At 60.5% G+C, this 177,477-nt stretch carries 167 protein-coding genes, 13 tRNA genes and 1 riboswitch (2 of these 181 cut by a window edge); of the genes, 112 read left to right on the plus strand and 68 right to left on the minus strand.

The annotated features are described in order from the left end of the window. The 9 genes from pgaC (LA321_RS08900) to LA321_RS08940 all read left to right on the plus strand — a co-directional run. Positions 1–300, plus strand: partial view of a poly-beta-1,6-N-acetyl-D-glucosamine synthase gene (gene pgaC, locus LA321_RS08900; protein WP_082037520.1) — the end only. 951 nt of this gene lie to the left of the window's left edge; 300 of the gene's 1,251 nt are visible here — the last part of the coding sequence; its start codon lies beyond the left edge, outside the window; its stop codon occupies positions 298–300. Then, positions 287–601, plus strand: coding sequence for a hypothetical protein (locus LA321_RS08905; RefSeq protein ID WP_042070494.1), 315 nt, complete (start codon positions 287–289; stop codon positions 599–601). Before pgaC (LA321_RS08900) ends, LA321_RS08905 begins: the two co-directional genes overlap by 14 nt. A gap of 351 nt (positions 602–952) precedes the next feature. Beyond that, positions 953–1,031, plus strand: a riboswitch (cyclic di-GMP riboswitch). Between the two features lie 158 nt (positions 1,032–1,189). Then, positions 1,190–3,574, plus strand: coding sequence for a poly-beta-1,6 N-acetyl-D-glucosamine export porin PgaA (gene pgaA / locus LA321_RS08910; RefSeq protein ID WP_209418293.1), 2,385 nt, complete (start codon positions 1,190–1,192; stop codon positions 3,572–3,574). Then, positions 3,574–5,577, plus strand: coding sequence for a poly-beta-1,6-N-acetyl-D-glucosamine N-deacetylase PgaB (pgaB, locus tag LA321_RS08915; protein ID WP_082043382.1), 2,004 nt, complete (start codon positions 3,574–3,576; stop codon positions 5,575–5,577). Before pgaA ends, pgaB begins: the two co-directional genes overlap by 1 nt. Next, a complete protein-coding gene (gene pgaC, locus LA321_RS08920) occupies positions 5,570–6,820 on the plus strand; it encodes a poly-beta-1,6-N-acetyl-D-glucosamine synthase (protein WP_042070492.1) in 1,251 nt (416 codons plus the stop codon). The genes pgaB and pgaC (LA321_RS08920) overlap by 8 nt, the downstream gene beginning before the upstream one ends. Beyond that, positions 6,807–7,121: a hypothetical protein gene (locus LA321_RS08925; protein WP_042070490.1), complete on the plus strand. Its 315-nt coding sequence runs from the start codon at positions 6,807–6,809 to the stop codon at positions 7,119–7,121. Before pgaC (LA321_RS08920) ends, LA321_RS08925 begins: the two co-directional genes overlap by 14 nt. Before the next feature lie 461 nt (positions 7,122–7,582). After that, positions 7,583–8,245 carry a hypothetical protein gene (locus LA321_RS08930; RefSeq protein WP_042070489.1) on the plus strand — a complete coding sequence of 221 codons (663 nt, stop codon included), beginning with the start codon at positions 7,583–7,585 and terminating at the stop codon, positions 8,243–8,245. Positions 8,246–8,266: 21 nt separating this feature from the next. Further along, positions 8,267–9,610 (plus strand): zinc-dependent metalloprotease, encoded by a 1,344-nt coding sequence (locus LA321_RS08935; RefSeq protein WP_042070488.1) that lies wholly within the window; start codon positions 8,267–8,269, stop codon positions 9,608–9,610. A gap of 237 nt (positions 9,611–9,847) precedes the next feature. Beyond that, positions 9,848–11,131, plus strand: a complete 1,284-nt coding sequence (locus tag LA321_RS08940; RefSeq protein ID WP_042070486.1) for a ferredoxin reductase family protein — start codon at positions 9,848–9,850, stop codon at positions 11,129–11,131. Here the strand turns inward: LA321_RS08940 and LA321_RS08945 are convergent. Continuing rightward, complete coding sequence (locus LA321_RS08945; protein WP_042070484.1) at positions 11,114–14,287, minus strand: S41 family peptidase; 3,174 nt, start codon at positions 14,285–14,287, stop codon at positions 11,114–11,116. The two genes, LA321_RS08940 and LA321_RS08945, sit on opposite strands and share 18 nt — an antisense overlap. A 280-nt stretch (positions 14,288–14,567) precedes the next feature. Here LA321_RS08945 and LA321_RS08950 point away from each other — a divergent pair, with 280 nt between their 5' ends. Next, positions 14,568–15,044, plus strand: coding sequence for a L,D-transpeptidase family protein (locus LA321_RS08950; protein ID WP_026457107.1), 477 nt, complete (start codon positions 14,568–14,570; stop codon positions 15,042–15,044). 84 nt (positions 15,045–15,128) lie between these two features. Here LA321_RS08950 and LA321_RS08955 read toward each other — a convergent pair whose 3' ends face one another. From LA321_RS08955 to LA321_RS08975, 5 genes are all read right to left on the minus strand, one after another. Next, positions 15,129–15,575, minus strand: coding sequence for an ion channel (locus tag LA321_RS08955; RefSeq protein ID WP_082043381.1), 447 nt, complete (start codon positions 15,573–15,575; stop codon positions 15,129–15,131). Between the two features lie 76 nt (positions 15,576–15,651). After that, positions 15,652–16,683: a DUF2955 domain-containing protein gene (locus tag LA321_RS08960; protein WP_042070483.1), complete on the minus strand. Its 1,032-nt coding sequence runs from the start codon at positions 16,681–16,683 to the stop codon at positions 15,652–15,654. 34 nt (positions 16,684–16,717) lie between these two features. After that, complete coding sequence (locus tag LA321_RS08965; RefSeq protein ID WP_042070481.1) at positions 16,718–17,845, minus strand: HlyD family secretion protein; 1,128 nt, start codon at positions 17,843–17,845, stop codon at positions 16,718–16,720. 18 nt (positions 17,846–17,863) lie between these two features. Next, a complete protein-coding gene (locus LA321_RS08970; RefSeq protein WP_082043380.1) occupies positions 17,864–19,393 on the minus strand; it encodes an efflux transporter outer membrane subunit in 1,530 nt (509 codons plus the stop codon). After that, the gene (locus LA321_RS08975) at positions 19,383–20,513 is read right to left on the minus strand and encodes an AI-2E family transporter (RefSeq protein WP_042070480.1); all 1,131 of its coding nucleotides are present in this window, start codon (positions 20,511–20,513) and stop codon (positions 19,383–19,385) included. Before LA321_RS08975 ends, LA321_RS08970 begins: the two co-directional genes overlap by 11 nt. 532 nt (positions 20,514–21,045) lie before the next feature. Here LA321_RS08975 and LA321_RS08980 point away from each other — a divergent pair. The 5 genes from LA321_RS08980 to LA321_RS09000 all read left to right on the plus strand — a co-directional run bounded on the left by LA321_RS08980 (position 21,046) and on the right by LA321_RS09000 (position 25,092). Next, positions 21,046–21,768, plus strand: a complete 723-nt coding sequence (locus tag LA321_RS08980; RefSeq protein WP_042070478.1) for an AzlC family ABC transporter permease — start codon at positions 21,046–21,048, stop codon at positions 21,766–21,768. A 2-nt stretch (positions 21,769–21,770) separates the two neighbouring features. Next, on the plus strand, positions 21,771–22,103 hold the full coding sequence (locus LA321_RS08985; protein WP_042070476.1) for an AzlD domain-containing protein: 333 nt from the start codon (positions 21,771–21,773) through the stop codon (positions 22,101–22,103). Between the two features lie 124 nt (positions 22,104–22,227). Then, the gene (locus tag LA321_RS08990) at positions 22,228–23,754 is read left to right on the plus strand and encodes a YjjI family glycine radical enzyme (protein ID WP_042070475.1); all 1,527 of its coding nucleotides are present in this window, start codon (positions 22,228–22,230) and stop codon (positions 23,752–23,754) included. Between the two features lie 11 nt (positions 23,755–23,765). Next, positions 23,766–24,656 (plus strand): YjjW family glycine radical enzyme activase, encoded by an 891-nt coding sequence (locus LA321_RS08995; protein ID WP_042070473.1) that lies wholly within the window; start codon positions 23,766–23,768, stop codon positions 24,654–24,656. A gap of 112 nt (positions 24,657–24,768) precedes the next feature. Beyond that, positions 24,769–25,092, plus strand: coding sequence for a DUF1820 family protein (locus LA321_RS09000; RefSeq protein ID WP_026456223.1), 324 nt, complete (start codon positions 24,769–24,771; stop codon positions 25,090–25,092). A gap of 47 nt (positions 25,093–25,139) precedes the next feature. On the opposite strand, the gene LA321_RS09005 is transcribed toward LA321_RS09000, so the two are convergent. The 3 genes from LA321_RS09005 to LA321_RS09015 form a co-directional block, all read right to left on the minus strand. Next, positions 25,140–26,072, minus strand: coding sequence for a LysR family transcriptional regulator (locus LA321_RS09005; RefSeq protein WP_042070472.1), 933 nt, complete (start codon positions 26,070–26,072; stop codon positions 25,140–25,142). A gap of 209 nt (positions 26,073–26,281) precedes the next feature. Continuing rightward, positions 26,282–27,478: an amino acid aminotransferase gene (locus LA321_RS09010; RefSeq protein ID WP_042070470.1), complete on the minus strand. Its 1,197-nt coding sequence runs from the start codon at positions 27,476–27,478 to the stop codon at positions 26,282–26,284. Positions 27,479–27,620: 142 nt separating this feature from the next. Further along, the gene (locus tag LA321_RS09015) at positions 27,621–27,896 is read right to left on the minus strand and encodes a metal/formaldehyde-sensitive transcriptional repressor (protein ID WP_026456226.1); all 276 of its coding nucleotides are present in this window, start codon (positions 27,894–27,896) and stop codon (positions 27,621–27,623) included. Positions 27,897–27,966: 70 nt separating this feature from the next. Here LA321_RS09015 and dmeF point away from each other — a divergent pair, with 70 nt between their 5' ends. The 5 genes from dmeF (at position 27,967) to LA321_RS09040 (ending at position 33,987) form a co-directional block, all read left to right on the plus strand. Next, on the plus strand, positions 27,967–28,914 hold the full coding sequence (gene dmeF, locus LA321_RS09020) for a CDF family Co(II)/Ni(II) efflux transporter DmeF (protein ID WP_042070469.1): 948 nt from the start codon (positions 27,967–27,969) through the stop codon (positions 28,912–28,914). Between the two features lie 273 nt (positions 28,915–29,187). Continuing rightward, complete coding sequence (locus tag LA321_RS09025; RefSeq protein WP_042026684.1) at positions 29,188–30,195, plus strand: Fe(3+) ABC transporter substrate-binding protein; 1,008 nt, start codon at positions 29,188–29,190, stop codon at positions 30,193–30,195. A 39-nt stretch (positions 30,196–30,234) separates the two neighbouring features. Continuing rightward, positions 30,235–31,860, plus strand: coding sequence for an ABC transporter permease (locus LA321_RS09030; RefSeq protein WP_042070467.1), 1,626 nt, complete (start codon positions 30,235–30,237; stop codon positions 31,858–31,860). Between the two features lie 97 nt (positions 31,861–31,957). After that, complete coding sequence (locus LA321_RS09035) at positions 31,958–32,992, plus strand: ABC transporter ATP-binding protein (RefSeq protein WP_042070466.1); 1,035 nt, start codon at positions 31,958–31,960, stop codon at positions 32,990–32,992. 89 nt (positions 32,993–33,081) lie between these two features. Next, on the plus strand, positions 33,082–33,987 hold the full coding sequence (locus LA321_RS09040) for a Dyp-type peroxidase (RefSeq protein WP_042070465.1): 906 nt from the start codon (positions 33,082–33,084) through the stop codon (positions 33,985–33,987). A 99-nt stretch (positions 33,988–34,086) separates the two neighbouring features. Here LA321_RS09040 and argR read toward each other — a convergent pair whose 3' ends face one another. Then, on the minus strand, positions 34,087–34,557 hold the full coding sequence (gene argR / locus LA321_RS09045; protein ID WP_005340378.1) for a transcriptional regulator ArgR: 471 nt from the start codon (positions 34,555–34,557) through the stop codon (positions 34,087–34,089). A 202-nt stretch (positions 34,558–34,759) separates the two neighbouring features. Here argR and LA321_RS09050 point away from each other — a divergent pair, with 202 nt between their 5' ends. The 6 genes from LA321_RS09050 (at position 34,760) to LA321_RS09075 (ending at position 39,701) form a co-directional block, all read left to right on the plus strand. Beyond that, positions 34,760–35,500 (plus strand): ATP-binding cassette domain-containing protein, encoded by a 741-nt coding sequence (locus LA321_RS09050; protein ID WP_042070463.1) that lies wholly within the window; start codon positions 34,760–34,762, stop codon positions 35,498–35,500. 24 nt (positions 35,501–35,524) lie between these two features. Next, the gene (locus LA321_RS09055) at positions 35,525–36,262 is read left to right on the plus strand and encodes a transporter substrate-binding domain-containing protein (RefSeq protein WP_042070462.1); all 738 of its coding nucleotides are present in this window, start codon (positions 35,525–35,527) and stop codon (positions 36,260–36,262) included. 3 nt (positions 36,263–36,265) lie between these two features. Next, complete coding sequence (gene artQ, locus LA321_RS09060) at positions 36,266–36,916, plus strand: arginine ABC transporter permease ArtQ (RefSeq protein ID WP_042070460.1); 651 nt, start codon at positions 36,266–36,268, stop codon at positions 36,914–36,916. A 3-nt stretch (positions 36,917–36,919) separates the two neighbouring features. Next, positions 36,920–37,582, plus strand: coding sequence for an arginine ABC transporter permease ArtM (gene artM / locus LA321_RS09065; RefSeq protein WP_042026678.1), 663 nt, complete (start codon positions 36,920–36,922; stop codon positions 37,580–37,582). Between the two features lie 221 nt (positions 37,583–37,803). Next, positions 37,804–38,739 (plus strand): malate dehydrogenase, encoded by a 936-nt coding sequence (gene mdh / locus LA321_RS09070; protein WP_042070459.1) that lies wholly within the window; start codon positions 37,804–37,806, stop codon positions 38,737–38,739. Positions 38,740–39,095: 356 nt separating this feature from the next. Then, the gene (locus tag LA321_RS09075) at positions 39,096–39,701 is read left to right on the plus strand and encodes a tetratricopeptide repeat protein (RefSeq protein ID WP_042070457.1); all 606 of its coding nucleotides are present in this window, start codon (positions 39,096–39,098) and stop codon (positions 39,699–39,701) included. Between the two features lie 97 nt (positions 39,702–39,798). Here LA321_RS09075 and hmpA read toward each other — a convergent pair whose 3' ends face one another. After that, a complete protein-coding gene (gene hmpA / locus LA321_RS09080) occupies positions 39,799–40,992 on the minus strand; it encodes an NO-inducible flavohemoprotein (RefSeq protein ID WP_042070456.1) in 1,194 nt (397 codons plus the stop codon). Positions 40,993–41,104: 112 nt separating this feature from the next. On the opposite strand from hmpA, the gene LA321_RS09085 reads away from it, so the two are divergent. After that, a complete protein-coding gene (locus LA321_RS09085) occupies positions 41,105–41,572 on the plus strand; it encodes an Rrf2 family transcriptional regulator (protein ID WP_042070454.1) in 468 nt (155 codons plus the stop codon). A gap of 33 nt (positions 41,573–41,605) precedes the next feature. Here LA321_RS09085 and LA321_RS09090 read toward each other — a convergent pair whose 3' ends face one another. Continuing rightward, positions 41,606–42,886 carry an HlyC/CorC family transporter gene (locus LA321_RS09090; RefSeq protein ID WP_042070453.1) on the minus strand — a complete coding sequence of 427 codons (1,281 nt, stop codon included), beginning with the start codon at positions 42,884–42,886 and terminating at the stop codon, positions 41,606–41,608. Between the two features lie 41 nt (positions 42,887–42,927). Then, positions 42,928–43,716 carry a cytochrome C assembly family protein gene (locus LA321_RS09095; protein WP_042070546.1) on the minus strand — a complete coding sequence of 263 codons (789 nt, stop codon included), beginning with the start codon at positions 43,714–43,716 and terminating at the stop codon, positions 42,928–42,930. A gap of 205 nt (positions 43,717–43,921) precedes the next feature. Here LA321_RS09095 and ffh point away from each other — a divergent pair, with 205 nt between their 5' ends. From ffh to rplS, 5 genes are all read left to right on the plus strand, one after another. After that, positions 43,922–45,298, plus strand: coding sequence for a signal recognition particle protein (ffh, locus tag LA321_RS09100; protein ID WP_042026672.1), 1,377 nt, complete (start codon positions 43,922–43,924; stop codon positions 45,296–45,298). A gap of 179 nt (positions 45,299–45,477) precedes the next feature. Further along, the gene (rpsP, locus tag LA321_RS09105) at positions 45,478–45,726 is read left to right on the plus strand and encodes a 30S ribosomal protein S16 (protein WP_005308695.1); all 249 of its coding nucleotides are present in this window, start codon (positions 45,478–45,480) and stop codon (positions 45,724–45,726) included. Positions 45,727–45,750: 24 nt separating this feature from the next. Continuing rightward, positions 45,751–46,272: a ribosome maturation factor RimM gene (gene rimM, locus LA321_RS09110; RefSeq protein ID WP_042026670.1), complete on the plus strand. Its 522-nt coding sequence runs from the start codon at positions 45,751–45,753 to the stop codon at positions 46,270–46,272. Positions 46,273–46,306: 34 nt separating this feature from the next. Further along, entirely contained in the window at positions 46,307–47,056 is a 750-nt protein-coding gene (gene trmD / locus LA321_RS09115) for a tRNA (guanosine(37)-N1)-methyltransferase TrmD (protein WP_005308699.1), read from the plus strand. Positions 47,057–47,088: 32 nt separating this feature from the next. Beyond that, the gene (gene rplS / locus LA321_RS09120; RefSeq protein ID WP_005308701.1) at positions 47,089–47,436 is read left to right on the plus strand and encodes a 50S ribosomal protein L19; all 348 of its coding nucleotides are present in this window, start codon (positions 47,089–47,091) and stop codon (positions 47,434–47,436) included. 108 nt (positions 47,437–47,544) lie between these two features. On the opposite strand, the gene LA321_RS09125 is transcribed toward rplS, so the two are convergent. Further along, positions 47,545–47,868 carry an isoamylase early set domain-containing protein gene (locus tag LA321_RS09125; RefSeq protein WP_042070451.1) on the minus strand — a complete coding sequence of 108 codons (324 nt, stop codon included), beginning with the start codon at positions 47,866–47,868 and terminating at the stop codon, positions 47,545–47,547. Positions 47,869–47,950: 82 nt separating this feature from the next. Continuing rightward, entirely contained in the window at positions 47,951–48,625 is a 675-nt protein-coding gene (mutH, locus tag LA321_RS09130; protein ID WP_042070450.1) for a DNA mismatch repair endonuclease MutH, read from the minus strand. A 733-nt stretch (positions 48,626–49,358) separates the two neighbouring features. Between mutH and rppH the strand changes: the two genes are divergently transcribed. The 4 genes from rppH to thyA all read left to right on the plus strand — a co-directional run bounded on the left by rppH (position 49,359) and on the right by thyA (position 53,865). Continuing rightward, positions 49,359–49,886, plus strand: coding sequence for an RNA pyrophosphohydrolase (rppH, locus tag LA321_RS09135; RefSeq protein WP_042070448.1), 528 nt, complete (start codon positions 49,359–49,361; stop codon positions 49,884–49,886). A gap of 14 nt (positions 49,887–49,900) precedes the next feature. Continuing rightward, on the plus strand, positions 49,901–52,180 hold the full coding sequence (ptsP, locus tag LA321_RS09140) for a phosphoenolpyruvate--protein phosphotransferase (protein WP_042070447.1): 2,280 nt from the start codon (positions 49,901–49,903) through the stop codon (positions 52,178–52,180). Between the two features lie 66 nt (positions 52,181–52,246). Further along, a complete protein-coding gene (gene lgt / locus LA321_RS09145) occupies positions 52,247–53,071 on the plus strand; it encodes a prolipoprotein diacylglyceryl transferase (protein ID WP_026457733.1) in 825 nt (274 codons plus the stop codon). Next, positions 53,071–53,865, plus strand: a complete 795-nt coding sequence (gene thyA, locus LA321_RS09150; RefSeq protein WP_042070446.1) for a thymidylate synthase — start codon at positions 53,071–53,073, stop codon at positions 53,863–53,865. The genes lgt and thyA overlap by 1 nt, the downstream gene beginning before the upstream one ends. 124 nt (positions 53,866–53,989) lie before the next feature. Here the strand turns inward: thyA and LA321_RS09155 are convergent, their stop codons facing one another. Then, positions 53,990–54,403 (minus strand): hypothetical protein, encoded by a 414-nt coding sequence (locus tag LA321_RS09155; protein ID WP_042070445.1) that lies wholly within the window; start codon positions 54,401–54,403, stop codon positions 53,990–53,992. Between the two features lie 263 nt (positions 54,404–54,666). Here LA321_RS09155 and pulA point away from each other — a divergent pair, with 263 nt between their 5' ends. Next, positions 54,667–58,362, plus strand: coding sequence for a pullulanase-type alpha-1,6-glucosidase (pulA, locus tag LA321_RS09160; RefSeq protein WP_224212254.1), 3,696 nt, complete (start codon positions 54,667–54,669; stop codon positions 58,360–58,362). Between the two features lie 206 nt (positions 58,363–58,568). Here the strand turns inward: pulA and LA321_RS09165 are convergent, their stop codons facing one another. Next, on the minus strand, positions 58,569–60,998 hold the full coding sequence (locus tag LA321_RS09165; protein WP_042070444.1) for a zinc/cadmium/mercury/lead-transporting ATPase: 2,430 nt from the start codon (positions 60,996–60,998) through the stop codon (positions 58,569–58,571). Positions 60,999–61,243: 245 nt separating this feature from the next. On the opposite strand from LA321_RS09165, the gene tpx reads away from it, so the two are divergent. Together tpx and LA321_RS09175 are read left to right on the plus strand one after the other, a co-directional pair. Next, on the plus strand, positions 61,244–61,744 hold the full coding sequence (gene tpx, locus LA321_RS09170) for a thiol peroxidase (protein WP_042070443.1): 501 nt from the start codon (positions 61,244–61,246) through the stop codon (positions 61,742–61,744). A 168-nt stretch (positions 61,745–61,912) separates the two neighbouring features. Beyond that, positions 61,913–63,142: a DEAD/DEAH box helicase gene (locus tag LA321_RS09175; protein WP_042070442.1), complete on the plus strand. Its 1,230-nt coding sequence runs from the start codon at positions 61,913–61,915 to the stop codon at positions 63,140–63,142. Positions 63,143–63,145: 3 nt separating this feature from the next. Here LA321_RS09175 and LA321_RS09180 read toward each other — a convergent pair whose 3' ends face one another. The 3 genes from LA321_RS09180 to LA321_RS09190 form a co-directional block, all read right to left on the minus strand. After that, positions 63,146–63,973, minus strand: coding sequence for a CPBP family intramembrane glutamic endopeptidase (locus LA321_RS09180; RefSeq protein ID WP_042070441.1), 828 nt, complete (start codon positions 63,971–63,973; stop codon positions 63,146–63,148). Between the two features lie 152 nt (positions 63,974–64,125). Beyond that, positions 64,126–64,416 carry a hypothetical protein gene (locus LA321_RS09185; RefSeq protein WP_026457862.1) on the minus strand — a complete coding sequence of 97 codons (291 nt, stop codon included), beginning with the start codon at positions 64,414–64,416 and terminating at the stop codon, positions 64,126–64,128. A gap of 50 nt (positions 64,417–64,466) precedes the next feature. Further along, positions 64,467–64,841, minus strand: a complete 375-nt coding sequence (locus tag LA321_RS09190) for a YacL family protein (protein WP_026457863.1) — start codon at positions 64,839–64,841, stop codon at positions 64,467–64,469. Positions 64,842–65,038: 197 nt separating this feature from the next. Here LA321_RS09190 and LA321_RS09195 point away from each other — a divergent pair, with 197 nt between their 5' ends. The 7 genes from LA321_RS09195 to LA321_RS09225 all read left to right on the plus strand — a co-directional run bounded on the left by LA321_RS09195 (position 65,039) and on the right by LA321_RS09225 (position 72,437). After that, positions 65,039–66,154, plus strand: a complete 1,116-nt coding sequence (locus LA321_RS09195) for a sugar diacid recognition domain-containing protein (RefSeq protein ID WP_042026663.1) — start codon at positions 65,039–65,041, stop codon at positions 66,152–66,154. Between the two features lie 119 nt (positions 66,155–66,273). Then, positions 66,274–67,536 (plus strand): GntP family permease, encoded by a 1,263-nt coding sequence (locus LA321_RS09200; protein ID WP_042026662.1) that lies wholly within the window; start codon positions 66,274–66,276, stop codon positions 67,534–67,536. A gap of 9 nt (positions 67,537–67,545) precedes the next feature. Beyond that, a complete protein-coding gene (locus tag LA321_RS09205) occupies positions 67,546–68,679 on the plus strand; it encodes a glycerate kinase (RefSeq protein ID WP_042070439.1) in 1,134 nt (377 codons plus the stop codon). Positions 68,680–68,892: 213 nt separating this feature from the next. Continuing rightward, complete coding sequence (locus LA321_RS09210) at positions 68,893–69,456, plus strand: NnrU family protein (protein WP_042070438.1); 564 nt, start codon at positions 68,893–68,895, stop codon at positions 69,454–69,456. Between the two features lie 46 nt (positions 69,457–69,502). Further along, positions 69,503–70,039 carry a glutathione peroxidase gene (locus tag LA321_RS09215; RefSeq protein WP_042070543.1) on the plus strand — a complete coding sequence of 179 codons (537 nt, stop codon included), beginning with the start codon at positions 69,503–69,505 and terminating at the stop codon, positions 70,037–70,039. 83 nt (positions 70,040–70,122) lie between these two features. Then, a complete protein-coding gene (locus LA321_RS09220; RefSeq protein WP_042070437.1) occupies positions 70,123–71,058 on the plus strand; it encodes a LysR family transcriptional regulator in 936 nt (311 codons plus the stop codon). Positions 71,059–71,240: 182 nt separating this feature from the next. Next, entirely contained in the window at positions 71,241–72,437 is a 1,197-nt protein-coding gene (locus LA321_RS09225) for a NupC/NupG family nucleoside CNT transporter (RefSeq protein ID WP_026457680.1), read from the plus strand. Between the two features lie 105 nt (positions 72,438–72,542). Here the strand turns inward: LA321_RS09225 and LA321_RS09230 are convergent, their stop codons facing one another. From LA321_RS09230 to LA321_RS09250, 5 genes are read right to left on the minus strand one after another with little or no spacing between them, the layout of a single operon-like run. Then, positions 72,543–72,962 carry a DUF4426 domain-containing protein gene (locus LA321_RS09230; protein WP_026457681.1) on the minus strand — a complete coding sequence of 140 codons (420 nt, stop codon included), beginning with the start codon at positions 72,960–72,962 and terminating at the stop codon, positions 72,543–72,545. Positions 72,963–72,998: 36 nt separating this feature from the next. After that, the gene (gene yggU / locus LA321_RS09235) at positions 72,999–73,292 is read right to left on the minus strand and encodes a DUF167 family protein YggU (protein WP_042070436.1); all 294 of its coding nucleotides are present in this window, start codon (positions 73,290–73,292) and stop codon (positions 72,999–73,001) included. Further along, on the minus strand, positions 73,292–73,843 hold the full coding sequence (locus tag LA321_RS09240; RefSeq protein ID WP_026457844.1) for a YggT family protein: 552 nt from the start codon (positions 73,841–73,843) through the stop codon (positions 73,292–73,294). The genes yggU and LA321_RS09240 overlap by 1 nt, the downstream gene beginning before the upstream one ends. An 11-nt stretch (positions 73,844–73,854) precedes the next feature. Beyond that, complete coding sequence (proC, locus tag LA321_RS09245; protein ID WP_042070434.1) at positions 73,855–74,679, minus strand: pyrroline-5-carboxylate reductase; 825 nt, start codon at positions 74,677–74,679, stop codon at positions 73,855–73,857. Positions 74,680–74,735: 56 nt separating this feature from the next. Next, positions 74,736–75,437, minus strand: a complete 702-nt coding sequence (locus tag LA321_RS09250) for a YggS family pyridoxal phosphate-dependent enzyme (RefSeq protein WP_042070432.1) — start codon at positions 75,435–75,437, stop codon at positions 74,736–74,738. 39 nt (positions 75,438–75,476) lie between these two features. On the opposite strand from LA321_RS09250, the gene tapT reads away from it, so the two are divergent. The 4 genes from tapT to LA321_RS09270 all read left to right on the plus strand — a co-directional run bounded on the left by tapT (position 75,477) and on the right by LA321_RS09270 (position 79,081). Then, positions 75,477–76,511, plus strand: a complete 1,035-nt coding sequence (tapT, locus tag LA321_RS09255; protein ID WP_026457847.1) for a type IVa pilus ATPase TapT — start codon at positions 75,477–75,479, stop codon at positions 76,509–76,511. A gap of 28 nt (positions 76,512–76,539) precedes the next feature. Then, positions 76,540–77,649 carry a type IVa pilus ATPase TapU gene (gene tapU / locus LA321_RS09260; RefSeq protein WP_042070431.1) on the plus strand — a complete coding sequence of 370 codons (1,110 nt, stop codon included), beginning with the start codon at positions 76,540–76,542 and terminating at the stop codon, positions 77,647–77,649. 43 nt (positions 77,650–77,692) lie between these two features. Continuing rightward, complete coding sequence (yaaA, locus tag LA321_RS09265) at positions 77,693–78,466, plus strand: peroxide stress protein YaaA (RefSeq protein ID WP_042070430.1); 774 nt, start codon at positions 77,693–77,695, stop codon at positions 78,464–78,466. 189 nt (positions 78,467–78,655) lie between these two features. Then, entirely contained in the window at positions 78,656–79,081 is a 426-nt protein-coding gene (locus LA321_RS09270) for a hypothetical protein (RefSeq protein WP_042026650.1), read from the plus strand. A 354-nt stretch (positions 79,082–79,435) separates the two neighbouring features. Here LA321_RS09270 and LA321_RS09275 read toward each other — a convergent pair whose 3' ends face one another. Together LA321_RS09275 and arfB are read right to left on the minus strand one after the other, a co-directional pair. After that, the gene (locus tag LA321_RS09275) at positions 79,436–79,927 is read right to left on the minus strand and encodes a methylated-DNA--[protein]-cysteine S-methyltransferase (protein ID WP_042070429.1); all 492 of its coding nucleotides are present in this window, start codon (positions 79,925–79,927) and stop codon (positions 79,436–79,438) included. 30 nt (positions 79,928–79,957) lie between these two features. Next, a complete protein-coding gene (gene arfB / locus LA321_RS09280; RefSeq protein WP_026456194.1) occupies positions 79,958–80,374 on the minus strand; it encodes an alternative ribosome rescue aminoacyl-tRNA hydrolase ArfB in 417 nt (138 codons plus the stop codon). A 201-nt stretch (positions 80,375–80,575) separates the two neighbouring features. Between arfB and glnK the strand changes: the two genes are divergently transcribed. Beyond that, positions 80,576–80,914, plus strand: a complete 339-nt coding sequence (gene glnK, locus LA321_RS09285; protein ID WP_026456195.1) for a P-II family nitrogen regulator — start codon at positions 80,576–80,578, stop codon at positions 80,912–80,914. A gap of 130 nt (positions 80,915–81,044) precedes the next feature. Here the strand turns inward: glnK and LA321_RS09290 are convergent, their stop codons facing one another. Beyond that, positions 81,045–81,524: a MarR family winged helix-turn-helix transcriptional regulator gene (locus LA321_RS09290; RefSeq protein WP_042070428.1), complete on the minus strand. Its 480-nt coding sequence runs from the start codon at positions 81,522–81,524 to the stop codon at positions 81,045–81,047. Between the two features lie 159 nt (positions 81,525–81,683). On the opposite strand from LA321_RS09290, the gene LA321_RS09295 reads away from it, so the two are divergent. Together LA321_RS09295 and LA321_RS09300 are read left to right on the plus strand one after the other, a co-directional pair. Then, positions 81,684–82,211 (plus strand): hypothetical protein, encoded by a 528-nt coding sequence (locus LA321_RS09295; RefSeq protein ID WP_042070426.1) that lies wholly within the window; start codon positions 81,684–81,686, stop codon positions 82,209–82,211. A gap of 9 nt (positions 82,212–82,220) precedes the next feature. Beyond that, positions 82,221–83,819, plus strand: a complete 1,599-nt coding sequence (locus LA321_RS09300) for a BCCT family transporter (protein WP_042070425.1) — start codon at positions 82,221–82,223, stop codon at positions 83,817–83,819. Positions 83,820–83,946: 127 nt separating this feature from the next. Here LA321_RS09300 and LA321_RS09305 read toward each other — a convergent pair whose 3' ends face one another. After that, a complete protein-coding gene (locus LA321_RS09305; protein ID WP_042070542.1) occupies positions 83,947–85,185 on the minus strand; it encodes a multifunctional CCA addition/repair protein in 1,239 nt (412 codons plus the stop codon). Between the two features lie 241 nt (positions 85,186–85,426). On the opposite strand from LA321_RS09305, the gene mutY reads away from it, so the two are divergent. The 3 genes from mutY (at position 85,427) to mltC (ending at position 87,947) form a co-directional block, all read left to right on the plus strand. Then, positions 85,427–86,491 (plus strand): A/G-specific adenine glycosylase, encoded by a 1,065-nt coding sequence (mutY, locus tag LA321_RS09310; protein ID WP_224212255.1) that lies wholly within the window; start codon positions 85,427–85,429, stop codon positions 86,489–86,491. Next, on the plus strand, positions 86,488–86,760 hold the full coding sequence (locus LA321_RS09315) for an oxidative damage protection protein (RefSeq protein WP_042026645.1): 273 nt from the start codon (positions 86,488–86,490) through the stop codon (positions 86,758–86,760). Before mutY ends, LA321_RS09315 begins: the two co-directional genes overlap by 4 nt. A gap of 83 nt (positions 86,761–86,843) precedes the next feature. Next, complete coding sequence (mltC, locus tag LA321_RS09320; RefSeq protein ID WP_026456201.1) at positions 86,844–87,947, plus strand: membrane-bound lytic murein transglycosylase MltC; 1,104 nt, start codon at positions 86,844–86,846, stop codon at positions 87,945–87,947. Positions 87,948–88,016: 69 nt separating this feature from the next. On the opposite strand, the gene LA321_RS09325 is transcribed toward mltC, so the two are convergent. Then, positions 88,017–88,397: a YgiW/YdeI family stress tolerance OB fold protein gene (locus LA321_RS09325; RefSeq protein WP_042070422.1), complete on the minus strand. Its 381-nt coding sequence runs from the start codon at positions 88,395–88,397 to the stop codon at positions 88,017–88,019. Positions 88,398–88,647: 250 nt separating this feature from the next. Between LA321_RS09325 and LA321_RS09330 the strand changes: the two genes are divergently transcribed. Beyond that, positions 88,648–89,658: an SGNH/GDSL hydrolase family protein gene (locus LA321_RS09330; RefSeq protein WP_042070421.1), complete on the plus strand. Its 1,011-nt coding sequence runs from the start codon at positions 88,648–88,650 to the stop codon at positions 89,656–89,658. Between the two features lie 282 nt (positions 89,659–89,940). Further along, positions 89,941–90,975: a porin OmpA gene (gene ompA, locus LA321_RS09335; protein ID WP_042070420.1), complete on the plus strand. Its 1,035-nt coding sequence runs from the start codon at positions 89,941–89,943 to the stop codon at positions 90,973–90,975. A 120-nt stretch (positions 90,976–91,095) separates the two neighbouring features. On the opposite strand, the gene LA321_RS09340 is transcribed toward ompA, so the two are convergent. Continuing rightward, positions 91,096–92,118, minus strand: a complete 1,023-nt coding sequence (locus LA321_RS09340; RefSeq protein WP_042070419.1) for a GGDEF domain-containing protein — start codon at positions 92,116–92,118, stop codon at positions 91,096–91,098. A 133-nt stretch (positions 92,119–92,251) separates the two neighbouring features. Here LA321_RS09340 and rnr point away from each other — a divergent pair, with 133 nt between their 5' ends. From rnr to LA321_RS09360, 4 genes are read left to right on the plus strand one after another with little or no spacing between them, the layout of a single operon-like run. Further along, positions 92,252–94,651 carry a ribonuclease R gene (gene rnr, locus LA321_RS09345; protein WP_042070418.1) on the plus strand — a complete coding sequence of 800 codons (2,400 nt, stop codon included), beginning with the start codon at positions 92,252–92,254 and terminating at the stop codon, positions 94,649–94,651. Further along, a complete protein-coding gene (rlmB, locus tag LA321_RS09350; protein WP_042070417.1) occupies positions 94,648–95,397 on the plus strand; it encodes a 23S rRNA (guanosine(2251)-2'-O)-methyltransferase RlmB in 750 nt (249 codons plus the stop codon). The genes rnr and rlmB overlap by 4 nt, the downstream gene beginning before the upstream one ends. Positions 95,398–95,401: 4 nt before the next feature. Next, a complete protein-coding gene (locus LA321_RS09355) occupies positions 95,402–95,968 on the plus strand; it encodes a Crp/Fnr family transcriptional regulator (protein WP_042070540.1) in 567 nt (188 codons plus the stop codon). A gap of 56 nt (positions 95,969–96,024) precedes the next feature. Further along, complete coding sequence (locus LA321_RS09360; protein ID WP_042070416.1) at positions 96,025–96,480, plus strand: GNAT family N-acetyltransferase; 456 nt, start codon at positions 96,025–96,027, stop codon at positions 96,478–96,480. A gap of 76 nt (positions 96,481–96,556) precedes the next feature. Here the strand turns inward: LA321_RS09360 and srmB are convergent, their stop codons facing one another. Further along, positions 96,557–97,783 carry an ATP-dependent RNA helicase SrmB gene (gene srmB, locus LA321_RS09365; protein WP_026456887.1) on the minus strand — a complete coding sequence of 409 codons (1,227 nt, stop codon included), beginning with the start codon at positions 97,781–97,783 and terminating at the stop codon, positions 96,557–96,559. A 119-nt stretch (positions 97,784–97,902) separates the two neighbouring features. Between srmB and LA321_RS09370 the strand changes: the two genes are divergently transcribed. After that, positions 97,903–98,613 (plus strand): tRNA1(Val) (adenine(37)-N6)-methyltransferase, encoded by a 711-nt coding sequence (locus tag LA321_RS09370; protein WP_042070415.1) that lies wholly within the window; start codon positions 97,903–97,905, stop codon positions 98,611–98,613. 191 nt (positions 98,614–98,804) lie between these two features. Continuing rightward, on the plus strand, positions 98,805–100,112 hold the full coding sequence (brnQ, locus tag LA321_RS09375) for a branched-chain amino acid transport system II carrier protein (protein WP_082043385.1): 1,308 nt from the start codon (positions 98,805–98,807) through the stop codon (positions 100,110–100,112). Between the two features lie 83 nt (positions 100,113–100,195). Here brnQ and LA321_RS09380 read toward each other — a convergent pair whose 3' ends face one another. The 3 genes from LA321_RS09380 to zur are packed head-to-tail and all read right to left on the minus strand — an operon-like array spanning position 100,196 to position 101,338. Beyond that, positions 100,196–100,423: a hypothetical protein gene (locus tag LA321_RS09380; protein ID WP_042026626.1), complete on the minus strand. Its 228-nt coding sequence runs from the start codon at positions 100,421–100,423 to the stop codon at positions 100,196–100,198. Positions 100,424–100,428: 5 nt separating this feature from the next. Further along, a complete protein-coding gene (locus tag LA321_RS09385) occupies positions 100,429–100,890 on the minus strand; it encodes a chemotaxis protein CheX (protein WP_042070413.1) in 462 nt (153 codons plus the stop codon). After that, positions 100,880–101,338: a zinc uptake transcriptional repressor Zur gene (gene zur, locus LA321_RS09390; protein ID WP_026457366.1), complete on the minus strand. Its 459-nt coding sequence runs from the start codon at positions 101,336–101,338 to the stop codon at positions 100,880–100,882. The genes LA321_RS09385 and zur overlap by 11 nt, the downstream gene beginning before the upstream one ends. 137 nt (positions 101,339–101,475) lie before the next feature. On the opposite strand from zur, the gene dusA reads away from it, so the two are divergent. Further along, complete coding sequence (dusA, locus tag LA321_RS09395; protein ID WP_042070411.1) at positions 101,476–102,462, plus strand: tRNA dihydrouridine(20/20a) synthase DusA; 987 nt, start codon at positions 101,476–101,478, stop codon at positions 102,460–102,462. A 72-nt stretch (positions 102,463–102,534) separates the two neighbouring features. Here the strand turns inward: dusA and LA321_RS09400 are convergent, their stop codons facing one another. The 3 genes from LA321_RS09400 to LA321_RS09410 form a co-directional block, all read right to left on the minus strand. Then, complete coding sequence (locus tag LA321_RS09400) at positions 102,535–104,094, minus strand: methyl-accepting chemotaxis protein (RefSeq protein ID WP_042070410.1); 1,560 nt, start codon at positions 104,092–104,094, stop codon at positions 102,535–102,537. 141 nt (positions 104,095–104,235) lie between these two features. Further along, entirely contained in the window at positions 104,236–104,541 is a 306-nt protein-coding gene (locus LA321_RS09405; RefSeq protein WP_026457363.1) for a hypothetical protein, read from the minus strand. Between the two features lie 123 nt (positions 104,542–104,664). Continuing rightward, positions 104,665–106,269, minus strand: coding sequence for a peptide ABC transporter substrate-binding protein (locus LA321_RS09410; RefSeq protein WP_042070409.1), 1,605 nt, complete (start codon positions 106,267–106,269; stop codon positions 104,665–104,667). A 184-nt stretch (positions 106,270–106,453) separates the two neighbouring features. On the opposite strand from LA321_RS09410, the gene LA321_RS09415 reads away from it, so the two are divergent. Continuing rightward, complete coding sequence (locus tag LA321_RS09415; RefSeq protein WP_026457282.1) at positions 106,454–107,152, plus strand: ParB-like protein; 699 nt, start codon at positions 106,454–106,456, stop codon at positions 107,150–107,152. A gap of 93 nt (positions 107,153–107,245) precedes the next feature. On the opposite strand, the gene LA321_RS09420 is transcribed toward LA321_RS09415, so the two are convergent. The 5 genes from LA321_RS09420 to LA321_RS09440 all read right to left on the minus strand — a co-directional run bounded on the left by LA321_RS09420 (position 107,246) and on the right by LA321_RS09440 (position 113,640). Beyond that, positions 107,246–108,652: a TRAP transporter large permease gene (locus LA321_RS09420; RefSeq protein WP_042070407.1), complete on the minus strand. Its 1,407-nt coding sequence runs from the start codon at positions 108,650–108,652 to the stop codon at positions 107,246–107,248. A 5-nt stretch (positions 108,653–108,657) separates the two neighbouring features. Beyond that, positions 108,658–109,194, minus strand: coding sequence for a TRAP transporter small permease (locus LA321_RS09425; protein ID WP_026457283.1), 537 nt, complete (start codon positions 109,192–109,194; stop codon positions 108,658–108,660). 51 nt (positions 109,195–109,245) lie between these two features. Then, positions 109,246–110,235, minus strand: a complete 990-nt coding sequence (locus tag LA321_RS09430; RefSeq protein WP_156130480.1) for a TRAP transporter substrate-binding protein — start codon at positions 110,233–110,235, stop codon at positions 109,246–109,248. Between the two features lie 239 nt (positions 110,236–110,474). Further along, positions 110,475–111,824: a sigma-54-dependent transcriptional regulator gene (locus LA321_RS09435; RefSeq protein ID WP_042070406.1), complete on the minus strand. Its 1,350-nt coding sequence runs from the start codon at positions 111,822–111,824 to the stop codon at positions 110,475–110,477. After that, positions 111,799–113,640, minus strand: coding sequence for an ATP-binding protein (locus tag LA321_RS09440; RefSeq protein ID WP_082043379.1), 1,842 nt, complete (start codon positions 113,638–113,640; stop codon positions 111,799–111,801). Before LA321_RS09440 ends, LA321_RS09435 begins: the two co-directional genes overlap by 26 nt. Positions 113,641–113,811: 171 nt before the next feature. Between LA321_RS09440 and LA321_RS09445 the strand changes: the two genes are divergently transcribed. Next, positions 113,812–114,282: a DUF2753 family protein gene (locus LA321_RS09445; RefSeq protein ID WP_042070405.1), complete on the plus strand. Its 471-nt coding sequence runs from the start codon at positions 113,812–113,814 to the stop codon at positions 114,280–114,282. Between the two features lie 24 nt (positions 114,283–114,306). Here LA321_RS09445 and LA321_RS09450 read toward each other — a convergent pair whose 3' ends face one another. After that, complete coding sequence (locus LA321_RS09450; RefSeq protein WP_042070404.1) at positions 114,307–115,056, minus strand: enoyl-CoA hydratase-related protein; 750 nt, start codon at positions 115,054–115,056, stop codon at positions 114,307–114,309. A gap of 90 nt (positions 115,057–115,146) precedes the next feature. Between LA321_RS09450 and LA321_RS09455 the strand changes: the two genes are divergently transcribed. The 3 genes from LA321_RS09455 (at position 115,147) to LA321_RS09465 (ending at position 117,081) form a co-directional block, all read left to right on the plus strand. Continuing rightward, complete coding sequence (locus tag LA321_RS09455) at positions 115,147–115,596, plus strand: copper chaperone PCu(A)C (protein WP_042070402.1); 450 nt, start codon at positions 115,147–115,149, stop codon at positions 115,594–115,596. Between the two features lie 94 nt (positions 115,597–115,690). Then, complete coding sequence (locus LA321_RS09460; RefSeq protein WP_042070401.1) at positions 115,691–116,323, plus strand: TIGR04219 family outer membrane beta-barrel protein; 633 nt, start codon at positions 115,691–115,693, stop codon at positions 116,321–116,323. Positions 116,324–116,400: 77 nt separating this feature from the next. Continuing rightward, positions 116,401–117,081 (plus strand): SDR family oxidoreductase, encoded by a 681-nt coding sequence (locus LA321_RS09465; RefSeq protein WP_042026613.1) that lies wholly within the window; start codon positions 116,401–116,403, stop codon positions 117,079–117,081. A gap of 93 nt (positions 117,082–117,174) precedes the next feature. Here the strand turns inward: LA321_RS09465 and LA321_RS09470 are convergent, their stop codons facing one another. Beyond that, a complete protein-coding gene (locus LA321_RS09470) occupies positions 117,175–118,899 on the minus strand; it encodes a proline--tRNA ligase (RefSeq protein ID WP_042070400.1) in 1,725 nt (574 codons plus the stop codon). Between the two features lie 273 nt (positions 118,900–119,172). Here LA321_RS09470 and rlmD point away from each other — a divergent pair, with 273 nt between their 5' ends. Further along, positions 119,173–120,525, plus strand: coding sequence for a 23S rRNA (uracil(1939)-C(5))-methyltransferase RlmD (gene rlmD / locus LA321_RS09475; protein WP_042070399.1), 1,353 nt, complete (start codon positions 119,173–119,175; stop codon positions 120,523–120,525). A 106-nt stretch (positions 120,526–120,631) separates the two neighbouring features. On the opposite strand, the gene LA321_RS09480 is transcribed toward rlmD, so the two are convergent. From LA321_RS09480 to LA321_RS09490, 3 genes are read right to left on the minus strand one after another with little or no spacing between them, the layout of a single operon-like run. Continuing rightward, positions 120,632–121,204, minus strand: a complete 573-nt coding sequence (locus LA321_RS09480; protein ID WP_042070398.1) for a PqiC family protein — start codon at positions 121,202–121,204, stop codon at positions 120,632–120,634. Beyond that, positions 121,201–122,850, minus strand: a complete 1,650-nt coding sequence (gene pqiB / locus LA321_RS09485; RefSeq protein WP_042070396.1) for an intermembrane transport protein PqiB — start codon at positions 122,848–122,850, stop codon at positions 121,201–121,203. The genes LA321_RS09480 and pqiB overlap by 4 nt, the downstream gene beginning before the upstream one ends. Beyond that, a complete protein-coding gene (locus LA321_RS09490) occupies positions 122,843–124,117 on the minus strand; it encodes a PqiA/YebS family transporter subunit (protein ID WP_042070395.1) in 1,275 nt (424 codons plus the stop codon). Before LA321_RS09490 ends, pqiB begins: the two co-directional genes overlap by 8 nt. A 175-nt stretch (positions 124,118–124,292) precedes the next feature. Between LA321_RS09490 and hfq the strand changes: the two genes are divergently transcribed. Further along, entirely contained in the window at positions 124,293–124,652 is a 360-nt protein-coding gene (gene hfq / locus LA321_RS09495; protein WP_026457968.1) for an RNA chaperone Hfq, read from the plus strand. A gap of 128 nt (positions 124,653–124,780) precedes the next feature. Here the strand turns inward: hfq and LA321_RS09500 are convergent, their stop codons facing one another. From LA321_RS09500 to LA321_RS09525, 6 genes are all read right to left on the minus strand, one after another. Further along, a complete protein-coding gene (locus LA321_RS09500; protein WP_042070393.1) occupies positions 124,781–125,371 on the minus strand; it encodes an HAD family hydrolase in 591 nt (196 codons plus the stop codon). Positions 125,372–125,437: 66 nt separating this feature from the next. Continuing rightward, a complete protein-coding gene (locus LA321_RS09505; RefSeq protein ID WP_042070392.1) occupies positions 125,438–126,541 on the minus strand; it encodes an EAL and HDOD domain-containing protein in 1,104 nt (367 codons plus the stop codon). Positions 126,542–126,545: 4 nt separating this feature from the next. Next, a complete protein-coding gene (locus LA321_RS09510) occupies positions 126,546–128,186 on the minus strand; it encodes a sensor domain-containing diguanylate cyclase (protein WP_042070390.1) in 1,641 nt (546 codons plus the stop codon). 252 nt (positions 128,187–128,438) lie between these two features. Then, positions 128,439–130,460: an exoribonuclease II gene (locus LA321_RS09515; protein ID WP_042070389.1), complete on the minus strand. Its 2,022-nt coding sequence runs from the start codon at positions 130,458–130,460 to the stop codon at positions 128,439–128,441. An 86-nt stretch (positions 130,461–130,546) separates the two neighbouring features. Further along, on the minus strand, positions 130,547–131,446 hold the full coding sequence (locus tag LA321_RS09520; RefSeq protein ID WP_042026604.1) for a LysR family transcriptional regulator ArgP: 900 nt from the start codon (positions 131,444–131,446) through the stop codon (positions 130,547–130,549). Between the two features lie 217 nt (positions 131,447–131,663). Continuing rightward, a complete protein-coding gene (locus LA321_RS09525) occupies positions 131,664–132,314 on the minus strand; it encodes an acyl-homoserine-lactone synthase (protein ID WP_082043384.1) in 651 nt (216 codons plus the stop codon). A gap of 62 nt (positions 132,315–132,376) precedes the next feature. Here LA321_RS09525 and LA321_RS09530 point away from each other — a divergent pair, with 62 nt between their 5' ends. The 3 genes from LA321_RS09530 (at position 132,377) to LA321_RS09540 (ending at position 136,079) form a co-directional block, all read left to right on the plus strand. Further along, positions 132,377–133,159 carry a LuxR family transcriptional regulator gene (locus LA321_RS09530; protein ID WP_026457604.1) on the plus strand — a complete coding sequence of 261 codons (783 nt, stop codon included), beginning with the start codon at positions 132,377–132,379 and terminating at the stop codon, positions 133,157–133,159. Between the two features lie 199 nt (positions 133,160–133,358). Next, positions 133,359–133,967 carry an L-lysine exporter gene (gene lysE, locus LA321_RS09535; protein WP_026457605.1) on the plus strand — a complete coding sequence of 203 codons (609 nt, stop codon included), beginning with the start codon at positions 133,359–133,361 and terminating at the stop codon, positions 133,965–133,967. Between the two features lie 132 nt (positions 133,968–134,099). After that, entirely contained in the window at positions 134,100–136,079 is a 1,980-nt protein-coding gene (locus LA321_RS09540; protein WP_042070387.1) for a bifunctional 2',3'-cyclic-nucleotide 2'-phosphodiesterase/3'-nucleotidase, read from the plus strand. Positions 136,080–136,169: 90 nt separating this feature from the next. On the opposite strand, the gene LA321_RS09545 is transcribed toward LA321_RS09540, so the two are convergent. Continuing rightward, positions 136,170–138,179, minus strand: coding sequence for a methyl-accepting chemotaxis protein (locus LA321_RS09545; RefSeq protein ID WP_042070385.1), 2,010 nt, complete (start codon positions 138,177–138,179; stop codon positions 136,170–136,172). Between the two features lie 259 nt (positions 138,180–138,438). Between LA321_RS09545 and ruvA the strand changes: the two genes are divergently transcribed. From ruvA to LA321_RS09670, 25 genes are all read left to right on the plus strand, one after another. Next, a complete protein-coding gene (gene ruvA / locus LA321_RS09550; RefSeq protein WP_042070383.1) occupies positions 138,439–139,053 on the plus strand; it encodes a Holliday junction branch migration protein RuvA in 615 nt (204 codons plus the stop codon). Between the two features lie 8 nt (positions 139,054–139,061). Continuing rightward, positions 139,062–140,072, plus strand: coding sequence for a Holliday junction branch migration DNA helicase RuvB (ruvB, locus tag LA321_RS09555; protein WP_042070381.1), 1,011 nt, complete (start codon positions 139,062–139,064; stop codon positions 140,070–140,072). Positions 140,073–141,007: 935 nt separating this feature from the next. Then, the gene (locus LA321_RS09560; RefSeq protein WP_026456929.1) at positions 141,008–142,564 is read left to right on the plus strand and encodes a cytochrome ubiquinol oxidase subunit I; all 1,557 of its coding nucleotides are present in this window, start codon (positions 141,008–141,010) and stop codon (positions 142,562–142,564) included. A gap of 11 nt (positions 142,565–142,575) precedes the next feature. Beyond that, positions 142,576–143,712 carry a cytochrome d ubiquinol oxidase subunit II gene (gene cydB, locus LA321_RS09565; RefSeq protein ID WP_042070379.1) on the plus strand — a complete coding sequence of 379 codons (1,137 nt, stop codon included), beginning with the start codon at positions 142,576–142,578 and terminating at the stop codon, positions 143,710–143,712. 15 nt (positions 143,713–143,727) lie between these two features. Beyond that, positions 143,728–143,844: a cytochrome bd-I oxidase subunit CydX gene (gene cydX / locus LA321_RS09570; RefSeq protein WP_026456928.1), complete on the plus strand. Its 117-nt coding sequence runs from the start codon at positions 143,728–143,730 to the stop codon at positions 143,842–143,844. Then, positions 143,831–144,142: a cyd operon YbgE family protein gene (locus LA321_RS09575; RefSeq protein WP_042070378.1), complete on the plus strand. Its 312-nt coding sequence runs from the start codon at positions 143,831–143,833 to the stop codon at positions 144,140–144,142. The genes cydX and LA321_RS09575 overlap by 14 nt, the downstream gene beginning before the upstream one ends. A gap of 105 nt (positions 144,143–144,247) precedes the next feature. Further along, complete coding sequence (ybgC, locus tag LA321_RS09580; RefSeq protein WP_042070377.1) at positions 144,248–144,655, plus strand: tol-pal system-associated acyl-CoA thioesterase; 408 nt, start codon at positions 144,248–144,250, stop codon at positions 144,653–144,655. Beyond that, positions 144,645–145,334 (plus strand): protein TolQ, encoded by a 690-nt coding sequence (gene tolQ, locus LA321_RS09585; RefSeq protein WP_026456925.1) that lies wholly within the window; start codon positions 144,645–144,647, stop codon positions 145,332–145,334. Before ybgC ends, tolQ begins: the two co-directional genes overlap by 11 nt. Further along, the gene (gene tolR / locus LA321_RS09590) at positions 145,334–145,780 is read left to right on the plus strand and encodes a protein TolR (protein ID WP_026456924.1); all 447 of its coding nucleotides are present in this window, start codon (positions 145,334–145,336) and stop codon (positions 145,778–145,780) included. Before tolQ ends, tolR begins: the two co-directional genes overlap by 1 nt. Positions 145,781–145,785: 5 nt before the next feature. Next, positions 145,786–146,907: a cell envelope integrity protein TolA gene (gene tolA / locus LA321_RS09595; protein WP_042070376.1), complete on the plus strand. Its 1,122-nt coding sequence runs from the start codon at positions 145,786–145,788 to the stop codon at positions 146,905–146,907. Between the two features lie 94 nt (positions 146,908–147,001). After that, on the plus strand, positions 147,002–148,327 hold the full coding sequence (gene tolB / locus LA321_RS09600; RefSeq protein ID WP_042070375.1) for a Tol-Pal system beta propeller repeat protein TolB: 1,326 nt from the start codon (positions 147,002–147,004) through the stop codon (positions 148,325–148,327). A 49-nt stretch (positions 148,328–148,376) separates the two neighbouring features. Further along, on the plus strand, positions 148,377–148,901 hold the full coding sequence (gene pal / locus LA321_RS09605) for a peptidoglycan-associated lipoprotein Pal (protein WP_005313284.1): 525 nt from the start codon (positions 148,377–148,379) through the stop codon (positions 148,899–148,901). 12 nt (positions 148,902–148,913) lie between these two features. Beyond that, a complete protein-coding gene (ybgF, locus tag LA321_RS09610; protein WP_042070373.1) occupies positions 148,914–149,705 on the plus strand; it encodes a tol-pal system protein YbgF in 792 nt (263 codons plus the stop codon). A gap of 174 nt (positions 149,706–149,879) precedes the next feature. Beyond that, positions 149,880–149,955: transfer RNA gene (locus tag LA321_RS09615), tRNA-Lys, on the plus strand. A 31-nt stretch (positions 149,956–149,986) separates the two neighbouring features. Further along, positions 149,987–150,062: transfer RNA gene (locus LA321_RS09620), tRNA-Val, on the plus strand. Between the two features lie 21 nt (positions 150,063–150,083). Beyond that, positions 150,084–150,159: transfer RNA gene (locus tag LA321_RS09625), tRNA-Lys, on the plus strand. An 18-nt stretch (positions 150,160–150,177) separates the two neighbouring features. Further along, positions 150,178–150,253, plus strand: a tRNA-Val gene (locus LA321_RS09630). Between the two features lie 22 nt (positions 150,254–150,275). Next, positions 150,276–150,351: transfer RNA gene (locus LA321_RS09635), tRNA-Lys, on the plus strand. Between the two features lie 18 nt (positions 150,352–150,369). Then, positions 150,370–150,445, plus strand: a tRNA-Val gene (locus LA321_RS09640). A 21-nt stretch (positions 150,446–150,466) separates the two neighbouring features. Continuing rightward, positions 150,467–150,542: transfer RNA gene (locus LA321_RS09645), tRNA-Lys, on the plus strand. An 18-nt stretch (positions 150,543–150,560) separates the two neighbouring features. Then, a tRNA-Val gene (locus tag LA321_RS09650) sits at positions 150,561–150,636 on the plus strand. A gap of 22 nt (positions 150,637–150,658) precedes the next feature. After that, positions 150,659–150,734 (plus strand) — tRNA-Lys (locus LA321_RS09655). An 18-nt stretch (positions 150,735–150,752) separates the two neighbouring features. After that, positions 150,753–150,828, plus strand: a tRNA-Val gene (locus LA321_RS09660). A 21-nt stretch (positions 150,829–150,849) separates the two neighbouring features. Beyond that, positions 150,850–150,925: transfer RNA gene (locus LA321_RS09665), tRNA-Lys, on the plus strand. Positions 150,926–150,943: 18 nt separating this feature from the next. Then, positions 150,944–151,019, plus strand: a tRNA-Val gene (locus LA321_RS09670). Positions 151,020–151,270: 251 nt separating this feature from the next. On the opposite strand, the gene LA321_RS09675 is transcribed toward LA321_RS09670, so the two are convergent. Then, positions 151,271–152,584 carry a sodium-dependent transporter gene (locus tag LA321_RS09675; protein ID WP_042073393.1) on the minus strand — a complete coding sequence of 438 codons (1,314 nt, stop codon included), beginning with the start codon at positions 152,582–152,584 and terminating at the stop codon, positions 151,271–151,273. A 410-nt stretch (positions 152,585–152,994) separates the two neighbouring features. Between LA321_RS09675 and LA321_RS09680 the strand changes: the two genes are divergently transcribed. Next, on the plus strand, positions 152,995–153,714 hold the full coding sequence (locus LA321_RS09680) for a substrate-binding periplasmic protein (RefSeq protein ID WP_042073395.1): 720 nt from the start codon (positions 152,995–152,997) through the stop codon (positions 153,712–153,714). A 3-nt stretch (positions 153,715–153,717) separates the two neighbouring features. Here LA321_RS09680 and LA321_RS09685 read toward each other — a convergent pair whose 3' ends face one another. Then, entirely contained in the window at positions 153,718–155,031 is a 1,314-nt protein-coding gene (locus LA321_RS09685) for a sodium-dependent transporter (RefSeq protein ID WP_042073397.1), read from the minus strand. A gap of 243 nt (positions 155,032–155,274) precedes the next feature. Further along, a complete protein-coding gene (locus LA321_RS09690) occupies positions 155,275–156,114 on the minus strand; it encodes an isopenicillin N synthase family dioxygenase (protein ID WP_042073400.1) in 840 nt (279 codons plus the stop codon). 206 nt (positions 156,115–156,320) lie between these two features. On the opposite strand from LA321_RS09690, the gene LA321_RS09695 reads away from it, so the two are divergent. Beyond that, positions 156,321–156,884: a DUF2799 domain-containing protein gene (locus tag LA321_RS09695; RefSeq protein ID WP_042073401.1), complete on the plus strand. Its 564-nt coding sequence runs from the start codon at positions 156,321–156,323 to the stop codon at positions 156,882–156,884. Positions 156,885–156,915: 31 nt separating this feature from the next. Here LA321_RS09695 and LA321_RS09700 read toward each other — a convergent pair whose 3' ends face one another. Continuing rightward, complete coding sequence (locus LA321_RS09700) at positions 156,916–157,734, minus strand: Cof-type HAD-IIB family hydrolase (protein ID WP_042073403.1); 819 nt, start codon at positions 157,732–157,734, stop codon at positions 156,916–156,918. A gap of 214 nt (positions 157,735–157,948) precedes the next feature. Then, on the minus strand, positions 157,949–159,202 hold the full coding sequence (locus LA321_RS09705) for an MFS transporter (protein WP_042073404.1): 1,254 nt from the start codon (positions 159,200–159,202) through the stop codon (positions 157,949–157,951). 201 nt (positions 159,203–159,403) lie between these two features. Here LA321_RS09705 and LA321_RS09710 point away from each other — a divergent pair, with 201 nt between their 5' ends. The 4 genes from LA321_RS09710 (at position 159,404) to LA321_RS09725 (ending at position 162,016) form a co-directional block, all read left to right on the plus strand. Then, positions 159,404–160,027 carry a helix-turn-helix transcriptional regulator gene (locus LA321_RS09710; RefSeq protein WP_042073406.1) on the plus strand — a complete coding sequence of 208 codons (624 nt, stop codon included), beginning with the start codon at positions 159,404–159,406 and terminating at the stop codon, positions 160,025–160,027. Between the two features lie 307 nt (positions 160,028–160,334). Continuing rightward, complete coding sequence (locus tag LA321_RS09715) at positions 160,335–160,811, plus strand: Lrp/AsnC family transcriptional regulator (protein WP_005304871.1); 477 nt, start codon at positions 160,335–160,337, stop codon at positions 160,809–160,811. Between the two features lie 301 nt (positions 160,812–161,112). Further along, complete coding sequence (locus tag LA321_RS09720; RefSeq protein ID WP_026456188.1) at positions 161,113–161,487, plus strand: cytochrome b562; 375 nt, start codon at positions 161,113–161,115, stop codon at positions 161,485–161,487. Beyond that, on the plus strand, positions 161,468–162,016 hold the full coding sequence (locus LA321_RS09725) for a cytochrome b/b6 domain-containing protein (RefSeq protein ID WP_042073408.1): 549 nt from the start codon (positions 161,468–161,470) through the stop codon (positions 162,014–162,016). Before LA321_RS09720 ends, LA321_RS09725 begins: the two co-directional genes overlap by 20 nt. A 148-nt stretch (positions 162,017–162,164) precedes the next feature. On the opposite strand, the gene LA321_RS09730 is transcribed toward LA321_RS09725, so the two are convergent. The 5 genes from LA321_RS09730 to rpsU form a co-directional block, all read right to left on the minus strand. Beyond that, positions 162,165–162,241: transfer RNA gene (locus LA321_RS09730), tRNA-Ile, on the minus strand. A 193-nt stretch (positions 162,242–162,434) separates the two neighbouring features. Continuing rightward, positions 162,435–164,297 carry an RNA polymerase sigma factor RpoD gene (rpoD, locus tag LA321_RS09735; protein WP_082037513.1) on the minus strand — a complete coding sequence of 621 codons (1,863 nt, stop codon included), beginning with the start codon at positions 164,295–164,297 and terminating at the stop codon, positions 162,435–162,437. Between the two features lie 213 nt (positions 164,298–164,510). Next, positions 164,511–166,298, minus strand: a complete 1,788-nt coding sequence (dnaG, locus tag LA321_RS09740) for a DNA primase (protein ID WP_042073409.1) — start codon at positions 166,296–166,298, stop codon at positions 164,511–164,513. A gap of 87 nt (positions 166,299–166,385) precedes the next feature. Beyond that, complete coding sequence (locus LA321_RS09745) at positions 166,386–166,829, minus strand: GatB/YqeY domain-containing protein (RefSeq protein WP_042026581.1); 444 nt, start codon at positions 166,827–166,829, stop codon at positions 166,386–166,388. Between the two features lie 15 nt (positions 166,830–166,844). Further along, positions 166,845–167,060 (minus strand): 30S ribosomal protein S21, encoded by a 216-nt coding sequence (gene rpsU / locus LA321_RS09750; protein ID WP_005309452.1) that lies wholly within the window; start codon positions 167,058–167,060, stop codon positions 166,845–166,847. Positions 167,061–167,239: 179 nt separating this feature from the next. Between rpsU and tsaD the strand changes: the two genes are divergently transcribed. Continuing rightward, entirely contained in the window at positions 167,240–168,253 is a 1,014-nt protein-coding gene (gene tsaD / locus LA321_RS09755; protein WP_042026580.1) for a tRNA (adenosine(37)-N6)-threonylcarbamoyltransferase complex transferase subunit TsaD, read from the plus strand. A 223-nt stretch (positions 168,254–168,476) separates the two neighbouring features. Here the strand turns inward: tsaD and LA321_RS09760 are convergent, their stop codons facing one another. Both LA321_RS09760 and aspA read right to left on the minus strand, forming a co-directional pair. Continuing rightward, entirely contained in the window at positions 168,477–169,796 is a 1,320-nt protein-coding gene (locus LA321_RS09760; protein ID WP_042073410.1) for an anaerobic C4-dicarboxylate transporter, read from the minus strand. A gap of 123 nt (positions 169,797–169,919) precedes the next feature. Continuing rightward, complete coding sequence (aspA, locus tag LA321_RS09765) at positions 169,920–171,362, minus strand: aspartate ammonia-lyase (RefSeq protein ID WP_026457450.1); 1,443 nt, start codon at positions 171,360–171,362, stop codon at positions 169,920–169,922. Between the two features lie 439 nt (positions 171,363–171,801). Between aspA and LA321_RS09770 the strand changes: the two genes are divergently transcribed. Further along, positions 171,802–172,281: an FxsA family protein gene (locus tag LA321_RS09770; RefSeq protein ID WP_026457449.1), complete on the plus strand. Its 480-nt coding sequence runs from the start codon at positions 171,802–171,804 to the stop codon at positions 172,279–172,281. Between the two features lie 25 nt (positions 172,282–172,306). Here LA321_RS09770 and LA321_RS09775 read toward each other — a convergent pair whose 3' ends face one another. Continuing rightward, entirely contained in the window at positions 172,307–173,641 is a 1,335-nt protein-coding gene (locus LA321_RS09775; RefSeq protein WP_407929454.1) for an MATE family efflux transporter, read from the minus strand. Between the two features lie 256 nt (positions 173,642–173,897). On the opposite strand from LA321_RS09775, the gene LA321_RS09780 reads away from it, so the two are divergent. The 4 genes from LA321_RS09780 to LA321_RS09795 all read left to right on the plus strand — a co-directional run. Further along, positions 173,898–174,191 (plus strand): co-chaperone GroES, encoded by a 294-nt coding sequence (locus LA321_RS09780; RefSeq protein WP_042026576.1) that lies wholly within the window; start codon positions 173,898–173,900, stop codon positions 174,189–174,191. Positions 174,192–174,235: 44 nt separating this feature from the next. Beyond that, complete coding sequence (gene groL / locus LA321_RS09785) at positions 174,236–175,870, plus strand: chaperonin GroEL (RefSeq protein WP_026457381.1); 1,635 nt, start codon at positions 174,236–174,238, stop codon at positions 175,868–175,870. Positions 175,871–175,973: 103 nt separating this feature from the next. Next, positions 175,974–176,474, plus strand: coding sequence for a molybdopterin-binding oxidoreductase (locus LA321_RS09790; protein ID WP_042073414.1), 501 nt, complete (start codon positions 175,974–175,976; stop codon positions 176,472–176,474). 23 nt (positions 176,475–176,497) lie between these two features. Then, on the plus strand, positions 176,498–177,477 hold the 5' portion of the coding sequence (locus tag LA321_RS09795; protein WP_042073415.1) for a putative bifunctional diguanylate cyclase/phosphodiesterase. It continues 952 nt past the right edge of the window; only the first 980 of its 1,932 coding nucleotides appear in the window; its start codon is at positions 176,498–176,500; its stop codon lies off the right edge, out of view.

Genomic DNA, 177,477 nt, shown 5'->3' on the forward strand with positions numbered 1-177,477 from the left:
AGCTGGCTGCTCAACCCCGAGCTGGAGGGGTTGGCAAGGGGACACCTGTTCCAGTGGACAGGTGTGATGATGACCGGCATCTGCCTGCTGCAGTTCTCCGTCAGCATCTTCATCGACAGCCACTACGACAAGAGCATGGCCCGCAGCTTCATCTGGTGTGTCTGGTATCCCCTGATCTACTGGCTGCTCAATCTGGTGACTGTGATCGTCGCCGTGCCCAAGGCCATTTTGCGCCGCCGTGGTCAGTTGGCGGTCTGGGAAAGTCCCGACAGAGGAGAGTCGTTCCGTGACAAAGCATAAGCTGGCGCAGGAGATGATCATCCGCAATGGCACCCGGCGTAGCTGGCGTTACCGTATGCGGGATATGTTGATCCTGCTGGTGACCTGGAGTGGCTGGCTGTTTCTGGTGCTGCAGCCTTGGTTCAGCTACCTGGAGACGGGGGCGGAGGGAAACTTCATCGGCTCGCTCGATATGGTGGAGGTGGGGCAGCTGTTTCTGGCGCTGCTGTTCGGCATCTTCCTGCTGATCCACTCCTGGGCCAAATACAACAAGTTGTTGTACCGCCTGATGCGAAAGCGGGCGGCGCAACAGGACAAGTAAGTGAGAGGGGCCATGGGCCCCTCCGCCATTTTTGCGATTCATCAATGGCGGGCTCAAGGCCTGTTCACTGAATTATTGTTGTCGCCTTGCTACTGACCTGTGTTGCCTGGCCGCAACCACTGCCGGTTAAAAACGTCCTTGGGGTATTGGCGAGATATCGCCTTGCAATGGGACGACGCTGTTTCCTCTTCATGCCCCATTTCGCTGCTTATTATCACTCGAATTAATCACTCAAGATAAAGTGCGGCATAGCCGAGAATTAGTGGTCTTTTATTATGCCTGTAAGGGCAAAAGATAGCTTGTTGATACATTTATTATTATTGTTGATTAATAATTGTGCTTTGGCACAATGAATTTCATAGCCACTCCCGATGTGAGTCGGGTTCGGAAAGCCACAGATCTCCGTTTGCGAGATAGCTGGGCCGCACAAGGAAAGGTGTCGGCGTCATGGCCACCCTGATTACCCTCGAAGTTACTACAGAGGTGAGTCAGTCACTCTGCTCACCAGGCAGTATCGGTCACATCTGTCTATCTGCTTGAACGCTCAAGAGCGATGCTGCCCTCGTTTGTCATGGGGGAGTGTGTCGAATGAATAGTTATTTCTGGTTGTTGGCCCTGTGCCCTCTGCTGGCCTGTGCCAATGAAGTGGATCGCCAGCGGGAGGCCTGGGTACTCCAGGCCCGGGCTGGGAATCTCGAGTCTGCAGCAAAGGGACTCGATGCCCTCTACCGCCAATCCGGTGATCGCAAGGTGCTCGATGATCTGATCGCCGTGCAGCTCTGGCGCGGGGATCGCAAGGGGGCGCTGGCTGCCTGTGCCCCCTGTGATTTCAAGCCCATCGCCAACAGCACTCTGGAAGGGGTGGCCCGCGCCGCCCGGGACGAGGGGCGCTATTTTGAAGCCATCAGCTACTACAGCATCCTGCAAAGGCGCGATCCCGCCAATCCCGACGGCTGGCTCGGGCTGCTTCTGACCGCCAGCGATCAGGGCAATCACGAGTTGGCTCGTCAGGTGGCCGATCAATATGAAGCCCGTTTTGGTCGCGATCGCGCCATTCTCGACGCCCGCATCAATGCGGCCCGCCAGCAGGACGACGCCATGGGAGAGTTGCTGGCCCGTCAGCAGTGGCTCGAGCTGGAGCCCGGCAATCCCGATCAGGTGCTGGCGCTCTATCGGGTGGCGGTCAGTCTGGGCGCCGGTCCGGCTGCGGTCGATCTGATGGAGCGTCATCCCGCCCTGTTCAAGCCGGTGGACAGGCTCTGGCTCGACTATTACCAGGCAACCAACCTGCTGCGACATTCAACCCAGGGAGGGGAGCCTGCCCAGATCCGCCGATCCCTCACGCAAGCCCTGCGACTACAGGAGGGGCTGGTTGTCCGCGCCCCCCCTGATCATGTGCTCCACATCAGCGCCCGGCGGGATCGGGTGGTGACCCTGGTTGCACTCGGCGAGTTTGAACGGGCAGAGCGGGAGTCCGCCATCCTGCAAGGTGAAGGGCCGCTTCCCGACTATGTGCAGGAGGCGCGCGCCGATGCCCTGGCCGGGCTGGGGAGAACGGCTGAGGCTTCGGCTCTCTATGAACGTCTTGCCACTCCCGCGCGGGAGAAAGACAGAGAGTTGCTGGAGAAGCGTTTCTACACCTACACGGATGCAGAGCACTACGATGCCGCCCAGGCGTTGCTGGACGGCTGGCAGGAGCCTCTGACCCGCTGGGATTTCACCGGTAACCAGCGCATGGCCAACGATGACTACGAGAAGCTGCTGCAACTGCAAACCCTGCTGCAGGCCTGGCGGGGTCAGGCCGAAGAGGCGGAGGCGCGGCTGGCACGCTTGTTGGCTACGGCGCCGGCCAACCCCTGGCTCTGGTTGCAGATGGGGGATATCCGGCGCTGGCGCGGTCATCCTGATGGAGCCGAGCAGGCCTACAGAGAGGCGATACGCTGGTTGCCGCCGATGCAGCAGGTTCAGGCCGCGCCGGGACGCCTCCATGCCCGGCTCGACCGGGGGGAGTGGCAGCAGACGCCACAAGCGGTGCGAGCCCTTGGCAACCTGACCCGGGATCGCCGGGAGCTGCAACAACGGCTGGCTCTGGAGCAGGCCCCCATGCTCACGACCGAACTGACCCACGGTCGCAACGAAGGAGGCTCGGTACAGGCGAGCCGGGAGTGGTATTACGAGGCCAGGGTATACAGCGGGCGCAGCGATGCAGGTCATCGCTTGTTTGCACACCATCAGGGCAGTTTTGGCGACTATGAGGAGCAAGGGGAGAGAGCCGCCTACAGCGGGATCGGGGCCGAGATCTCCTTCTATCCGCTGCTGCTGACCCTGGAAGGGGGGGCGGGCAGCGAGCTCAACCACAAGGGCTACCTGTGGAGCCGTCTCGACTGGCGGCTGGACGATCAGTGGCAACTGGGGGCCGCCGTCAATCTCAACAGTGCCGACACCCCGCTGCGAGCCCTGGCGCGGGGCCACTACGCCGATCAATACCTGCTGGATCTTGGCTGGCGCCGGGACGAAACCCGTGAGGGCGGCCTGCGTCTCGAGCGCATGGACATAGACGATGGCAACCGGCGGCTCACTGCCTCCGGCTGGCTGCGCCAGGATCTCTGGCGCCGGGATCGCTGGTGGTTTGACGGCACCCTGCGGGCCGCCACCTCCCGCAACGAGGAGGTGGACGCTGACTACTTCAACCCCTTGAGCGATCGCAATCTGGAGCTGGAACTGGCGGCGCGCTACCGCTTGCCGCTGGATGGTCGTCGCTCCCTGCTGCAGAGCCTCACCATGAGCGGCAATCACTACTGGCAGGAGGGCTATGGCAGCGATCAGGGCTGGCAGCTCAGCTATCGCCATGACTGGGTGCTCAGTCCTGCGCTGAGCCTTGGCTATGGTCTGGGGCGGCGCATGGCCATATACGACGGGCATCCCGAGTCGGGCAATTTCGTCTTCGCCCATCTGCAATGGAGCTTCATGTGATGAGACGCAAGCTTGCTCACCTTATCCTTATCTTCTGCTGGCTGGTGTCGCCGTTTGCAGGTGCCGCTCGCCAACCCGACGACTACGTGGTGCTCTGCTATCACGATATCGTCGACCTCAAACTGACCCCCAACCTCAAGCTTTACCCCCAGACGATCCGGCGCGACACCCTGATCCGTCACTTCAACTGGATCCGGCTGCATGGCTATCAGCCGGTCAGCTTCCAGCAGGTGCTGGACGCCAGGGCGGGCAAGGCGCCGCTGCCGGACAAGGCGATCCTGCTCAGCTTCGACGATGGCTACGAGAGTTTCTACCGGCTGGTTTATCCCCTGCTCAAGCTCTACCGCTATCCGGCCGTGCTGGCGCTGGTGGGCAGCTGGCTGGAAGTGAACGAGGGAGAGATGGTCTCCTACGGCAACGACAAACTGCCTCGCAGTTATTTCGTCAACTGGCCGCAGATCCGCGAGATGCAGGCCTCCGGGCTGGTGGAGATCGCCTCCCACTCTTTTGCCTCGCACTACGGCTTGCTGGCCAACCCGCAGGGCAACGTGCAACCGGCGGTGACCACGGCGGGCTGGAGCCAGGCCGGTTACGAGTCCATGGCCGCTTACCGGGCGCGGGTGAAGGCCGACTTCGACGCATCGACTCGCCAGTTGAAGCAGCAGACGGGGCAGGCGCCGCGCATCATGGTCTGGCCCTATGGCGCCTTCAACGAGACAACGCTGGCGCTGGCCCGGGAGGCGGGTATGCCCTTTGCCTTCACCCTGACGGAGGGGATTAACCGGCTGGATGAGTCGGGCAGTACAGTGCGCCGCTATCTGCTGGATGAGGACACCAGCCTCGAGACCCTGGACGAGATCCTGGGAGGCAATACCTGGGAGTCACCGGTTGAGCGGCTGGTGCACGTGGATCTCGATTATGTCTATGACCCGGATCCCCGGCAGATGGGCAGCAACATCGATTTGCTGCTGGACAGGATCAAGGGTTACGGCATCACTACCGTCTATTTGCAGGCCTATGCCGATGACAACGGGGATGGGGTGGCGGAGGCGCTCTACTTCCCCAACCGCCATATGCCGGTCAGGGCGGATCTGTTCAACCGGGTGGCCTGGCAACTCAAGACCCGGGCTGGGGTCAGGGTGTATGCCTGGATGCCGGTGATGGCCTACGACATGGGGCCGAACCATGCCTATGTGACCGACAGTCGCACCGATAAACCCGCCAAGGGGCAGTATCTGCGCCTTTCACCCTGGGATCCGGCCAGCCGCCGGATCCTGCTGGATATCTACGAGGATCTCGGTTTCTACACCAAGTTCGATGGCCTGCTGTTCCACGATGACGCCTTCCTCAGCGACTACGAAGGCCCCTTCCCCCTGGAGCGCACCCCAGAGGCACTGCAGGCACAGGGAGAGCGCAAGACCGACCTGCTGATCGACTTCACCATGGAGCTGCGTGATGCCGCCGCCCGTTACCGTCAGGGGGGCGCGGATGGCCTCAAGACTGCCCGCAACATCTACGCGACCCTGGTGACCGAGCCCGAGTCCCAGCAGTGGTTTGCCCAGAGCATGGCCGCGTTTGCCAAGGCCTACGACTACACTGCCGTGATGGCCATGCCCTACATGGAGCAGGCGAAAAATCCGGACGAGTGGCTGGCCAGACTGGCGGAGGATTCACTGGCCCAGGTGCCGGCCGAGCGCCTGGTATTCGAGCTGCAGAGCCGCAACTGGCGCACCGAGCAACCCATACCCGACGCCGAACTGGCGCGCTGGATGCAGATCATCCAAAGCAAGGGGGTGAACAACTTCGGTTACTACCCGGATGATTTTCACAACAACCAGCCGGATCCGGCGGTGCTCAGACCGGTTTTTTCGGTGCAGACCCGACCCCGGCCAATGCTCTTGCCGCAGGCATCTGCCGCTGCGAAGGGGGGCGCTGACGCGTCCATAGAGAGCGCCGGCCAGCCTGCGGTATCAGGCAATCGACGGGAGGTGAAGGATGAATGAACTACTTCACGGTATTGCCATGTTCACCCTGGCCTATCCGAGCGTGATGGCCATGGTGTGGATCTGCGGCGGCCTCTACTACTACGTCCAGTGGGAGCGGCGGGACATAGCGCAGGCCAAAGCTGGTCTGGTGCTGCCCCGTTATCCCAAGGTGACCCTGATGGTGCCCTGTTACAACGAGGGGGACAACGTGGAGGAGACCATCAGTCACCTGCTTCGTCAGCGTTATCCCGATTTCGAGGTGCTGGCCATCAATGACGGCAGCAAGGATGACACCGGCGAACGGCTGGATCGGCTGGCGGCGCAGGACCGCAGGATCACAGTGCTGCACCAGCCCAACCAGGGCAAGGCCATGGCCCTCAACAACGGATTGGCGCTGGCCAGGGGGGAGATCCTGGTGGGGATCGACGGCGATGCGGTGCTCGACTATGACGCCGTGGCCTGGATGGTGAAAAACTTTATCGAGAGTCCCCGGGTGGGCGCCGTGACGGGCAATCCCAGGGTACGCACCCGCTCCACCATCATCGGCAAGATCCAGACCGGGGAATTCAGCGCCATCATAGGCCTCATCAAGCGGGCCCAGCGCATCTACGGTCGGGTCTTTACCGTTTCCGGCGTGGTGTCAGCGTTTCGCAAATCAGCGGTGGAGGAGGTGGGCGGCTGGAGCACCGACATGGTGACCGAGGATATCGACATCAGCTGGCGGTTGCAGCTGGCGGGCTGGCGCATCCACTACCAGCCCCAGGCGCTGTGTTGGGTGCTGATGCCCGAAACCCTGGGCGGACTCTACAAACAGCGACTGCGCTGGGCCCAGGGCGGGGCCGAGGTCTTCCTGCGCTATGGTCTGCAGGCACTGCACTGGCGCAATCATCGCTTCTGGGTGCTGCTGCTGGACTATCTGTTCAGTGTCTTCTGGTGCTACAGCATGCTGTTCCTGTCGCTCATCTGGGTTATTGAACCGGATCTGAGCGGCCTGACCAACGGGCACCTGTTCGAGTGGACCGGCGTGGTGATGACGGTCATGTGCCTGCTGCAGTTCTCCGTCAGCATCTTCATCGACAGCCACTATGACAAGACCATGATCCGCAGCTTTCTATGGTGTGTCTGGTATCCCCTGATCTACTGGCTGCTCAATCTGGTGACAGTGGTCGTCGCCGTGCCCAAGGCCATCCTGCGCCGCCGTGGTCGACTGGCGGTCTGGGAAAGTCCCGACAGAGGAGAGTCGTTCCGTGACAGAACCTAAGCTTGCCAAGAAGATGATCATCGAGAATGGTTCGCGGCGCAGCTGGCAGTATCGGCTGCGTGACCTGCTGATCCTGCTGGTGACCTGGGGAGGATGGCTGTTTCTGGTGTTGCAGCCCTGGTTCAACTACCTGGAGACGGGGGGAAGGGGAGACTTCATCGGTTCGCTCGATATGGTGGAAGCAGGGCAGCTGTTTCTGGCTCTGTTGATAGGTATCTTCCTGCTGATCCACTCCTGGGCCAGGTACAACAAGTATTTGTATCGGCTGGTAAGAAAGCGCAAGGCGCGCAAGAAGAAGTGACAGAGGGGCCATGGGCCCCTCCGCCGTTTCTGGTGGCCGTACAGAGCCATCCATAAAAGTTGCCGGTGCCGGGATCTCCCGTGGGTGTGGCCAGAGAAAATGCCAGTCTGCCGCCCGGCGAATTCACGTTGATAAACCTGAGGGCCATCAGGGACTGATGGCGTCTTTGCTGAAGCTGCCGACGCAGATTGTCGCGAGCGAGGCGCTGATGGTGGTTCCCGGCACCCGATTGCAACCCGCTTACTCTCCTGTCCTGGTCCGTGCCGCGAGGGGATCTCCTTCCTTTAAAAAGCTCCTCTTGGCCCCTGTTTCTTTGTCATCTCGCTCAGTGTTGTGGCGACACCCCATCTAGAAAGGGTTTCAAAAGACTATTGCCATCCCTTGTGGTTCATGTTTAGTATCCCAGCTCTAAATTTTTTAAGTCATTGTTTTATAAGGTTGTTTTTGACATGGATATCAGTATGAACCGAAAGAGATGGGTTGGTGTGCTGGTTGTGTGTGCTCTGATGGCGGGGTTGGCCTGGTGGGTCAGGGGACCGCAATCCAAAGAAACAAACGACACTGTTGCCATCGGTGTGGAGGCAGAAACCGCCATGGAGCCTCTGGTATTGGCCGAACCCGTGGCTTCGGCTGCCTTGCCGGTACCGGAGCTCAAACCCATGCCGGTGGCAGAGAAGCCTGGTCGGCTCGGCGCACAGGGGGGTTATGAACTGGATGAGCCCTGGCAGGCCGCCGAGGTAGATGCCGACTTCCCGTTGGCGGAGCCGGGCGAGGGGGTTGAGCTGCTTCAACCCATCGCCCTGCAGGGTGACGAGCTGGGACGGGCCCAGATCGGTGACAGCGTGACCCTGCCGCTGCCCGATGGCAGCACCCTGAAAGCCAGGGTGACCAAGGTGCAGCTGCAACGGGGCGGTGAGCGCAACTGGCAGGGCGAAGTGCAGATCGACGGTGGCCGCTATCCGGTCAATTTCACCGTCGGCAAGCAGGCCACCTTCGGGTTTATCGGCACGCCGCAAGGCAGTTATTCCGTCGAGACCCTGGGGGGCAAAGGGTGGGTTTACAAGAACCCGCCACTGGATCGGGGTCATGGTGACAATGACGGCCTGATCCCGACACATCAATAACAACAGAAAAAGGAAAATCACATGCAAAGAACCACATTGGGAATCGTGGTCGCAGGCTTGTTGGGTGCTACACCGGCAGTGGCCAATACCATCGATCTGATGGTGCTGCACACCCCCGGGCTGGCCGCCCGCTATCAGGGGGATGCCCAGACCCGGATCCAGCACATGGTGAACGTCACCAACCAGATCTACGCCGCCAGCGGCCTGGATCTGACGGTGCGCGCCGTGCACAGCGTCGAGGTGGACTATCCGGATGGTGGCACCGACAACGCGGCGCTCAATGCCGTGACCAAACAGACCCACAAGGCGTTCAAGGAGGTGCCGACCCTGCGCACCCGCTATGGCGCCGACATGGTGGCGCTGCTGCGTCCCGATACCGGTAATCATGGTAGTTGCGGTCTGGCCTGGGTCGGCGGTTCGGCGACCTATGCCGACGGTCGCAAGGTCTACGCCGACGGGGATCTCTCCAAGGAAGCGGGCAAGATGTTCAGCCATGTCACCGCCACCGGTTGCGGGGATGTGGTGCTGGCTCACGAGCTGGGCCACAACATGGGGCTCAACCACTCCCGTCTGCAGGATGGCACGGGTGGCACCTATCACTATGCGCTGGGCCACGGAGTGAAGGGATCGTTCGCCACCGTGATGGCCTATCCCTCCAGCTTCGGGGTCTTCAGCCACGAGTACAAGTTCTCCAGCCCCGACCTGGTCTGCAAGGGCCAACCCTGCGGCGTGGATCACCTCGATGCGGCCAATGGCGCCGACGCGGTGCGAGCCCTGAAGGTCACTACGCCGCAGATCGCCGCCTTCTATCCCACCATGGTGACGGAGGAGGTGCCGGATCTGGGCGAGCTGGAGCGCACCCTCGAGCAGCGTCGTCAGGAGCTGGAGACGGCACGAACTCACTATAGTGAGCAGCTGGCGGCCCAGACTGCCCTGAAGGAGCGGCAGGAGACGCTGCTGGCCAACTTCGAGCGTTACCAGCGCGAGCAGGCGGATCTCAACCAGCGCAGCAACAAGGCGATCAAGGATAGCAACCGGCTGGTGCAGCAGTACAACAGCTACAACGGCCGTTACAGCCTCTCCGAGTACCAGAAGATCCGCGTCATCCAGAACGACTTGCTGGCGCAGATCAACCAGCTGCGCCGCGAGAGCAACGAGTTGATCCGCCAGTACAACGGGATCAGCCAGCGCTATAACGACGAGGTGAAGGAGTACAACGGCAGTTGGGATCGTTACAACCAGCTGATTGCGGCGGTGAAGAGTGCCGATGGCAAGGTGGAGGAAGCCCGCCGCGAGGTGGAGCTGGCCGAGCACAGATACCAGTTGGCGCTGCTGCGCCAGCCGGCCGAGGTGTTGCCAGCCTGACAAGGCATGCCCGGGCTTGCCGGCCCGGGCATGGTGATTGACACCGGGAGACCGAACCGCCCCGTGGGCAGTTCGATCTCTGGGGGAAGGGGCCTGCGGGCCCCTTCGTTGTCTGTGCTTGTCACACATTGCCACAAACTTTCCCCCTGCTGGCAAAGTCTTGTGACCTGATGGGTCTGTAATGAAACCATGGACAGGGAGACGAGGCCCTGTGGTATGCAAACCAAGGAGCATGTGATGACGGGCAAACAGATGCTGTGGGGATGGCCACTGCTGGCGGTGGCCATCTGGTGGCTTGGCTATGGGGGGGATGCCGGCAATTTCTGGCCCTGGCGCCATGAGATGTTGCTGCTGACCGGCCTGCTGGGGATGGGATACATGGCGATCTCGCTGGTGCTGGCGCTGCGCCTGCCGCAGCTGGAAGCCTGGTGTGGCGGGCTGGATCGGATGCTGCGACTGCATCGTCACAGCGCCATTGCGGCGGCCCTGACCCTGACCGGCCACTGGTTGCTGGTGGAGGCCCCCAAGTGGGCGGTCTCGGCCGGCTGGTTGACGCGCCCCGCCCGCCGTGGCGCGGGTGGTGGCAACGGTGGGGGGGCCTCCCTCCATGCGCTGGGCAATGACCTGGGAGAGTGGGGTTTTTATCTGCTGATCGCCCTGGTGGTGGTGAGCCTGCTGGCGCTGGTGAGTTACGGGCGTTTTCGCCTGATCCATCGGCTGGCGCCCCTCATCTATCTGGCGGGCTGGATCCACGGGCTCTGTCTGCTGCCCAACATTGGCTGGCTGAGCCCGCTCGGCATCGCCATCTGGCTGCCCGGCGGGGTGGCGGCCCTCGGTGCGTTTTACTCCCTGCTGGGACGGGTGGGGGCCAGCGATCGACATGCCGGCCGCTTGGTTGCCGTGCGGGAGCTGGCGGATCAGACCTGTGAGCTGACCATGGCCCTTGAGACACCACTCGCCCACTATCGCCCCGGCCAGTTCGCCTTCTTCGAATTCGATGTCAAAGAGGGGCCGCACCCCTTCACCCTGGTGCGGGTCTCGCCGGATCGGCGCGAACTGGTGATCGCGGTGCGGGCGCTCGGGGATCATACCCGCGAGCTGGTGGCGGCGGCCCGGGTCGGGGATCCGGTACGGGTGACCGGCCCTTACGGCGCCTTCGTCGCCCCCCTTGGCCGCGGGCGGTCACTCTGGTTGGGAGCCGGGATCGGCATCACCCCCTTCGTCGCCTGGCTGGAGGCGATGGCGGCCCGCGGTGAGCGCGGCGAGGGGATCACCCTGATCCAGTGTGCACCCGACAAGGCCGGCGCCGTCTATCGGGCGCGGATCGCCGAGCTGTGCCAGCGCACCGGGGTGCGTTATCAGCTGCATCTGGACAAGGAGGCGGGACGGCTGGATCTGGCGCGGGTCGCCGAAGGGGCGCCCGGCCAGGTCTGGTTCTGCGGCCCAGAGGGGATGGCAGACGCCCTGACCCGGCTGCTGCCGGACGGGCGTCTGCACCGCGAGCTATTTCGCTTTCGCTGACAACTGCTCGAGGGCGGCCTGTACCGCGGCCTCCAGCTGGGGGTCGCGCCCCGCCAGCATGTCGGCCGGGGTGAGGGGAACCTGGCGATCCGGGAGCAGCTCCTGATTTTCGTAGAAACTGCCGTCGGGTTTGCGCAGCCCCAGGCTCGGGATGCCGTAACCGAGCCCCGGGATCAGGCGGGACTCATGGGCATAGACGGTGGTGCCGGTGCCGGGAACCGGCTCACCTATGATGGGGCCAATCTTGAGGGCGCGGTAATACTCGGGAAAGGCGGAACCTTCCGAGTAGCTGCCGGCATTGGCCAGCACCACCGAGGGTTTGGTCCACTGGCGAGTGGCGGCATCCGTCGCCCCCTTGCCAAGGCGTGGCCAGTTGACCGCCATCCCCTTGGCGCGGCCGTTGCCGGTGAGAAACTCCACCAGGGTATTGGCAAGATAACCCCCCTTGTTGAAACGCACGTCGACGATCAGGGCCTCGCTGCCGCGCAGCCGCCCTAGCGCCTGTGCCACCAGCTCCTCGTAGACGGCGTTGCTCATCTCCGGCAGATAGACGTAGCCGACTCGCCCCTTGCTCAGGGTCGCCACCCGATCGCGCCGCTTGGCGACCCAGGCATCGAGTTGCAGGGCATACTCCTGTTGCAGATCGATGGCGGTCACCTCCACCTCCACCTCGTCAGGTTCCTTCTGGCCCGCCTGCTGGAAGGTGAGGGCAAGCCGGGTTCCGGCCTGATGGTTGAGCGCCTGATCGAGGGCGGCCAGATCCGGGATGGGGGTGTCGTTGATGGCGAGCAGGTGCGCGCCGGCCCGGATATCGCTCTCCTGATCCAGCGGGCCGCCGGCCAGCAGGCTGGTCAGCATCACCCCCTGTTTGCTCTCCTGCCAGTAGCCCCCCAGGCTGGCGGTGTCATCCGCCAGACGCGGGAAGGAGGCCGGGCCATAGCCCCAGGTGTGGGAGACGTTCAGCTCGCCGGCCAGCTCGGCCAGCAGATTGCCGAAGTCGCGGCCATTGCTGATGCCGGGCAGCAGGGCACGGTAGCTGGCGACATAGCCGTCCCAGTCCACCCCGTTCATGTCGTCGCGATAGAACTCCTCCCGGGTGAGCCGGGTGATCTGGTCGAAGGCGGCATTCATGCGGGCCTGCCAGCCGCTGTCAGATGGCAGGGCAAAGGGGGCGCTGATGGCTTCGCCTGATTCGAGCGCTACCTGGGTGACCTCTCCCTCCCGTACCAGGGTGGCGAGGGTGGCCTCCTTGTTGAGGCTGGCCAGGGCGGGACCGGGTTGTTCGGCAAACAGCTGGCGAGTCTCTCCCTTGCGCAGATCCAGGGTGTAGCCCTTGATCTCGCTCTGTTCGCCGGTACCCGGCTCTTCCACCAGATAGGTCAGCTGATCATTGACCAGACGGCTGGCGAGCAGGGTGCCGGCGGGCAGCAGTTGCAGTGCCTCCCGATGGGCCAGGCGATCGGTCTCGAAGCCATAGCCCTCCTTGGGCGGATCCTGTTCGGCCAGGAAGTCAGCCTTGGCGGCGCGACTGCTGTAGATGCCGAGCAGGTTGTTGCCAAGAGGCTCGCCATCGGCCCCCAGGGCGCCGTACTTGGTCGATTGCCAGTAGAGGATGCCGCCATCCTCGCTCCAGGCGGGGGCACTCTCCTGATAGCCGCTCAGGCTCACATTGACCGGCTTGGCCCTGGCGTTGCCGGTGTCGATGACGGCGATCTCCTGCTGGGCCGAGTCGGGGCGCAGGGTGAGCGCCAGATGGCGGGAGTCGGGGGCGAAGGCGAGATCCACCTCGTGGCGGGCGGGGTTGAAGCTGGCGGGCACCAGTTCGCGCTGCTTGTTGCTCGCCAGATCCAGCAGGTGGATGGCCTGGCCGTCCACCACGAAGGCGAGCTGCTTGCCATCGGGGGAGAGTACGGGCCGGCTGATCCCCTTGCCGGGAATGGCCAGCAGCAGGCTCTCTTGCAGGCTGCCCGGATCGCTGAAGAGGCGTTCCGGATCCGCCTTGCGCAGGCGATAGAGGGCGGCGGGCCCCTGCTGTTCGGAGAGATAGATAAGCGAGCGCTCCTTCTCGGCGTAGAGGGGGCTCGACTGCTCGCCGGGATCCCGGGTCAGCCGGCGTACCCGCTCCCGCTCCGGATCGACGGCAAACAGATTGCCTTCGCTCACCAGGATCAGCTCCTTGCCCTCCTCGTTGACCAGCGCCTCATCGGCATGGGTCAGGGACTGGCTCTGTTCATCCGGCGCCGTCGCCACCTGAGGCGCGATGGCCAGCTTGCGCGGCTGGGCGCTGCCGGCGTCGAGCCGGTAGAGCTCTCCCAGCCAGGACCAGACCAGATCGCCACTGCGAGAGGCGCTGAGCCCCCGCACCGGATGGCCCTGGTAGTGGGTGAGCTGCTGCTCCTTGCCGCTGGCGAGATCCCGTTGCCAGACGTTGAAGTCCCCGCTGCGCTCGCTGAGATAGAAAAGGGCGTTCCCGTCGTCGCGCCAGACCGGATCGCTGGCGGCGATCCTGTCTTCGGTCAGCTGCCGGTGTTGCTTGCCGTCAAACAGCCAGAGGCGGGAGACGGCGAAGGATTGCTGGTGCTTGCGAAAGGGCTGATCCATGGTCGGCATCTGGTAGGCCAGTCGCTCCCCGTTGGGGCGGGCCAGGGTGGCCGGCAGCGGCAGATCGGCCTGCAGCTTGCTGCCAGTCACCTGCGTCCAGTAGAGGGCGCTGCCCTGCATCCCTTCGGCCACGAAGTGGTCGGCCTTGGGATCCCAGGGGCGCTGGCTGCTCAACAGCAGGCGCTTGCCATCCGGGCTGAAGGCCTGGGGCAGATCGGCGCGCGAGTCACGGGTGAGGCGCACCATTTCCCCGCCGCTGGCAGGCACCACAAAGACGTCTTCGTTGCCGTAGAGGTTGGCGGCAAAGGCGATCAGCTTGCCATCCGGCGACCAGATCGGTCGCTGGCTCAGGTAGTCACTGCCGGTCAGCGCAGTGGCAGCCCCCCCGTCAGCGCTGCCGACGAAGATGCGCCCCAGCCAGGTGAAGGCGAGTTGTTTGCCATCGGGGGAGAGGGCGGGCTCGCGTAGCCAGAGTGCCTCGGCGGCGAAGCTGGCCGGCAGCCAGAGCAGCAGGGGAGAGAGCAGCAGGGGGATGAAACGGCACGAAGAGCGCATGGCGGGGTCCTGTCGAAGAGTCGAATTCTTATCTTCGCCGATCATCGGTGTGGGGGCTAGCTGGAATTGCACTCGTATCTTGTTGTTTTAATTATTAATTAATAAAAAATAAACAGGCAGCTCAAGGAAAGGCACTGCGGGGACGCAAGATATGTTTATCTGACATATTGAGTATTGATGGCGATCCAATATCATGGCGCTCGCTTGCCAGTTGGCTGGCGAGATTCAGATGATGAGATCAAACGCAAAAGCCCGCACCAGAGGCTTGCCGAGGGATGGAATGAGAGCCGTATTGCTGTGTCTGTTGGGGCTTTGGCCCGCATTGAGTTTTGCCACCCTGTCTGCCGACATGGTGGTGGTGAAGAAATCCACCTATAGCCTGACCCTGATGAAGGATGGCAAGGAGGTGAAACGCTACTGGATCGCCCTGGGGCCGGCCCCCATGGGACACAAGCAGCGAGAAGGGGATCAGCGCACACCGGAAGGGCGCTACACCCTGGACTACAAGAAGACCAACTCCGGCTTCTACAAGGCCATTCATATCAACTACCCGAACCTGCAGGACATCCAGCGTGCCAATGAGCTGGGGGTCAATCCGGGTGGCATGATCATGATCCACGGTCAGCGCAACAACGTGGGCAACGTTAGAGTACAGCCCTCCAACTGGACCAACGGCTGCATCGCCATGCTGAACCACGATCTGGATGAGATCTGGGATGCCATCGAACCCGGTACGCCCATCGTCATCGAGCCCTGATCTGGGTTGAGACAGGTAGAAATACAAAAACGGCAGACCCTGAGTCTGCCGTTTTTTATTGCCATTTTTTATTGAAAAACAGCCTTACTTCAACCGGTTGGCGTTGTTGAGCTGGGTCTTGATCAGCGCTTGCAGCACGGCCATCAGGGCCGCCCCCGTCATGCCGAACATCAGCACGCCATTGGCCGCCTCCAGCGGCCCCAGCATCTTCCACTGCTGCTGCATCACTATGTCGCCATAGCCGAGTGAGGTGAAGTTGACCCCGGAGTGGTAGACGGCCTCATAGATCTGATCGAACTGGCCAAGGCCGAGAAACAGCAGGCCCCAGATCATGATCTGGATGAAATTCCCCAGCATCAGCAGGACCATCACCACCAGCAGGGGGCCGACGCCACGGCCCAGCCAGCCCGGGGTGGGGTTGTTGTGGACCTGGTTGATATAAAAACGCACCGCCCGAAAGGTCAGGCTGGCTTGCAGGACAAGGCAGATCAGCATGGTAGGCAATCCCACCAGCAGGTTCATCAGCATCATGGGTGGCCCTCATGGTTGGTTGGATCAAACGGGATGGCGGTCCCGGGTATCGGGCCCGCCAGTAGTGACATCATCGTCATGGTTGAGGCTCCCCGGGGATCATCGCGATCCCGTTTCTGCGCCCCGCCCGCCAGCGCTCCAGCACCCAGATGGCACCCCAGGCGTAACAGGAGACCAGGATAAACAGGGCGAGCCGGAACAGGGAGGCCTGCATCACGTCCTTGCCGTTGGCGCTGTCCTGGATTGCCGGCCCCAGCAGGATGATCACCGTCATCAGGGCGTTGCTCCAGAAGGAAGCGGGCAGACGGCTCGGCACTATCCGGAACAACCGACGGCCGAGCCAGAGGCAGATCAGCATGACCCATAGCATCAGCATCCAGAGGCTGGGCAGCAGGGCCAGGCCGAACCAGGCGAGAGCCGCGATCAGGGCGCCCATCAGGGTCGAGCCCACCAGCTCCTTGCCGGCGTTGCGCGCCTGGGTGGTGCAGGCCTGCTGGCTCAGCGCCACCGTCTTCATAATGGCGGCCAGATAGTGGGCCGGATCCTGCAGCGCCATCACCAGCACGGGCAGCACTATGATGACGGCGCGTAGCGCCACCCAGCCAGCATTGTCCGGACTGAGGTGTTCGGGTTTGGGGAGGGGGGCCCCCTCATCCGGAAACAGGTTGTGGGAGACCGAGCTGATGAAGGCTCCCAGTATGATGCCGATCGCCAGTGCCTGGATCACCACGAAGGCGAGGGCCTGGCTTGCCGAGCCGGCCACCGGGATCAGGGTGAGGGTGGCCACGAGCAGCAACAGCAGCGGGTTGCCGTTTTTCAGCCCCAGATAGAAGAGGCCGAACAGCAGCAGGGCGATCAGCAGCATGGCGCTGGTGCCATAGTGCTGGAGCAGGGGCACCATCAGCACGCCGGTGCCCATCAGCACCATGAGTGCGCCCCCTATCATCAACCCCTTCATGGTGGAGAGTGGCGGGCCCGGCTTGCACAGCAGCATGATCACCACCAGGCTGCTGAGGTGTGGCAGGGGCAGCGCCAGGCCATAGGTGATGAGGATGCACAGCCCCATGCCCAGGGTCAGCCTGAGGATTGCCTTGTCGGCCCTGTGCATCAGCCTCTTCCTCGCTGGTTCATGACGGGCACGCTCAATAGAGATAGGAGAGCAGGCTCATCAGCCTGATGAAGAGGGCTCCCAGGCCGTTCATCAGCCAGTTGTCGCCACTGTAGACCAGTACTTCGGCCTGGCCGCCGACCCGGATCCCCTGCAGCCGGGCCAGCTCCTCCTTGTCGAACTCGATGGCCACCGGGAAGCGCTGGGCCTGGCGCAGCCAGTCGCGGTTGTTCTGCACTGTGGGCAGGCTGCCCGCCGCCGTCTGGTTGCCGGCACTGACCCCGTTGCCCAGGCTGCGGATCCGCCCCTTGAACACCTGACCCGGCATCACATCCAGCACGATGGCGACCTCGTCGCCCTGTTTCAGATTGCCCAGGTTGTTCTCCGTCATGTCGGCGCTGATCCAGACGTCGTGGATGGCGATCAGCGTCATGGCGGGAGCCCCTGCCGAGACAAACTGGCCGACGTCGGTACGCAGATCCGTCACCAGCCCGCGGGAGGGGGCGAGCACCCTGGTGTGGGCGAGATCCAGCTCGGCCTTCTCGATGGCGGAGCGGGCACTCATCAGCTGGGAGTTCTTGTCACCGCTGTTGCCGGCGGCCTCCTTGGCCTGGATCAGGCTGGCCTCGGCCGCCTTGACCTGGCTCTGGGCCTGTACCCTTGTGGCGCGGGCCACTTCGAGGCGGCGCACCGAGATGGCGCCCGGATCCTCGGCATAGAGCCGCTCCTGGCGATTGGCATCCTGTTCGGCCTTGAGGCGGTTGGCCTTGGCTGCCTGGAGCGAGGCCTCGGCGGCGGTGACACCGGCCGAGGCGGCGTTGACCGAACGCAGCACCGAGTCGTAATCGGATCTGGCCCGTTGCAGCGCTATCTGGTACTGGCTCGGATCGATCTCGAACAGGGGCTGGCCCTGGGCCACGTCGTCATTGTTCTTCACCAGCACCTGCTGCACCTGGCCGGAGACCTGGGCGGCGATGGGAACCACGAAGGCCTGCACCCTGGCCTGTGAGCTGTAGGGAGTCAGGCGATCGGCGGCAAAATACCAGAGCAGGCTCAGGCCGATGAGGGCGAGCAGCAGCTGGGTCGCGACGCGGCTCCCCTTGCCCGCAGGGGCTGGGGGAGCAGACGGAGTGGGTTGGGAAGGCTGGGGATCTTGGCTCATGGTCTTCTCGTCATCACATTAGGGGGCACGGGCGGCGGGCAGGGGATCGGTCAGCATGGGGCCCCAGTCGCTGCGCGATTGCATCTCCTGGCGGCTCTGCTCGTCGAGCAGGGGACGAGTGCGTCCCTGCTGCCAACCGCCTCCCATCGCCTTGTAGAGGGAGATCAGGCTGAGCATCACGTTGCCGCGGCTGCTGACCAGTCGCTCCTGCTGACTGAACAGGGCGCGCTGGGAATCGAGCACCCGCTGGAAGTCGGCCATGCCCTCACGGTAGCGGATATTGGCTATCTCGAGGGAGCGGCGGGCGGCCTGCTCCGTCTGCTCCAGCAGCACTATCTGCTCTTCGTTTTTGGCAAAGCCGATGGCGGCGTCGTCGATCTCGCGGGCCGCAGTCAGCAGGGTGCTCTGGTAGCTCTCCTTGAGCTGCTGGAAGCGCGCATCCTGCACCAGCACGGCATTGCTGAGCAGGCCATGGTCAAACACATTCCATTTGAAGCTTGGTCCTATTCCCCAATCCAGGGTGGTACTGCTGCCGGAGAGTGAGGTGGCCGAGAGGCCGAGGGATCCCAGCAAGGTCAGGGAGGGGTAGAGCTCGGCCTCGCTGACGCCGATCAGGGCCGACTGGGCCGCCATCAGCCGCTCGGCACTGCGCACATCGGGGCGACGGCGGATCAGATCTGCCGGCAGCTCGCTGGCCAGCTGCAGGCTGGCGTGCGGGATTTTGCCAGTGTTGTCGCTCATCTCGGGCAGGGGGCCAGGGGCGCGAGCCAGCAGGGTGCTCAGGGCATTCTGGCTCTGCCGCAGACTGGCCTCCAGCGCCGGGATCCCGGAGAGGGTGCTCAGGTACTGGGTCTTGGCCTGCTGCACGTCCAGCTCGTCGCTGTTGCCGCTGCGAAACTGCTTCTGGGTGATCTCCAGACTGCGCTGTTGCAGGCGGGCGTTCTCCCGGGAGATCTGCAGCCGCGCCTCCAGGGTGCGGATGTTGACGTAGAGAGTGGCGACCTGGGCGGCCATCAGGACCTGGATGTCGTCGTACTGGGCCAGGGTCGCAAAGTAGCTGGCATCGGCCGCTTCAATGCTGCGCTGGAATTTGCCCCAGAAATCGATCTCCCAGCCGAGGTTGGCCCCAAGGTTGTAGCTCACGAAATCGGTGTTGGGGCCATCCCGCACCTGGCCGACCGGCATGGCGCTGCCGCTGACCTGCTGCAACTGGGGATAGCGGCTGGCATCTGCGATGCCGAGCTGGGCCCTGGCCTCCAGGATGCGCAGGCCGGTGGCGCGTACGCTGTGGTTCTTGCTGAGCGCTTCCTGCACCAGAGCGTCGAGCACGGGATCCTGGAACTGGGTCCACCACTGGTCGTTGGTGTCGGCAAACGAGTTTCCCTTGACCTGGCCGAGGGAGCCCCCCTGCCAGGTGTCGGCGGCGCCTCCCCCGGGTTTGACATAGTCCGGCCCCAGCGTGGTACAGGCGCTCAGCAGCAGGCTGCCGAACAGGGCGACCCCGAGGGGCGCCCTGTGATGAAGGTGACGGCTTGGCTTAGAGGGCATCTTGCGGCTCTGCGGCTTGGTTGTCGCCACCCTGGGGGGCGAGGTGGTGCCCGGCCACCCAGGACATGAAGACCTGATAGCCGATGGCGAGCAGGGTGGCACCGACAAACATGCCGAGGATGCCGCTCGATACCATGCCGCCCAGGGCGCCCAGCAAAATGATCGGCATGGGGGCGTCGACACCGCGTCCCAGCAGGATGGGCTTGAGCACGTTGTCAGCCAGGCCGGAAGCCACCAGCATCACGGTGTAGATGATGGCCGGCACGGTGGCGTAGTCGCCGCTGCTCCAGATGTAGATGACGGCGGGGATGAAGATCACTGCGGCCGGGATCTGGGCGATGCCGAGGATCAGGGCCACCAGGGCGATAAGGCCGGGTGCCGGGATGCCGGCGATGGCGACCGAGAGACCCAGCAGGATGGCCTGGATAAAGGCGACCCCGATCACCCCCATGGCCACGGCGCGAATGGTAGCGGTGCAGAGGGTGGCGAACTCGTCACCCCGGGCATCGCCCATGACGCGGGTGGAGATGGCCTTGGCACTCTGATGGCCCGGCATGCCGTAAGCCATGATGATGCCGGCGATGGCGAAGGAGAGGATGAACTGCAGTATGCCGGTCCCCATGCTGGCCACCATGCCGAGCGCCGTCTTGGCGATGTTGCCAATCTTGGGCTGCATGCTCTGGATAAAGGCGGGCAGATCGGTCGCCGCCATATGCCAGGCGGCATAGAGCTTGTCACCTATGACAGGCCAGCCCGCCACCGACTCCTTGGGCAGGGGGAGTTGCAGGGTGTTGTTCCTCATGTCGTGGATGAGGCTTGTGATGGTGTCGGCCAGCGAGCTGGTCAATATCGCCGTGGGCACCACGATCAGGGCTATGCCTCCCAGCACCAGCAGGGTCGCCGCCCGGCCCTGGCGATTGCCCAGTCGTGCCGCCAGACGCTGGTGAGCGGGATAGAGGGTCACGGCCAGGATCAGGGCCCACAGCATCAGGGTCAGGAAGGGAGAGAAGATCCCGTAGCAGATGATAACCAGGGCCAGGATCAGTCCCGCCTTGATAAGTACATCCAGCAACTTGTTAAACAAGCGGCGTTCCAGTTCCGGGTTGGTATCGTATTGCATAGCGGGCTCTCACGGTGAAAGTGAAGTCGGATTTATCTCATAGGGGGTTATTTTCAGCGGGGCATTTTTAAATTCACTAGCTGTCCCCAAGCTTAACCAGCTAACTATTTATAAAAACAAGGCAATTAAATGACATTGTGTATCAATGCATTACATGGCTACTTTGGAGTGTCTCACATTTTGATGAATATCAAATATCCCCCTTTTATATACGCTAGTCATTATTTGAATATAGAGCCTGATGATTAATTAGAAAGTTTAATAAGTGGTGTTATTTATATTTTTCAGAATAAAGCTTTGCTCATTTATGGTTGTTAGCTGAGTTATCAGTATCTATTTCTGCGGCGCGTCTTGAAGGGCGTGGAAAATATTTTTTGCATCCTCCATGACAGAAATCATACCGGTTATGGGCAGGGGGGGGCCGGGCAAGCACGACGTGCTGGCATTGACAGAGTCATCACTTGCGACAGAAGTTAGCGTTTCTGCGCGGCTATGGTAGCTTGCTGGTTTTGTTCGGTTGTGGAAAACAGATATGGACGTCAATCCTGCAGCGCTGTCTGGCGGTGCTTCTCGCCTGTCCCGAGTGCGCTGGTGGCAGGCGACACTCGATATTTTGCCCCTCTCCATCTCGGTCATCCCCTGGGGGATATTGTGCGGCGCCTTGGCGCTGCAGGTCGGGTTGAGCCCGCTGCAGGCCCAATGCATGTCGCTGCTGGTCTATGCCGGCGCGGCCCAGCTTTCGGCCACCACTTTGTTCGGGGCGGGCACGCCGCTGCTGCCCATCATGGGGTCAACGATTGTCATCACCTCCCAGCATCTGCTGTACGGCTTTACCTTTCGCCGTGACGTGCTGCCGCTCTCCCTGCGCTGGCGCGCGAGTCTCGCCTTCTTTCTGACCGACGAGATGTTCGCGGTGGCGCTCAAGGACAGGGAGCACAACGGGCGCTTCGACCCCGCCTATGCCCTGATCGCGGGTTTCGTCTTCTATCTGTTCTGGAATCTGGCGACCCTGCTCGGCATCGCCGCCGGCCAGTACATCGACGGTCTGGATCAGATGGGACTGGATTTCGCCATCGCGGCCACCTTTATCGCCATGACCATCCCCGCCATGAAGAACCTGCCCATGGTGGCGGCGACCCTGGTGAGCGGATCCATGGCGCTGCTCACCAAGCCGCTGTTGGCGGAGGTGTACATCATCGTCTCGGCCCTCTCCGGCATGGTGGTGGGATACGTGCTGCACCGGATGAGGAGATAAGCATGACCTGGCTGATGATAGGCCTGCTGGCCCTGATCACCTTCTGCAACCGCTTCGCCTTCTTCTCGCGCCTGACCCGTTACCAGCCCGGTGCCGAGATGGGGGCCTTCCTCAGCTTCTCGGCCCAGTCGGTGCTGACTGCCATCTGGTTGCCCATCGTCTTCAGCTACGAGCCAGGGCAGGGGATCTCCTGGGATCCCGACTATCTGGCCGCCACCCTGCTGGTGACGGTTCTGACCCTGCTGCGGCTGCCGACCCTGGTGGTGGTCGTGGTCGGCATGGGGGGCTTCTTCCTGCTGCGCTGGCTGGGGGGCGTGGCAGTGCTGTTGTCCTGATGGCGAAAGGGGCGTGATCTCGCATGGCGGATGTCCTTTATTGACATCCGCCATGTTGCCAATGTCACTTCAAAAAAGGCCTTCAAAGGATAAGGATATGGTGTCATCTGTATAGGAGCGCCCCATGTCTTTCACCCAAGCCTGCCAGCGTATCGTCCGTGATCCCCTGCTGTCACCAGCCCAGAAGAGCCACGCCCTGGCGCTGGCCGCCGAAAATGCCCTGCCGTATCCCGACCTGCCCGAGGCGGTAAGCGAGGCGATGGCGCAGGGGGTTATCTGCGACATGTTCGAAGGGCATGCTCCCTACAAACCGCGCTATGTGCTGCCCGACTATGAACGTTTCCTCCGTCAGGGCTCCGCCTGGCTGGAGCTGGCCCCGCCACAGGACTTTGACGAGGCACTCGATGCCCTGCGCATCCTTTATCATCATGTTCCCTCCGTCACCGGCATGCCGGTCTGGCTGGGGCGGCTCGATCACCTGCTGCTGCCTTTCGTTGGCGGGCTGGATGACGATGCGCTCTATCGCAAGCTGAAAGCATTCTGGATCTATCTGGATCGGGTGCTGCCGGATGCCTTCATGCACGTCAACATCGGCCCTGATGACAACCGTCTCTGCCGCCTGATCCTGCGCATCGACGGCGGGCTCAAGCAGGTGGCGCCGAATCTGACCCTGTTCCACGATCCTGCCGTGACGCCGGATGCGCTGCTGTTGCAGGGGGTGAAGAATATCGCCAATTGCAGCAAGCCCCATATTGCCAACTACCCGATCCACAGCGCGACCTTCGACGAGCGCGGTTTTGGCATCGTCAGTTGCTACAACGCCCTGCCGCTGGCCGGTGGCGCCAACACCCTGGTGCGACTTTCCCTCAAGCGGGTGGCCGAACAGGCGCAGGGGATAGACGATTTTCTCGGTTGCCTGCTGCCCCACTACTGTCGCCTCGCCTCCCAATTGATCACGGCGCGCGCCGCGTTTCTGCACAGTGAGTCCGGCTTCTTCGACAGCTTCCTGATCAAGGAGGAGCTGCTGGAAGAGGGGCGCTTCGTCCCCATGTTTGGCATCTATGGCATGGCGGAGGCGGTCAATATCCTGATGGACAAGGAGAATCTGCCGGATCGCTACGGCCGTGAGGAGGAGGCGAACCAGCTCGGCTATCGCATCTCTGCCCAGCTCGCCCGTTACGTGCAGGAGACGCCTCAGCCCCACGCCTGGCGCGGCCATGCGCTGCTTCACTCCCAGGGCGGTCTCAGCGTGGATGTGGGCGTGACCCCGGGAGTGCGCATTCCCTATGGTCAGGAGCCGGATCCCGCCAGTCATGTGCTGGCCCTGGCGCCCCATCACGGCTTCTACCACTCGGGGATCAGCGAGATCCTCACCCTGGATCCCACCATTCGCCAGAATCCGCAGGCGTTGCTGCAGCTGTGCAAGGGGGCACTCGCCATCGGTATGCGGGAGTTCACCGCCAACGTGGCGGACAGCGATCTGGTGCGGGTGACCGGCTACATGATCCGCAAAAGCGATGTGGCCCGTTTTGCCGAAGAGGGCTCGCGCCTGCAGACCACCTGTCTCGGTGCCGAGGCGAGCGAGGTGACCGCCATCCGCCAGCGGGCGCCGCGGGTCATCGCCCATGAGGCGCTCGTCAGCGAACTGTGAATGGCGGCGACATGAAAGATTGCGCCAGGCAGTGCAGCGCCCGGGTCAGCCGGGTGTTGCCCTTCTCCTGTGTCGACGGGCCTGGCAACCGCCTGGTGCTGTTTCTGCAAGGGTGCAATTTCAACTGCCCAAGTTGCCACAACCCCCACACCATAGGCTTGTGCGATCACTGCGGTGACTGCGTGCCAGGTTGCCCAAGCGGGGCCCTGACCCTGAATGAGGGCAGGGTGAGCTGGCAGGCGGCGCTTTGTACCGATTGCGATGCCTGTCTGGATATCTGCCCCCGTAGCGCCAGCCCCAAGACCAGCATCATGACGGTGGCCGAGGTGCTGGCCCTGCTGCGCCGCTATGGCCCATTGCTTACCGGCATTACCGTCTCCGGCGGCGAGGCGACGACCCAGCTCCCTTTCGTGATCGCCCTGTTCACCGCCATCAAGCAGGCGCAGGATCTGGCGCACCTGACCTGCCTGCTAGACAGCAATGGATCTCTGGCGGAAACCGGCTGGCGGCGGCTGTTGCCCGTGCTCGATGGCGCCATGATCGATCTGAAGGGGTGGCGAGAGTCGGTACATCTCTCCTTGACCGGCTATGGCCGCGAGCGGGTGCTGACCTCGCTGCAACTGCTGGCGGAGGAGGACAAGCTGGCCGAACTGCGCCTGCTCCACGTGCCGGGGCGCAGCGATTTTCTCGATGGGCAGGGGGAGCTGGCGCCTGACCTGGTCGCCTTCTTGCGGCGATTGGGATCTGTGCCCATCCGCCTCAACGGTTTTCGTCACCACGGGGTGCGCGGCGAGGCACGAAACTGGCCGCAGGCATCCCGCAGCGAACTGGTCTTGCTGGCCAATCGGCTCACCGGGATCTGTTTGGGGCCAGTCTCGTTGCCAGCCCTGATGAGTGAGTAGTTATCCGGTTCTGCCGGGCAGGATAAAGGCTGCAACTGTGATTTCTGTCTATTGGTCGGGGAGCCGGACGGCGGCTAGAATATTGGCCATTCTCCCTCAATGACAGATAATCATGAGTGAAAGCAAGGCGTTATATCGGGTTCAGTTCATTTGCCACAGCGAGCGCTATGAGGTGTATGTGCGCGAGGTCAATCAGGGGCAGCTGTTCGGCTTTATCGACATTGCGGATTTTGTCTGGGACACTCACTCGGCCCTCATCGTCGACCCCAGCCACGAGAAGCTCAAGAGCGAATTTGCCGATGTGCGCCACACCCTGATCCCCATGCACCAGGTGCTGCGCATCGATGAGGTGCAAAAACAGGGGGCTGCCCGCATCACCGAGCTTGGCAACAACGTCTCTCCCTTCCCCGGTCCCATCTATACCAAGCGTCCCTGATAGCCGGGTTCATGTTTCGCCCAGCCTGAATATGACTTGCCGCCCGCTCAGGGCGGTGAGAGATCCCGCCCCAGCGCCAGGATCCGTTGCCGGAACCAGTTGCGTGCCGAACTCTCTCCGGTCGGGCCATACCACACCAGGCTGTGGCTCACCTTGCCGTAATCGAACGGGGCGGGACGCAGCGCCAGATCCGCCTGCTTTGCCATGTGGGCGGCCCAGCCGCCGACGGCGGTGAGGATCAGATCCGTCCCGGGCAGCAGGGCTGCCGCGCTGGAAAAATCCGGCATGGTGGCGCCAATTTGGCGCCTTACCTGCTGCTGGGCGAGGCTCTGCTCGAAGAAGGGATTGGCCAGTTCGCTGTCGCGAATGGCGATATGGCGCCAGCTCAGGTAGGCGTCGAGGTCCCAGTGTCGCGCCAGGGCCGGGTGATTTCGGCGCAGCAGGCAGACGAGCTTCTCTTCTCGCAGGGTTTCCCATACCAGCCCGGATTGGCGGGGCGGGGGCTGGCTCTGATCATGGGGCAGGATCACGAAATCGAGCTTGCCCGCGACCAGCGCCTCCAGCCCCTGTTCATCCTTGTTCCAGATCTCGGGAACCAGCCCGGGCACCTCCTGCATCAGCTGGCCCAGAATGGGGCCGACCGGCCAGGTCATCATGCTCTCCCGCATTCCCAGGCGCAGGGTACCCTGCCACTGTAGAGGGTCGAAGGCGTTTTGCTGGGTCAGGCCGCTCAGCTCGCTCAGCAGCCGGTGCAGGGTAGGCGCCAGCCGTTCGGCGAAGGGGGTGAGCAGCAACTGGTTGCCCTGGCGGTAGAGCAGCTGGTCACCGAGCAGTTCCCGCAACTGGTTGAGGGTCTTGCTGACGGTGGAAGGGGTGGTGCAGAGTCGCTCGGCGCAGCGGGTGACGCTCTGGCAGTCGAGCAGCAGGTGCAGGGTGACCAGATGGCGTCCTCCCAATCGGGACAGGGCAATCAGATCCATAAAGGCTCCTGAAAGAGGATGAAAGCGAAAAGAATCGACAAGCTGCCTACGGTACTGGCGAGCGCCAAGGTTGGGAAGTCAATTCGGGGTGACCGGATGGCGTACTCACGTTTGGGCGGGAGAGGGCAATCAGGTATCTGATGACTTCTGAAGCTGCATAAAGCGGGCAGGGGACAAGAAAAAGCCCCGCCAAAGCGGGGCTGACGGGATTAGCCCTGGAGCACGGCGGCCATGGCATCGGCCACATAGTCGACGTTGCGGCTGTTGAGGCCGGCCACGCACATGCGACCGGAGCGCACCAGGTAGACGGCGAACTCCTCGCGCAGGCGGTCCACCTGCTCCGGTGTGAAACCGGTGTAGCTGAACATGCCGCGCTGGTTGATGAAATAGCTGAAATCGCGGCCCGGCACCTTGGCGCTCAGCACTTCATAGAGCTTCTGGCGCATTCCCTTGATGCGGGTGCGCATTTCGGTCACCTCATCGACCCACATGGCGTGCAGCTCGGGCTGGCTCATCACGGCTGCGGTGATCTGGCCGCCGTGGGTGGGCGGGCTGGAGTAGTTGCGACGCACGGTGGCCTTCATCTGGCCCAGCACCCGGCTTGCCTCTTCGGCGCTCTGGCAGATGACCGACAGGCCGCCGCAGCGCTCGCCGTAGAAGGAGAGGTTCTTGGAAAACGAGTTGCTGACGAAGAAGCTGACGCCGGCGGCGACCATGGCGCGAATGGCGTAGGCATCCTCCTCCAGGCCGTCGCCGAAGCCCTGATAGGCGATATCCATAAAGGGGATCAGCTGGCGTTCAACCACGAGCGTGATGACCCGATCCCACTGGGCGCGGGAGAGATCCACCCCGGTCGGGTTGTGGCAGCAGGGGTGCAGCAGCACGATGCTTTGCGGCGGCAGCTGGTTCAGACAGTCGATCATGGCGTCGAACTGCACGCCGCCGGTGGCCGCGTCGTAGTAGGGGTAGTCGTGCACCTTGATGCCGGCCCCCTCGAACATCGCCTTGTGGTTGTCCCAGGTGGGGTCGCTCACCCACACCTCGGAGGTCGGGAAGTAGCGCTTGAGCAGATCGGCGCCGATCTTGAGGGCGCCAGAGCCACCTATGGTCTGGATGGTGGCGATCCGCCCCGCCTTGACCGCCTCGTGGTCAGCGCCAAACAGCAGGTGCTGCACGGCGGTGCGGTAGTTGGCGGCACCCTCCATCGGCTGGTAGGGACGCGGTGCCGGTGCGGCGGCGCGCTGGGCCTCGGCCTGCTGCACCGACGGCAGCAGCGGGATGCGCCCCTGCTCGTCGTAATAGAGACCGATCCCCAGGTTCACCTTCTGCTCACGGGTGTCTTTGTGAAAGGTCTCGACCAGGGTCAGGATGGGGTCGCCAGCGTAGGCGTCGACGTGTTCAAACATGGGGGGTCCTTGCGAAATAAAATCCAGATGATGGCGATCAATGATCGGCGGTCATCATGGCGTAAAGCGGGCGAGGGCTCAAGCCCGGCGCACGTGGGGATGGCGGCTTCAGGCGATCATTTGCGGGCCGGGGGCTTCCCGATTATTTCAGGTAGGATCGCAGGACGCTGACCACCTGGTCGAGATCTTCCATGCGCTCGGCCGGAGTGGCTTCTGCGGCGCCGAGATGCTCGCGCATATGGCCCTCCAGCACCTCCAGCATCAGGCCGTTGACGGCGCCGCGAATGGCCGCGATCTGCTGCAGGATGGCGGCGCAGTCGCTCTCCTGCTCCAGGGCATGCTCCAGTGCGCTGGCCTGGCCCTTGATGCGGCGAACCCGCGTCAGCAGCTTCTTCTTGCCGTGAATGGTGTGTGACATCAGGATCCCCTCGATCGATAAAACTATACTGGGGTATAGTATATGGCATGTCCCGCATCAGGAGAAATCCATGTCACCCCTCGCCTCGTCCCACTGCTATCAACCCGTCATTCACGAGGGGAATCCGCTCGCCGAACGCAAGACCCGCTGGGCCGTGCTGCTCACCGTCATCATGATGGTGGCCGAAATCGGTGGCGGCTGGTGGTTCAACTCCATGGCCTTGCTGGCCGACGGCTGGCACATGAGCTCCCACGCCCTGGCGCTGGGGCTGTCGGTGCTGGCCTATCGGGCGGCGCGCCACTTCGCGCGGGATCACCGCTTCTGCTTCGGCACCTGGAAAATTGAGGTGCTGGGGGGCTTCACCAGCGCCCTGATGCTGGTGGGGGTGGCCATGCTGATGTTGGTGGAGTCGGGGGAGCGGCTGCTCCACCCGAGCGAGATCCACTACCAGCAGGCGATCGCCATCGCCCTGCTGGGCCTGCTGGTCAACCTGGCCTGCGCCTGGCTGCTCAAGGACGACCACGGCCATCACCATCACGGCCATGATCACCACGGTCACGCCCATCATGGCCACGATCACCATGAACATCACGGTCATAGTGATCTGAACCTGCGCGCCGCCTATATCCATGTGCTGGCGGACGCTGCCACCTCGGTGCTGGCCATTCTGGCCCTGGTGGGGGGCATGTTGTGGGGAGCCGACTGGCTGGATCCCGTGATGGGCATAGTGGGGGCCGGTCTGGTGGGGGTTTGGGCGGTCGGGCTGCTGCGCCAGACCGGGCGGGTGCTGCTGGACGCCGAGATGGACGACCCCGTGGTGGCGGAGATCCGCGAAGTGATCGCAGAGCTGCCCGATACCGAGATCCGCGATCTCCACGTGTGGCGGGTGGGGCAGGCGCAGTATGCCTGTGTACTCTCCCTGCTGATGGCGGCGCCTCTGCCAGCCGGGCAGATCCGCGAGCGGCTCGCCATCCACGAAGAGCTGGTGCATGTGACCATAGAGGTCAACGGCCATTGAGCCTCAAGGGGGTCATCGGCCCCGCATCCCAACCGCGACCACCAGGTTGCGGCACTGGGGACGCGAGTGTGCCACCTCTTCCTCTCTCCTGATTTGTTGCTGGAAAGCCTCCTGTGGACGGAGGCTTGTTCGCCGCAGAGTGATTCGCCCGCATTATTCATCCTGATTTAAATATGTGACTCCACACATCTGGTCGGCCTTGATTCCAGGGTGGGTAATATGCAGAATGCAAACGGCAATAGTTCTCACTCTAACTACCTCAAGGAATGGATGATGAAAATGAAGATGTTGGCACTGGCTTTTTCTGCGTTGGCGGCTCAATCGGCTTTTGCTGCAGGGGAAGTGAATGTCTACTCCAACCGCCAGGATGAGCTGATCAAGCCCATCATCCAGCAATTCGAGAAAGAGTCGGGCATCAAGGTCAATGTGGTGTTCGCCAAAGAGGGTCTGAACGAGCGTCTGGAGCGGGAAGGCAAGCTCTCCCCCGCGGATCTGATGCTGACCGTCGACATCAGCCGGCTGACCGATCTGGTGGACAAGGGCCTAGTGCAGCCGGTAGACAGCAAGATCCTGCAGGAGAACATCCCCTCCATCTATCGTGATCCGGAGAACCGCTGGTTCGCCCTGACCACTCGCGTGCGCGCCATCTATTCCAGCAAGGAGCGCCTCGGCAAGCTGGACACCATCAGCTACGAAGATCTGGCAAAACCTGAATTCAAAGGGAAAATTTGTACTCGCAGCGGCAAGCATGAGTACAATGTGGCCCTGGTCTCCTCCATGATCGCTCATCACGGCATGGCGGATGCAAAAACCTGGCTGGAAGGGGTCAAGGCCAACCTGGCTCGCAAGCCGCAGGGCAACGACCGGGATCAGGTCAAGGCGATCAAGGATGGCATCTGTGATGTCTCCCTGGGCAACAGCTACTACCTGGGCGCCATGCTGAAGGATCCGGCGCAGAAGTCCTGGGCTGATGCTGTCTATATCAACTTCCCGAACCAGGGGGATCGCGGTGCCCACGTCAACGTGAGCGGCGTGGCCATGACCAAGTATGCCAAGAACAAAGAGGCTGCCCAGAAGCTGATGGAGTTCCTGGCCGGTGACACCGCCCAGCACATGTATGCTGACGTGAATGCCGAGTATCCGGTCAAGGCCGGCGTCGAGCCTTCCGCCATGGTCAAGTCCTGGGGCAGTTTCAAGTCTGACCCCATGCCGGTCAGCGATTACGCCAAGCACCGCAAGGACGCCTTGCAACTGCTGGATGAAGTGAAATTCGACTTGTAATCAGATGGGGCCAACGGCCCCATCAACATCTGTGGACACATGAAAAATTTTGGATGGATTACCGGCAGCTGGGCCACCGCCCTGCTGCTGGCTTTGCCGGTGCTTGCCCTCGTCTTCTCCGCCTTCTCGGCTGACGGAGATCTGTTTCGCCATCTCGCCGATACGGTGCTTCCCGCTTATCTTGGCAATACCCTGGGGCTGGTTATCGGGGTGGTGCTGCTCAGCCTGCTGTTCGGCGTGCCCACCGCCTGGCTGGTGGCCATGTGTCAGGTGCCGGGGCGCCGTGCCCTGCAGTGGGCCTTGATGCTGCCCATGGCTATGCCCTCCTACATAGTGGCTTATGTCTACACGGATCTGCTCGACTACTCGGGTCCGCTGCAGGCGGGGCTGCGCACCCTGTTTGACTGGCAATCCCCCGCCGATTACTGGTTTCCGGCCATCCGCTCCCTCGGTGGCGCCGCCTGGGTGCTGGCGCTGGTGCTGTTTCCCTACGTTTATCTGCTGACCCGCGCCTCCTTTCTGGAGCAGTCGGTCAGCCTCATTCACTCCAGCCGTCTGCTGGGCTGCACCCCCTGGCAGAGTTTTCGCCGCCTCAGCCTGCCGCTGGCGCGCCCGGCCATCATGGTGGCCGTCTCTCTGGTAGCGATGGAGACCCTGGCCGATTTTGCCACCGTCCACTTCTTTGCCATCAACACCCTGACCACGGCGGTCTACGACACCTGGCTCGGCTACGGCAGTTTGGCTACCGCCGCCAAGCTCTCCTGCCTGATGCTGCTGGCGGTAGTGCTGCTGATCGCGCTGGAGCGTCGCTCCCGCCAGCGCCAGCAGGTGTTCCAGAAGTCGATGGGTCACGAGCAGCCGCTGCGCTACCCGCTCAAGGGGATGCGGCGTTGGTTGGCTGCGATCTGGTGCTGGGGGCTGGTGCTGGCCGGTTTCGGCCTGCCGTTCGTTATCCTGCTGGATTATGGGGTGCGTTACTTCGAACTCTCCTGGACGCCGGAGTTTGTCCGCTTTGCCGGCAACAGTCTGTTCATCTCGGCGCTGACCGCCCTGCTGGCCATGGGGATCGCCCTGCTGCTCGGCTTCTTCCGCCGCCTCGATGGTGGAGTCAAAAGCCTGCTGCCCCTGCGCATCGCGGCCATGGGCTACGCCATGCCGGGCACCGTGCTCGCCATCGGCGTGCTGGTGCCGCTGACGGCCCTCGATTTTGGTATCAACGATCTGGCCGAGTGGCTCGGCCGTCAGGGCCCGGGCCTGCTGCTGACCGGTACCCTCACCGCCATCGTGTTCGGTTATCTGGTGCGCTTCGTGGCCATCGCCATCGGCTCGGTGGAGAGCAGCATGGGCAAGATCTCCCCCAGCCTCGACATGGCTGCCCGCTCCCTGGGACAGGGAGATGGCGGCATGCTGCGGCGGGTGCATCTGCCGCTGGTGCGCCGCGGCCTGTTTGCCGGTGCCATGCTGGTGTTCATCGAATCCATGAAGGAGCTGCCCGCCGCCCTGCTGCTGCGGCCGTTCAACTTCGATACCCTGGCGACCCATGTCTACCAGTTCGTGTCGGACGAGATGCTGGAACGGGGGGCGCTCGGCGCCATCGTCATCGTGCTGGTGGGCCTGTTGCCGCTCATCTGGGTCAACCGCAGCCTGGATGGCCCGGGCCACTGACCCCGAAAACATGTTATAAACAGCGCCACCCCGCACTGGCGCGGATGGTCGACCGGCCACGGCCGGTTTGAGTCAAAAGCATATGAGGATGTAAGTCGTGTCTTGCCTGCAGGTTGAGAATGTCAGCTGCCGTTACAACGGTCGCAATGTGCTGGAACAGCTGTCCCTGACGGTGGCCGACAACGAGATCGTCTGCCTGCTGGGGGCGAGCGGTTGTGGCAAGACCACCTTGCTCAAGGCCATCGCCGGTCTGATGCCACTGGCAGAGGGGGCGATCCGCCTGGGCGACACCCTGCTGGACGGGCCGGGGGCGAGTGTGCCGCCCGAGGCGCGCAACATCGGCATGATCTTCCAGGATTACGCCCTCTTCCCCCATCTGACGGTGGCGGACAACGTTGGCTTCGGGCTGACCCGGCTCGATCGTTCGGCTCGCCAGCAGCAGGTGGAAGAGGCGCTGGCGCTGGTCAACCTGCAGGGGCTGGGGGATCGCTATCCGCACCAGCTCTCCGGTGGCCAACAGCAGCGGGTCGCCATCGCCCGCGCCCTGGTGTGCAAACCCAGGCTGATGTTGCTGGATGAACCCTTCTCCAACATCGACACCCAGGTGAGGATGAAGCTGATCCTCGAGATCCGCGCCCTGCTCAAGCAGCAGGGGATCGGCGCCATCTTCGTCAGTCACAGCAAGGAGGAGGCGTTCGCCTTCGCCGATCGACTGGCGCTGTTCCGGGCCGGTCATATCGAGCAGGTGGGCCAGCCGGAGCAGCTCTACCGCCGCCCGCAGAACCGCTTCGTGGCGGAGTTTCTCGGTGGGGTCAACTATCTGGCCGCCGAAGTGGTGGACAGCCACTGCGTGCAGACTGCACTCGGCGTGGTGTGCGGCACCGAGCCCCACGGTCGGGCGGTGGGCGAGCGGGTGCAGCTGATGCTCAGGCCCCAGCAACTGTCGCTGGAGGCTGCGGTCGGTGGCGAGTTGAAAGTGCTGGAACAGCAATTCCTCGGCCACCACTGCCGGGTGATATTCGACATCCAGGGGCAGCGGCTGGAGGCGAGCATAGGCGAACCTCTCGCCGGTGAGCGGGCGCGGGTCAACATTGCCCCCCATGCGCTGGTGCTGTTTGATCCATTGCCGTGACAGACCTGATATCGTTGTGAAATCAAGGAACTGACCCGATAGCGGTTTATAATCGCGCCATGCCCATTGCCCATACAGGGGAGAGATACATGAAAGCCCAAGCCGGGATCTGTGCAGAGCCGAATCTGCATGCCCTCTATCTGATGTTCAATCGTACCGGTGATGCAGCCGAGCTGGTTGCCCGTCTGGCCAGGATGCCTGCCCTGTGGGAGGCCGTCGCCGCCGATTTTCCCGATGCCGGTTTCAGCGGTCTGGTCGCCGTCGGCGCCGATGCCTGGGATGACCTCTATCCCGCTGCCCGTCCTCCCCAGTTCCGCGGCTTCATGGCCCAGTCTGCCAATGGTCAGGAGGCACCCAATACCCCGTTTGACTTGTTCGTCCAGCTGCGTGCCGATCGGGTCGATGTGCTGCATCACGCCGGTCAGCGCGTGATGGCGCTGCTGGCCGGGCTGGTGGAGCTTGCCGAAGAGGTGCGCGGTTTCCGTAATCTGGATTGTCGCGATCTGACCGGTTTCGTCGACGGCACCGAGAACCCGCAGGATGACCACAGGGCCGAAGTGGCGCTGATCGACGGTGGCGAATTTGCCGGTGGCTCCTACGTTCACGTTCAGCGCTGGGTACACGCCATGAGCGACTGGGAGAAGCTGGCCCTGAAGGATCAGGAAGACATCATCGGTCGCACCAAGGCCGACAACATCGAATACGAGTCGGCCGACAAGCCGCTGACCTCCCACATCAAGCGGGTCAACCTCAAGACTCCGAAGGGGGAGTCCATGGAGATCCTGCGCCAGAGCATGCCCTGGGGCACCATGACCGAGCAGGGGCTCTACTTCATCTCCTGCTGCCGCACACCGTTGCACTTCAACGCCATGCTGGCCAGCATGTACAAGGGGGAGGGCAGCCACTTCGACCATCTGCTGCGCTTCACCAGGGCGGTGACAGGGGCGGCCTTCTTCGCGCCATCGGTCGACTTTTTGCTGGCCCGGGGCCGTTAAGTCCGAGCTGGCAACAAACCCGAATCAGCAGAGAGTGCAGATAACAAAAATCCCGGCCTTGGCCGGGATTTTTCGTTCAGGTCGGGTCGTCAGGCCTGATTAAGGGGTCTGTTCGAACAGCTCGAGGGCGGAGAGATAGAGCTCTTCGATGTCGGTATCGCTGGTGGGGGTGATGAAGATGGTGTCATCACCGGCGATGGTGCCGAGGATCCCTTCTGCCTTGCCGAGGGAGTCGAGCAGACGAGCGATCAGCTGGGCCGCACCCGGACTGGTGTGGATCACCACCAGGGCGCCGTTGTGGTCGACGTCCAGCACCAGGTTCTTGAGCGGGCTGGAGGTGGTGGGCACGCCCAGTTCCACCGGCAGGCAGTAGACCATCTCCATCTTGGCATTGCGGGTGCGAACGGCGCCGAAGCGGCTTAGCATGCGCGATACCTTGGACTGGTTGATGTTCTCGAAGCCCAGCTCTTGCAGGGCGGTAACGATTTCTGCCTGGGAGCCGAATCGCTCTTCTTTCAGCAAGGCTTTAAAGGCCTTGGCCAGTTTTTCTTGCTTGTCGTTGTGTTTCATCTTGGTCTCACGAATGAGGAGGTGTAGCGGCCTGCGAGAGGGCAGGCGGCAGATACGAACAGCGCGGCCATTTTGCATTCATATGCCGATTTTTGCAAGGAAGCGGCGCTTGTTCTGCATATTGATTCAAAAATGGCTTGCGTGAGCCTTGATAAGGGGTAGAATTAGGACGAAATTTTGCAAATTTATTCAATTTGGTTGTATGGGTATTGAATTAGTCGGTATCGAAAAATCCTGGCACAAGGTGCCGGTGTTGCAACAGGTCAGTTTCCGGACCGCTCCCGGCGAGACCCTGGTATTACTGGGGCCGAGCGGCGCGGGCAAGAGTTCCCTGTTGCGTATGATGAATCTGCTGGATACGCCGGATGCCGGTGTGCTGCGCATTGGCGAGAGTGAATTTTCTTTCCCGAGCACTCTGTCTGCCGCCGACTTCAATCGCCAGTCACAACTGTTGCGGCGCAAGGTGGGCATGGTGTTCCAGCAGTACAATCTGTGGCCCCACCTCACGGTCATGGAGAATCTCATTGAGGCTCCGGTCAAGGTGCTCGGCATGAGCAAGGCGGCGGCCATCGAGAAGGGGGCCTATCTGCTGGCCCAGCTGCAACTGGCCGACAAGCGCGATGCCTGGCCGGCCCGTCTCTCCGGTGGTCAGCAGCAGCGGGTGGCCATCGCCCGCACCCTGATGATGGATCCGGAAGTCCTGCTGTTTGACGAGCCGACGGCGGCGCTCGATCCCGAGATCACCAAGGAGGTGGCCGAGATCATCCGCAACCTGAGCCAGACCGGCATTACCCAGGTGGTGGTGACCCACGAGGTGGAATTCGCTCGCAAGGTGGCCAGCCAGGTGATCTATCTGGAGAAGGGGCGCATCATAGAGTCAGGTAGCGCCGCCATTTTCCAATCTCCGCAAACCAGCCGGTTTGCCGAATTCTTGATGCATTGATATTGAGTCGATAAGGAAGCTGTCATGAAAAAGAGTCTGTTGCTGGTTGCCGCCATGGGGCTGTTGAGCACCCAGGTGCTGGCGCAAGAGATCAAGTTCGCTACCGAGGCCACCTATGCGCCGTTCGAATATCTGGACGAGAAGAACGAGTTCCAGGGGTTTGACATCGATCTGGCCCGCGCCATCTGTGCCCAGGCCAAGCTGGAGTGCAGCTTCCACAACCAGGCCTTCGACAGCCTGATCCCCAGCCTCAAGTTCCGCCGCTATGATGCCGCCATCGCCGCCATGGACGTGACCCCGGAGCGGGCCGCTCAGGTCGACTTCTCCGACATCTATTACGAGAACTCGGCGGTATTCGTGGCCAAGAAGGATGCCTTCAAGCAGCCGGAAGAGATGGTGGACAAGACGATCGGCGTGCAGAATGGCACCTCCCACCAGTCTTATCTGGTGGACAACTGGGTCGGCAAGGGGTTGCTCACCGTGCCTTACGCCAGCTATCAGAGCGCCTTCCTCGACATGATGAATGGCCGCACCGACGGGGTCTTTGCCGATACCGCAGTCGCTGCCGACTGGCTCAAGCAGCACAAGGACTACGCCGTGGTCGGTGAGCCTGTGACCGATGCCAAGTACTTCGGTACCGGCTTTGGCATCGCGGTGGCCAAGGGCAACCAGGAGCTGCTGACCAAGCTGAACAAGGGGCTGGCCGACATCAAGGCCAACGGCACCTATCAGAAGATCTTCGACAAGTACTTCGCCCAGTAAGCCATGTTGAGCCTGTTGTTGGACGCAGCCTGGATGACCCTCGGGCTGGCCTTGGCATCACTGGTCGGGGGTATGGTGCTGGCGCTGGCGTTCAGCGCCGCCGAGCTCAGCAAGCTCCGTTGGCTGGTGTGGCCGGTGGCCACGCTCACCACCCTGATACGCGGTCTGCCCGAGCTGCTGGTGGTGCTCTTCATCTACTTCGGCTCGACCCAGGTGCTGTTTCTCATCACAGGTGAGTATGTGGAGTTCAGCCCGTTCGCCTGTGGCGTGCTGGCGCTCTCTCTGCTGTTCGCCAGCTACGCGACCCAGACCCTGCGGGCGGCACTCAATGCGGTGCCCGCCGGGCAGCGGCTGGCGGCGCTGGCGCTGGGCCTTGGCAAGGGCCACATCTTCTTTCGCATCGTGCTGCCCCAGGCCTGGCGCCACGCCCTGCCGGGGCTGGGCAACCAGTGGCTGGTGCTGCTGAAAGACACGGCCCTGGTCTCCCTCATCGGGGTCAACGAGATGATGCGCCAAGCCCAGATGGCGTCGGCCAGCACCTATCAACCCTTCACCTGGTATGCTGCCGCCGCACTCATCTACCTGGCCATCAGCCTGGTGAGCGAATACGGCCTTGGCCTCGCGGCCCGTTATACCCGCCGCTACGGAGGCTAATCGATGCAAGAGTATCTCGTCACCCTGCTGGGGGGGCTGCTGACCACCCTGGAGCTGACCCTGTTCAGCCTGCTGCTCGGTATCACGCTGGCGCTGCTGATGACCTGGGTGCTGGAGCGGCGCATCCCGCTTGCGACCCAGTTGGTGCAGCTGTGGGTGCTGATCTTCACCGGCACGCCGTTGCTCATCCAGATCTTCCTCATCTACTACGGGCCCGGCCAGTTCGAGTGGCTTAAACAGAGTCCGCTCTGGCCATTGCTCAAGCAGCCCTGGTTCTGTGCCGTGCTGGCACTCGGCCTGAACACGGCTGCCTATTCGACCCGCTTGTTCAAGGGGGCACTCGACGCCATTCCGGCTGGTGAGGTGGAGGCGTGCCGCGCGCTGGGGTTTTCGGCGGGGCAGACCCTGTGGATGAAGGTGCGTCATGCGGCGCGGCGACTGGTGCCCGCCTACTCCAACGAGGTGATCCTGGTGCTCAAGGGCAGTTCGCTGGCCAGTACCATCACCATCATGGACATCATGGGGCTGGCCCAGCGTCTCAACGCCCAGACCTATGACACCCTGGCGGTGTTCGGCGTCGCGGGTGCCCTCTACCTGACCATGAACGGATTGTTAACAATTGGTTTTCGCTGGTGTGAACGGCGAGCCCTCGCCTTCCAGAGCTGAAACCAGTCAATCTACCTCTTTGTGGTGAGGGGTGATGCAGGAAATCTGTGCTTCCCCTCCAATTTTTCGCATTTTTCCCCATTTTTATTCGCCGCCTGTCTTCTGGTTCACATAACCCGTTATTGCAACTGTTATCAGATTGTTTTTTATGGGGGGATCCATTAAGGTTGGGCGCACAACAACAAACAACCTTAAACCTACGCTTAAACATGGAGTTGATCATGAAAGTTGCCGTTCTGGGTGCCGCTGGTGGCATCGGTCAAGCCCTCGCTCTGCTGTTGAAAAATCGTCTGCCTGCCGGTTCCGAACTGAGCCTGTATGACATCGCTCCCGTGACCCCGGGTGTTGCCGTTGATCTGAGCCACATCCCCACCGACGTGGCCATCAAGGGCTTCTGCGGTGAAGACCCGACTCCCGCCCTGGCCGGTGCCGACGTGGTGCTGATCTCTGCCGGTGTGGCGCGCAAGCCGGGGATGGATCGCTCCGATCTGTTCAACATCAACGCCGGTATCGTCAAGAATCTGGTAGAGAAGTGTGCGGCGACCTGCCCGAAAGCCCTGATCGGCATCATCACCAACCCGGTCAACACTACCGTCGCCATCGCCGCCGAAGTGCTGAAAAAAGCCGGTGTCTATGACAAGCGTCGCCTGTTCGGTGTCACCACTCTGGACGTGATCCGTGCCGAGACCTTCGTGGCCGCCGCCAAGGGCCTGAATGTCGACAACGTGCGTGTCAACGTGATCGGTGGCCACAGTGGTGTGACCATTCTGCCGCTGCTCTCCCAGGTTGAAGGGGCTTCCTTCACTGCCGAGGAAGTGGCTGCCATGACCAAGCGTATCCAGAATGCCGGTACCGAAGTGGTAGAAGCCAAGGCGGGTGGCGGCTCCGCAACCCTCTCCATGGGCCAGGCTGCCTGCCGTTTCGGTCTGTCGCTCATCAAGGGTCTGAAGGGCGAAGCCAACGTCATCGAGTGCGCCTATGTAGAAGGCAACGGCGAGCACGCTACCTTCTTCGCCCAGCCGGTGCTGCTCGGCAAGAACGGTGTCGAGACTGTGCTGGACTACGGCAAGCTGAGTGCCTTCGAGCAGGAAGCGATGGAAGGCATGCTGGCTACCCTGAAAGCCGATATCCAGCTGGGTGTCGACTTCGTCAAATAAGCGGTTCATCCTCGCGCAAAGGGAGCTTCGGCTCCCTTTTGTTTTATTGGGCAAGGTGACAGGCTAAGGGGAGCGGGATTTTGGCCGATAACAGAGAGCAGCAGGAGATCCCTATGATGAAACCCCTTACGCTTCTTGTTCTGAGCATTCTGTTTACCTCGCCCTTGTACGGCGCCGAGGCGGTGTCGGCTGCTGCGCCAAGCGAGACGCCTGCTGTTGCTGCCGTGGCCCCTGCTGCGAGTGCCGCCGCGCCTGTTCCCTCCGCCGCGACCCCGAGTGCTCCCGTGTTGTTGCCGGCAGAACCCCTGCCGCCTGCGCCAACAAGCAGTGCTGCACCTACTTCAGCGGCCGCCCCCTTGCCACAGGCGACGCCGGCTCCGGCTCCTGTCGTGACGCCACTGTTGGTTGGCGAGTTGCAGGCGGTACCTCTCTATCGCCAGGACGAGCTGCTCAACTGGATTGAACAGGGGCGCCATCTCAAACAGGTCAAACAGGACCGCTGTCAGTTGACCCAGGATATCGAGGCGCGGGCCTCGGTGATGAAGATCCCGGCCTATCAGTTCCTGTGGGGCGATATGCTGGCCTGGGGAGTTTGCACCAAGTCCAATGCCGAGCTCGGGGTGCAATATATGTGGGAGGCAGCCAATCAGGGACTGGCGCCTGCGCTGGAACAGCTGGGTCGCTACTACTGGAAGGGGACGCTGGTGCAAAAGGATCTGGTGCGTGCCGAAACCCTGATGCGCGAGGCGGCCAGCCAGGGTTTTCTGCGGGCCAGGATCGAGTGGGTCGAGATGCTGCTGCAGGGGATGGGTAGTCCGCTTGACTACGAGGATGCCTACCGTTGGTTGCACGGCTCAGTGATAGGCGACAAGGCATTGCACCAGAAGGCGGCGAGCCTGCTGAAGCAGCTTGGCAACCGCATGCCCGCCAACGTGGTGGCTCGGGCCAAGGCCATGCACTGAAAAAATGACCCACGGATCTGCATCCGTGGGTTGGGAGTGGGAGGTTACCGTGCCGTGACCGGCTGGCTCCTCGTCAGGAGAAAGTGTTTAACCCGCCTTACAGATCCTTATGGGGACCAAACACTTCGTAGTGCAGCTGTCCGGCAGGAATGCCCGCCGCGAGCAGCTGATCCTTGATGGATTGCATGAAGCCAAGCGGCCCGCAGAAGTAGTAGTGGGCATCGGGCGCGAGCAGCTCTGCCACCTGAGCCAGATCCATAGTTCCCCGGAAGTCATAATCTTTCCCCTGCTGATCCTGAGCCATCGGCTCCCGGTACCAGACCCGGCTCTGCAGCCTGTCATGCTGCGCGCACTTGTGCCGGATATCCTCCCTGAAGGCGTGCAGATCCCCTCGTTCGCAGGCGTGCAGCCAGCTGATGCTGGCGCCATGGTCTCTGGCCAGCAGATGGTTGAGCATGCTCAGCATGGGAGTGAGGCCCACTCCGCCGGAGATCAGCACCACCGGGGTCGCCTTGTCAGCCTGCAGGAAGAAGTCGCCGGCCGGTGGCATGACGTCGATACTGTCACCGACGTGCAGATGGTCATGCAGCAGGTTGGAGACTTGTCCCTCTGGCTCGCGCTTGACGCTGATGCGGTACTCCCGGCCGTTGGAGGCATCGGAGAGGGAGTACTGGCGGATCTCCTGATACTCGAGCTGGGGGTGAGCCAGCTTGATACTGAGGTATTGCCCCGGTTTGAAGTTCAGCACGGGTTGACCATCCGCCGGAGCCAGCACGAAGGAGGTGATGAGCGCGCTCTCGGCCCGCTTCTCCTTGATAATGAAGGGGCGGGTTCCCTGCCAGCCACCGGCCTGGGCCGCCTTCTCCTGATAGATCTCCCGCTCCCGGCCGATGAAGATGTCGGCCAGTACCCCGTAGGCCTTGCCCCAGGCATCCAGAACCTCGTCAGTGATCGCACTTCCGCCCAATTCTTTGAGCGTGGCCAAGAGATGACTACCCACAATGTGATATTGTTCAGGCTGGATCAGGAACCCCGTGTGCTTATGAGCGATGCGCTCGACCGCACCGGCCAGGGCACCCAGATTGTCGATATTCTTCGCATAGGCGGCCACGGCATTGAACAGTGCCAGCGGTTGGCCGCCACTGCGCTGATGGGCCAGATTGAAGATATCTTTCAATTCCGGGTTATGACTGAACATGCGCTGATAGAAGTGTTGAGTCAGCGCCGGACCTGCCGATTCGAGCAAAGGGATGGTGCTTTTGATGACGGCAACGGTCGTTTGGTCTAGCATAGGGAACCTCTTTCTAATTGAACATATAAAATGTCATTTAATAAATGGCATCCTAGATGTTTATTTGATTTGGATCAACACTTCACTTTTCGCATTGCGCTAATCAGGCTTTATGAGACTAACCAGTTATACAGATTTTGGATTGAGAGCCCTGCTTTATCTGGCCACCCTGCCGGAGGGAGAGCTCTCAAGTGTTGCCAAGGTATCGGTCTTGTACGGCGTGTCACGCAACCACATGGTGAAGGTGGTCAACCAGCTGGTGAAGCTGGGGTATCTGCAATCCCAGCGCGGCAAGAACGGTGGCATTCGCATGGCCTGTGATCCTGCGACCGTCAACATTGGCCAGGTGATCCGGGCGCTGGAGGGAAATCTCGACGGTATCGACTGCAACTCGCCAGCCTGCCACATCGTCTCGGTCTGCCTGTTGAAGAGTGCCCTGAAGGAGGCGATGGATGCCTTCCTGGCGGTGATGGACAGCTACACACTGCAGGATCTGCTGGCCAACCGTGACGAGTTGCAGAAGGTGTTCGGAGAGCTGATCCCGACCCTGGTGCTGGAGCCCGAGGAAGAGGGCGAATAATCACTAAAAAGGGCTGCCAGAGGCAGCCCTTTTTCAATCTTCGTCGTGGGTGTCCGGACGATAGGATGCCGGCATGATCCGCGCCATCTTGACCATGTTGTTCTCCACTTCCAGGATCTCGATGGGATAGCCCGCCAGCCGGATACCGATGTTGGGCTGGGGGATCTCCTCCAGGTATTCGAGGATCAGGCCGTTGAGGGTCCGCGGACCGTCGATGGGCAGCTGCCAGTTCATCTCCTTGTTCAGCTCGCGCACGTTGGCCGAGCCCTCCACCAGGAAGGTGCCATCCGGCTGGGGGTGGATCTCGTCGCTGGGTGCCGGGGTCATGGAGGTGGTGAAGTCACCCACAATCTCTTCCAGGATGTCGTCCAGGGTGATCAGACCCTGGATATCGCCATATTCATCGACGATGAGGCCTATCCGCTCCTTGTTGCGCTGGAACTTGGCCAGCTGCACGTTGAGGGGCGTCCCTTCTGGAATGAAATAGATCTCGTCCACTTCCCGCAGCAGGCTCGACTTGTTGAACTGATCCTTGGCCATCAGGCGCAGGGCGTCGCGAGCGTGCAGGAAGCCCACCACGTCGTCGATGTTGTCGCGATAGAGCAGGATCTTGGTATGGGCGCAGTGGGCCAGCTGGCGCAATATGGTCTTCCAGTCGTCGTTGATGTCGATGGCGTAGATATCATTTCTGGGCACCATGATGTCCTCGACCAGCATCTTGTCGAGATCCAGGATGCTGAGCAGCATCTCCTGGTGGCGCTGGGGGATCAGGTTGCCCGCCTCGTTGACGATAGTGCGCAGCTCCTCGGTATTGAGGGAGTCATCCTTGTTCGGATTGATCTTCAGCATCTTGAGCAGGCCGCTGGTGATACCGTTGATCATCCAGACGAAGGGCGAGAGGGGCACCATCAATCCCTTGAGCACCCAGGAGGCAGGATAGGCGATCTTCTCAGGGAACATGGCCGCCAGGGTCTTGGGGGTGACCTCGCCGAAGACCAGCACCACCAGGGTCAGGCCGAAAGTGGCGACAGCTACCCCGAGATCGCCAAACAGGCGGATACAGACGATGGTGGCGATGGCGGAGGCGAGAATATTGACCAGGTTGTTGCCGATCAGGATCAGCCCCAGCAGGCGATCGGGTCGGGACAGCAGTTGCTCGACGCGGCGTGCTGCCTTGTGTTTGGTCTGTGCCAGATGCCGCAGCTTGTAGCGGTTGATGGACATCAGACCGGTTTCGGAACTGGAGAAGAAGGCGGATAGAAGGATCAAGAAAACGAGAACAATCAGCAATGTGCTCGTTGAGATGCTGTCCAAGAAGGGCTCCTGTGGATGGTGTCGCTAAAGGGGAAAACGGGTCAGCTCAACAGCACTTCTTTGACGAAGCGGCTGCCGAAGTAGGCCAGGGTCAGGATGACGCTGCCAATCAGGCTCAGGGTGATCACCTTGCGGCCGCGCCAGCCATAGGTGTGATGGCCCCACAGCAGCAGTACATAGACGCACCAGGCCAGGATGGAGAGCACGGCCTTGTGGGACTTGCCTTGGGCGAACATATCCTCAAGGAAGAAGAGGCCGGAGGCGATGGAAAGAGTGAGCAGCAACACACCCGCAGAGATGAGCTGGAACAGGCGCTTCTCGACCGTCATCAGGGGCGGCATGGCCGGCAGCTGGCTGATTTTTCTCGATTTCAGCTGCTTGTCCAGACAGGCGAGCTGCAGTGCAAACAGGCAGGCGATCATCAATACCGAATAGGCCATCAGGGCGAGGCCGATGTGCAGCAACAGCTGGGGATGGGCCTCCAGATGGGTGATGTAGCGACCGGGAATGAGGGCGCTGGCGGCCAGCAGCAGGGCCGAGAAGCTGTAGACCACCGGCAGCAGGATCCAGCCGTTGAAGCGGCGGGTGACGCAGGTCATGAAGCAGCTGATGATGAGACTGACCAGCGAGGCCACGTTCAGCATGCTCAGGTTCTGGCCGGAACTCAGTAGCACTTCCGAGCCGAGAGCGCCAGCGTGAGTCATCAGGGCCAGTCCGATGCAGGCGAACAGGGGGCGCTGTCCCACCGGCTTGGCGCTCAGTAACAGATGCAGGGAGGCGACGATGGCCAGCAGATAGAACGCCAGGGCCAGAACAGAGATCACGATCATAACCAGGTCGTTGTTGCACAAGCATTTAGGGATATAAGAGGGGCAGTATACCTTGCACAAGATATGCTCGCCAGTTGTGCTGCCGCCGATCTGCCCATATATAAGGAGGAAGGCGCTTACTGCGACAGTGCGGTGAATAATCGTTCTCGCGCCAGCTCTGGGTTATAATGCCCCCCATTTGTTACGCCAAGAACCGGAATGCGTCATGTTTGAGAATTTGACAGAACGACTCTCGCGCACCTTGCGCAATGTCAGTGGCCGTGGTCGCCTGACCGAAGAGAACATCAAGGATACCCTGCGCGAAGTCCGCATGGCGCTGCTCGAGGCGGACGTCGCCCTGCCGGTGGTGCGTGATTTCGTCGCCCGTGTCAAGGAGCGGGCGGTTGGCCAGGAAGTGGCCAAGTCCCTGAGTCCGGGCCAGGCCTTCATCAAGATTGTCCACGGCGAACTGGTCACCGTGATGGGGGAGGCCAACGAACAGCTCAACCTGGCTGCCCAGCCACCGGCCATCATCCTGATGGCGGGTCTGCAGGGTGCCGGTAAGACCACCACGGTTGGCAAACTGGCCAAGCTGCTCAAGGAACGCAACAAGAAGAAGGTGCTGGTAGTCAGTGCCGACGTCTACCGTCCCGCGGCCATCAAGCAGCTGGAAACACTGGCCGGCGACATCGGCGTCGACTTCTTCCCGAGCGATGCCAGCCAGAAGCCGGTCGATATCGCCAACGCGGCCATCGATCAGGCGCGCAAGAAGTTCTATGACGTGGTGATCGTCGATACCGCCGGTCGTCTGCACGTCGATGGCGAGATGATGGAGGAGATCAAACACCTTCACGCCACCATCAAGCCGGTGGAGACCCTGTTCGTGGTCGACGCCATGACAGGTCAGGATGCCGCCAACACCGCCAAGGCGTTCAACGAGGCGCTGCCGCTCACCGGCGTGATCCTCACCAAGGCGGACGGCGATGCCCGCGGCGGTGCCGCCCTGTCGGTGCGCCACATCACCGGCAAGCCGGTCAAGTTCATCGGTATGGGCGAGAAGACCGACGCGCTGGAGCCGTTCCACCCGGATCGCCTCGCCTCCCGCATCCTCGGCATGGGTGACGTGCTGTCCCTCATCGAGGAGGTGGAGCGTAACGTCGATAAAGAGAAGGCTGCCAAGCTGGCCAGCAAGGTCAAGAGTGGCAAGGGCTTCGATCTGGAAGACTTCCGCGAGCAGCTGGCCCAGATGCGCAACATGGGCGGCATGATGGGGATGCTCGACAAGCTGCCCGGCATGTCCGGCCTGCCGGACAACGTCAAGGATCAGATGGATGACAAGCTCACCGTGCGGATGGAGGCCATCATCAGCTCCATGACACCCAAGGAGCGTGCCCATCCCGACCTCATCAAGGGCTCTCGCAAGCGCCGTATCGCCGCGGGCTCCGGCATGCAGGTGCAGGACGTCAACAAGCTGCTCAAGCAGTTCACCGAGATGCAGCGCATGATGAAGAAGATGTCCGGCAAGGGCGGCATGCGCAAGATGATGAGCCAGATGAAGAACATGCTGCCTCCCGGCTTTGGTGGCGGCCGCGGCCCGTTCTGATCATCCATGCCGTATTGAGAGAGGGTCTGCCAGCGGCAGGCCCTTTTCATTGCTGCTCTGCGCAAAAAATGGCTGGCTTGGTTGCAATTATTACGAATCCAAGTAGAATTATGCGGCTTATTTTAAGCTAGGGTCCGCGTGTTTGCGGGCCTTGTTCATTAGATGTTAATGAGGACGATATGGTAACCATTCGTTTACAACGTGGTGGCGCGAAAAAGCGTCCGTTCTACCAGGTAGTAGTTGCTGACAGCCGTAACGCCCGCGACGGTCGTTTCATCGAGCGCGTTGGTTTCTTCAACCCGGTTGCTTCTGGTAACGCTGAAAAGCTGAACCTGGACCTGGCTCGTATCGAGCATTGGGTTGCTACTGGTGCCGCTGTTTCTGACCGCGTTGCCAAGCTGATCAAAGACGCTGCCAAAGCTGCTTAATCAGCCAGACGGTAAGGAGTTAAGGTGGAAAAACCTGTAGTTCTGGGCACCCTGGGTACCGTTTACGGCATCAAGGGCTGGCTTAAAGTGAACTCCTTCACCGATGTTGCCGAAGCGATTTTCGATTACAACCCCTGGCTGATCAATCAGAACGGGGCGTGGCGTGAAATTCGGGTTTCGTCCTGGAAACGTCACAACAAGGGTCTGATCTGCAAACTCGATGGTATCGACGTGCGCGAGGAAGCCCTGGCATTGACCAATGTCGAGATTGGCGTACCCGCCGATCTGTTGCCTGCGTTGCCCGAGGGCGAGTTCTACTGGCGTGACCTGATTGGTTGCTCGGTAGTGACCACCAAGGGATACGACATGGGCAAGGTGACCGAATTGATGGAAACCGGCTCCAACGATGTGTTGGTGGTTGAGGCCAATGTAAAAGATGCCTTTGGTGCAAAGGAGCGGTTGATTCCGTTCCTGGAAGAGCAGGTGATCAAGAATATTGATCTGACTGCTCGAACAATCGAAGTTGATTGGGATCCTGGTTTCTAGTTTCCCGCGGTAACACGAGTGCCGGAGGTTTCTTATGTGGATTGGGGTGATTAGCCTCTTCCCTGAAATGTTCCGAGCCATTACCGAGCACGGGGTAACGGGTCGGGCCGTCAAGAGTGGCCTGCTGCAGATTGAGTGCTGGAACCCCCGGGACTTTACCCACGACAAGCACCGTACGGTCGATGATCGTCCTTATGGTGGTGGGCCCGGCATGTTAATGATGGTTCAGCCGCTGCGTGACGCGATTCATGCAGCCAAGCAAGCGGCGGGAGACGGGGCGAAAGTCATCTATCTCTCTCCTCAGGGGCGCAAGCTGACTCAAGCTGGCGTAACCGAGTTGGCGACGAATCAGAAACTGATTCTGGTAGCCGGTCGATACGAAGGTATCGATGAACGCGTGATACAAACCGAAGTCGACGAAGAGTGGTCTATCGGGGATTACGTGTTAAGTGGTGGCGAGTTGCCTGCCATGACCCTGATCGATGCGGTTTCGCGTCTGGTCCCTGGGGTTTTGGGTGATCAGGCCAGTGCCGAGCAGGACTCCTTTACGGATGGCTTGCTGGATCATCCCCACTATACTCGGCCGGAGGTGTTGGATGGGCTGGCGGTGCCCGAGGCGCTGACAAGCGGCAATCACGAAGTGATTCGACGCTGGCGTCTCAAGCAATCGCTTGGACGAACCTGGCAAAGAAGGCCGGAACTTATTAACAACCTAGCTCTGACTGACGAGCAAGAATCACTTCTTGCCGAGTATGTCCGCGAAGTGCGTGACAGCGTTAAGTAGAGTTTTCAGTTTATCCTAGGTAAGGAAAGACAATGAGCAAGATTATTCAGCAGCTTGAACAAGAGCAAATGCGTACCGACATCCCGGCTTTTGCCCAGGGCGACACCGTACGTGTTCAAGTTCGTGTTAAAGAAGGTGGTAAAGAGCGTCTGCAGGCTTTCGAAGGCATCGTGATTGCCAAGCGTAACCGCGGTCTGCACTCTGCTTTCACCGTTCGCAAGATCTCCAACGGCGAAGGTGTTGAGCGTGTATTCCAGACTCACTCTCCGCTGATCCACAGTGTAGAACTGAAGCGTCGTGGTGATGTTCGCCGCGCCAAACTGTACTACCTGCGCAACCTGTCCGGTAAAGCTGCTCGTATCAAAGAGAAGCTCAACTAATTCGATTCGAATTGGTGTCGATGTGTCGGCGAAAAGCTCGACAGGTAGTGAAAAGGCTCGCCAATGGCGAGCCTTTTTTGTATCTGCGTCTGAACTGGCGAGGGAGCCTTACTGGTTCACTCGCACCACGGAGTTGTCCCGTCCGAAGGGGCCTGGCACATAGCCATCGGCCTCCCAGTCGTTGTCATAGAGGGTCTCCCCCTCAGGGGTGATGAGCTGGTAGCAATATTCGAAGTAACCGGGTCCGTCGGTGGGCAGGTTGAGGGTGGTCTTGAACTCGCCGCTCTTCATCTTTTTCAGATCGACCGGCTGCCACTGGGTGAATTCGCCCAGCAGGCGAACCTGCTCGGCGCCGGCTGCTGCCTCTTTCTCCACGGCAAAGGTGACTTTGACTTCGGGTTTTGATTTGAGGAATTGCTTGATGAGTGGCATGACGCCTCCTTGTCAGTGAGTACAAAAAATGGCTCCTGCCTATTTTTATACCAGCTTATGACAAGGATGTTGATACAGCTGGTCAAACCGGCAGGGCGAAATGGCGTTGCAGCAGGCCGTGGGTAAAGTTGATCTTGAGATAGAAGCCCCGTGGCAGCGTCATGATGGGCTGACCATCACGGCCGATGGCCCGGGTCAGCGCCTTGTTGTTGGCCGCCTTGGGTCGCAGTTGCATCACCTGGCCGTGGCGAGCACTGATCTGCTCCACTTCTCCCAGCACTATCATGTCCATCAGCTCTTCCCAATCCTGACGCAGCAGTCGATCTTCCTCTTCGTTCGGGCTCCACATCAGCGGCATACCGACTCTGCGCTCCCCGATGGGGATCTCCCTGCTACCTTCCACCGGGATCCAGAGTACCCGTGACAATTTGTTGCGCACGTTCGATTCCTCCCAGCGCTGGCCGGTAACACCGATCAACGGGGCAACGCAGACGAAGGTGGTTTCCAGCGGTTTGCCCTGAGGATCGATGGGGATCGTCTTGAGCTCGATCCCGAGATCCGGGAAGTCCTGCTCCGGCTTGCTGCCGGCACTGGCACCCAGCTGCCATTCGATCAGCTGGCCGACCCAGCCCTTGTCCCGGCGCAGATCCCCGGGAACGGCTATGCCCGCCTGTGCTGCCAGCTGGGCCAGCGTGAACCCTGCCATGGCATAGGCGCGGGCCAGCAACTCCTGCTCGGACTGGGGATTGGTCGGCATACTTGGTTCCATCTTGTTCGTTCTCTCCTCGCCAGCCTGGATCCAGAGAAGGATCGCTGTTTTTATAGCCGATCCTGCATGGAGACGGGCAAATGGGGATAATTTGGCTGTTATCAGCACATCTCAATGATTTTAAAGGGTTTTGGTTATTTTATCGAGGCCAGTAAAGAGTGGCTTTTTAGCTTGAAACAGTTGTCCAAGGGTTTGCGCCTGATGTTGCACACAGTTATCCACAGAAATCTTGGATAAGTAAATGGAACTGGGATGAGTCGCCGAGATGTTACAAAAAAATGTGAATGCCGCCCCATTTTTACAGGGGAAAACGGGCAGATAGTGTGCCACTCCTGTGGATAATTTGGTCGTGGTGGATCTTTGAACAGTTGGACTTGTTCACAATCCATGGCATGGATCCTGCGGGGTCGCCATCGAGGATCCAGAACCACTATTTTACATTTAACTATATGTATAATAATGTTTTTACTTGTTGTCTACGGGATGTGGATATACCGTTGGCATTTTTACTCATCATCAAAAAGTACTGTATATACCCGTTTACTAACAGCTTTATGCACAGTCTGGGTGGGCAACTTGCCATCGCAGATCCTGGGATTTGTTTATAAGTATGTTTGAAATTGAAAGTTATTCATGAAACGGGGGATTCACTCCTTGTTTGCTGCCACGGGGTGAATGTGGAACAATCTCTTTATAGATTCAGCCTTTATAAGGTGATCACGTGATTGATGGCGACGGATTTCGTCCCAATGTCGGTATCGTGATCTGTAACCGTGACGGACAAGTATTGTGGGCTAAACGCTATGGGCAGCACTCCTGGCAGTTCCCGCAGGGGGGGGTTGATGATGGTGAATCGCCGGAACAGGCCATGTATCGAGAGCTGTATGAGGAGATTGGCCTCAAGCCCGAAGATGTGACCATATTGGCCACCAGTCGTAACTGGCTAAAGTATCGTTTACCCAAGCGTCTCGTCCGTTGGGACAGTTCACCGGTCTGTATTGGCCAAAAACAAAAATGGTTCCTGTTGCAGCTGAATTCGGGCAGGGAGTCCCGGATCCAGTTTGGCTGTCATGGCCATCCCGAATTCGATGATTGGCGCTGGGTCAGCTTCTGGTACCCGGTGCGCCAGGTTGTCTCGTTCAAACGGGAGGTTTATCGTCGGGTCATGAAGGAATTTGCCCCGCTGGCGATGCCGGTCGCGGCAACCCAGGTCAACAAGAAGGATGGGCGGCGCCATCGCGCACGCTAAGGAGCACAGATTAGTTGTTAACGGAACTGAGACGTATCGTCGAGAGCATGGCCGAGGCCAATACCCTCGAGCAAGCCCTGCAGGCCCTGGTCAGCCAGACCCGGCATGCCATGAAGGTGGACTGCTGCTCCGTCTATGTCTCGGAACCCGACATGCGCCGCTACCGGCTGGCGGCCACCGATGGTCTGGCCCCCTCTGCCGTTGGCAAGGTCACCCTACCCTTCGAGCAGGGCATCGTCGGTCTGGTGGGTCAGCGTGAAGAGCTGATCAACCTGGCCGATGCCCCCGCACACCCCAGCTTCAAGTTTCTGCCCGATGTGGCCGAGGAGGCGTTTCGCTCCTTCCTCGGCGCTCCCATTATGCATCAGCGCCAGGTGGTCGGCATCCTGGTGGCACAGCAAAAAGAGAGTCGCCGTTTCGATGAGGGGGAAGAGTCCTTCATGGTCACCCTGGCGGCCCAGCTGGCGGCGCGCATCGCCCAGGCCCAGGCCAAGGGGTGGTTGCAGAAGACCGACTGGAGCAAGCCCCTGCGCGGCATCGCCGGGGCCAGCGGCATCGCCATGGCCAAGGCCTGGGTGTGGCGGCCCCGCAAAGCGCTCAACTCCATCACCCCGCGCAAGGATGAGGAGCACGGCAAGCAGCTGGCTCGGCTGGAAGAAGCGGTGGAGGAGGTGCGCCACGATCTGGAGAGCCTGGCGCTGCGCTTTCGCGAGAGCTACAGCCAGGACTCGGTGGCGATCTTCGATATCTACCTGCACCTGCTGAACGATCCCGGCTACATCAAGCCGATCCGCAACAAGGTGAGCAAGGAGCACTGGACGGCGGTCTCGGCGGTCAAGATCATTAGCGATCGCCTGATCGAGCAGTTCAAGGGGATGAAGGATCCCTATCTGCAGGAGCGCGCCGCTGATGTGAAGGATATCGCCCTGCGCCTCATCAGCCGACTGGTGCAAAACGAACCGGAACATATCTCCATCGGTGAACCCGTGGTGCTGGTCGCCGATGAGGTGACCGCCACCATACTGGCCGAAGTCCCGCGCGAGTTTCTGAGCGGTGTGGTCTCCCTCAAGGGGGGCACTAACTCCCACGCCGCCATCCTGGCTCGTGCCATGGGGGTGGCTGCCATCATGGGGGTGGATCTGCCGCTCGGCGACATCGGCGGCCGCATGCTGGTGGTCGACGGCTACAGCGGCGATCTCTTCATCGAGCCCAACCAGGTGATCCTCACCGAGTATCGCCAGCTGCTCAATGAGGAGCGGGCCCTCGATACTCTGGTGCGCAGCGTCGACAACCAGCCGTCAGAAACCGCCGATGGCACCCCCGTCTCCCTGCTGCTCAACGCCGGCCTCAGCGCCGATACCGAGATAGCCCTCAATCATCTGGCGGACGGGGTCGGTCTCTATCGCACCGAGATCCCCTTCATGCTGCAGGACAGCTTCCCGTCAGAGTGGGAGCAAACCGCCCGCTATCGCGGCATCCTGGAGACTTACCGTAATCGCCCCGTCTGCATGCGGACCCTGGACGTAGGGGGCGACAAGCAGCTGCCCTATTTCCCCATCGTCGAGGAGAATCCCTTCCTTGGCTGGCGGGGGATCCGGCTTACCCTGGATCACCCCGAGCTGTTCCTGGTGCAGCTCAAGGCGATGCTGCGGGCCAGCGAAGGGCTCGACAATCTGGCCATCATGCTGCCGATGATCAGCAGCGTGAACGAGATCAAGGCCTCCCGCCGCCTGCTGGATCAGGCCTGGCGGGAAGTGTCGGAAGAGGCGGCCGGCCGGGGAGCCGAGATCCGCTACCCCAGTCTCGGGGTGATGATAGAGGTGCCCTCCGCCCTCTATATCCTGCCGGAGATGGCGCCGCTCATCGACTTCTGGTCGGTGGGCAGCAACGACCTGACCCAGTACCTGCTGGCGGTGGATCGCAACAACGCCCGGGTTGCCAGCATCTATGACGCCTTCCATCCGGCGGTGATCCGCGCCCTGCAGCTGCTGTCCGATGCCTCTCGCCGCTACCACAAGCCGGTCTCGGTCTGTGGCGAACTGGCCGGGGATCCGGTCGGCGTGCTCCTGCTGCTGGCTATGGGCTATCGCCGCTTCAGCATGAACACCCACAACATCGCCCGCATCAAGTACGTGCTGCGCCAGTCCCGGCTGGATGAGCTGACTACGCTGCTGGCGGACGGCCTCAAGCACGACAATCCCCACATGCTGCGCGGCCTGTTTGCCCGCTATCTGGAAGAGCATGGGCTGGGCGGTTTGTTGCGGGCCGGCCACAAGGTCAAGTTGCCCGATTGATATTCAGTCTTGTTCCCGCTGGCAATTGATCGGAGAATGCGGCTTTTCTTATGACTGGGGCCGCTTATGCAGCACGACGGATATTGGGTTTTCTCGCAGATTGATCCCGTAGCATTCAGTTTGGGACCACTATCGGTACGCTGGTATGGTCTCATGTACCTGTTCGGCTTCGCGTTTGCCATGTGGTTGGCGGGGCGCCGCGCCGCCCAGCCGGGCAGTGGCTGGACCCGTGACGAGGTCTCCGATCTGCTGTTTTACGGTTTTCTCGGGGTGATCCTGGGTGGCCGAGTCGGCTATGTCCTGTTCTACAACTTCGATCTCTTCCTCGCGGATCCGACCTATCTGTTCAAGATCTGGACCGGTGGCATGTCGTTCCACGGTGGCCTCATCGGCGTCATCACCGCCATGATCTGGTTTGCCCACAAGACCAGGCGCCACTTCTTCACCGTGGCCGATTTCGTGGCGCCGCTCATTCCGTTTGGTCTCGGGGTCGGCCGCATCGGCAACTTCCTCAACGGCGAGCTGTGGGGCCGGATCACCGATGTGCCCTGGGCCATTATCTTCCCGGAGGCGGGCCCGGAGCCGCGCCACCCGTCCCAGCTCTACCAGTTCGCCCTGGAAGGGGTGGTGCTGTTCATCATCCTCAACCTGTTCTGGCGCAAGCATCCGCCGCGCGGTGCCATCTCCGGCATGTTCCTGCTGTTCTACGGCCTGTTCCGTTTCCTGGTGGAGTTTGTGCGCCAACCGGACAGCCAGCTGGGTCTCTACTTCAACGAGATCAGCATGGGCCAGATCCTGTCCACCCCGATGATCCTCATCGGAGCTCTGATGATTTGGGCCGCCTACAAGCGCCCGCAGTTGTTTGGTAATGCCGTGAAGGAGGCAAAATAATGAGAGCGTATCTCGACCTGATGCAGAAGATCCTGGATGAGGGCACCGTCAAGTCCGACCGTACCGGCACCGGCACCGTCTCCCTGTTCGGCCATCAGATGCGCTTCAACCTGGCCGAAGGCTTCCCGCTGGTGACCACCAAGAAGTGCCACCTGCGCTCCATCATTCACGAGCTGCTCTGGTTCCTCAACGGCGACACCAATACCGCCTATCTGAAAGAGAATGGCGTCAGTATCTGGGACGAGTGGGCCGACGAGAACGGCGATCTGGGCCCGGTCTACGGCGCCCAGTGGCGCTCTTGGCCGACCGCCGACGGTGGCGTGGTGGATCAGATCCAGAAGGCGGTGGACGACATCAAGCACAATCCGGATTCCCGTCGCATCATCGTCTCCGCCTGGAACGTGGGCGAACTGGACAAGATGGCGCTGGCTCCCTGCCACGCCTTCTTCCAGTTCTATGTGGCGGACGGCAAACTCTCCTGCCAGCTCTACCAGCGCAGCTGCGATGTCTTCCTCGGCCTGCCGTTCAACATCGCCAGCTACGCTCTGCTGACCCACATGATGGCCCAGCAGTGTGGTCTGGAAGTGGGCGACTTCGTCTGGACCGGCGGCGACGTGCACCTCTACTCCAACCACATGGAGCAGACCGCGCTGCAGCTCACCCGCAAGCCGCGCCCGCTGCCGACCCTGGTGATCAAGCGCAAGCCGGACTCCATCTTCGACTACCAGTTCGAGGACTTCGAGATCCAGGGTTACGATCCCCATCCAGGTATCAAGGCGCCCGTCGCCATCTGATCCCGGCCCGAGCCTTGTCGATGCCAGTCAGTGAATGCTGACTGGCATTTTTCTTTGGTCGGACGGCGCTCTTTGCTCCGTTTAGTCGCGCTTTTCCTGCTTATGGTGGAATGAGGCCCCGGCCTCAATGGGTGTGGCCGTTGTTTTCCGGCTCGGGCTTGTGCTGCCAGATGGCCCCCAGCAGCAGCTTGAGCAGCAGCCCGGGCGGGTTGTCCAGCAGCTTGCCCGACTCCAGCAACAGCTGGCCATCGGCGCGAAAGCCGAGGCTGGCATCTATGGTCTCATCCTCCGTGACCACCTGGATCAGCCCATGCAGAGCGCCCCGCTCTCCCGGTTGGCAATGCAGGCGCAGCTCGCGGGGCTCTCCCAGCAGGGTGAAGGCGCGACTCAGGGGAGGGGAATCTTCATAGTCCGGCCAGCTGAAGAACTGGTACTGCTCGGCGAGCGTGCCCGCCTGCTGGCAAAACTGGTCGAACAGCTGGGCAATGGCCTGGTACTCCTGATCAAGCTGTCTGGCTTGTTCCTCAATCCTTTTCATCCCTTGCTCCTTGTATATCCACTTGATCGGAAATGGTTTTTCTGACCCTGTGACAGGCATTTTCTAGATATGGAGCCAAATGCCGGAAAGGTCTGTGAGCCGGATCCAAGTTTCAGTTTGAAAACGTTATCTTGTTGAAACTGGTCGGTTTTTTTGCCCACCCGCTCACATTTGAAACGATTGTCGCTGATTAATATGGCACCACCTGGCAACGACCGGGTGCTCGACTATCGAGACTAACTACAGCGGGAATTATAAAAATCATGGATATGAAAAAGACCAAGGTGGCGCTGGCAACAGCCTCACTGCTCGTGCTTTTGTCTGGCTGTAATGACAACGGCTCTACCACCCCTGATGTGCCTACCAACCCCGAGATCCCTACCAACCCGGATGTGACCGTCCCTCCCGGCACCGAGGACGGGCCTGTCGCCCGTCTGCCCAAGGTGCAGGCCCCCGCCGAATTGCTGATGGCGGGTGACAATCAGGCGGTCATCGCTCTGGTGGATACCCAGACCAGTGCCGCCCGCGGGGTGGATGGCCCCTTCGCCAGTCATAGTCTTCATCTCTGGAACAACGAAGCTTGTTCCGCCACTGCCGATAGCGGTCTGAATGGCGGTTGGGATGACAAGAGCAATACGCCGACGGCGGCCGACAGCTTTGGCCCTGCCTGGGTGATCCCGCTGGCCAAGGTGGAAGGGTGCATCAACTTTATCGCCCGGGATGGTTCCCTCGGCAACCTGACCGGCGCCGATATGAAGGTAGTCTTCAGCGATCATCCGGATCGCACCGTGGCCATCGTTGCCGGCAAGAACGAGATCTTCGACAGCCGGGCCGATGCCTTCACCGCCGCCTTCGGCGTTGCCGGAGCCAGCGCCCACCTGATCGACGGCAACACCTTGATCTGGCAGGGGGGCAAGGACAAGCCTCACGTTCGCCTCTACTACACAGAGTCGGGCACCATCGAGGCCAATGCCGACGGGGTATTCGACTTCCCCTATATCAGCCTGACCCCGACCAGCCTGACGGCGGAGCAGCAGGCCAGGTATCCGCATCTCAAAGATGCCGCCGCCTTTGCCCTGCCGGCCGGGAAAGATCTCAAGCCCCTGCTCAAGGGGGAGCTGGTGGCCATCGGCACCGATGCCGAGGGCATCCTGCAGGGAGCAACCTTGGTGCAGAGCGCCGGCGCCCTTGATGCTCTCTATAGCGATGCGGCGAGCAAGCTCGACTATGGCGCCATCGTTGAGGGGGGCAATGTCACCTTCCGGCTGTGGGCGCCGACCGCCAGAATGGTCAAGCTGGCGCTGTTTGACGAGCAGCACAAGTCGCTGGGCGAGCGTGCCATGACCCTGGACGAGGCCTGCGGCAGCTGGAGCGTGCAGGGTGGCAGTGAGCTGGTGGGCAAGTTCTACCGCTACGACATCCAGGTCTATCACCCGGTCAGCCGCAAGCTGGAGTCCTATCAGGTGACCGACCCCTATTCCCTGAGCCTGGCGATGAACTCCGAGTTCAGCCAGGTGGTGGATCTCGACGATCCGGCCCTCAAGCCGGCCGGCTGGGACGAGCTAAAGGCTCCCCACAGCCAGCAGAACCCGGCTGACATCATCATCTACGAGGCCCATGTCCGCGATCTGACCGGCAACGACGACTCGACCCCGGCGGAGCACCGCGGCAAGTTCCTCGGCCTGGCCGAGAGTGATACGGTACCGGTCAGGCACCTGCAATCCCTGGCGCAGAGCGGCGTCAGCCACCTGCACCTGCTGCCGGTGTTCGACATCGCCACCGTCAACGAAGACCCGGCCAAGGTCGCCAACATCGGCGACGACTTTGGCAAGCTGTGCCAGGTCAATCCCGAGGTGCAGAACTCCAAGTTCGCCGGCTACTGCAGCAGCGGCCAGACCATCGAAGCCGTGCTCGGCGATCTGCAAGGGAGCGACAGCAAGGAGAACCCGCAGGTGCAGGAGCTCTACGGCTATCTGCGCGGCGTCGACTCCTTCAACTGGGGTTATGATCCTTATCACTACACGGCGCCGGAAGGCTCCTATGCCACCAACGCCGAGGGCAGCCAGCGCATCTTGGAGTTTCGCGAAATGGTCAAGGCCATCAAGCAGAACATCGGCATGAACGTGGTGATGGACGTGGTCTACAACCACACCAACGAGGCAGGCCTGGGGCCCAAGTCGGTGCTCGACAAGATAGTGCCCTGGTACTATCAGCGCCTCAATCCGGAGACCGGCTCGGTCGAGAACTCCACCTGCTGCTCCAACACGGCGCCGGAACACGCCATGTTCGCCAAGCTGGTGGATGACTCCCTGGTGACCTGGGCTCGCGACTACAAGATCGATGCCTTCCGCTTCGACCTGATGGGCCATCACCCGAAAGATCAGATAGTGCAGGCGCTGGCGGCGGTGAAGAAGGTCAACCCCGAGATCTACTTCTACGGCGAGGGGTGGAACTTCGGTGAGGTGCAGGATGACAAGCGCTTCGTGCAGGCGACCCAGAAGCACCTGGCCGGGACCGGCATCGGATCCTTCTCGGATCGGTTGCGGGATGCGGTGCGCGGCGGCAGTCCGTTCGACGGTGGCGATACTATTCGCAAGACTCAGGGTTTTGGCAACGGCGCCTTTGTGGATGCCAATGAGCTGGATGGCGTCGAGCTGGCCACCGCTTTGCATCAGGCCGATCTGGTGCGTCTCGGCATGGCCGGCAACCTCAAGGAGTTCGTGCTGACCGACAAGGATGGCATCCCGATGAAGGGGGCCGAGATCGACTATAACGGTCAGCCTGCCGGTTATGCCCAGGATCCGACCGAGATCCAGAACTATGTCTCCAAGCATGACAACCAGACCCTGTTCGACAACCTGATCTACAAGGCGCCGGCGGGAGCCGATCTGGTGCGGATGCAGGGGGTATCGCTGGCTACCGCCATGCTGGGGCAGGGCATTCCCTTCACCCACGCCGGCGTCGAGTTGCTGCGCTCCAAGTCCATGGAGCGGGACAGCTACGACTCGGGGGACTGGTACAACCGGGTCGATTACACCCTGGCTGACAACAACTTTGACAAGGGATTGCCGCGCAAGGATAAGGATGGCGACAACTATCCGCTGATCGATCAGGTGCTCGGCCAGCATGCCAAGCCGAGCGGTGCCGACATGGCGACCATGGTGGGCTTCTACCAGGAGCTGGCCAGGCTGCGTCAATCTTCTCGTCTGCTGCGTCTGGGCAGTGGGGCCGAAGTGATCAAGCGGGTTGATTTTCGCAATACCGGACCGGATCAGGTGCCCGGCCTCATCGTGATGACGGTGGATGACGGCATGGCCGCCGGTGCGGATCTGGATCCGGCCATTGACGGTCTGGTGGTGATGATCAACGCCACCAACCAGAGCCGGAGCATCGGTGATTTCCGCGACGGGGCGGATCAGCCCATCGATCTCGCCGCTCTGGTGCTGAGCCCGGCTCACGACCGCAGTGACAGCATAGCCCGCGGGGCAGCGGTGTCCGGTGGCCAGTTGACGCTGGGTGCCTGGTCTGCCGCCGTGTTCGTCAAGCCCCAGAGCGGGGCCCAGGGCACGGGGCTGCCAGTCGGCAAGAAGACGGATCTCAGTACGCTGCCACCCTTTGGCATGACCAGTGTCTTCGTGCGTGGCTTCCTCGGCCAGTGGGATCCCGTCAACCAGCTGACCTTCAGTGGCAACTATGTATATGAGTTGACCATGCCGGTTGCCGAGGCGCAGCTGGGTGAGACGCCCCTGAAGATTGCGGATGCCAGCTGGGGAGCGCTCAATTACGGCAAGTGTGAGGCCACCGATGTGCTGGCGACGGCGGCACCGCTTACCCTGTGCAAGGGAGGGGGTGATATCGGCATGACGCTGGACAAGGCGGGCAGCTACCGGTTTGTCCTGAATGCCATGGACAAGGAGCATCCGACCCTGAGCGTCAGCGTGACCGAGTCCGCGGGGTAAGCAGACCCATAGAGTCCGGGGGATGGCTCGGCGTCCCCGGGTTGAATTCCACCTCGCCAAGGGTGGGATAATCCCGAGAGAGTAAGCAAAGCGCGACTGCCGAGCGGCAGGCGCGCTTTTTCTATGTCGTCGTCCGATAAATGGGCAAAGAAAAGCCGCCCTGTCGGGGGCGGCTTGTGGATGTGGCGATTAATGCCTTGACGGGATCAGCGCTTGCGCAGCAGACGCAGGGCGTTGGCGGTGACCAGCGCGGTAGCGCCGGTGTCAGCCAGCACCGCGATCCAGAGCCCGGTGATGCCGAGCAGGCTGGTAACCAGGAAGATGGCCTTGAGCCCGAGCGACAGGGCGATATTCTGGTGGATGATGGCCAGCGCCGCACGGGAGAGGCGGATCATGGCGGCGATGCCACCGAGCTGGTTGTGAGTCAGCGCGGCGTCGGCGGTCTCCAGCGCCACGTCGGTACCGCCCCCCATGGCGATGCCGATGCTGGCGCGCTTCATGGCGGGAGCATCGTTGATGCCATCTCCTATCATGGCGACCTTCTGTCGGGTGGCCTGCTTGGCTATTTCCTGCACCTTGTCTTCCGGCAGCAGACCGGCGCGCCAGTCCATGCCGAGCTCGCCGGCAATGGCCTCGGCGGCGCGCGGGTTGTCCCCGGTCAGCATGATGCCCTGCAGCCCCAGTACCCTGAGCTCCTGCAGCGCCGCCGCCGCATCCGGCCTGATCTGATCCCGCAGGGCCAGCAGGGCAACCGGTGTGGTCGCATCGTCACGGGTCTGGCAGAGCACCACCACCGTCTTGCCTTGCTGCTCCAGTGTGGCGATCCTTTCGTTCTGCTCGCGGCTCAGGGTGGCCACCCGGCTCGGTGCCAGCAGTTGCCAGAGGGTGCCGTCGATGCGCCCTTCAACTCCCATGCCTGGCAGGGCGCGCAGATCCCGGGCTGCCGCCAGAGTCAGCGCCTGTTCACTGGCCGCCGTCACCACGGCCTTGGCCAGCGGATGATGGGACCCCTGTTCGATGGCCGCCGCCAGCGCCAGCAGCTCGCTCTCGGCCTGGCCATTGAGGCTCACCAGCTCGGTCAGTTGCGGCTTGCCCAGGGTCAGGGTGCCGGTCTTGTCGAAGGAGACGGTATCGATATGGGCCAGCCGCTCCAGCGCCGCCCCCCCCTTGATCAGGGCTCCCTGCCGGGTCGCGGCCGCCAGAGCGGAGGTGACTGCCGCCGGGGTGGAGATCACCAGGGCGCAGGGGCAACCGATGAGCAGCAGTGCCAGCCCGCGATAGACCCACTCGTCCCATGGCTGGCCATAGGCGAGGGGAGGGATGATCACCACCAGCAGGGCGACCAGCATGATGGCCGGGGTGTACCAGCGGCTGAAACGGTCGATGAAGCGCTCGATGGGGGCGCGCTGGCTCTCTGCCTCCTCGATGAGGTGCAGAATGCGGTCGATGGCGTTGTTGCCCGGTTCCGAAACCACCTCGAGACGCACCACCCGATCTGCCGCCAGACTACCGGCGGGCACTTTTTCCCCCTTGCTGCGCTCTACCGGAATGGATTCCCCGGTCAGGGCGCTTTCGTCGAAGGTGCCAAGGTCGTCGAGCAATCTGGCATCCGCGGGCAAACGGGCTCCGGGAGAAATTTCGATGATGTCGCCGGGGCGAAGATCTTCGGCCGCCACCTCTTCCCGGATCTCACCTTGTGGCTGACCCTGTAAACCGGTGCGGATGCGCACCGCCTTGTCAGGCACCAGCGCCATCAGGGCTGTGACCCCGGCACGGGCGCGGGCTGCGGCGTAGGACTCCAGATGCTCGCCCAGCATAAACAACAGCAGCACCATGGCGGCTTCGGCGGTTTCGCCGAGGAACAGGGCGCCAACGGCGGCGACCGTCATCAGGGTCTCGATGGCGAAGGGGGAGCCGCTCCTGGTCAATGACCAGGCCTTGCGGGAGATGGGCCACAGTCCCCACAGGGTGGCCAGGGTAAAGAGAGGCTGACCGAATTCGTCCGGCAGCAGGGCTGCTACCAGCATCAGGCTGGCCAGCGACAGGGGTTGCCAATATTTGCCGAGCAGGGTCATCAGGGGGCCGCGGCTCTTCTCCTCTTGTTGCCTGGCCTGGGTGGCATCCCTGAGCTGGAAACCGGCGGCCAGCACGGCGGCGGTGACGGGATCGGGGGAGAGGCCGGGGGCCAGATCCACCACCAGTTTTTCGGTGGCAAAGAGTACGCGGGCCTGCTGCACCCCCTCGACCCGACCGACGGCTGTCTCTATCTTGCGGGCACAGCTGGGGCAGTCCATCCCCAGTACCTGCCAGCTGTGGCGCTGGCAGTCACCGACGGGCTCGCCCGAGTCGGTAGCCTCGCCGTGTTCATGATGCTCATGGTCATGATCATGGGATGAGGGCTGGCTACAGCAACCCTGGCCGTGACAGCTCCCTTGAGGAGGTTCGGCCTCGTCCGGTGACTCGCCGGTCGGGTGCGCCTGATGCTCGTGGGCGGCCTTGCCGGAGCAACTGCTGGCGGGCGCCACGTTGTCGCAGCAGTGGCTGTCGTGCCGATGTTCAGATTGGCCACTGGTCGTCTTGCTGACGGCCTTGATGGGAGAGGTAGCATGCTGATAGCTGCAGCAGGATTTGCTCATACAGGGTTCCTCTTGGCGGGAGCTCGCCCCAGCGGGCTCCTTGATGACTGGATTCAGTGTAAACCTTGGTGTTATATCCAAGGTCAATCCCCCTTTATTCTTCAGTCAGTTTCTGGCGGCAGTTTGTCGGCCCGGTACCTAGGCAAGAGTTCCCGATATCCCTGATGTTGGCGGGTGTTTGTCGGGCCCTCGCCCGCCTATACTGGCTATCCGGATAGTTACAACACCCATAAAGGACATAACACATGAGCCGTTCAGTCACTCTGCAAGGCAACCCCGTCGCCGTCTCCGGTCACTTCCCGGTTGCCGGTGAGCAGGCCAAGCCCTTCTCCCTGGTGGCCAAGGATCTCTCCGATGTGACCCTGGCGAACTTCGCCGGTCAGCGCAAGATCCTGAACATCTTTCCGAGCGTTGACACTCCGACCTGCGCCACCTCGGTACGCAAGTTCAACGAGCAAGCCAGCGCCCTGGACAATACCGTGGTGCTCTGCATCTCCGCCGATCTGCCGTTCGCCCAGTCCCGCTTCTGCGGCGCCGAAGGGCTGGACAAGGTGGTAACCCTCTCCACCCTGCGTGGTGCCGCCTTTATGGAAGATTACGGCGTGGCCTTCTCCTCCGGCCCGCTGGTGGGGCTGACTGCCCGCGCCATCGTGGTGCTGGATGCAGACAACAAGGTGCTGCACAGCGAGCTGGTGGCCGAAGTCGCCGACGAGCCGAACTACGCCGCTGCCCTGGCCGCCCTGTAATTCGACGTTCGTTCTGATGGCCCGACGGCCTGCCCTGTCTGCTGACAGGGCAGGCCGTTATTTTTATGGTCGGCTGCGGCGCCAGGGCGCCTGCACGGCGACCTTTCTTTTACTTCTCCCTTTGCGCTGGCTAGACTTCGCCTCCCACTTCTTCAACGACGTAGCGCCATGACTTTTCGCGAACTTGCCCTTCATCCTGCTCTGCTGGCCGCCCTGCCTGAACAGCTGCACACCCCGACCCGCATTCAGCAACTGACCATTCCGGCGGCGCTGGCGGGGCGGGATCTGCTGGCGCTGGCTCGTACCGGCAGCGGCAAGACAATGGCGTTCGGTCTGCCGCTGTTGCAGCGGCTGGACCCCGCCGCCAGCCAGGTGCAGGGGTTGGTGCTGGTGCCGACTCGCGAGCTGGCCGCCCAGGTGAGCGTTGCACTGGCAGGGGTTGCCGGGGCACTGGGCGTGCGCATGGTGACATTGTGCGGCGGAGTGGCGCAGGAGCTGCAACAGAGCGAACTGGCGCAGGGGCCGCAACTGCTGGTGGCGACGCCGGGGCGGCTGCGGGATCTGCTAAACCAGCAGCTGTTGGAGCTTGATGGCTTGCGTACCCTGGTGCTGGATGAGGCGGATCGCCTGCTGGAGATGGGCTTTTGGCCCGATATCCGGATGATCCTGGGGTTGACTCCTGCCACTCGCCAGACCCTGCTCTTCTCTGCCACCCTGCCTGCCGAGCTGGACGGGCTGGCCAGCGGCCTGCTGACGGATCCGCTGCGAGTCGAGGCGGATCCGCTCAACAGCGTGGCGAGCGATATCGAGGAGCGGCTCTATCTGGTCAACAAGAGCAGCAAGGTACCGGCGCTCATCAAGCTGCTCGGGGAGGAGGCGTGGCCTCAGGTGCTGGTGTTTATCAGCGCGCGGGACGATGCGGACGGGGTTGCCCGCAAGCTTGCCAAGGCGGGCATCGCGGTGGCTGCCCTCCATGGCGAGAAGGAGCAGGCGCAGCGAGAACAGGCGTTGGCCGACTTTAAAGCGGGCAAGGTGCGGGTGCTGGTGGCCACCGACCTGATGGCGCGCGGCATCCATGTGGAGGCGCTGCCCGTGGTGATCAACCTGGATCTGCCCGCCAGCGCTCCCGTCTATGTGCATCGTATCGGGCGCACCGCCCGGGCCGGGCGCAGCGGTCTGGCCATCTCGCTCACCTGCCACGGCGAAGCCGAAACCTTGGCCGCGATCCGAACCCTCACCGGGCGCGAGCTGCCACTGGCCGAGCTCGGCGATTTCCCGGTGACCGACAAGCCCGCAAGCGGCGAGGGCAAGCGGGCACCGCGGGACAAGCAGGCCAATCGCCGTACCCAGGCCAAGCGCAGCATCAAGCAGTTCAGGGGCAAGTCCCCGCGCGGCTGAGGTTCAGCGGGCCAGCGGGTAGGTAAACAGGGCCAGGTGGGCGAAGTTCAGTAGAAAGTGGACGACGATGGCGGCACTCAGACGCCCGCTGAAATGGAACGCCAGCCCGTAACAGGCCCCCGCCAGGGCGGCAAACAGTACCAGCAACGGGCCACCGGCCAGGTGTGCTGCCCCGAACAACAGGCTGGCCACCAGAATGCCCAGCCAGAGCCGACCGCGCCGGGCGATCTCCTGCTGGATCACGCCGCGAAACAGCGCCTCTTCCGCTACGCAGGTGAACAGCAGATTGTTGAAGGCAAACAGCCACCACCAGTGAGGCAGCCCCACCTCGGGCCTCAGTGCTCCCAGCTGCCAGGCGCAGATCAGCAGCGCCGCCAGCGGCAACAGCAGCAGGGCGAGCGCGCGCCAGCGGATGGCGCCGCCCGGGCCCAGCAAACCGGGCCAGGCCAGCAGCAGGCCGAAGAAGACCAGCGGCTTGTCCAGATTGAGATACATGTTGAACGGCACACTGTCCGGCCCGGCCAGCACCTGGTCCAGCACCTTGAGATTGTGAAAGCCTGGGATGAGGTGCAGCATCAGGGCGATGGCCCACAACAGCACCAGCCCTTGCGCACCATTTCGCCAGGGGGTGGGCAGAGTCGGGGTGCGCCAGGCCAGCAGCAATCCAGCCAGGCTGGCCAGCAGGGCGACGGGGGTGATACGTTCCAGCCAGAGCGCCAGCAGCAGGGAGATGCCCAGCAGGATCAGACCGGGCAAGCGTTGGCGGGCGAGACAGAGCAGCACGGCCAGCGCCAGCGCAGCCCAGATGAGGGAGTCGGGTAGGGGCAAAATTGAATCTCCTTGGCAGCGGAAGGTCGCACCTTAACAACGGGGTCTCCCGTGACACAAGGCTCAATAAGCTGGTCGGATCCCCATCCGCCACGGCTGCGCCAACATAAAAAAAGCCGGAGCATGGGCTCCGGCTTTTGGCATTCAGGGGGTTATCAACGGCCGGATTCGGCGATCACGCGGGCGATGATGTCGGCACGGGCGTTGGCGTCCAGCTCGCCCAGGGCGATGAGGCCGGCCTTGAAGATCACGTTCTTCGGCAGGCTCACGTCATCCAGGGTGGTGATGGCTTCGACGTGCAGACCGTTCAGGCGGCTGGCATCGCGCGGGCTCAGGTTGACCTGGGTGTTGAGCACCTGTTTGCCCTTCTTCTTGGGCTGGGCGGGTTTCTTCGGTTGATCCAGCTCGTCTTCCGGCAGTTCGTCATCAAAATCGTAAATAGACATAGTCAATCCTGTTGGTTAGGCAGAGGGCATGCTTGCCCGAAATGGGGTGATCAGCCCATATCCTCGTTGCGGATAAAGGCGCGCCAGGAGACCAGCACCTGGGCAAAATCTTCCAGCCCGCACATGGCCAGCTGTTCATCATCGTAGTAGGCGAGATCGTCGAGATCCTCGTCCAGCTCGATATTGAGGGCGTTGGCTTTCACCTCGGCCTCTTCGTGGGTCAGCAGCAGGGAGTAGTCGCCGCCAAGCAGCCGGTACTCGGTGCGGGTGCGGTTGGAGAGCTGATCGATGATGGCAAACAGTTCGTCGATCTTCTCTTCATCCTTGCCCACTTCGTCGATCAGCCACTGACCGATGGCCTCGTGGCCCATGGAGAACCGGGCGCGATAGCCACCGAACGGATCGCGGCGAAATTCATAATCCATAGCAGAGTCCATATCTCGGAGGGATGGGCCGGCCCGGGCAGAGGTGAAAGCACCAAATTCCTGCTCCATGGCGGGGCACACATCGGGTAAAGTGGCCTATTCTAGCGATCCCCCTCTCGCTTGTCTTGATGATGTGGCATCTTTGCCTTCCCGCTGCGGGTTGGCGGGCCACCAGTCGTCCCTTGTCCGGAGATGTTATGCAGCTAAATGACACACTCGCGCAGCAGATTGTCAGTCGGGCGATGAAGATCCTTTCGTTCTCGGTCAACGTGATGGATGAACACGGACTCATCATTGCCTCAGGTAATCCGGAGCGGCTCCATCAGCGTCACGAGGGGGCCGTGCTGGCGCTGGCCGAGAACCGGGTGGTGGAGATCAGCGAAGCCACCGCCCGCGAGTTGAAAGGGGTGCGCCCCGGCATCAACCTGCCTATCGCCTATCAGGGGGAGCTGCTGGGGGTCATCGGCATCTCTGGCGATCCGGACATCGTTCGTGCTTACGCCGAGCTGGTGCGGATGACCGCCGAACTCATTCTGGAGCAGGCGGCGCTCACCGAGCAGTTGCAGTGGGACAAGCGCCACAAGGAAGAGCTGGTGCTGCAGCTGATCCGGGGGGAGGGCAAGGTCGACCAGCTACTGCAGGCGGCCCGCTTCCTCGGACTGGATCTGGCCCAGCCCAGAGTGGTAGCGGTACTGGCGTTGGAGGAGGCGGATCCGGCCCGCTTGCGGGAGCTGGTCCATCAGCTGGAACATCCGGAGCGGGACAATCTGGTGGCCATCCATGGGCTGGACGAGATAGTAGTGCTCAAACCGGCCCAGATCGTGGACGAGGTGTGGCAGTCGGAGCAGGAGCGGGGCCGCATCAAGCAGCTGCTGGCACGCATTCCCCACTTCAAGGTGCGCATCGCGGTGGGTGATTACTTCGCCGGGATCGACGGGCTGGCGCGCTCCTACCAGACGGCGCGGGACACCTTGCGCCGCGGCATGCGCCAAGCCCCCCGCAAGCAGGTCTATTTCTTCGAGGATTACCGGCTGCCGGTGCTGCTCGGCAGTCTGGCGGACTCCTGGCAGGCGGATCAGCTGCGCGCCCCCCTGCAGAAGCTGGCGCGAGAGGATGCAAAGGGAACGCTACTGAAAACCTTGCGCCAATATTTCTTGCAGGATTGTGATCTTCATCGCTGTGCCGAAATCCTGTTCATTCACCCCAATACGCTGCGCTATCGCATTGGCAAGATAGAGCAGATAACTGGCTTGAATTTCAACAAGTTAGATGACAAGTTTCTGCTCTATCTCGGGCTCAATCTCGACAACTGATTTGTTTAATGTGACAAATAAATCCTTTTCCAATAGCTGATATTTGTCTTTTTGAACAAAGCTTTCCGGTTTCGGATCACCATAATGGCCACCATTCACTCACATGCAAGGTGTCCGTCATGATCCCGGTTACTGCCCTTGGCGCCATCGCGGCGCTATCCATCGCCATCTTTCTCATCCTGAAGAAGGTTCCTCCCGCTTACGGCATGATCGTCGGCGCCCTGGCCGGTGGCCTGATCGGTGGCGCCGATCTGAGCCAGACTGTCGCCCTGATGATCGGCGGCGCCCAGGGGATCACCACCGCCGTGATGCGGATCCTGGCGGCAGGTGTGCTGGCGGGCGTGTTGATCGAATCGGGAGCGGCCACCACCATCGCCGAAACCATCGTCAAGAAGCTCGGTGAAACCCGTGCCCTGCTGGCGCTGGCGCTGGCCACCATGATCCTGACCGCAGTCGGCGTCTTCGTGGACGTGGCGGTCATTACTGTCGCCCCGATTGCCCTGGCCATCGCCCGTCGTGCCGACCTCTCCAAGGCGGCCATCCTGCTGGCGATGATCGGTGGTGGCAAGGCGGGTAACGTCATGTCACCCAACCCCAACGCCATCGCGGCGGCCGATGCCTTCCATCTGCCCCTCACCTCCGTCATGGCTGCCGGCATCATCCCGGGCCTGTTCGGTCTGGTGATGGCCTACTGGCTCGCCAAGCGTTTGAACAACAAGGGCAGCAAGGTTGCCGCCGACGAAGTGGTGAGCTTTGACGGGGTCAAGTTGCCCGGTTTTGCCGCCGCCATCAGCGCCCCTCTGGTTGCCATCCTGCTGCTGGCCCTGCGCCCGGTGGCCGGTATCGTGGTGGATCCGCTGATTGCCCTGCCCCTCGGTGGCCTGGTCGGCGCCCTGATGATGGGCAAGTTCACCAAGGTGAACCAGTTTGCAGTCTCGGGTCTGGCCCGTATGGCACCGGTGGCCATCATGCTGTTGGGTACAGGTACCCTGGCCGGCATCATCGCCAACTCCGGCCTGAAGGATGTGCTGATCAGCGGCCTGACCGCCTCCGGTCTGCCCTCCTACCTGCTGGCTCCCATCTCCGGTGCCCTGATGTCGCTGGCGACCGCCTCGACCACCGCCGGTACCGTGGTGGCTTCCAACGTCTTCAGCTCCACCCTGCTTGAACTGGGTGTCAGCGGTCTGGCTGGCGCCGCCATGATCCACGCCGGTGCCACCGTGTTTGACCACATGCCGCACGGCTCCTTCTTCCATGCGACCGGTGGCAGCGTCCACATGGGGGTGAGCGAGCGTCTCAAGCTGATCCCTTACGAAACTGCCGTCGGTCTGACCATTGCTACCGTCTCCACCCTGATGTTTGGCGTGTTTGGCCTCGCCTAAGGAATTGCTATGAAAATTGTGATCGCCCCCGATTCATTCAAGGAGAGCCTGAGCGCCATGGCGGTGGCCGATGCCATCGAGGCGGGTTTCAAGCAGGTGTTGCCAGAGGCCACCTACGTCAAATTGCCGATGGCCGATGGCGGTGAAGGCACGGTGCAATCCCTGGTGGATGCCACCGGGGGCCGCATCCTGCCGGTCGAGGTGACTGCACCGCTCGGCAACCGGGTGCAGGGTTTCCTCGGCCTGCTGGGGGACGGCAAGCGCGCCGTCATCGAGATGGCGGCCGCCTCCGGCCTGCACCTAGTGGAGCCGGAGCGGCGCAATCCGCTGCTGACCTCGAGCTTCGGTACCGGCGAGCTGATCCTGGCTGCGCTGGAGATGGGGGTGAGCCACCTCATCCTCGGCATCGGTGGCAGCGCCACCAATGATGGCGGTGCCGGCATGATCCAGGCGCTCGGCGGCAAGCTCTTGAAAGCGGATGGCACCCCCATCGCCCTGGGGGGCGCCGGTTTGAAGGATCTGGCCAGCATCGACCTGAGCACGCTGGACTCGCGTCTGGCCGGGTTGACCATAGAGGTGGCCTGCGACGTGAACAACCCGCTGTGTGGGCCCAAGGGGGCTTCCGCCGTGTTTGGTCCGCAGAAGGGGGCCACGCCGGCGATGGTGGCGCAGCTGGATGCCAACCTGGCCCACTATGCCGACTGCATCAAGCAAGCCCTCGGCAAGCAGGTGAAGGAGATCCCGGGGGCGGGCGCCGCCGGTGGCATGGGGGCCGCGTTGGTGGGCCTGCTCGGCGCCGAGCTCAAACCCGGCATCCAGATCGTCATCGAGGCGCTGAAACTGGCCGACGCGGTGGCCGATGCGGATCTCGTTATCACCGGCGAGGGGCGGATCGACAGCCAGACCATCCACGGCAAGACCCCCATCGGGGTGGCCCGCTGCGCCAAGCAGTTCGGCAAGCCGGTGATCGGGATCTCCGGCTGCCTCACCGATGATTGCGGTGTGGTGCATGAGCACGGGCTGGACGCGGTGTTTGCCGTGGTCAATCGCGCCATGTCCCTGCCGGAAGCCCTGGCGACCGCCAGCATCAATCTCGAGCTGACCGCTCGCAACGTGGCCGCCCTCTACCGGTTGCCGCGCTGATACTCCCGGGCCGATGCGCATGCATCGGCCCGATCTCGCCCCGTCAGGACGCCGCGCTCGGCTATCGAGATCATCGGGCGCCCTTGGCACCTCTTGGCCGATCCCCTGCGATCGGCATTTTTTATGGCGGTTCGTGGCGGGATGGCGCGGTTTTGATAGGCGCTCTCGCCCCTTTGCGGCATAGTTGTTCACAACAACGACAAGGAGAGAGCCATGATCCTGCTGACCCTGGGGGTGGCGCTGTTCACCCTCATCCATCTCTATCCCTGTTACGGCGCGGAGCACCGGCACCATCTGCGCGAACGGCTGGGGGAGAACCGCTACAAGGGGCTCTTCTCCCTGCTGGTGTTTATCGCCATCGCCTTCATCATCGCCGGATGGCGCGTGGCCAGCCCCTTGCCCCTCTACTTTCTGCCCGCCTGGGGGCCGCTGGCCATGATGGGGATGATGCCCATCGCCCTGATCCTGTTTTTCTCCGGTCAGGGACAAAACCATTTCCGGCGTTGGCTGGTGCATCCCCAACTGCTGGGCACCCTGATCTGGGCGCTGGCCCACCTGCTGGTCAACAGCGAGGCCCGCTCCCTGGTTCTGTTTGGCGGCATTGGCCTGTGGGCCCTGGTCAGCATCGTCTGGATTTCGTGGCGTGACTGGCAACAAGCGCCCCGTCCCGCCGCCAACTGGAAGGCGACCGGGATCAGCACGGGGGCCGGGCTGGTGGCGACGGCCCTGCTAATCTTCTGGGGACACGGCTGGCTGACCGGTATTGCGCTCCGCTGAGGGTGAACCGGGATGAATGTCAGACAACCCCCAAGGAGGTGCGATGATGAGATGGAGTGTTTTGTTGCTGTTGATGGTGAGCGGGATGGCTTCCGCAACCTGCCCGGATTATTTCAACGTGGAGATGCGGGAGCTCAATAGCACCCAACGCCACAACCTCTGCCAGTTGACCGAAGGCAAGGTGGTGCTGGTGGTCAATACCGCTTCCTACTGCGGCTATAGCGGCCAGTTTCGCGATCTGGAGAAGCTCTACCAGAACTACAAGGACAAGGGGCTGATTATTCTGGGGTTCCCCTCCAACGATTTCAGGCAGGAGGATGCCAGCGAGGGCAAGACCGCCGAGGTGTGCCGCCGCGACTATGGCGTTACCTTCCCCATGTTCAACCGGGTCGCGGTGCGGGGCTCCGATGCGGTGCCCCTGTATCGGGGGTTGACCGAGGCGGCCGACGGGGATGCGCCGAACTGGAATTTTCACAAGTATCTGCTGGGGCGCGACGGCAAGCTGATAGGGAGTTATGGCGCCAACCAGAATCCGGCCAGGGATCCCCTCAGGCGTCAGTTGGTGCAGGCACTGGGGAACTGAACCTACCCCTTGGCGGGTGGCTCTGGAATAATGGGCCCCTGCCTCCTCCAACTGGTTATCCCGTGCTGCAACGTCTTCCGCAAATGGTGATCTTCGATGCGCTGGTGCGCGAGCAGGGCATCTCTGCCGCCGCCCGGCGCCTTGGCGTCTCCAAATCCCATATCAGCAAGCAGCTGGCGCTGCTGGAAACCGCCCTCGGTGCCCAGCTGGTGCAGCGCACCACTCGTCGTTTCGCCCTGACCGAACTGGGTCAGGAGTATGCCCGCCATTGCCGCGCCCTGGTGGCGGTCGGACAGGAGGCGGAGTCGATGATCGCCGAGCGGCGCGGCAAGGTGAGCGGTGTGCTCCACCTCGGCGTCGGCCAGTCGTTCGGCCGGCTGCACGTCATCCCCCATCTGAAGGCGTTTCAGGATCGCTACCCTGAGCTGGAGCTGGAGGTTTCCCTGTTTGACCATAGAACCAATCTGGTGGATGAGGGGCTGGATCTCTGGATCACCACCTATGAGGACAAGCCGGAGGGGCTGGTGGGCCAGCGTCTGACCGATATCGGCTTCGTGCTGGCAGCCTCGCCGGATTATCTCTTGAGTCACGGCACGCCGCTGCACCCCAGAGATCTGGCCCAGCACAACTGCATCACCTACCAGAGTCGTGAGCGGCGCTATCACCAGTGGTCGTTCCGCCAGGGCAAGGAGCGCCAGACGGTGCAGGTGGCAGGCAACTATCGGGTCGACATGGCGGAGGCGGTGCGGGACGCGGCGCTGGCCGGACTCGGCATCGCCTATATCGCCAACTACTTGTTGGACAAGGAGTTGCAGTCCGGCCAGCTGCTCCCCCTGTTGCCAGAATGGCGACCGAACCAGCAGATGGCGGTCCATGCGGTTTATGCCAGACGCGAGCACCTGGACCCCAAGATCCGCCTCTTCATCGATTTCCTCAAGGAGTGCTTCGGCCAGCAACCCTATTGGGAGCAGCGGCTGGCCCCCTGGCTCGGGGGAAAATTGTCCGGCACAGAGGAATAATTGTTTCCATATAAAAACACTGGCTTTCTCGTGATACTAAAATCGAGTCAAATCAGCCAGTTGCCGCAACCGGTGTCGTGAAAACGTTTTTTCTAACAGAGCTGTAACCAAGTGGGCTTGCAGTGGCGGGGCGGTGGGCGCAGAATCCGCGCCCATCTTTTTGACCACCTGATGGAGTCCCTATGATTGCCCTGCTCGGCATCCTGAGTATTCTGGCCCTGGCCGTGCTCTGCTCTGATAATCGCCGCCGTATCCCATTGCGAACAGTGGGCCTCGCCCTCGCCCTGCAAGTCATGTTTGCCGCCCTGGTGCTCTGGTTGCCTGCCGGCCAGCATGTGCTGAACGGGGTCAGCGAGAGTGTCAGCAGTGTGATCAACTATGGTCAGGAAGGGATCGCCTTCGTGTTTGGCGATCTGGCCAGATTCAAGCTGGGCTTTATCTTCGCCTTCAACGTGCTGCCGATCATCATCTTCTTCTCCGCGGTGATCGCTATCCTCTACCACATCGGCGTGATGCCGCGTGTCATCGGCCTGCTTGGCGGCGTGCTGCAAAAGCTGCTGGGTACCGGCCGCGCCGAGAGCCTCTCCGCCACCGCCAACATCTTCGTCGGCATGGTGGAAGCGCCGCTGGTGGTCAAACCCTATCTCTCCAAGATGTCCGACTCCCAGTTCTTCGCGGTGATGAGCTGCGGCCTCGCCTCCGTGGCTGGCGGCACCCTGGTGGGCTACGCCAGCATCGGGGTCGAGCTGAAATACCTGATCGCAGCCGCTTTCATGTCCGCTCCTGCCGGTCTGGCCATGGCCAAGATCCTGGTGCCGCCTGCGGCCGATGAGCAGGATCACCATCAGGATGTCGAACTGCCTCGCGCCACCAACGTCATCGAAGCAGCGGCCGACGGCGCCATGGGCGGCCTCAATATCGCGGTCGCGGTCGGTGCCACCTTGCTGGCCTTCGTTGGTGTCATCGCCATGCTCAACGGTCTGCTGGGCTGGGCCGGTGATCTGGTGGGGCTGGATCTGAGCTTCCAGATCATCCTGGGCTGGTTGTTTGCCCCCGTCTCCTGGCTGATCGGTGTGCCCTGGGATCAGGCTCAGGCTGCTGGCGCCCTGATCGGCACCAAGATCGTGGTCAACGAGTTTGTCGCCTTTATCGCCCTGGTCCAGGATCAGAGCCTGAGCGAGTCGAGCAAGGCCATCGTCACCTTCGCCCTGTGCGGTTTCGCCAACATCTCCTCCATGGCGATCCTGATCGGCGGTCTGGGCTCCATGGTGCCGGAGCGCAAGGCTTTCATCGCCCGTTACGGCATGCGAGCCATCATGTCCGGCGTGCTGGCCAACCTGATGAGTGCCTCCCTGGCCGGACTGTTCCTCTCCCTGTAAGAGCAGGTTTCAATACGGGTATCAGCAGGGGCGCCACCAGGCGCCCCTGTTTTCATCCGGCGAAAAAAAGCCCCGGCCATGGTCGGGGCTTTTTGTGCGCTCGTATCAGTCGACGTAGAAGGTCTGCTGAAAGCTGAGGGTCTGTTGCTGCCCTGCGCCCATGATCTTCAGGGTGAACTGGTAGGTATCTTCGTTGCGGTAGGGGAGGGTGGCCAGATAGTAGATGGCGTTACCCTCCTTCACTTCCTGAAAGCTCAGGGTGCGGATGGTGCCGGTGAGGTTTTTCGCCTCGCCCGTGATGCCCACCGCCTGGGCTTTCCCCTGTTTGTCCAGTACCGAAATGTTGATGATGCCGTTGTAGCGGCTGCGCTCCAGCCCGTAGGTTTTGGCGACCTCGGGAGTGAGGAAGCTGGAGTTGAAGGCGCTGTAGTGCACCTGCCAGGGGCCCAGCTCCTTCATCTGTTCTGCCTTGAGCGGCAGTGTCATCAGCAGTGCCAGCAGGCAGCTTATCCAGGCTGTTTTCATGGTGTCGTCCCTCTCGTGTTCACTGTTGGCTCAAGTTCAAGTATCCAGCAAGGCGCTCACTTCCGGTGGCAATTGTTTGGGGGAGTCGATGGCCACCGTCTTGTGGCGACCCAGTCCCCCCCGCACTATGTTCACCTGCCCCTTGGCCACCCTGAACTGTTTGGCCAGAAACTTGATCAAATGGCTGTTGGCCTGGCCATCCACCGGCGGTGCCGTGATGGCCACTTTCAACTCTTCTCCGTGCAACCCGACGATCTGATCCCGACTCGCCTTGGGCTGGATCACCAGATGCAGTACCAGTTCATCCCCTTGTTGCTGGACGGCTGGCATCAAATCATCCACCACAGCTGACCGAACAGGTCACCCAGCAGGTAGTTGATGGCCTGCAGCCCGATGAAGGCGACCAGCACGGAGAGATCCAGCCCACCCAGGGCCGGCAGCACGCGGCGAATCGGGGCCAGGAAGGGTTCGGTCAGCTGGTGCATCACGTATTCGATGGGGTTGCGACCCTGGCTGACCCAGCTCAGGATGGCGCGGATCAGCAGGATCCAGAAGATCATCGAACCCGCTTTTTTCAGCACGGTCAGGGCGGCAAACAGGCTGATGCTGAGCCAGTCGGCCAGCAGCACGTTCATGCTCTTGAGCAGGGCCAGCTTGAGGAAAGCCACCGCCAGCGCCAGCAGCACGGAGGCCATATCGATGCCGCCAAAGCCCGGAATGATGCGACGCAGCGGCACCACCAGCGGGTTGGTCAGCTTGACCACCATCTGGCTCATGGGGTTGTAGAAGTCGGCACGGGCCCACTGCAGCCAGACCCGCAGCAGTACCACCATCAGGTAGAGATCGAAAACGGTATTAATCAGAAAGTAAGCGGTGTTCATCTGGGCTCCTGTTAGAAAAGGGTTTCCATTTCGGCGGCGCGGGCAACGGCTGCCTGCATGGCTTGAGCAGTCAGCGGCATCAGCCCCTGTTGCTGGAATGTCTTGATGGCCTCAGCCGTGGTGCCGCCCTTGCTGGTCACCTGTTCACGCAAGGTTGCGAGCGCGAGTGTTGGATTTTGTTCCACCATGGCGGCCGCGCCAAGGGCGGTCTGCTGTACCAGCAGACGGGCCTGCTCAGGGCGAAAGCCCATGGCTTCGGCCTCCTCGGCGATGGCCTGCATGAACAGGAAGAAGTAGGCGGGGGCGCTGCCAGCGGCGGCGATGACGCCATTGATACCGGACTCCTGCTCGACCCAGAGGGTCTTGCCGACGGCCTGCATCATCTGTTCGGCAAAGTCGCGATCCTCCTGGTCAACCGTATCGGGGGCGTAGAGGCCCGTCATGCCGAGCCCCAGCAGGGCAGGGGTGTTGGGCATGGTGCGGATGATGCGTGCATGGCCACCGGCCATCTCGCCAAGGCGCGCCACCTTGATGCCGGCGGCGATGGAGATGAGCAGCTTGCCGGACAAAGATCCCAGCTCACCGACCAGCGCCCCCAGCATGTCGGCCATCAGCTGCGGCTTGACCGCCAGCACGATGACCTCGGCATGGCGGGCGGCGTCGGCGTTGTCCTGGGTGACATGGATGCCGTAGTCGCTGGCCAGGGCCTCCAGCTTGGGTAGGCTGGGGTTGGCGGCGGTGATCTTCTCTGCCGGATAACCCGCCTTGACCAGACCGGCAATGATACTGCGGCTCATGTTGCCTGCGCCGATGAAGGCGATGGTTTTATGCTGCATCAAACGCTCCTGTTGATGGGATAGTTGCAAGAGGGGTCGTTGCAGCCCCTTCATGCTTATGAGTAGTCACGTGCGCCGAAGATGGCGGTGCCGACTCGCACCATGGTGCTGCCGTGGGTGATCGCCAGCTCGAGATCTTCCGTCATCCCCATCGAGAGGGTGTCGACGCTCGGGTATTGTCGCGCAAGCTCGGTGAACAGAGCCTGCATGCGAGTCATCTGGGCGGCCAGCACTGCCTCGTCACTGGTGTGCTCCGGGATGGCCATCAGGCCTCTGAGCACCAGTCGTTCGCATTGGGCAACCCGTTCGGCCAGCTGGAAAATCTCTTGTTCAGACGTTCCGGATTTGCTGCTCTCTCCGCTAATATTGATTTGCAGACAAACATTTAGCGGTGCCATCGTGGCCGGGCGTTGATTGTTAAGACGCTCGATCAGCTTGTCCCTGTCGACACTTTGTACCCAGTCGAACCGTTCGGCCACCAGCCTGGATTTGTTTGATTGCAAAGGGCCGATAAAGTGCCACTCTATGTCGGCATAGCTCTCTTGCTGGCGCAGGGTATCGATCTTGACCGCCGCTTCCTGGGCGTAGGACTCACCAAAACGGCGTTGACCCGCGGCATGAGCCGCCATGATCGCCTCAATGGGTTTGGTCTTGCTGACGGCAAGCAGGGGAATGCTTTCTGCATTGCGGCCTGCCCGCCCGGCGGCCTGGGCAATGCGCTCCTTTACCTGAAGCAGGTGCTGGGCAATCTGGTTCATATTTCGTAAGTGATCTTGTGATGGGAGAATGACAAATCTATGGATATCACAGAGTTATTGGCTTTCAGTGTAAAGCATAAAGCCTCGGATCTACACCTGTCGGCCGGGGTTCCCCCGATGATCAGGGTTGACGGGGAGGTTCGCAAGATCAATTTGCCCGCCCTGGAGCACAGGGAAGTGCACGCCCTCATCTATGACATCATGAACGACCACCAGCGCAAGGAGCTGGAGGAAAATTTCGAGGTCGACTTCTCGTTCGAGGTGCCCAATCTGGCGCGTTTCCGGGTCAACGCCTTCCAGCAGGCGCGTGGATCCGGCGCCGTGTTTCGCACCATCCCCAGCACGGTACTGAGCCTTGAGGATCTCGATGCCCCCGAGATATTTCGCAAGATTGCCGAATTCCCACGGGGTCTGGTGCTGGTGACGGGCCCTACCGGCTCGGGCAAATCCACCACCCTGGCTGCCATGGTCAACTACATCAATGAGAACTTCCATCACCACATCCTCACCATCGAGGATCCCATCGAATTCGTGCACGAGAACAAGCGCTGTCTGGTCAACCAGCGGGAAGTGCACCGCGATACCAAGAGTTTCAGCGCCGCCCTGCGTTCGGCCCTGCGTGAAGACCCGGACATCATTCTGGTGGGTGAGATGCGGGATCTCGAGACCATCCGACTCGCCATGACCGCGGCCGAGACCGGTCACCTTGTGTTCGGCACACTGCACACCTCGTCGGCGGCCAAGACCATAGACCGTATCATCGACGTCTTCCCCGGCGCGGAGAAGGACATGGTGCGCTCCATGCTGTCCGAATCCCTGCGGGCCGTCATCTCCCAGACCCTGCTCAAGCGGATCGGCGGCGGCCGGGTGGCGGCTCACGAGATCATGATGGGCATTCCGGCGGTGCGAAACCTCATTCGGGAAGACAAGATTGCCCAGCTCTACTCGGTGATCCAGACCGGGATGACCCACGGTATGCAGACCATGGATCAGAGCCTCAAACAGCTGGTCAGCCGGGGTGTGGTGGCGTCCCTCGATGCCAAGGCCAAGGCCGTCGATCCCAACAGCGTATAACAACAACGAATCCAGGGAAGGAGACATCATGAATCTGGATCAGATGCTGACCGAACTGGTCAGCCGCAAGGGCTCGGATCTGTTTGTGACCGTGGGCTCGCCCCCCACCCTCAAGGTCAATGGTCACCTGGTGGCACTGGGCAACGAGCCCCTCGACAAGAAGGAGGCGCTGACCCTGGTCAGGGAGACCCTCAGCTCGGACCATTTTGAACGCTACATCCGAACCAAGGAGGCCAACTACGCCATCCATCGCGAGGAGCTGGGCCGTTTTCGGGTCAGTGCCTTCTGGCAGCAAGAGCTGCCTGGCATGGTGCTGCGCCGCATCGAGACTCGCATTCCCACCTTCGATGATCTGAGCCTGCCTCCCATATTGCAGGACGTGGCGATGGCCAAGCGGGGACTGGTGTTGTTCGTCGGGGCCACGGGGGCGGGCAAGTCCACCACCCAGGCGGCCATGATCGGCTATCGCAACCAGCATGCGGATGGGCACATACTGACGGTGGAAGATCCGGTGGAGTTCGTGCACCAACACGGCCGCAGCCTGGTGACTCAGCGCGAGGTGGGGATAGACACCGAATCGTTCGACGTGGCGCTGAAGAGCTCTCTGCGCCAGGCGCCGGATGTGATCCTGATCGGCGAAATCCGCAGCCAGGAGACCATGGAGTTTGCCCTGCAGTTTGCCGAGACTGGTCACCTCTGTCTGGCAACTCTGCATGCCAACAACGCCAACCAGGCGCTGGATCGCATCCTGCATCTGGTCCCCCAGGAGAAACACCGCCAGTTTCTGTTCGATCTCTCGTTCAACCTGCGTGGCATCGTTGCCCAGCAACTGGTGCCCAGTATCGACGGACGGCGACGTTTTGCCGCCTTCGAGATCCTGCTCAACACCCCGCTCATCACCGACATCATCCGCAAGGGAGAGATGCACCGGCTCAAGGAAGTGATGACCAAATCCTCAGAGCTTGGCATGCAGACCTTCGATCAGGCGCTGTTTGCCCTGTTCTGTGCCGGCCAGATTGGCTACAGTGAGGCCCTCGCCCATGCCGACTCGGCCAATGACCTGCGACTGCTGATCAAGCTTTCGGGTCATGAACAGCTGGGGTCCGGCATGCTGGACAATGTGACGCTAGACGAATAACGGGACCGCCCGGGCGGGCGGTTCCTCGCCATAGAGGATCCTTATGCTGATTGTGGTATCTCCGGCCAAGACGCTGGATTACGAGTCACCCCTGGTGACGTCCCGTTTCACCCAACCCGAACTGCTGGATCACTCCGCCGAGCTGATCGCCCGGGCCCGCCAGTTGAGCCCGGATCAGATCGCCAGCCTGATGAAGATCAGCGACAAGTTGGCTGGTCTGAATGCCGCCCGTTTCGCCGAGTGGCAGCCGGCATTTACCCCGGACAATGCCCGTCAGGCCCTGCTGGCCTTCAAGGGGGATGTCTACACCGGGCTTGCGGTGGAAGATTTCAGTGACGAGGATTTCGAGTTTGCCCAGCAACATCTGCGCATGCTGTCCGGTCTCTACGGTGTGCTACGACCGCTCGATCTGATGATGGCCTACCGGCTGGAGATGGGGATTCGCCTCGATAATCCGCGCGGCAAGGATCTCTACCAGTTCTGGGGGGACATCATCACCGAACACCTGAACAAGGCGCTGGCAGCCCAAGGGGATGAGGTACTGGTGAACCTGGCTTCCGACGAGTATTTCAAATCCGTGCGTCCCAAGGCCCTGAAGGGGCGGATTGTCACTCCGGTATTCAAGGACGAGAAAAACGGTCAGTTCAAGATCATCAGCTTCTACGCCAAAAAGGCGCGGGGCATGATGGCCCGCCACATCATCAAGCACCGGCTCACCAAGGTGGAGCAGCTGACCGGGTTCAACGCCGATGGCTACTACTTCGTGCCGGAAGAGTCAGATGCCGCCACCCTGATGTTTAAACGTGCAGAAAATTAATTACAAAAAGAGGGAACCAATCTTCCTAGTGATGGGTCTGATTATATGAATCCTCTGTTGTAAGCACTTTTTTATTCGCCGACGTTTGATACGTCGGCTTTTTTATTGTCTATCAATTGCTTTCGGTGAACCCATGTGGTTCAGATAGACTCAAGAAAGGGTGTTGTCGTCACAAGCTGGAGGTGGATGATGGAACAGAAAAATGCCATTCGGCAGGTGGCCGTCCCTTGGGCGCCTTCCCGCCAGCTACCGCCAGGCCTGGTTGTCGCCGAGCTGCATCAGGATCTCTGGAGCGACTCCCTGACCATCATGCTGGGACGGGCTCGCAGCATAGATCTGCCGCCCCAGTTGCTGTGCCGGGTTCACTTTCGCCATATCTACGCCCTGAGGGTGATGGAGGATTGCGATCTGGCTGAGGGGAAGGATAGTCATGCCATCGAGGAGCAGATCCAGATCATCACGCCGTCCCGTTTTGCCAGCTGGTTTCATCAGGAATCCGATGGCTTGCATCTGGACGAGGACTTGCAGCACTACCGCATCTCGACCTGGGACTACTGCGCCGATGTGCTGACCTCCTCGGCGCCAGAGCTCTCTTTTCTTGCCCAGAGCGAATGATGGAAGTGTGATACCGGAGGCGAAGGGGTTCCTTCGCCTCGTTTTTTTGTGCCGACCGGCCAGCCAGTGGCGTGGATGCATGGCACAAAAAAAGCGCCTCAAAGGAGGCGCGGGGGAAAAAGACAGATTGGAAGCGTCACATGGGTGCTACTTGAATCGGCGATGAGCCATGCCAATCAAGTATGGGTTCATATTGCCAGGGGCTATCTGAAGTAGTGCTGAGATGATTCTTCATCCTCTGTTCATATTCTCGGCAACTATTTCCGGCCGCAGTGCCAGTCGCCAGCCAATGCCTTCGGGTATCCTGCCAGCCTGTTCCCATCTTCAGCCCGAGTCTCCATCAGCACGGTTTTGTCAGGGGAGTAACTCGAATGTTCCCGCCGTCTGTTCCAAAGCCAGTAACCAGCGTTTGATCGGGATGCCGCCGGCATAGCCGGTCAGATCGCCGCTGCGTCCGATCACCCGGTGGCAGGGGACTATGATGCTGAGAGGGTTGCGGCCATTGGCGGCGCCAACCGCCCGTACCGCCCTAGGATTGCCGATGGCGGTGGCGATATCGAGGTAACTGACGGTGTCGCCATAGGGTATGTCGCACAGTGCCTGCCACACCGCTTGCTGAAACTGTGTCCCCCTGGCTGCGAGTGGTAGATCGAACTGCTGCAGGCGACCTGCAAAGTATGCGGAAAACTGCTCTTTGTAGGGGGCGAGTGCGGCATCGTCCCGTTGCCACTCTGGCTGTGGCATGACGGGACGTTCGCCCTGGATGAACTCCACATGGCGCAGGCCATCATCGTCGATGGCGATGAGCAGGGGGCCGCGGGCGCTTTCGCAAAAACTGTATCTCATCTTCTTTCGCTCTCGCTGTGAAGGGGGGCATCACTCCAGTACCGGCTTGCCACGGGCTGACTTGATCTCCCCCTTGCGTTTCTTGGCATCGACCCGCTTGCGCTGGGAGCTGCGGGTCGGCTTGGTGGCATGGCGAGTCTTGGGGCGCCAGGCTGCTTTTTTCAGCAGTTCCACCAGGCGGTGCATCGCCTCCTTGCGGTTCATGTCCTGGCTGCGATGGGTCTCGACCCGGATCAGGATGAAGCCATCGTGGATCCGGCTGTCGCTCAGCTTGTCGAGCCCCTCTATGTAGAGCGGCGGCAGGCTCGGTGAGTGGCGGTAATCGAAGCGCAGCCAGACGGCGGAGTCGGTCTTGTTGACGTGTTGTCCGCCGGCTCCCTGGGCCCGCATGGTCTGGAATTGCAGCTCATGCCAGGGGAGGGTGACGCTATTGGAAATCACTAACATGCTGTGGTGCTCTTGTTTGGTGCAGGCGTGCAGGTCGCTGCACCTTGGTGCCTCATTATGGGGCGCGCAGATCGGTTACGGGGGCGGCTCAGGTCAAGGGGACTGCAATTAGACGCTATCTACATGAGATAACACAGTAAAAATTTTTGGCACAAGAATTGATTGCTGGTTCATGACACACCATGGATTGGGAGCAACCAGATGAAGCTGATTACTGCGATTATCAAACCATTCAAGTTGGACGATGTCCGTGAGGCGATTGCCAACCTGGGGGTGGAAGGGTTGACCGTGTCCGAGGTCAAGGGATTTGGCCGCCAGAAGGGACACACAGAATTATACCGGGGAGCCGAATATCAGGTCGACTTCCTGCCCAAGGTCAAGCTGGAGATCGCGACCGCCGACGACAACGTGGAGGGGGTGATCGAAGCCATTTGCAAGGCGGCTTATACCGGCAAGATCGGTGACGGCAAAATTTTTGTCTACGACCTGCTGCAGGCGGTGCGTATCCGGACCGGCGAAGGGGATGAAGAGGCGCTGTAATACTCCGCAGGATGGTAAAGGCTGGCCCCTGACCATCAGGGGACGGCGCATGGCCTCGTCATGAGGCCGCGCCGACCGCCTGCTTCGCTATCAACAATAAGGCCGGATGGCATGCCATCCGGCCTTATTGTCATGCCCGCTCTTCGGTGAGGGGTCTTACGCTCAGCACGGGGGCCGCATCTATTTCATCGGCATTCATCATCGACGAGATGCGCTGCAGGGAGGAGAGCAGCAGAGTCTGCTCCCAGGGCTCCAGTGCCTGAAAACGCTGGATGAAGCACTCCTGCAGCGGTTTGGGGGCCTGGTTCAGCAGGGCCCTGCCTGCGTCGGTCAGGGTGGCGTGCACCTTGCGCTTGTCAGTTTCGCTGCGAATGCGTTGCACCAGCTGGCGGTTCTCCAGTCGATCCATGATGGTGGTGGCCGTCGCCTGGCTCATGTTGGTGTGATTGGCCAGTTGGCGCATGGAGATCTGGCCAAGTTCGTCAATCCCTTTGAGCAACAGCAGTTGTGGTGACGTGAGACCCGCCTCCTTGATCAAGCGCTTGGAGTGCATGTCGATGGCACGAATGATCTGGCGCAGCGCTATCAGCACTTCATCATGTTTTTCCATGGGGAACCGGGTCGTCAGGAGGATTTAAGGGGGCAAATTCTGCTCTTGCCAGAGGAAAACGTCAATATGGTTACGACCCTAATGGTTTATGTTCAAAGTATTTTTGTGTTAGTTTAGCCCCCTCTTTGCAGAATTAGCGCTGACATTTGAGGAGTGAATATGACCAATGAACTGGATATCAAGACCCTGGTAAGTGGGTTGAAAGTGGTGCGTGTACGCTATGAATTGCCCGACACAGCGGCATTTGTACGCTACCAGCCCGCCTACGACGAAGACCCCAACAACCTGAAGGTCCATCACTATGATGGTGAGCTTCCCCTCTCTTGTAGTGAGACAGGTACTTTCAACCTAAAGGAGTTGGTCAACGAGTTGCGCTATGCCTATGTGCTGGTTCATCTCTTCCCCGATGAGAGTGCCATGAACTTCTACCTGACTGGCCTGGATACCGGTCTGGCGCAGCTGGAGTTCATCGGCGGCTCCTATGACTTCAACCGTCTCTGGATCACCAGCGGTATCTCCAACCTAGGCGTACCCATGGCCATCTTCCTTGGCAAGCGTCATGCAGTGAATGGCCAACCGTCGGTTTCCCTGGTGGATCATCGTGAACAGGCGGCCGGCAAGCTGGTCTATCGCGCCATCGGCGGTGCCGGCGAGCACGTTGGCGAAGACTTTTTCAACCACGACTAAGGAGGTTGGATGCGAGCAAGCAAAGGGCTGTTGAAAGGCCTCAATCCCACCATGGCCATGACGGCACTCACCGTCATCACCCTGTTTCTGTTGTTCGGGGTCTTTGTTCCCGATACGGCCGCAGCCTGGTTTACCGGCGCCAAGGATCAGATCATTGCCGGGTTCAAGTGGTACTACATTCTGGTGGTCGCCCTGTTCCTGTTCTTCGCTGTCTATCTGATGTTCAGCCGTTTTGGCAACATCCGGCTGGGTGACGACGACCAGGTACCGGAGTTCGGCTACTTTGCCTGGTTTTCCATGCTGTTCAGTGCAGGCATGGGGATTGGACTGGTGTTCTGGAGCATCGCCGAGCCCATGTATCACCTGCAGGACAACCCCTTCATCACCGAGGGAATGACTCCCGAGGCGGCTCAGGTCGCCATGCGCCTCACCTTCTTCCACTGGGGCCTGCACCCCTGGGCCATCTATGTGATCGTCGGTCTGTCGCTGGCCTTCTTCAGCTACCGCCGCAAGTTACCGCTGGCGATCCGTTCCGTGCTCTATCCCATTCTCGGTGATCGCATCTACGGTTTCTGGGGCCATGCCGCCGACGTGCTGGCGGTATTCGGCACAGTGTTCGGGGTGGCGACTTCCCTTGGTCTTGGCGTCTCCCAGATGAATACCGGCCTCAACCAGATGTTCGGGATGGAAGTCTCGCAGGCCAATCAGCTGTGGCTCATTGGCGGCATCAGCCTGGTGGCCACCCTGTCGGCCGTCTCCGGTGTGGGGCGCGGGGTCAAGTTGCTCTCCGAGCTCAACATCTGGCTGAGTGTTTTCATTCTCGGCCTCTTCCTGGTGCTGGGCCCGACCACCTATATTCTCAACGCCTATGTGCAGAATATCGGTGACTACCTGCAGAACATCATTCAGCTGAGCTTCTGGACCAACACCGAAGCCAATGGCACTTCGGCTTGGCAGTCGAGCTGGACCGCCTTCTATTGGGGGTGGTGGATCGCCTGGGCACCGTTTGTCGGCATGTTCATCGCCCGCATCTCCAAGGGCCGAACCATTCGCGAGTTCGTACTCGGCGTCCTGCTGGTGCCCTCCCTGCTCGGCATGCTGTGGCTCACCGTGTTTGGTGGCACCGCCATGAATCTGGAGCTGTTTGGCGATGGTGGCGTGGTGGCGGCCGTCAATCAGGACGTGACCCTGGCGCTTTACAAGACGGTGGATCTGCTGCACTGGGAGACCTTCGGCTGGATTGCCAAGGGGGTGCTGACCCTGCTGATCTGCACCTACTTCATCACCTCCAGTGACTCGGGCACCCTCGTCATCACGACTCTGCTCTCCATCGGGGATCAGGATCCTCCCGTGATGCACCGTGCCATCTGGGGGCTGGGCGAGGGCTTGGTAGCCGCCATCCTGCTGGTATCGGGCGGGCTGGCTGCCCTGCAGGCGGCCAGCATCATAGCCGCGCTGCCGTTCTCTGTGATCATGCTGGCCATGTGCTATTCGCTGATGCTGGGACTCAAGCAGGAGAGTCAGCGCCAGTTCGAGTATCGCCAAAACCTCAAGCGCCACGATGGCTCAACCCATATGAGCCTGCTGGACCGGATTGGCCCAGCCTGACGGGCGGACATGACAAAGGGGGCTCAGGCCCCCTTTGCATCGACAGCGGCCGTACCGACGATGTTTTCCCTGTGGGAATTTACCGTCGGTGCGACCGCTTTTTATTGGGTGGTTGTGGCCGGGAGCCTTACTCCTCGATAAAGGTCCACTCATCCTTGACCCGGCTGATAGCGTCGGTACGCCGCTTGGCCAGCTGGGCCCTGATCTCCTCTCCCTTGAAGCCTGCCGCAACAATCTCTTTCACCGGCACGGCTTGCGCGGCGGCCAGCGCCTCGGCCACATAATCCGGCTCGGCATAGACCCGCTCCTCGAAGCCGGTGCGACCGTGAAAATCGGCGCGGCAGGCATCGAGCAACTGGGCGAAACGTTCCGGTCTGCGCCAGGCATCGGCCTTGTCGAACACCTTGAGCAAGGTGGCGGGTTTGAGTTCAAACGCGATATGGATGTGGGTGTGCAGATCGCTTACCAGCAGCGCCAGATCCCGGCTCTCGTTGGGGATCCGAAAGCGCTGACAGAAGTCGCGGATGAGGGGCAGCCCCTTCTGGCCATGGCCGTGATGGCTCGGCCAGAACTCCTTGGGCGTCAGCCCCTTGCCAAAGTCGTGGCAGAGGGCGGCGAAGCGCACTGTCAGTTCGGGGGAGAGGCGACAGGCCTGAGCCAGCACCATCATGGTGTGGATGCCGGTGTCGATCTCCGGGTGCCACTTGGCGGGGGCGGGCACCCCGAACAGGGCGTCAAGTTCGGGGAACAGCGCCTTGAGGGCGCCGCACTCGCGCAATACCTCGAAAAACACCTGCGGTGTCGGGCCCAGCAACACCTTCTCCAGCTCCTTCCAGACCCGCTCCGGGGTGAGGTGGGCCAGCTCGCCTGCGGCCGTCATCTCGCTCATCAGAGCCAGGGTCTCGGGGGCAATCACGAATCCCTGGGCGTGGAAGCGGGCGGCAAATCGGGCCACCCGCAGGATGCGCAGGGGATCTTCGGCAAAGGCGGGGGAGACGTGGCGCAGCAGCCGATTTTCCAGATCCCGGATACCGCCGTAGGGATCGTGGAGCTGGCCCTCTTCATCCTCGGCGATGGCATTGATAGTGAGATCCCGGCGCAGCAGATCCTGCTCCAGGGTCACGTCGGGGGCCGCATGGCAGACGAAGCCGGTGTAGCCCTGGCCCTGCTTGCGCTCGGTCCGGGCCAGAGCGTACTCCTGCTGGGTCTTGGGGTGGAGAAACACGGGGAAGTCGCGACCAACCTGGGTAAACCCCAGCGCCAGCATCTGTTCCACGGTGGCGCCCACCACCAGATGATCCCTGTCGCCCTGCGCCAGTCCCAGCAGCCGATCCCGTACTGCCCCCCCAACCAGATAAGTCTGCAAACCCTGTACCTCTTCAGCAATGATGGGGCCGAGTATATCGTCTTTGCGGCGGCTTTGCTGCCGGGGGCGAGGGAGGGAAAAAATCCCTCTGCGGCGCTTTGACTTCATCTGGGGGAGGCCTTACCCTGCCGCACACATGAGCGCTCGCCATACCCTCCGTCGCCTGTTGCAGGGCATGTCGGTATATGGTGAGCCGAAGGAGCCGGAGAGTTCCTTTTCATATCAGATACATGAGAACAATGTGAACCAATCAACCTTCGCTAGCCGGGTGCTGGACTGGTACCAGCTCCACGGCCGCAAGACCCTGCCCTGGCAGCAGGAGAAGACCCCCTATCGAGTCTGGGTCTCCGAAATCATGCTGCAGCAGACCCAGGTCGCCACAGTGATCCCGTATTACCAGCGTTTCATGGCGCGCTTTCCCGATGTGGTAGCGCTGGCCGATGCTCCCGTAGACGAAGTGCTGCACCACTGGACCGGTCTTGGCTACTACGCCCGGGCCCGCAATCTGCACAAGGCGGCCCGGCAGATCCGCGATCAGCATCAGGGGGTCTTCCCGGAGCAGTTTGACGAGGTGGTGGCCCTGCCGGGCATTGGTCGATCCACCGCTGGCGCCGTACTTTCCCTCTCCCTCGGACAACCCCACGCCATTCTCGATGGCAACGTGAAGCGGGTGCTCACCCGCTGGCTTGCCCTGCCGGGCTGGCCTGGCCAGAAACAAGTGGAAAACGAGCTGTGGGAGATAGCGACCCGCCTCACCCCGAGGTTGGGGGTGGCCCAATACAACCAGGCCATGATGGACATGGGGGCCACCATCTGTACCCGCAGCAGGCCCGCTTGCGAGCGCTGTCCGGTGCGGGATGATTGCCAGGGGCTGTCGCAGGGCAAGCCCACCGACTACCCCAACAGCAAGCCCAAGAAGAACATTCCGGCGCGCACCGGCATCATGCTGCTGATCCGCCACTGTGATGAACTTCTGCTGGAAAAACGTCCGCCACAGGGGATTTGGGGCGGACTCTATTGCCTCCCCCAGGTGGCGTCGCTGGCCGAGGTCGACGGGGTGTTGCAGGGGCTGGGCCTCAATGGCAGCAGTTATCGGGAGCTGGAGGGTTTTCGTCACACGTTCAGCCACTTCCATCTCGATATACAGCCGCTGCTGATAGAGACGGACAAGGCGCCGGCCCTGCGTCTCATGGAAGCGGATAACCGACTCTGGTATAACTTACGCCATCCTGCACAGGTGGGGCTGGCAGCCGCCACGGCCCGCCTGCTCGCCTATCCGGACTTACAACCACAGAGGTCAACATGAGCCGTACCGTATTTTGCCAACGTCTGAAGAAAGAGGCGCCGGGTCTCGATTTCCAACTCTACCCGGGTGAGCTCGGCAAGCGGATTTTCGACAACATCAGCAAGGAAGCCTGGGCCGAATGGCAGAAGAAGCAGGTGATGCTGATCAACGAGAAGAAGCTCAACATGATGAATCTCGAGCATCGCCAGTTGCTGGAGAAAGAGATGGTCAGCTACCTGTTTGATGCGGGTGAAGTCCAGATCGACGGTTATACCCCTCCCAGCCAGTGAGCTGAGAGAGCGTAAAACGGTTATCCCCTCCTGGTACAAGCCAATAAGTGACGGGCGGCCCGGCCGCCCGGTTTGAGGATCCTATGGGCCGAATTCTTTGGCTGCTGTGTGCCTTGCTGTTTCTCTCTGCCTGCTCATCCTCTCCCAAGCCCAGCGGGAGCGACGATGATGATCTGGTCAACGGCAAGGACATTCGCGGTTTTGAACACATGATCAGCGCGCTTTCCCATAACGTGAACGAGATATGGGGGCGGGAGGCGCTGTTTGCGGGCAAGTTTGACTACGTCAAATACACGGATCAGTACAAGAGCCGGGCCCACATCGACTTTTCCACCGGTCACATCATGGTGGAGACGGTCTCCGGGATTGAGCCCCGTGCCCACCTGCGCCGCGCCATCATCGAAACCCTGCTGACGCCGGACGATCCGGCGGAAGTTGATCTCTACTCGGATCGGGAGATCATGCCTGGTGGCGAGCCTTTTCTCTATGGGCAGGTGCTGGACAACCAGGGGCAACCGATCCGCTCCACTTGGCGGGCAGAGCGCTATGCCGACTATCTGCTCAACACGGCGATGAAGAAACGCACCCTGGGGATCCGCAACATCTTCTTCATCGATATCCCCATGGTGGCCAACCATGAGGATAAACGAGGCTACAAGTACGCCAGCATCATCCGGGAGGCATCCCGCAAGTACGGTGTTGCCGAGAGCCTGATCTACGCGGTGATCAAGACGGAGAGCAGCTTCAACCCCTATGCGGTGAGCCATGCAAACGCCTATGGCCTGATGCAGGTGATCCCGGCCACCGCCGGACGCGATGTCTATGTGCGGGTCAAGGGCAAGAGCGGTCAGCCGACCCGGGAAGACCTGTTCAATCCCGCCTACAACATAGATGTGGGGACGGCCTATCTGCACCTGCTGCAGACCGTCTATCTGGCGGATATCCAGGATCCCCAGTCCCGTCGCTATGCGGTGATCTCCGCCTACAACGGTGGCGCCGGCGGTGTGCTCAACACCTTCTCCAGCGATCGCAAGGCGGCGCCGGGCCGGATCAACCAGCTTTCCCCCGAGGCTGTCTATCAGGTACTGACCGAGCAGCATCCCAAGGCGGAGGCGCGCCGTTACCTCTACAAGGTCAATCAGGCCGAGAAGGGGTTCAAACGTTCCTTTGCCAGGCAGGCGGGATAACCGGCAATAACGACAAAGGGCGCTTGATATCAAGCGCCCTTGTTGGTTCTGACTGGCATGGTGTTGCCATTATTTACCGATGAAGCCACCTTTGGCCTGGGGAGCCGCGCCCACTTTCTCCAGTGATTCCACTTCTACCTCGGTCTTGTTCCAGCTGTGGTCCACTTCACCGCGGATGCGGATCAGATCGTCCGGACCCACTTCGACGCCACGCCATACGTCCTGATCCACTTCGACTTCTACCTCGCCGCTGGCATCGCGGAACAGGTAGTTCTCGTCGCCCAGGTGTTTGACCAGCTTGCCTTCGAGGGTGGCCCAGCTGTCATCAGCCAAGTCTTTCAGTTGCGCGACGGAAACCTTGTTCTGCTCCTGGGGGCCGGTGTAGGCCGCCATGGCGAAAGAAGAGACAGACATCAGGGCCACCAGTCCGATTACGCTTGCTTTGTTCATTTTTATGCTCCTGTCGTTGGTATGGGGCCATTTTGGCGAGGCAGGCGTGAAACAAGCGTGAAAGAACGGCACTTTTTGCCGACGAATGAGAGCGCAATCGATTTAATCGCACAGCTCGGCGTGTTCAATTTCATTTGAATCTGTAATCTGTCGTCTGGTTAGTAAGGGGCTGGTTCGACGCATTCCCGACGTCGTTGCGGCTTGAGGACGAGTTGCGGGCTCTGCCTGCTCAATCAATGAGAATAACAATATGAAAAAATGGCTTGTTTGTTTATTGGGGTTACTGGCGCTGACCGCTCAGGCGGTGGAGCGCCCGAGCTTTTCCCGGGTTGTGATGTTTGGTGACAGCCTCTCGGACACCGGCAAGATGTACAAGAAGATGAAGGGGTATCTCCCCTCCAGCCCTCCCTATTACGAGGGGCGTTTCAGCAATGGCCCGGTCTGGTTGGAACGGTTGCGAGACGAACACTTCCCCGGGCTTCAGCTGGCTAACGAGGCTGAAGGTGGGGCGACGGCGGTGGCCTACAACAAGCTGGGCTGGCTTAACTTCTGGGCCTGGGATCCCAAGTATCAGGTGATCAACAACCTCGACTACGAGATCGATCAGTTCCTGGCGAAGGACAGCTTGCGTCCCGACGATCTGGTGGTGATCTGGGTGGGGGCCAACGACTATCTGGCCTATGGCTGGAATCAGGAGAAGGATGCCGATCGGGTAATCGAGACCATCCGCCTGGCATCCAACCGACTGGTACTTAACGGGGCGCAGCAGATCCTGCTGTTCAACATCCCGGATCTGGGCAGAACTCCATCCGCCAACAGCATGAAGGTAGTGGATCAGGTACGCCACGTAGCCAGCTATCACAACCAGCGGCTGCTCAATCTCTCGCGCGAGCTGGCCCCCCTTGGCATCGTCAAGATGTTCGAAGTGGACAAGCAGTTTGACGAGATGGTTGGTGATCCCCAGAAATTCGGGCTGAGCGACATCAAGCACGCCTGCTATGGCGGCGGGTATCTGTGGAAGCCCTTCTCCGATGCGAGCGAGGCGCCAGCCTTGAGCGTCCCAGAGCGTCTGGCGGTGGCCGGCAACCCGATCCTGGCCCAGGCTGTTGTGAGCCCGCAAGCGGTCCGCAGTGCGGCAGCCCGAAACTGCGATGAACACATGTTCTGGGATCAGGTGCACCCGACCGCGACAGTGCACAAGGCGATGGGGGAGCGGGTCGCCGCCTTCATCGAACAGCATTACGAGTTTATTCGTCGCTGATCCGCGATCTGTAAACACCGGTGCGGGGCCAACCTCATGTTGGCCCCGCATTTTTATGGTCCTCTTTCCTTTGCCGCTTGCATGTCACAACTTTGTCTAAAAATCAGACGCTTGTGCTGTGTTTGTGAACGTTTCTGGGTTATGGTGTTTTTTGTTAATTGGTATCAAGCACTTGAAAATGGACTAACGTTAATATGCTGCGATCGCAGTCGATGTGGTCGTGCCCATAAGATGGGGTGGTATCAAACAACCCCTCCTACATAAAGTTGCAGAGGCTAAAACATGAAAAAGTCATTGATTACCTTGTTGGTTACCGGCTTGCTCGCGGCCAATGCCCAGGCAGCAGGCCAAGACAACACCTGGTATGGCGGTGCCAAGCTGGGTTGGTCCAACTTCTACGGCATTGATGAAAGCAACAATTTTACCCTTGGCGATGAAACCAACGATGCACTGGGTGCCGGTGCTTTTGCCGGTTATCAGGTCAACCAGAATCTGGGTATCGAGCTGGGTTATGACTACCTGGGCAAATACAAGTATGACGCTACCACTGCCGCCGGTACTGCCTTCGGCGATAGCGTGAAGTCCCAGTTGGCTCAGCTGACCCTGAAGCTGGGTTTCCCGGTCACCGAGAGCCTGGATCTCTACGGTCGTATCGGTGGTGGTTATGGTTGGGCTGACAGCGAACGTTTCGACAGTGACAGCCGTTTCGTCGTCGTCGGAGCCCTGGGTGCCGAGTACGCTTTCAACCGTGACTGGGCCGCCCGTCTCGAATATCAATACTCAACACCTTATGGCAGCCGTGAAGACACGGGCGTGCGCATGGACAACGGTCTGCTCTCGCTGGGTGCCGTTTACCGCTTCGGTCAGGTCGCTCCCGTGGTTGCTGCACCAGCGCCCGAGCCGGCTCCCGAGCCCGTGATGGTCGAGAAGCAGTTCACCCTGAGCTCCGATGTGCTGTTTGACTTCAACAAGGCCACTCTGAAGCCGGAAGCGGGTCAGGCGCTGGACTCCCTCTATAGCCAGATTGAAGAGGCCCGACCCAAGGATGGGGTGGCAACCGTGATCGGTTACACCGACCGTATCGGTTCCGATACCTATAACCAGAAGCTCTCCGAGCAGCGTGCCCAAAGCGTAGCCAACTACCTGGTCGGCAAGGGTATTCCCGCCTCCAAGGTCAATGTGGAAGGTCGTGGCGAGTCCTCACCGGTCACCGGGGACAGCTGCGTCAGCAAGTCCAAGCGTGAGCTGATCGTCTGCCTGGCACCGGATCGTCGTGTTGAAGTGAAGGTGGAAGGGGTAGCCGAGGTTCAGGAGTAATTTCCTGATCCTGACCTGAACTAGCGGGACTGTGCGAGCAGCCTCATATTGAATAGCCAAAAGCCAGTCAATTCAATTGACTGGCTTTTTTGTTGATGGTGACGAGCAGATGGCAAGACATCAGGACGGGAGTGGCATCACCCGGTTGCGGCCCAGATCCTTGGCCTTGTAGAGCATCTTGTCGGTGCGCTCGACCAGGCTGTCGACACCCTCCTGGCCATTGTGCTCCGCCACTCCGAATGAGGCGGTGATGTGGTCGATGCGACGTCCAGATTTGCGATCCAGTACCGACATTCGCTCGATGGCGCGCCGGATACTTTCCGCCATCTGTCTGCTGAGTGCCAGATTGCGATGGGGCACCAGCAGGGCAAACTCCTCGCCGCCGAGACGATAGGCCGTTACCCCCTCCTTGCAGGCATCGCGCAGCCGCTTGCTGAAAGCCCGCAGCACCTGATCCCCCAGCAAGTGACCATACTCGTCATTGAAGTTCTTGAACCTGTCGATATCGGCCAGGATCAGCGAGAAGGGGTGCTTGCTGCGAATCAATCCTTCCAGTTCGAAATCGAAGGCGCGCCGGTTGAGCAGGTTGGTGAGGGCGTCCTCGTTGGCCAGTTTTCGAGTCTCGTTGAGCGCCTCACGCAGCTCCTTGATCTCTTTCTCGGCATTGCTGAGCTGGTTGCGAAAGTGCATGGTGGACATGCGCACATCGCGGGATTCGCGCACCAGATCCCGCAGGATCCCCATGGTGTCCTCCAGACTCAACCCCTCGTCGTCGATCTTGCTCAGCTTGTCGAAGCTCTTGTCGAGCATCTCCTGAAACAGGCCGGTATCAGAAATGGCATCCTGCATCGAGTGATCCAGCTCGTTGGCCATGGCGGCGAGGCTGAGTTTCATCGCCTCCATCTGCTGCTCATCCTGGGCGGCGAGGTGCTGGTGATAGAGGCGCTCGCAGGTGGTCAGCGAGCAGGTGCCCTGAAGCTTGATGGCCTGATCGATGGCCTGGTTGAGCTCGGGCATGCTGGCCGATACATAGTTGTACCAGAGATGATAATTGTCAGGTGTGGTGGGGATTTGGTACTTGATCATCAGGGGAACCGCCTGTTTGAGATAGGCGGCTGACTGGGCAAAAGTGTCCTTACTCATGAGTTCTGTGTCTCACATACCGGCAAACTGAGGAGAGTATGACAGAGAGAGTGGCCAAAAGGCAGCCGATGGATGCCATTCGCCCCCCCCTCCGATATAATGGCACCGTTACCACCAATCCTAAGGCCTGCTTATGTCTCAAAAAGATCCTTTCCTCGAACGCGAGGCCGAAAAATACGAGAATCCCATCGCCAGCCGAGAGCTGATTCTTGACCTCATCAAGGGCCATGAAAAGCCCATGTCCCGTGAAGAGTTGGCCAAGGTCCTCAAGCTGACCGATGAAGAGCCGTTGGAAGCCTTGCGTCGTCGCCTGCGCGCCATGGAGCGCGACGGGCAACTGGTATTCACCCGCAACCAATGTTACGCCCTGCCGGATCGCCTGAATCTGGTCAAAGGCTATGTGCTCGGCCACAAGGATGGCTTCGGTTTTCTGCGTCCGGAAGGTGGTGGTCCGGATCTGTTCCTGAACAATCGCGAGATGCAGCGCCTGATGCACGGCGACTACGCCTTGGTGCAGCCAACCGAGATTGACCGCAAGGGCCGTCAGGAGGCGCGTCTGGTGCGCCTGCTCAAGGCCCGCGAGGCGGACATCGTCGGCCGTTACTTCGTCGAGAACGGCGTCGGTTTCGTGGTACCCGACGACAGCCGCATCGGCCAGGACATCATCATCCCGGAAGGGGAGAACAAGGGCGCGCGTCAGAGCCAGGTCGTGGTCGTGCGCATCAACCAGCGCGCCACCGCCCGTTTCAACGCGGTCGGTACCGTATTGGAAGTGCTGGGTGAGAACATGGCCCCCGGCATGGAGATCGAGATCGCCCTGCGTACCCACGGCATTCCCCACACCTGGCCGGAAGAGGTGACCAAAGAGGTCGCCGGTCTGGGTGAAGAGGTGCCGGAGAAGGCCAAAGAGGGGCGCATCGATCTGCGCGCCCTGCCGCTGGTCACCATCGACGGGGAAGATGCCCGCGACTTCGATGATGCCGTCTTCTGTGAAGCCAAGCGCGGCGGTGGCTGGCGCCTGTGGGTCGCTATCGCCGACGTTTCCGCCTACGTGAAGCCGGGCACAGCCCTCGACACCGAGGCCTACCAGCGCGGCAACTCGGTCTACTTCCCCGAGTTCGTGGTGCCCATGCTGCCGGAGGTACTCTCCAATGGCCTCTGCTCGCTCAACCCACAGGTAGATAGGCTCTGCATGGTGTGCGAGATGACCATCTCCGCCGCTGGCCGCATGTCCGGCTACAAGTTCTACGAAGCGGTGATGAACTCCCACGCCCGCATGACCTACACCAAGGTGGCGGCGATCCTGGATGGCGATCCCAAGTTGCGCCAGCAGTACGAGCCGCTGGTGGGTCACATCGAGGAGCTCAACAACCTCTACAAGGCGCTCAAGCATGCCCGCCATCAGCGCGGTGCGGTGGAGTTCGAGAGCGAAGAGACCCGCTTCATCTTCAACGCCCAGCGCAAGATCGACCGCATCGTGCCGCTGGTACGCAACGACGCCCACAAGATCATCGAAGAGTGCATGATCCAGGCGAACGTGGCCGCCGCCCGTTACATCGAGAAGAACGAGGCCGCTGCCCTGTTCCGGGTGCATGACCGCCCGGGTGAGGAGCGTCTGACCGGCTTCCGCGACTTCCTGGCAGAACTCGGCCTGGAGCTCAAGGGAGGCCTGGAGCCCGAGCCGAAGGACTTTGCCGAGCTGGCCGCCAAGTTTGAAGGGCGCCCGGATGCGGAGTTGCTCTCCACCATGCTGCTGCGCTCCATGCGTCAGGCCATCTATCAGGCCGACAACATCGGTCACTTCGGTCTGGCCCTGAAGTCCTACGCTCACTTCACCTCGCCGATCCGTCGCTACCCCGACCTCATCCTGCACCGCGCGATCAAGTATCAGACCGCCAAGGAGCAGCAGGCCAACCTGCGCCACAAGTGGACCCCGAGCGGTGGCTACCACTACCAGCTGGAAGAAGTGGATCCGATGGGCGAGCACTGCTCCATGACCGAGCGCCGCGCCGATGACGCCACTCGCGACGTGGCCGACTGGCTCAAGTGCGAGTACATGCTGGATCACGTGGGTGACGAGTTCGACGGCGTCATCGCCAGCGTCACCGGCTTTGGCTTCTTCGTGCGTCTGGCCGAGATCCACATCGACGGTCTGGTGCACGTCAGCACCCTCACCAACGACTACTACCAGTTCGACCCGCTGCACCAGCAGCTGATCGGCGAGAACTTCCGCCGCCGCTACCGTCTGGGTGACAAGGTGCGGGTCAAGGTGATGGGCGTGAACCTGGACGATCGCAAGATCGACTTCGTGATGGTGGAAGAGCCCCTCAAGATCACCGGCAAGAACGCCAAGCAGGCGGTGCGCAAGATGGCCGAGATCAAGAAGGAGAAGGCCAAGAGCGCCGAGCGCCACGAAAAGCGCAAAGAGAAAGAGGGCAAGGATAGCGGCAAACCCGCCAAGGGCGGCCGTGCCAAACCCAGCAACAGACGACCGGGCAAGAAGGCTCGCGACAAGGCCAAGAGCACTAAATGAGTACTGAACTGATCTACGGCATTCACGCTGTATCCGCGCTGCTGGAGCGCACCCCCGAGCGCTTCATCGAGGTGTGGGCCCTCAAGGGTCGCGACGATGAGCGGCTGCAGCCCCTGCTGGCCGAGCTGGATGCGCTCGGCCTCAAGGTGCAGAGCGTGAACCGCAAGACGCTTGACGACAAGGCAGAGGGCAACAATCACCAGGGCATCATGGCCCGGGTGAAAGAGGCACCCAAGCTGGCCGAGCACGATCTGGCCAGCCTGCTGGACAAGCTGGCCGAGCAAAAAACCGCCCCCTTCCTGCTGGTGCTGGACGGGGTGACCGATCCGCACAACCTGGGTGCCTGCCTGCGCAGCGCCGATGCGGCCGGAGTGCATGCGGTGATCGTGCCGCGCGACAAGGCCACCGGGCTGACCCCGATCGTGCGCAAGGTCGCCTGTGGCGCCGCCGAAGTGGTGCCGCTCATTCAGGTCACCAACCTGGCCCGCAGCCTGCGCGAGCTGCAAGAGCGTGGCGTCTGGATCGTCGGTACCGCCGGCGAGGCGGATCACGACCTCTATCAGGCGAAACTCACTGGTCCCATGGCGCTGGTGATGGGCGCAGAGGGCAAGGGTATGCGCCGTCTCACCCGCGAGCATTGCGATGAGCTGGTGAGTATCCCGATGGCGGGGGCGGTTTCCAGCCTCAACGTCTCGGTGGCGACCGGCGTCTGCCTGTTTGAAGCCGTGCGTCAGCGCCGCGCCTGACATGATGGACAGACCTCCCTTTCGCTGGGAGCAGGTCATGAATGAGCAGGAGGCCGCGCGCCTCCTCTCTTTTGCTCGCTCGCTGACGCTTGCCACCAAAAACTACCTCTGGCATGCAGGGGACAACCCGGATCTGCTGGTCAGGGTGGAACAGGGGCTGCTGCGTGCCCGAGTGGTGCTGGCGGATGGCCGCGAGTACATCAAGGAGTTCTACTGGGAGGGGGACGAGTTTCTCGACTTTCACCACCTGCTGAGCGGTGAGCCGGCCCGCTACAGCGTGGAAGCGCTGGAGCCCTGTCGGTTGCAGCTGTTCCAGCTGGCCGATCTGCGCCAGCTCTCCTGTTGGCCTTCCTGGTACCGGCATCTGCTGGAAGTGCAATTGCGCATCAAGGAGGAGAAAGAGCTGCTGCTCCTGACCGAGGGCCCCCAGGCCCGCTACCAGCATTTCCTCGCAAGCTTCCCCGGATTGGATGCCAGGGTGCCGGATCACCTGATCGCCGCCTACCTCGGCATCACCCCCATCAGCCTGAGCCGCATTCGCAAACGGCTGAAAGCAATTAACAAAGGTTAATGCCGGCTGGCCGTGCCCGGATTATGCTGGCCGTTCGAATCGAGATGGAGTCGCCGATGAACTGGATCCTGAAGCCCTGGTCTGAACTGACCACTGACGAGTTGTACGAGTTGCTGGCCCTGCGCGCCGAGGTGTTCGTGGTGGAGCAGACCTGCCCCTTCCAGGATTTGGATGGATTGGATCGCCGCGAGGGAGTGTGGCACCTGCTCGGTTATCGCGGGGATCTGCTGGCCGCCTATGCCCGGATCATGGCGCCCGGGATCGGGGATGACAGCGGCGCCGCCATCGGCCGGGTCGTTACGTCGCCGAGGGCAAGGGGCGATGGCCTCGGCCATCAGCTGATCGGCGAGGCGGTGAAGGCATGTGAGACGCGCTGGCCGGCCCACAGCATCTGGCTGGGGGCACAGGCCCATCTGCAGGGCTTCTATGGCCAACACGGTTTCTTGGCCGAGGGAGAGGGGTATCTGGAGGACGATATTCCCCATATGGGGATGCGCAAGTCAGTCGCGTAACAGCGCCCTTGTCAGAGAACATAGAATGCAGAAGGGCCATCCTGCGGGATGGCCCTTCTCTTTTATCTGGCAGAGATCACTTCTTCTTTTTCTTCTTGGCTGCTTTTTTCTTGGCATCGGCCGGCTTTTTCTTCTTCACCGGTACCCGCGCCTCTTTGTGCTTGGGGCGTAGCTCATCGATCACCCGGCGCTTGAGGCGCTCCTCGGTGTAGCGCTCGATCTTGGCGACCATGGCCATGTCGTGGGCTTCCACCAGGCTGATGGCGCAGCCACGGTTGCCGGCGCGACCGGTACGGCCGATGCGGTGCACGTAGACATCGGCGCCATAGGGCATGTCGTAGTTGATGACATGGCTGACGTTTGGCAGGTCGATGCCGCGGGCGGCCACGTCAGTAGCGATGAGGAAGGGCACTTCCCCTTCATGGAACTTGCGGATCGACTCGATACGCTTGCTCTGCTCCATCTCGCCGCGGATCCAGGCGCAGGAGACACCGGCTGCCTGCAGCTGGCCGGAGAGCTCCGCCAGCCGCTCACGAGTCTTGACGAAGATGATGGCCTTCTGGGTTTCCGGGTTTTTCAGGATGTGCACCAGCAGGGCCAGCTTGTGGGCGGCGTCATCGGCCAGATGGATCCACTGGGTGATGGGGCGACGCTCGCTGCGCGGCGGTTCGGCATGCAGCTCTACCGGATCCTTGAGGATCTCGCTGGCGAACTTCTCAAGGCCAGCCCCTTCCAGGGTGGCGGAGAACAGCATGGTGTGCTTGCGATAGCGCGCCTCTTCCACGATGCGGTTCACATCCTTGATAAAGCCCATGTCCAGCATGCGATCCGCTTCGTCCAGCACCAGTACCTCAATGTCGTGGCTCTCGAACTCCTCTTTCTCGATGTACTCGAGCAGGCGGCCTGGAGTGGCCACGACGATGTCGGTGGTCTTGGTCAGGGCCGGCAGCTGCTCTTCATGGCTGACGCCACCGATGATGGTTTCGATGCTGAGGCTGGTGTGGGCCGCCAGCGCCTTGGCGTGGGCGGTCACCTGCAGGGCCAGTTCGCGGGTCGGGGTCAGCACCAGCATGCGGCAGGGACCCGGCTTGCGGCGCGGGAAGTCCAGCAGGTGCTGGAGTGCCGGCAGCAGGAATGAAGCCGTCTTGCCGGTGCCGGTTGGTGCGGATGCCAGAATATCGCGGCCGTCCAGGGCTGGCTCCAGCACCATCTGCTGGATGGTGGTGGGGCGGGTGAATCCCATCTCGGCCAAGGCCCGGTTGAGGGCGGGATGCAGGTCGAAATCATCAAAGGACTGGCTCATGGCAATACTCGGTCATTTAAGGAAACGGCAGATTATAGGCGATTATCTCGTCGGCTCCTATGGCGAGAGTGGGTTAGCCGCTATAATCCCCCACCATTTTTTCGGATGACGGGGGCCAGATGGGGCGTAGCCGCGGATTTACCTTCAAGCAATTCCATGTCGATCATGACCGCTGTGCCATGAAAGTCGGTACGGACGGCATCTTGCTGGGAGCCTGGGCCCCGGTTGCCAACGTCCACCGGGTGCTGGATATCGGGACCGGCAGCGGTCTGATCGCACTGATGCTGGCCCAGCGCAGCAGATCTGACTGCGTCATCGATGCGGTAGAGCTGGATAATAATGCGGTGAACCAGGCCAGGGACAATGTGACTGCCTCCCCCTGGGCGGTGCGCATCAAGGTCATTGAGAGCGCCATTCAGGAGTATCAGGCCGCGCCTTATGATCTCATCGTCTCGAACCCCCCCTACTTCGTGGCAGGCCAGGCATTCAGCGATCCGGCGCGGGCGCTGGCCCGTCATACCGGCGCCCTCGACAGCCATGGATTGCTGGCAGCAAGCAACCGTCTGCTGGCGCCTTCCGGTGAATTGGCGCTGATTGTGCCGACCGCCATGGCGGATGAAATTTTATGCATTTCGGGAGATTATGATCTGCATGCCGTTTGTTATACAGCTGTTATCACCAGGGCTGGAAAAGAGGCAAATCGTGTTTTATTGCGGCTTGGTAGAGGATTAAACAGGTGTGACAGGGGTGAAATTGTGATCCATTCTGCTGATGGAACCTATTCCGACAGATACATCCAACTGACCAGCCCCTTCTATTTGAAGATGTAAATTTCGTCTTGAACTATTTTTTCACGCCATTATGCTGGTTGCAGATCGAGCGCCCGCTCCAGACCAGCGAAAATCACTGGTTGTGATGAAAAAACACGCGGCGCTCTTTTTTTTACCCACCTGAACACACCCGGTCAGCGACCGATAAAAACTATAACAAGCAATAAGTTACAAGACAGACGAGGTTGAACTTGACGAAATCACTCACATTGTCCGATGTACTCGGATTGGGGTTTATGACCTTCGCCTTCTATCTGGGCGCCGGTAATATCATCTTCCCGCCGTTGGCCGGTTACATGGCCGGTGAGCATCTCTCTCTGGCGATGCTGGGCTTCCTGGTGACCGCGGTCGGTCTGCCGCTCATCACCATCATTGCCGTGGCCAAGGCCGGCAACGGCTGGGCCGGCATGACCAAGCTGCTGCCTGCCGGCGTGGCGACCGCGCTGGCCGTCGCCATCTACATCATCATCGGTCCGGCCTTTGCTGCACCCCGTACTGGCCTGGTAGCCTACGAGATGGGTCTCAAGCCCTTCATCGGTGACATGGGTCAGGCCGGTCTTGCCGCCTATACCGTGATCTTCTTCGGGCTGGCCATCGTGGTTTCCCTCAACCAGGGCAAGCTGATGGATGCCATCGGCAAGTTCTTGACTCCGGTGCTGATGGTGCTGCTGCTGGCGCTGGCCATTGGTGTCTTTGCTGCCCCGCAAGGTGCCATGCCGGATGCGACCGGTGACTACCAGAACAGCCCCTTCGTGAAGGGGATCCTGGAAGGCTACAACACCATGGATACCCTGGCTTCCCTGATGTTCGGTGCGCTGATCGTGGATCTGCTGCGCCAGAAGGGCATCAATGACTATCAGGGTCAGTTCAAGTATCTGGCGATCGCCGGCCTGATCTCGGCCGTGGGTCTGTCCGTGGTCTATGTCTCCCTGTTCCAGCTGGGTAATACCGCTGCGGGCGTGGCGACTGACGTCAGCAACGGCGGCGCCATCGTCAACGCCTACGTGCTGAGCCTGTTCGGCCAGCCGGGTCAGTTCATTCTGGCAGCCATCATCACTCTGGCGTGTTTCACCACTGCGGTCGGCCTCATCTCCGCCTGCTCCGATTTCTTCCATAACCTGACCGGTATGGCTTACAAGAAACTGGTGGTGTTGCTGGGTGCCATCTGCGCTGTGGTGGCCAACGTGGGTCTGAGCCAGCTCATCAGCCTCTCCATCCCTGTACTGGTTGCCATCTATCCAGTGGCCGTGGCCCTGGTGCTGGTCACCTTCCTGAAAGGTTACTTCGGTCGTTCCCGCCTGGTGTTCCGCGGTGTGCTGATCGTCGCCTTCCTGTTCGGCTGCCTGGATGGTCTGGGTGCTGCCGGCATGAAGATGGATGCTTTTGCCTTCCTGCCGCTGTTCGACAAGGGCCTGGCCTGGTTGATGCCGACCCTGCTGGCCTGCGTGGTGGGCATGGTGGTGCGCCCGAGCGAGAAGCTGGCTGCCGAAGCTGCCTGAACCTCGTCACTGAAATAAACAAAAAGGCCAGCATCAGCTGGCCTTTTTGTTGTCTGGTTTTTGAACCTGACCGGTTGGGAGGATCAGATCCTTGGGCCCGTTTCGGGCTTGCCATCCATGCCATACCAGTGGGCCGCCACCCGTCCGGCGTGCCACTCGAAAGTGCCCCAGGGTTTTTGGGCCTGCCAGCGGGGGAAGTTGATCACCACCCGGTTATCCTCGTACTTGTAGAGCGAGGTGCTGATCTGGATATCGGAGAGGATCAGCAGCAGGGCCCAGCAGATGAAAATCCATTTCAGTGCTTTCCACATAGAGGTTACTCGAAGCAGATTTCGATGGTGGCACGGCCATATTTGGATTCGAATGGCATCATAATCTTGGTGCCGTCGGCGCGGTGGGAGATGGTGTGGTTGGGACCCGAGACGATGATGGGGGTGGCCATGTCGAACTCGTAACCCTTCTCACCCAGCATGCGCTTGGCGCCACCGGTGACCATGTTGGTGATCTCGCCCACCATGTCGGTCACTTCCTCGTTGATGTTGGCAGGCGCTTCACCCAGCATGCGGCGCATGATCTCCAGCGCCAGCCCCTTCTCGAAGCTGATGGAGAGGGAACCACGGGTCTGCGGACCCACCATGCCGATGAGGCCGGAAACATCGCCACGGGCTAGTTCATCCATCTTGCGTTTCGGTTTGCCCGGTTTGAGTTCCAGCTGTGCCATGGTCGAGAGCACATTGAGCAGAGAGAGCAGGAACGGGTTTACAAAATCAGCCTTCATGATGACTTCCTACAGTGGGCGTACAGCGGGCACATTGGCCATGTGCCTCAATTGTCTTATTGGTAATAGTAAAGCCATGCTGGTGGGCCTGCTCTGAAAACGCGCTGTCGATGGCCGCATCATGCAGCTCCACCACATCCCCGCACTGGTCGCAGATGAGCAACTGCATCGGATGGGCGTGATCGAAGTGACAGCAGAAGATAAAGGCGTTGAGCGACTCCACCTTGTGGGCAAACCCCTGTTCGAGCAGAAAATCGAGTGCCCGGTAGACGGTGGGGGGCTTGGCATTGGCTTCCGTCTGTTGCAGCTGGGCCAGCAGGTCGTAGGCGCTGATGGCATTGCCGTGGGCCGCCAGCAGGCGAAACACCTGGCGACGGGTCGGGGTGAAGCGGATCCCTCTTTGTATACAGAGTCGTTCGGCCCGTTGTAAAAGTTGGTCTTGATTCATGATCGCGCAAATACCCTTTCTATTAGGCGGATACTATCACAGGGCCCCGCATGGCGCGGCGACAAAATTCATTTTCTGGGGCTGCTTCACGTTGTGATAATATCCGCCCCTTTGTTAAGCCAACCCGGATAATTCTTATGCAGGCGCAGCGTTTTTCCATCGCCCCGATGCTGGACTGGACCGATCGGCATTGCCGTTATTTTCATCGACTGATGAGCCGTCAGACCTTGCTCTATACCGAAATGGTGACCACGGGTGCCATCATCCACGGCAAGGGAGATTATCTGGGCTACAGCGAGCAGGAGCACCCCATCTCCCTGCAACTGGGAGGCAGCAATCCGGCCGATCTCGCCCACTGTGCCAAGCTGGCCCAAGAGCGCGGCTATGACGAGGTGAACCTCAACGTTGGCTGCCCCTCCGATCGAGTACAGAACGGCCGCTTCGGCGCCTGCCTGATGGGGGAACCCGCCCTGGTGGCCGACTGCGTCAAGGCGATGCGTGACGTGGTGGATATTCCGGTGACGGTGAAGACCCGCATCGGCATCGACGATCAGGACTCCTACGAATTTTTGCAGGCCTTCATTGAGCAGGTGCGCGACGCCGGCTGTGATACCTTCATCGTGCACGCCCGCAAGGCATGGCTGAGTGGCCTGAGTCCGCGGGAGAACCGCGAGATCCCGCCCCTCGACTACCCCCGTGTCTATCGACTCAAGCAGGAGTATCCCGAGCTGACCATCGCCATCAACGGCGGCGTGACCTCCATGGAGCAGACCCTTGAGCATCTGCAGCATGTGGATGGTGTCATGATGGGACGCGAGGCTTACCAGAACCCTTATATTCTGGCGCAGGTGGACAACCGGGTGTTTGGCCTGGCGGGCGAGGTGCCGAGCCGTCACGAGGTGGTGCGCATGATGCTGCCCTACATGGAGCAGGAGCTGGCCAAGGGCAACTACCTCTCCCATATGACCCGTCACATGCTGGGTCTGTTCCAGAACATGCCGGGGGCTCGCGCCTGGCGTCGCCATCTCAGCGAGAATGCCTGCCGGCCGGGAGCCGATACCCAGGTGGTGCTGGATGCCATGGCCAAGGTGCCGGAGTTTGCCGACGCAGATGCCGCCGAGTAAGCCTCGGCCTGCGAGTGGCTAAAAGAGAAAGCGCGTCCATGGACGCGCTTTTTTTATGTCTGACGAATAGCCTCAATGCCTGAACTGGTTGATCAGACGGGAGAGATCCTGCAACCGCTCCACCAGCAGGGTGATGCCGTCGAGGGCCTGTTTGCTGTTGTCGGCAGTATGGCTGGCCAGCTGGTGGATCTGGTGCACCCCCTGATCCAGGGTCGATGTCACATCCGCCTGCTGGCTCACGGCCTGGGCTATTTCGTCGCTGGTGCGCGTCACCTGACCCAGCATACGGTTGATCCGATCCAGTACATCGGCCGTAGTGCCGGCATGCTGCTGGCAGCGCTCCGAGGTTTGTGCCCCCTGGGTCATGCCGTCCGAGAGCTGGCTGGTGGTCTGTTGCAGCGCCTGGATCATCTGGTGGATCTCGCCGGTGGAGGCGCGGGTTTTCTGGGCCAGGGCCCGTACCTCGTCGGCCACTACGGCAAAGCCGCGCCCCTGTTCCCCGGCGCGGGCCGCCTCGATGGCTGCGTTGAGGGCGAGCAGGTTGGTCTGATCGGCGATCTGGCCTATCACCTCCAGGATGCCGCTGATCTTCTGACTGTCATGGGTCAGTTGCGCCAGCACGGCGTGGTTGGCGTCCAGCTCCCGATGCAACTGATTGACGGCATCCCGGGTGGTGGCCAGCGCCTGCCGACCTTCGGTGGAGACTTGCTGCACCTCGGCTACCAGCTCGCTTGCCTCCTGGGCACTGTGGGCGACGTCCCGGATCGAGTGGCTCAGCTCCGTGATGGCGCTGGCCATCTGTTCACTCTGGGCACGCTGTTGCTGCAGGTGGGTGTCAATGGTCTGGATATTGCCCCTGTCATCTTCCGCCGCCTGCAGGATCTGCTGGTTGGTATCGGCAGAGCGCCCGACCACGGCTTTCAGCTCAGCCTGTTTCATCTTAAGGGCCAGCTCTATGATGGCCAGGGAGTCCCGGCGCCGGGTGTAAAGTACCTGGCAGAGCCGGGTGCCCTGGGCATCACCGGCCAGTGTTTGCAGATGGCCGAGGCGACGCTGCAGATGCCAGCCATAGCCGGCCAGTGCCAGTAACGACGCCAAAAGCGGGCATAGCCAGAACGGATTGCTGGTGACGGCGGTAGCCAGGGTGGCGAGCAGGGCAGTGGTGGTGAGACCGAGCATGATCTGGCCGGGTTCGATCTGTATCCGGCTCAGCCAGGGAAGCGCTTTGCCGGTGCGTAGCTGGCGATACAGCCGCTCTGCCCAGGCAACCTCGGCCTGCGCCGGTTTGGTACGAACCGACTGGTACTCAATGGTCTCCCCATTGGCGTTGAGGATCGGGGTGACATAGGCATTCACCCAGTAAAACCGGCCCTGTTTGGTGCGGTTTTTGACCAGTCCCATCCAGCTTTTGCCCTGGCGCAGCCGTTGCCACATGTCGGCAAAGGCAGCCTTGGGCATGTCGGGGTGGCGCACCAGATTATGGGGGACTCCCTCCATCTCCTCCACCGTGTACCCGGCCACGTCACAAAAGTGCTGGTTGGCGTAGGTGATATAGCTGGCGGGATCCGTGGTCGAGATCAGCGCAATGTTGTCGGGGAAGTGGATCTCCCCTTCCTGAACGGGTTGGCTCATGGGTCGCTCCGAGTGTAGTTAACTTATTGATAAAATAGTGTTTTATCTGCGCTGTTTAGCTAACTATTCTAGGGGCATCATAGGGGCCAACTTTGGCCTGGGTCAATGAACAGACCCGCTTGCAGGCAAAAGAAACGGGTATTAGCTGGCGGGGGTGAAATCGTGGACCTCTCCGGCTCTCGGTTTGAGGCGAGGGTCTTCATCCTGATAACCGCGGACGAGTTGCATGGTTTTGCAGAAGCTGGCCAGTTTCTCGTAATCCTGGCGGGCGAGATCGATGGCGCGCTCGGCCCGGCGCCGCTCTATCTTGTCTGACTTGCGATTGCTGAACAGCTGCTGCTGGTGCAGCATCCACTCGACAAACTCCTGCTGGCATTGGGATTCAGTATCGCTCTGGGCCTGGGCTGACAGGGTCCACAGCAGGGGCAGCAGTAACAGATAACGCATGGCAAACCAGAATGACAGGAAGGGGATTAGCAGGAAAGGCGGCATTCTATGCCTAAAAATCGGGAGTGAACAGTATCAATAAGCGAGGGCCGCCCGGTGCGGCCCTTGCTGTGCGTGGCTGGATCAGTGCTTGATCAGATAGAGCTGGCGGCTGTAGGCCACATCTTCCGGGTTGTTGATGGGATATCCCTTGAGCCAGGGCTTGATCAGTCTGGCGTTGGTGTACTGGTAGATGGGGGCGATGGGGGCCTGCTCCTGCAAGATAGCCTCCGCCTTGTCGAACAGCTGGCTGCGCGCCGCCGTGACCCGGGTCTTGGCCGCCTTGGCCAGCAGTTTGTCATAGTCCGCATTGGCAAACCCGGCCATGTTGCCGCTGTGGCCTGAGCCCCACAGGCCGAGGAAGGCGGAAGGGTCGTTGTAGTCGGCGACCCAGGAGGAGCGGATCACCTCGAACTGGCCACTCTGGCGACTGTCGAGATAGGTCTTCCACTCCTGGTTGGTGAGTTCGACCTGTACCCCCAGCTTCTGCTTCCACATGCTGGCGATGGCCAGTGCCATCTTCTTGTGGATCTCCGCCGTGTTGTAGAGCAGGGTCAGCTTGAGCGGCTTGTCCGGGCCGTAACCGGCCTCCTTGATCAGAGCCTTTGCCTTGTCATCCAGCGCCTGCTGACTGCTTTGCGAGAGCAGATTGTCCTTGGGAGTGAAGCCAGCCGTCACGTCCGGGGTGAAGTGGTAGGCCGGTTTCTCTCCGGTGCCGAGGACCTTGTCGGCAATCAGGCCGCGATCGATGGCGTAGGAGAGCGCTTTGCGCACTCGCACATCGTCGAGGGGAGGCTTGCGGGTGTTAAAGGCGTAGTAGTAGGTCCCCAGCTGCTCCGGGGTGTAGACCTCACCCGGGATCTGCGCCATCAGCCTGGCGTACTGCTCCTTGGGGAAGGATTCGGTGATGTGCAGATCGCCAGCCAGATAACGGTTGGTTGCCGTGCTCTCCTGATTGATGGGCATGAAGATGACCTTGGTCAGCACCGTATGGGCTCGGTCCCAGTAATAGGGGTTGGGGGTCAGTTCCAGCTTCTCGTTGACCACCCGCTTGCCGAGCACGAAGGCGCCGTTGCCCACCAGCTTGCCGGGCTGGGTCCACTGCTCGCCATATCGCGCCATGCTGGCCTGGTGGAGCGGTGACAGGCTGGGATGGGTCAGCAGGCTCAGGAAATAGGGCACGGGCTGGGAGAGGGTTACCTGCAGAGTGCGGTCATCGAGGGCCTTCACCCCCAGCTCGTCTGGGGGCAGCGTGCCGGCCAGGATCTCGTCCACCTTGTCAAAGCGGGCCAGCTGGGCGAACCAGGCGAAGGTGGCCGCCTCTTTCGGGTCGACCAGCTTGCGCCAGCCGTAGACGAAGTCACCGGCCTTGACCGGATCGCCGTTGGACCAGCGGGCATCGGGCCGCAGGTGGAAGGTAAAGGTCTGGTTGTCCCGGTTCTCCCAGCGCGCGGCGACCCCCGGCACCGGCTTCCCGTCCGGCCCCTGGGTCAAGAGCCCCTCGAACAGATCCCGCAAAACCTGCAGCTCGGGCAGGCCGACCAGTTTGAGCGGGCTCAGGCTGGCAGGTTCATCTTTCAGGTGACGAACCACCACCTGTTCGGTCGCAAGTTCGGTGCCGGCGGGAATGTCGGCCGCCTGGACAGCGGCGCAGCCCAGCAGGGCCAGCAGTGGGCTCCATCCTTTCATGGGTCGGATCCTTCAAATAGTGTGAAGCGGGGAGAAAACTCGACGAGAAACTATCGCCGGCAGATGGGAAGTCATGATATCTCGTTTGCAGCTCTGACCGCCAGCGTGTGACTCTCATGCTCGGGGTTGTATCCCCCCTTCATCTGGTGGCCAGCATGAGCGCGTGATTGAGGAGTGTGGGACGATGAAATCATGGTTATTGCTGGTCTGTGCCCTGAGTTCGAGCGCCTGGGCGCTGGCGCCGTGCCAGGGTGGCACCGCCGTAGGATCCTGGTGCGAGGCGGGGATAGCCGCGCTGCACCCGACCCAGGGCGGCGTGGGCCAGCTCCAGGTCGACGCAATCCAGCGCAAGCTGGCGGGCAAGAGTGCAAAGCAGCTCGACAACTTGATGAAAAAGAAAGAGATCCCCGTGGTGATCGCCCCGGATGGCGGTTACTGGCTGGTGGACAGGCATCACCTGACCAAGGCGCTGTGGCAGCAGGGGGTGAAGCAGGTCCGGGTCAAGGTGATCGCCCGTCTGCAGGACAGGGCCAACTTCTGGAGCCAGATGCAGAACAACCACTGGGCCTGGCTCAAGGATGAAAAAGGGCAGCCACTGACCCCGGAACAGTTGCCGACCCGTATCGATCAGTTGCCTGACTACCCGTACCGCACCCTGGCGGGGCTGCTGCAGGATGCCGGCTATTTCAGCAAGGATGGGCAGGTCTATTTCGTCGAATTTGCCTGGGCCAGCTGGCTTGGCCAGCAGATGGAGTGGCGGCCAATCGATAGCGCCAACCTGAGGGTGAGGTTGCAGCAGGCCAAGCGGCTGGCCTGTCGCCAGGAGGCCAGCGCTCTGCCCGGCTACCCGGGCCGGCAATGCAGCCTGAACCGGACAAAGTAAGGTCTGAGTGATGCCTTGGCAACAGGGAAAGGAAGCAAAGAAGGCGACCCTTGGGTCGCCTTCTTTGTATGCACATCTTTTGCCTCACCCGTCTCAGGGGCTGGTGGGCAGGCTCTTGCCGTCGAGGTATTCGGGCAGGAACATCGACACCTGCGGCACATAGGTGATCAGCATCAGGAACAGCAGCAGGAAGCCGACCCAGGGCAGGCAGGCCCGGATCACCCAACCCATGCTCTGGCCGGTGATCCCGGCGGTCACGAACAGGTTGAGACCGACCGGCGGGGTCAGCATGCCGATCTCCATGTTGACCACCATGATGATCCCCAGGTGGATCGGGTCTATGCCCAGCTGCATGGCGATGGGGAACAGGATGGGGGCCATGATCAGCACGATGGCGGAGGGCTCCATGAAGTTGCCCGCCAGCAGCAGCAGTATGTTGACCACGATCAGGAAGCCCCAGGCCGGCAGGCCCCAGGTCACGATTGTCTCGGCGATGGCGTGGGGGATACGCTCAGAAGTGAGTACGTGGGCGAACAGCATGGCGTTGCTGATGATGAACAGCAGCATGATGCTCACCTTGGCGGCATCCCGTACCACATGACCCACCTCGCCATTGAAGGGGGATTTGATCATCGAGAGGGGTAGCAGCCAGAGGTTGCGCAGTGCGGCGGCGGAGATGGACTCCCCCTCGTGGCGCCAGGGGATCCCCTTGAGGGGCCCGATGTCGCGATAGCCATACACGGCGATGAAGAAGGCGTAGACGGCGGCGACGGCGGCCGCCTCGGTCGGGCTGGCGATGCCGCCATAGATGGAGCCCAGCACCAGGATGATCAGGAACAGGCCGCCGAGCGCCTTGCCACCGCTGGCCAGCAGGGTCAGCACGCCGGGGAAGGGCTGGCTCGGCAGTCCCTTGATGCGGGCCACCACATAGATGACCACCATGATGCAGACCCCCATCAGCAGTCCCGGCAGGAAACCGGCCATGAACATGCGCGAGGCGGAGACCTCGGTGGCGGCAGCGTAGACCAGCATGACGATGGAGGGGGGGATCAGGATCCCCAGGGTGCCCGCATTGGCGATAACGCCGGCGGCAAAGGCGCGGGGATAGCCGGAACGCACCATGCCGGCGATGACGATGCTGCCGATGGCCGCCACCGTGGCCGGGCTGGAGCCGCACACGGCGGCAAACAGCATGCACGCCATGACCGAGGCCATGGCGAGACCGCCGCGAATATGGCCGACCGAATCCATGGCGAAGTGGATGATCCGCTTCGCCACCCCACCGGTCGACAGGAAGGCCGATGACAGCACGAAGAAGGGGATGGCAAGCAGGGTATAGTGCTCCGAGGTGGCCTCGAACAGCTTGAGCGCCAGGGAGGCCAGGGAGTCGTTGGAAAAGAGCAGTATGGTGGTGACGCTGGAGAGGCCGAGCGCCACCGCAATGGGCATGCCGAGCAGCATGGCGCCGATCAGCAGGGTAAACAGGGTCAGGGTCGCCATGATGGTTATGCCTTCTGATTCGGATCGTTGTCGATAAGGTGCATGCTCTCTTTGGCCTCATCGGCCAGGGCAAAGCCGCTCATCTGGCCACGCCAGACCATGATGCCCACGTTGAGGAAGCGCAGGAACAGCAGGGCCAGCCCGATCGGCAGTATGCTCATGGCTTGCCAGCGGGGGATGGGCAGATCCTCCATCTCGATGCCGATCATCTTGAGCTTGCTCAGATAGATCCAGGCGCCATAGAAGTAGAGGGCGCAGTAGATAAGGCAGAGCGCCACCGCCAGCAGGGTGAGGCGTTGCTGCCAGACCCCCGGCAGGATCTTGATGAAGGCGTCCACGCCGATGTGGGCCCCGACTCGCACCCCCCATGAGGCGCCGAACAGCACCATCCAGGCACAGAGGTTCAGGGTCAGCTCCTGGGCCCAGAGCAGACCGGTATCGAAGAAGAAGCGCATCACCACTTCGAGGAAGACCAGCAGGGCCGTGCTGACCAGGAGCAGGCCTATGATGGCCTCTTCCAGCTGATGCATGAGTTTTTTCATTGGACTATCCCTGTGAGTAGGCCCGCCTCGCGGCGGGCTCATCCTGACGGCTTAGGGTTGATTGGCGGCGACGGCTGCGTCGATCAGCTCCTTGCCTATGGTGCCTTCGAACTGCTTCCAGACCGGCTTCATCGACTCGACCCACTGGTTGCGCTCGGCGTCGGTCAGGGTCACCAGCTGGCTCTTGCCGGAGGCAAAGATGGCGGCCTTGTCTTCGCTGTCCTTGGCGGCCGCGATCTCGTTGCCGAAGGCGACCGACTCATCCAGCGCGCGCTTGAGCTCGTTGCGAACCTGCTCCGGCAGGCCGTTCCAGAAATCCGCATTGGTGACGATGAGGTAATCCAGCACCCCGTGGTTGGTCTCTGTGATGTAGGGCTGCACTTCGAAGAACTTCTGGGAGTAGATGTTGGACCAGGTGTTCTCCTGCCCGTCGATGGCCTTGGTTTGCAGCAGGGTGAATACCTCGGCGAAGGGCTTCTTCACCGGCACGGCATTGATTGCTTCGAACTGGGCGGCCAGCACATCCGAGGTCTGGATGCGGAATTTCTTGCCCTTGGCATCGGCCGGGGTCTTGAGGGGCTGGCTGGCGGAGAGCTGTTTCATGCCGTTGTGCAGGTAGCCGAGGCCAATCAGGCCGTATTTCTCGAGGGAGCCCAGCATGGCTTGTCCCTCCTTGCCCTGCTGGAAGCGATCCACCGCCGCCATGTCATCGAACAGGAAGGGGAGATCGAAGATCTGCAGCTGATCGGTGAACTTCTGGAACTTGGAGAGGGAGGGGGCGATCATCTGCACATCCCCGAGCATCATGGCCTCCAGCTCCTTGCCGTCACCAAACAGCTGGGAGTTGGGGTAAACCTTGACCTCGACCTGGCCTTTCAGACGCTCATCCACCAGTTGCTTGAAGTGGATGGCCATCTGCCCCTTGGGGGTGTTCTCTGCCACCACGTGGGAGAACTTGAGTTCAACGGGGGCAGCAAAGGCGGAGGAGAGGCCGAGGGCCAGGGTAAAGGCGGCGGTCAGGGCGCGGAGCTTGAGTGTCATTGTTGTCATCCTTGAGTGGGTTCAGGTAAATCACCCATAGCAAGGCAACTTGTGTGCCATCTTCCTTGTTTTTGAAACAAGCCATTAACAATGGGCGCTGGCGCCAGGCAGAGGAAAACGGAGCGGGTCAAAAATGGGTGGAAATCCCCCCATGGGGTCGGGCAGGCGGGGGGAATGCCGCCCATGGCGGCAAGGTTAACCGGGTCAGCCGGGGGAGGAGGAGCCGAGCCTGCCCAGGCTCACTCGCCCCCGTCGTCGAGCTTGTAGTCCTGCTTGTCGAGGCCGTACTTGCGCATCTTGTCATAGAGGGTCTTGCGTGGCAGACCGAGGGCCTCCTGTACTTCTTTCAGTCGCCCCCTGTGCTGGCTCAGGGTGTCGGTCAGCAGGATGCGCTCGAACCGGTCTACCTGCTCGGCCAGGGTCAGCGCCTCCCGCCCCAGGGTGAGATCGGCAAAGGCCCCCTCTTCGCCCATCAGCACGCAGCGCTCCGCCAGGTTGCGCAGCTCGCGTACATTGCCGGGCCAGTCGTGGGCCAGCAGCCAGGCGCGCTGCTCGGCACCGAGCCTCGGCGGCGCCAGCTGGTAGCGGGTGGCGGCCACCCGCAGGAAATTTTCAAACAGCAGGGGCACATCCTCCTTGCGATCCCGCAATGGGGGGATATCCACCCGCACCACGTTGAGCCGGTAGTAGAGGTCGGCGCGAAAGCTGCCCTGCTCGACCAGGGTCTTGAGCTCGACCTTGCTGGCGGTCAACACCCGGATGTCGAGCTCTATCTTCTGGTTGGTGCCGAGCGGCTCGACCTCCCTGTCCTCCAGCACCCGCAGCAGCTTGATCTGCAGCGCCATCGGCATGCTCTCTATCTCGTCGAGGAAGAGGGTGCCCTTGTTGGCCCAGGCTATCTTGCCTACCCGGCGTTTCTGGGCGCCGGTAAAGGCTCCCGCCTCGTGGCCGAACAGCTCGCTCTCCATCATGGTTTCCGGCACGGCCCCGCAGTTGATGGCGACGAAGGGTTCGGCCGCGCGCACCGAGTGATCGTGCAGGAAGCGGGCGACCAGCTCCTTGCCACTGCCGGTCTCGCCCATGATCAGCACATCGGCGGGGGCATCCTTGATATGGGTGAGGATCTGGCGCAGCCGCTTGATGGCCGGATGGGTGCCGAGCAGCCTGGGGCCGGGGCCGCTCTGGGCCTCCAGCTCGCTGCGCAGCTCCCGGTTCTCCAGCACCAGGCGCCGCTTGTCGCAGGCCCGGCGCACCACCTCCAGCAATTGCTCGGTACCGAACGGCTTCTCGATGAAGTCGTAGGCCCCCAGGCGCATGGCCTGCACCGCGGTAGAGATGTCGCCGTGGCCGGTGAGCAGGAGCACCGGCAGCTCGGAGTCGCGCCCCATGATCTCCCGCAGCAGGTCGATGCCGTTCATGCCGGGCATGTTGATGTCGCTGATGATGATGCCGGGCCACTGGGCGCCGATATGGGGCAGGGCCTGCTCGGCGCTGGCGAAGGTGGTGACCTGCCAGTCGGCCAGCTCCAGGGTCTGGCCGAGAGAGAGGCGCAGGTGATGTTCATCATCGATCAGCATTATCTGGGTCATGGCTCTCTCCTGAAGAGGTAAAGGCTGGGGATCCTGGCTCGTTGCGCAGGGTGGGGTCGGCGGCGGGCAGGGTGATGGTGAAGCAGGCGCCGCCGTGGGCCGGGCTGTTGGCCGCCTCCAGCTGGCCGCCAAAGGCGGTGACGATACGCAACGAAATGGTGAGCCCAAGCCCGAGCCCCTGGGATTTGGTGGTGTAGAAGGGGGCAAACAGCCGACTCGCCTCGACCGGGAGGCCCGGGCCGTTGTCACTGACTTCGATCACCACCCGATCATCGACCCGTTCGAGGGTGAGCCAGACCCGGGGAGGGGAGCTGGTGGCGCAGGCCTGCAGCGCGTTGTGCAGCAGGTTGACCAGCACCTGCTCGAGCTGCACCGCATCGGCCCGCACATAGAGGGGCTCTGCCGGCAACCGGGTTTCGATCAGCAGGCCCTGCTTGATCATCTGGCTGTGCAGCAGCGCCAGGCTGGCGTGGATCACCGGTTGCAGCGTCACCGCCTGCAGGGTCTGCTCTCCCTTGCGGGCGAACACCTTGAAACGGGCGACCAGCTCGCTCATGTGATGATTGAGGCTGTTGATCTGCAGCAGATTGTCGCGGCAGCTGTCGAGGCGTCCCTTGTCGAGCAGCTGCAGTGCATTCTCGCCATAGGCGCGCATGGCAGCCAGCGGCTGGTTGAGTTCGTGGTTGATGCCGGCCGACATCTCCCCCAGCAGGGCCAGCTTGGCGGCCTGTACCAGCTGCTCCTGGGTATCCACCAGTTCGCGCTGGGTCTGGCGGTACTTGTCGATGGTGGCCACCAGCTCCTGGTTGCTGGTGGAGAGGGCCAAAGTCCGCTCGCTGACCTTGTGCTCCAGCTGGTTGTTGAGGCGTGCGAGACGGGCCCGGCCGAGCAGCTCCTGGCGCCAGTAGAGCCAGATCATCAGCACCAGCAGAGAGACGAGGGTGAAGCTGGCCAGTGCCTTGGCCATGATGGGCAGCAGGCCGTGAAGGGGCTTGAGGGTATAGAGATGCCAGCCGGCGCTGGGCATGGCGGTGCCGGTGAAGAGATAACCCTGCCCCCAGCGCCACTCATCCTGGCTGCGCAGCAGCCCCAGGGTGGGCTGATCGCTCAGGGGATCCCCCAGCTTGTCGCCATACTTGCGCTCATCGCTCAGGGTGGCGCGGGTCGTATCGTTCAACCTGACCAGGGGACGGTAGAGCCACTCAGCCCTGGAGGAGAAAAAGACCACGCCGTATTCGTCGGTCAGCAGGTAGTCGAAGTCATCGCGGCTGTCCCAGCGCTCCTCAATGAGGGAGAGGGCCACCTTGACCACGACCACGCCGAGGCGGTGATCCCCCTCCTGCACCGGATAGGAGAAGTAGTAGCCCCGCCGTCCGGAGCGCTGACCGAGGGCGAAATAGCTGCCGGCCCGCCCCTGCATCGCCTGCTGGAAATAGGGGCGAAAGCGGTAGTTGTCACCGACAAAGCTGTCCTGCTGGCGCCAGTTGCTGGCGGCGATGACGTCCCCTTGAGCAGTCATGAGGTAGATGGCGTCCGTGCCCAGGATTTCGTTTTGCTGCTCCAGCAGGGGGTTGAGCCTGGCGGGGGAGAGCGTTCGCAAAAGCGCCTGCTGCAGCTCGCTGCGGGTGGCGATGAGGGCGGGCAGGCGGCGATACTTGTCGAGCTCCACCAACAGCTGGCCCGCCAGCCGCTCATTGTCGAGCTGGGCCTGCTGGCGCAGGCTCTCCAGCCCCCATTGGCGGGCCATGAAGGCGAGCCCCACCATCAGCGTGATCCAGAGGCCAATCAGCAGGCCCCGACTTCCATTGTTCATCATTCCCTTCCTTGGTTGGCCACATCTTAACCTGCGTCCGGAGGAGAGAGGATGGCGCCGGTGAAAGAGTGTGACCGGCGCAACAGGCGCCGAGATCCTGCACAGTCTGTCGGCTTGATATTCATTCTCAATTAGGCATCATGAAGGACTCCACCCAGAGGAAGGAGCCCTCCCATGACACAGGCACAAGACGGGCCGGATCAGGCCCAGACACACTGGCAGCGCTACATGATGGAAGCTGAGCACTCCCTGAGCCAGGGGGCGCTGGGCTCTGCAGTCTGCCTCTATCAACAGGCCCTTGGCACCATCTCGGCGCCGATAGAGATGACCCAGGAAGAGCCGGATCTCGAGATGCTGGCCTCCATGCGGGTGGCAACCTGCCATCGTCTGGCGGATTTCTGGCGCGCCATGGATGAACCCGCCTACGAGCTGCGTTACCTCAAGCTCGCTTCCGAGCTGGTGACGGCGCTGGTGCCGCAATGCCCTAACCGGGAGTGCGAGTCGCTGATAAGCGAACTGGGTTGCTGCCGCGCGGCCCTGCTCGGGTTTCTCAAGCGCCACCCCAACCCCGAGATTGCCAGGCTTATCCAGTTGCAGGACAAGGTGCAGGGCTGCGAGTTGATCGGACGCTTTCGCCTCAACTGACCGACGCGCTATGGTGGCAACGGGCTAACCCTTGCGACCGAGCCTGGCGGCGATGCGTTGCTGCGCCTCTTCCCCCAGCAGGGCCTGGGCGAAGGCGCGCGCCTCCAGATCGATGACGAAGTGGACCGCCTGCTTGAGCTCCTGCTTGAGCAGCGCCTTGCTTTTTTGCACTGCCCTGGGCGGTTTGGCGGCCAGCTTCAGACCCTGTTCGCGGGCAAATGCCAGCAGATCTGCGCTGGCCACCACTCGGTTGGCAAGGCCGAGGCGCAGTGACTCATGAGCATCCATGGATTCGGCCAGCAGCAACAGCTCGGCGGCCTTCAGGTGGCCCACGGCGCGGGGCAGTAGCAGGCTGGAGGCAAACTCCGGCACCAGCCCCAGCTCGACAAAAGGCAGCTGTAGGCGGGCATTCTCCCCCAGATAGACCAGATCGCAGTGCAGCAGTATGGTGGTGCCGATACCGACGGCCGGGCCCCCCACGGCGGCGATCACCGGTTTGGGAAAATCGGCCAGGGTGTGGAGAAACTGCAAGATTGGATCGTCCTGCTCCAGACTGCTCTTGCCGACAAAATCGGCCAGATCGTTGCCGGCAGTGAAGCACTCCGCCTGACCCTGCAACAGCAACACATGTACTCCCTCATCGGCTGCGGCCTGCTGCAATTCGCTCACCAGTTGGCGGTAAAGTTCGGTGTTGAGGGCATTGCGCTTGTCAGGGCGGTTGAGGGTCAGAGTGAGCAAGCCGTCCTGCCGCTCGGCAATGAGAATGGGCGCCATGTCTAAATCCTTGTTATTGAAGGGTGCATAAAAGGTTTCTGTTGGGGTAACCTTTGCCTCGTTTAACAACATCATAAAAGGATTTCAACCATGTTTAAACGTGCGTTTTATTCTCTGCTGCTGCTCGGGATGACGGCTCCCGCTCTGGCCAAGGTGGAGGCGGTCGACGGTTATGTACGCCTGTTGCCCCCCGGTACGCCCAATACGGCGGCCTTCATGGTGCTAAAGAACGATGCCGATCAGGCGGTCAAGCTGGTGGCTGCTTCCTCTCCTGCTGCCAGCCGCGCCGAGCTGCATACCCATCTGCACGAGAACGGAGTCATGAAGATGCGCCAGGTCGAGAGCATCGAGATCCCGGCCAAGGGGGAAGTGGTACTGAAGCCGGGCAGCCTGCACATCATGCTGTTCGAGATCGGCACCCTCTCCGAGCAGACCCCCATGCCGCTCACCCTCACCCTGGATGATGGCCAGCAGCTGGCATTGTCGCTGCCGGTGAAGCCGATCGAGCCGATGGGCGAGATGCAGCACATGAAGCACTGACATTTGTCGTCGTTTGTTCAGGATTCTCGCTGGGTATTTTGGCTGCGCGGAGTAAAATAGTGCCCTTTCCATCCATGCAAGAGGAAGTGACGTGATGAAAAAGACACTGATTGCCGGTGCTGTTCTGGCGCTGTGCAGCCAGGCTGCCATGGCTGCCGATGACTGGCGTTTTGCCGCCGGTACCGACGTATGGTCTGCCCAGGGCAGCGGCCAGGCATACGGCAGAAGTGCCGATGGCGGTTATGACGACAACTACAACTGGAGCGGCTACCTGCAACTTGAACACGGCATCATCCTGCTGCCGAACGCCAAGTTCGAGATCTCCGATTTGAGCAGCTCGGGCGGCAACTTCAAGAACGATCTGACCGCTTACGATCTCAGCCTCTACTACCGTCTGTTCAACAACGATCTGTTCCAGATCGATCTGGGCCTGACCGGTCGTCACTACGACGGTGAGCAGATGTACTTCAGCCGCAAAGGCTATGACGAAGACATGCTGATGGCCTATGCCGGCACCGAAGTACGGATCCCGGGTACCGGCGTCTCCTTCTTCGGCGACGTGCGTTCCAAGGATTCGGACAACCTGGACTACCGTCTGGGCGGTGCCTACAAGTTCTCCTCCGTACCGGTCAAGCTGCGTGCCGGCTGGCGCGAGGCCAAGGTTGACTTCGACGGCGTCGATCAGCGCATCGATGGCTGGTTCATGGGCGGCGAATTCACTTTCTAATCTGACGGAAGTCGGCATGATGATGTCTCACGTCATGGTGCTGGCAGGTATCTAGCAAGGCAGGGAGAGGAGAGATAATGGGGCACATCATAGTGACAGGGGCGGGCTCCGGGCTCGGCCGGGCATTGACCATCGGGCTGGTTGGCCGGGGCCATCAGGTCGCCATGATGGGGCGCCGTTATCAGAAACTGCAGGAGCAGGAACAGTTGCTCGGCAAGGCGGTGATCGGCATCGCCGCCGACCTCTCTCACCACGAAGAGGTGGAGATGGCCTTTACCGCCGCGGTGGAGTGGGGAGGTCTGCCCGACCTGGTGATCCACTGCGCCGGGGTGGGCGAGTTCGGTCCGGTCGGCGTCTACACCGCCGAGCAGGTACGCAGGGTGGTGGAGAGCAACCTGGTCTCCACCATACTGGTGGCCCAGCAGACGGTGCGGCTCATCGGCGAGAAGGGCGGGGTGCTGGCCAATGTGCTCTCCTCCGCCGCTCAGGTGGGCAAGGCCAACGAGAGCCTCTATTGTGCTTCCAAATGGGGCATGCGGGGCTTTCTGGAGTCTCTGCGGGCCGAGCTCAAGGGCTCGCCCCTGCGGTTGGTAAACCTCTATCCGAGCGGGATCCGCAGTGAATTCTGGGACAACTCGGATCACGTGGATCCGAGCCGTTTCATGACCCCGGAAGACGCGGCGGCCTACATGCTGGATGCGCTGGAAGCCAGAAGCAGTTGCCATGTCACCGATCTCTTTATCGGTCGTAACGAGTAGGGCCGGCTTTTCCTGCTGTTTTGCCAACAGATAGTCAGACAAACAAAAAGCGCGCCATCTGGCGCGCTTTTTTTATCTCGGGCAGCGGGACGATTAACGGCCCAGCTTGGCCTTGATCATGGCGATGATGTCGCTGATGGCCACTTCCTGCTTCTCGCCGGTGCGGCGGCACTTGTACTCCACCACGCCGTTGTCCATGCCGCGCTCACCGATGACGATGGCGTGGGGCACGCCCAGCAGCTCCATGTCGGCGAACATCACGCCCGGGCGCTCTTTACGGTCGTCAAACAGCACGTCCACGCCGGCGGCTTTCAGTTCGGCGTAGAACTGCTCGGCCAGCTCGGCCACGCGCACTGACTTGTGCATGTTCATCGGCACGATGGCCACTTCGAACGGGGCGATGGCGTCCGGCCAGATGATGCCGTACTGGTCGTTGTTCTGCTCGATGGCGGCGGCCACCAGACGGGAGACTCCGATGCCGTAGCAACCCATCTCCATGGTGACGGACTTGCCGCCCTCGTTCAGCACGCTCGCCTTCATCGCTTCGGAGTACTTGGTGCCGAGCTGGAAGATGTGGCCCACTTCGATGCCGCGCTTGAGCAGCAGCTTGCCCTGGCCGCACGGGCTCGGGTCGCCTTCCACCACGTTGCGCAGGTCGGCAACCTCGTAGGTGGCGATGTCGCGATCCCAGTTGGCCCCGGTCAGGTGGAAGCCGGTCTCGTTGGCGCCACAGACGAAGTCCGCTAGGTGGGCGGCGCTGCGATCGACGATGATGCGACCGGCAAAGCTAACCGGGCCGATGGAGCCCGCGTCACAGCCGGCGGCGGCCTTGATCTGCTCGTCATTGGCGAAGGCCAGCGGATTGGCGACACCCGGCAGCTTCTCGGCCTTGATTTCGTTCAGTTCGTGGTCGCCACGCAGCACCAGGGCGATGACCGTCTGGTTGCCGTGCTCGTCCGCCTCGCCCAGCACCAGCAGGGTCTTGGCGACGGCGCTCGGGGCCACGCTCAGGAAGGAGGCGACTTCGTCGATGGTGTGAACGTTCGGGGTGGCGACCTTGGTCAGCTCTTTGGTCGCAGCCGGGCGCTCGCCCGCCGGGGCCAGCGCCTCGGCCATCTCGATATTGGCGGCGTAATCTGATGTATCGGAGAAGGCGATCAGATCTTCACCGCTCTCGGCCAGCACCTGGAATTCGTGAGAACCGGTACCACCGATGGAGCCGGTATCGGCCTGCACCGGACGGAAGTTCAGACCCATGCGGGTGAAGGCCTTGCAGTAGGCTGCGTGCATCTTTTCGTAGGTCTCGACCAGGGAGGCCTTGTCGATGTGGAAGGAGTAGGCGTCCTTCATCAGGAACTCGCGGCCGCGCATCACGCCGAAACGGGGGCGAACTTCGTCACGGAACTTGGTCTGGATCTGGTAGAGGTTCAGCGGCAGCTGCTTGTAGCTGTTCACCTCGTAACGAACCAGGGCGGTGATCACCTCTTCGTGGGTCGGGCCCAGCACGAAAGGACGATTGTGGCGGTCGGTCAGGCGGCACAGCTCGGGGCCGTAGTCGTCCCAGCGGCCGGATTCCTGCCACAGCTCCGCCGGTTGCACCACCGGCATGGAGACCTCGACGGCACCCGCATTGTTCATCTCTTCGCGGACAATGTTCTCGATCTTCTTCAGGACCCGCAGACCGGTCGGCAGCCAGGCGTACATGCCGGAGGCGAGTTTACGGATCATGCCGGCGCGCAGCATCAGCTGGTGGCTGACGATTTCCGCATCGGACGGGGTTTCCTTGAGAGTGGAAAGCAGATATTGGCTGGTACGCATCGCGGTAGACCTTAGCTAAACGGGCGCGGGGCCCTGGATAAATTCAAGGGCGGAATTTTAACAGGCGCAGCGTTGCGGCCCAAGGGCTAAATTTGCCGCAATGGCCAAAGGGACGGCGAGCCTGCGCGGACTCAGGGGGGATAACATCACGACAAGCAGGTTTTTTATGCCTGCAATTTGGCCGGATCTTCGCTAAACTCTGCCACCTTTTCTCGACGGGCAGGGCTATGCCACTCCCGTCCCCCCTTATTTTTTGTACTTTTGGAGCCGCTCATGCCGCTAGTGGGACATCAACACCAGATCGAGATCCTGGAACTGACCGACAAAGGAGACGGCAAGGGACGCCTGTTCGACCGCCCCCTCTTCGTCGAGGGTCTGCTGCCAGGTGAGCAGGCGTTGGTCGAACTGACCGAGGTCAAGCCCAACTACCTGCACGGCAAGGTGGCCGAGCTGCTCCAGCCCTCCGCCGATCGGGTCGCCGACTTCTGCCCCAACACAGAATGCGGTGGCTGCCAGGTGCGCCCGCTGGCCTATCCGGCCCAGCTCAAGCTCAAGCAGAGTCTGGTGCAGAGTGCACTGGAACAGGTCGGGCTGGGTGAGACCAAAGTCAATCCCATCCTCGGCATGGAGAGCCCGTTCGCCTATCGCAACAAGGCGCAGTACGCGGTGCGCGGCTGCGAGGCAGGCGCCGAGATCGGGTTTTATCGCAAGCACTCCCACGATCTCATCACCGCCGATGACTGCGCGGTGCAGGACTCGCTGCACGTCGAGCTCAACGCCCGGGTGCGCAGCTGGATGCGCGAGCACGACATCAAAGCCTATGACGAAGTGGCCCATACCGGCTGCGTGCGCAACCTGATGACCCGCAAGGGGTTCAAGAGCGGTGAGCTGATGGTGGTGCTGGTGACTCTGGGTGAGGAGCTGCCGTTCGAAGCCGAGCTGCTGGCCGCACTGCAAGGTCTGCCGGTCACGACTCTGGTGCAGAACATCAACGAGGCGCGCACCAACCGCATTCTGGGTGACAACAACCGGGTGCTGCTGGGCAGCGGGGTGATCCGCGACAAGATCCACGCGCTCGAATTCGAGATCTCGCCGCTATCCTTCTTCCAGAACAACCCGAGCCAGACCGATGTGCTCTACTCCAAGGCGCTGGAGTATTGCGAGCTGACCGGCAACGAAACGGTGTTCGACATCTATTGCGGTATCGGTACCATCTCCCTGTTCCTGGCCGACAAGGCCGCCAAGGTGGTGGGGATCGAGTCGGTGGAGAGCGCCATCGAGGATGCCCGCCGCAACGCGGCCCTTAACGGCATCGAGCAGACCGAGTTCCATGTCGGCAAGGCCGAGCAACTGATGCCTGCCCTGCACGCCGAAGGGGTGAGCGCCGACGTGGTGGTGATGGACCCGCCGCGCAAGGGCTGTGACAAGGCCGTATTGCAGACCCTGGTGGCGATGGCACCGCGCCGACTGGTCTATGTCTCCTGCAACCCTCAGACCCTGGCTCGCGATCTCGCCTGGCTGGTCAAGCAGGGCTTCGTGCTGGACGAGGTGCAGCCGGTGGACATGTTCCCTCACTCCATGCATGTGGAAGCTGTCGCCCGCCTGAGCCTGCCCGCCAAGGGCTGATCAGGACCACACAGACGCCGGTGGTGAGGTTTCCCGACCCGCCGGCCATAAAAAAACGACTCCATTTGGAGTCGTTTTTTTATATCTGCCGCACGGAGTGAGGGGATTAACCCGCGCTCAGGCGCACCTCGGTGGCGATCTGGTCGAGCAACAGCTGCCAGCCCTGACCCAGTTCGCCGACCAGCGTATTGTAGCCGTCGGCGGGCAGTACCCGTTCCTGACGGAAGGGGGCGTCGCGCAGCACTGTGCCGTCTTCCGCCAGCAGACGCCAGCGTCCGCTCAGCACGGCGCGCCCGTCGTAGCGCCCCTGAAAGCGCTCCACCACTATGCTCAGCACGGGCCCCTTGCGGGCGCCATCCTGCCGTATCACCCAACCGGGCAACCGGGCCGAGAGGCCGTTCATGGTCACCTGATTGAGCTGATCATCCAGCGAGCCCGCCCAGCGGTGGTACTCGGTGAAGTGCAACTCCTGCCCCTCCAGCTGATAGACCATGCTGATCCGGTCGAGCTGGCTGGCCAGGGTGATGGGTCGCAGCACCAGCTGGTGCTGCGGAGTGGCCGGGGCCGCGCCGGATGACGGCTGGCTGGCGTCAAGCGAGTAGTAATGCAGGCTGGGCTGGCTGGCGCTGCAACCGGCCAGCAGGCCGAGCAGGGCCAGCGTCAGGATCTGTTTTTTCATTGTGTTCCTCGCTTGGGCTCAGGGTCCGATGGTTGGGCGCGATCGAAGATCAGCGAGCTGGGTTGCTCGTTCAAGGAGTGCACCAGCGGCTGCAGCTCACGCATCAACTGATTGAGGGCCTGTACCGACTGGCGCAGATCCTGGTTGGTCTGTGAATGGCCGTCATAGGCCTGCAGCGTCTCCTGCAACTGTTTCAGGCTCTGGTTCAGGGATGCCGGCAGTTGCTGGGTCGCCTCCTTGCTGGTCAGCTTGTCCAGGTTGGCACTGACCGCACTGATGTTCTTCAGGGTCCCATCCAGGGTGGAGAGGGAACTGTTGACCTTGCTGAGGGTGGTCGCCATGTCCATGTCGACAAACTTGTCGAGGATCAGGTTCACCTTGCGCTCGATCTGATCCAGCCCTGCCTGCACGGTCGGGAAGACCTGATAGCCGGAGATCTTGGCCTGCTCGAAACGGGGCGCATCCGGGTAGAAGTTGAGATCGATGAGTTTGCCGCCGGTCAGCAGGCTGGAGGTCTTGAGGCTGGCCCTGAGACCTTCCTTGAACTGCTTGCTGAACAGGGCGCGCCACTGCTCTTTCTCCGCCTTGGCGTAGCGGTGGGAGAGGCGCTGCACCTCGATGCGGGCCAGCACCGGGATCTGGCGATCCTGGAACAGGCGTACGCCCTTCTCCTCGATGAGATAGGGGGCAGAGATAACGGTACCGACCCGGATGCCGCGATACTGCACGGCTGCGCCCGGGTGCAGACCGGCCACGTTGTCGTCGAACAGGAAGACGTAGTCGATGAACTGATCCAGGCTACCGGCCAGCACGCTCGCCTCATCCTGGAACAGGGTGAACTCGTCGCGCTGCTTGGCCGGCTCGCCAGGAGACCAGCCGGGCGGCAGACCCATGGTGATGCCGCCGTCGATCAGGCTCTCCAGCGAGTCCATCTTCACCTTCATCCCTTCGCTGTTGACGGACAGCTCGAAACCCGGGGTCAACCAGAAGCGGGAGTTGCTGCTGACCAGGATGTCATAGGGGGCGTTGATGAAGATCTGGTACTGCATCTCGCTCTTTTCAGGCAGGAAGGTGGCTTCTTCCACCTGGCCTATGGTGAACCCCTGGTAGTTGATGGGGGAACCTTCCCCCAGTGCGCGGGCATCGCGGCTGGAGAGGATCAGGCGCAGCCCCTTGGCACTCTGCGAAGCGAGCGGCGGCTTGTCGAGCATGGCGTACTCGTCCCGCGCCTTGCCTTTCTTGCCCGGCAGGAGTTCGATATAGGCACCGGAGAGCAGGGTCCCCAGACCCGATACCCCTTCCCGGCCGACCCTGGGCTTGACCACCCAGAACTGGCTGTCGCCCTTGAGCATGCCGGAGGCGGCGTTGGTGAGGCGGCCGCGCAGCACGGCATGGCTGTAGTCATCGCTCAGCTCGACCGTCTCGATGCGGCCGACGTCGACCTCCCGGGAGCGGATCACCGTCTTGCCCGCCACTATGCCTTCGGCAGTGGCGACCGTCAGGGTGAAGCTGGGGCCCTGGGAGTACCAGTGCTGGAACAGCATCCAGAGACCGATGAACAGCGCCAGCAGCGGCACCATCCAGATTGCGGCGGCAGAGCTCAGAAAGTCAGAGCCCGGTTTCCACCTTGTTTTACGCTCACTCACGTTCGCGTTCTCCTTGTTGTAAATCCCAGATCAGGCGGGAGTCGAAGCTCATGGCCGCGACCATGGTGATCAGCACCACCCCTGCAAAGGCGACGGCCGCGGGGCCGGGGTAGATGGTCATCAGATTGTCGAGGCGGATCAGACCCGCCAGGATGGCCACCACGAAGACGTCGATCATCGACCAGCGTCCGACAAATTCTGTCATGCGATAGAGCTTGAGCTTGCGTAGCGGCGAGGCCGCGTGGCCGTTTTGCACTGCGTAGCAGAGCCAGAACAGCGCCAGTATCTTCACCAGCGGTACCACCACGCTGGCAAAGAAGATGACGGCGGCAATGGGGTAGGAGCCCATTGCCCACAACAGCACCACGCCCCCGAGAATGGTGGAAGGGGTGTCATCCCCGAGAAACACAGTATCCATGATGGGATAGATGTTGGCGGGGATGTAGAGAATGCTGGAGGTGATGAGCAGTGCCCAGGTGCGGTTCAACCCGCCCGGCTTGCGATCGTGCAGGTGCCCGCCGCAGCGGCCGCAGCGATGGCTGCCCGCCTTGCTCAGGGCGCCGCAGATATGGCACCCCGTCAGGCCGCTTTCCATGGCGCTGGCATCGGTTGTCTCATCGACGCCGCAGGCATCGGTCGGGCCGAGCAGCCGCTGCCATAGCCACATGGTGTCCAGCGACGAGATCATCTTGACGAGCAGCACCGTGTAACCGACGAAGGCCCAGAAGGAGAGCCCCATCTTGATGTCGGCCATCCCCATCAGCTTGACCAGGGAGATGAGCACCCCTACCAGAAACACATCCACCATCAGCCAGGGCTTTATCTGGCAGAGCAGGCGACCGAGGGAGCGCAGTGCTTTGCTGTGGAGATCCTTGTCGACCCGCCACAGCACCAGCATGATGGAACCGATGTAGATGAGCGGCAGGCCGATCAGGGTCAGACTCAGCACGGCGCCGAGGAACAGGTAACCCTCGTCCACCAGGGTGGAGATGCACTGGATGAACGTCATCTCCTGCCCAATTCCCTTGCTGGAGAAGGACATGAAGGTGAAAGCATTGGCGAGCACGAACATGATGAGCGCCGCAAACCCGTAGGCGATGGGGCGCAGCTCCTGATCCGGCAAGTAGCGGCTCAGGGTGTGGCCGCAGCGTGGGCAGCAACTGGCCTGGCCCACGGCGAGGGGGGTGGCCGGGATCAGCAGGTCACACTCTTCGCAGGCGGTGGCATCGTGGACATAGGTCCGAGGTGGGTGTGAAGCCGGATGCAAAATAAAACCTCGAATAAGGCTCGTCAGGAAGCCAGAACCGCCGATTATCGCAGTTGTGCCGGCCAGCGGCCAGTCCCCGTGTAGCACGATTGTTGATGAGCATGCGAATGACTTTGACAAGCCACTGGCCATTTAGCACAATCAAACGCCACTTTTTTCCGCGGGACAATAATTTATGACAACCGAATCCCCAAGTTACTCCACGATTGAGCAAGCCTTCTCCCTTGGGAACGGGCAAGATTCCGCCCTTAACTGGTTGCGCAAGAACCGCAGCCAGGTCGCGATTTTTCTGGTGAGTGGCATCAAGCTGGAAGGAACCATCAGCGGTTTCGATCAATACAGCGTGCTGCTGACCGATGCCCATGGCAACCAGCAGCTGGTCTACAAGGCCAAGATCTCCACCATCGCCATGCACACCGGTCGTCCGCAGGTGAATATCCAGCGTGCACGCAAGCCGCGGGTCTCCATGGCGCCGCGTCCGCACGGTGCTCCGGGTCGTTATGACGACAACCAGGGCGGCGGCAACCACGAATAATCCCTTGCCCCGCCTCTGCCGCCATCCCTCCCGGGTCTGACGGCAGCGGTCGTTCGCTCTCATTTACATTCATGTCCCGTATGAGAGCGAACGTCATCTGTCTGCTTTCGGGCGAGATATTTGCCCGATCACGCCTCCATCTCGACCGGTTTTCCTTCCCTGATCAGACAGGTTTGCATGCCTGCGGCCTGACCCGCCTGCACGCCGATGCCGGTATCTTCAAACACCAGACAGCCTGACGGCTCGACCCCCAGCTTGCTGGCCACCAGCAGGAAGGTATCCGGATTGGGTTTGTGCAGTTCCACGTCGTCGGCGGTCACCACCACCTCGAAGTAGCGATCCAGACCGGTATTGCGCAGCACCGCCTGGGCGTTGACGCGGGGGGAGCCCGTGCCTATCCCCATCGGGATGAGGCCGTGGTGGCGCTCGAGCAGGGCCTGCATGGCCGGGAAGACGGTCGCCTTGTGCAGATTGGCCACATAGTGGTCTGTCTTGCAGCGGGTAACCTGAACGGGATCGAGGGGGATCTGCTGCTCTTCGGCCACCAGCAGGGCAATCTTGCGGCTCGGCATGCCCCCCAGTTCATAGAACCAGTCGGCATCGAAATGGAAGCCAAATTCACGGGCAGTGTGTTCCCAGGCGGCCAGGTGGAGCGGCATGGAGTCGACCAGGGTGCCATCAAGGTCGAAGACCAGGCCTTGGAATCCGGAAAGGGTCATGGTGCTGAGTCTGTCTCTGGAAAAAGGGAGCCCATTCTAGCCAGAGCTGCCCCTCCCCGCCATTGGCTAGCTGGTGAGAAACGCTTGCCCCCACATTTGCGCCTGAAAATAGATGGGTGTCAGCCTGGTCGGGTCCAGCTGATAACGCGGCGCCAGCTGGGCCAGCAGCGGCCAGTTGCCTTGTTCATAGGTGGTGACCAGCTGGAACAGGTGAAACAGCGGCCCCTCCCGCAGCTCGATGGCGCGCTTCACGTTTTTGGGCAGATGAGCCTTGAGGGCATCCGACAGCAGGGAACCATCCAGCACCAGTCCCACCAGAAAGGCCCAACTGGCCTCCGATTTGCCAAGGGCGGTCAGGGCGATCAGCTCGCAGAAGCGGCCACGGGCGATGGCCATACGGGTGCAGGCCTCCGGCATGTGCGGACTGATCCGGGCCAGGCCGTTGATCAGCACGAATTTGCGGATCTCCTGCTCCCCCAGATAGGAGAGGGCGCGGGAGACGGAGGTGATGGGGCTGGCGTGATCAAAGCCAGGCGCATTGACATAGGTGAGCAGCTGACCGGGCAGGTAGGCATCCTGCTCCAGCAGTTTGGCGACCTGATTGAAGGAGAACTCCTCGTGGCAGATGAGCTGGAGAATTTGCTGCACCAGCGCCATATCCGGCTGGGTGGCCCGCTGGTTAACCAGCTCGGGGCGGGCGAGGAAACCGCCGGCGAAGAAATCCACTCCAGCCTCCCTGAGGGGAAGGAAATCCTGCCAGGTATCGATATTGAGGGCCATCCGCTTGTGTTCAGTGGGTTGGCAGATCCCCTCTTCTCCCATCCAGAACACCAGCAACCGGCTGGCGCCGAGCCAGCGGGGATCCCGGTGGGCACCGTGGACGGCGAGCCGACGACGACTGTCACGCCACTGTTCGAGCACCGGAAAGGAGGTCGGAAGGCGCTCGCTGGAGGCCTCCACCAGGGGAATGGTGTCCTGATCGAACAGCAGGGGGCGTTGATCATCCAATTGTTCGTGGCTGAAAGGCACCAGGTATTGACGCCCTTGGGCCAGCATGCGGCAATGCTGGGCCAGTGCAGGCCACTGGGCCGGGTCGACGAGCTGATAATCGATACCGTAGGCCACCAGGGCCAGGCGGCGATTGAAGATGGGATAGCGGCGCAGCAGCATGGGATCACCGATAGGTCAGAGTGCGAGCCCTCCCTTGCGACTTGGCGTGGTAAAGCGCCTGGTCTGCCTGTTCGGTCAGGGTTTGCCATGCCCCGTCCTGGGAGGGAACCAGATAGCTAAAGCCTATGCTAACTGTAATGAAATCAGCAACTCGTGAACCTGGATGGGGCACTTTTAGCTGGGCCAGTCCATCATGGATCCGTTCAGCCAGCTGCTCCGCCTCTCCCGGTTGGGGGGCGCACAGCAGGATCACGAACTCCTCGCCACCATAACGGGCTACCAGGTTGGTACGCCGTCGCTCCGCTTCCCTGAGCACGCTGGCGATCAGGCGCAGGCACTCATCTCCCTTGGCATGGCCGAAGTGGTCGTTGTAGGCCTTGAAGTCATCCACGTCGATCATCAGCACCGCCAGCAGGCTCTGGGTACGGCGAGCCCACTCCCATTCCCGTTGCATGGTGAGATCCCACTGGCGGCGGTTGGCGATACCGGTGAGCGGATCTTCGAGGGAGAGCATGGAGAGACGCTGGTTGGCCTCCTCCAGCGCCCGGTTGGTCTCGGCCAGCTGCATGGTGCGCTCGGCCACCCGAACCTCCAGCTGGCGGTTGAGTTTCTCCAGCTCCTCCTGGGTGCGCTGGCGGATCAACAACTGCGACAGCATGGCGGCGTATTGCTTGAAGATCTCGCTCTGGTAGGCCTTGAGTGGCCGTTGCCACAGCAGGTTGTCGGCGGCGATCCAGCCGATGGGGGTGGCGCCGTCCCACAGCGAGACCATGGCGTTCCAGCCGCGGCCCACCTGCTGGCGTTCATAGTAGAGGGGGGTATCTTCCAGCACCAGCACATAGTCCTTGCTGCGCAGCGCCTGCTGTACCGTGGGATGATCAGGGATGGGGCTGATGAAGCCGCTCTCGTCCACCAGTTTGCCTTCTTCATCTGTGCCCCAGGTGCCGCGCATGGTCTTGCCATCGGGCTCGATGAGGAAGATGGCGACCCGATCGAATTGCAGCTCCTCGCGGGCCAGCACCACGGCTTCCCGCAGCAGCTGGTGTTCGCTCTGGCTGCGAGAGAGGGTGACGCTGACCGTGTGCAGGGCCTGCAACATCTGGAGGAAGGAACGCTGCATCGCCTGGCTCTGCACCAGATCGGTCTGGGTGTGGCGGCGCTGATCCCGTTCATGATCGATCTGCCAGGCCAGCAGATGGTTGCTCAGCTCGGCTGTCAGGTAGTGGGTCAGCAGCTGGATCCCCTGGCGCTGATGACGGGAGAGGCGATCAAGCCGGCGCCGGGTTTCCAGATAGATGACGCCATCCAGCTCCTGATGACGTTTGAGGGGGAAGCAGACGCGCAGCTTGGGCTGTACGGTTTCCACATATTCCCAGGTATCGCTCTGCGGCTGGATCTGCTCCACCACCATCTGCCCGTGTTCGACGGCCCGGGAGATCAATTCATCCGGCAACTGCAGCGTCACCAGATGGGCCGGATCCAGGGTTAGCAACCCCTGATCCGGATGAAAGCTGTAAAGCAGGGACTCCGGCGCCTGCAACCAGAGATAGAGGCGCTCCGCCTCGGTTTTCTCCCTGATGGTCGCGAGACTCGCCTCGCAGAGCTGCGCGAAGCTGGTGAACTGCTCAGGTGCCCATTCTTGCATGCCAATATCCCTTTGGGTGTACCCAAGCGAGTATATATACACTCCCTCTAATATATTGATTGAAATATTAAAAAAGAGAGCCAGTGCGCATAAATTCTGCTGCTTTAAGGTTGGGAGACGGTCGCAATTTGCCTGAAGGGGGCGACTGGGTCGTTAGCAGGTGAGAAAGCATGATCTGAACGAGGAGAGCAGGCATCAGGGACATAAAAAAGCCCGCACAATGGCGGGCTTTTTCTATAAGTTGACAGGTGTTTACTCTGCCTTGGGCGTTTCTTCGGCCGGGGTTGCATCGGCTTCGGCTGCCGGTGCGACCGGCGCCGGACCCGGCACCAGTTCCACCGCCGGCTTGGCGATGAGGGAGCGGGTCTCTTCCACCGCCTCGGTCAGCTTCACCTCGATGATCTGGCCGAGCTCGTAGACTACCTCGGTCTTGTCCAGATAGACGCGGCCGTTGTCCCAGTTGCACTCAAGGCGCTCCTTGTTGTCCAGGATGTGGCGGGCGGGCATGAACACCACGGCACCGTTCTCCTGCAGGCGCAGCTTGAGGCCGGCACGCATCACGTCGATGATCTCGGCGTTGAACACCTGATCGGTACCGGCGGCAGCCTTGAGGTAGCGCACATAGAGCCAGTCGCCGATGTCGCGCTCCACCATGCGGTGCAGGCGGCGGCAGGCGGTCAGATGTTCGGTGAGCTCCTGGCTCGGGCGCTCGCCCGGGGTCTTGCCGGCGATGACGGCTTTGAGCAGGCGATGGTTGACCATGTCGCCGTATTTGCGAATAGGTGATGTCCAGGTGGCGTAGGCATCCAGACCCAGGCCGTAGTGGGCACCCGGCTCGGAGGACATCAGGGCATAGCTCTGGAAACGGCGGATCTTGCCGTCCAGCCAGCGGGTATCGAGGCCGTCGATCCAGCGGCGCAGGGCGCAGAAGCCGGACAGGCTGGCGATCTCTTCCTTCTCGAACGGAGCCTCTGCGCTTTTCAGCAGGTCGATGGCGCCGTCGAGGGACTCCTCGTCAAAGCCGGTGTGGACGTTGAAGATGCCGTAGCCGACGGTCTTGCCCAGCACGCGGCCGGCGCAGATGTTGGCGGCGATCATCGACTCTTCCACCATGCGGTTGGCGATGCGGCGTGGTTCGACGTGAATGGCCAGCACTTCGCCATCTTCGCCCAGTTCGAAGTCGTAGTCGGGACGATCCGGGAATACCAGTGCATGCTCGGTGCGCCAGGCGATGCGCGCCTCCGTCATCGCCTTCATCAGCGGCAGCTGGGCCAAGACGCCTGCGTCGATATCCAGTTCTTTGCCGTGCTCGGCCCAGTCGGAGACGTCGTCATAGTTGAGGCGGGCGTGGGAGCAGATGCGGGCGGCGAAGAACTCGGTCTCCTCCTGCAGCAGGCCATCCTCGGTGATGAGCAAGCGGGCGCACAGGGTGTTGCGCTCCTCGCCCTCTTTCAGGGAGCAGAGCTCGTCGGAGAGGGTGCGCGGGATCATCGGCACGTTGCGGCCCGGCATGTAGACGGTGAAGGCGCGCTGGGCGGCTTCCTTGTCCAGCTCGCTCCCTTCGGCCACGTAGGCGGTCGGGTCGGCGATGGCGACCAGCAGCTCCCAGCCGTTGTCCAGCTTGGTGATGGCCAGGGCGTCGTCCATGTCCTTGGTCTTGGCGCCGTCGATGGTGAAGAAGGGCACCTGGGTCAGATCGCGGCGGGGCAGTTCTTCCTCTTCGATCACCTTCCACTCCGGCAGATCCGCCGGCTCGACCTGGGCCAGGTTGTGGCGCGCCAGCACCACCCACCAGGGTACGTTGTGATCTTCCTGGGAGGCGATCTTCTGGGTGATCTCGGCGGAGAAGTTGCCGTCAACCAGGGCGTGGCGCTTGAGAGTGGCGACTACCCAGTCCCCTTCCTTGAACTCTTTTTCGTCCAGCCCCTTCTTGACGCGGGCCTTGATGGCATCCTTGATGAGCGGATGGTCGGCTACCACGTTGAGGCGGTCGCGGAACATCTTGACCCGGGCCACGAAGCGGGTGATGGATTGCTCCAGCAGCTCGTCCGGCTCGGCCACTTCTTTCTCTTTTTCGGTACGGATCAGGGCGGTCACCCGGTCGCCGTGCATCACCTTCTTCATGTAGGGCGGCGGCACGAAATAGCTGGTCTTCTCATCGACCTCCAGAAAGCCGAAGCCCCTATCGGAGGCGCGGATAACACCCTCTTTCTTGGGGATGTTTTCGCGGATTTGTTGCTTGAGCTGGGCCAGCAGCGGATTGTCTTGGAACATAAGTGAGGAACCTGAGTGGAGACCTGATGAAGAAACGCCCAGCACTATACGTTTTTAGCCCTCCAAAGCCAAGGTGAATGGCCTTTTCAGCTTGGTTGCAGCTGGCAACGGGCGTAGTCAATCAGCCTCAGGGAGAGCTGTTTGTGGATGCCTTTTTCCAGTACCCATCGGTGCCAGTAGAGTCGCTCTGTCAGGCGCTGGTCCGGGCTGAGATTGACCAGGCTGCCCGTGGCCAGATGCTGGCGGATCTGCAATTCCGGGATGAGGCAACAGGCCAGCCCCTGCTCGGCCATGGTGACGAAGGCCTCCGACGAGTGCACCGTATGGCAGGGATAGCCGCCGGGCTCCAGCCCGAAGTGGCGGCGCATGAAGCTGACGTGCATGTCGTCGCGCTGATCGAACGCCACCGCAGGGGCCTTGGCCAGCGCTTCCCGGGTCAGGCCATTGGGGAAGTGGCGCGCGACGAAAGCGGGGCTGGCGGTGAGCAGGTAGTGCATCTCGCCCAGCTCGTCGATGCAGCAGCCCGCCAGCGGCTGGGATTGCAGGCTGATGGCGCCAAACGCCTGCCCCTCGCGTACCTTGTCGAGGGTGCGGCTCTCGTCATCCACCAGCAGATTGAGTTCGATGGGGTGTTGCTCCAGCAAAGGGGCGATGGCGGGCAGGAACCAGGTAGCCAGGCTGTCGGCGTTGACGGCAATGCTGATGCGGATGGGGCCTTGCGGCGTAGCCGGGGTCAACTCGCCCGCCAGTTCAATCTCGAGCTGGTGCACCTGGCGATAGTGAGCCAGCAGTTTCTGGCCGAGGGGGGTGGCCTGCAGCGGCTGGCTACGGATGAGCAGGGGTTCGGCAAATTGCTGTTCAAGTTGCTTGATCCGCTGCGAGATGGCGGACTGGGTGAGGTGCAGCGATCTGGCCGCCCGTTCGAAATTCTGCTCCTGCAGTACCGCATCCAGTGCCCGCAGCAATTTGTAGTCCAGCTCTTTCATGCCATCTCCCTGTCTTGATCCCGTGGCAGACTCTACGCGAGCCGGATCCGGACAACAATGACCGGTTGCGATGAGAGTGGGGCAAGGCCGCTAGTGTGATTTTTTACAGTAGTGGTTAACCGGTTCAGAGAGGATACTGCACATCGCCGCACGGGCAGTGGCTGCCTGATGTGGCTCATAGCGATGCGTTTATCCCGGGCTTGTTTCCCGGGATTTTTTATGATGATGCGGCCAGCGGATGTGGTTGGGATTGAGCAGGACGACTATGGGGCTGGTAATGACCGAGCAGGGGTTGGGAAACGGCACGGGCAAAGCGTTCATCCAGATGGAAGCGGATACCGACGCCCCGAACCGCTCCCAGATCGACGGCCTGGCGATGGCCGAGGCGTTCGATGGGCAGGCCGAGACGGCGGAAGATGCGCTCCACTGGCAGACTGACCACGGCGACCAGCTCGCGGATCCCGTGCGCCAGGGCGAAGGCGTAGACCTCGCGGAAGATGACGCAAGTCAGTTCGCTGACGCCGTTGCTCATGCGCGGGGCGCGGGAGGCGTCGATGGCCAGCCGGGTCAGTTCCCAGATCTGCGGGCTGCATGGCGGGCGTTCACCGGCCAGGGCGGCGGGAAAAATGGTCGGGAGCATGTAGGCATCGGCGCAGTTGAGCAGGCGGATGCAGCCACACACTCCCTGCTCATCCTCGATCAGCACCCAGTGAGTGTCGGGGGTGTCGAAGCTGTCTCGCTCAAGTCCTTGACGGGACTCCACATCCCAGCCGAGTCGGTCGGAAAAAACGTCGTTTCGAAAGCGATAAAGTTCACTTTCGACCTCTTTTCGCGGGTGTTCTCTCAATTTCCCTCTGAAAACCAACATCATGGACTCTCTCTCTTGTTATTCGCGGTTATAATCACATGTCTGGCCAAGGGGGCTTTTATATGACAAGAGACCAACTGCTTGAGTATCTGGAACATTTCAGTACGGTGACGGATGGCAACCGGTTGTCCGAGCTGATCGGCAGCTTCTCGCTCGGGATGGGGTACGACTATTTCCGCTTCGCGTTGATCATGCCGATGTCGATGCAAAGGCCCAAAGTGGTGCTGTTCAACCAGTGTCCGGATTCCTGGGTTCAGGCCTATACCGAACACAACATGCTGGCCAGCGATCCCGTGATCCAGCTGGCACGCAAACAGACCCTGCCCATCTACTGGAACCGGCTGGATGAGCGCGCCCGTTTCCTGCAGGAAGGGAGCATGGACGTGATGGGGCTGGCCGCCGAGTTCGGGTTGCGCAATGGCATCTCCTTCCCGCTGCACGGGGCTGCCGGTGAAAACGGCATCCTCTCCTTCATCACCTCCGAGCGAGCGTCGAGCGATCTGCTGCTGGAGTCCTCGCCGATCCTCTCCTGGATGTCCAATTACATCTTCGAGGCGGCTATTCGCATCGTGCGCCTCAGCATGGTGGAGAACCTGGACAAGGAGCCTCTGACCGATCGGGAGACCGAGTGCCTGTTCTGGGCCAGCGAAGGGAAAACCTCGAACGAGATCGCCTGCATCCTGGGGATTACCGAGCGCACAGTGAATTACCATCTCAATCAGGTCACTCGCAAAACCGGCTCCATGAACCGTTATCAGGCCGTGGCCAAGGGGGTCAGCAGTGGTCTGCTGTTGCCGAACCTGGAGCAGGTGGTGGTGACCAACTTCCCCATGGTGTTGCAATAGTGCGTATCCTGACCAGTTTGCTGGATTCTCCTGCCGTCATCGGGGAGGCCACAATTGTCAGATCCGGTAATTGACAAGCGGTTGCAAAAGGGTGTGATGGGTTATTAGCAAAATGAATCAACCAGTAAATCAATGAATTTCTCTGGATGATTTGCCCCCGCTATAGTGCCACTCACTCATCACTACCCTCGGTACTCTTATGCTCGCGACCACTCTGCAAGGCTTTACCCTCGGCCTTGCCATGATCATCCCCATCGGTGCCCAGAATGCGTTTGTGCTTAGTCGGGGCATTCATCGCAATCACCATCTGCTGACGGCAACGCTCTGCAGTTTTTGTGATCTGGTTCTGATTGCCATCGGGGTCTTTGGCGGCGCCAATCTGATCGCCGCCAACCCGGTCGGCCTGACGGTGCTGACCTGGGGGGGCGTGCTGTTTCTTGGCTGGTTTGGCGTGCGCTCCCTGCGCAGTGCCTGGCGCGGCCAGGGAGAGGGACTGGCGGATTCGCCGCAGTTGATGGGCGCCAGAAGCGTGCTCGCCATGACCCTGGGGGTTACTCTGCTCAATCCTCATGTCTATCTGGATACCCTGATGCTGCTCGGTTCCCTCGGCAGCCAGGTGATTGAACCGCTGCGTCCGGCCTTTGCCGCCGGTGCCATGCTGGCGTCTCTGGTGTGGTTCTACTCCCTGGCGCTGGGAGCGGCGGCACTGGCGCCCTGGCTGGCCAGGGGGAAGGTGCAGCAAGGGATCGATCTGCTGGTGGGCCTCATCATGCTGGCCCTGGCGCTGCAACTTGCTATGGGACGCTAGGCTGGCGGCTGTTTTTATGGTCCTAGGTCATAAAAATGGGCCTCGATACCTGTCTGAGTCACTTTCTTCTGATAAATTTCAGTACTCCATTATGAGATCTGGTTAGATCAGGAGTACCCAGTGAATAAAACCATGAAGTTAGGGGTTATCGCCTCCGTCGTGCTGCTATCAGCCTGCGGAGCAGAACAACAGGAGAAGGCGCAGCCTGGCGTGGTCTCGCTGCGGCTTATCCAGACCTCCGACATTCATTCCAATGTGCTGGGGTATGACTACTACCAGAACAAGGAAGATCGCAAATTCGGCCTCTCCCGTACTGCCGTGCTGATCCGGGAGGCCCGCGCCGAAAACCCCAACAACCTGCTGCTCGACAACGGCGACCTGATCCAGGGCTCGCCGCTGGCCGACTACATCTTTGAGCAAGCGGGCGAGGGCTACCTCGACAAGCAGGCGCATCCCGTGTTCAAGGCGATGAACGAGCTGGGTTATGACGCCGGCAACCTGGGCAACCACGAGTTCAACTACGGGCTGGATTACCTCGGCAAGGTGCTGCAAGGGGCCAAGTTTCCCTACGTGAATGCCAACGTGTTCGCAGCCGATGCCTTCAAGCGAGATGGAGAGGGCAAGATCGACTGGAGCGGCAACAAGTTCACCCCCTACCTGCTGCTGGAGCGTCAGGTGACCGATGACAAGGGGCAGCCACAGACCGTCAAGGTCGGCATTCTGGGCCTGACCCCGCCGCAGGTACTGCAGTGGGACAAGCGTCACCTGCAGGGCAAGGTAGTGGTGGCCGACATGGTCGAGACCGCGAACCACTATATTCCCGAGCTGCGCGCCAAGGGAGCCGATCTGGTGGTCGTGGTGGCGCACACCGGCATCAATGCCGGCAGTTACGAGGCCATGATGGAGAATGCCGCCTGGCACCTGGCCAAGGTGGAAGGTATAGATGCCCTGATGCTGGGTCATGCCCACAAGAACTTCCCGGGGGACTTCCCCAATCTGCCGGAGGTGGACAACCAGGCCGGCACCCTGAGTGGTGTACCAACCGTGATGCCGGGCTTTTGGGGCAATCACCTCGGCATCATCGACCTCAAGCTGGAACAGGTGGATGGCAAGTGGCGGGTGAAGCAGAGCCAGGCCAGCCTGCGCCAGATCGATGCCAGCGAAGGGAGCAAGGTGGATGCGCGAGTCACCGAGCTGGTCAAGGCAGACCATGAGGGCACCAACCAGTGGCTGGATCGTCCTCTTGGCAAGATCACCAACCCCATCCACAGCTTCTTCGCCCTGGTGCAGGACGATCCCTCGGTGCAACTGGTGAGCGATGCCCAGCGCCGGCATGCCGAACAGTTGCAAAAGGATGGCCTGCTCAAGGAGCCTTATCCGATCCTCTCGGCGGCGGCGCCGTTTCGTGGCGGTCGCAACGGCATCACTGACTTCACCTATGTGCCGGCGGGGGATATCTCCCTGCGCAACGTCTCTGATCTCTACATCTATCCGAACACCTTGCAGGTGGTCGAGGTGAACGGGGCCACCGTCAAGGAGTGGCTGGAGATGAGTGCCGGCCAGTTCAACCGGGTGGATCCCGCCAGCCGCGAGGTGCAGTGGCTGGTGAACGAGAGTTTCCCCACCTACAACTTCGACGTGATCGACGGGGTCAGCTACGAGGTGGATATCACCCAGCCCGCCCGTTACAACAAGGAAGGGGTCAAGGTGAGCGAGGGCGAGCGGATAGGCAAGCTGACCTTCAACGGCAAGCCCGTCGATCCGGCCCAGAAATTCTACGTGGTGACCAACAACTACCGCGCCAGCGGTGGCGGCCACTTCCCGGAAGTGGATGGTGGCAATATCGTCCACGAAGATCCCTTCGAGACACGTGAAATTGTGGCCCGGTACCTGAAGTCACGTTCGGCCAGCCAGCCCCAGGGCTTCAGTCCGTTGGCCGACAACAACTGGCACATGAAGGCGCTGCCTGCGGGCGTCGATGTACGCCTCTACTCCTCTCCCCGCGAGGAGGCCAAGGCGGTGGCTGGGGCGGATCTGGCCTATCAGTCCACTTTGCCGATGGATGATGCGAAGCATCCCGGTTACGCCATCTACCGTCTGGTTCGCCAGTAACAGGGCATGGCCGGAGACAGACTTCGGCCAGTAGAAAACAACATGCCAGCCCGTTTGTCCGGGCTGGTATGTTTCGTTTCTGTGGCCGGGTCAGACCCGGAACTGGGAGAGCAGGCTCTGTTGTTGCAAGCTGACCTGATGGAGGGAGGAGGCGATATGCAGGCACTCCTGGGCCTCCTGCTCGCCGGTTCTGGCTTGTTGGCTGATCCCCGATACCTTGTCGGAAGACCTGCTCAGGGTGAGCGAGAGCTGGCCGGTGGCATCGGCTACCTGCTGCACCATGGTGGCCAGCCGGTCGATGGCCTCTTCCACCCGAAACAGGATCTGCCTGGTATTCTCGGAATCCTGCATCCCTGACTCCACCGTCTTCATGTTGCGCTGCATCATCAGGTAGGCCGTCTCCGTCTGCTGCTGGATGCTGCTGATCACCTGGCTGATTTCGGCGCTGGAGGCGGCGGTGCGGCTGGCCAGGGTACGTACCTCGTCGGCCACCACCGCAAAACCGCGACCCATTTCTCCGGCCCTGGCGGCCTCGATGGCGGCGTTGAGGGCCAGCAGGTTGGTCTGCTCGGAAATACCGCTGATGGTGGAGATGATCTGGCCGATCTGGCCCGCTTGCTCCTTGAGGGAGTTGATGGCGATGGCGCACTCGCCCACCTCCGTCACCATGCGTTGCATGCCCGTGGTGGCGGACGCCATATACTGGCTGCTCTCGACGGTCAGCTGCCGTACGTCGTTGGCATTCTGGGCGGCCATGCTGCAGTTGTCCGAGATGTGAGTGGCCACTTGCACCATCTGTTCGCTGTCCTGATGCAGCGCCTGGGCGTGTTCCGCCGTCTGGCGGCTGCTCTGGCTGATGGCTTCGACCCGGTTGACCGAGGTGTGCACGTGCTCACTGATGTGCTGGTTGTTGTCCATGGTCGAACTTATCATCTGCTGCAGCTTCTCGATGAAGCGATCCACGCTGTTGGCCAGCGAGCCAATCTCGTCATCCCGCTGCAGGTTGATGCGTACGTTGAGGTCTCCGTCCCCTGCCGCTATGTCCTGCATCCGCCTGTCGACCTGCAGCAGCGGGGCCACCAGTGTGCGGGTCAGCCAGAACCCGCAGAGGATGACCGCAATCAGGCTCAACACCAGACCGGTCAGCAACAGGCCGTGGGTATGGCCGATGATGTCGTGCAGCCGGGCGACCTGATCTTCCACTGTGGCGTCCCCCTGGGCTTCGATATCAACCAGCTGTTTTTGCAGCTCATCGGCACTGGCTTCGTAGCTAGCTTGCTGGATTTGATAGGCGCTCAGGGCCGAAGTCCAGGTCTCCAGCAGCTGATGGTGCCGTGACATCAGGGTGCGGTACTGGCTGGCCAGCGACTGGCCGGCAAATTCGCCGCTCCCTTCGCTGTCGAACAACCCGGTGGCCAGCATGCGATCAACGGCGCTCTGGTAGAAATCGGTCGCCTCCTTGAGCTCTTCCCTGATGGCGGGGGTGACGCCCTGGCTGCGCATCTTCTCCAGCGCATAGAGTTGGCGCAAGAAACCGATGTTGGCCTCCATACCGCCATCGGCGGCTTCCCAGCGGGTGGCAAGACCGCCATTCCAGCTGATGAGCTGGTCGGGGGACTGGGTGAGCGCCTCGACGGCGCCATCGCCGATCACTTCCAGCTGGGTCGAAATACGCTCCATGCGCTCGGCGTTATCCCGCAGCGCCTTATCCACCTCGATATAGCTGTCATGGAGGCCCAGCAGTTTTTCCTGTTGCTGCTGATACTCCTGCTTGCGCTGCGTCATGGCGGCGATGGTGCTGTCGTCGATCAGCTTGCCCTGGGCGACCCGGGACAGTGCATCGTCGGCGGTGGCCCTGGCGGCATCGAGGGCCGGACGATCAAGGGGTGTGCCGTTTTGCATCTTCTGGATATGGAGTTGCTGGTTGCCCAGTTCGATGGAGCCCTCCATGGCGCCGTCCGCGGTTTGCCAGGCTGCGCCCAGCACGTAGGAGAGCAGTGCCTCCAGCCGCTGACTGCCATACCAGCCCGCAGCGCCCATACCCAGGGTGCAAGCGAGCAGTATGGTGAGCGCCAGGGTGAATGTGGTGACAATTTTCATCTGATGCCTTCCTTGGTATCGACACTGGATCGAACAGAGTTCCGAACGGATTCAGTGTAGTCGTTTATGTTCCGGCACAACGCCTGCGGCGTGGCAGGGATCGCCCGTGCCTTGTAACCAATAAGGAAAGCATGGTGGTGAAAGGCATAAAAAGCCGCTCTGACCACCCGGTGGTGTAAGGCCTATGCTGGATACTTATCCAGTTATTCTTTATGCTATGAACCAATTTTCGAATCGTCGTATTGGTAAGGAGAGAGCCGTGATCGGTCGCTTGAGAGGCATTGTCATTGAAAAGCAGCCCCCCGAGGTTTTGCTGGAGGTTGGCGGGGTCGGCTACGAGGTGCAGATGCCCATGAGCTGCTTCTACGACCTGCCGGATATCGGCCAGGAGGCGACCATCCAGACCCATTTCGTGGTGCGTGAAGATGCCCAGCTGCTCTATGGCTTCAACCACAAGCAGGAGCGGGCACTGTTTCGCGAGCTGATCAAGACCAACGGTGTGGGCCCCAAATTGGCGCTGGCCATTCTCTCCGGCATGACTGCCAGCCAGTTTGTCCTGTGTGTCGAGCGCGAGGAGATAAGCTCTCTGGTCAAATTGCCCGGGGTGGGCAAGAAGACGGCGGAGCGGCTGGTGGTCGAGATGAAGGACAGGCTCAAGGGCTGGGTCAGCCACGATCTCTTCTCGCCGGCGGCCGTGCCCCTGCCTGCCAGCGAACCGGCCCTGCGGGCGCCGGATGCGGCAGAAGAGGCGGCCAGCGCGCTGGTGGCCCTTGGTTACAAGCCACAGCAGGCCAGCCAGATCGTCAGCAAGATCGCCGCCGATGGCATGTCGGTGGAAGAGATCATCCGTGAATCCCTGCGTAGTCTGGTGTGAGGTAGTCGATGATTGAAGCGGATCGTCTCATCTCGGCAAGTGCCGCCCGTGAGGATGACATTATCGATCGGGCCATTCGCCCCAAGAAACTGGCCGACTACACGGGCCAGGATACCGTCTGCGAACAGATGGAGATCTTCATCGAGGCGGCGCGGCAACGGGGAGAGGCCCTCGATCACCTGCTGATCTTCGGCCCGCCGGGTCTGGGCAAGACGACCCTCGCCAACATTGTCGCCAACGAGATGGGGGTGAACATCAAGACCACATCGGGTCCGGTGCTGGAAAAGGCCGGCGATCTGGCTGCGCTGCTCACCAACCTCGAGCCCAACGATGTGCTGTTCATCGACGAGATCCACCGCCTGAGCCCCGTGGTGGAGGAGGTGCTCTACCCGGCCATGGAGGATTACCAGCTCGACATCATGATAGGGGAGGGGCCGGCGGCCCGCTCCATCAAGCTCGACCTGCCCCCCTTCACCCTGATCGGGGCAACCACCCGGGCCGGCTCTCTCACCAGCCCGCTGCGGGATCGCTTCGGTATCGTCCAGCGGCTGGAGTTCTACAACGTCAAGGATCTCACCGACATCGTCTCCCGCAGTGCCCGCTGCCTGGGGCTCGACATGTCGGAGGATGGTGCCATCGAGGTGGCCCGTCGTTCTCGCGGCACCCCGCGAATTGCTAATCGTTTGTTAAGGCGGGTGCGGGATTTTGCCCAGGTCAAGTCTGACGGCAAGATTGACGGCCCCATTGCAGCCCGTGCCATGGACATGCTGGACGTGGATAACGAGGGGTTCGACTTCATGGACCGCAAGCTATTGTTGGCTGTCATCGACAAGTTTATGGGGGGGCCTGTGGGGCTTGATAATCTGGCGGCCGCCATCGGGGAAGAGAAAGATACCATCGAGGATGTGCTGGAGCCTTACCTGATCCAGCAGGGATATCTGCAACGCACTCCCAGAGGGCGGATAGCGGCCACGCGAGCCTATGCCCATTTCGGCCTTCAGCGGCCAGATGAGAAGTGAAAACAGACACTTGATTAGAAAACCGCCGCCAACGGCGGTTTTTTTATTGGCGGGATAAAAAAAAAGCCCACGGCGGATGCGGTGGGCAAAGACAATTCAGGATGGATGTTCACAACCAGTGAGTACGTCCGGATACAGACCGGAAAAAAACGAGTGAGCCGTCGCGAGCTCTCAGAGTCGGTTCAATTGATAGAGTTGAACAAAAGAAAGCTTGTAGTAGCTGATGGTTTTAGCAACAAACTTTTTCATCTTCGATTCCAATAAACAGGTTCAAACGGATGGTCGGATACGTACCGTGAACCCTGATTAACCGGCCTGTATCCAAGGGGATGTCCTCACTGCGAGGCGCATTGTAGGAGTTCGAATCAGCCCGGGCAAACAAGAAAAATTGCACCATTCAAATTAGTTTAACTAATGATGAATTTGGTCTGATTGATTCGCATGAGTATGCATTGTTTGCAGTTTTAAATTGCTTTTCCGAGGCGGCCAGAACAATCCGGATAACATGATAAACATGACCTTGGCTGTTATTTTTAAATTAAACTAGAGAGCGAGATGTTAAAAATTTAAATTGATTTAAATCAATGTTTTACATCAAGTCTAATTTTGTGATCCAGCTCTCTTCATCGCTTTGTAAATAGTTTAAAGATGCCTTTTGAAGCCATGTAATTGGGTCGCTTTTACATTGATTTCAATCAAATAAAGGTGATATAAAACCACGGTCATCATGGGCGAGAATAAATTCCAGCTGGTTGTTTTAGAATTGTTAAACATTAGCTTTCTTTGTTCTCAGGTATTGCCTTGTTGTTAATATTGGTCGTTGGTGAAGGGGTTTTGTTGTGAGGATTTACAGCAAGCTCCATTTGCTAACCCCCAACGGAAGCTTTGTCCCTAAATCTTAAAATAGCCGTGCCAATAATCGGTGAGGAAACATCATGATTGCTGAGCATGTGGTCGACCTATCGCGGTTCCAGTTCGCTGCGACGGCCCTCTATCACTTCTTGTTTGTCCCCCTGACGCTGGGAATGACCTTCATTCTCGCGATCATGGAATCTGTCTATGTTATGACCAACAACCCCATCTACAAGGACATGACCAAGTTCTGGGGCAAGTTGTTCGCCATTAACTTCGCCCTCGGGGTGACCACGGGTTTGACCATGGAGTTCCAGTTCGGGACCAACTGGGCTTACTACTCCCACTATGTCGGCGACATCTTCGGGGCCCCGCTGGCCATCGAAGGGCTGATGGCCTTCTTCCTGGAGTCCACCTTCGTCGGTATGTTCTTCTTCGGTTGGGATCGTCTCTCCAAGCATCAACACCTGGCTGCCACCTGGTTGATGGCGCTGGGGACCAACCTCTCCGCCCTCTGGATCCTGGTTGCCAACGGCTGGATGCAGAACCCGGTCGGTGCCGAGTTCAACTTTGAATCCATGCGCATGGAAATGGTGAGCTTCGCCGATCTGGTGTTCAACCCGGTAGCTCAGGTCAAGTTCGTGCACACTGTTGCAGCGGGCTACACCTGCGGCGCCATGTTTGTACTGGGCATCTCCTCCTACTACCTGCTGAAGAATCGTGATGTGGCCTTCGCCCGTCGCTCCTTCGCCATTGCTGCCGCCTTCGGTATGGCCTCCATCCTCTCCGTGCTGGTGCTGGGTGACGAGTCCGGTTACGAGACAGGTGAAGTGCAGAAGGTGAAACTGGCTGCCATCGAAGCCGAGTGGGAGACTGAACCCGCGCCAGCCGCCTTTACCCTGTTCGGTATTCCGAATCAGGAAGAGATGCGCACCGACTACGCCATCAAGATCCCTTATGCCCTTGGCATCATCGCGACCCGTTCCCTGGACGGTCAGGTGACCGGTCTCAAGGATCTGAAGAGCGAGCACGAGCTGCGCGTGCGCAACGGCATGACCGCCTACGACCTGCTGACCAAGCTGCAATCCGGCGACAAGTCTGACGAGACCCGCGCTCGCTTCGACGAAGTGAAGCAGGATCTGGGTTACGGTCTGCTGCTCAAGCGTTACACCAACAATGTGACCGATGCGACCGAGGAGCAGATCATGGCTGCGGTGGATGACTCCATCCCGCACGTACTGCCGCTGTTCTTCGCCTTCCGCATCATGGTAGCGACCGGCATGGTGATGCTGGTGCTGATCGGCCTGGCCTTCTATGACAGTGCCCGTCACCGCATCGGCGAGCGCAAGTGGCTGCTCAAGGCCCTGCTGTGGGGTATCCCGCTGCCGTGGATCGCCATCGAAGCCGGTTGGTTTGTAGCCGAGTACGGCCGTCAGCCCTGGACCATTGCGGAAGTGCTGCCGACCTTCGTCTCCGCTTCCAACGTGCCTGCGTCCGAGATTTGGTTCTCTCTGATCGGTATCTGCCTGTTCTACACAGTGCTGCTGATTATCGAGATGTACCTGATGTTCAAGTTTGCCCGCCTCGGCCCTAGCAGCCTGAAGACCGGCAAGTATCACTTCGAACAGCTCAAGGCATAAGGAGAGTAACCATGTTTGATTACGAAACTCTGCGTGTCATCTGGTGGGTGCTGGTCGGTGTGCTGCTGATCGGTTTCGCCATCACTGACGGCTTCGACATGGGGGTGGGCGCACTGCTCCCCTTCGTCGGCAAGAAAGACATTGAACGTCGTGTCATGATCAACTCCATTGCCCCCCACTGGGATGGCAACCAGGTGTGGTTGATCACCGCAGGTGGCGCCCTGTTCGCCGCCTGGCCGCTGGTTTATGCCACCGCATTCTCCGGCTTCTATGTGGCGATGATCCTGACCCTGATGGCGCTGTTCTTCCGTCCGGTCGGTTTTGACTACCGCTCCAAGCTGGAAAGCCCGAGATGGCGCAACAACTGGGACTGGTGCCTGTTCATCGGTGGTGCCGTACCGCCCATCGTGTTTGGCGTGGCGTTTGGCAACCTGCTGCAGGGCGTGCCGTTCGAGTTCAACCAGTTCCTGATGTCTACCTATCACGGCAACTTCTTCGGCCTGCTCAATCCGTTCGGTCTGCTGGCCGGCGTGGTGAGTCTGTGCATGTTCCTGGCGCAGGGCGCAACCTGGCTGATGATGAAGACCGAAGGTGAAGTGCTGGCCCGCTCCCGCACCGCCGCCATCGGCAGCTCCCTGCTGACCATGGTGCTGTTCGCCCTGGCCGGTTGGTGGGTCAGCGGCATGGATGGCTATGTCATCGTCAAGGCCGCCGCGAACGATGCCGTCTCCAACCCGCTCGGCAAGGAAGTGGTGCAACAGGCCGGCGCCTGGATGAACAACTACAGCCTCTACCCGTGGATGGTGGCAGCCCCCGTGCTGGGCCTCTCCATGAGCCTGCTGGTTGCCGTGTTTGCCAAGCTGAACAAGGGCTGGCTGGCGTTTACCTGCTCCTCCCTGGCGATGGCGGGCATCATCCTGACCGCCGGTTTCTCCATGTTCCCGTTCGTGATGCCCTCAAGCCTTGAGCCGTCACAGAGCCTGACCATGTGGGATACCACTGCCTCCTTCAACACCCTGCAGGTGATGACGGTGGCCGCTGCTATCTTCGTGCCGATTGTGCTGGGTTACACCCTCTGGACCTACATCAAGATGTATGGCCGGGTGACCAACAAGCACATCGAAGATAACCAACATTCGGCCTACTAAGAAGGAGCCCTGACAATGTGGTATTTCACCTGGATCCTGGGTCTGCTGCTGGCCTGCGCATTTGGCATCATCAATGCGCTGTGGTTGGAACACACCGAGAACATGGATCGCCAGATCGATGAAGACAAGTGATCGACTCGCCAGGCTGGCCGCTCCCCTGGAGCGCCAGCCATGGCAGGGGTTGATGTTGTTGGCGGCGGCCCTGTTGGGCGTCGCCATCTTGCAGGCCCCGAACCTGATCGCGGCCAACACCAGTGAACACGGTCACTGGCTGGCGCCCTGGCTGATGTGGGCAGTCTGCTGCGGCGTGCTGCACGGGCTGGGATTCCACCCCCGCAGCCTGTTCGGACGCCTGTTCTTCAACCCCTGGCTCGCTTTGCCCAGTTTGTTGTACGGGCTCTGGTTGATGCAGTCATATTTCCTTGCATAAAAAACGGGGGGAGGCAGGATTTCCCTGTCTCCCCCTGCTTCTTTCCTATTCAGCCCTGCGCTATGATAGCCCCCCATCTGACTGTCGAATGGATCACAGATTGTTATGGGGGAAGTCTTTGAGTTTCCGGTGCGTGTTTACTACGAAGATACCGACGCCGGGGGCATCGTCTACAACGCCAATTATCTCAAGTTTATGGAACGTGCTCGCACCGAGTTTCTTCGTGCAAGGGGCGTCGAACAGGACGTTTTGCTGCTGGAGGGATTCGCCTTCGTCGTGACTCGCACCGAGATCGATTTCCGCTCGGCGGCCCGTTTTAATGAATTACTGAATGTGTTAACGCAAGTGACTGAAATGAAACGCGCATCCCTGCGCTTTTCCCAGCAGATCCTGGCGGCCGACGGGCGACTTGTCGCCCGGGCCATGGTACAGATAGCCTGTGTCAGTCATCCGCAAATGAAACCTGTCGCAATACCTGAAAATATCAAGGGAGTGCTGTTAAGTGCACGCTGAAATTTCGTTTATTGGCCTGTTTTGGCAAGCCAGCCTGTTGGTCAAACTGGTCATGATCACCCTGATGGGGATGTCCGTGGTCTCCTGGGCGCTGATTATCCAGCGCTCCAAGGTGATCAAGGCGGCCAATCTCGCTTCCGAGCAGTTTGAAGACAGATTCTGGTCCGGGGTCGATCTCAACCGTCTCTACCAGGAGTCCTCCTCCCGTCGCGACGACATCGAAGGCATGGAAGACATCTTCTACTCCGGCTTCAAGGAGTACGCCCGTCTGCTCAAGGCTGGCGCCCGTGGCCAGGATGCGGTGATGGACGGTACCTATCGTGCCATGCGTGTCTCCCTCTCCCGCGCGGTGGACGATCTGGAATCGAATCTGCCGGTGCTGGCGACCATAGGTTCCATCAGCCCCTATATCGGTCTGTTCGGTACCGTGTGGGGGATCATGAACGCTTTTATCGCCCTGGGTCAGGTGCAGCAGGCGACCCTGCAGATGGTGGCTCCGGGTATCGCGGAGGCGCTGATCGCCACCGCCATGGGTCTGTTTGCGGCGATCCCGGCGGTTATCTTCTACAACCGCTTCTCCAACAAGGTCGAGCGACTGGAGAACGCCTATGCCAACTTCATGGACGAGTTCTCCACCATTCTGAACCGTCAAATTGCTCAGCAGCAGGGTGATCAGTAATGCAAACCTATCAGCGGATCCGGCGCAAGAAGGTGGCCGAGATCAACGTGGTGCCCTATATCGACGTCATGCTGGTGCTGCTCATCATCTTCATGGCAGTGACGCCCGTGATCACGCAAGGGGTCAAGGTCGATCTGCCGCAGGCTGAATCCGAGCAGCTGCCGGAAGATGCCAAGCCGCCCTTCATCGTCAGCGTCAATACCGACGGTGAATACGTGATCAAGGCAGGCGAGGCGGATGACGAGCCGGTTCCCAGCGGCACGCCCGAGGCGATGCAGCAGTACATCACCGAGAAGGCCATGGGCTATCTGGCCATCAACCAGAACGCCCCCGTGGTGGTCGCCGGTGACAAGGCGGTGCGCTACGAGGAGGTGATCCTGTTGATGGTGGCCCTCAAGAATGCCGGGGTGCCTCAGGTTGGTCTGATGACGGATCCGGTGAACTGACGGAGATGGATGTGAAGCGTGGTATTTCCGGTTATCTCGTCGCATCGTTCCTGCTGCATCTGATCATCGGCATCATCCTGTTTGTCGGTCTCGACTTCAGCAAGCCCAAGCGACCCGAGTCAACGGGGCAGATCGTCAATGCGGTGATGCTGGACAGCGAGTTCCTGGATCAGCAGGCGAAGCAGATCCAGCAGCAGAAGGCCCAGCCCAAGGTGGCCGAGCAGAAGAAAAAGGAAGAGGCTGAGCAGGCCAAGCGTGAGCTGGCGCAGGAACAGGAGCGTCTGCGCATCGCCGAGACCAAACGCAAGGAGGCCGAAGAGGCGACCCGCAAGGCCGAGGCCGAGAAACAGAAAAAAGTAGCCGAGCAGAAGCTGGCGGAAGAGAAGGCCCAGAAAGCCGAGGAAGCCCGCAAGCTGGAAGAGCAGAAGGCCAAGAAGGCGGAAGCCGAGCGCAAGGCGGCGGAAGATGCCAAGGCGCTGGCGCTGAAAAAGAAAAAGGAACAAGAGAAGAAAGAGGCCGAAGAGAAGGCCAAGGCAGAAGAGGCTAAGGCCAAGAAAGCGGAAGCGGAGAAAAAAGCCAAAGCCGAAGCCGAGAAGAAAGCCAAGGCGGAAGCAGAGAAAAAAGCCAAAGCCGAGGCCGAGAAGAAGGCCAAGGAAGAGGCGGCCAAGAAGGCAAAAGCTGACGCAGAGAAGAAAGCCAAGGCGGAGGCCGAGAAGAAGGCCAAGGCCGAGGCTGAACGCAAGCGCAAAGCGGCGGAAGAGGCCAGATTGCAAAAAGAGATGGAAGCCATGATGCAACAGCAGCTGGCGGCCGAGGCCAATGCCCGCAGTCAGGCGGCATCGGCGGCGGCGCAGGGGGAGGTCGACAAATACGCGGCCCTCATCAAGGCCACTGTTGAGCGGTATATGATTTTGGATCCCACAATGCGGGGCAAAACCTGTACTATCGGTGTACGTCTTGCGAGCTCCGGCTTTGTCATCTCGGTGGATAATGGCCAGGGTGATCCGGCTGTTTGTCGCTCCGGCAAGGCGGCGGTCCTGAAGGCTGGCTCCTTGCCGGTACCCAAGGATCCTGCGGCATTCGAGATGTTGAAGGAGTTCAACCTCAAGTTGGAACCGAACATCTAAATACGGGATAACGGGGTCATTGACTGTGGTGGGCAGCATCTTGCTGACAAAGGAATCGAACCTCTCATTTTTATTGGAACCGAGTATTTAAGCCATGATCAGAAAAGTGTTTTTTGCTTTGGTTGGCTGTTTGTTGCTGGGCCAGAGTGCCCAGGCGGCCCTGGACATCGTCATCACAGGCGGTATCGATAGCGCACGTCCCATCGCCATCGCTCCCTTCAAGTGGGAAGGCAATGGCCAGCTGCCGCAGGACATCGCCGAAGTGGTTTCCAACGACCTGATGCGCAGCGGCAAGTTCAAGCCGCTGGCCCGCAGCCAGATGCCGCAGACCCCGAGCACCAGCGGTGAGATCAACTTCGCGCCCTGGGCTGCCCAGGGAGTAGAAGCGGTCGTGGTCGGTACCATTGCGCCGGTCGGGGATGGCACCTACAAGGTCAACTTCGAGCTGGTCGATGTGCTCAAGGGCCAGCTGGCCAAGGCACAGGGCGGTGAAAGCAGCGGCTACATCCTGGACAGCCGGATGGCGACCATCCCGGGTGCCCAGATGCGCCAGTTTGCCCACCGTATCTCCGACATCGTCTATGAGCGTCTGACTGGCGAGCGTGGCGCCTTCCTGACTCGTCTGGCCTATGTGGCCGTCCAGCAGGGTGTCCAGTTCCCGTATCAGCTGCGTATCTCCGATTACGACGGTTACAACGAGAAGACTCTGCTGCGCTCCCGCGAGCCGCTGATGTCGCCATCCTGGTCGCCGGATGGCAGCAAGCTGGCCTATGTGAGCTTCGAGAACCAGAAGTCCGAGATCTACGTGCAGGATATCTACACCCAGCAGCGCAGCCTGATCACCAGTTTCCGTGGCATCAACGGGGCGCCGGAGTGGTCTCCGGATGGTCGTCGTCTGGCTATCGTTTTGTCCAAAGATGGTCAGCCTGATCTCTATGTCGTTGATGTGGCTAGCAAGCAACTCACTCGAGTCACCAATAACCGCACCATCGACACCGAACCGTCCTGGATGCCGGATGGGCAAACTTTGCTGTTCACCTCCGAACGTGGTGGCAAACCCCAGATTTATAGCGTAAATTTGTCGACTGGCGTGACTCGCCGGATGACCTGGGAAGGTGAATCCAACCAGGGGGCATCCATTACTCCGGACGGCAAGACCATGGTGATGGTGACCCGGGTTCAGGGACAATATCGCATCGCACGTCAGGACATGGAAACCGGTGCTCTGTTGGTGTTGACCCAAAGTGCTCTGGACGAGTCGCCCAGTGTGGCTCCCAATGGCAGCATGATCATTTATGCCACCATCTATCAGGGTCGTAAGAGTCTGGCATTGGTGTCGACTGATGGTCGCTTCAAGGCTGTGCTTCCGACCAGTAGCGGTGAAATACGTGCACCAGCTTGGTCGCCCTTCTTGAATTGATAAAAATCCGATTGTTTTTTGTTTTGTTATAAAGGTTTAAGGAAATAGCATGCAACTCAATAAACTGCTCAAGGGTTTGGCCATCGCACTGCCACTGTTCACCCTGGCCGCTTGTAGCTCTTCTTCTGATTCCGACGCCGCTGGTGCCGAATCAGGCATGACCGACGGCATGGGCGGTGTACAAACCGGCGGCGCCAACGGTATGTTGTCCCCGGAAGAGCAGATGCGTCAGAAGTTCGAAGCACTGCAGCGTGACAACGTCATCTACTTCCCGTTCGACGGTTATGACATCCAGGGTCAGTACGCTGATCTGCTGGATGCCCACGCCAGCTACCTGCGTGAGCGCCCGTCCGTCAAAGTGCTGATCGAAGGTCACGCCGACGAGCGTGGTACTCCGGAGTACAACATCGCGCTGGGCGAGCGTCGTGCCAAGGCTGTTGCCAAGTATCTGCAAACCCTGGGTGTGCAGGCTGAGCAGCTCTCCATCGTCAGCTATGGCGAAGAGAAGCCGCTGGATCTGTCTCACACCGAGGATGCCTTTGCCAAGAACCGTCGTGCGGTCCTGGTTTACTAAGGTTTGATTCGGATGAATTTTGTGTATAAGCAAGCGGCCATTTCGATGGCCGTTTTATTTGCAGTCACTGCTCATGCCGCGGCTCCAGTCAGCGACCTGGGCGGTGATTCGAGCGGTGGCGTTATCCTTAGCGGCAATAACGGTGCCATAGTCCCGTCTGGCAGCCTGGAAGACAGGGTCGCCTTGCTGGAGCGCACTCTCAACGCCCGTCTGCGGATGCAGGCCGAGTTGCAGCAGCAGGTTGACTCCCTGCAAGGTGAAGTCTCCGAGCTGCGTGGTCAGCTGGAGCAACAGACCTACCAGATGGAACAGTCGCAGGAGCGTCAGCGCCAGCTCTATCAGGAGCTGGACAAGGTCGCCAGCAGCCAACAGGCCGCTCCTGCCGCGCCCGCAACCACTCCCGCAGCAGCTGCCAACTACTCGACCAACCAGGACGAGAATCAGGCCTATGACGCCGCGGTGAACATGGTGCTCAAGGAGAAGAACTACGACAAGGCGATTCCTGCCTTCGAAGGGTTCATCAAGCAGTTCCCGAACTCCAGCTATGTCCCCAATGCCCACTACTGGCTGGGTCAGCTGCTGTTCAACAAGGGTGACAGAGCCGGTGCCACCACCCAGTTTGCCACTCTGGCCAACAAATACAGCAAGTCGCCCAAGCGCGCCGATGCCCTGCTGAAGCTGGGGATGCTGGCACAGCTGGATGGCAAGAAGGCGGAAGCCAAGAGCTTCTATGAGCAGGTGATCAAGGGATATCCCAACACCTCGCCAGCCCAGTTGGCCAAGCAGAGCCTGAGCAAGCTGTAACATTGCCGTATGTTACTGTTTTCGTAACGGTACTGTAAAAACGGCGCGCATTTGTATGCGCAGTGAGCAAACGGATTTAAATTACGAATTTTAGGTTGCACCGGAAATTTAAATCCGTAATATAGGCCGCCGTCAGAGCCGAAGCGGTAACGCGGTCGGAGCTGGTCGTGGTGAGGGTCGTTAGCTCAGTCGGTAGAGCAGTTGACTTTTAATCAATTGGTCGCTGGTTCGAATCCAGCACGACCCACCATTTTCTCCACCAGGTGGAGACAGAATTCCCAGGTCGTTTAGCTCAGCTGGGAGAGCACCTCCCTTACAAGGAGGGGGTCACTGGTTCGAGCCCAGTAACGACCACCAGTTTTAAAAAATGATACAGATGGGTCGTTAGCTCAGTCGGTAGAGCAGTTGACTTTTAATCAATTGGTCGCTGGTTCGAATCCAGCACGACCCACCACCATTTAGCAGTATCCCAGGTCGTTTAGCTCAGCTGGGAGAGCACCTCCCTTACAAGGAGGGGGTCACTGGTTCGAGCCCAGTAACGACCACCAGTTTTGAAAAAATGATACAGATGGGTCGTTAGCTCAGTCGGTAGAGCAGTTGACTTTTAATCAATTGGTCGCTGGTTCGAATCCAGCACGACCCACCATCATTTAGCAGTATCCCAGGTCGTTTAGCTCAGCTGGGAGAGCACCTCCCTTACAAGGAGGGGGTCACTGGTTCGAGCCCAGTAACGACCACCAGTTTTAAAAAATGATACAGATGGGTCGTTAGCTCAGTCGGTAGAGCAGTTGACTTTTAATCAATTGGTCGCTGGTTCGAATCCAGCACGACCCACCATCATTTAGCAGTATCCCAGGTCGTTTAGCTCAGCTGGGAGAGCACCTCCCTTACAAGGAGGGGGTCACTGGTTCGAGCCCAGTAACGACCACCAGTTTTAAAAAAATGATACAGATGGGTCGTTAGCTCAGTCGGTAGAGCAGTTGACTTTTAATCAATTGGTCGCTGGTTCGAATCCAGCACGACCCACCATCATTTAGCAATATCCCAGGTCGTTTAGCTCAGCTGGGAGAGCACCTCCCTTACAAGGAGGGGGTCACTGGTTCGAACCCAGTAACGACCACCAGTTTTAAAAAATGATACAGATGGGTCGTTAGCTCAGTCGGTAGAGCAGTTGACTTTTAATCAATTGGTCGCTGGTTCGAATCCAGCACGACCCACCATCATTTAGCAATATCCCAGGTCGTTTAGCTCAGCTGGGAGAGCACCTCCCTTACAAGGAGGGGGTCACTGGTTCGAGCCCAGTAACGACCACCATCTTTGCAAGAACACTGAAATCTGTAGCAATGTTTCAGAAAAAATCCCCACTCAGGTGGGGATTTTTTTGCCTGTCGTTCGGCGTGCCGGCTGTTCTTCTGCCGCATTGCAGCCTCTCTCTTCTTCGCCTTACTGCCACTACCCGTCGTCATCATGATGGCCTGCGGCTATATTCGCTTGCTTTACCAAGGTTCATCCAGGATTCCGGACAAGAAAAAAGGGCAGGCCAGGGCCAGCCCTCTGGCATGGGCTTACAGGATGCCGCGGATCAGGATCCCGGCGATCAACAGGGGGGCCACGATGCGCCAGCACCAGAGCAGAGCGAGCCGCAATGCGGGCGACAATCCTGCCGGCAGGATGCGTTCCCCCAGCCGCCAGCCCAGCAGCAGGGTCAGCACCAGACCAAACAGCGGCATCATCAGATTGGAGGTGAGGTAGTCGAGCAGTTCGAAGATGGTCTTGCCAAACAGGGTCAGATCGCTCCAGGGGCCGAACGACAGGCTGACCGGGATGCCCGAGGCCATGATGAGCAGGGTCAGCACCCGGCAAGCCCCACGGCGTGACCAGCCCCACTCTTCGGTGGTGAAGCGCACCAGGTGCTCCAGCATGGAGATGGAGGAGGAGAGGGCAGCGACCAGCAGCAGCAGGAAGAAGACTATCCCCAGTCCCTGACCGAACGGCAGATGGTTGAATACCGCAGGCATGGTCATGAAGGTCAGCCCCGGGCCTGCTGCCGGATCGATGCCGGTCGATGCCAACGCCGGGAAGATCATCAGGCCCGCCAGCACCGAGATGAAGCTCGCCAGAGTGACCACCCAGACGCCTGAGCGCACCACACCCTCGCTATTGGGCAGGTAGGCGCCATAAGTGGTGTGTACCCCCAGACCAATGGAGAGGGAGAAGAAGGCCAGCCCCAGCGCATCCAGCACGCTCTGGCCGGTCAGCATGGTGAAATCCGGCAGCAGCAGCTGGCGTACCCCAGCCACGGAGCCAGGCATGGATAGACCCACACAGACCAGTAGCAGCATCATGACGAACAGGGCCGGCATCATCCAGCGCAGGGCTCGCTCCACCCCTTTCTGGATCCCGCCCTGTACGAACCACCAGGTCAGCCCGGCAAATACCAGATGGGTCAGCACAGGCCACCAGGGATTGCTTACATAGCCGTTGAACAGGGCGGTGAGGGCGCTTCCCTCGCTCAGGTTGAGCTGGCCACTCACGGCCAGTGCCGCATAGCCGACGGTCCAGCCGCCGACCACGCTGTAGAAGCTGTAGATGAAGAAGCCACACAGGATCCCCATGTACCCCATCCAGCGCCAGTTCGGACCCACCAGTTTGCGGAAGGCGCCGAGCACCCCTCGCTGACTATGGCTGCCGAGCAGGGTTTCGCCGACCTGCACCGCCACCCCCAGGGTGAAGCTGAACAGCAGAAACACCAGCAGGAAGGCGCCCCCGCCATTGGTGGCCGTCACATAGGGAAACTTCCAGATCGCGCCAAGGCCGATCGCCGTGCCGGCGGCTGCCAGCACATGACCAAGACGGGAAGACCACTGAACCTGACTCATGCAACCTCCGGGTAATGCAACATCGAATCGATACTCCTTGGGCAAACAACAATATGAGCAACAACAAAAAAGGCCGCCCGAGGCGACCTTTGCAATGAACTTTCAGACAAGCTGTGCGTGCAAGGTCACCTCTCTTGCGAGCTAAAAAATCGACCAAACAGCACGAGGATGGCAGACATGAAGAGATGACCCGAGCAATAAACCGAGTCGACAGCCTAAACCATGGAAAGATAAATTGACACATAAAATAAAAAATTTTTATATGTGGCTATCTCGCCATTTTCCCACAGGGCGATCATCGGGCAGCCGCTTCGCTACCTTGTCCTTGATGGCTGGGGGATAATCACCCTCGTTTCCTATGGCGTGCGTGGCCGGAAGCCGGTATCACAGCAGCAAAGGCAGGATTGCATATGAAATGGATCTTCATCCCCTGGTTGTTCCTCAGTCTGAGTCTCTCGGCCCAGCCAGCCCTGACGCTGCTCAGCCATGAGCTCCCTCCCTTTACGTATCTCCATGAGGGCAAGCTGGATGGGTTGGCCGTGCGACTGGTGGAAGAGGTTCAGCAAGAACTGGGCGAGCATCAGCCTATCCGGGTCTATCCCTTTAAACGGGGGTTGGCACTGACCAGGCTGGAGCCGGGCTATGCACTGTTTGTGACCCAATGGACGCCGGAGCGGGCTCCCCATTACAAATGGGTCGGGCCGCTTTTTCTCAATCGGGTCGTGATTTACCAGCCTCCCGGCATCCGGCAAACACTGACCCGGCTGGACCAATTGCGTCATCTGCCCAGAGTCGGGGTGGTGCTGGGCAATGCCGATGACGAGCGGCTAACCCGGGAGGGCTATACCAATCTGGTACGTTATCAGACCGTAGATGAAGCCTTGCAGCGCCTGCTGCTTGGCAAGATAGACGCCCTGCCGGTAGGGGAGATGGTGCTCGATGCCGCGCTGGAGCGGCTGGGCCTGTCTGCCAAGAGTGTTACCAACAGCGGGGTCATATTGCACGACTCCTGGTTGTATCTCGCCTTTGGCAAGTCACAGGATGATGCCGTGATTGCCCGTTGGCAGGCTGCCCTCGACAAGGTCAGGGCCGCCCATCGTGAAGGCAGGTTCCCTGACCACAAGCGCTGAGGATCAGACCAGTCCCCGCACCAGGATCCCGCCGATCAGCAGCGGTGCCAGCCAGCGCCAGCCATTCATCAACAGGTGATGCCAGTGGGCCGCCAACCCCTGCGGCAGTGCCTTGCGTCCCAGCTTCCAGCCCAGCAACAGGGTCACCATCAGGCCGAACAGCGGCATCATCAGGTTGGAGGTGATGAAATCCAGCAGTTCGAAGATGGTTTTGCCAAACAGGGTGGCATGTTGCAGGGGGCCGAACGACAGGCTGACCGGAATGCCGTTGAGCATGATGACCGCCGTGATGGCGCTGCAGGCCTTGCGACGGGACCAGCCCCAGCTCTCGCACAGGAAGCACTGCAGGTGCTCCAGCAGGGAGATGGCAGAGGAGAGGGCGGCAAACACCAGCAGGCCGAAGAAGATGACCGCCAGCCCCTGGCCGAACGGCAGCAGTTGGAACACAGCCGGCATGGTCATGAAGGTGAGGCCGGGCCCTGCCGCCGGATCGATGCCGGTCGCGGCCAGCACGGGGAAGATCATCAAGCCGGCCAGTACGGCGATCATGCTGGCCAGCAGCACGACCCAGAGGCTGGAGCGCCCGACCCCTTCGCTGGAGGGCAGATAGGCGCCATAGGTGGTGTGAATGCCAAGGCCGATGGAGAGGGAGAAGAAGGCCAACCCCATGGCGTCGAGCACGCCGGACATCCCCAGCTTGCTGAAATCGGGCATCAGAAAGTGGCGCACACCCGCCATGGCATTGGGCAGGGTCAGGCCAAATGCCACCAGCATCAGGATCATCAGGAACAGGGCCGGCATCATCCAGCGCAGGGTGCGCTCCACCCCGCGCTGGATCCCCCCTTGCACCACGATCCAGGTGAGGGCGGCAAACAGCAGGTGGGTGAGGATGGGCCAGGTGCCATCGCTAACGTAGTCATTGAAGCGGGCGGTGAGGGCGGCTGCGTCCCCCTGGTTGAGCTGACCCGAGATGGCCATGCCGGTGTAGCCCAGGGTCCAGCCTCCTACCACGCTATAGAAACTGAAGATGAGCAGGGTACAGAGAATGCCCATGACGCCGACCCAGCGCCAGCGCTTGCCGAGCAGTTCGGAGAAGGCACCCACCACCCCGCGGCGGCTCATGCTGCCGAGCAGCGTCTCCCCCATCAGCACTATGACCCCCAGGGTGAAGCTGAACAGCAGGAATACCAGCAGGAAGGCGCCACCGCCATTGGTGGCCGTCACATAGGGGAACTTCCAGATAGCGCCGATCCCCACAGCGGAGCCGGCGGCGGCCAGGATATACCCGAGGCGGGATGACCATTGGGACTGCTTCATAAGAACTCCAATCGAGCGCCCCTTGGTGGGGCTAGAAAGTAGGGTCTGAAAATGGGGCTGGAACGGCACTCAGATTACGGAGGGAGGCGGGCAATCACAACGACGCTTATGGGGATGAAGACAGGATTTTTGGCATGATTAACCAATAAATCATATCTTTGCATGCAATCATGCCAAAAAATAAAAACCGGAGCGGGTTTGCTCCGGTTTTTCTGTCAGATCGTGCAGATCGTGCCTGCGGGACTAGATGACCCCCAGCTCCCGCAGCCGCTCCATCAGGTAGCTGTGGGCGGTGTGACGCTCGGAGAGTACCACGTCCGGCCGCGGATGGAGGAACAGCGGCAGGGAGATGCGCGACTTGCTGGCACTGCCGCCGGTCGGGTTGATGACGCGGTGGGTAGTGGAGGGGTAATAGCCACGGGAGGCCTCCTGCAGCATGTCACCAATGTTGATGATGAGGGTGCCAAAATCGCACGGCACGTCCATCCACTCGCCGTCGGAACCCTTCACCTGCAGGCCAGGCTCGTTGGCAGCGGGCAGTATGGTCAGCAGGTTGATGTCCTCGTGGGCGGCGGCGCGGATGGCGCCCGGCTCCTCGGTGCCGTCAAACGGCGGATAGTGCAGCACCCGCAGCAGGGTCTTCTGGCTCTCTTCGGTCATCGAGGAGAGCGGGCAGCTGTAGTGGGTAGCGATGTCGGCCGGTGTGTATTGCTCGACCCAGCCCAACAGCTCGGCGGCCAGGTTGTTGGCGAGGGCATAATACTCCATCGCCTGCTCTTTCAGCTCTGCCGGCATCTGGCCCCAGGGGTAGATGTGGAAGTACTCCTTGATGTCTTTCTGGCTGTGGCCCTTGGCCACCTCTGAGACTGACGGCGGGAAATAGCCGTCCTGGGTCTCGCGATTGAACAGAAAATCCTGTTTCTGCTCGCTCATGAAGAAGCGATACCAGTTGTCATAGATGGACTGCACCAGTTCTTTCGGGATGGGGTGGTTGGTCAGTACCCCGAAGCCGGTGGTTCGCAGGGATTCGGTAAAGCGCTGCGCCGCATCGGGCGAGCGGTAATCGACGGTCAGGACTTTCATTATTTTTGTTACGCGCCAGTTAAAAGATGGCGCAGTGTACCCCGCACGATGCGCCAAGGAAAGCGGGCCGCGAGCCCGGTTCAGGTAAGCCGTAAATAGTGATAAAAAAGTCAAAAAAAGGTATCCGTCAGAACCCGCCTCCATCCCTTGTCCCAACCCGGCATCCTCACTAGAATGCCAGCCACTGTCTTTTCCGGAGCCCTCTCATGTCCCCCAAGATCCTGTTGTTGACCCTGCCCTTGCTGCTCGCCGGTTGCAGCTCGCTGTCGGAAGAGGAGTGCCGTTCCATGAGCTGGTACAACCTGGGGCATCAGGATGGAGAGCAGGGCAAGAGCCGTCAGCAGGCGCGGGACTATGTTGCCACCTGTGGCGAATATGGCCTCAGGGTGGATGAGGGCGAGTGGCTGCGGGGTTACAACAAGGGGCTGGAGCTTTACTGCATTCCGGAGCTCGCCTACAGCAAGGGCAAGTCTGGCATCGCCTATCAGGGGGTATGTCCCAACGATGCCAGCTTCCTGCAGCAGTATCAGCGCGGTTATCAGGAATATCAGCTGGAAACCCGCCTGAGTGAAATTCGCAACGAGCTGGCCCGCAGCGAGCGGGAGATCGATCAGCTTGAGCGCAGCATCCGCAGCGAAAAGGATACCCAGCAGCGGCAGTACTACCGTGACAAGCGCTATCGCGCCATTCGTCATTACGAATCCCTGCGCCGTGAATATGATCGACTGCGCTTTCCGGATCGGGTGATCCAGTTCTCCTTCGGAGGCTGAACCGGTCCGGCAAGACCGGCCCAGCACCTGGTCAGGAGAGTACCCAGCGCTGCAGCGCCAGGGCGATACCGTCCTCGTTGTGATCTGCGGTGACCCGATCCGCTGCCGTCTGGATCTGTGACGCCGCATTGCCCATGGCAACCGCCAGCCCAACTTGCTCGAACATGCTGAGATCGTTGTTGTTGTCGCCGAAGGCCACCACGTTTTCCATCGCGATCCCCTCACTCTCGGCCCACTGGGCCAGCCGGTTGCCCTTGCTGCAACCCGGTTGCACCAGCTCTACCGCGTAGGGGGCGGCCCAGTCACGGGTAAAGGGCATGGCATCCACCACATCGCTCATGAAGGCGTGCAGGCGAGCCGGATCCTGGTTGAACAGCTCCAGCTTCCAAATTGGCTGCGCCAGCCAGCTTGCCGGATCGTCTGCCGGCAACAGAGAGACCTTGAGATGTTCCGGTTGCCGGGTCGACCAGTGGCGGATCCGGGTAACGTGCTCCTCGCAGCCAAGAAAGCCAATGCCTTCGCTTAAGTGAAACAGGGCCCCCATCGCCTGGGCCTCAATCTGTCCCAGTAGCTGGTCAAGGGGGGCGATCGCCAGGGGATCGCCATCCAGGATCCGATCCTGCTCCGGATCGTATAGGTAGGCGCCGTTGCTGCAGATGATGGGGGTATCGAGAGCGAGTTCGTGATGGAAGGGGCGTGCCGTCATGAAGTGGCGTCCCGTCACCAGCAGCACCTTGATGCCCCGGGTACGAGCCTGATCAAGAGCCGCCCGGGTAGCAGACGAGATCCTGTGATCCCGGGTCAGCAGGGTGCCATCCATATCAAGAGCAATGGCCTGAAAATTACTCATATCATCTCCAGCAATGTCGGTCCGGGCGAGGTGCCATACCATCTCGCGGCGAATGGGGTTGTCCGTGTCGGTTATTGGTTCATTCCGGATCCGGCATCAGACACGGGACAAGGCTTCTACCCTCCCAAACCCGACGTGCGGATGCAAGCCCTGACAGGGAGCCGGACGGAAATCTGTGATCTGACGGCAGTGCAGACTCTTTATCTTTACTTCCTCACTCCGCCTGCACTTCGAGCTGGTTCGGGGCCGCTGCCACTGGTTGTCGCCGATCGGCCCGTCTGCGCAGGCCATAGAAACCGGCAGCACATAGCACACCGCAGAGGGCGGCCAGATAGAAGGGCCATTCAGTGCCTGCCAGCAGCACCAGACTGCCAACCACGACCGCCAGTATCTCGCTGCCTACCGCCAGGCCGCGGTAAATGCCCATCGCCTGCCCCTGTTGTTCGGCATGGCTGCGGTTGGAGATGGCTACCGAGGTCGCCAGCTCTCCGAGGCTCATGCCGATGCCGGCGGGGATAAAGGTCAGCGCCAGTCCCCACCAGTGGGTCGGCAGCACGAACATCAGCATGCCTGTCGCCATCACCAGGTGGCCGACAATCCCCAGACTGCTGCCACGCCAATGGCGGGCGAGGCGGGAACCCAGCCAGGAGCCCAGCATCATGGGCACGCTCACCAGTACGGCAGCTTGCGCCAGCTGTACCGGATCCCAGGCCAGCCGCTCCACCAACCAGACGTTGAAGTAGGTGAAATAGAGCTGCACGGCGCCATAGCTGAGCAGGGTCAGCACGAAGTAGGGCAGCAGGGTGGGTTGCAACAGCAACTCACGGGAAGAGAGGGAGGGGGCCTGCTGGCGAGTGGCTGCCGGTGTCTGGTGGGGGAGCAGCCAGTACGCCAGCAGCAGGTTGATGGCGGTCATGGCTACCGCCAGCCAGGCGGCCAGGCTGTAATCCCCTGAAATCACGGCGGCGTAACCGCCTATCATGGGGCCCAGTACCCAGCCCAGATTCATGCCGATGTTGATCCAGGCGAAGCTGCGCGCCTTGGTCTTGGTGGTGCTCATGTCCGCCGCCATTGCCTGGACGATGGCGATATTGCCGTTGAAGAAGCCTTCCACAATCCGGCTCAGCAGCAACAGTGGCAGGGAACGCCAGGCGATCCCCAGCGCCATCAGGGCATACCCCGCCAGCACGCCGATCAGGCAGAGTGTCAACACCGGCTTGCGGCCGTGGCGATCCGACTGTTTGCCCAGCCAGGGGGAGCCTACCAACTGAAACAGCGGATAGAGCCCCATGATGACGCCGAGCCACACCTTGCGGCTCCAGTCCGACGTATCCGGCGTCAGCATGCCCTGCGCCGGATCCAGCAGCAGCGGCGCCAGCACGGGTGACGGCAGGCTGAAACCCGCCACCGCCAGTGTCACCGTCATCACCAATACCCAGAGAGTTGCCTGTCCTTTGCGTGCTTCCATGTCAGCCTCATTAAATAAAGTTATTGGTTTATTTATGTTGGGTGAGAAGTGACATTAAGTAAAGTGAATAGTTGATTTAAAAAATCACACTTCCCATAATGAGCCCATGGACACCTGCACCGGCAAGCTCCTGCTCAAGGAGCCATAGCTCCCCCGCAGCCTACTTGTCGATAACCCAGAGTCGATAGCGAGAGTCACTCAATGAATGCCAGTACCGACAAGATCCTGTTCCTGCTCAAATCCCATGGTCCCCAGAGTGCCGCCGCACTGGGAGAGCAGTTGCAGATGACCTCCATGGGCGCCCGTCAGCATCTGATGGCGCTGGAGGCTGAAGGCTGGGTGGGGTTTAGCGACGAGGCTCGCGGTCGCGGCCGTCCGGTGCGGCTGTGGCACCTGACCGAGCAGGCCTGGCAACGCTTCCCCGATACCCACAGCGACCTGACCCTGCAGCTTATTGACAATATCCAGCAGCTGTTTGGCGAGGTTGGCATGGAGCGGCTGATCCTGCAGCGGGAGCAGCAACAGCTGGCTCGTTATCAGGCGCATCTGACCCAGGCCGGGCTGGCCGACAGGTTGAGTGCATTAAAGGCTCTTCGCACACGTGAAGGCTATATGGCGGATATGCGTCAGGAGGAGGATGGCAGCTGGCTGTTGTGGGAGAGCCACTGCCCCATCTGCGCCGCCGCCCGGGCCTGTCGGGGATTTTGTCGCAGTGAATTGGAGATGTTTCGCCAGCTGCTGGCGCCGGCCGAGGTCGAACGGGAGCAATACTTGCTGGACGGGGATCATCGTTGCCTCTACCGGATCCGGCCGGCAAAGCCCTGATGCAGGAAGCCAGAAACAACAAAGCAGGCGCCGGGATGCCTGCTTTGTTGCCTTCGGGGAGGGGATGCTCTCGTTCCAGCCCGTCTGTTCCCGATAAGGTCGGACGGCTGATGGGGCTCTTGACCCGGTAAGGTCCTTCACCGCAGAGACCTGGTTGGGCATCTGCTTTACCACCGGAAGATGTAACCATGGTATCCCTCCCAGGCCGGTGAGTGGTTGCAAAGTGAGCAGTTATTTCGGTTGTTTTTGCAATAGTTCACCCTTAATCTAGAAAAAGTGGATTAGTCATTGCAACGAGGATGGGGGAATGCTGAAACTTGATCGCATAGACAGACATATTCTTGAGCTGATGCAGGAGAACGGCCGCATCAGCAATCTGGAACTGGCCGAGCTGGTTGGCCTCTCACCTTCCCCCTGTTCCCGCCGGGTCAAGGCACTGGAAGATGCCGGCCTCATCGACACCCACGTTACTCTGCTCAACGCCCGCCAACTGGGTCTGACCCTCACCGCCTACATTCACATCTCCATGGACAGGCATACGCCGGAGCGGTTCGAGAATTTTGACCGGGCCATCAGTGAGCTGCCAGAGGTGCTCGAGTGTGACCTCATCACAGGCAACGATGCCGACTATCAGCTCAAGGTGGTAGTGCGTGACATGGAGCACTACCAGCACTTCCTGCTGGACAAGCTGACCCATATTCCGGGGGTGACCGGAGTGCGTTCCAGCTTCGTGCTGCGCCGCATCAAGCACAAGACGGCGCTGCCGCTTAACCATTTGGGCTAAGTTCCTCACTCTGCGCCGGGTGGAAGAGGTGACTCCTTTACTCGGCCATCTCTGCCTCATGCGGATCGTCTTGTGGCTGTTGATGACCCGCATGGTGCATTTTCCCTTCCTCTTTCCCATGTCCTTCCAAGATGATGAAATGTATCGATTGGCTACATGCAGTCAGCATATCTGACACATCTGGCCACAATTGGTCGAACTTTCCCCATACAATTCCCCCTTGTTCGTGGCATCATATTCAATTGACTGCACTTATCGAGTGCGAACAAGAAGCCGCAATGTCATCTGATAAGGAAATACCATGTTGAAAACTGTACGCCCCCTGCTGTTGCCCCTGATGTTTGGCTTGATGACCCTGCCTGCCATGGCCGGTGATCTGGAACAGCCCATGAAGAAGATCGGCTTCAATTACAAGCAGGCCGTCAAGGCGGAAGATCCCGCCACCATGGAGAAGTACATCAACGAGATGAAGGCCCAGCTGGATGTGGCCAAGCAGAAGAACATGCCTGCAGCCAAGAAAGAGAAGTTCCTCGAAGGCATGAACGAGGTGCAAGCCGAGCTGGATGCCAGCCTGGTTGCGCTCAAGGCCGGTGATGAGAGCAAGGCGCGTGAGCATCTGGCCAAGGTCAACGACCTGAAGAAGGAGTACCACAAATATGCCAAGCAAAAAGGGTGAGCCTTTTCGCTGGGATGGGGTGGTCCGCCTGACTCATTGGGGGTTGGCGGCGATCTGCATCGGCAACCTCTGGTTTAATGAGGCGGGAGAGGAGTGGCACGAGTGGCTTGGTTATGGCTCGATTGCCCTCGTCGCCTTGCGGTTGTTATGGGGAGTGACATGGGCCAGGGGATATGCCCGTCTCGATGCCTTGCTCCCCAGCCGTGCGGACTTTCGCCAGCAAGCGGAAGAGATGTGTGAGCGTCAGCCTCCAGCGCCGGGTCATCACGGTACCGGCAAGCTGGCGGTGTGGGCTTTCTGGCTGCTGGTGTTGGCGACAGCAGGAACGGGCTGGTTTCAGAATACCGAGACGGGTTTCGAGCTGGGAGCCGATGATTGGCACGAGTGGTGTACCTGGGCGCTGCAAGGGCTGATAGCCCTGCATCTGCTAGCCATCCTGTTCACCTCATGGCGTCAACGCAGCAATCTGGTCAGACGGATGTTGCCTGGGCGGGATCGCCTACCATCCGGACAGAGCGAAAACGCATAAACCAGAATTCTATTTCAGTGTGAAGCCTTGCATCGTGTTGCCAGCCCAAGACCCGCCCATGGCGGGTCTTTTTGTATCTGGTGCGCAGCGTTTCATGGTCTGGGCTGAATGCAAAAAGGCCGCTCCTGATGAGCGGCCTTTTTCAATTTGGTGGCCCCTGGGGGACTTGAACCCACGACCAATCGATTATGAGTCGACTGCTCTGACCAACTGAGCTAAGGGGCCAAATTGTGCGTTTAGCGGCGTGGATTATAGGGGAAGTACAAAGGGCAGTCCATAGGCAGATCAACCACTTGGCGACTAATTATCCTGCTGTGATGATGAAAGGGGTTATGTTTGGGCCGGGCTGGAGCCAGCTAAAACAAAGCCCCGCATGGCGGGGCTTTTGAGACAGCAATAAAGGGCGCATGCCTTTGGACTATTCGTCCAGGAAGCTGCGCAGCACTTCGGAGCGGCTAGGGTGACGCAGTTTGCGCAAAGCTTTGGCTTCGATCTGACGGATACGCTCACGGGTAACGTCGAACTGCTTGCCCACTTCCTCGAGCGTGTGGTCAGTGTTCATGTCGATACCGAAGCGCATGCGCAGTACCTTGGCCTCGCGGGCGGTCAGACCGGCCAGCACTTCGCGGGTTGCGTTGCGCAGGCTTTCGCTGGTCGCGGCATCGGCCGGCAGCGCAAGGGTGGTATCTTCGATGAAGTCGCCCAAGTGGGAATCTTCATCATCACCGATGGGCGTCTCCATGGAGATGGGCTCTTTGGCGATTTTCAGTACCTTGCGGATCTTGTCTTCCGGCATGCCCATACGCATGGCCAGCTCTTCCGGATTCGGTTCACGACCCATCTCCTGCAGCATCTGGCGGGAGATTCGGTTGAGCTTGTTGATGGTCTCGATCATGTGCACCGGGATACGGATGGTACGAGCCTGATCCGCGATGGAGCGGGTAATGGCCTGACGGATCCACCAGGTGGCATAGGTTGAGAACTTGTAGCCACGACGGTATTCAAACTTGTCTACCGCCTTCATCAAACCGATGTTGCCCTCCTGGATCAGATCCAGGAACTGCAGGCCACGGTTGGTGTATTTCTTGGCGATGGAGATAACCAGACGCAAGTTGGCTTCGACCATCTCTTTCTTGGCGCGGCGGGCCTTGGCCTCACCGATGCTCATGCGACGGTTGATGTCCTTGATCTGAGCTATTGACAGACCGGTTTCTTCCTCAATCTGCTGCAGCTTGCCGATGGCACGCTGGACATCTTCGTCCATTTCGACCAGACGGGGGGACCAGGCCTTGCCAGCTTGCTTCTGGTATTCAAACCAGGCAGTTTCGCACTCGTTGTTGGTGAAGGCCGCGACGAAGGTTTTCTTCGGCATCTTGGCCTGTTCAACGCAGAGTTTCATGATGATGCGTTCCTGCACGCGTACGCGCTCCATCATCTCGCGCATGTTGTTGACCAGGCGATCGAACTGCTTGGGCATCAGGCGGAATTGGCGGAATACATCGGCCAGCAGGGCGATGGCTGCCTGGGTATCGTCGTGCGCGCGGCCATTCTTTTGAATGGAGAGACGAGTCACTTCATATTGAGCACGCAGTTCGGCAAATTTCTCGCGAGCGACTTCCGGATCCGGGCCACCGTCACCGTCATCGTCCGAGCTGTCGCCGTCTTCGTCTTCGTCCTCATCTTCTTCATCTTCGTCGGCGAGATCGTCTTCGCCGAGTTCGGAGCCGATATGAGTAGCGGTCGGTGCCATATCTTCCGCTTCGTTGGGATCGATAAAGCCGGAGATGATGTCGGAGAGGCGCAGCTGCTCGGCTTCATACTTATCGTACTGTTCGAGCAGATAGGTTATTGCTTCCGGGTACTCGGCCACGGAGCTTTGTACCTGGTTGATACCATCTTCGATCCGCTTGGCGATGTCGATTTCGCCTTCACGGGTCAACAGTTCGACGGTACCCATTTCCCGCATGTACATGCGGACAGGATCGGTCGTACGGCCGATCTCGGATTCAACAGATGCCAGAGCCTGGGCCGCTGCTTCGGCAGCGTCCTCATCGGCGGTACCACCTTCAGCCATGATAAGGTCATCGGCATCCGGAGCGTTTTCAACGACTTGAATGCCCATATCGTTGATCATCTGGATGATGTCTTCGATCTGGTCTGAATCGACGATGTCTTGCGGGAGGTGATCGTTCACCTCGGCATAAGTCAGGTAGCCCTGTTCTTTACCTTTGGCAACGAGGAGTTTAAGCTGAGACTGCGGGGTTTGCTCCATAGAACTCATCCGGTTGGTGTTGCTAGGTTGCGCTTACAGTGCGCTGCTGCGCAAATAGCCAATTCTAATAGAAAACCGCCAGACATGCTATGTCTGGTTGCGGCGTCGGTCATGAGAAACCCCTGCCCGCAGTATTGTCGGGGCCAGGCGGTTATAAAATTTTTGCTTTTTATCCCGTCGATTCGGGCAACGTTATCCATATTGGGACTAATCACTCAAATATCAAGCCCCGCTCTCATTTCTTTTCTCAATTTGTACTTCTCTGATCAACATCATCAGCTCTTGAGTCTCTTCTGCGCTTAGGCCTTCCTGTGCCACCTTGGCTTGCAATTCCTCAATCCGCTGCTTCAAGAATAGATTGATGAAGCCGACAAAGGTGTCCTGCAATTCCCCGAGAATATCCGGTTCCTGATCGAGTTTGATCTCTTCAAACAGATCGTGCATGGCCAGTTGCGCCAGGATTTCCCCTTCCTTGGTGCCGCGCCAGTGTTCCAGCAGAATGCCCGTGGTGATCCCCGGTTGGGTCAGGATCTGCTGGTGCAGTTGCAGCAGGAATTTGATGCCCTGTAAGCGCAATCCGGCCAGCTCCGGCATGGCTGGCAGCTCGACAGTGATCGCTGGATACTGCACCATCAGAGCCAGCGCCCGGCGCAGAGGTGTCAGTTTGGCTGCTTTGGGTTTGGTGACATCGGCCTTTGGTTGGCTGTTGCGGGCAAACAGTTCGGCGATGCGCTGTTTGTTTTCTCCCCAGCGCATCATGCTGGAGAGGCGAGTGATCAATCCCTCGCGGGTAAATCCTTCCGGCACTCGGCGGATCAGCTCGGCAGCCTTGTTGGCAACTTCGTACTTGCCTGCTTCACCCGAGAGTGCGGCATCGCGCCCGAGACGCTCGAACATGAAGTCGGCAAAGGGTTGTGCTTGGTCGAGCAGAGCCTCGAATCCTTCTTTGCCGATCTGGCGTATCAGCGAGTCGGGATCCTCGCCGTCTGGCAGAAACACGAACTTGAGCTCGCGGCCATCCTGCAGATGGGGGAGGGCGTTATCCAGTGCTCGCCAGGCGGCTTCTCGTCCCGCATTGTCACCGTCGTAGCAGCAAACCACTTCGGCGGTAGTGCGAAACAGGGTGTGGATATGGTCGCTGGTCGTTGCCGTGCCCAGGGCGGCCACCGCATAGTCGATGTCGTACTGGCCCAGGGCCACCACATCCATATAGCCTTCCACCACAAGGATCCGGCGAGGATCCTTGTGCGCCTGTTTCACCTCATAGAGACCGAATAGCTCCCGTCCTTTGTGGAAGATGGGGGTTTCCGGCGAGTTGAGGTATTTGGGCGTACCATCACCCAGTACCCGGCCACCGAAGCCGATGACCCGACCCCGCTTGTCACGGATCGGGAACATGATGCGATCGCGGAAGCGATCATAGCTGCCGGGGCCGCTATCGCGCGGGATCAGCATACCACCGGAGATGAGCAATTGCTCGTGATCACGGCTGGCTCCAAAACGGCGTCTGACCTGATCCCAGTCACCCGGGGCATAGCCTATGTTGAAGCGCTTGACCACTTCGCCAGTCAGACCGCGCCCTTTCAGGTACTCCACTGCTTGGGGAGCACTTTTCAGGTTGCTCTCGTAAAAGCGGGCGATCTGGTTCATCAGCTCGAAGAGATCCTTGCTGACCGCTGGCTGGTTGCTGCTCGCGCCCCCGGCGCTCTGTTCACGCGGGACCTGCATGCCATGCAGGCTGGCCAGCTCTTCGATGGCATCGGGGAATTCAAGGCCGTCATACTCCATGACAAAGCCGATGGCATTGCCGTGGGCGCCACAGCCGAAACAGTGATAGAACTGTTTCTCTTGGCTGACGGTAAACGAGGGGCTTTTTTCGTTATGAAAAGGGCAGCAAGCCTGGTAGTTCTTACCGGCTTTTTTCAGCCGCACACGGGAGTCGATCAGCTCGACAATATCTGTGCGTACGAGCAGATCATCGATAAAGGATTGAGGGATCCTGCCTGCCATAACCGTCCTGTTTCATTGCGGAAAAATAAAAAAGCCGCGCATTCCCAGGGAAGCACGGCTTCTTCGACCAAACAAGAGAGTTGCCTGTTACGCCAAGCGGGTTTTCACCTGAGCACTGACGGCGCCAATATCGGCGCGTCCCTGAATGTTAGGCTTCAAAACAGCCATGACCTTGCCCATGTCAGCCATGACGGCAGCACCGCTTTGCGCGATGGCTTGCTCGATCAGGGCGGAGATTTCATCTGCGGTCAGCTGTTGTGGCAGGAATTCCTGCAGCACAACGATCTCTGCGGACTCTTTGTCGGCGAGATCCTGGCGACCGGCAGCTTCAAACTGGCTGATGGCATCACGGCGCTGTTTGACCATTTTGGTCACGACGGCGAGGATATCTTCATCAGTGAGTTCGACACGGGTATCAACTTCACGCTGCTTGATTTCTGCCATCAACAAACGGATAGCACCCAGCCGTTGCTTGTCTTTGGCAAGCATGGCGAGTTTTTGCTGATCCTTGAGTTGATCCTTCAGAGACACGGCACAGTCCCCTGATTAGTACAGGCGGATACGACGTGCGTTTTCGCGAGACAGCTTCTTGGCGTGACGCTTAACGGCAGACGCTTTGGCGCGCTTACGAATGGTAGTCGGCTTCTCGTAGAACTCACGGCTACGAACTTCGGACAGGATACCGGCTTTTTCGCAAGAACGCTTGAAGCGACGCAGAGCAACGTCAAACGGCTCATTTTCACGGACTTTGATTACTGGCATGTGCCTTTCACCTCAGTGATAAATTGTTAGCTGACCTTCAATCGATCAGCATCTCTTAAAATGGTGCGAAATTATACTCTGGACAGGGAATGAAAGTAAACCCGCAGAGATCGCTCTGGTTTAAAAAACCCGCGAAGGTTACCATAGCCGTCTCATTTTAGCAGTGAAATTTTTTAGCAATGCGTGTATTGGGCATAGAGACATCCTGTGACGAAACCGGGATCGCGATCTTCGACGATCAAAAAGGGATCCTTTCCCATCAGTTATACAGCCAGGTCAAGCTGCATGCGGACTACGGTGGCGTCGTCCCCGAGTTGGCCAGCCGGGATCATGTTCGCAAGACGATCCCCTTGATCCAGGCCGCATTGCAAGAGGCGGGACTGGGTCAAGATGACATCGACGGCATCGCCTACACAGCGGGCCCGGGTCTGGTCGGCGCCATTCTGGTCGGAGCCACCATTGGCCGTTCGCTGGCCATGGCGTGGAACAAGCCGGCCATCGCCGTGCATCATATGGAAGGACATCTGCTGGCCCCCATGCTGGAAGAGCGTGCCCCCGAGTTTCCCTTCGTGGCGCTGCTGGTCTCCGGCGGCCACTCCATGCTGGTGCGGGTCGATGGCATCGGCAGCTACCAGCTGCTTGGTGAATCCATAGACGATGCGGCAGGCGAGGCGTTTGACAAGACCGCCAAGCTGATGGGGCTGGATTATCCAGGCGGCCCGCTGCTCTCCCGTCTTGCCGAGAAGGGCACCAAGGGGCGCTTCCATTTCCCGCGTCCCATGACCGATCGCCCCGGACTCGACATGAGTTTCTCCGGTCTCAAGACCTTTGCCGCCAACACCATTGCAGCCAACGGGGATGACGAGCAGACTCGTGCCGATATCGCCAGAGCCTTTGAAGATGCCGTAGTTGATACCCTGGCCATCAAGTGTCGTCGCGCCTTGCAGGAGACCGGTCTCAATCGCCTCGTGGTGGCCGGTGGTGTCAGTGCCAACCGTCACCTGCGGGCCCAGCTTGCCGAGCTGATGGAGAGCCTTAAGGGCGAAGTCTTCTATCCGCGTACCGAATACTGTACCGACAATGGCGCCATGATTGCTTACGCCGGTATGCAGCGTCTGAAGGCCGGTGTGTTCGAGCCTCTGGTGGTCAAGGCTGTGCCGCGCTGGCCGCTGGACACTCTGGATCCGGTCTGATCCGCAGGATCCGGCATATCGAAGGGGTGGGTAATGGTGTACAGCGCTTTACCCTTTCGATGCAGCAGAACCCCTGTCAGAGGCCTGGATAGGCAGATGATGAGGCCGTGTGCGAGATAGTCTTGCCGAATCATCCGGCGCAGGCTTGGTTTGAGCGTGATATGGATAAAAAAATCCCCGCCAATTGGTTGGCGGGGATTTTTGTTGGTGGCAAGCAACCGGATTAGATCATGATGCCGCCGAAGAAGAAGCCCAGCGCCACGGCGATGGCGATGGTTGCCACACCCGGGATGAAGAAGGGGTGGTTGAACACGGCCTTGCCGATGCGGGTGGAGCCGGTATCGTCCATCTCGACCGCAGCCAGCAGGGTCGGGTAGGTCGGCAGTACAAACAGGGCGCTAACAGCTGCGAAGGAGGCGATGGCGGTCAGCGGGCTGACACCCAGGGCCAGGGCGGCCGGCATCAGGGCCTTGGTGGTGGCACCCTGTGAATAGAGCAGCATGGCGGCGAAGAACAGCACCACGGCCAGCAGCCAGGAGTACTGGTTCAGCAGGTCACCAGCGATGAGCTGGATGGTGTCCATGTTGCCTTTCACGAAGACGTTACCCAACCAGGCCACACCCAGTACGCAGATACAGGCGGACATACCGGACTTGAAGGTCGGCATGTTGGTGACCTGGGTCACGTCCAGCTTGCACACCAGAGTCATGATAGTGGCCGCGGCCAGCATGATGCCCATGATGGCGCCGTCGCGGGGGATCGGCGGGTTGGTGATCAGGCCCACTTTGCCGGAGATGGCAGTGGCGTAAGCCATGACGGCGACGATGGCGGCGATGAAGATCCAGACGGACAGTTTGGCATAAGGCTTGATTTCAAGCTGGGTAGCGCCACGCAGCTTGATGAGGCCCTTGGCCTTGCGCTCCAGATAGACTTCGTCCTGATCCAGCGGCTTGCCCAGCATATTGGCGACGAAGGCACCCAGGATACAGGCGATGAAGGTGGACGGGATGCAGATGGCCAGCAGAGTCAGATAGTCAACGCCAAGCGGTTCCAGCATGCCGGAGAAGGCAACCACGGCTGCGGAGATGGGCGAGGCAGTGATGGCGATCTGGGAGGCAACGACCGCGATGGAGAGCGGACGGGAGGGGCGGATGCCCTGCTCCTTGGCCACTTCAGCGATCACCGGCAGGGTGGAAAACGCGGTGTGACCGGTACCGGCCAGCATGGTCATCAGGTAGGTGACGACCGGAGCGGCGAAGGTGATGTATTTGGGGTTTTTGCGCAGTGCTTTTTCAGCCAGGTGTACCAGGTAGTCCATCCCGCCGGCCAACTGCATGCAGGCAATGGCGCAGATGACGGACGCAATGATCATGATCACGTCCCAGGGGATGTAGGATACCCGCTGATCGCTCGGGATCTGTACACCCAGACCCCAGGTCAGGACCAGTACACCCAGACCACCGGCGAAGCCGATGCCGATGCTGCCTATCCGGGCCCCCAGATAGATAGCGGCGAGTACGACAAGTAACTCGATTCCAATCATAGCGATAACTCCATTTTTAGTTTTTTGGTTTTTCTTTGGCAAAAGCCAATTCCCGATGGGACTGGGTAAGGCCGATCGGGAACTGACTTTAAATGGGCCGGGAAGATCCCGGCCCATGCTCGCTTATACGGTGGTTTCGCGGGTGAAACGCTTGGCCTTGTATTGCGGGTTCATCAGGTTCTCGATGGAGAGGATTTCATCCAGCTGCTCGGCGCTCAGCAGACCACGCTCCAGCACGACTTCGCGTACGTTCTTGCCGGTCTGGGCACAGATCTTGCCGACGATGTCGCCTTCGTGGTGGCCGATGAAGGGGTTCAGGTAAGTCACGATACCGATGGAGTTCAGCACGTGGTTCATGCAGATTTCCGGGTTGGCAGTGATACCTTCCACGCACTTCTCGCGCAGGGAGATACAGGCTTTTTCCATCAGGCTCAGGGATTCGAACATTGCCTGACCGATCACCGGCTCCATGACGTTCAGCTGCAGCTGACCGGCTTCGGCGGCGAAGGTGATGGTGATGTCGTTACCGAATACCTTGAAGCAGGATTGGTTGACTACTTCCGGGATAACCGGGTTGACCTTGGCCGGCATGATGGAGGAACCAGCCTGCATTTCCGGCAGGTTGATCTCTTTGAGTGCAGTACGCGGGCCGGAGGAGAGCAGACGCAGGTCATTACAGATCTTGGACAGCTTCATGGCCAGACGCTTGATGGCGCCGTGCAGCATGACGTAGGCGCCGCAGTCGGAAGTGGCTTCGATCAGATCTTCTGCCGGGACGTAGGCACGACCGGTGATCTCGGCCAGACGCTGAATGGCCAGCTTGGAGTACTCGGGCGGAGTGTTCAGACCGGTACCGATGGCGGTGGCGCCCAGGTTCACTTCCAGCAGCAGCTCCTGGCAACGCTTGATGGATTTAATCTCTTCGCGCAGAGTGACTGCGAAGGCGTGGAACTCCTGACCCAGGGTCATGGGCACGGCGTCTTGCAGTTGGGTACGACCCATCTTCAGGACTTTCTTGAACTCTTCAGCCTTGGCATCGAAGGCGGCGATCAGGTGCTCCAGGGCATGCAGGGTCACGTCGGTGCTGTTGACCACGGCGACGCGGAAACCGGTCGGGTAGGCATCGTTGGTGGACTGGCACTTGTTGACGTGATCGTTGGGGTTGATGACGTCGTAGCGGCCTTTCTCCAGACCCATCAGTTCGAGGGCAATGTTGGCCAGTACTTCGTTGGTGTTCATGTTGACGGAGGTACCCGCACCACCCTGATAGACATCGACCGGGAACTGGTCGAAGCATTTGCCGGTGTTCAGCATCAGGTCACAGGCTTCCACGATCTTGTCTGCAATTTCAGGACGGATGGTACCCAGCTCGCCGTTTGCCATGGCGGCCGCTTTCTTGGTCAGCACCATGCCGCGTACGAATTCCGGAACGTCAGAAATCTTCTGAGAGCTGATCTTGAAGTTCTCGACGGCGCGCAGGGTGTGTACGCCGTAGTACATGTCGTTGGAAACTTCTTTGGTGCCCAGCAGGTCTTCTTCAATGCGGACGTTCTTGATGTCGCTCATTGTAATGCCTCAGAAATCAGATAAATGGAAAAAACCTCACCGAGTGGTCGCGAGTTCCTTGCGCACAGCTCATCCTGAAGCACCACACATCGAGTGGGGCGGTGGGGAGGATAACCTCCCGAATTACTGAAGAACATACTACTCCAATTGAGGTATCAATTATTAGAGATGGATCACTAATCTTTAGACATTTTCAAATTGCGTTGATGAAAGTACACATCTGTTGTGGCACATCTATCGCGCTGATTTTTATCAATTTAAAGACAAGGTTGCTGATTTTTTATGACGTAGGTGATTTGGGACTCAATGACGAGACTTGAAAAAGCCTGAACTGGCCCCATTTAATCCGGGTAGAAAGTTGCGACAATGCCGATAGCAATCGGGCATTGCTCCTCCGTGCGGAGCGGCTTTCTCCCAATTTACCGAGAGTGGAGTTGATATGGGCAAGTTGTTTCTGTTGTTGGTGGGGCTGGTGGTACTGGAACTCACCGTGATGATCGAGGTTGGCGCCGTCATTGGTGCGTTGCCAACCGTCGGCTTGCTCATACTGACGGCAGTATTGGGCTCCTCCCTGGTGCGTAGCGAAGGGCTCAAGACTCTGTTCAGCGCCCAGCAAAAGATGCAGCAGGGCGAAATGCCTGGGCGCGAGGTGATGGGCGGCATGATGCTGGCGCTGGCCGGTCTGTTGCTGATCATCCCTGGGTTTGTCACCGACTTTTTCGGTATCCTGCTGCTGCAACCCTGGCTGCGCAACAAGCTGGCCGACAAACTGATTGGCAGCAACCAGTTCCGGATGCAGATGGGTGGGTTCCAGGGTTCGCAACCGCCATTCGGTCAGGCCCCCTCTTCTGATGAACAGCCGGGACAGAATCATCGCGGTGGCACCACCATCGAAGGTGAATTCGAGCGCAAGGAGTAAGTCTCGCAGCAGGGGGCGTTGGGCGTCAGGGATTGCCCAGATGGCACAACGCCTCGAAGCGGTGGCGGGCATACCACCAGGCCAGTGAACCCGCCAGCAGGTTAGCCAGCAGTATTCCAAGATAGATCCCCTGTTCCCCCCCCAGCTTTGCTCCCAGCCAGGCCCCTGGCAACAAGAAGACAAACAGCCGCAGACCGTTGAACAGGAACGAGATACTGGATGCCCTTACGCCATTCAAGGCGGACGCCAGCAACATCACCATTCCCTGAAAGCCGTAACCGATGGGGACCAGATGCAGATAAAGGATGATGAGGCGCACCACTTGCGGATGATCGCTGAACAGCTTGGCAATCAGGGGCGCCAACAGCCAGGTCAGGCCGTAAACGGCGAACTGGAACAGCAGGGCAAATCGCATGCAACTTTGTAGCGCCATCCTGGCTCTGGCCGGATTGCCTGCCCCGCAGTTTTGTGAAATGAAGGGGGCGAGCACCGAGGAGAGCGCCATCATCACGATCAGTAGCAAGGCCTCGACCCGTGACGCAGCACCGTAGGCGGCCACTACCTCGGTGCCCAGACCCGCAAAGATGGTCATCAACACGGCATTGGCCAAGGGATTGAGCATGTTGGTAAAGGAGGCCGGCACGGCGACATGAAGCAGGGCCCGCCAGTGGGCGAGCAATCTGGGGCGAGCAGAGAGACGCCACAACAGTAACCCTTCCCGGTGGCGCAATATATAGAGGCTGACCAGCATGGCCATCATCCAGGAGATGGAGGTGGCGATGGCCGCGCCCCGGATCCCCCACTCGGGGAAGGGACCAATGCCGAAGATGAGCAGGGGATCCAGCACCCCGTTGACCAGTCCTGCGACCGTCATCACCAGGCTGGGGGTCTTGGTATCCCCGGTAGCCCGGATGGCGGCGTTGCCCACCATGGGCAGTACCAGCATGGGAACCGTCAGGTACCAGATCAGCATGTAATCGTGGATCAGCGAAATCAGTTCATGACTGGCGCCTAGCAGAGTGAACAGAGGATCAATGGTCAAGGCGCCACCGATGGAGAGCAGGCTCACCATGATTACTGCCAAAAACAGGCTGTCGGTGGTGATGCGTGCCGCCTCCTCATGCTTGCCTTGTCCCAGGGTATGGCCGATCACGGCGGACAACCCGGCCCCGAGCCCCATGGCCAGCGAGGTAACCACGAAAGTCACCGGAAAGGTAAAGCTGATGGCCGCCAGCGCCTGGGTGCCCAGCATGCCAATAAAGAAGGTATCAATCAGGTTGAAGGCCAGAATGGCGACGATGCCGAGGATCATGGGCCCCGTCATCCGGCGCAGTACGACTGGTGCGGGCGCTGTCAGCATGGGGTTGGCGTGGGTCAAGGGCTCGTCTCTACATCTGGCGTTGACGGTTCTGACATGAAAGAGACGGGTTGGCCGGTCCGTTCCATGGTGAGGGCACCGATGAACAATCGAAGGTGCTCATAGTACGTGAAAAAATTTTTTTTGTATTTGCCCTTGAAGGGTTAACAACTCTGCCCCACATCAGGGACATACCTGATTTGGCCCGGAACGGCCATTCCTCAAAGCAACAATGAGACTCATTTTGGGAGAGTTATCGATGAAAATTCGTCCACTGCACGACCGCGTCATTATCAAGCGCATCGAAGCTGAAGCCAAATCCGCCGGCGGTATCGTGTTGACTGGTACTGCGGCTCAGAAGTCCACCCGTGGTGAAGTGCTTGCCGTAGGGACTGGCCGGATCCTGGATAATGGCGATGTCAAAGCGCTGGCCGTCAAGGTCGGTGACAAGGTGATCTTCAACGAAGGTTACGGCGTGAAGACCGAGAAGCTGGATGGCCAGGAGGTACTGATCCTGTCCGAAACCGACATCCTGGCGATTGTCGAAGAGTAATCCATCCTCACTTTTCCCCGAATTGATTTAAGGATTGAAGAAAAATGGCAGCTAAAGACGTTAAGTTTGGTAACGAAGCCCGCATCAAGATGCTGGAAGGCGTAAACATCCTGGCCGATGCCGTCAAGGTCACCCTGGGCCCGAAAGGTCGCAACGTGGTGCTGGACAAGTCCTTCGGCGCCCCGACCATCACCAAGGACGGCGTCTCCGTGGCTCGTGAGATCGAGTTGGAAGACAAGTTCATGAACATGGGCGCCCAGATGGTCAAGGAAGTTGCCTCCAAGGCCAACGATGCCGCCGGTGACGGTACCACTACTGCGACCGTACTGGCCCAGGCCATTGTCAACGAAGGTCTGAAGGCCGTTGCCGCCGGCATGAACCCGATGGATCTGAAGCGTGGTATCGACAAAGCCGTCGTTGCCGCCGTTGCCGAGCTGCAGGCTCTGTCCCAGCCGTGCGCTGATGGCAATGCCATCGCTCAGGTTGGTACCATCTCTGCCAACTCCGACGAGAAAGTAGGCAAGCTGATTGCCGAAGCCATGGACAAAGTGGGCCGTGACGGTGTCATCACCGTTGAAGACGGTCAGGGCCTGGAAGACGAGCTGGCAGTGGTTGAAGGTATGCAGTTTGACCGCGGCTACCTGTCCCCTTACTTCATCAACAAGCAAGAGACTGGTTCCGTCGAGCTGGACGATCCCTTCATCCTGCTGGTTGACAAGAAAGTCTCCAACATCCGTGAAATGCTGCCGGTGCTGGAAGGCGTGGCCAAGGCAGGCAAACCCCTTCTGATCATCGCCGAAGACGTCGAAGGCGAAGCGCTGGCGACCCTGGTGGTCAACACCATGCGTGGCATCGTGAAAGTGGCTGCCGTCAAGGCGCCGGGCTTCGGTGACCGTCGCAAGGCCATGCTGCAGGATATCGCCGTACTGACCGGTGGTACCGTGATCTCCGAGGAAGTGGGCATGGAGCTGGAAAAAGCGTCCCTGGAAGATCTGGGCCGTGCCAAGCGCATCGTCATCACCAAAGAGAACACCACCATCATCGATGGTGTGGGTGATGCGAGCGTGATCGAGGGCCGCGTTGCCCAGATCCGCCAGCAGATCGAAGAGACCTCTTCCGACTACGATCGTGAGAAGCTGCAAGAGCGCGTAGCCAAGCTGGCTGGCGGTGTTGCCGTGATCAAGGTTGGCGCAGCCACCGAAGTCGAGATGAAAGAGAAGAAGGCCCGCGTTGAAGATGCCCTGCACGCGACTCGCGCTGCTGTGGAAGAAGGCGTGGTTGCCGGTGGTGGTGTGGCGCTGGTTCGCGTTGCGACCAAGCTGGCCGATCTGCGCGGTGACAACGAAGACCAGAACGTGGGTATCAAGGTTGCCTTGCGCGCCATGGAAGCCCCGCTGCGTCAGATCGTCATCAACGCCGGCGAAGAAGCATCCGTCATTGCCAATGCCGTCAAGAATGGCGAAGGCAACTTCGGTTACAACGCTTACTCCGAGCAGTATGGCGACATGCTGGCCATGGGTATCCTGGATCCGACCAAGGTAACCCGTTCTGCCCTGCAGTTTGCCTCCTCCATCGCCGGTCTGATGATCACCACCGAGTGCATGGTCACCGAACTGCCGAAGAAAGATGCTCCTGCCATGCCTGACATGGGCGGCATGGGTGGCATGGGCATGATGTAATCATTGCTCCCTGTCTGTTTGAGAACGGCTCGCCCAAGGCGGGCCGTTTTTTTATCTACGGCTAAACTGAGTCTGTCTGGATAACAACAAGAGCGAGGTTGATATGAAATTATTGGGATGGATCCCTGTGCTGTATGCGCTGCTTGCACTCCCCGTCGCCGTGGCCGAGCCCCTCTCCGGTCCCGTGATCCTGAGCGTGAGTGGTAATATCAAGTCGGCCGAAGATGTGGGGGGCAAGGTGCAGTTTGATTTGACCAGGCTCCAGGCATTGCCGCAGCACGAGATAGTGACGGGGAATCCATGGGTTGATAAACCGCACACCTATCGTGGTCCCAAGCTTTCTGATGTGTTGGCTGCGGTTGGTGCGGATGGCGACAACATTACCCTGACGGCGTTGAATAGCTATCAAATAGGTATCGAATGGAGCAAAGTGGCCAAGTATGATCCCATACTTGCATGGGAAGATGATGGGGTCGTGATGCGGGTGCGTGACAAGGGGCCCCTCTGGTTCATGCTGCCTCTGGATCAGTATCCCGAGCTGAAACGCTCCGAATATACCGATATGATGATCTGGCAGCTTGGTTCCATCGACATACAACACTGACAGCTGACGCGACAGGAGAAGGGGTGAAAGGAAAGACCAGGGCCTGGCCATTGCTCGTTATTCTGTACATTTCCATCCTGTCGTTTACCGGGAGTACCCTCTACAGCCTGATGCAGATCCAGAATGCGACGAGGGCGATGGAAAAGTATACCTACGATGTCTCCTGGGCCCTGATGCAGTTACAGCTGGAGTTGGGGCGGTTTCTCAATGCCGTCGAGGTGTATCATTATGGCGGGATTGATCACGATGCCCTCATGCTGCGCTATGACATTCTCTGGAGCAGAACCCCTATCTTGCTAAGCGGGCAACTGCGCAAAAGCATGCAGGACAAACAGAAAACCCTGCGTCTGGTGCAACTGATCGAAAGCAATATCCGCAGCATAGAGCCCGAGATTATTCGTCTCAAGAGTGGTGCTCCCAATTATCAGCAGATCATGATGCGCCTCTCCCCCTTGCAAGAACCCCTCTCTTATTCGCTCGCCTCGGTGATGCAGAAGAACATCAATATCTACACAGACAACGATCGCCATTTTGCCCAACTGCGTAATGCCCTGCTGTTGATGGTTTCCGGCCTGATTATTTCGGTACTGTTGCTTACTGCCTTGCTTATTTATGAAGGCCGCCGCCATTTCAGGGCGGCCAGACAGGATCCGCTGACCGGTTTATCCAATCGCGTGGCCTTGCTTGAACGAATGGAGCAGTATGCAACCCAGGAGGCACCGTTTGGACTCGTGCTGGTGGACATCAATGATTTCAGGGATATCAACAGCAAGTTTGGTTATGACACAGGGGATTACCTGTTACACGAATTCGCCAAGCGGATCCGCGTGTTGTGTGAGGAAGGGGAGTGGAGCTGCCGCCTGAGTGGTGATCAATTCGCCATTGTCCAGCGTGGCAGCAATGATCTGCGGCAGATAAGAGAGTTGGTGGCCCGTTTGTTACATGCTCTCAAGCAGAATATTGTATTCGATAACTATCCTTTTCGATTGGATGTGGGGATCGG

It is taken from the genome of Aeromonas enteropelogenes (assembly GCF_020097295.1).
Taxonomy (GTDB): domain Bacteria; phylum Pseudomonadota; class Gammaproteobacteria; order Enterobacterales; family Aeromonadaceae; genus Aeromonas; species Aeromonas enteropelogenes.

What these genes read in the sequence shown, in the direction of transcription:
- LA321_RS09215 (WP_042070543.1), top strand. Translation starts at nt 69,503, where the DNA reads ATGAGATGGAGTGTTTTGTTGCTGTTGATGGTGAGCGGGATGGCTTCC.
- LA321_RS09190 (WP_026457863.1), bottom strand. Translation starts at nt 64,841, where the DNA reads ATGGATTATGAATTTCGCCGCGATCCGTTCGGTGGCTATCGCGCCCGG.
- hfq (WP_026457968.1), top strand. Translation starts at nt 124,293, where the DNA reads ATGACAACCGAATCCCCAAGTTACTCCACGATTGAGCAAGCCTTCTCC.
- LA321_RS09095 (WP_042070546.1), bottom strand. Translation starts at nt 43,716, where the DNA reads ATGATCGTGATCTCTGTTCTGGCCCTGGCGTTCTATCTGCTGGCCATC.
- LA321_RS08955 (WP_082043381.1), bottom strand. Translation starts at nt 15,575, where the DNA reads ATGATGCTGATGAACCTGCTGGTGGGATTGCCTACCATGCTGATCTGC.
- LA321_RS09225 (WP_026457680.1), top strand. Translation starts at nt 71,241, where the DNA reads ATGATTGCCCTGCTCGGCATCCTGAGTATTCTGGCCCTGGCCGTGCTC.
- LA321_RS09505 (WP_042070392.1), bottom strand. Translation starts at nt 126,541, where the DNA reads ATGCTGCTGCGCCGCTATCCCATCTTCAATCGCCGCCTGGCCCTGGTG.
- artQ (WP_042070460.1), top strand. Translation starts at nt 36,266, where the DNA reads ATGTTGAGCCTGTTGTTGGACGCAGCCTGGATGACCCTCGGGCTGGCC.
- zur (WP_026457366.1), bottom strand. Translation starts at nt 101,338, where the DNA reads ATGAATCAAGACCAACTTTTACAACGGGCCGAACGACTCTGTATACAA.
- LA321_RS09240 (WP_026457844.1), bottom strand. Translation starts at nt 73,843, where the DNA reads ATGAACACCGCTTACTTTCTGATTAATACCGTTTTCGATCTCTACCTG.
- LA321_RS09195 (WP_042026663.1), top strand. Translation starts at nt 65,039, where the DNA reads ATGCAGCTAAATGACACACTCGCGCAGCAGATTGTCAGTCGGGCGATG.
- LA321_RS09575 (WP_042070378.1), top strand. Translation starts at nt 143,831, where the DNA reads ATGAAGACAAGTGATCGACTCGCCAGGCTGGCCGCTCCCCTGGAGCGC.
- LA321_RS09560 (WP_026456929.1), top strand. Translation starts at nt 141,008, where the DNA reads ATGATTGCTGAGCATGTGGTCGACCTATCGCGGTTCCAGTTCGCTGCG.
- LA321_RS09185 (WP_026457862.1), bottom strand. Translation starts at nt 64,416, where the DNA reads ATGTCTATTTACGATTTTGATGACGAACTGCCGGAAGACGAGCTGGAT.
- LA321_RS09705 (WP_042073404.1), bottom strand. Translation starts at nt 159,202, where the DNA reads ATGGAAGCACGCAAAGGACAGGCAACTCTCTGGGTATTGGTGATGACG.
- LA321_RS09790 (WP_042073414.1), top strand. Translation starts at nt 175,974, where the DNA reads ATGAAATTATTGGGATGGATCCCTGTGCTGTATGCGCTGCTTGCACTC.
- rpsP (WP_005308695.1), top strand. Translation starts at nt 45,478, where the DNA reads ATGGTAACCATTCGTTTACAACGTGGTGGCGCGAAAAAGCGTCCGTTC.
- tsaD (WP_042026580.1), top strand. Translation starts at nt 167,240, where the DNA reads ATGCGTGTATTGGGCATAGAGACATCCTGTGACGAAACCGGGATCGCG.
- LA321_RS09155 (WP_042070445.1), bottom strand. Translation starts at nt 54,403, where the DNA reads ATGAAAAGGATTGAGGAACAAGCCAGACAGCTTGATCAGGAGTACCAG.
- LA321_RS09270 (WP_042026650.1), top strand. Translation starts at nt 78,656, where the DNA reads ATGGAACAGAAAAATGCCATTCGGCAGGTGGCCGTCCCTTGGGCGCCT.
- rpoD (WP_082037513.1), bottom strand. Translation starts at nt 164,297, where the DNA reads ATGAGTTCTATGGAGCAAACCCCGCAGTCTCAGCTTAAACTCCTCGTT.
- ybgF (WP_042070373.1), top strand. Translation starts at nt 148,914, where the DNA reads ATGAATTTTGTGTATAAGCAAGCGGCCATTTCGATGGCCGTTTTATTT.
- LA321_RS09530 (WP_026457604.1), top strand. Translation starts at nt 132,377, where the DNA reads ATGACAAGAGACCAACTGCTTGAGTATCTGGAACATTTCAGTACGGTG.
- tapT (WP_026457847.1), top strand. Translation starts at nt 75,477, where the DNA reads ATGGATATCACAGAGTTATTGGCTTTCAGTGTAAAGCATAAAGCCTCG.
- pulA (WP_224212254.1), top strand. Translation starts at nt 54,667, where the DNA reads ATGGATATGAAAAAGACCAAGGTGGCGCTGGCAACAGCCTCACTGCTC.
- LA321_RS09420 (WP_042070407.1), bottom strand. Translation starts at nt 108,652, where the DNA reads ATGGCGACCCTGACCCTGTTTACCCTGCTGATCGGCGCCATGCTGCTC.
- pgaA (WP_209418293.1), top strand. Translation starts at nt 1,190, where the DNA reads ATGAATAGTTATTTCTGGTTGTTGGCCCTGTGCCCTCTGCTGGCCTGT.
- arfB (WP_026456194.1), bottom strand. Translation starts at nt 80,374, where the DNA reads ATGTTAGTGATTTCCAATAGCGTCACCCTCCCCTGGCATGAGCTGCAA.
- LA321_RS09410 (WP_042070409.1), bottom strand. Translation starts at nt 106,269, where the DNA reads ATGAAAGGATGGAGCCCACTGCTGGCCCTGCTGGGCTGCGCCGCTGTC.
- LA321_RS09055 (WP_042070462.1), top strand. Translation starts at nt 35,525, where the DNA reads ATGAAAAAGAGTCTGTTGCTGGTTGCCGCCATGGGGCTGTTGAGCACC.
- LA321_RS09510 (WP_042070390.1), bottom strand. Translation starts at nt 128,186, where the DNA reads ATGCAAGAATGGGCACCTGAGCAGTTCACCAGCTTCGCGCAGCTCTGC.
- mutH (WP_042070450.1), bottom strand. Translation starts at nt 48,625, where the DNA reads ATGCCGACCAATCCCCAGTCCGAGCAGGAGTTGCTGGCCCGCGCCTAT.
- LA321_RS09760 (WP_042073410.1), bottom strand. Translation starts at nt 169,796, where the DNA reads ATGATTGGAATCGAGTTACTTGTCGTACTCGCCGCTATCTATCTGGGG.
- LA321_RS08940 (WP_042070486.1), top strand. Translation starts at nt 9,848, where the DNA reads ATGACGGGCAAACAGATGCTGTGGGGATGGCCACTGCTGGCGGTGGCC.
- LA321_RS09480 (WP_042070398.1), bottom strand. Translation starts at nt 121,204, where the DNA reads ATGAAAAAACAGATCCTGACGCTGGCCCTGCTCGGCCTGCTGGCCGGT.
- mltC (WP_026456201.1), top strand. Translation starts at nt 86,844, where the DNA reads ATGGGCCGAATTCTTTGGCTGCTGTGTGCCTTGCTGTTTCTCTCTGCC.
- LA321_RS09200 (WP_042026662.1), top strand. Translation starts at nt 66,274, where the DNA reads ATGATCCCGGTTACTGCCCTTGGCGCCATCGCGGCGCTATCCATCGCC.
- ybgC (WP_042070377.1), top strand. Translation starts at nt 144,248, where the DNA reads ATGGGGGAAGTCTTTGAGTTTCCGGTGCGTGTTTACTACGAAGATACC.
- LA321_RS08980 (WP_042070478.1), top strand. Translation starts at nt 21,046, where the DNA reads ATGGACGTCAATCCTGCAGCGCTGTCTGGCGGTGCTTCTCGCCTGTCC.
- LA321_RS09000 (WP_026456223.1), top strand. Translation starts at nt 24,769, where the DNA reads ATGAGTGAAAGCAAGGCGTTATATCGGGTTCAGTTCATTTGCCACAGC.
- rlmD (WP_042070399.1), top strand. Translation starts at nt 119,173, where the DNA reads ATGCCGCTAGTGGGACATCAACACCAGATCGAGATCCTGGAACTGACC.
- LA321_RS09450 (WP_042070404.1), bottom strand. Translation starts at nt 115,056, where the DNA reads ATGGCGCCCATTCTCATTGCCGAGCGGCAGGACGGCTTGCTCACTCTG.
- dnaG (WP_042073409.1), bottom strand. Translation starts at nt 166,298, where the DNA reads ATGGCAGGCAGGATCCCTCAATCCTTTATCGATGATCTGCTCGTACGC.
- LA321_RS09690 (WP_042073400.1), bottom strand. Translation starts at nt 156,114, where the DNA reads ATGAAAGTCCTGACCGTCGATTACCGCTCGCCCGATGCGGCGCAGCGC.
- ffh (WP_042026672.1), top strand. Translation starts at nt 43,922, where the DNA reads ATGTTTGAGAATTTGACAGAACGACTCTCGCGCACCTTGCGCAATGTC.
- LA321_RS09300 (WP_042070425.1), top strand. Translation starts at nt 82,221, where the DNA reads ATGCGAGCAAGCAAAGGGCTGTTGAAAGGCCTCAATCCCACCATGGCC.
- LA321_RS09430 (WP_156130480.1), bottom strand. Translation starts at nt 110,235, where the DNA reads ATGACACTCAAGCTCCGCGCCCTGACCGCCGCCTTTACCCTGGCCCTC.
- LA321_RS09125 (WP_042070451.1), bottom strand. Translation starts at nt 47,868, where the DNA reads ATGCCACTCATCAAGCAATTCCTCAAATCAAAACCCGAAGTCAAAGTC.
- LA321_RS09435 (WP_042070406.1), bottom strand. Translation starts at nt 111,824, where the DNA reads ATGACCCAGATAATGCTGATCGATGATGAACATCACCTGCGCCTCTCT.
- LA321_RS09050 (WP_042070463.1), top strand. Translation starts at nt 34,760, where the DNA reads ATGGGTATTGAATTAGTCGGTATCGAAAAATCCTGGCACAAGGTGCCG.
- glnK (WP_026456195.1), top strand. Translation starts at nt 80,576, where the DNA reads ATGAAGCTGATTACTGCGATTATCAAACCATTCAAGTTGGACGATGTC.
- LA321_RS09710 (WP_042073406.1), top strand. Translation starts at nt 159,404, where the DNA reads ATGAATGCCAGTACCGACAAGATCCTGTTCCTGCTCAAATCCCATGGT.
- cydX (WP_026456928.1), top strand. Translation starts at nt 143,728, where the DNA reads ATGTGGTATTTCACCTGGATCCTGGGTCTGCTGCTGGCCTGCGCATTT.
- LA321_RS09005 (WP_042070472.1), bottom strand. Translation starts at nt 26,072, where the DNA reads ATGGATCTGATTGCCCTGTCCCGATTGGGAGGACGCCATCTGGTCACC.
- cydB (WP_042070379.1), top strand. Translation starts at nt 142,576, where the DNA reads ATGTTTGATTACGAAACTCTGCGTGTCATCTGGTGGGTGCTGGTCGGT.
- pgaB (WP_082043382.1), top strand. Translation starts at nt 3,574, where the DNA reads ATGAGACGCAAGCTTGCTCACCTTATCCTTATCTTCTGCTGGCTGGTG.
- LA321_RS09675 (WP_042073393.1), bottom strand. Translation starts at nt 152,584, where the DNA reads ATGAGTCAGGTTCAGTGGTCTTCCCGTCTTGGTCATGTGCTGGCAGCC.
- LA321_RS09330 (WP_042070421.1), top strand. Translation starts at nt 88,648, where the DNA reads ATGAAAAAATGGCTTGTTTGTTTATTGGGGTTACTGGCGCTGACCGCT.
- aspA (WP_026457450.1), bottom strand. Translation starts at nt 171,362, where the DNA reads ATGAGCGACATCAAGAACGTCCGCATTGAAGAAGACCTGCTGGGCACC.
- LA321_RS09355 (WP_042070540.1), top strand. Translation starts at nt 95,402, where the DNA reads ATGGACAGACCTCCCTTTCGCTGGGAGCAGGTCATGAATGAGCAGGAG.
- LA321_RS09545 (WP_042070385.1), bottom strand. Translation starts at nt 138,179, where the DNA reads ATGAAAATTGTCACCACATTCACCCTGGCGCTCACCATACTGCTCGCT.
- LA321_RS09465 (WP_042026613.1), top strand. Translation starts at nt 116,401, where the DNA reads ATGGGGCACATCATAGTGACAGGGGCGGGCTCCGGGCTCGGCCGGGCA.
- LA321_RS09325 (WP_042070422.1), bottom strand. Translation starts at nt 88,397, where the DNA reads ATGAACAAAGCAAGCGTAATCGGACTGGTGGCCCTGATGTCTGTCTCT.
- LA321_RS09405 (WP_026457363.1), bottom strand. Translation starts at nt 104,541, where the DNA reads ATGCGTTATCTGTTACTGCTGCCCCTGCTGTGGACCCTGTCAGCCCAG.
- LA321_RS09025 (WP_042026684.1), top strand. Translation starts at nt 29,188, where the DNA reads ATGAAAATGAAGATGTTGGCACTGGCTTTTTCTGCGTTGGCGGCTCAA.
- LA321_RS09695 (WP_042073401.1), top strand. Translation starts at nt 156,321, where the DNA reads ATGTCCCCCAAGATCCTGTTGTTGACCCTGCCCTTGCTGCTCGCCGGT.
- LA321_RS08985 (WP_042070476.1), top strand. Translation starts at nt 21,771, where the DNA reads ATGACCTGGCTGATGATAGGCCTGCTGGCCCTGATCACCTTCTGCAAC.
- LA321_RS09085 (WP_042070454.1), top strand. Translation starts at nt 41,105, where the DNA reads ATGAGACTAACCAGTTATACAGATTTTGGATTGAGAGCCCTGCTTTAT.
- LA321_RS09440 (WP_082043379.1), bottom strand. Translation starts at nt 113,640, where the DNA reads ATGATGAACAATGGAAGTCGGGGCCTGCTGATTGGCCTCTGGATCACG.
- LA321_RS09455 (WP_042070402.1), top strand. Translation starts at nt 115,147, where the DNA reads ATGTTTAAACGTGCGTTTTATTCTCTGCTGCTGCTCGGGATGACGGCT.
- LA321_RS09040 (WP_042070465.1), top strand. Translation starts at nt 33,082, where the DNA reads ATGAAAGCCCAAGCCGGGATCTGTGCAGAGCCGAATCTGCATGCCCTC.
- tpx (WP_042070443.1), top strand. Translation starts at nt 61,244, where the DNA reads ATGAGCCGTTCAGTCACTCTGCAAGGCAACCCCGTCGCCGTCTCCGGT.
- LA321_RS09230 (WP_026457681.1), bottom strand. Translation starts at nt 72,962, where the DNA reads ATGAAAACAGCCTGGATAAGCTGCCTGCTGGCACTGCTGATGACACTG.
- rnr (WP_042070418.1), top strand. Translation starts at nt 92,252, where the DNA reads ATGTCTCAAAAAGATCCTTTCCTCGAACGCGAGGCCGAAAAATACGAG.
- LA321_RS09780 (WP_042026576.1), top strand. Translation starts at nt 173,898, where the DNA reads ATGAAAATTCGTCCACTGCACGACCGCGTCATTATCAAGCGCATCGAA.
- LA321_RS09340 (WP_042070419.1), bottom strand. Translation starts at nt 92,118, where the DNA reads ATGAGTAAGGACACTTTTGCCCAGTCAGCCGCCTATCTCAAACAGGCG.
- LA321_RS09525 (WP_082043384.1), bottom strand. Translation starts at nt 132,314, where the DNA reads ATGTTGGTTTTCAGAGGGAAATTGAGAGAACACCCGCGAAAAGAGGTC.
- LA321_RS08945 (WP_042070484.1), bottom strand. Translation starts at nt 14,287, where the DNA reads ATGCGCTCTTCGTGCCGTTTCATCCCCCTGCTGCTCTCTCCCCTGCTG.
- LA321_RS09250 (WP_042070432.1), bottom strand. Translation starts at nt 75,437, where the DNA reads ATGAACCAGATTGCCCAGCACCTGCTTCAGGTAAAGGAGCGCATTGCC.
- LA321_RS08995 (WP_042070473.1), top strand. Translation starts at nt 23,766, where the DNA reads ATGAAAGATTGCGCCAGGCAGTGCAGCGCCCGGGTCAGCCGGGTGTTG.
- mdh (WP_042070459.1), top strand. Translation starts at nt 37,804, where the DNA reads ATGAAAGTTGCCGTTCTGGGTGCCGCTGGTGGCATCGGTCAAGCCCTC.
- groL (WP_026457381.1), top strand. Translation starts at nt 174,236, where the DNA reads ATGGCAGCTAAAGACGTTAAGTTTGGTAACGAAGCCCGCATCAAGATG.
- LA321_RS09010 (WP_042070470.1), bottom strand. Translation starts at nt 27,478, where the DNA reads ATGTTTGAACACGTCGACGCCTACGCTGGCGACCCCATCCTGACCCTG.
- LA321_RS08935 (WP_042070488.1), top strand. Translation starts at nt 8,267, where the DNA reads ATGCAAAGAACCACATTGGGAATCGTGGTCGCAGGCTTGTTGGGTGCT.
- LA321_RS08930 (WP_042070489.1), top strand. Translation starts at nt 7,583, where the DNA reads ATGAACCGAAAGAGATGGGTTGGTGTGCTGGTTGTGTGTGCTCTGATG.
- pal (WP_005313284.1), top strand. Translation starts at nt 148,377, where the DNA reads ATGCAACTCAATAAACTGCTCAAGGGTTTGGCCATCGCACTGCCACTG.
- LA321_RS08970 (WP_082043380.1), bottom strand. Translation starts at nt 19,393, where the DNA reads ATGCCCTCTAAGCCAAGCCGTCACCTTCATCACAGGGCGCCCCTCGGG.
- LA321_RS09385 (WP_042070413.1), bottom strand. Translation starts at nt 100,890, where the DNA reads ATGAAGGCTGATTTTGTAAACCCGTTCCTGCTCTCTCTGCTCAATGTG.
- LA321_RS09295 (WP_042070426.1), top strand. Translation starts at nt 81,684, where the DNA reads ATGACCAATGAACTGGATATCAAGACCCTGGTAAGTGGGTTGAAAGTG.
- LA321_RS09210 (WP_042070438.1), top strand. Translation starts at nt 68,893, where the DNA reads ATGATCCTGCTGACCCTGGGGGTGGCGCTGTTCACCCTCATCCATCTC.
- LA321_RS09165 (WP_042070444.1), bottom strand. Translation starts at nt 60,998, where the DNA reads ATGAGCAAATCCTGCTGCAGCTATCAGCATGCTACCTCTCCCATCAAG.
- LA321_RS09700 (WP_042073403.1), bottom strand. Translation starts at nt 157,734, where the DNA reads ATGAGTAATTTTCAGGCCATTGCTCTTGATATGGATGGCACCCTGCTG.
- yggU (WP_042070436.1), bottom strand. Translation starts at nt 73,292, where the DNA reads ATGCCAGCCGTCCAGCAACAAGGGGATGAACTGGTACTGCATCTGGTG.
- LA321_RS09685 (WP_042073397.1), bottom strand. Translation starts at nt 155,031, where the DNA reads ATGAAGCAGTCCCAATGGTCATCCCGCCTCGGGTATATCCTGGCCGCC.
- LA321_RS09275 (WP_042070429.1), bottom strand. Translation starts at nt 79,927, where the DNA reads ATGAGATACAGTTTTTGCGAAAGCGCCCGCGGCCCCCTGCTCATCGCC.
- LA321_RS09725 (WP_042073408.1), top strand. Translation starts at nt 161,468, where the DNA reads ATGCCAAGCAAAAAGGGTGAGCCTTTTCGCTGGGATGGGGTGGTCCGC.
- lgt (WP_026457733.1), top strand. Translation starts at nt 52,247, where the DNA reads ATGCAGCACGACGGATATTGGGTTTTCTCGCAGATTGATCCCGTAGCA.
- LA321_RS09400 (WP_042070410.1), bottom strand. Translation starts at nt 104,094, where the DNA reads ATGAGCCAACCCGTTCAGGAAGGGGAGATCCACTTCCCCGACAACATT.
- srmB (WP_026456887.1), bottom strand. Translation starts at nt 97,783, where the DNA reads ATGAGCCAGTCCTTTGATGATTTCGACCTGCATCCCGCCCTCAACCGG.
- trmD (WP_005308699.1), top strand. Translation starts at nt 46,307, where the DNA reads ATGTGGATTGGGGTGATTAGCCTCTTCCCTGAAATGTTCCGAGCCATT.
- pgaC (WP_042070492.1), top strand. Translation starts at nt 5,570, where the DNA reads ATGAATGAACTACTTCACGGTATTGCCATGTTCACCCTGGCCTATCCG.
- LA321_RS09015 (WP_026456226.1), bottom strand. Translation starts at nt 27,896, where the DNA reads ATGTCACACACCATTCACGGCAAGAAGAAGCTGCTGACGCGGGTTCGC.
- LA321_RS09315 (WP_042026645.1), top strand. Translation starts at nt 86,488, where the DNA reads ATGAGCCGTACCGTATTTTGCCAACGTCTGAAGAAAGAGGCGCCGGGT.
- tolA (WP_042070376.1), top strand. Translation starts at nt 145,786, where the DNA reads ATGGATGTGAAGCGTGGTATTTCCGGTTATCTCGTCGCATCGTTCCTG.
- tapU (WP_042070431.1), top strand. Translation starts at nt 76,540, where the DNA reads ATGAATCTGGATCAGATGCTGACCGAACTGGTCAGCCGCAAGGGCTCG.
- LA321_RS09425 (WP_026457283.1), bottom strand. Translation starts at nt 109,194, where the DNA reads ATGAAAAAACTCATGCATCAGCTGGAAGAGGCCATCATAGGCCTGCTC.
- LA321_RS09380 (WP_042026626.1), bottom strand. Translation starts at nt 100,423, where the DNA reads ATGTGGAAAGCACTGAAATGGATTTTCATCTGCTGGGCCCTGCTGCTG.
- LA321_RS08960 (WP_042070483.1), bottom strand. Translation starts at nt 16,683, where the DNA reads ATGCACAGGGCCGACAAGGCAATCCTCAGGCTGACCCTGGGCATGGGG.
- LA321_RS09520 (WP_042026604.1), bottom strand. Translation starts at nt 131,446, where the DNA reads ATGAAAGAGCTGGACTACAAATTGCTGCGGGCACTGGATGCGGTACTG.
- LA321_RS08975 (WP_042070480.1), bottom strand. Translation starts at nt 20,513, where the DNA reads ATGCAATACGATACCAACCCGGAACTGGAACGCCGCTTGTTTAACAAG.
- tolR (WP_026456924.1), top strand. Translation starts at nt 145,334, where the DNA reads ATGCAAACCTATCAGCGGATCCGGCGCAAGAAGGTGGCCGAGATCAAC.
- LA321_RS09220 (WP_042070437.1), top strand. Translation starts at nt 70,123, where the DNA reads ATGGTGATCTTCGATGCGCTGGTGCGCGAGCAGGGCATCTCTGCCGCC.
- rplS (WP_005308701.1), top strand. Translation starts at nt 47,089, where the DNA reads ATGAGCAAGATTATTCAGCAGCTTGAACAAGAGCAAATGCGTACCGAC.
- LA321_RS09360 (WP_042070416.1), top strand. Translation starts at nt 96,025, where the DNA reads ATGAACTGGATCCTGAAGCCCTGGTCTGAACTGACCACTGACGAGTTG.
- proC (WP_042070434.1), bottom strand. Translation starts at nt 74,679, where the DNA reads ATGCAGCATAAAACCATCGCCTTCATCGGCGCAGGCAACATGAGCCGC.
- yaaA (WP_042070430.1), top strand. Translation starts at nt 77,693, where the DNA reads ATGCTGATTGTGGTATCTCCGGCCAAGACGCTGGATTACGAGTCACCC.
- ompA (WP_042070420.1), top strand. Translation starts at nt 89,941, where the DNA reads ATGAAAAAGTCATTGATTACCTTGTTGGTTACCGGCTTGCTCGCGGCC.
- LA321_RS08965 (WP_042070481.1), bottom strand. Translation starts at nt 17,845, where the DNA reads ATGAGCCAAGATCCCCAGCCTTCCCAACCCACTCCGTCTGCTCCCCCA.
- LA321_RS09175 (WP_042070442.1), top strand. Translation starts at nt 61,913, where the DNA reads ATGACTTTTCGCGAACTTGCCCTTCATCCTGCTCTGCTGGCCGCCCTG.
- LA321_RS09515 (WP_042070389.1), bottom strand. Translation starts at nt 130,460, where the DNA reads ATGTTCCAAGACAATCCGCTGCTGGCCCAGCTCAAGCAACAAATCCGC.
- ruvB (WP_042070381.1), top strand. Translation starts at nt 139,062, where the DNA reads ATGATTGAAGCGGATCGTCTCATCTCGGCAAGTGCCGCCCGTGAGGAT.
- LA321_RS09470 (WP_042070400.1), bottom strand. Translation starts at nt 118,899, where the DNA reads ATGCGTACCAGCCAATATCTGCTTTCCACTCTCAAGGAAACCCCGTCC.
- LA321_RS09205 (WP_042070439.1), top strand. Translation starts at nt 67,546, where the DNA reads ATGAAAATTGTGATCGCCCCCGATTCATTCAAGGAGAGCCTGAGCGCC.
- LA321_RS09445 (WP_042070405.1), top strand. Translation starts at nt 113,812, where the DNA reads ATGACACAGGCACAAGACGGGCCGGATCAGGCCCAGACACACTGGCAG.
- LA321_RS09775 (WP_407929454.1), bottom strand. Translation starts at nt 173,641, where the DNA reads ATGCTGACAGCGCCCGCACCAGTCGTACTGCGCCGGATGACGGGGCCC.
- lysE (WP_026457605.1), top strand. Translation starts at nt 133,359, where the DNA reads ATGCTCGCGACCACTCTGCAAGGCTTTACCCTCGGCCTTGCCATGATC.
- rpsU (WP_005309452.1), bottom strand. Translation starts at nt 167,060, where the DNA reads ATGCCAGTAATCAAAGTCCGTGAAAATGAGCCGTTTGACGTTGCTCTG.
- LA321_RS09460 (WP_042070401.1), top strand. Translation starts at nt 115,691, where the DNA reads ATGAAAAAGACACTGATTGCCGGTGCTGTTCTGGCGCTGTGCAGCCAG.
- hmpA (WP_042070456.1), bottom strand. Translation starts at nt 40,992, where the DNA reads ATGCTAGACCAAACGACCGTTGCCGTCATCAAAAGCACCATCCCTTTG.
- LA321_RS09715 (WP_005304871.1), top strand. Translation starts at nt 160,335, where the DNA reads ATGCTGAAACTTGATCGCATAGACAGACATATTCTTGAGCTGATGCAG.
- LA321_RS09030 (WP_042070467.1), top strand. Translation starts at nt 30,235, where the DNA reads ATGAAAAATTTTGGATGGATTACCGGCAGCTGGGCCACCGCCCTGCTG.
- LA321_RS09290 (WP_042070428.1), bottom strand. Translation starts at nt 81,524, where the DNA reads ATGGAAAAACATGATGAAGTGCTGATAGCGCTGCGCCAGATCATTCGT.
- dmeF (WP_042070469.1), top strand. Translation starts at nt 27,967, where the DNA reads ATGTCACCCCTCGCCTCGTCCCACTGCTATCAACCCGTCATTCACGAG.
- tolB (WP_042070375.1), top strand. Translation starts at nt 147,002, where the DNA reads ATGATCAGAAAAGTGTTTTTTGCTTTGGTTGGCTGTTTGTTGCTGGGC.
- LA321_RS09500 (WP_042070393.1), bottom strand. Translation starts at nt 125,371, where the DNA reads ATGACCCTTTCCGGATTCCAAGGCCTGGTCTTCGACCTTGATGGCACC.
- LA321_RS09415 (WP_026457282.1), top strand. Translation starts at nt 106,454, where the DNA reads ATGAAATCATGGTTATTGCTGGTCTGTGCCCTGAGTTCGAGCGCCTGG.
- LA321_RS09540 (WP_042070387.1), top strand. Translation starts at nt 134,100, where the DNA reads ATGAAGTTAGGGGTTATCGCCTCCGTCGTGCTGCTATCAGCCTGCGGA.
- thyA (WP_042070446.1), top strand. Translation starts at nt 53,071, where the DNA reads ATGAGAGCGTATCTCGACCTGATGCAGAAGATCCTGGATGAGGGCACC.
- argR (WP_005340378.1), bottom strand. Translation starts at nt 34,557, where the DNA reads ATGAAACACAACGACAAGCAAGAAAAACTGGCCAAGGCCTTTAAAGCC.
- LA321_RS08950 (WP_026457107.1), top strand. Translation starts at nt 14,568, where the DNA reads ATGAGAGCCGTATTGCTGTGTCTGTTGGGGCTTTGGCCCGCATTGAGT.
- LA321_RS09770 (WP_026457449.1), top strand. Translation starts at nt 171,802, where the DNA reads ATGGGCAAGTTGTTTCTGTTGTTGGTGGGGCTGGTGGTACTGGAACTC.
- rlmB (WP_042070417.1), top strand. Translation starts at nt 94,648, where the DNA reads ATGAGTACTGAACTGATCTACGGCATTCACGCTGTATCCGCGCTGCTG.
- LA321_RS09720 (WP_026456188.1), top strand. Translation starts at nt 161,113, where the DNA reads ATGTTGAAAACTGTACGCCCCCTGCTGTTGCCCCTGATGTTTGGCTTG.
- LA321_RS08990 (WP_042070475.1), top strand. Translation starts at nt 22,228, where the DNA reads ATGTCTTTCACCCAAGCCTGCCAGCGTATCGTCCGTGATCCCCTGCTG.
- LA321_RS09680 (WP_042073395.1), top strand. Translation starts at nt 152,995, where the DNA reads ATGAAATGGATCTTCATCCCCTGGTTGTTCCTCAGTCTGAGTCTCTCG.
- dusA (WP_042070411.1), top strand. Translation starts at nt 101,476, where the DNA reads ATGCAGGCGCAGCGTTTTTCCATCGCCCCGATGCTGGACTGGACCGAT.
- LA321_RS09370 (WP_042070415.1), top strand. Translation starts at nt 97,903, where the DNA reads ATGGGGCGTAGCCGCGGATTTACCTTCAAGCAATTCCATGTCGATCAT.
- artM (WP_042026678.1), top strand. Translation starts at nt 36,920, where the DNA reads ATGCAAGAGTATCTCGTCACCCTGCTGGGGGGGCTGCTGACCACCCTG.